Origin of the sequence: Streptomyces boninensis, from assembly GCF_048572725.1 — a bacterium.
In the GTDB taxonomy this organism is placed as follows: domain Bacteria; phylum Actinomycetota; class Actinomycetes; order Streptomycetales; family Streptomycetaceae; genus Streptomyces; species Streptomyces boninensis.
Genome location: NZ_CP183837.1, coordinates 5,057,893 through 5,283,182, shown reverse-complemented (window position 1 = coordinate 5,283,182; position 225,290 = coordinate 5,057,893). Strand labels below are relative to the sequence as shown.

Sequence of the window (225,290 nt, the reverse complement as noted above, 5' to 3'; positions counted from 1 at the left end):
CATGCCAGGGACTGCGTCATCAGCGCCGCGGAGCCGGCCCTGAAGGCCACCATCCAGTCCGCGGTCTCCGCCCGTACCAGCTCCGATACGTCCTCGGTGAACCGCCGCAGCACCGCCAGGCTGCGCTCCGCCGCCTCGCCCGCGCTGCCGTCCGTCGGCCCGAGCTGCTCGCGGACGCTCTCCGACGCCCAGTCGAACTGCAGCGCCTCCAGCCGCCGCTGCACGGCCTGCGCGACGGCCACGTCCCGCATCCACCCGGCGGTCAGCCCGAAGGCCCGGTCGGCGCCGAGGCATGCGGCTGCGGCGAGCAGCGCGAGATAGCCCCAGCCGGCGATGTCCGCCGCCCCGGCCACGTCGGCCAGGGGGAGCGCGGCGGCCGCGGCGACGCCCACCGCGGCGAGCGCGCGCAGCGCCTGCGCGGACCGCTTCTTCCAGCGCCGCTCCCGCAGATACCAGTCGGCGGTGCGCAGCGCCCGCGCCTCCACCCACTGGTAGAGCTCGTCGAGCCGCTCCACGGGCTCACCCCAGTCGCCCCGCGGGGCGGGCCGCCCGAGCAGGTCGTCCTGCCGTACGGCGCCGCCCTCGTCTTCAGGTGAGCTCACCGTTTCCTCCTTCGCCAGGCCCCCCGGTTCCGGATCCCGATTTCGGATCTTGCGATTGATCTGATGCGCCGCACCTTCCTACCGCCGAATGGCTGGCATTGAGCCGCCAATCGGGGGTTTTATGCCCCGAGGTGGAGGATGTTGGGCTAATAGGACACCCGCTATGGGGGACCGGGAAGCGCGCACGTGTGCGGGCGGCGTACGCGTAGCCACGGCTCGGCGGCTCTCCGGCAGCCGATAGGCTGCACCGCGTGAAGGTCCTCGTTATCGGCACCGGCGCCCGCGAACACGCCCTCTGCCGCGCACTCTCCCTCGACCCCGACGTCACCGCCCTGCACGCCGCACCGGGCAACGCCGGCATCGCCGACGTGGCCGAGCTGCACCAGGTCGACGCCCTCAATGGCGACGCCGTCGCAGGGCTGGCGAAGCAGCTCGGCCTGGGCCCGGCCGACCTGGTGATCGTCGGCCCGGAGGCGCCCCTGGTCGCCGGCGTCGCCGACGCCGTCCGCGCCGCGGGCATCCCGTGCTTCGGGCCGAGCCGCGAGGCCGCCGCCCTGGAGGGCTCGAAGGCCTTCGCCAAGGACGTCATGGCCGGGGCGAACGTGCCCACCGCGCGCTCCTACGTCTGCGCGACCCCGGACGAGGTGGACGAGGCGCTGGACGCCTTCGGCCCGCCGTACGTGGTCAAGGACGACGGCCTCGCCGCCGGCAAGGGCGTCGTCGTCACCGACGACATCGAGAAGGCGCGCGCCCACGCGAACGCCTGCTCCCGCGTCGTCATCGAGGAGTTCCTCGACGGCCCCGAGGTCAGCCTCTTCGCGGTCACCGACGGCGAGACGGTCGTGCCGCTGCAGCCCGCGCAGGACTTCAAGCGGGCGTACGACGGTGACAAGGGCCCGAACACCGGCGGCATGGGCGCGTACTCCCCGCTGCCCTGGGCCGACCCGAAGCTGGTCGACGAGGTCGTGGAGACCGTCTGCCGGCCGACCGTCGACGAGCTCCGCCGCCGCGGGACGCCCTTCAGCGGGCTCCTGTACGCGGGCCTGGCGCTGACGTCGCGGGGCGTGCGGGTGATCGAGTTCAACGCGCGCTTCGGCGACCCGGAGACCCAGGTCGTCCTCGCCCGCCTGCGGACGCCCCTCGCGGGCCTGCTGCTGGCGGCGGCGAACGGCACCCTGGCGGAGTTCCCGCCGCTGCGCTGGCGCGACGACGCCGCGGTGACGGTGGTGCTCGCCTCGGAGAACTACCCGGCGACGCCGCGCACCGGGGACGTCATCACGGGCCTGGACGAGGTGGCGGCGGAGGATGCGCCGGACGCGTACGTACTGCACGCCGGTACCAAGCTTGACGCCGACGGCCGGACGGTGAGCGCGGGCGGACGGGTGCTTTCCGTTACGGGCGTGGGCCCGACGCTGGCCGCCGCCCGCGACCGCGCGTACCGCGCCATGGCCCGGATCCGCCTCGACGGCGCCCACCACCGGAGCGACATCGCGGCCGGGGCCGCGGCGGCGGAGCAGGACTGAACCCAGGTTCGTACCCCGCACGGGCCAGCTCTGCCCAAAGCCATCCCATCGAGTGACCGGGACGGGCAACCGGCTGACGTGAACGCGCCGCCCAACTAGTGTGCGCCTCCGGCAATGACGGCCCGTGCGGCCGCCGTGCCGAGCCCGCCGAAGGGCCAACCGGGTCACCGGCATTGCGCTGTCAGTGGCCGGTGTCACAGTGGGAGTACGCGTTCGTTCGGCACGCGCTCGTCGAGTCGTATTCGAGGGGGTGAGGTCCGGTCATGTCTTCCGGTGAGAGGGCGACACCTTCAGCTGTCGCCGGCAGCGGTGGCGGCTCCGGCGGGGCCCGCTCCCATGCGCTCGCGGTGCTGCGGGTGCGCGGCGCTGCGCTCACGGTGGCGCTGCTCCCGGCCGCCGCGGCCGTGGTGCTCCTCATCGGCACGGCGACCGGGCGGCTCACCGGGGCGGCGGCTGCCGCTCGCTGGCCGGTGCTGGGCGTGGCCGTGGTGGTCGGCGGTCTCGCGCTGGTGGTGGGTCTCGCGATCGCGCGGACCGAGCCCGCCCGCAGTCCCACGGTGCCGGTGCCGGAGCGGGCCGCCCCTGATCTGTATCGCCTGATCCGCGACCTGTCGGACCGGCTGGCGGTTCCGGCGCCGTCGGCGATAGCCCTGACGCCGGACTGCGACAGCTGGCTCGAGGTCCGTACGCATGGGGCCGGTGCCGAGGACACGGGTGCCGGAGGCGCCGGGGCGGACGGCGAGCGGGCCGCGCCGGTGCTGGTGATCGGCTCGCCCTTCCTGTGGTGGATGCGCGTCGCCGAGCTGCGGGCCGTCCTCGCGCCCGTCGTGGCGGGTACGGGCCCGGCCGCCCACCCGGACGTGGCCGCGGCGCGGCGGTTCGTGCGCGGTCTTGACGCGGCGGTGGCGCTCGATCGCTCGGGTCCGGTGGTGCTGCGGCCGCTGCGGGATCTGGCGCGGACGGTGGCCAGGGCGCTGCTGCGGATGTGCGGGGAGCACCCGGCGTGGCTGGAGCGGGGGGTCGCGGCGGCGGCCTCCGAGCGGGCCCAGGATGTGGACTATGGCCTGCGGATTGCCGCGCAGGAGCAGGTCGGCCTGGCGTATGCGGGCTGGGACCGGCTGCTGACCCGGGTGGCGCTGCCCGCCTGGCGGATGGGCCGCTGGCCGTCCCGGCTGGATGCCGGGGTGGTGTCGGCGCTGACCGAGCTGTCCCGCCGCGACCGTCTTGCCGCGCAGAACGGCGTCTTCGCCTCCCGGCTCGGCGAACGCCCGGCGTGCGACCTGCTGGAGGAGCCGGGCCTGGTCGACGAGGCGGCGTCGCTGCTGGCGGCGCAGCTGTTCCACGGAGGTCCGGCGGAGCCGGGTCCGGACTGGGCGCCGGTGGCCTGGGAGCAGTATCCGGACGAGGTGGTGGACCGGAAGTGGCGGTCGGAGGCCGCCCGGCTGCACAGCGTCCTCGACGGGCTGCAGGGCGAGGAGGAGCCGGCCGGCCGGCCGGACCGGGGCACCCTCGCCCGGGTCGTCGACTGGCTGGCGAAGGGCGGCGACCGCGAGGAGCTCGCGGCCCGGCTCACCGACGCACTCGACCTGCAGGAGGCGGCCCAGCGCCGCGCCCAGCAGATACGCCCCGCCGCGCCGCTGGCCCCGCTCTTCCCGCTGCACGCGCCGCGTACGGACCGGGAGGTGCTGACCGACCACGTGCTGGCGATGGTGTGTTGCGCCGCCATCGACACGGCGGGCGCTTCGCCCGGCCTCGACTGGCTGGACGGCCCGGCGCTGCTGGTAGGCGGCGAGCGGCGGCCCGAGTTGGGGCGGGCGGTGCTGGCCCTGGCCGAAACCGGCGATCCGGAGCCGCTGCGGGGGTGGCTGTCGAATGCCGGTGTTCGCCCGGAAAAGCCCGTTTTGCTGGTGTAGTTCACGCCGGAAAACGGACCTCAGTGCGTCAATTCGCTGGCAATCGGTAACGGGCCGCATGCGTAATGTGATGTCCTGTAGCAACTAACGCGCCGGGGAGGGAGCGGACAGGTGGGTACGGAGCAGATCCGCCGCTGGGAGTCCGGGGCGCTCGCACACGCCGTCTCGGACCCCTTCGCGCAGGGGCCGCTGCCCTGGTTACGGGCAAGCGAGCACTATTTCGACGACCACAGCGGCCAGTTGGTGCCCTGGTATGTCGACCTCTCCCCGACGGGCGGCGGCGACGGAGGCGCGGAGCCCCTGATCCCACCGCCGCGCCGGCCGGGACCGCGCACTGCGGACGACGTACACCAGCAGATCAAGGGCTTCGCCTCGGCGGGCGCGGTGGCCCCCGGCGAATCGATCGACTTCCGGGTGACGGTGAATCCGCCCCAGCCCTTCGGCGTCGACGTCTACCGCATCGGCCACTACGCGGGCGACGGCGCCTCGAAGATCACCACAAGTCCACGCCTGTCGGGGATCGTTCAGCCAGCGCCGCTGGCCGCGGAACGCACGGTCTCCTGCCATCACTGGTGGCTGTCCTGGCGGCTGCAGGTCCCGTCGTACTGGAACTCCGGCTGCTACGTGGCCGTGCTGACGACGGACGACGGCCACCGCAGCCACATCCCGTTCACGGTCCGCGACCACCATCCGGCGGACCTGCTGTTATTGCTGCCCGACGTGACCTGGCAGGCGTACAACCTCTACCCGGAGGACGGCCGCACCGGCGCCTCCCTCTACCACGCCTGGGACGACGGCGGCCGGCTGCTCGGCGAGCAGGAGGCGGCGACCGCGGTGGCCTTCGACCGCCCGTACGCGGGCGCGGGCCTGCCGCTGCACGTCGGCCACGCCTACGACTTCATCCGCTGGGCCGAGCGCTATGGCTACGACCTCGCCTACGCGGACGCCCGCGACCTGCACGCGGGGCGCGTCGACCCGACGCGCTACCGGGGCCTGGTCTTCCCCGGCCACGACGAGTACTGGTCGGCGCCCATGCGCCGGCACGCGGCGCTGGCGCGGGATGCGGGCACGTCACTGGTGTTCCTGTCGGCGAACACCATGTACTGGCAGGTGGACCTGGCCCCGTCGGTGACGGGCGAGCCGGACCGCATACTCCACTGCCGCAAGCGCCAGGGCACCGGCCGCCCCCTCCTCTGGCGCGACCAGGGCGACCCGGAGCAGGAGTTACTGGGCATCCAGTACGCCGGCCGCGTCCCCGACCCGAGGCCGCTGGTGGTCCGGAACGCCTCCCACTGGCTGTGGGAAGCCACGAGCGCCGTGGAGGGCGACGAGCTCCCGGGCCTGGTGGCGGGCGAAGCCGACCGCTATTACCCGCGCTCACCGCTGCCGCGGCACACGGAACGCATCCTGCTGGCGCACAGCCCGTACGAGGACGCGGGCGGCGCGCGCCGCCACCAGGAGACGTCGCTGTACCGGGCGTCGAGCGGCGCCCTGGTCTTCGCGTCCGGGACCTTCGCCTGGTCCCCGGCGCTGGACCGCCCGGAGCACGCGAATCCGGTGGTGCAGCGGGCGACGGCGAACTTGCTGGACCGGATCTGCAAGCGGGATTAGCGGCGGTGCTGGTCGCCTTCGCCTTCGCCTGAGGCGAAGGCGACCCGCACCGCCCGTCCCCACCGATTCCGCGGCAGCTCGGGGCGCATCGCGGCCATTGCTCCGCAGTACTTCGTGAACTCCGCCGCCCGCAGGCCGTATCGGTGCAGCAGCCGGTCGGCCGCCGTCAGGTGGCCGGTCGACTTCACCTCCACCAGGACCAGGCCCGGATCCGCCCGCACCGCGGCGCCGGCTGCCCCTGCCTCCACCCCCACCCTCGCCCCCGCACCAGCCTCCGCACACGCCAGCCCCGCATCACACGTGATCCGCTGCCCATCAGCGACAAAGGTCGACCGCACATAGTCGGTCACCAGCGACCGCGCCAGCCCACCCGGCGCCGCCAGCCCGTACTCCGCCCACAGCACCTCCGCCAGAAACCCGCGCGCCCCCGGCCCCAGCTCCGCCTCCGCGGCTTCCAGTGGCCGCCTCCGCTTCACCGTCTCCCCTCGCGCGCCCTTGAGCTTGATCTCGAACTGCCGCTCCCCGGTGTCCTCGTACAGCCGCTCGCGGATCTTGAAGCGCCGCCGCCGCCCCTGCCGATGATCGTGGTACGAGCGCAGCCCCGCTGTGTCGAAATACACCGAGTGGTACGCGAAGACCCGCCGCCCATGGATCGCCAGCGCCCGGAAGCCGTACGCCTCCCGCAGCCGGGCCGCGAAGTCGTCGAAGACCGCGGCAGGCACAAAGTAGCTCCGGTCGAAGCGCGCCAGCAGCTCCGCCCGCTCCTGCAGCTCCGCCAGCGAGATGGGCGCGGCGGCGAACGCGGCCCGGGTCAGCGCCCGTTCGGCGGGCGTCACGCCGACCACGGCCGGCCGGCATCACCGGGCACCCGCGGCGCCATCGGCGGCACCGCAGGCGCGGGGCGACGCGCGTCGGGGGTCCCGTACCGAGCCGCCGCAGGCGCCACGCGCCCGCGCTCCTTCGCCGCCGCCACCCGGTACCGCACATCGACCACCGTCAGATCCCGCACAAAGTCCACCTCCAGCACCGTCCACTTCAACGGCTCCCCCAGCCGCCGCCCCAACTCCTCCCGCAGCACCTCCGGGTCGGTGTACACCGCGTCGAGCGTGACCTCGCTGCGCCGCGTGCGGGCGAGCAGCCGCGGGTGGTCGGCCGCGTAGACGACGAGCAGGATGACCACGCACAGCGTCGCCTTCACGCCGTACGGGAGGCCTGGCATGCCGCAGAGCAGGCCCAGGACCAGGGTGGTGAAGTAGTACGCCACCTCCTCGTGCTGGATGGCATCCGAGCGCAGCCGGATGATCGACAGCACCCCGAAGAGCCCGAACCCGAGCGCGAGACCGCCGCCCCGGCCCGCGTCGCCGAGGGCGGTGACGATGCCGAACAGGGCGACGTTCAGCGTGAGATACGCGGGGACGAGGTCGCGGCGGCGGTGCCGTGGGACGTAGACGGCGAAGGTGAGGACGCAGACGGCGACGAGGTCGAGGGCCAGGTGAGCGGCTAGGTGCCCGTAGGTTTCCATGGGCTTGGAAGGTAGGAAACGGCGGGTTAAGCGCGCGCCCGCGCGGAGTTAACGAGACCTCCCGGGCGTGAGCGCCCTCGATGCATTGACAGCATGCTGTCGAATATGACAGGATGCTGTCATCAGGATGAGGAACTTCAAGGAGGCTCCCATGGCCCGGAAGACCGTCCACTTCGCCGTCTACGACGCCCTCGCCGACTGGGAGATCGGGCACGCCATCGCCCATATCCGCGACAATTCGGCGCACCGCCCGCCGCGCGATACGTACGAGACCGTGTCCGTGGGTGCGTCCCGCGGCGGCATCGTCACGTCCATCGGCGGCATGCACATCCAGGCCGACGCCGCGCTCGACGAGCTGCGGCCCCAGGACAGCTCGCTGCTGATCCTTCCGGGGTCCGGGTTGTACGACCAGGGCGACGAGCTCGCGCCCTTCGCCCGCAAGGCGCGGGAGTTCCTGGACGCGGGGGTGCCGGTCGCGGCCATCTGCGGGGCCACCGCGGGGCTCGCCCGCGAGGGGCTGCTGGATGAGCGGGCGCACACCTCGGGCGCCGCCGAATACCTCGCGGCCCAGCCCGGCTACAAGGGCCACGACCACTACGCCGACGCGGACGCCGTCACCGACGGCGATCTGATCACGGCGGGGCCCGCCCACCCGGTCCCGTTCGCCCGCGAGATCTTCCGCCGCCTCGGCCTGCACGAGCCGGCCGTGCTCGACGCCTGGGAGCGGCTGTTCGGCGCCGGCGACCCGACCGCTTTCCCCGTACTGATGGAGGCGTCGGCGAAGTGAGCGCCGCCCGAGACGCAGGCCCCGCCGACGCCGACCTCCTCAGCGGGGCCGCGCTGACCGCCTTCCGTCTCAACGGCCAGTTCCTGGCCGTCGCCGACCGCCTGGCCGAGCCGGCCGGGATCTCGGCGGCGTGGTGGCAGGTGCTCGGCGCGGTGCTGCCCGAGCCGCTGCCCGTCGCCGGCATCGCGCGGACGATGGGCATCACCCGGCAGAGCGTGCAGCGCATCGCGGACCTGCTGGTCAGCCACCGCCTCGCCGCGTACGAGCCCAACCCCGCGCACCGCCGGGCAAAGCTGCTGGCGCCGACGCCCGAGGGCAGGGCGGCGATCGCGGAGATCGTGCCGGGACACAAGGCCTTCGCGGCGCGGCTGGCCAAGGAGCTGGGCGGGACGGAGGAGTTCAGCAGGGTGCTGGACGCGCTGCGCGAGCTGTCCGCGGCGCTCGACGCGATCGAGGGCCGGCGCGACTGAGGCGGCCAGAGGTGCACGACCTGTCACGGGCCGGCGCCCCCGCCCCGGGCGAGCGACCCGTCACAGGTCGGCGGCGGTCATCCCGGGGCTCCGCCCCGGACCCCGTATCGGCGCTGCGCGCCTCGGCCTCAATCGCCGGCCGGGCTTGATCTGCACAACCCACCGTCACGGCCATGCTGCGGCCTCATCACCGTTGTCCACAGGGGGCAGTGGCGGACGCGGGCACCGCGATACGCTCCCTGGACTGGCAATACCGAGGGGGATGCAGCCATGCGGAATCTGGGTCCTGAGGACCCGAGCCATGTCGGGGAGTATCGCTTGCTGGGCCGCCTGGGCGAGGGCGGCATGGGGCGGGTCTATCTCGCCAGGTCCGCCCGCGGGCGGACGGTGGCGGTCAAGCTGGTCCAGGAAGAACTCGCGCGCGAGCCGGAGTTCAGGCGCCGCTTCGCCCAGGAGGTCACGGCGGCGCGCAGAGTCGGCGGCGAGTGGACCGCGCCCGTCCTCGACGCCGACACGACCGCGCACACCCCCTGGGTGGCCACGGGTTATGTGGCCGGCCCCTCGCTGTACGACGTGGTCGCCACGGAGCACGGCCCGCTGCCCGCGGAGTCGGTGCTCGCGCTGGCCTCCGGCCTGACCCGCGCCCTTGAGACGATCCACGGGGCGGGTCTGGTGCACCGCGACCTGAAGCCGTCCAACATCCTCGTCACCATCGACGGCCCGAAGGTCATCGACTTCGGCATCGCCCGCGCCCTGGACTCGGTCTCCACCGCCGGCGGCCTGACCCGCACCGGCGCGGTCATCGGCTCGCCCGGCTTCATGTCACCCGAGCAGGTGCGCGGTGAGCGGGTCACGACCGCCAGCGATGTCTTCTGCCTCGGCTCGGTGCTCGCCTTCGCCGCCACCGGCCGGATGCCGTTCGGCACTCACGACAGCGGCGCCCATGCCCTGCTCTTCCGCATCGCCCAGGAGGAGCCCGACCTCACCGGGCTCGACGGCGAGCTGCTCGACCTGGTGCGGCGCTGCCTCGTCAAGGACCCGGCAGGCCGGCCCACGATCCCGGAGCTGCTGGAGCTCACCGCCGGCACCACCATCGGACCCGACATCCCGTGGCTGCCCGCCGCGCTGCTCGCCCGGCTCGGGCGGCTCGCGGTGGAGCTGCTGGACGTGGAGTCGCCGCAGCTCGCGCCGCATGCGCAGCCCACGCAGACGGCCCCGCCGGGACAGACGCCGCATCGCCCGGTGCCGTATGTCCACATCCCGGGGACGCCCCCGCAGCAGATGCCGCCCTCGCAGGTGATGCCGCAGGTCAGGACCCCGCCGCCGCATATGGGCACGCCACCGCCGCCCGTCGGCACCCCGCTGCCCGGCTATGCCCGGCGGCTGCTCGCTCCGTCCTCGCCGCGCGCGCTGGGCACCGCGCTGGTGGTGCTGCTGAGCATCGGCTCGGCCGTGCAGGTCATGCAGTTGATCTTCCATCTCAATCTGTACGGCCATCTGTCCGAGGACGGCTGGCTGTACAGCGGGCTGACGGAGGCGGAGGAGAACGACAACGCCTTCAAGGGGCTGTACATCCTCTTCCTCATCCCCACGATCGTGCTGTGGACGGTGTGGTTCCACCGGCTGCGGACCAATGCCGAGTACTTCGCCCCGAACGGCAACCGCTTCGCGCCGGGGATGGCGGCAGGCTCCTGGTTCATACCGGTCGTCTATCTCTTCATGCCGAAGATGATCGCCAACGACATATGGAAGGCCTCCGCCCCGGCCGCCCCCACCGGATACGCCACCGGCGCCCCGGGACGAGGCCTGCTCAACGCCTGGTGGATCGTCTGGCTGCCCACCACCGTGCTCTTCTTCTGGGACTGGGACCGGAACCATCTGACCGCGGACAATGTCGCCGTGGACATGATCCAGGATGTCGTCACCGTGGCCGCGGGAGTGCTCGCCCTGCTTCTCGTACGGAAGCTCAGCGCCATGCAGGACCAGCGCATCACCGCCACCGGACATCACGCCTGAACACGTAATCGCATCTCAGCCCGGCAACGACGGGATCTGCAGCGCGCTGCCGAGCGTCGTAGCGGACGTACGCTCCGAGGACGCGCCCGCAGGCGCGAGCACATTGGGGAGGACGTTTCGCATGCAGAGCCTGGGACCGCAGGACCCGCAGTGGATAGGTGACTACCGCATCGTGGGCCGGCTCGGCACGGGCGGCATGGGGCATGTCTACCTCGCGCGCTCCGAGGGCGGCCGCACCGTCGCCGTGAAGCTGGTGAAGCCGGAGCTGGCGAATGAGCCGGAGTTCCGGCAGCGCTTCCGCCAGGAGGTGGAGGCGGCGCAGCGGGTCGGCGGCCGCTGGACCGCGTCCGTGCTGGACGCGAACACCGACGCGGCGGTGCCGTGGGTCGCCACCAGCTATGTGGCGGGCCCGTCGCTGAGCGACATCGTCGACCGGCACGGCCCGCTGCCGGTGGACTCCGTGCGCACCCTCGCGTACGGCATGGCCTGCGCGCTGCTCGACATCCATGGCGCGGGGCTGGTGCACCGGGACCTGAAGCCGTCCAACATCCTCGTCACCATCGACGGCCCGCGGGTCATCGACTTCGGCATCGCCCGGGCCCTGGACGCGGCGGCCGGCGACGGCACCGTGACCCGTACCGGCATGGCCGTCGGCTCGCCCGCCTTCATGTCGCCCGAGCAGATCACAGGCAGCGAGCTCACGCCCGCCAGCGACATCTTCTGCCTCGGCTCGGTCCTCGCCTATGCCGCCACCGGCACGCTCCCGTTCGGGACGCCGACGTCCAGTGGCGTGCACGCGGTGATGTTCCGCATCGCGCAGAACGACCCGGACCTCTCCGGCCTGCCCGATGACGGCGGGCTGCGCGAGCTGATCGCCGGCTGCCTCGCGAAGGACCCGGCGGACCGCCCGGCCCCCGAGGACCTCGCCGCGGGCATCGGCCCGGTCAACACCGGCGCGGCCGCCCCCTGGCTGCCCGCCCCGATCATCGCCGAGCTCGGCCAGCACGCCGTACGGCTGCTGGACTTCGACACCCCGCCCGGCGGCGCCCCGCAGCGCGAGGCGCGGACGTCGTCGCAGACGAGCGGCGGCCAGTCCGGCGGCACCTCCGGCGGCCCTTCCGGCAGCCACTCCGGCGGCCAGCGCCCGCCCTCGAACCGCACCCTGATCGGCGTCCGGCAGCTGGAGCCCGAGGAGGAGTACGCCTACGAGCCCGCGCCGCCGCCCGCCCCCGGCCCGCCCCGCAAGCGCCGCGGCCGCGCGCTCGCGATCGCCGCCGTGGCCGCGCTGGTCCTGATCGGCGCGGGCGCCGCAGGCGCCGCCATGCTGGGCGACGAGAGCGGCGGTGGGAGCAAGGACGCGCAGACCGAGGCCTCGGACGTGCCGAAGGAGTACCTCGGCACCTGGGTAGGCGACGTACTCCGCGACGGCGAGGCGAACGGCTCGTACCGCCGCTTCGTCATCGAGCCCGGCAAGAAGGGCGAGGTCGTCGCGAACAGCATCACCATGGGCAAGACCGCCGAGTGCAAGTCCGACGGGAAGCTGGTTTCCGCCAACGGCGAGCTCTCTCTCGACACGAAGGTGGTCGCCAGCGCCCCCGAGGGCAGCTGCACCGCCCTCGGCCGCCACACCCTGAAGCCCGGCCCCGACGGCACCCTCGAGTGGTCGGCGGCGGGCCGCAGCGCGACGCTGCGCAAGGTGGAGCAGGGCCACGAGGGGCTGGACGACGCGATGCTCGGCGACTGGCAGCAGCCCTTCGGCGGCGGCCTTCAGTACATGAACGTCAAGAGCACCCCGATCGGCGGCAAGGCCATCACCCTGACCTCCGACATCGCCGGCAACCACTGCGAGGCCAAGGCTGACCTGATCGCGGCCGGCGACAAGGTCCTCATCGGCCCGACCGTGGTGACCGAGGCCGAGGTCCCCTCCGCCTGCAAGCCCGGCCCCCCGTCGATGCTCCGCGTCGAGGGCGGCAAGCTGATCCGCGAGTGGCTGAACGGGGCGAGCGCTCCGCGCACGTACACGCGGAGCTGACTCGCCGCCGGCCTACAGGAACGAGTTGATCTCGATCGTCTCGTCCCGCCCCGGGCCCACGCCGATCGCGGAGATGGGCGCCCCGCTCATCTCCTCCAGCGCCTTCACGTAATCCTGCGCGTTCTTCGGCAGGTCATCGAAGGTCTTCGCCTTCGTGATGTCCTCCGACCACCCCGGCAGGTACTCGTACACCGGCTTCGCGTGGTGGAAGTCGGTCTGCGAGTACGGCAGGTCGTCGACCCGCTTGCCGTCGATCTCGTACGCGACGCACACCGGGATCTGCTCCCAGCCGGTCAGCACGTCGAGCTTGGTCAGGAAGAAGTCGGTCAGCCCGTTGACCCGCGTCGCGTACCGCGCGATCACCGCGTCGAACCACCCGCACCGCCGGTCCCGCCCGGTGGTGACCCCGCGCTCACCGCCGATGCGCCGCAGCGCCTCGCCGTCCTCGTCGAAGAGCTCGGTCGGGAACGGTCCGGCGCCCACACGCGTTGTGTAGGCCTTGAGGATGCCGATGACCCGGGAGATCTTCGTCGGCCCCACGCCTGCGCCGGTGCAGGCCCCGCCCGAGGTCGGGTTCGAGGACGTCACGAAGGGATACGTGCCGTGGTCGACGTCGAGGAGCGTGCCCTGGCCGCCCTCGAAGAGCACGACCTTGCCCTCGTCGATGGCGTTGTTCAGGATCAGCGAGGTGTCGGCCACGTACGGGCGCAGCTGGTCGGCGAAGCCCAGCAGCTCCTCGACGACCTCGCCGACGGCGATCGCGCGGCGGTTGTAGAGCTTGGCGAGGACCTGGTTCTTGAAGTCGAGGGCCGCCTCGACCTTCTGCTCCAGGATCGACTCGTCGAAGAGGTCCTGGACCCGGATCCCGACCCGGTTGATCTTGTCGGCGTAGGCCGGGCCGATGCCCCGCCCCGTCGTGCCGATCTTCCGCTTGCCGAGGAACCGTTCCGTCACCTTGTCCATGGTCGTGTGGTACGAGGTGATCAGGTGCGCGTTACCGCTGATCAGCAGCTTGGACGTGTCGATGCCGCGCTCGTTCAGTCCGTTCAGCTCGGAGAACAGGACCGACGGGTCGACTACGACGCCATTGCCGATAACGGGCGTGCACCCGGGCGAGAGGATTCCCGAGGGAAGAAGGTGCAGCGCGTATTTCTGGTCGCCTACGACAACCGTGTGACCGGCGTTGTTGCCGCCCTGAAAACGCACCACGTAATCCACGGATCCGCCGAGCAGATCGGTGGCCTTTCCCTTGCCTTCGTCACCCCACTGAGCACCGAGCAGCACAAGTGCGGGCACAGGCGTACACCCCTTCCGGGCGGGGCATGTCCGTACAGGCGGGGACACCAACGGATGGTGCCACCGACGGCTGCGTCGGACGGGCGCCCCGGAAATAGACGAAGCCCCTGGCGCAATCGCGCAAAGGGGCTATTGCACAGAGATGCTACCTGAGGAAGGACCGACGTGTCGCTGCTGGTGGTCATCGACCCGGCCGCACGGAGCACGGACGGGGAGGCCGTGCGGATCGCGCGGGACGTGCTGGGCGCGGGTGCGGCGGCAAAGATCTGCGTGCCGGACGACGCGGCGGAGGCGGAGCGCGCGCTCGCCAGACGCGGCAGCAAGCTCCCGGTGGTGGTGGGCGACGACGCCGCGCTGGTACGGGCGGCGCGGGCGCTGCACCGCGCGGGCGAGCTGGCGGACTGCGCGCTGGCGGTGATCCCGGTCGGGCCGCGCCGCACGACGTCGCTGGCCGGGGGCCTCGGCGTGCCCCTGGACACGGTCGCGGCGGCGCGGGCCGTGCTGGACGGGGAGCCGGTGGGGCAGGGGCTGCTGCTGGACGAGGACGGCGGTCTGGTGCTCGGCTCGCTGGCGATGCCGGCGGTGCCTTCGCCGGCGCCCGGGCCGTCGAACGGGGCGGCCACGCCGGCCGACGAGCGGGCCGCGGCCACCTGGTGGGCCCGCCCGCTGCGCGGCTGCGGGTCACTCCTGCGACCGGCGGCCCGCCGCCCGCTGAGCACGCCGCGGGTGCCGCGCCCTTCCGTACCGCAGCCGCGGCTGCACGTGGAGGCGGACGGGGTGGAGCTCGCCGGCAGCGGCCCGGCGGCGGAGGTGCGGATCGCGTCGACCGACGTGGCCGAGGTCGTGGTGCACGAGGCGGACGGGCGGGCGCTGCGGCGGGTGGAGGCGCGGAAGGTGATCAAGGTCGCCGCGGGCGCGGACTTCCGGTACCGGGCGGATGCGGTGCTGGCCGGTCCCGTACGGGCCCGGGAGTGGGCCGTGCGGGCGAGCGCCTGGCAGCTGACGCTGCCCAGGGATCGCTAGCGCGGCTCGACGCGGGTCGCCTTGTGCGCCTCCCAGCGGTCCATCATCGACGCCAGCTCGTTGCGCAGGAACGCGAAGAAGTCGGCCGTCTCGGCGAGCCGCACGCCGGCCGGGGTGCCGGGACCCAGCGTGTCGGAGCCCTTCTGCAGGGCCGACTCGAAGCTCTTCAGCATCTGGCCGCGCTGCGTGAACGACTCGTACCACTGATCGCTGTGCACCCGGTACCGCTCCCGCCGGGAGCCGGGCTCGCGCTCCCGGGTGATGATCCGCACCTGCGACAGATAGCGCACCGCCCCGGACACCGCCGCCGGGCTGATCTGCAGCGCCTCCGCCAGCTCCGTGGACGTCATGGCGCCGGAGTCGCTGGCCAGCACGCAGGTAAAGACCCGCGAAGGCATCCGGGGCATGCCGGCCTCGGTGAGCTCGGCCGCGAACCGCTCGATGAAGTCGGACACGGCCCCTTCGTCCCGCTGCTGCTCGTTCACCTCGACATCGTCTCCCCTGTTCAAGCCCTCACCGCGGATCCTAACGCTTCCTTAACTTCACAAGTTTGTGAAATTACCGTAGCTTCGTTTCCATGACGAAGGCAATCTCCGTGTCCGGCCTCACCAAGACCTTCGGCCGGACCCGCGCACTCGACGCGCTCGACCTCGAGGTCGAGAGCGGTGAGGTCCACGGCTTCCTCGGCCCGAACGGCGCCGGGAAGTCCACGACCATCCGCATCCTGCTCGGCCTGCTGCGTCCCGACTCGGGCGCCGCCCAGGTGCTGGGGGGCGACCCGTGGACCGACGCCGTCGCCCTGCACCGCCGGCTGGCGTACGTGCCGGGGGACGTCGAGCTGTGGCCGAACCTGACCGGCGGCGAGGCCATCGACCTGCTCGCCCGGCTCCGCGGTGGCATCGACAAGGCCAAGCGCGACGACCTTCTGGAGCGCTTCGACCTCGATCCCACCAAGAAGGGCCGCAGCTACTCCAAGGGCAACCGGCAGAAGGTCGCGATCGTCGCCGCCCTCGCCTCGGATGCCGAGCTGCTGCTCCTGGACGAGCCGACGGCAGGTCTCGACCCCCTCATGGAGGTCATCTTCCAGGACGTGATCACCCAGGCGAAGGCGGACGGCAAGACCGTCCTGCTCTCCAGCCACATCCTCGCCCAGGTCGAGAAGCTGGCGGACCGGGTGAGCATCATCCGGCTCGGGAAGATCGTGCAGTCCGGCTCGCTGAGCGAGATGCGCCATCTGACCCGTACGACGGTGGAGGCGCAGACCGAGCGCCCGGCCACCGGCCTCGACGGGCTCCCCGGCATCCACCAGCTGCACACCGAGGACGGCCGGGTGCGCTTCGCCGTCGACGGCGGGCACCTGGATACGGCGATCAGCCGGCTGAGCGAGTTCGGCGTGCGCAGCCTGGTCAGCCACCCGCCGACGCTCGAAGAGCTCATGCTGCGCCATTACGGCGACGAGCTGGAGGGCAACGGGCACCACAAGGCGGAGCCGGAGGACGTCCGATGAGCACCGCCATCAAGGAGCGCATCGCGAACCGCGAGAGTGCTTCGGCCGGCGGCGGCGCGCTGGCGGGGACCGGCACGCTGCTCCGCTTCGCGCTGCGCCGGGACCGCGTCCGGCTCCCGGTGTGGGTGCTGGCGCTCTTCCTCGGCACGCTGTCCACGGCCAACAGCTTCAAGACCAACTACTCGTCGGCGAAGGACCGCGCGTCCATCGCCGACACCATGGACAGCGCGGCGGGCCTCGCGATGACCGGCCCCCGCCACTACCTCAGCGACTACTCGTACGGCTCGATGCTCGGCCACCAGATGCTCGGCTTCACGGCCATCATGGTCGGGATCATGAGCGTCCTGACGGTCGCCCGGCACACCCGCACCGAGGAGGAGACGAACCGCGCCGAGCTGGTCCGCTCCGCCGTCGTCGGCCGGCACGCCTACCTCGCCGCCGCGCTGACGGTCGCGGTGCTCGCGAACCTCGTCCTCGGCCTGCTGATCGCCGCCGGGCTCGGCGGGATGGGCATGGAGGGCATCGACGGCAAGGGCTCTCTGCTGTACGGGCTCGCACACACGGCCATCGGCGTCTTCTTCGCCGCAGTCGCCGCGATCACCGTGCAGATCAGCGGCCATTCGCGCAGCGCCTCCGGCATGGCGATGGCCGTCATCGGCGCGGCCTACGCGCTGCGCGCCTCCGGCGACGTCGGCGACGGCCTTCTGTCCTGGCTGTCCCCGATCGGCTGGGTACAACGGACGTATGTTTACGTCGATAACAACTGGTGGCCCGTACTACTCACCCTCGCGGCAGCCGCGGTCGCGGCCGCGGCCGGATTCGTACTCTCGACGCGCCGGGACGTCGGCGCCGGGCTGAAGGCCGCCCGCCTCGGCAGCCCGCACGCCTCACCGTCCCTCGGCACGCCGCTCGGCTTCGCGCTGCGCCTGCACCGCGGGCTGCTGGTCGCCTTTGGCGCGGCGGCGCTGCTCTTCGGTGTGATGTACGGGTCGATCCTGGGCGACGCCGAAGACATGATCAAGGAGGTCGACGCCTTCGAGAAGTCCATCGAGGGGGTCGGCGGGCAGTCGGTGGCCGAGTCGTTCGCCTCGGTCGTGCTGATCGTCCTCGCCGTGGTCGTGTCGATCTACGTGGTGATGGCCGCCCTCCGCCCGCGCGCCGAGGAGACCGCAGGCCGGGCGGAGCCGCTGCTGTCGACGGGCCTTTCGCGGACCCGCTGGGTGCTGAGCCACGCGATCGTCGCGGCGATCGGCGGCACGGCGCTGCTGCTCCTCGCCGGGATCGGCTTCGGCGCCTCGGGCGCGGGGTCGACCGGCGACGGCGGCCTCTTCCTGAAGCTGGTCGGCGCCTCGCTCGCCTACGCCCCCGCGCTCTGGGTCTGCATCGGCGTCGCGGTCGCCCTCTTCGGCTGGCTGCCGCGGGCGTCGGCGGTGGCGTGGGTGCTGCCGGTGTACGGCTTCCTGGTCGGCTACCTCGGCCAGATCCTGCAGTTCCCGGACGCGCTCAACAACCTCTCCCCGTTCGGCCACGTGCCGCAGCTGCCGGCCGCGGACATGAACTGGACGCCGCTGGGGCTGCTGACGCTGCTGGCCGTAGGCCTGGTGTGGCTGGGGCTGGCGGGCTTCAACCGCAGGGACCTGGAGACGAAGTAGGTCAGACCTCGACGTCGAGGCGCTTCAGCCCGCGGATGACCGCGGAAGGCCCCCACTCCGGCTCGGCGGCGAGCCGCATGCCGGGGGCCTTCCGCAGCAGCGCCCCGTACGACGCCCGCAGCTCAACCTTCGCCAGCGGGGCGCCGATGCAGTAGTGGATGCCGGCGCCGAAGGAGATGTGCGGATTGTCCGTACGGTCGAGGTCGAGGTCGTCGGGCCGGGGGAAGGCTTCCGGGTCGCGGTTGGCGGAGCCGAAGAGGAGGGCGACTTCCTGGCCGCGCGGGATCAACTGCCCGCCGATCTCGATGTCTTCGAGCACCCAGCGCTCGAAGAGGTGGAGCGGGGTGTCGTAGCGGAGAAGTTCATCCACAGCTGTGGACAACTTATCGGGGGCAGCGCGCAGACCGGCGAGCTGCTCCGGGTGCCGGAAGAGCGCATACCACCCATTCACGGTCGAATTGACGGTCGCCTCATGCCCGGCATTGAGCAGCAGCACGCAGGTCGAAAGCATCTCCTGCTCGCTGAGCCGGTCCCCTTCGTCGTACGCGGCGATGAGGCCGGAGATCAGGTCGTCGCCGGGGTTCTTGCGGCGCTCGGCGATCAAGTCCCGGAGATACGCGGAGAATTCCTCGGAGGCGGTGACGGCCTGCCGCGCCGCGTCCTCGCCCGGATTCAGGTCGTACATCCCGCAGATGGCCGCCGACCAGGGCCGCAGCTGATGCCGGTCGCCGGCCGGAATCCCGAGCAGTTCGGAGATGACGGCGACGGGCAGCGGCTCGGCCACGGCGGCAAGAAGATCCCCGCCCCCGTCCGCGACGAAGTCCGCCACCAGCCCGTCCGCCAGCCGCCCCACGACCGGCTCCAGCTCCCGCACCGTACGAGGCGTGAAGGCCTTCGAGACCAGCCGCCGAATCCGCGTGTGATCCGGCGGCTCCAGCTCCAGCAGCCCGTTGTCGTTGAGCGTGTGAAAGGGCTCATGCGCAGCGGACGGCGCACTCCGCCCGAACTCCTCGTGCGTGAACCGATGCCAGTAACTCCGCCCGAGCCGCCGGTCCCGCAGCAGCGCGCTCACATCGGCGTGGTGCGGGATGAGCCACTGCTTCGAGGGATCGAACCAGATGGCCCGCCCCTGCTCCCGCAGCTCGTCGTAGGCGGGGTACGGGTCGGCGACGAAGGACGGTGACCAGGGGTCGAAGGCAGCGCACATGCTCCGACGCTAGGCCGCCCCGGCGGGATCGGACAACGCTCAGCGGGCGTAGTCCTTCAGCTCCTCGGTGTCGAGAGCGATACCGACGGGATCCGGCAGTCCGACCCTCTCGCCGAAGTCGACCGTGTGCAGGTCACGGTAGCGGCCGGATACCGGTCGGCTGTGCACAGTGATGGTGCCCGCATCGCGGTCGATGAGCAGGTAGACCGGGATTTCAGCCTCTGCGTATGCCCAGGGCTTCTCCTTCCGGTCGCGACGGTCAGTGTCGGTGTCGTACGAGGTGACCTCGACGACCATGAGCACCTGTTCGGTGCTCGCCCAGTCGCCATGCCCGGCGAATGCCCCCTTGGGCGCCAGAATGAGATCCGGTTTCGCGCGGCCCTTCCGGTATCCCTCAACCTCAAGGCCGATACCCGAGCTGTACACCCTGAGTTGGGGCCGGAACTGCATGCATTGCTCCTGCAGCCAGCCGATGATCTCCCCGTGATCACCATCCGTCACGCCCTTGACCCCGATCCGTCCATAGATGTACTCGAGCCGGACGGGGACGGCGAGTCGCTCCGCAGCTTTGGCCAGTTCCTCGAAGTCCTTCGCTGCCAGCTGCGCCGCACGTTCTGCCATGAGTGTCATGGTGGCACCACCTTCCGGGCAGGAGCCAGTGTGCCGAGCCCGTGGCGTTCATGGACCGTGATCATCACCTGTGTACCCATACGGGTGACGTCAGTAAATCTCAGGCCACAGCTCCCAGCGAGGCGCGCAGCGCCTGGTACGCGGCCGAGCCCGGGACCAGCGCGGCGTAGTGCCCGGCCCCCTCCAGCACCCGCAGATCGGCGCCGAAGCGCTCGGCGTAGCGGCGTGACAGCTCCGGCGGTACGTCGTCGTCCGCATCCCCGTGCAGCAGCACCACCGGCGCCGTCGGGCCCGTCATCCGCATCGGGTCCGTCTCGTCCAGCCGGTCCGTGACCTTCGCCGCCCCGCCCAGCAGCTCCGCCACCGCGCCGTCGCTGAGCCCGAGTTCATGCGCGCGGGCCAGGTCGGCCACCGCCGCGATGCCGACCACCTTCGACACCGCCGTCGGGCAGCGGGAGGCCGCCCACAGCGCGAGGTGGCCGCCCGCCGAGTGCCCGACGAGCGCCACGGGGCCCGAGCCTGGCAGCGCGGCCAGCGCGGGCGGGAGGTCGTCGAAGGTCGCCGGGAAGCCGCCGTCGCCGCCGACCCGGCGGTATTCGATCAGAGCCACGCACCGCCCCAGATCCGCCGCCAGCGCCGCGGCCGTCGAGCCCAGGTGCGTACGGTCATAGCGCTCCCGCCAGAAGCCGCCGTGCAGCAGCGCGACCACGCCGTCCGTCCCGTACGACTCCCCGTACAGGTCGATGACCTGCGACGGATGGTCGCCGTACGCGAACGTCCGGTCCGGCTCCGCGGGCTTCAGCGCCGCCAGGCCCGTGGTCTCGTCGTCAACGGCGGTCATTCAGCACCTCTTCCAGCGTTCGCGCGGCGCGGCATACGTCCGTAAAGGAGGTATACAGCGGCGTGAAGCCGAAGCGGAGCACATCCGGCTCGCGGAAGTCGCCGACGACGCCGCGGGAGATCAGTTCGCCCATCACCTTGCCGGCGTCGGCGCAGCGCAGCGCGACCTGGCTGCCGCGTTCGGCGTGCGCGGCCGGGGTGAGCGGCTCGACGCCGAGGCCCGCGGTGGCCTCCAGGAACAGGTCGGTCAGGGCCAGGCTCTTGGCCCGTACCGCCGCGATGGCCACCCCGTCCCAGACGTCCAGGGCGGCCTCCAGCGCCAGCATCGAGAGGATGTCGGGTGTGCCCACGCGCCCGCGTATCGCGCCGTCCGCGGGCGTGTAGTCGGGGCGCATGCCGAAGGGGTCCTCGTGCGAGTTCCAGCCGGGGAGCGGGGACTCGAAGCGGGGCTGGTGGTCGCCGCGGACGTAGAGATACGCGGGTGAACCGGGGCCGCCGTTGAGGAACTTGTACGTGCAGCCGACCGCGAGGTCCACGCCGTGCTCGTCCACCCCGACGGGCAGCGCCCCCGCGCTGTGGCAGAGGTCCCAGACGGCCAGCGCGCCCGCATCGTGCAGCGCCGCCGTGATCCCGGGCAGGTCGTGCAGCCGGCCGCTGCGATAGTCGACGTGGTTGACCAGGGCGGCGGCGGTACGGGGACCCGCCGCCGCGGGGATCTCGGCGGGCGCCAGGGGGCGGAGCGTGCACCCCGTCAGGCGGGCGGCCGAGGCCGCGATGTAGCCGTCCGTGGGGAAGGTGGACTCGTCGATGAGCAGCTCGTCGCGCCCCTCCCCCGCCAGTCGTACGGCCCCGACCACGGCCTTCAGCACATTGACGCTGGTCGAGTCGCCCACGACCACCTGCCCGGGGGCGGCTCCGATGAGCGGCGCGATCCGGTCGCCGATCCGCTCGGGCGCGGACCACCAGCCGGACTCCGTCCAGGAGCGGATACGGAGCTCACCCCACTCGCGGGCGATGACGTCGGCGACCCGCCCGGGGACGGTCTTCGGCAGGGCGCCGAGGGAGTTCCCGTCGAGGTAGACGCCCGCGCCGCCAGGCGCATCGTCAGACGCAGCATCCAGAACAAAAGCGTCCCGCTTCCCCGCCAGGGGATCCACGGCGTCCAGCTCCGCCGCCCGGCGCTGCAGCAGTTCAGACATGGGACCTCGCCGTCCACAGCTCGGGGAACACATTCTTGGCCGCGCGCTTCTCCAGCCACGCCACCCCGGCGGAGCCGCCGGTGCCGACCTTCGAGCCCATCGCCCGCCGGGTCGCCACCAGGTGGTCGTTGCGCCAGCGCCACACCAGCTCGGCGACCTCGGTGAGCAGCTCCCCGAGGCGTACGAGCTCGTCCTCCTGGTCCCCGGCGTAGACCTGCGCCCACGCCGCCTCGACCGCCGGGTCGGGCTCGTGCCGCCGCGCCAGATCCCGGTTCAGCACCTCGCCCGGGACCGGGAACCCGCGCCGGGCCAGCAGCCGCAGCGCCTCGTCGTACAGCGACGGCTCGGCAAGGGCCTTCTCCAGCTCCGCGTGCACGCGCGGCGCGCCCCGGTGCGGGACCAGCATGGACGCGGACTTCTCGCCCAGCAGGAACTCCATCCGCCGGTACATCGCCGACTGGAAGCCGGAGCCCTCGCCCAGCGCGCTGCGATAGGCGTTGAACTGCCGGGGGGTGAGATGGGCGAGCGGCTCCCACGAGGCATTGAGCGACTGCAGCTCGTACGTGGAGCGCTTCAGCGCCGCCATCGCCCGCGGCAGGTCGTCCTCGCGCAGCGCGACGGCCGCGGTCTCCCACTCGTGGACGATCACGGTGAACCACAGCTCCATCACCTGCGTGGTGACGAGAAAGACCATCTCCCCGGGATCGTCGGAGAGCGGATGCTGCAGGTGGGTGAGGACGTCGGCCTGGACGTAGTCCTCGTACGGGGTGGTGCCCTCGAAGTCGAGGTTCGGGGCTTCGCCGGATGCGGCGGGATCGGTGGAGGTGTCCGACATCGGTGTCTCCGTCAAGACGTGCTGCCGGGTAGCGGTCCGCCCCAGCCCTGAAGGCTGCGGGGCCCCGGTCCCCTCGGGCGGCGGCGCCTGGGCCGGCGTCTCGCACACCCACCCGCATCGTACGACCTGGTGCTACGAAGGCGGCAAGAGCCGTCTCGCGGGAGACCGGCGGATCAGGAAGGCCGCCTCGCCGGCCGTGGTGATGCCGGCGGCGATGGCCAGGATGACCGCGAGGGCCTCGACCAGGCCGGAGATGCCCTCCTCCACCCGGCTCGCCACCAGGTCGCCGAGGGCCGTGTAGATCAGGGCGCCCGGCAGCAGGGGAGCCACGGCCGGCAGGACGGCGGGGAGCGCCGATACGCCGGTCTTGCGGGCCACCAGCTGGCCGACCGCGCCGACCACCAGGGCGGTGCAGGCGACCGCGAGAATCCGCGCCACCCCGGCCTCGCGGAGCTCCACGTAGACGACGGCGCCGCCGAGGACGAGCAGGGTGATGTAGCCCCACTGCCGTACGGGAACCCGGTAGCGCATCGCCACGGCGAGGGCGAACGCCACCGCGCCCACCGTGCGCCAGGACAGGTAGTCCAGCTGCAGCTGCACGTGGGCGGGCGGCAGGTCGAGGCCCGCCAGCTTGCCGATGCTCAGCACGGTGGCCGTGCCCGCCACGATCGCGGCGAAGACCAGCGACGCGTCGAGGAAGCGGGAGATCGCGGTGAGATGGTGGCCGGTGAGGCTGTCCTGTACGCCGCTCACCATCGTCATCGCCGGCAGCAGCGCCAGGATCGCGCCGACGAGCACGGCCTGCCCTTCGCCCGGCTCCTGCACGGTCGCGATGACCAGCGCCGCCAGGCTGCCCGGCACCACCGCCAGGAACGTGAGGTGGAAGGCGGGCATCCCGTACGCGCCGAGCACGCCGACGATCAGCGCCCCCACCATCGCGGCGGCGAACGACACCACGATGGCGACCGGCCCGCCGCCGGCGAGCATGCTGCCCGCGGCGGCGATCACCGCCGCCTGCAGCAGCCCCGGCAGCCCGCTAGAGCCCGCCGGCGGCGGGTGCAGCGCCGCGTCGGCCGCCGTCCACGCCTCGTCCAGCGCGTACCGGCCGGCGGTGATGTCCGCCACCACCCGGTGAGTGCGCTGCAGGGCGCTGAAGTCGTTGGTCGGCTTCACCACGACGAGTGAGTCCACCAGGCGGGTCTCGGCCTCGCCCGGCGGACCCGGCGGATAGGCGCACATACTCACCTGGCTGAGCGTCACGTCGATCTCGCAGCCGGTCAGCCCGCAGGCCTCGCCGCACGCGAGCATGCCGGCGACGGTCTCCTCGGCCGAAGCGCCGTTCTTCAGCAGGGCGGCTCCCACCATGAGGGAGACCTGCAGCGCCCGCTGCCCGGAGGACGCGGCCGGGCGCGGCGGCTCGGCCGGCTCCAGGCCGCGCAGCCGGCCGAGCGCCCCCTGCACCCACGGCAGCGATTTGCTGGGCACGCCGACCTCCCTGCCGCAGCCGCGATCGTTTCGTCGAGGATCACTCAGCGATCAGCGGCGCGCATCCGGTGGTACGCCTTGGCCCGCTCTCCGGCGGCCGGCGAGCGGGCATCAAGGGGCGGCGCAAACCATGCGCGGCTCAGTTCAGCGTCTGTGCCGCGGTCGCCGAGCTGTCGCGCAGGAAGGTCGAGCAGCGGTCGTGCTCCTCCGTCTCGCCGATGGCGCCGGCGGCCCGGGCCAGGGCGTGCAGGGCGCGCAGGAAGCCGCGGTTCGGCTCGTGCTCCCAGGGGATGGGGCCGTGGCCCTTCCAGCCGTTGCGGCGCAGCGCGTCGAGGCCGCGGTGGTAGCCGGTGCGGGCGTAGGCGTACGACTCGACCGTGCGGCCCGCCTGGAAGGCGTCGTCGGCGAGCTGGGCCCAGGCGAGCGAGGAGCCGGGGAACTTCGCGGCGACCTCGGCCGGATCGGCGCCGTTCGCGAACAGCTCGCGCGGGCCCGGGTCGTCGGGCAGATGTGTGGGAGGCGGTCCTGCTAGCAGGTTCTCGTGGTTCGACATGGCTCCCAGTCTGCCTTGCCCGGCGGCGGAGGCGACCGCTCCAGGTCACCGTTGCTACGGGGCGGGCTGCGAGGCGTCAGTGTTCGGTAACAACGGGTCGCCGACAAGCCGGAATTGATTCTTCCGAGGGCACACTCACCGGGTGGCCGCGTTGACCACGGGTCCACGACGGGGAACACGGGGAGCATCAAAAACACGGGGGATGATCATGCACAGGATGCGTAATCGAAGAATATGGGCCGCCGCGGCGGCGGCCGCCTCCGTGCTCGTGCTCGCCGGCTGCGAGGAAACCGACCAGGGTCCTGGTGGGGCGTATGGAGGGAAGCCGGCCGGGGGCGCGAAGCCCAGCCAGAGCACGTCCAGCTCCCCGGCCGCCGCCGACCCGCTGGGCCAGGCCGACGACCGCGACTACTCCGACCGGCAGCAGCCGCCCGAGCAGAACGTCTGCGAGAGCGACGGCCCCTTCCTGGGCCTGACCGGCTACTCGGCGGAGGTGGAGGGCCCGGACCCGCTGCTCACCATGTGGGAGGGCACGTACGACTGCGGTGACCAGGGCCCGGTCTTCAAGCGGCAGGGCACGCACCCGCGGCTGCTGCCCCTGGACACGGCGAACGTGAAGATCGTGGCGGGCGGCGAGTTCACCGGCGGGAGCGGCACCGAGCCGGTGGCCGTCCAGACCTTCATGGACAAGCTGCAGAAGATGAAGGACGAGGGGCGGCTCGGCACGGAGAACAACTCGCTGGAGTTCTACGTCCAGTTCGGCGGGCCGATCGGGGAGGACGGGCAGGGCACGGACAACAAGGTCGTGTACCTGTACCAGATCATCGACGGCTGAGCCGAAGACGGCGCACGGCCGCGGCGAGCGCGGCGGCGCCCACACAGCAGCGGGCCCGGCATCCACGGGGGTGGTGCCGGGCCCGCGTACGTTTCGTACCGCTACTTCAGCTTCGTGCCGGTCGAGCGCAGGTCGCCGCAGGCCTCCTGGACGCGGTCGGCCATCGACTTCTCGCCGAGCTTGCCCCAGGAGCGCGGGTCGTAGGTCTTCTTGTTGCCGACCTCGCCGTCGACCTTCAGGACGCCGTCGTAGTTGCGGAACATGTGGTCCGCGACCGGGCGGGTGAAGGCGTACTGGGTGTCCGTGTCGAGGTTCATCTTGACCACGCCGTTCTGCAGCGCGGTGGCGATCTCCTCCTTGGTGGAGCCGGAGCCGCCGTGGAAGACGAAGTCGAACGGGCTGCTCTTGCCGTACTTGGCGCCGACGCCCTCCTGGAGGTCCTTGAGGAGCTCCGGGCGGAGGACGACGTTGCCCGGCTTGTAGACGCCGTGCACATTCCCGAAGGAGGCGGCCAGCAGGTAGCGGCCCTTCTCGCCCAGGCCCAGGGCCTCGGCGGTGCGCAGCGCGTCGTCGACGGTGGTGTACAGCTCGTCGTTGATCTCGTGCGTGACGCCGTCCTCCTCGCCGCCGGTCGGGGTGATCTCGATCTCGAGGATGATCTTCGCGGCGGCGGCGATGGGCAGCAGCTCGGCGGCGATGGCGAGGTTGTCGGAGAGGGTCTCGGCCGAGCCGTCCCACATGTGGGACTGGAACAGCGGGTTCTGGCCGGCCTTCACGCGCTCCTCGGAGACCGCGAGCAGCGGGCGGACGTAGCCGTCCAGCTTGTCCTTCGGGCAGTGGTCGGTGTGCAGCGCGACATTGACCGGGTACTTCTTGGCGACGATGTGCGCGAACTCGGCCAGCGCGACCGCGCCGGTCACCATCTCCTTGTCGTACTGACCGCCCAGGAACTCGGCGCCACCCGTCGAGATCTGGATGATGCCGTCGCTCTCGGCCTCGGCAAAGCCGCGCAGCGCGGCGTGCAGAGTCTGGGTCGAGGTCACGTTGATGGCCGGGTAGGCGAACTTGCCTGCCTTCGCCCGGTCGAGCATCTCGTTGTAGACCTCGGGGGTTGCGATGGGCATCTGTCCGCTCCTTGGATGTGCGGGTTATTGGGCCTTAAGGACGACCTCATCGTCGAGCGTCGCCCCCATCTTCCCATCCCGGCGCCAATGCTCCAGCAGTCGTCCCGCCCACGTTTCACGTGAAACAGGCGTTCGACTTTACGTTCGGATCGGCGGCGGCCATCGGTCAGGCCAGGCCGAGCTCGGCGCTGCCGTAGGCGTAGCGGTACGGGACGCCGGTGCCCTGCTGAATCTTCTCCGCGGCGCCGGTGGCCCGGTCCACGATCGTCGCGACCGCGACCAGCTCCGCGCCGGCCTCCAGCACCGCCTCCGCGGCGGTGAGGGGGGAGCCGCCGGTGGTGGAGGTGTCCTCGACGACCAGGACGCGGCGGCCCTTGATGTCCGGGCCCTCGATGCGCCGCTGCATGCCGTGCGTCTTGGCGGCCTTCCGTACGACGAAGGCGTCCAGGGTGCGGCCGCGGGCGTGGGCGGCGTGCAGCATCGCGTCCGCGATCGGATCGGCGCCGAGGGTGAGCCCGCCGACGGCGTCGTACTCCAGGTCGGCGGTGAGGTCGAGCATCACCTGACCGACCAGCGGGGCGGCGGAGCCGTCGAGGGTGACGCGGCGAAGGTCGACGTAGTAGTCGGCTTCCAGACCGGAGGAGAGGGTCACTTTGCCGTGCACGACGGCCTTGTCCTTGATCTGCTGCAGCAGGGCGGCGCGGGGGTCAGTCATGGTGCCCGAGCGTATCGGAGCCGTCAGGTCACGCCCGGCGCGCGCCGCACGACCAGGTGATTTGCGGTCCGGGGCGGTTCCGTCGAGGGGCGCGGGGCAGTTTCCCGGCCGACGAGCGGGGCGAGCAAGCGCCCCGCACCGACGGAGAGGGATCTTGGTTATGCGTACGGCAATGAAGCGGACGGCCGCCGTGGCGGGAATGGTGCTCGCGGCCGCGATGCTGGGGGCCTCGCAGGCGAGCGCGGCCGCGCCCGCGCAGCTCGACATCGTGACGGGACTGCTGGGCGGGCTCCTCGGCGGCGGCGGTGGCGCCTAGCCCAAAGACCGCCAGGCCCACGTCATCGTGGCCTCCAGCGGGTCGATGGGGGTCACGAGGCGAGGCATCGTGTTGAGGCCGTTCGGGGGGCCGGTCTGCGGCTCGACGCAGACGGCCTCCGCCTGCTCGTCGTAGACCACGACCCACTCCTCGCGGCTGGTGACCTTCAGCTCCAGCGCGTCCGGCCAGGTCAGGGTCACGTCCACGCCCGCCGGCATGCCGAAGCAGTCGTCCCAGGGGCTCGGCAGCGGCGCGATGCGCTTGCCGGTGGGGAGGTGGTCGGCGCCGCGCTCCTCCTGCCATTCGGCGTCGAAGGCGATCTCGACATCGCCGCCGCTGCCGAGGTTGCGCAGGAACCAGGGGTGCCAGCCGACCTGCGCGGGGAAGGAGTCCCCGGCGGTCTCGACGCCCATGAAGACGGTGAGCGAGCCGCCGTCCTCGGCGAGCTCGAAGCTCTGGGTGACGGTGCCGGCGTACGGCCACGGGTCCCCGAGGGCGTAATCGAAGGCGGCCCGGCGCCCGTCCGCCTCGCGGACCCGCCACGGCACGTTCCGGCCGGTGCCGTGGCTGGCGTGCGGTGGGGCGTTCAGCGGCATCTGATGGCGTACGCCACCGCTGAGGAACTGGCCGTTCTCGATCCGGCCGCAGAACGGCACCATCGGAAAGCAGCCGTACTTCGCGCCCTGCCGCAGCAGCTCGACGCCGCCGACGCGCAGGCTTTCGATGCGGCAGCCGTTGTCCGGGTTGACGGTGAGCTCGGCGTCCCCGGCGGTGAGGCGAGTGGTGGTCACATGCGCCAGCCTACGCAGATCACCGCCGACGCCGCAGCGCCCGTCCTATGACGACCACCGTCGCCACCGCGACCGCCGCCGCCGGCGCCGCCCAGCGCAGTCGCGCCACCGGCGACAGCGTCTCCGTCGGCGGCATCGGCGCGTAACGGCCGCGCGGCGGGGCGTGGTCGACCTCCTCCGTGGAGCGGCCGATCATGCTGCGCCTCGCGTGGGCCGCCTCGGCCTGGGGGCCGAGCGATGCGGCCAGCTCCTCGGCTTCGGCCTCGATGGCCGCCGCCTCGGCGTCGACGTCCGCCTCGGCAGCCAAGGGGTCCGGCTCGTCCTCCTCGCCGGCCTCGGAGAGGGGGTCGAGGGACGGCGGCGGTATCTCGGCGTCGAAGACGCTGGGTGAGCCCTGCGGCTCCGCCCCCTCCGCACCATCCGAAGGGGGCTCCGAAGGCTCCGAGGACGCCTTCTCCTCGCTCGCATGCCGCGCTTCCGGCCCCGGGATGCCCGGGATCGCGCGGTCGTTGTCATCGTCGGGCGCCTCGATCGGCGTCGTCTCAAGACCGGCCGTCAGGCTCTCCGCGAACCGCTCCAGCAGCCGCCCCGCCGAAGCCTTCGCCTGGGCCGGCGGCACCGCCGCGATCCGCCCCTCGCCGCTCACCGTCCCGGAGCACGCCAGCGCCGTACCGCCGTCCGCGGGACTCGGCGTGATCGTCAGAGCCAGCTTTACGGAGCCGGTGCCGCGGGCCTCCGCGCCCTCGCCCTCGATGGCGACGGTCTCGCCCTGCGGGGTGAGGCGGAGGGTGCCGCGATACGTGATCGTGGACCCGCCGATCCGCAGCCGCAGCCGGCCCTGGAGGGCCGCACCGCCCTCTTCGCGCGGCTCGTCACCGGCGTCGAGCTGCAGGCCGGGGACGGCGCGGGCCACCCGGCCGGGGTCGGCCAGGGCGCGGCGGACGGTCGCCGCGGGGAACGGGACGTACACCTCATGCTCCATAAGGCGGAGCTTAGCTCTCCGGACGGTTGGGCGTTGGGTGGTTGTTGCGTCCGGGCAAGGTCTCCGGGCCGGAAGCGACGTGGCCCGAGACGCCTCAGGGCCCGTACCGCGGGTGCAGCAGCGTCGACGGCAGGACGTCAGGCGGGCCCTGACCCAGCGGATGGAGCCGGCCGGCCGGGATGTCCGTACGCGGCAAGGTGACGCCGCCACCGCGGCCCGCCAGCAGCAGCCCCCACCACTGCCCGCCCGCCCGGTACTGGTACGGCACCACCCGCAGCCCGGTGGAGCGCACCGACGCCGCCACCGTCCAGTACCCGTCCCGCTCCGCCCGCCCGCGCTCCGCCAGGGCCTCCACCCGCACACCGAGCCGCCCGCCGGGTGCCATCGCGCGGGCCGCGAGGCCGTAGAACTCCTGCGAATAGTCCTTGGCGGTGGTCTCCCCGCCGGGGTCGGGAAGGTCCGACAGGACGACGTCGTACCGGCCGCGCGGCGCCTCGTGCCGCAGCCAGTCGAAGGGCTGCGCGCGCACCGCGTGCACCCGCGGGTCGCCGTGCACGCGGTCGTTGAGCTCCTTGAGCCCCGCGTCCGTACGGGCCAGGCGCAGCACCTCGGCGCTGGGCTCGACCAGCGTCACCGAGCGCACCCCGGGCGTGCGCAGCAGCTCGCGCGCCGCGAGGCCGTCGCCGCCGCCGAGCACGAGGACGCGCGGGGCGGGGTGTGCGGTGCCGGCGAGCGCCGGGGCGACGAGGCCCGGGTGGTAGCGGTCGGCGGGGCGGGAGCTGGCCCGCAGGCTGCCGTCGGCATATAAGGACAGCGGTCCGTCGCTGCGCTTGTCGTCCATCCCGCCCACGCCGCCGGTGAGCACCGTCTCGGAGCCGCCGGCCCGCACCGCGACCCGCACGTCGTCCCCGTACACCGCGGTGCGCGCCGCGCGCTCGAAGGGCGCGGTCAGGATCGTGGCGACGGCGAGCAGGGCGAGCACCGCGGCATTGCCCGCGAGGAGGCCCCAGCGGGCGCGGGGGCTGAGGTCGTAGCGGAAGAGCCAGAGGACGAGGGCGCCGCCGACGGCGGCGTTCACCGCGCCGGTCAGCAGCGCCGAGGTCAGCTCGCCGAGCCAGGGCAGCAGCACGAAGGGGAAGGCGAGGCCGCCGATCAGCGCCCCCACATAGTCGGCCGCGAAGAGGTCGGCGACGGCGCCGCCCGGGTCCTGCCGCCGGATCCGCTGGATCAGCGTCATCAGCAGCGGCACCTCGGCGCCGATCAGCACGCCGATGGCGAGCGAGAAGCCGATCAGGGCCACCCGCGGCTGCCCTAACCAGGCGAAGGACGCGTAGAGCGCCATCGCCGAGAGGCCGCCGACCAGGCCGAGCACCGCCTCCACCGCGCCGAAGCCGACGGCGGCGCGGATCCGCAGCCGCTTGGCGGCGAGGGCACCGAGGCCCATCGCGAAGACCATGATGGACAGCACCAGGGAGGCCTGGGTGACGGAGTCGCCGACCAGATACGAGGCGAGGGCGACCAGCTCCAGCTCGTAGATCAGTCCGCAGGCCGCGCAGATGAAGACGGTGACGAGCACGAGGAAGCGGCCGGCGGCCGGCTGCACGGGCAGCCGCATCGCCGGGCCTGCGGGCACACCGCCGCCACCGGCTGCGGGGACGGCGCACTCGTGCGGTTCGATCACCTTTGGAACGATACGTTTGCGGCGGTGGCGCCCTTTGTCACCCACACGGGTTCGATATGCCGAGCGCATAAGCCAGTGGTGGTGTGCGGCGCGGACTCAGACCGGCTCCGCAACCTTCACGCCCACCCTCGTTCGGGTGGTGACCAGCCGGCCCTCCTGCGGATACGAGTGCCAGGTGCGCCAGCCGACCTGTCCGCCCTGCCGGTGCACCAGCAGCGCGGTGAAGGCGTGCGGGCTGCCGGGGAAGGTGCCGGCCAGGCCGTGCGGGTGCTCGGCGACCAGCGCGAGCAGCTCCTGCGCCCGCGCCTCGAAGGCGCCGGGCGACAGGGTCTCGACCCGGGCGCTGAACTCGTACTCCCACTCGCCGACCTGCTTCGCCACCCCCAGCGGTAAGGGCGTCGAGCTGCCCGGCAGGCAGGCCACGGTCTCCGAGCAGCTGCCGGTCTCGTCGAGCAGGATCACCTGGTGCGAGGCGCCGAGGAGGCGCAACTGCAGTGCTTTGGCGTCCAGTTCGAGGTCGAGTACGGCCAGCGCGGGCAAGGGCTCCATGCCCAGGCGCCAGGCCAGGTCGGTAGCTCGGGTGTCGGTGTAAGACGTCTTGAGGGTGGTGAGCATGGGTCGGCTCCGCAAACACGCAGTGATGGATGGGCCGGCCCTCCCCCAAGCTCTTCCGGCAACGCTGCGAGCAAGGGGGTACCCCCTTGCGGGAGGACCTCGGAACGTTTCAGGCCAGCCGGTTCCGACTCACACGGAATCATGAACCGACCGATCCCCACAGCGTTTTTACCCATCTTCACCGGGTTTACATCCCCTGGAGGGCCTCACTGGTCACATGTTCAACCGTTAGCGGGCCCGGCGGCCAAGTACGGTCGCCGGGCCGAAAGCAAGTGTGCGCTTTCCGGTCAGGTGTCAGGTGCCCGGCGCCGGAAGCCAGGTGTCCGGCGCCGGGCACCGGGTGTCAGGAGCCGCCGCCCCCGCCGCAGCCCCCACCACCGCCGCCGCACGACGACCCCCCGCCGCACGACGACCCGCCCCCGTCGGACGAGCTGCCGCAGCCGCCGCCCCCGCCGCCACCGGACCAGCCCGACCGCCGCCCCCTCCCGGAGCCGGAGCCGCCCGCCTTGGCGATCATCGAGACGACGGCGATCACTCCGAAGAACACCAGAACAATCCAGAACCCCATGGTCAATCCCCCTTTCCACCAGGCCTGTTCGGCCGGTGAACGACTGGTGCCCGACCCGCTCGATCCACAAAACGGATTTGAGGAACTCCAGAGCTTCAGCCGCCCGTATGCCCGACTGTGGCCGGAAACCTCCGCCGGACCGGCCGCTACGGCGGCATGCGAGCATGTCCCGCATGGGACGACCGCTGCTCAATCGCCGCCTCGACGGCTTCGGGACCACGATCTTCGCCGAGATGTCCGCGCTCGCGGTGCGCACCGGCGCGATCAATCTCGGCCAGGGCTTCCCCGATACGGACGGCCCCGCGGAGGTCCGCGAGGCCGCCGTGCGCGCGCTGCGCGAGGGCCACGGCAACCAGTACCCGCCGGGCCCCGGCATCCCCGAGCTGCGGCGCGCGGTCGCCGCCCACCAGCGGCGGTTCTACGAGCTCGAGTACGACCCGGACCGCGAGGTCCTGGTCACCGCCGGCGCCACCGAGGCGATCGCGGCGTCGCTGCTCGCGCTCGTGGAGCCCGGCGACGAGGTGATCGCGCTGGAGCCGTACTACGACTCGTACGCCGCCTGCATCGCCATGGCGGGCGGCACCCGCGTCCCGGTCACCCTGCGCCCGAACGGCGACGGATACGTACTCGACCTGGACGAGCTGCGCGCCGCGGTGACCGACAAGACCCGCCTCATCCTCCTCAACACCCCCCACAACCCCACCGGCACCGTCGCCACCCGCGCCGAGCTGACCGCCATCGCGGAGCTGGCGGTGGAGCGCGACCTGCTGGTGATCACCGACGAGGTCTACGAGCACCTGGTCCATGACGGCGAACACCTCCCGCTCGCGAGCTTCCCCGGCATGCGCGGCCGCACGGTCTCGATCTCCTCGGCGGGGAAGACCTTCTCGTTCACGGGCTGGAAGGTCGGCTGGGTGACGGCGGCGCCGGAGCTGGTCACGGCGGTGCGGACGGCGAAGCAGTACCTGACGTACGTATCGGCGGGCCCCTTCCAGTACGCGGTGGCCGAGGCCCTCGCCCTCCCCGACGAGTACTTCCGCTCCCTGCGCGCCGACCTGCGCGGCAAGCGCGACCTGCTGGCGGCGGGCCTGGAGGACGCGGGCTTCCGCGTCTACCGGCCGGCGGGCACGTACTTCATCACCACCGACATCCGCCCGCTCGGCGAGGACGACGGCGTCGCCTTCTGCCTGGGGCTGCCGGAGCGCTGCGGGGTCGTCGCGGTCCCCGCCTCGGTCTTCTACGACGACAAGTCCGCCGGCCACTCCATCGTCCGCTTCGCCTTTTGCAAGCGCGACGAGGTGCTTCGGGAGGCGGCCGCCCGCCTCAAGGCGGGCCTGGCCTGAAGGAGCCTGAAGCTCACAGCGCCCCCGGGTTGACGATCACCCACTCCTGGGGCGGGCCCTCGTGCTTCCAGAGGCTGATCTTGGCGAGGGGCTGCTTGGACTTGTTCTCCAGGTTCAGCGCCGACTGGGGGTGGGCGTAGCTGCTGAAGTAGCCGTGGACGCCGCCGCCCGCCTGCGCGACACGGGTGAAGCGCCACAGCTGGTCGCGTTTGTGGTCGCAGGTGGCCAGGGCGGCGGTGCCCCAGCCCTGGGCGTTGACGGACTCGGCGGCGATGCAGTTGCCGGAGTAGACGTTGCGGATCTGGTAGACGCCGGGCTTGACCGCCTTCAGGCGCCAGTTCTGGTCGGGTCCGGCGGCCTTGGCGCCCTTTGCGCACGGGAACTGGTAGGCCACATCGCCCGGATTGCCCTGCGCCCAGGTCTCGTCGTTGCGGTCGTAGCCGCCGTCGAGACACTGCCAGCTGTAGGCCGATTGAATCGTGGTGACCGCACCGCTGCTGCCCGGCCAGTCGCCGGCGGCGGCGCGCGCGGCGTGGTGCGTGCCGCCGGTGCGCGGCGCCGTCGTCATGAGCGGCGGCTTGGGCTCGTCGTCGCCCTTCGCCTTGGCCTCGGTCTTGGTCTTTGCCTTCGCCTTCGCCTTCGCGGACTTCTTCGCGTCGGCCGCCCCGCCCTTCGTACCGGCCGTGTCCGACGCCGCCGTCTTCTTCCCGCCGTCGTCGCTCAGCGGCCCGCTCGTATACGCCCAGCCCGCCGCCCCACCCACGAGCAGCACCGCCACCGCACCGGCGATGACCGCCCCTCTTCGTCCGCCCCGCGCTTCCCGGGAGCGGGCGTGGCCCTGTGACATGGGGATCCCTCGTTTCCGTACGAACCTGGCCGACGCCGCGACGCAGAGTGGAGCTCAGGGGTCCGTTCGAGGCGGCGGCAGGATCCTACGCCTCAGGAGTGCCGGGTGGGGAGTGCAGGGGGCATTGACAGTGCACGGACACCCGGGAGAATCTTTCTAGCGCAGGTCCCGACAACGTTGTCTAAGTGGACGCACGGAGACGCCTTGAGACGCCTGATACCCCTGGCCGCCGTCGCGGCCCTGCTCGCGGGAACGGTGGGCGCGGCGCCCGCCTTCGCCGCCGGCGGCTCGTCAGAAGACCAGCTCACCGACTATGTGAACCCCTTCATCGGCACCCAGAACGAGGGCAACAACTTCCCCGGCGCGGCCGTCCCGTTCGGCATGGTGCAGCTGTCCCCCGACACCGGTCACAACACCGGCTACGACTACGACGAGAAGTCCATCCGCGGCTTCTCCTCCGTCCACCTCGCGGGCGTCGGCTGCGGCCTCGGCGGCGACCTCCCGGTGATGCCCACGACCGGCGACATCACCAAGACGGACAACGCCGACTACGCCGCCCCCTTCAGCCACGACAAGGAGAGCGCGTCCCCGGGCTCGTACAAGGTCGCCCTCGATACGGGCATCACCGCCGAGCTGTCGGCGACCGAGCACACCGGCTACCAGCGCTACACCTTCCCGGAGACGGAGAAGGCCAACGTCCTGTTGAATTCCGGCCAGTCGCTGCACAAGATCTCGTCCAGCAGCGTGCGGGTCCTTAACGACCGCACCATCGCCACCGAGATCGACGGCAGCGGCTTCTGCCAGGACACCAAGGGCTACAAGCTCTACGCGATCACCAAGTTCGACCGCCCCTTCGCCTCGTACGGAACGTGGTCGGGCGACACCGTCACCGCCGGCAGCAAGGGCGCGGAGGGCGGCGGGAAGCGGGGCGCGTACGCCCGCTTCGACACCACCAAGGGCGACCGCAGCGTCGGCGCGGTGACCGCGATCTCGTACGTGGACGCCCGCGGCGCCGCCCGCAACCTGGCGGCCGAGGGCGGCGACTCCTTCGACCGTACGAAGGCGAAGGCCCAGCGGACCTGGGAGCGGCGCCTGGAGCAGGTCAAGGTGCAAGGCGGCAGCGACGAGCGCCGGCGCACCTTCTACTCCGCGCTCTACCGCGCGCTGCTGCACCCCAACACCGGCACCGACGTGGACGGCCGCTACACCGGCTGGGACCAGAAGATCCACCGGGCGGGCAAGGACTTCACGTACTACCAGAACTGGTCGCTCTGGGACACGTACCGCACCCAGGCCCAGCTGCTCTCGCTGCTGGCGCCCGACGAGTCCCGGGACATGGCGCTGTCGCTGCTGAAGATCGACCAGCAGGGCGGCTGGCTGCCCAAGTGGGGCTACGGCACGGTCGAGACGAACATCATGACCGGCGACCCGGTCACCCCCTTCCTCACCAACGCCTACCGGCAGGGGCTGCTGAGGGGCCATGAGGAGGAGGCGTACGCGGCGCTGAAGAAGAACGCGGACGGGGTGCCGCCGGCGGACTCGCAGTACGCGGGCCGGGCGGGGAACGCGGAGTATCTGAAGGACGGCTACGTCCCGCTCGACCCGGACCACCCGCACAAGCCGGGCGACAACGACTTCCAGCACGGCGCCTCGGCGACGCTCGAGTACGCGCTGTCGGACGCCGCGTTGTCAGAGATGGCCCGTAAGCTCGGCCACGAGGACGACGCGAAGCGCTATGCCGAGCGGTCGCAGAACTACCGCGAGCTGGTCGACCCGGAGACGAACTTCTTCCGCGCGCGGGACACCTCCGGCGCCTTCACCAGCGACCCGGACCCGGCGAAGGGCGAGGGCTTCCACGAGGGGACGTCCTGGCAGTACACGTGGCTGGTGCCGCAGGACATCCCGGGGCTGATGGAGGTGATCGGCGGCCGCGAGGCCACCGAGAAGCGGCTCGACTCCTTCTTCGCGTACGAGGAGCTGCTGAAGGATCCGGAGAAGACGGCGCGCGAGACGTGGGTGAACGGCGCGTACGACTACTACAACGCCGACAAGTACAACCCGCAGAACGAGCCGGACCTGATCGCCCCGTACACCTACCTCTCCACCGGCAGCCCGTACAAGACGACGGACGTGGTGCACGCCGCGCTGACGCTCTTCACGAACGCGCCGAACGGGGTCACGGGGAATGACGACCTCGGCACGATGTCGTCGTGGATGGTGCTGTCGTCGATGGGCGTCTTCCCGGTCTTCCCGGGGACGGATACCTGGGGCCTGTCGACGCCGGTCTTCGACCGGGTGGACCTGAAGCTGGACCGCCGCTACTTCCCGCGCGGGCATCTGGGGATCAGCGCGGAGGGGACGTCGGACACGGACCGGTACATCCAGTCGGTGGCGGTGGACGGTGCGGCGCAGTCGCATACGTGGCTGTCGACGGATGAGCTGCGGGGCGCGGGCGAGGTGTCCTTCGAGGTCGGCGCGAAGCCGTCGGAGTGGGGGACGGGCGCGGGCGACGCGCCGCCGTCCACGCAGCGCTGACCTGCTTCGAAAAGCCCAGTGGCCCCCTTCCTGCCGCAACGGGAAGGGGGCCACTGCACGTGGTCGCTCAGGCCTCGTCGTCGCCCGGCTTCTCGCCGTCGTCGTCGCCGTCGACCTCGGCCGCCAGGCCGAGCTGCTCGAGCAGCCACTTGTCGAACTGGACCGACGCCTGCACCCAGCTCACCGTGGAGGACACGAAGTGCTCCAGGGAGACGCCGGTGCCGATCAGCATCTGCGCCTCGCCGATCAGGCGGACGCCGCCGTCGTCGTGGGTGTGGCTGTAGACCTTCGGCCACAGGGTGCGGGCGTTCCACTCGTCGATGACCTCGAGCAGCCGCGGCTTGTCGTCGATGGAGTGCTCGCGGTCGTAGAACGTACGGACCGAGAAGATCTGCTGCTCGTCCTCGCCGCGGAACATGAAGTACGTGCGGAACTGCTCCCACGGCGCGGCGAGGTCACCCTCGTCGTCGACGACATGCTTCAGCTCCATCTGGTCCAGGAGCTGCTTGACCAGATCCTGGTCGGGGATGATCGGTCCGGCGGGCGGACCGGACTCCGGTTCTGGCTGGCCCCCGCCGAAATTCGGAATCGAGGACGGGTCGATGCTCACCGTGGATTTCCCTTCATACGCGTAGCCGCCATCCTCCCCCATCCCGGACCCGGTGTGGCAACCCTGGAGGTCAGGACGCCGCGCCCACCAGCAGCCCGTCGCCCGCGACGTCCACCCGCACCGTGTCGCCGTCCTTGACCTCGCCCGCGAGGATCTCCCGGGCGAGCTGGTCGCCGATCGCCGTCTGGACGAGGCGGCGCAGCGGCCGGGCCCCGTACGAGATGTCCGCGGACTGCTCGCCCTCGGGCACGCCGAGCCGGGCCAGCCACGCCAGCGCCTCGTCGCTGACCTGCAGGGTCAGGCGGCGCTCTGCGAGGCGGCGCTGCAGGTGATCGATCTGGATCTGCGCGATCCGGCCGAGCTGCTCGCCGCCGAGGGCGTGGAAGACGACGAGATCATCGAGGCGATTGAGGAATTCCGGGCGGAAGGAGGACCGGACCGTCTCCAGCACCTTCTCCTTCTTCTCCTCCTCCTTCAGCAGCGGGTCGACCAGGAAATTCGAGCCGAGGTTGGAGGTGAGGATCAGGATGGTGTTGCGGAAGTCCACCGTCCGCCCCTGGCCGTCGGTGAGCCGGCCGTCATCGAGGACCTGGAGCAGGATGTCGAAGACCTCGTGGTGCGCCTTCTCCACCTCGTCCAGGAGGACGACGGAGTACGGGCGGCGGCGCACGGCCTCGGTGAGCTGCCCGCCCTCCTCGTACCCGACGTAGCCGGGCGGCGCCCCGACCAGCCGCGCCACGCTGTGCTTCTCGCTGTACTCGCTCATGTCGATGCGGACCATCGCCCGCTCGTCGTCGAAGAGGAAGTCGGCGAGCGACTTCGCCAGCTCGGTCTTGCCGACGCCGGTCGGGCCGAGGAAGAGGAAGGACCCGGTCGGCCGGTCCGGGTCGGAGATCCCGGCGCGGGACCGACGGACGGCATCGGACACGGCCCGTACCGCCTCGGCCTGCCCGATCAGCCGCTTGCCGAGCTCGTCCTCCATCCGCAGCAGCTTCTGCGTCTCGCCTTCGAGCAGCCGCCCGGCGGGGATGCCGGTCCAGGAGGCGACGACATCGGCGATGTCATCGGAGCCGACCTCCTCCTTGACCATGGTGTCCTTGGCGGCCTCGGCCTCGGCTTCGGAGGCCTCCTCGAGCTCACGCTCCAGGGTCGGAATCTCCCCGTAAAGCAGCTTGGAGGCGGTGTCGAAGTCCCCGTCGCGCTGCGCGCGCTCGGCCGTCCCCCGCAGCTCATCGAGCTTCTCCTTGAGCTCACCGACCCGGTTGAGCCCCTGCTTCTCCTTCTCCCACCGGGCGGTCAGGCCGCGCAGCTCCTCCTCCTTGTCGGCGAGATCCTTCTGCAGCTTGGCGAGGCGCTCGCGCGAGGCGGCGTCGGTCTCCTTCTCCAGCGCGAGCTCCTCCATCTTCAGGCGGTCGACGGAGCGCTGGAGCTCATCGATCTCCATGGGGGAGGAGTCGATCTCCATACGGAGCCGGGAGGCCGCCTCGTCAACGAGGTCGATGGCCTTGTCGGGGAGGAAGCGGGAGGTGATGTAGCGATCGGAGAGGGTGGCGGCGGCGACAAGGGCGGAGTCGGAGATGGCGACCTTGTGGTGCGCCTCGTAACGCCCCTTGAGCCCGCGGAGGATGGCGATGGAGTCCTCGACGCTCGGCTCGGCGACGAGCACCTGCTGGAAGCGCCGCTCAAGGGCGGGATCCTTCTCGATCCGCTCCCGGTACTCATCGAGGGTGGTGGCGCCGACCATGCGCAGCTCGCCGCGGGCGAGCATGGGCTTGAGCATGTTGCCGGCGTCCATGGCGGAGTCGCCGCCGGCACCGGCGCCGACGACGGTGTGCAGCTCGTCGATGAAGGTGATGACCTGTCCGTCGCTCTCCTTGATCTCCGCGAGTACGGTCTTGAGCCGCTCCTCGAACTCACCGCGATACTTGGCACCGGCGACCATGGCGCCGAGGTCGAGGGCGACGAGCCGCTTGTTCTTGAGCGACTCGGGCACGTCACCTTTGACGATCCGCTGGGCGAGCCCCTCGACGACGGCGGTCTTGCCGACGCCGGGTTCGCCGATGAGGACGGGGTTGTTCTTGGTACGGCGGGACAGCACCTGCACCACGCGCCGGATCTCATGGTCCCGCCCGATGACAGGGTCGAGCTTGCCCTCGCGCGCGGCGGTGGTGAAGTCGGTGCCGAACTTCTCGAGGGCCTTGTACGTACCCTCAGGATCCTTGCTGGTGACGCGCCGGCCACCCCGCTGCTCCTCAAAGGCGGCGAGCAGCTTCTTGGCGGAGGCACCCTGCTTGTCGAGGAGGTCGGCGATGGCCCCACCCTTGGCAGCGATCCCGATGAGCAGATGCTCGGTGGACACATACTGATCCCCGAGCTCCTTGGCCCGCTGAGCCGCGTCGGAGATGACCCCGAGCAGCTCCCGGCTGGCCTGCGGCGCGGAGACGGTCGCCCCCTGCACGCGCGGAATGCCGGCGAGGGCGGCTTCCGCCCCCGACCGGAGCGCGGACTGATCAGCACCGACGTCGGCCAGCAGATCCTGCAGGTTCTCGTTGTCCTGCCCCTCGAGCAGGGCAAGCAGCAGGTGCGCGGGCGTGATGTCCGGATGCCCGCCGTCGACAGCGCGGCTGTTGGCACCGCTGATCGCTTCCTGGCTCTTGTTGGTCAGCTCCGCATCCACTGCTGTGTGCTCCTCCTGCTGCTGGTCGCGCGTACTCTGCCTGCCCAGCTCAACCTGAACTAAGTTGAGTCTATTCCACTCAACCCTACGGAAGCCAGCGCAGAAAGCTTCCCTCCTCACCCTCAGGAGTGAGGATGCGGCCGGAAGGCCGTTCGACGCCGCCATCCGTGCCTAGCGTGGGCGTCCTGGTCACCCAGACGAAAGGGGGGCAACATGACACTCATGGCACCGGACGCGCCGCCGCAGGACTATCTGCTGGAATTCTTCCTGTCACTCGACACCCCCGAGGGCATCCGAGCGGAGCTCATCGAGGGGGAAATCGTCTTGTCACCTGCGCCGGATGGCGATCATGAAGACGCCATCGCCGTGATCACCAAACAGGTCTACTCGTCGTCAAAAACCTCCATGGACGCCTCCGCCAATAAGGGGCTTGAGCTACCACGGGACGCCCAGCCTACGAATCACGTGATCCCCGACATCACGTTGGCTCCCAGCGACCTGCGCCCTTTCCGCGGAAAGCCCTCCTGGATGGAGCCCGACGGCGTGGCGATGGTCGTCGAGGTGACCTCGACCAAGCCCGAGGCAGACCGGATCACCAAGCGGCGCAGCTACGCCCGGGCCGGAATTCCGCTCTACCTGCTCGTGGACCGCGACCGGGAAACGGTGACGCTCTTCAGCGATCCCCGCCTCCAGGACTACACCGCGACCCATACCGCCCCCTTCGGCGAGCCGCTGCACCTCCCGGCCCCCTTCGGCTTCGACCTGGAGACCGCCGACTTCCTCTAGCCGGCTCTGACGCCTGTTTGTGCAACGGCCTGTTGCACAACTCGCTCGCCGGCGCGGATCTCGTCCAGGCGATGAGCCCCGTACACGACCAGCCCCCACAGCAGGCAGCAGAAGGCGGCGGTGTGCACCAGGGCGCGGGCGGTGTTCCAGAAGACCCATCGTGCCTCGAAGTCCGCACGCGCGGAGGCGAGGCCGGCGGCCGGGCCGTCCGGGTCGGCGGCCTTGGCGAGCTGGTCATTGAGAGGGACGTTCACGGCACTGGTGATCGCGAAGGCGACGAGATAGAGCACGAGCGCGGCGATGATCCAGGGCAGCGCGGGTCTCCCCTGGCCGCGCCAGGCGAGCACGGCGGCGAGGACCAGCAGGGGAATCGCCCCCATGAAGGGGAGCATGAAGGCCGGATTGATGATGGCCTTGTTGATGTTCTGCATCGCCTCGACCAGCGTCCGGTCGGACGAGCGGCCGAGGCCGGGCATAACGGAGTAGGCAAACCCGGCGAACAGCCCGGCCATCAGGCCGGTGGCGAGGGTCGCGGCGAGCAGGGTGAGAGTCTGCAGGGTTTTCAAAGCGGCCTCCGGAAGGGCTTGAACGCGGGCGTGAAGCACTGCAATCGATGCACTTCACATGAAGTGGTCAGAGCCTAGCCCCGGACCCGCCCCACCACCACGGGTTTTCGCCGTCATCCGTCAACAACACGTTCGAAGTCGCCTGATCAGGCGTAATGGCCGCCAATGCACCTATGTACTGCGGTGAGTTGAGCGATTCTCGCCAGCATCTGGACGGAGCCAATTGTCCAACAGCCTGTTGGACAATTGCCCTGGGGTCACATCATCCTCTTCGTCACCCGCGCCCAGAACGCGACGACGACACCATCGGCGTCCTCATCGGCTCCAAGCGCAACCGAGCCGCCGTACAGATGGCCCTGAACGCCAACAACCGCCCACTCGCCGTATCCACATACGCGCCCCTCCCGCCAGCCGCAAAGACCCTGCTGCCCTCAGAAGAGGACCTGTCCCAAGTGGTGCAGGACGTGCTGGACGCGGAAGCCGAGGCGGAGGATCCGGCTCCGGCCTAGGCTGGAGGGAACACGACTGGGGGGTCCATGGAGCCGAGCGCCGCCGGGCTGAAGATCGCGTCCAGTGTCGTAGCCCCCTTGATGCGGCGACTGTTCACGCAGGACGGCCCGGGCGCCGAAGTCGGCATCGCCGGCAAGCCCGTGCGGCTGTCCGCGCTCGTCTCCTTCAAAGGGGAGAAGCGAACTCTCAGCGACACCGACCTGCACAAGCTCGCCCGCGAGCTGGTCAAGCGGGCGGCACGGAGCGGCGAGCGCCCCGTGCCGCAGGATGAGGAGACCGCCGTCACCGACGCGCTCGCCGCGTCTCTGCTCGGGCTCGGCGAGCTCACCCTCACCGACGTCGAGGCCGTCCAACTCGGCCACACCGAACTGGCGCGGCAGCTACGCAGGGCCGCCGGACACCCCGAGCGCCGCCTCTCCGCCGAAGCGGCCCACCTCCACGACGGCCTCCTCGACCTGGCCTGCCTGCACATCCTCCGCTTCTTCACCCAGCGCTCGACCTTCATCGCCACCACCCTCGTCGCCCAAACCAGGCAGAACGCCGAGGTCATCGCCAAGGTCGACGCCCTCGTCGCCCGCACCCCACTGCCCGACGCCCAGGACGCGGCCTTCGAGCGCGAGTACCTCAAGCAGATCGCCGCGCGGCACGGCAAGCTCACGATCTACGGCATCGACCTGAGCAACTCACCAGCCAAGTGGCCACTGGACGCGGCATATCTGAGCCTGGAGACGACCGCGCCCGCGGGACAGCGGGCGATGATTCACCTCGAAGGACACGGGACAGCCGGCGAACCCGGTGCACTATTTCTCCCCGGTGACGCGCGCCGGCCCTCGCGTCCTTCTGCGCGGCGTCGCCGGATCCGGCAAGACGACGCTCGTGCAGTGGCTCGCGGTCGCAGCTGCTCGCCAGGCCGACGAGCAGCGCAAGAGCGAAGCCGAAGGCATGGCGTATCTCCGCGGCCGTATCCCCTTCGTGCTGCCGCTGCGCACCCTCACCCGCCATGGCGAACGCCTCCCCACCCCGCGACATTTCCTCACTGCCGCCGGCTCGCCGATTGCCGGGGAGCAGCCGCCCGGCTGGGAGCACCGGGTGCTGCGTAACGGCCGGGCCGTGGTGCTGGTCGACGGCATCGACGAGGTGCCGGAGCCGGAGCGCGCTCGGGCCCGCGAGTGGCTGACCGAACTCATCGCCGCCTTCCCCGAGGACAACCGGTGGCTCGTCACCTCCCGCCCCACGGCCGTTCCCGATGGCTGGCTGGCGTACGACGGCTTCGCCGACCTCACCCTGGCCGCGATGAGCCCGGCCGCGGTGGCCGACTTCCTCGGCCGCTGGCACCGCGCCGCGGCCACCGGCGACCCGGAGGACGACACCCGCCTCAAGACATACGAACGTCAGCTGCTGGAGGCCGTGCGCGCCAAGCCCGACCTGGGCACGCTGGCAACCAACCCGCTGCTCTGCGGCCTCATTTGCGCACTCAACCGTGACCGCCACGGCTATCTCCCCCGCGGCCGCAAAGAGCTGTACGCCGCCGCCCTCTCCATGTTGCTGCTCCGCCGCGACCGGGAGCGCGGCATGACGGGCGGGCCCGAGCTCAGCGAGGAAGCGCAGATCCAGTTGTTGCAGCGGCTCGCGTACTGGCTGATCCGCAACGGCCGCACCCAACTGGACCGCGACCGCGCCGAGCGCATCCTCGCCGAGGCCCTCCCCGCGGTCCCCGAGGCGTCCGCTCTCGGCACCGCCGCCGCCGTACTGGACCACCTTCTCCTCCGCAGCGGGCTGCTCCGGAAGCCCGCCCCGGGCGCCGTCGACTTCATCCACCGCACCTTCCAGGACTACCTCGGTGCCCGCGCCGCCGTGGAGTCCGGGGACTTCGGGGTGCTCTCCGGCCACGCCGCCGACGACCAGTGGGAGGACGTCATCCGCATGGCGGTCGGGCACGGGCGGCCGCGCGAGCGAGTGGAGATCATCACGACCCTGCTCGCACGGGCCGACGCCGCGGACGACGACGCGGTCCGCACCCGCATCCGGCTGCTCGCCGCCACCTGCGAGGAGCAGGCCGCCGAGCTGCCAGGGGCGGTGCGCGCCGAACTGGCCCGGCACACCCGCGAGCTGATCCCGCCCCGCAACGTCGCCGAGGCACAGGCGCTGGCCGCCGCCGGTCCGCTGGTACTCGACCTGCTCCCCGGCCCGGAGGACCTGGACACGCTTGACCCGGCGGAAGCCTGGCTGGTCACGGTGACGGCGACCAACGTTGCCTCGGAGCGTGCCATCCCCTTCCTGGCCCGCTTTGCGTCGGATACCTCGCGGGAAGTGCGCAGCCAACTGGTCTGGGGCTGGCACCGGTTCGAGGCGGCACCGTACGCGGAACAGGTGATCTCCCGCCTCAACCCCGATGAACTGTTCTTCGTCGTGCACGAGGCGGAACATCTGCGTGCGCTACGGCGCTTCGGGGGCAGGCCGCTGCTCGACGCGCGCGGACCGGTGCCGGCCGCCGAGCTGGCGGCGTACGTCCGCGCGGTGCCGGTGACAAAACTGCTGGTCCTGGACAACGACACGGTGACCGACCTGGACTTTCTCGCGGGGCGCGACAGTCTCCAGCACCTGCGGATCTCCCGCTGCCAGGCGCTCGGGGACATCTCCGGAGCGGCGGGCTTGCCGTTGCGCTCCCTGGTCCTCAGCGAGCTCCCAGGGCGCGTCCGGCTCGCCGCGCTCGGCCCCATGCGCGAGCTGACCGAACTGTCGTATTCGCCCAGCCGGGGCGCCGAGTGGAGTCTTTCCGAACTGCCCGAGGCGCCGCTCGTCGCGCTCAACCTGCTGACCGCACCCGCGCCCCGTTACGGCTGGGCGGCACTCACCCACTACGCCGAACTGCGGGTCCTGCAGCTGGGTGCCCGAAGCAGCCCTGGAACGGGCACCGACTGGCTCTGCCTGACCACGCCGGCGAACCTGTCACAGCTCCGCATCGCCGCATCCGCCCTCGACTCCCGCCCGCGCGGCGTGACCCTCCCCGGCATCACCGAACTCCGGCTGGACCGCTGGCGGCCGTCGGAGGACCGGCTGCGCACGCTGGCCGCGGCCTTCCCCGGACTGGAGGCACTGCATCTTGACACGGCCTTCGTGAGCCCGGACCTGTCCCCGCTCGCCGCCCTGCACAGCCTGCGCGAGATCCACGTGCCCGATACGGACGCGGACGCGGTCACGCACCGCGGGCTGCCGGTACGGGTCCGGTTCATCCGCCACTGAGGGATGCCGGTCGCCTGGCGGTGTCCGTTCACCACCTCAACCCTGCCCCGGTGTTGCACAATCACGGCATGGACCCGGTCGCCACAACGGGCATGAAGATCGCATCGAGCGTCATCACGCCGCTGATCAAGCGGCTGTTCATCTCCGACGGGCCCGGTGCCGATGTCGGCCTGGCCGGGAAGCCCGTACGGCTGTCGGGGCTGGTCTCCTTTACGGGTGAGCGGCGCACGCTCAGCGACAAGCAGCTGGACAGGCTTGCCGACGCGCTGGTCGCGAGCGCCTTACGGTCCGGCGAGCGGCCGATCGCACCGGACGAGCGGGAGGCGGTCACGGCCGCCCTCGCCGCGACGCTGCGCGCGCTCGGCGAGATCACCCTCACCGATGTCGAGGCGGTCGAGCTCGGGCACGAGGAACTCGCGAGCCGGATGCGCGCGGCGGCCGGCCGGCCGGAACGACATCTGTCCGCCGACGCCACCTACTTCCACGACCGCCTCGTCGACCTCGCCTGCCTGCACATCCTTCGCTTCTTCACCCAGCGCTCCACCTTCGTCGCGACGACCCTCGTCGCCCAGAGCCGGCGCCTGGCAGAGCTCGCGGCCAAGGTGGACGCGCTCGCGCCGCGGGTACCGGGGCCGCATGAGCAGGATGCGGCGTTCGAGCGGGACTACCTCGACCACGTCCGCCGCAAGCACGGCAGGCTCACCATCTACGGCATCGACCTGGCCAACTCGCCCAGCGGGTGGCAGCTGGACGCGGCGTATCTCAGCCTGGAGGCGACCACCGGGACCGCGGCGCGCACCCGGCCGCGGGACGGTGACGATGCCGAGGTCGTCCTCCCGGCGACGACCGTACGGCCCGCCGACGAAGCCCTCGCCGACGCGACACGGGTGCTCCTGCGCGGGGTGGCGGGCTCGGGCAAGACCACGCTCGCGCAGTGGCTCGCGGTGTCCGCGGCTCAGCCCGAGACCGAGGGGCGGATGGCGTATCTGAGCGGCCGGGTGCCGTTCGTACTCCCCATGCGCACCCTGCTCAGCAGGCAGCTCGACCAGCTGCCGGACCCGGGTACCTTCCTCAGCGTGACCGGCAACCCGTGCGCCGGCACCCAGCCCCGCGGCTGGGAGCACCGGGTGCTGAAGGACGGCCGGGCGCTGGTCCTCGTCGACGGCATCGACGAGGTGCCCGAGCCTGAGCGCCGCCGCGCCCGGCACTGGCTGACAAAGCTGATCGACGCGTATCCAGACGGGAATCGCTGGCTCGTCACCTCCCGCCCGTCTGCGGTCCCCGAGGGCTGGCTGGCGAATTACGGCTTCACCGACCTGACGCTCGCCGACATGAGCGCCTCGGACGTCGCCGCGTTCATCGATCGCTGGCATACGGCGGCACGCACCGGCGACCCGGACTACGACCAGGTCCTGGAGGCGTACGCCCGCGACCTCCGGAACGCGGTGCGCGCCAAGCCGGACTTGGGGCGGCTGGCCACCAATCCTCTGCTGTGCGGGCTCATCTGCGCCCTGAACCGTGATCGCCGCGGCTACCTGCCGGGTGGCCGCATGGAGCTCTACTCCGCCGCCCTGTCGATGCTGCTGATCAGGCGCGATCAGGAGCGCGGCATGGTAGGGCCCGAGCTGCGTGAGCAGCCGCAGATCCAGATCCTGCAGCGGCTGGCGTACTGGCTTATTCACAATGGCCGTACGGAGATGAGCCGTTCCCGCGCCGAAGAGATCGTTGCGGCTGCGCTTCCGTCCGTCCCGGCGATCGCGGCCATGGGCGATGCCCCCGCCATCCTCGACCACTTCCTGCTGCGCAGCGGCCTGCTGCAGGAGCCTGTGCCGGACGCGGTGGAGTTCATCCACCGCACGTTCCAGGACTACCTCGGCGCCAGGCACGCCGTGGACGAGGGCAACCTGGGCGCGCTGGCCCAGAACGCGGCCAATGACCAGTGGGAAGACGTCATCCGCATGGCCGTCGGCCACGCCCGCCGGCACGAGCGCGCCGAGATCCTGCGCGAGCTGCTCAAGGCCGCCGACCGGGTGCAGCAGTCCTCGGAGTGCACCCGGCTCCGGCTGCTGGCGGCGACGTGCCTGTCTTACGCCACGGATCTCGATCCAGAGGTGCGCGCGGACGTCGAGCAGCACACTGCCGGGCTCATACCGCCGAGGAACACGGACGAGGCCGACAGGCTGGCGACGGTGGGGCCGCTCGTGCTCGATCTGCTCCCGGGGCCCGACGGGCTGGAAGAGGGGACGGCCGCCGCTGTTGTCACGGCGGCCTGCCTGATCGCCTCCGAACAGGCCATCCCTTTCCTCACCCAGTACGTGAATCATCCCTCCGTCCACGTCCGCGACACGCTCGCCCGCTACTGGCGCCGGCACGACACCGAGAGCTATGGCCGGGACATTGTCGCCCGCCTGACTCCCGACGGGACGATGTTCACAGCGCATTCGGAGGAGCATCTGGAGGCCCTGTCCGCCATGGGCACCCGACCCGCACTCCATGCGGTGGGCGACATCTCCCAGGAGCTGATTGCCGCGTATGCGTCGGAAGCCTCGCTTACACGCATCCAGGTGACTTCCAACGGCCAGCTGTGCGATCTGGATTTCCTCCGCGGGCAGGCCAGGTTGACGATTGTCTCCATTGCGTCCTGCCCGAACCTCACCGATCTGTCCGGACTGGCAGACGTGCCACTGAACACCCTCCACCTGACGGAGGATTCCACGCGTACCGGGCTCTCCGTGCTCCGCGGGATCCCGACGCTCAGGAAACTCAGCCTGTGCCTGGGCCCGCGCGAGCGCGTAGCACTGAGCTCTATTCCGCCGCTGGATGCCCTGCGCTATCTGGACATGAGCGCTGTCAAGTCACTCCCGAGCGGATTGCAGAGGCTCGGGCGCCTGACCGGCCTGGAATCGCTGCTTCTGGGGCCGGGCACGAGTCCATGCGCCGCGTCCGACTGGGAGGAGTTCACCTGTCTTCCCAGACTCAACGAGCTGAGTCTGGCGTCCGGTGCCCTGGCCTTGCTGCCGACCGAGCTGGTGTTGTCTAAAGTGCAGTACCTGTCCCTGATCTGCGGTTACGGGCAGACAGGACTCTGCCTGGAGAGGTTGCCGAGCGCCTTCCCGGGACTCCAATGGCTGGTGCTGGAGGGCGCCATCGACGAAGTCGACCTAGCCCCGCTGGCAGATCTCCAGCACGTCACTCGCGTACAACTACCGTCCATCCGCCCGGCCCTGCGCGGCACGGACCGGCTGCCGGAACGAGTGCAGCTCACCTAGCGGCGCCTACTGCCCGCCCCGCCCCCGCTTAGGCTTCCAGACCACCAGCGCGCTCGTCTGCTGGACTTCCTGATACGGGACCAGGTCGCGTCGGTACGAAGCATGCACCGCCGCCTCCCGCTGCTGCATCGCCGCCGCCGCCCCGTCCACCGCGTCCTGCAGCTCCGCGCACCGCGCCTGCAGCGCCGCGACCTGGTTCTCCAGCTCGATGATGCGCTTGATGCCGGCCAGGTTGATGCCCTCGTCCTGCGACAGCTGCTGGACCGTACGCAGCAGGTCGATGTCTCGCGCCGAATAGCGGCGGCCCCGCCCCGCCGTGCGGTCGGGGGAGACCAGGCCGAGGCGGTCGTACTGGCGGAGGGTCTGGGGGTGCAGGCCGGAGAGTTGGGCTGCGACCGAGATGACGTAGACCGGGGTCTCTTCGGTGAGCTCGTACGGGTTGCGGCTCCCGCGGCCTCCGCCGCCGCGGCCGGCTCGGCCACCGTTCATCTCATGCTCCCTTCGCGGCCTTGAACAGCTCCGCCCGCGGGTCCTCGCCCGCCGTGGCGTCGCGGTATGCCTCCAGCGACTCCGTCGCCGTGTCGTCGAGGTCCTTCGGTACGGCTACTTCCACCGTCACCAGCAGGTCTCCCCGCGTGCCGTCCTTGCGAACCGCGCCCTTGCCGCGGGCGCGCATCGTGCGGCCGTTGGGGGTGCCCGGGGGCAGCTTCAGCTTTACGGGCGGGCCGCCGAGCGTCGGGACCTTGACCTCGCCGCCGAGGGCCGCCTCGGGGAAGGTCACCGGGACCGTCACCGTGAGGTTGTCGCCCTTGCGGCCGAAGACCGGGTGCGCGTCTACGTGGACCACCACGTACAAGTCGCCCGCCGGGCCGCCCCGTTCGCCGGGGCTGCCCTTGCCGCGCAGGCGGATGCGCTGGCCGTCGGAGACGCCTGCCGGGATGCGTACCTGCATCGTGCGGGACGACTTCGCGCGGCCCGAGCCCTTGCAGATCTCGCACGGGTGTTCCGCGATCAGGCCGCGGCCCTTGCAGTCCACGCACGGGTCCGTGAGAGAGAAGCCTCCGCCGCCGCCCCTCGACACCTGGCCGGTGCCCACGCACGTCGGGCACACCCGCGGTGTGCCGTTCTTGTCGCCCGTACCCGAGCAGGCCTTGCAGGGGGCCGAGGACGACATGCGCAGCGGGACCGTCGCGCCGTCGACCGCCTCCGTGAAGCTCAGCGTGACCTCGGACTCGATGTCCTGGCCGCGGCGCGGCTGGGTGCGGGTGCCCGTGCCGGTGCGGTTGAAGAGGCCGCCGAAGACGTCGCCGAGGCCGCCGCCGAAGCCGCCGCCCTGGCCGCCGCCGCTCTGCGGGGTGCCGCCGAAGAGGTCGCCGAGGTCGAAGTTGAAATTGCCGCCGGGGCCGCCGGGGCCGGTACGCAGGCCGCCGTTGCCGAACAGCGCGCGGGCCTCGTCGTACTCCTTGCGCTTCTTCGGGTCGCCGAGGACGTCGTTCGCCTCGGAGACCTCCTTGAAGCGCTCCTCGGCCTTGGCGTCGCCCTTGTTGGCGTCGGGGTGGTTCTCCCGGGCCAGCTTGCGGTACGCCTTCTTGATCTCGGCCTCGGTGGCGTCCTTCGGGACGCCGAGGACCTTGTAATAGTCCTTCTCGATGAAGTCCTTGGTGCTCATCCCCGGCGTCCCTCCTCCCGTGCCTCGTCAGCCCTCGTCCGGGCCACCGTTCTCCTTGTCAGCGGGCTTGTCGCCCTCGGACTTCGCGGTCTCGGCATCGCCCTCGGCCTCGTCCTCGGACGACGCGGACGCGCCCGGCTGCGGCTCGGCGACCGCGACCCTGGCGGGGCGGATCGTACGCTCGCCGATCCGATACCCGGGCTGCAGGATCTGCACGCACGTGGTCTCGGTGACATCCGGCGAGTACGAGTGCATGAGCGCCTCGTGGATCAGCGGGTCGAAGGGCTCGCCCTCCTTGCCGAACTGCATCAGACCCATCTTGGCGACGACCGTCTCCATCGACTCGGCCACCGACTTGAAGCCGCCGACCAGCTCGCCGTGGTCGCGGGCGCGGCCGACGTCGTCCAGCACCGGCAGCAGCTCGGTCAGCAGGTTCGCGATCGCGACCTCCTTGACCGCGATCCGGTCCCGCTCCACCCGCCGGCGGTAGTTCTGGTACTCCGCCTGCAGCCGCTGCAGGTCCTTCGTGCGCTCCTCGAGGGCCGTACGGACCTGGTCGAGCTGCGCCGTGAGCGCTGCGTCCACGGGCTGTCCTTGCTGGTCTTGCGGGTCTTGCTGGTCCTGAGCGGCCTCGTCCCCGTCCGGGCCGGCCGGGGCCGCCCCGTCAGGGGCGGACCCGGCGGCTGCCTCGGCGGCAGCCTCGTCCGGCGTGCCGGCGGTGTCGTCGGGGACGTCGGGCTGCTCGTCGCGGCCCGGTGTCTCCTCCGTCACGCCGCACCGTCCTTCTTCTGGTTCTCGTCGTCGACGATCTCAGCGTCCACCACGTCGTCGTCGGCGGCCTGCGCGCCGTCACCGGCGGCCGCGCCGTCGGCGCCGTCAGCGCCCTCGGCCCCACCGGCCGCCTGCGCGCCCTGGGCGTCCGCGTACAGCGCCTGGCCGAGCTTCTGGCTGGTGGCGGCGACCTTCTCGGTGGCCTCGCGGATGGCGGCGGTGTCCTCGCCCTTCAGCTTCTCCTTGAGGTCGGACACGGCCTCCTCGACCTCGGTCTTCACATCCGCCGGGACCTTTTCCTCGTTGTCCTTGAGGAACTTCTCGGTGGTGTAGACGAGCTGCTCGGCCTGGTTACGGGTCTCGGCGGCCTCGCGGCGCTTGTGGTCCTCCTCCGCGTACTGCTCGGCCTCGCGCATCATGCGGTCGATGTCGTCCTTCGGCAGCGCGGAGCCGCCGGTGACGGTCATCTTCTGCTCCTTGCCGGTGCCGAGGTCCTTCGCGGCCACGTGCATGATGCCGTTGGCGTCGATGTCGAAGGTGACCTCGATCTGCGGCACGTTGCGCGGCGCCGGCGGCAGGCCGGTGAGCTCGAACATGCCGAGCTTCTTGTTGTACGCCGCGATCTCGCGCTCGCCCTGGAAGACCTGGATCTGCACCGACGGCTGGTTGTCCTCGGCCGTGGTGAAGGTCTCGGAGCGCTTGGTCGGGATCGTGGTGTTGCGCTCGATCAGCTTGGTCATGATGCCGCCCTTGGTCTCAATGCCAAGCGACAGCGGGGTGACGTCCAGCAGCAGGACGTCCTTGACCTCGCCCTTGAGCACGCCGCCCTGGAGGGCCGCGCCGATGGCGACGACCTCGTCCGGGTTGACGCCCTTGTTGGCGTCCTTGCCGCCGGTCAGCTCCTTGACGACCTCGGCGACGGCCGGCATACGGGTCGAGCCGCCCACGAGCACCACGTGGTCGATCTCGGACAGCTGGATGCCGGCGTCCTTGATGACATTGTGGAACGGGGTCTTGCAGCGCTCGAGCAGGTCAGCGGTGAGCTGCTGGAACTGCGAGCGGGTGAGCTTCTCGTCGAGGTGCAGGGGGCCCTCGGCGGAGGCGGTGATGTAGGGAAGGTTGATCGTGGTCTCGGTGGACGAGGACAGCTCGATCTTGGCCTTCTCGGCGGCCTCGCGGAGCCGCTGCAGCGCCATCTTGTCCTTGGACAGGTCGACGCCGTGGCCGTTCTGGAACTGCTTGACCAGGTAGTCGACGACGCGCTGGTCCCAGTCGTCACCACCGAGGTGGTTGTCACCGTTGGTGGCCTTGACCTCCACCACGCCGTCGCCGATCTCGAGCAGCGAGACGTCGAAGGTGCCGCCGCCGAGGTCGAAGACCAGAATGGTCTGGTCGTCCTTCTCCAGCCCGTAGGCGAGGGCGGCGGCGGTCGGCTCGTTGACAATACGCAGGACGTTCAGACCCGCGATCTCACCGGCCTCCTTGGTGGCCTGGCGCTCGGAGTCGTTGAAGTAAGCCGGGACGGTGACGACCGCGTCGGTCACCTTCTCGCCCAGATACGACTCGGCGTCGCGCTTCAGCTTCTGCAGGATGAAGGCGGAGATCTGCTGCGGCGTGAAGTCCTTGCCGTCGATCGCCTGCTTCCAGTCCGTGCCCATGTGACGCTTCACGGAACGGATGGTCCGGTCCACGTTCGTGACCGCCTGGCGCTTGGCCACCTCGCCGACGAGGACTTCGCCGTTCTTGGCGAAGGCGACGACGGACGGCGTGGTCCTGGCGCCCTCGGCGTTGGTGATGACGGTGGGCTCACCGCCTTCGAGAACACTGACGACCGAGTTCGTCGTGCCCAGGTCGATGCCGACCGCACGTGCCATTTCGCTATCCTCCGGATGCGTAACTTGAGCTTGATTGGCTCAAGAGTGCCACGGCCTCCCGACAGAGGCAAACGATGTGAGTTACTTCCGCTCAGGTTTGCTGCGTTTTCGCAGGTCGGAGCAGGAGAGAAAGCGTTGAGAAAGATGCCGTGGCGATCACCAGCGTGCAGGCTGAGGCCGCCACCGCCGCCAGGATCCACCACGGTCCGGTGGGCAGCGGGGAGCCCTGGACGCTCAGGCTCAGCGGGACCAGGGTGACGGCCGCCACCAGGCCGCCGAGCAGCAGACCGGCCGCTGATACAAGCACGCCCTCCATCGCCGCCGACCCGAGCACCTGGCGGCGGCCGGCGCCGATGAGGCGCAGCAGGGCGAACTCGCGGCGCCTGCCCAGGGCCGTAAGAATCTGCGAATTGATCAGCGCGATCGCCGCGTAGCCGACGACCACGGCGAGGACCAGGTAGGCCATGCCCGCCTGGGCCTCGTCCTGGCCGGCGCGGGTGAGCAGCAGCGTCTCCCGGTCGGTGACGTGCAGGCCGGGGCCGCGGCCTGCCACCGCCGCCGCGAGCTCGGCCTTGCCGGTGCCGGGCGCGGCGCTCACCAGGATCTGCGGGACGACGCCCGCGTCGGTGTGCGGGGCGAGGACCGGGGCGGGCAGCAGCGCGGTTTCGTATCCCGGCTCCGCGTCCACCGTGGCGACCAGCCGCAGGACCATCCTGGTGCCGTCGCCGAGGCGCATGGGGATGGTGTCGCCGAGGTCGTGGCCCGCGGCGTAACGGCTGGGGAGGGCGACCGTCCGGCCGTGCAGCTTCTTGAGGCTGCCGGTGGCCGCGCGGAACGCAGTCGTCCCCTCGGCCCCCTTCCCCGTCACGCCGAGCAGCGACATCGCCGGTACGTCGGGAGCGCCCTCGCCCGCATCGCCCTTCTTCACCTCGGGACCGGCGAGCTCCGGCGGCTCGATGAAGCCCTGGCTGTCGAGGCGGGCGGACGCCGCCGCGACGCCGGGCACCGCCGCGATCCCGGCCACCAGGTCCGGCGGCAGCCCGCCCTTGCCGCCCGTGACGACCAGGTCCGCCCGCAGGCTCTTGTCGTACGCCGCATCCGCCGCGGCCGCCTGCGTGGTCTGCATGTACGTGAGCGACAGCGCCAGCCCCGCGGCCAGCATCACCGGCAGTACGGCCCCGGCCAGCCGTGTCGTACGGGCCTGCGCCTCCGCCTCGGCGAGCCGGCCCGCGGTGCCGCCCGCCCGGCGCAGCACCGGGCCGAGCAGGCGGGTCGCGGCCTTGACGAGGGGCGGGCCGAGGAGGGCGAATCCGGCCGTCCACACCATGGCCGCCGGGGTGGCCACGCCCGCGGCGTCGGGGCCGTCGGAGCCCGCGGTGCCGAAGGCCAGGGCGGTGCCGCCGGCGAGGAGGACGAGGCCGAGGACGAGGCGGATCCGGCTGAAGCGGCGGCGTTCCACGGCGGCCTCCGCGAGCGCTTCCGCGGGCCTGACCCGTACGGCGGTGGCGGCCGCGAGGAAGGCGGCGGCCAGCGCGGTGAGCAGGGCGGCAGCCGCCCCGGTGACCATCGGGATGGTGCCCGCCCGGTACGCCAGGGCGTCCGGGACCACGCCGAGGCCGGCGAAGGCGTCGAGCAGCCACCGGCCCGCCCGCGGGCCCAGCGGCCACGCCAGCGCGGTGGCGGCCACCGCCAGGATCGCGGTCTCGCCCAGCACCAGCCGCCGCAGCTGCCCCGGGGTGGCCCCGGTGGTGCGCAGCAGGGCGAGCTCGCGGTGCCGGTGCCGTACCGAAAGGCCCAGGGTGGCCGCCACCACGAAGACGGTGACCATGGCGGAAAGCCCGCCGAATGCGGCGGCCATCGCCACCAGATCGTCCGCGTCGCCGACGACGTCGGGGTGCTCGGCGCGCCCGCGCTCATCGCCGGTCAGGACGGCGGCCTGGCGGCCGTCGAGCACCCGCGCGACCGCCTTCTCGACCGCGCCCGCGTCCGCACCCCGCTCGGGGTGGACGCCGATGGAGTCGACCAGCCCGGCCCGGCCCGCCGCCCCTGCGGACCGGTCCGGGACCGCGGACGCCACCCCCGGCTGCGCCGCCAGCTCGGCGGCCAGCCCGCCGTCCAGGCGGACCCGCTCGGGGAAGATCTCGTCGGCGGCCGTGCCGTGGTACCGCTGATCGCCGGTCACCACGATCGGGGCCGTGCGGCCCTCCGGCTTCGCCGCCGCGTGGATGCCGGTCTCCAGCAGGCCGCCGCAGCCCATGACGATCGCGGCGCCCAGGAAGACGGCGATGAACGAGGCGAGGAAGCCGCCCTTGTGGAACCGCAGCGTGCTCAGCGCGAGGCGGATCACCGGACCTCACCCCCGGCGACCAGGCCGAGGCCGCGCCGCTGTCCCCGCGCGCCCAGGCGGGTCATGGACTCCGCGATCTGCTCCACGGCCGGGCGGACGAGACTGCCCGCGATCCGGCCGTCCGACAGGAACAGCACCTCATCCGCGTACGAGGCGGCCACCGGGTCATGGGTGACCATCACGATGGTCTGCCCCTGCTCCAGGACCGTCTCCCGCAGCAGCGTCAGCACCTCGCCCGCGGTGCGGGTGTCGAGGGCGCCGGTCGGCTCATCGGCGAAGAGCACGACCGGGCGGGTGACCAGGGCGCGGGCGATGGCGACCCGCTGCTGCTGGCCGCCGGAGAGCTCGCCGGGCCGGTTGCGGCGGCGGTCGGCGAGGCCGACCCGCTCGATCATCGCGTCCACCGCGGCCCGGTCCGGGCGGCGGCCCGCCAGCCGCAGCGGCAGCTTGACGTTGTCCACGACGGTCAGCGCGGGCATCAGGTTGAAGGCCTGGAAGATGAAGCCGACCCGCTCGCGGCGCAGCCGGGTCAGCGCCCGCTCCGGCAGCGCCGACAGCTCCACGCCGTCGAGCGTTACGGACCCGGAGGTCGGGGCGTCGAGGCCGGCCGCGCACTGCAGGAAGGTGCTCTTGCCGGAGCCGGAGGGGCCCATCACCGCGGTGAAGGAGCCCGGCCGGAGGTCGACGCTCACGCGGTCGAGGGCGGTCACGGGAGTGCGCGGGCTGCCGTAGATCTTGGTTACGGCGTCGAATCGCATCATGTGCCAACCCTGGCCGCCGCGGCGGGGCCGCCGGCAGGCCCGGCCAGTGGAACCCTGGGTCCACCGGCCGGTGGACACGCGGGCGACGCAGATCACCGGTCCGGTCGCTACATGACGGGTGAAAACCCGGGTAACCTCGTGCCGAGACGAGGTAAGTTACCGCTTAGTAGTAAGCACAAACCGCTCCGGAAGTCAGGCCCGAGGAGCCCACATGCAGCTCGCCGCCATCGTCGTATCGCTGGTTCTGCTGGTGGTCGGCATCGCGCTGATTTCGCGCGCCGTCGCGCAGATCTACCGCTTCATCAAACTCGGGCAACCGGTGCCCGCCGGCAGCCGCACCGACGACCCCGTCGCCCGTTCGGCCACCCTGGCCAAGGAGTTCCTCGGCCATACCCGGATGAACCGATGGGGCATCATCGGCCCCGCCCACTTCTTCGTGGCGGTCGGCTTCCTCACCCTCCTCGGCACGCTGCTGACGGCGTTCGGGCAGCTCTTCAAGGCCGACTGGACCATCCCGTGGCTCGGCACCTGGCTCCCGTACGAGCTCTACACCGAGCTGCTCATCCTGCTGACCACCGTCGGCATCCTGATCCTGATCGCCATCCGGCTGATGTCGCTGCCGTCGAAGGCCGGGCGCAAGTCCCGCTTCGCGGGGTCGTCGGCGTGGCAGGCGTACTTCGTCGAGTACGTGATCCTCGTCATCGGCCTGTGCATGCTGGTGCTGCGCGGCCTCGAGGGCGCCATGCACCACGCCGAGGGGTACGAGGCGGCGTACTTCATCTCGTATCCGCTGGTGGCCGCCTTCAAGGGGCTGTCGGTCGGCACGCTGCAGAACCTCGTCTACGTGGTCGCGATGATCAAGCTGGTCGTGACCTCGGTGTGGATGATCACCGTCGGCGTGAACACCACGATGAGCGTCGCCTGGCACCGCTTCCTGGCCTTCCCCAACATCTGGTTCAAGCGGAACGCCGACGGCGCGGTGGCGCTGGGCGCGCTGCAGCCGATGACGTCCGGCGGCAAGGAGATCGACTTCGAGGACCCGGGCGAGGACGACACCTTCGGCGTCAGCCAGGTCGAGCAGTTCTCGTGGAAGGGCCTCCTCGACTTCTCCACCTGCACCGAGTGCGGCCGCTGCCAGTCGCAGTGCCCCGCCTGGAATACGGGCAAGCCGCTGTCGCCGAAGCTGCTGATCATGTCGCTGCGCGACCACGCGGCGGCGAAGGCCCCGTATCTGCTGGCCGGTGGCGGCAAGAACATGGAGGGCGAGGAGAAGGCATCCGAGGAGGCCTTGAAGGATGTCCCCGCCGCCGCTCTCGCCGAGGCCGAGCGGCCGCTGATCGGCACGCTGGAGGAGCAGGGCGTCATCGACCCCGACGTGCTGTGGTCCTGCACCACCTGCGGCGCCTGCGTCGAGCAGTGCCCGGTGGACATCGAGCACATCGACCACATCGTCGACATGCGCCGCTACCAGGTGATGATCGAGAGCTCCTTCCCGTCCGAGGCGGGCACGATGCTCAAGAACCTGGAGAAGAAGGGCAACCCCTGGGGGCTCGCCAAGAAGCAGCGCCTGGAGTGGCTGAAGGAGGTCGACTTCGAGGTCCCGGTGGTCGGCAAGGACATCGAGGACCTGACCGAGGTCGAGTACCTGTACTGGGTGGGCTGCGCGGGCGCCCTGGAGGACCGGGCGAAGAAGACCACCAAGGCCTTCGCGGAGCTGCTGCACATGGCGGGCGTGAAGTTCGCGATCATGGGCGGGGACGAGAAGTGCACGGGTGACTCGGCTCGGCGGCTGGGCAACGAGCCGCTGTTCCAGGAGCTCGGCGCGGAGAACGTCGCGACGCTGAACGCCGCCTTCGGGGAAGACGATGAGGACGAGGCGACCAAGAAGCCGAAGTCCGCGAAGAAGATCGTCGCCACCTGCCCGCACTGCCTCAACACCCTCGGCAACGAATACCCGCAGCTCGGCGGCGACTACGAGGTCATCCACCACACGCAGCTGCTGCAGCACCTGGTGGACGAGGGCAAGCTCATCCCCGTAACGCCGGTCGAGGGGCTCATCACGTACCACGACCCGTGCTACCTGGGCCGCCACAACAAGATCTACACCCCGCCGCGCGAGATCATCGCGAAGGTGCCCGGTCTCCGCAACGAGGAGATGCACCGCCACAAGGAGCGCGGCTTCTGCTGCGGCGCGGGTGGCGCGCGGATGTGGATGGAGGAGCGGATCGGCAAGCGCATCAACCACGAGCGCGTGGACGAGGCGCTGTCGCTGAACCCCGACATCGTCTCGACGGCCTGCCCCTTCTGCCTGGTCATGCTGACCGACTCGGTCAACGGCAAGAAGAACGATGGCAAGGCGAAGGAAGACCTCCAGGTCGTCGACGTCGCGCAGCTGCTGCTCGACTCGGTGAAGACGCCGCAGGAGCCGGACGGCGTCGCCGAGGAGGAGAGCGCGCCGGAGCCCGAACCGGCGAAGTAGTCCGGCTGAACAATCGGCTAAGTAACCGCATACAACCAATTCCCCCGCCCACCGGTCTCCTTGGCACGGACGGGGGAATTGGGGCTCCCGTCGCATATCCGAACAGGAGCCGCACCATGCACGAGCGTGAAAACAGCGGACACTCCACCTCCACCAGACAGGCCCGGCGCTTAGCCGCAGGGCTCGCCGCGGCGGCGCTGCTCGCCGGCGGCGCCGGGCTGACCGGCGCGGGTACGGCGGCGGCCGCACCGGCCAAGTTCGCCGACGACTTCAACGGCGACGGCTACCACGACCTCGTCGTGGCCGCCCCCTCCGCGACCGTCGGCGGCAAGCGCGCCGCGGGCTACGTGGCGGTGCTCTACGGCGGGCCGAACGGGATCTCGGCCGCCCGCAAGACCGTGCTCAGCCAGGCCAGCACCGGGGTGCCTGGCTCGCCGGAGACCGGCGACGCCTTCGGCGGGTCGGTGGCGAGCGACGACTTCGACGGGGACGGCTACGCCGACCTCGCCGTCGGCGTACCGGGCGAGGACATCGGCACCGTCACGGACTCCGGCGGCGGCGCGATCCTGTGGGGGTCGAAGTCCGGCCTCAGCGGCGCCGACAGCCAGGGCGTCCAGGAGGCCACGCCGCTGGCCGACAACGAGTTCGGCAAGGGGCTGGCGGCCGGCAAGTTCGGCAATGCCGGAGCCGTGGAGTTCGTCGTGCTGGCGAACAACGGCCTGACGGAGTACGGCGTCCAGCCGGCCGCCCGTACCCTCGCCGCGCACAAGAACGCGAAGTCGCGGACGCTGGCGGCGGACGGCATCATCCCCACCAGCCTGACCGCCGGCGACTTCCTGCCGGGCACCCCCGGCGACGACCTCATGGTGAACGGCATCCGCACCGGCTCGCGGGACGGCGCCGGCTGGGGCCAGCTGTGGCAGGGCGGCTTCCCCGACGGCATCCGCCCGACCGACAGGACGATCGACGGCGGTCCGGTGGGCGCGGCCGGCGACCTCAACAAGGACGGCATCACCGACCTCGCCACGGCCGAGCCCGCGCCACCGGGCGAGGCGGCCACCGGCGGAAAGATCAAGGTCTGGTACGGCACCCCGACCGGCCCGTCCGGCGACCCTGAGGTCTGGACCCAGAACTCCGCCGGCGTCGCGGGCAACTCCGAGTCCGGCGACTACTGGGGCTCCGACCTGTCCATCGGCGACGCCAACGGCGACGGCTACGCCGACCTCGCCATCGGCGCCGAGGGCGAGAACATCGGCTCGATCGCCGACGCCGGCGCGGTCTGGCTGCTGCGCGGCTCCGCAGGCGGCGTTACGGCCACGGGCTCGCAGGACTACAACCAGGACACCACCGACGTCCCCGGCGTCCCGGAGAAACTCGACCGCTTCGGCGGCGCCCTCCGCCTCATCGACGCGGACGGCAACGGCCAGGCAGGCCTGGTGGCCGCGGCTCCCGGCGAGAACACCTTCGACGGCTTCGCCTGGGTCTTCTCCGGCACGGCAAGCGGCCTGACGGCCAAGAACTCGTGGACCTTCGGCGGCAGCTCCCTCGGAGCCCCGGCGGCGGACGCGCAGTTCGGCTCGGTGCTGGGCGAGGAGTAGGAGAACCGTCCGACGACCGGCCCCGTCTTCGGACAGGGCCGGTCGTCTCCGTCCTGGAACACTGAACGGCTCCGCCGAAGGCCGCGGCGAAGCCGCTTCCGTACAACCAACCGCGTCACTTGTGAGTCATGTCCACGACGCCTGGGCTCGTCCCTGGCATCACACACGACTCACGAGGAGACATCGTGCGCGTACGAATGATCGCCGCTCTCGCCACCTCCGTCGCCCTCGCCGGCGCGGGCGTCGCCGCGCTGCCGTTGACCGCGCAGGGCGCCGAGCCCGCTAAGGCCTTCGACTTCAACGGGGACGGCTTCCGCGACCACGTCACCGGCTTGCCGCGCGGCACCGTCGGCGGGGTGACGTATGCGGGCTACGTCAGCGTCGTGCCGGGCGGCAAGAGCGGGCCGAGTGGCGCCGGGGCGTACCGGATCAGCCAGTCCAGCTCCGGCGTGCCCGGGACCTCCGAGCAGTACGACGCCTTCGGCACCGAGTTCGACAGCGCCGACCTCAACGCCGACGGCTACGCCGACCTCGTCGTCTCCGTGCCCAGCGAGGACGAGGGCGCCGGGCGGCTCGTCGCCCTGTGGGGCTCCAAGTCCGGCCTCAGCGGCGGTACGACGGTCGCCAGCACCACCGGCTATGCCGGCTACGGCGGCCAGGGCCTGAAGATCGTCGATGTCACCGGCGACGGCACGGCCGACATCGTCGGCGCCAACGACGGCGACGAGGTGGACTCGCTGGGATACGTCAAGGGCCCCTTCACGCCCAGCAGCACCGCCGCCGCGCTCACCCGCATCGACGCGTACCTGCCGCACTTCACCAGCATCAACGGCTTCGCCGCCGGCGACTTCAACGGCGACGGCAGGCCCGACCTCGCCGCCACCTTCAACGGCCTCGAGAACCGCGGCACCACGCTGCTGCGCGGCACGCCCACCGGCCTGGAGCAGGCCACCGACTGGTACGACGAGTCGTACGGCAGCGCGCTCGTCGCCGGCGACATCGACAAGGACGGCTTCACCGACCTCGCGTACGGCGTCGCGGGCGCCGGCTCGCAGGAGGACGAGGAGCCGCCGCAGTACCCGGTGGCGCCCGGCAACGGCGGCACCGTGCGCGTCGTCTACGGCAGCGCCTCGGGCCCGGCGGGCGCGAAGCCGCCGGAGGACATCACGCAGGAGACCCCGGGCGTGCCCGGCACCGGCACCGGCGCCTCCGAGGAGCAGGACGGCTTCGGCAGCGAGCTGGCCACCGGCGACGTGGACGCCGACGGCCGCGCCGACCTCGCGATCGGCACGCCGGGCGAGGACATCGGCACGACCGCCGACGCGGGCGCCGTCACCGTGCTGTTCGGCCGCGGCGGCGCGCAGTCCTTCAACCAGGGCAGCCCCGGCATCGCGGGCAGCAACGAGGCCAAGGACCGGTTCGCCGCGACGGTGGTCCTGCGCGACGTCAGCGGCGACGGCCGCGCCGACCTGGCCGCGGGCATCCCGGGCGAGGACGGCGGCACCGGCCGGGTGGCCGTACTCCCGGCGACCGCGGACGGCGTCCTGACCGGCGACCCGTCGCGCAACCTCACCCCGGCCGCGCTGGGCCTCCCGGCCCAGTCGGTGAAGCTCAACTTCGGCGCGAACCTGGGCCACTGACCTGGGCGCCTGGGCCAGTGCCCCGGCCGCAGCAGCCCCTTTCGTACCCACAAAACCTCAGGAGCCACCTCAATGCGCACCCGCACACTCGCCGCCGCCATCACGGCGGCGACGCTGGCCGCCGCCGGGCTGAGCCTCACCGCGCCCGGCGCCGCGATCGGCGCGCAGTCCAAGCTGCGTGACGACTTCAACGGCGACGGCTACCGCGACATGGCCATCGGCGTACCGAACGCGAGCGGGGACACCGGCGCGGTCGTGGTGACGTACGGGTCGGCGAACGGCATCTCGCCGTCCCGCTCCATCAAGGTCACCCAGGCCTCGCCGGGCGTGCCGGGGGCGGCCGAGGCGGGCGACCAGTTCGGCGAGAGCGTCACCACCGGCGACGCCAACAAGGACGGGTACGCGGACCTGATCGCCGGCTCCCCGTACGAGAAGGTCGACGGCAAGCCGGACGGCTCAGTGACCATCGTCCTCGGCGGCCCCAACGGCCTCACCAAGCACGGCGGCATGGTCCTGAACGCCCCGTCCGCCGACGACCGCGACTTCGGGCAGGGCGTGTCCTTCGTCGACTTCGACGGCGACGAGGGGTCGCGGCAGCTCGAGGTCGTCAGCGGGCGGCACTTCTACTACTACAGCGAGGTCCTCAAGGGCGACGGCACCGACTGGGTCGGCGGCCTGGAGGTCGACTTCCTGCCGGACGACGTGGAGCTCGACGGCGTCATCGGCATCCAGGACGCCAACCAGGGCGCCGGCGACGCCTTCGTCTACGGCAAGCACCGCGAGGGCGACTACCTGGCGCACATCCCGGGCGGCCCCGGCGACATCGGCTACAAGCACTCCGTCATGTCCGACCAGGGCCCGGCCCGATCGGTCGCCGCGGGCGACCTCGACAAGGACGGCGACGTCGACGTGGTCACCGGCCAGCCGGGCGCCAACGGGCACGGCTCGATCACGGTGTGGATGAATGAGCCGGACACCTCCGGCGAGACCGCCTGGAAGAAGACGTCGTACGACCAGAACACGGCCGGCGTCCCGGGCGTGGGCGAGCCGGGCGACGACTTCGGCGGCTCGGTGTCGGTGTCGGACGTTACGGGCGACGGCAACCTGGACGTGGTGGCGGGCGTGCCCGGCGAAGACGTCGGCACGGTGGCGGACGCGGGCGCGGTCGTGCTGCTCAAGGGCTCGGCGGCCGGCATCACCACGACCGGCGCGAAAGCCCTGGACCAGGACTCCGCCGGGGTCCCGGGGGTGGGCGAGGCCGGCGACCGCTTCGGAGGGGCGGTGCAGCTGAAGGACACCAACGGGAACGGGAAGTCGGACCTGTTCGTGGGCGCCCCGGGCGAGGACGTCAACGGCATCGAGGACTCCGGCGCGGTCTGGGTGATCAGGGGCGCGTCCACCGGTCTTACGACGACGGCCATCACGTCCTTCAACCCCACCGACGTCGGTTTTGCCGCACCCGCGGGCCTGCGCTTCGGCTCGGTCTTCGGGCGGTAGGCCGGGTCGTACCGGCCCTCGAAAACCCCAAGACCCCGGTCCTCTGCTCCCCAGAAGAGGACCGGGGTCAAGCTTTGTCCGTAGTGTCCGGTAACTCGTCCGGATAGTTCCCGCTATTCGCACAACCCATGCACCGCATCAGGAGAGTCCCGGCGTCATCTCCCGGCCATCCCGCCGCCACCCGCCACCATGCGGGCAACCTTTTACCTTCACCCCACAACCATCCGGGCGCACCACGGGTCTCACTCTCGTACGCAATTTCAGGGAGGGAACCCGTGCGCACGAAATCCGCGGTCATCGCGGCCGCATGCATCGCCGGTGCGGTCGCCGCAGGTCTGACCACACCTGCTGCCCAGGCCGCCCCCACGACCAAGCTGCACGAAGACTTCAACGGCGACGGCTATGCCGACCTCGCCACCTCGGCCCCGTACGCCGGCTTCGGGGGCAAGACCAAGGCCGGATATATCGTCATCGTCTACGGCTCCGCCAAGGGCCTCAACCCGGCCACCCGTACGGTGATCAGCAAGAACACCGCGGGCGTGCCCGGCGACGCCGCCGACTCCGACTACTTCGGCACCCGCCTCGCCGCCCGCGACCTCGACGGCGACAACATCACGGACCTCGCGGTCGTCGGAAACAACGATGTCACCCTGCTGTGGGGCCGCAAGGGCGGCCTCACCGGCGAGCAGGCCGCCACCCTCGCGGGCCCGGCCGGCACCTCGGGCAAGGTGACGGGCGAGACCCTCACCGCCGGCGACTTCAACGGCGACGGCGAGACCGACCTGTTCGCCACGCACAGCGACGACTGGGAGCAGCGGGCGATCCTCAGCGGCCCGTTCACCCGCGCCGGCGTGCCGGCGAGCGAGCAGCAGGTGGACATGTTCACCACCGACAACGCCATCGACCAGGTCGTCGCGGGCGACTACACCGGCGACGGCATCGACGACCTCGCGACGTTCTACACGTACGAGAACCACAACGAGGGCGGCCGCCTCTGGCGCGGCACCGACAAGGGCCTGTCCACGGACCCGACCGCCCTCCCGTCGGCCGCCACCGCCACCACCGGCGACTTCGACAAGGACGGCAAGAAGGACCTCGCCATCCGCACCGTCCCCGGTGACGTCAACGAGGATCTGCCGGCCGATCCCGGCACCATCAAGATCCTTTACGGCGACGCCAAGGGCCCGGGCGCGACCCGTACGAAGACGTTCACGCAGAACACCGCGGGCGTCCCGGGCGCGAGCGAGAAGGGCGACCAGTTCGGCGCCCGGCTGTCCGCGGGCGATGTGAACGGCGACGGCTACGACGACCTCGCGGTCGGCGTCCCGGGCGAGGCCATCGGCACCAAGGCCCACGCGGGCGCCGTCGTCACGCTGCGCGGCGGCTCCGGCGGCCTGACCGGCACCGGCGCCAAGGCCACCCACCAGGACACGGCGGGCGTCCCCGGCGTCGCGGAGGCCGGCGACCAGTTCGGCGGCGCGGTGAAGGTGCTGGACGCGAACAACGACGGCAAGGCGGAGGTCGCGGCCTCGGCGCCGCAGGAGAACGCCACGGGCGCGGTGTGGTCGCTGCCGGCGACCGCCTTCAACCCGGGCGATCTCGGCACGCCGGCGAAGGACGCCCGCTTCGGGTACGGCTTCGCGGGTGAGGCGGGGTTCTACCTGTCCACGCAGTAGGGGTCGGACAACGGTCCAGCCCTTAGCGGAGGGGTGCCTCTCCACCCCATAGAGGAGGGGTATCCAGCCAGCCCGTAGGGGACAGGCAGGAATCGCCCCTTACGGGTTGTACCGGATCGGCCACAATGGCCATCCCGTTACCCCCGGCCGGTCACGCGGCTCGCGTACACCAGGTACGTTCGAATCGTGGCTGGATTCAGGATCGGCCGGGGACACCGCTCCCGCGGCGCACAGCAGCAGGGGCAGCAGTACGGGCAGCAGCCGTACGGCCAGCAGGGCTATCAGGGCGGACCGCCGCCGCCGGGATACGGGCAGGGGCCTGGTCCTGGGCGCGGGCCGGGGCCGGGGCCGGGTGGCTATGGCGGTCACGGCGGTCACGGCGGTGGCCAAGGCGGCTTCCCGCCGCCCGCGCACGGCGAGCCGGAGTACTTCGGCGGCGGTGGCGGCGGCCAGGGCCCCGGCCCGTACTATCCGGACAATCACGGACACACCCACCCATACGGCGTGGGCGAGGCCCCGGATGCGTACGGCCAAGGCGGCTACGACGACGGCCAGTACGGCTCCGGCGGCACCTACCGCGCCGGCAGCGCCCCGGCGCCCGTCGGCCCGAAGCTGCACTGGAAGGACCTGCTCCGCGGCATCGTCTTCCACCCGAACCGCACCTTCTGGCAGATGCGCGACCACAAAATGTGGGGCCCCGCGCTCATCGTCACCTTCATCTACGGACTGCTCGCGGTCTTCGGCCTGGACACCGCCCGCGACGACGTCCTGAACTCCACGCTCTCCAACTCGATCCCGTGGGTGATCTCGACGGGCGTCGCCGTCGTGCTCGCGGGCCTGGTCATGAGCGCCGTCACCCACACCCTCGCCCGCCAGCTCGGCGGCGACGGGGCGTGGGAGCCGACGGTCGGCCTGGCCATGCTGATCACTTCGCTCACGGACGCGCCGCGGCTGCTGGTGGCGATGTTCGTGGGAGGCGACGCGGGTTTCGCGCAGCTCCTGGGCTGGCTCACCTGGCTCGCCGCGGGCGCGCTGCTGACCTCGATGGTGAGCAAGTCCCACGACCTGCCGTGGCCGCGTGCGCTGGCGGCGTCCTCGATCCAGCTGATCGCGCTGCTGGCGCTGATGAAGCTGGGGACGGTGTAGCAGGCCTCTGACCGCGTGAAAGGGCCCCCGCCTCGGCGGGGGCCCTTTCACGCGGTCAGTCTCATGCGCTCACATCGGGGTGCGGTGAAAGTTCAGATAGGACCGCGAAGGCGTCGGCCCCCGCTGCCCCTGATACCGCGACCCGTACTTGGCGGACCCGTACGGATGCTCAGCAGGCGAGCTGAGCCGGAACAGGCACAGCTGCCCGATCTTCATCCCCGGCCACAACTTGATCGGCAGGGTGGCGACATTGGACAGCTCGAGCGTCACATGCCCGCTGAACCCGGGATCGATGAACCCGGCGGTGGAGTGCGTGAGCAGCCCGAGCCGCCCGAGCGAGCTCTTCCCTTCAAGCCGCGAGGCAATGTCGTCGGGAAGGCTCACGACCTCATAGGTCGAAGCCAGCGCGAACTCCCCGGGATGGAGGATGAAGCACTCATCCCCATCGGGCTCGACCAGCCGCGTCAGATCAGGCTGCTCGACGGCCGGATCGATGTGCGGATACCGATGATTCTCGAAGACCCGGAAATACCGATCCAGCCGTACGTCGATGCTCGACGGCTGAACCATCGCGTCGTCATACGGATCGATCCGCACCCGCCCGGCGTCGATCTCGGCACGGATGTCCTTGTCAGAGAGCAGCACGCCGACGAGGATACGGCAGCTAGCGCTCGCCCCGCGCCACGGGAACCGCCTGCCGCAACCGCCCGCACTTAGGACATCTCACCAGCCGCGATGGCCCGAGCCGCGCGGCACTCTGCATCGGCAGCGAGTCAGTGCGGAAAACATGCCCTTCGGCACAGCGGACGACGGTGGACTCCATCGCGTATCGCGTCCCTTCCCCGTGGTTGCAGCTAGGCGACGAAAGCCACATTACGGGATGTTCCCGACGCGAGTAACACCGGCACTCCGTCCTTCACGCTACGCCCCAACTACCGCCCCTCACACCCGGGTCCCCACACCCGCACACACCCCGCCCCAACACAAAAGGGCCCCCGCACCCGCGAGGACCCACCACCTGCACCAACCCCCCGGCCACTACGGCCGCAACCCCGACATGAGGTACAGTGTCTCGACGAAGACCGCCTCACCAGGCGTCTCACGCGGGTGTAGTTTAATGGTAGAACATGAGCTTCCCAAGCTCAGAGCGCGGGTTCGATTCCCGTCACCCGCTCCAAGCAGAAGACCAGGTCAGGGCCAGTTTCCGCATCGTGTGGAGGCTGGCCCTGAGGTGTTCCGGGAGCCGCGTGCGGCGCGAAGAGGAAACCGCCCAGCAGGAGGGGTGGCGCAGCGGAGCGCAGGGCTGCCCAGGTCTTCCAGACATGGGCGTGGCTGGACCTCGGCGATGGGCGTGGCTGGACCTCGACGACATGCCCCGCGCCGGTGCCATCGTCACCCGTGACGGCAAGGCAGAAACGCCTCGTGGCCCAGCACGACAAGGCCCAAGCTGCAGCCGCTGCATGCATCCTGCTGCGATGGCTGGCGGGCATCGTTGCGCTGGGGCTCCTGGCATTCACCGCCGTCATCGCTGTGGTCACCGGCGGCCGCGGAGAGATGCTTGCGTTCATCGTCCCGCTGCTGTTCGCGGCATTGAGCGGGTCAGTCTGGTTGGTTCTCAAGATGTACGACCGCTGACCGGCCCGCGTGGGAGGCTGCGCCGATGGACATACGAGCAAAGCTTGTCGGCTCCCTCCCCGAAGGATTCATCCCGGCCGCGGACGACGGCACTTGCATCGAATGCGGCTGCGAGAAGTCGGCCGCGGATGGTGCGGAGCACTGCCGACGCCACACGGCTAGAGCCAAGCGCCGCGCCCTCGGATCGATCCCGGCCGAGATTCAGCGGGCGATGGCCGCACAGTCGTGTGTCTACTGCGGGCAACAGGCCACCGGCTGCGACCATCTCCTGCCAGTGACCAAGGGCGGCACCAACGACCTGGACAACCTGGTCCCTGCCTGCCGGCGCTGCAACTCAAGCCGCAGCCGCCGCGATCTCATCGGCTGGGACCCTGAACGGGTCCTCCACGCCATGAACGTCTCCGAGAAAGTGCGCAGCCACGTGATCATGGAGGCATCGACGCTGGCCACCAGGGTCTCGAAGGTGCGTGTGCACTGCGCGATGAACCGCCAAATGGATGTCCTGAACATTCTCAACGGCGACTAGTCAGTCCGCCACCCGCAGGCCGCAGCCCGCTCAGCGCGCGGCCGGCTCGGCCGCGGCCTGGCCCGCGTAGTGGCAGGCCGCCGGGTGCGTCCCTCCGTTTCGTACGGCGAGGTCCGGGGAGTCCGTTCTGCACAGGTCCGTTGCCAGTGGACAGCGGGTGTGGAAGCGGCAGCCCGCCGGGGGGTTGGCCGGGGAGGGGACTTCGCCGGGGAGGGAGGGGGGCGTGGTGGTGTCCGGGCGGTCGTGGACCGAGGGGGCCGCGGCGAGGAGGGCCTCGGTGTAGGGGTGCTGGGGGGACTCGAAGACCTGGGGCGCGGTGCCGTGTTCCACGATCGTGCCCAGGTACATCACCGCCACCTCGTCCGCGATGTGCCGGACCACGTCCAGGTCATGGGAGATGAAGAGGTACGCGATCCCCAGCTCCCGCTGCAGATCCGCGAGCAGGTTCAGGATCTGTGCGCGCACGGACACATCGAGCGCGGACACCGCCTCGTCGCACACGATCAGCTTCGGTCGCAGCGCCAGCGCCCGCGCGATGCTCACCCGCTGGCACTGGCCACCCGAGAGCTCGTGCAGGCGGCGGCCCGCGTACGACTCGTCCAGGCCCACCTGGGTCAGGAGGCTTGCCACCTGCTGCGCCTCGTCCGCCGGTGCCATCTCCTTGTGGATGTGCCAGCCCTCCGCCACGATCTCCGCGACCCGCATCCTCGGGTTCAGCGACGTGTACGGGTCCTGGAAGACCATCTGCAGGTCGTTCGCCACCCGCCGCCGCTCGCGGCGGCCCGCCGTCGCCAGGTCGAGGCCCGCGAAGGAGACCGATCCCGCGAAGGGTTGCAGCAGGCCCACCACCGCGCGGGCCAGCGTCGACTTGCCGCAGCCCGACTCGCCGACGATGCAGACCGTACGTCCCGGCCGTACCGTCAGATCGATGCCCGCGACCGCGTCGACACGGCGGCGGCCCAGGCCCGAGCGGCCCGGGACCGTGTAGCCGGCGTGCAGGTCGCGGATGTGCAGCAGTGCGTCCGGCAGCAGCGCGTCCGGAGTCTGCTTGCTCGTGCTCATGACGCCGCCTCCACGTTTTCCGGCCCGGCCAGGATCTTTCCGCTGTGGTGGCAGGCCGACTTGTGCGCCTGCCCCGCCTGCCCCACCTGCCCCGCCTCCCCCACCGCCGTCAACGCGGGGTCTTCCGTACGGCACACCTCCGTGGCGTACCCGCACCTCGGCGCGAAGGCGCACCCCGCCGGCAGCGTCCCCGGCGCCGGCGGCTGGCCCTCGATCGGCACCAGCCGCCCCGGCCGCGCCGGGTCCGGAACCGCGTCCAGCAGGCCGCGCGTGTACGGGTGCGCCGGTGCCGTGTAGACGGCGTCCAGCGCGCCCGTCTCCACGATTCGGCCCGCGTACATCACCGCCACGTCCTGCGCGACGCGGGCCACCACGCCCAGGTCGTGCGAGACCAGCAGCATCGCCATCCCCGCCTCCGTCTGCCGCCGGGCGAGCAGCCGCAGGATCTGCGCCTGCACCGTCACGTCCAGCGCCGTCGTCGGCTCGTCGGCCAGCAGCACCGCCGGGTCCAGGGTGAGGGCCATGGCGATGACCGCCCGCTGCCGCATGCCGCCCGAGAACTCATGCGGGTACGCGCCGTACTTGGCCTCCGGGTCGGGGATGCCGACGGTCCGCATCAGCTCCACCGCCCGCTCCCGGGCCGCGCGCCGGCCGGTGCCCCGGCGGCGTAGCGTCTCCGCGATCTGCCAGCCCACGGTGAACGACGGATTGAGGGCCGCCATCGGGTCCTGGAAGACCATCGCGACCTTCGCACCCCGCAGTTGCCGCCACTGCGCGTCGGTGAACCCCGCGGTGTCCCGGCCCTCGATCTCGACCGTCCCCGCGCTCACCCGCGCGCCCGCCGGCAGCAGCCCCATCAGGGCGAGCGACGTCAGCGACTTGCCGCTGCCCGACTCGCCGACCAGGGCGGTGACCCGGCCGGGTACGAGGTCGAGGTCGACCCCGCGGACGACCCGCCGCGCACCGTCGCGGCCGAAGCCTATGTGGAGGTCCCGGAGGCGGGCCGCCGGGGCCGGCCCTGCGGCCGTGGAAGACATCGTGCTCCCCTCTCTGCTCATCTCTGCGACCGCTCTCCGCTCATATCTCCGACCGCTCTCCGCTCATATCTGCGACCGCTCTCCGCTCATATCTGCGACCGCGGATCGGACACGTCCCGGAAGCCATCCCCGATCACGCCCACCGCCGTGACCACCAGCGCCAGCGCCGCCGCCGGCATCGTGGATATCCACCACGCCGAGCCCAGGTAGTCGCGCCCCACCGAGACGGTGGCGCCCCACGACGAGGTGTCGACCGGTACGCCGAGGCCGAGGAAGCTCAGCGACGCCTCCGCGACCATCACCAGGCCCACCTGCACCGTCGCCGCGACCAGCAGCGGCTGCCAGACGGACGGCAGCACGTGGCGGGCCATGATGCGTATGTGTCCCGCCCCCAGCACCTGCGCGGAGTCGACGAACCCGAGCCGCCGCGTCGCCATCGCCGACGCGCGGGCGACGCGGGCGAAGATGACCCACCTCGTGATCGCCAGCGTGATGACGATGTTGGTGACGCTCGGGCCGAGCACCCCGGCCAGCAGGATCGCCAGCAGGATGGAGGGGAAGGCGAGCTGGATGTCGCCGATACGGGAGGCGATCGTGTCCAGCCGGCCGCCGAAGTAGCCCGAGACCAGCCCGACGACGAGGCCGACCGCGCCGCCGACCAGGATGGTCGCGCAGGCGACAAGCAGCGAGATCCGGGATCCTGCCAGCAGGTTCGCGAGCAGGTCGCGGCCCATCTGGTCGGTGCCCAGCCAGGCGATGCCGCCGGCGTCGGTGCGCTCCCCCGGCGACAGCAGCCGGTTCGGCAGGTCGGTGGCCACCGGGTCGTACGGGCGCAGCAGCGGCCCGGCGATGGCGGCGAGGACGAAGAGCGCGAGGATCCCGGCGCCTATCCACACCCGCACCGGCACCCGCCGCGCGGCGTCGCCCGCGGCCTTGCCCGTACGGGGTTCCTCAGCGGCGGGCGCCGGCGCGGCCGCGGTCGTGCTGCTCATGCGTCCTCCGGGGTGAGGCGGGGATCGATGACGAAGTAGACGGCGTCCACGAGCAGGTTCAGGACGATGTACGCCAGCGTGATCGTGAGGATCGCGGCCTCGACGACCGCGTAGTCGCGGTTGGTGATCGCGTCGACCATCAGCGAGCCGATGCCCGGCCAGGAGAAGACGACCTCGATGATGACCGCGTTGGCGATGAAGTTGCCCATCAGCAGGCCGAGTACGGTCACGACCGGGATCGCGATGTTGCGGCCGACGTGCACGTACTGGATCATCCCCTCGCCCACGCCCTTCGAGCGGGCCGTACGGGCGTAGTCCTTGCCGCCCTCCTCCAGCGCGCTGCTGCGCACCAGCCGCGCGAGCCAGCCGATGAACGGCAGCGACAGCGTGAAGGCCGGCAGCAGCACCGCGGCGGGTGAGCCGTCGACGGTCGCGGGCAGCCAGTCGAGCTGCCGGGCGAAGATGAGGATCAGGACGATGCCGAGCCAGAACGACGGGATGGCCTGGCCGGCCAGCGAGCCGGTGGAGACCACGAGGTCGAGCAGCTTGCCGGGGCGGCGGGCGCAGAGCATGCCCAGCGGGATCCCGACTACGACGGTCAGCAGCAGGGCCGCGAGCGACAGGCTCAGGGTCGCGGGGAAGCGGTCCAGGGTGTTGCTGAGGGCGGAGCCGCCGAGGCGCCAGGAGTCGCCGAGGTCGCCGCGTAGGATCCCGGCGAGGTGGTCGACGTACTGCCGCCACAGCGGGTCGTCGAGGCCGAAGTCGGCCCGTACGCTCTTCAGCTGCTCCGCGGAGGCGTCCGGCCCGACGATCAGCTTGGCGGGATCGCCCGGCACGACGCGTACGAGGAGGAACACCAGCGTCAGCGCGCCGAAGGCCACGACGACGGCCTGCGCGATGCGTTTGGCGAGGAACGCGCCCATCATTGCTCACCTCTTCTTCGAAGCGGTCCGGCGGAGGCACGTACGACGAGTTCGGGGGCCAGGAGAGTACGGATCGGATCCGCGTCCTGTGCCGCGGAGTCGGGCCCGGACCGCACCCGCTCCAGCAGCCGGTCGACGCCGGCCCGGCCCACGTCGGGCGCGGGCAGCCGGACCGTGGTCAGGGCCGGGTCGAGGTACGCGGAGAACGGGTGGTCCCCGTGGCCGACGACGCCGATGTCCGTGCCGACCCGCAGCCCCCGCTCGGTGAACGCCCGGTACAGGCCGAGCGCGTGGTAGTCGTTGCCCGCGAGCACCACCGCGCCGGGCCCCGCCCGCCGCGCCAGTTCCGCGCCGACGGCGTACGCCGCCCCGGGGTCGAAGGGGCCCGAGACCGGCTCCCCCTCCGGCGCGGCCGCCGGGTCCACGCGCACCACCGCGTCGTCGGGCACCGTGATCCCGCGGGCCGCCAGCGTCTCCCGGAAGCCCCGGATACGCTCGGCGACCGGCGAGATCTCCAGGTCCTCCTCGACCAGGTACAGCTCGGTCGCCCCGCCGTCCAGCACGTGCTCGGTCGCCGCGCGGGCACCGGCGTAGTAGTCGACGCCCACGACGTCGGCGTCCAGCTCCGGCAGGTGCCGGTTGAGCAGCACCACGGGCGTACCGGACTTGCGCAGCCGGCTCCAGTGCTCCGCACCGTGCTGCACGGGTATGGCCAGCACGCCGTCGACGCCCCAGCGCATCAGCTCCTCGGCGGCGCGGCGCTCGTTCTCCGCGGAGTCCTCGGTGACCATGAGCATCAGCGAGTAGCCGCGTTCGCGGCCGCGCTCCTCGATCGCGGAGATGAGGCGGGCGTAGAAGGGGTTGGCCGGGTTGGTGATGACGAGCCCGAGGGTCATGGCGTTCCGCAGCACGAGGGAGCGGGCCATGGTGTTGGGCACGTAACCGAGGCGTTCCGCCTCCTCCTTGATCCGCTCGCGGGTCTCGGGACTCACCGCGTCCTTGTCGGCGAGCGCCCGGGAGACGGTGTTGACCGACAGGTCGAGCGACAGGGCGATGTCGCGCAGCGTGGGTCGGCGGCGTGGGGTCATGGGGTCCTCCGGCGCGGGGTCATCGGCGCCCCACCACGGCGAGGTCGGGCTGGTTGTTCGGGGCGGGGGTGAAGCCGGTCAGCTCCTTCGCGCGCCCGTACCCGGTGACGAGGGTGACGGGGAAGAGACCGACGGCGTCCGACCATATGGTCCCGCAGGCTTTGCCGTAGAGCTCGTCGCGTTCCCGGCCCTCGGGCGCACCGGCGGCCTGTGCCAGGACGGCGTCGAGTTCCTTGTTGGCGTAGCCGAGGCGCCCCGCCTCCGAGGTGTAGAGGCGGCCTATGGTGAAGGCGGCGTCGCCGGTGGTCACGGTGTTCGTCTGGAGGTTCATGTCCCAGTCGAGGCTGTTGAGCCGCTCCAGCCACATCGCCTTCTCTATGCTCTGCGGCTCGACGGTGACGCCGATCCCGGCCCACGCCGAGATCAGCGCCTGCGCCAGCTCCCGCGACAGCGGCCCGGTCGCGTCGAACCACATCATCGAGGTGGCGAACCCCCGCCCGAGCCCGGCCCGCGCCAGCAGCCGGCGTGCCTCGTCCGGGTCGTACGGCCAGGGCCGCTGCGGCGCGAAGCCGGCGACGGTCTCGGGGATCGGCGCGCGCATCTGCTTGCCGCCGCGGCCGAAGAGGGAGTCCACGATCTGCGGCACGTTCACGGCCTGGCAGAGCGCGCGGCGGACGTCCGGGTCGTTGAACGGCTTGCGCGCGCAGTTGAACCAGTTGAAGTAGTACGTCCAGGAGGGCACCGACTCGACGGTGATCCCGGACACCCCGCTGACCTCGGGCAGCTGGTCCGGCGGGACCGGCCAGAGCAGGTCGACGTCGCCGTTGCGCAGGGCGGTGATCGCCGTCGAGGTCTCCGCGATGTAGGGCATGGAGACGGCCGGCAGCTCCGCCCGGCCGTCCCAGTAGTCGTCGAACCGCGCCAGTTCGACGGAGGTCGACGGGGTGAAGCCGGTGACCCGGAACGGGCCGGAGCCGACGGGGCTCCGCTTCTGCTCCGGGTCCGCGACCAGCCGCGCCGGGACGATGAACAGGAGGGTGAGGTTGACCGGGAGCGAGCCGAGCGGCCCGTCGGTGGTGAAGACCACCGTGTGGTCGTCGGGCGCCTCGGCGCCCTTGACCGTCGCCCACAGCGGGGTCTGCGCGGACGGGACCTGCTGGGTGCGCTTCAGGCAGGCGACCACGTCGCGGGCGGTGACCGCGCTGCCGTCGTGGAAGACGGCGTCGCGGCGAAGCGTGAAGACCCACTTCGTGTCGCCCTCGCGCCGCCACTTGACCGCAAGCCCCGGCGCCAGCTCCGCGCCCTCGCGCCGTACGAGGGTGTCGAAGACCAGCCGCTTGACGATCAGCGACGCCTCGTCGACCGCGGTCGCGGCGTTGTACGGGTCCAGGTCGGTGACCGGCTGCCCGAACGCCGCGCGCAGCGCCCCGCTGGGCGCGGCGCTGCCGACGCCGCAGCCGGACAGCAGCACCGCCGTGGCGCCGAGTCCCGCCATCGCCAGGAAGTCCCGCCGCGCGGGGCCACGCCCGCTCGCTCTGCTCGCCCCGGTCATCTCACCACCTCCAGGTCAGGACTTGAGTGCCAGGTAGATCAGGACCTTGACGGACGGGGCCGCGTCGCCGGCGGCTTCGGCCGGCCCGTCGACGACGGTGCCGCGCAGCCGCAGCCAGCCGCCGAACCCCTCGGCGGGCCAGCTGTGCAGCAGCCCGTCGCCGGGGTCGACGGACTGCTCCGCATCGCGGTCGAGGTCGCACCAGTGCAGGCCGTCAGGCGAGATCTGGGTGCGTACGAGCATCCTCGGGGCGCGCCCCGAGGCGTCGAGGACGCGTACGAACCAGCGGGCCTCGCCGGCCCAGGCGGCCTCGTACGGCTCGGTGGTGAACTCGCCGGTCAGCGTCGCGTTGCGCTCGATGACGGCGGTGAAGGACTGTCGCATGGTCATGTCGCGCTCACCAGTCCACCGAGATCAGCACGGAGTCGAGGTACAGGAAGTTCCGCACGTCGGTGTGGGTGCGGACGGAGACGTAGAAGTTGAGCAGGTTCTGCAGCGACCCGTACTCCTCGTCGTACGGCGGGACGGGCACGTCGGACATGTCGTGGACGACGTCGTTGACCTGGAGTTCGACGTTGCTGCGGGTGTCGGTGTCGATGACCCAGCGCAGGTAGTGCCAGTTGACCTTGGTGGGGACCTCGTTGAAGCAGAGCTCCTGCCGCTCGCCGAACTGCCGCCAGTCGGCGGGTTCCGGGGCGGTGAAGTCCGCGGTCCGCGGGAGCTTGAGCTTGCCCTCGAAGTGCTCGCGGGGAGTCGGCTCGGGGACCGTGGGGTACATCCAGCGGTGCCGCACCTCGTGGTCGAGATCGGTGTTCTGGTACCGCACGACGTTGTGGTAGCGCACGCCGTCGCAGATGTCGGTCGCGACGGTGAGCGCACCGAACTGCTGCTCCGACGGGTGGTTGTTGGCGTCCCACCGGCCGCCGCCGGCGGCGCCCGCGGCACCGTTCTCCGCCGAGGCCGCCTCCGCCTTGTACGCGAAGTACGTCTCGAACTGCACCCGGCCGCGGCCGGACATCGTCAGCCGCCTGATCGCCACGCCGGTGTGCCCGGTGACCGGCCGGGTGGCGACCTTCAGGGCGTATGTCCCGGACATGGCCCCGTGCGTGCCGACGTCGAAGAAGTTGCAGGAGCTGAGCTGCGGCGGCCGGAAGTCCGACATGTGCTCGTCGACGGTGTCGAGATCACCGTGCTTGTCATGGTTGCCGATCAGCTCGATCCACCCGTGCGTCCCGGTGTTGAAGTCGTCGTGGACGAGGATGCGGCGCAGCGGGTTGAACCTCGCCAGCTTCGGGTCGAGCAGGCGCGGATCGGTGTGTGGTGCGGTCGTCACCGGTTTCCTTTCATGAGACGGACGGTGGCGTAGGAGAGGTTGTGGTCGGAGCGCAGCAGGTCAGCCTGCGGCCCCTCGGTCGCGGTGGTCTGCGGGATCTGCACCCACTCGCTGACCGGCGTCCCGTTCCGGACGAAGAGGTGGTCGATCTTCTCGCCGAGGGGCAGCGGGATCTTGCCGCCGTTGTACGAGGCGTACGCGTCGCCGGTGACGCGGTCCGCGGCCGCGTGCGCATCGGTGAAGCCGACGTCGGAGAAGGCGTCGATGGCGCTGGCGCCCTCGGCGGTGGAGCCGGAGTTCATGTCGCCGGCGAAGACGATGGGCAGGTTGCGGGTGTGCTTGTTGCGGAGGGTCAGGTCCTCGGCGGTGCGCCTGGCGTCGGCGTAGCGGACCTCGTCCCAGTTCTTGGTCCAGCCGTTGGGGTCGGTGGCGCCGTTCTTGCGGTACTCCAGGTGCATGTCGACGACGACGAAGCGGGCGCCGGACTTCTTCTCGCGCAGCACGTTCCAGGTCATGGTCTTGCCGTAGATCTCGGTGGAGTCCGGCAGCCAGAGCAGGTCGTGGGGGAGTTCGCGACCGCGCTTGTCGAGGTGGGAGTAGCGGGAGGCGTCGTAGTACGTGTAGCGCCCTGCGCCGGACTTGAGCGGGTAGCCCTTCTCCGGGTGCCGGGTGCCGGCGTAGTCGGCGGGGGCCTCGGCGTAGCCGTGCTCCTTGAGGGCGGCGGTCAGCGGCGCGCGGAAGGACTCGACGTCGACGGCGGGCTGGCTGGGCGTCGCGTTGTTGCCGATCTCCTGCGTGGCGACGACGCCGAGCCCGGCCGCGTCGATGTCCGCGGCGACGTCCGCGGCCCGGCCCTCGGCCCAGGGGCGCAGCTTGGTGGCGCAGTCGCGGCCGATGACGCGCTCGCACTCCGCCTTGGTCGGCAGGCACCCGTGGCCGCACACGTTGTACGTACCGACCCGGAGGTCCACGGTCCGCCCGGCCGCTCCGTGCCGACCGTTCTGCCCCTGCTCGTCCTGCTCTGAGGCCGCGGCAGCCGGCCCGCCGAGCAGCGCGAGGGCTATCGCGACGCCGGGGACCACCACGGTGGATATTGCACGCAATCTGGGACGCATCTCGGCTCCAGCCTCGACATGAACGTTAACGTGAGCGTTGCGATGGGCACGCTACGCATGCCGTGACCGGAAGTAAACGGTCCGGACGCGACTACTTCGCGAAGAAAAAACGCCGTCAAGGCACCGCCCCCGGCCTCGGGTTGGGGAGGCGCGGGGGCGGCGGGCGGGCGGCGGGCCCAGCAGGCGACGCCGCCGAGACCTGTCCGCGAACGAGCGGATCGAGATCCGGTCGGCCGCTGGTGCACGATCATGGGCCGTCTCACCCACGAGGGAGGGCGGCGCGCCCCGCAGCCGCGTGCTGCGAGGCGCCAGCGTATGCCGGACGCGGCTATGCCGACCGCCAGTGCCGGCTCATGCAGGCGGTGTTCGCGTTCGCCGTTGTCGAGAAGAAAATCTCGGCGAAGCCGGCAGGCCGGTTCTCATCACCCCACGCCTCGGCGATCACAGGCGGCTCCAGATCACGTCGTCACCGGCTGACAGAGTGCGAAGATGGTGTACTTCACCGGACGATCGGGATCGTACGCCGCCCTCACAATCCACGAATTTCGATCGCTGGGGAAGTCTGCTTGCGGCGGTGACGCATGCTGCTCGGCCCAATAGCCCCCGCCACTGACCTTTGTGCCCTTCGGGCACTCTGCTTCTAGGTCTACTCTCCAACTGATCGGCTCTGGCTCAAGGGTTTTCTGCACAACGATTCGCTGAGGACCCGCTACTGGCCCAGCCTCTCCACGGTCGCCCTGCGGTCCCTGAGAGCCTTGCACTCCAGTCTCGCCCTTTGGGCCGACTGCACCTTGGGCGCCTGTGGCGCCTTTCTCCCCTGGAGCGCCCCTGGCGCCCTCTGGCCCTTGGCCGCCCTTGAGCCCTTGATCGCCCTTGAGCCCCTGGTCGCCCTTGGGCCCCTGGTCGCCCTTGGGCCCCTGGTCGCCCTTGAGCCCTTGATCGCCCTTGAGCCCCTGGGCTCCTGTAGCGCCTGCCTCCCCTTGGGCGCCGGTCTCGCCCTTCGCTCCGGTATCTCCCTTTGGGCCCGCATCGCCCCTCAGGCCCTGAATTCCTTGGTCGCCTTTGACTCCAGGCTCCCCCTTGGGCCCTTGGTCGCCCTTAACCCCTTGGTCGCCCATGGGCCCCTGCGCGCCGGTCTCGCCTGTTGCTCCAGTGGCGCCCATCGGACCTTGGGTGCCTGTTTCGCCCTTGAGCCCTGCCTGCCCCTGCGGTCCTGTCTTGCCTTGCGGACCTTCGGGACCACGAGCACCCTGCTCGCCCTGCGCTCCCTGCTCGCCCTGTTGTCCCGTATCACCCTTCAGGCCCTGAGGGCCTACAGCTCCCTGTTCGCCCTGTTCACCCCTGGCGCCTTGGGCTCCAGTAGCACCGGTTTCACCCTTGAGGCCTTGCTTCCCCTGCGGGCCCTGGGCTCCTTCCTGGCCGGGCGCACCGGTTTCACCCTTTTCGCCCGTGGGGCCCTGTTTGCCTTGCAGCCCTTGGTCGCCCTGCGCGCCTTGTGGCCCCTGCTTACCTTCAAGTCCCTGCTTACCTTCAGGACCCTGTGCGCCAGGGGCCCCTTTCTCGCCGGTCTCCCCCTTCTCCCCGGTCTCGCCCTTGATGGCGTTCTCGTAGTCGCTGAGCGTCATGCCGGCGTGCTTCTGCATCCATTCCTCGGACGCTGAAGGGCCGGGCTCTCCGTGCTCGCCCCGGGGTCCCTGCTCGCCCTGGGGTCCCTGCTCGCCGACAGGGCCACTCTTACCCTGAGCCCCGGTCTTCCCGGGCTCACCCTTGTCTCCGTCGTCCCCCTTAGGGCCAGCCTGGCCTCGAGGTCCCGCTGCGCCATCCTCCCCGGGTTCACCTTGAGGGCCGACCGGACCCCGTTTGCCTTCCGGTCCCTGGGTGCCGGTCTCGCCGGTCTCGCCCTTCTCGCCCTTCTCCCCCTTGATGGCGGCTTCATAGTCGTCCATCGTCTTTCCGGGGTGGTTCTTCAGCCACTCCTGCGAGGCATGCAGCCCGGGGTCCCCCTGGATGAAGTCCTCGTAGTCGCTGACGGTCATGCCTTCGTTGGCCTGTAGCCATTCCTCGCGGTGAGACGGGCCGGTGTCGCCCGGCTCGCCGTTCTCACCCTTGGGGCCGCGAGGTCCGGTGGCTCCGTCTTCGCCGTCATCACCCTTGGGCCCCGGTTCGCCCTGCGGGCCCCGCCTGCCGTCCGGGCCCTGCGGACCGACGTCACCCTTATCGCCCTTGCCGCCTTTGTCGCCCTTATCGCCCTTCGGGCCGGGTGGTCCAGGAGGGCCGGGAGGCCCGACCTTGCCCTTACCGGTCTCTTCGTTGCAGAGCGGGACGGGGCCGAGGTTGATGGCGTAGCGGGCACTGATCCAGCCCTTGGGCGCCTTGTACCAGATCGAATTGCCGCGTACGTTCTGGCCCTTCACCTTGCAGGAGACCAGGACGCGGGCGCCCCTGGAGTAGGTGCCGACGGCTGCCGCTGCCGTGGTGGCCTCGGCTCTGGCCTTCAGGTGGCCGCGGGCAATCACCTGTGCGTAGGTGTCAGCGGCGTACGCATTCGCGGCGAGCAGCGACGACGCTGCGGTGGTGGCGAGGAGTGCGATGGATGCCTGTCTTCTTGGGTTGGACATGCTCGGACCCTAGGAAATCGGCCTGAATTAGGATGCAAACGACACACATCGACCATTGGGCCGTTCCGGTTGAACGGTGAAGTACGAGGCTGTGCGCACGCGCGAAGAGTGGCAGTAATGCCAGCTCCTACTTATATAAGTTGAGGCTTATATAATTCACCTCGGGCGCGATCACGGACGTGACCCGGGCCGAATTCAGACTTTCCCTCAGTCCGCCCCCCGGACCCGGAAGCCCGACCACCGCGCGTCGATGCCCTGGTCGCGCAGGGAGCGGCTGCGGCCGTTCCGGAGGGGGAGTTGGGTCCAGATGCCGATGGCTATCGAGACCTGCTCCGGGATGGAGGTGCCGTTCGTCTTGTAGATCTGTTGGCCGTCGACCTGCCACAGCACCGTCGACGTGCTGCGGTCGAAGGTGATTTCGCAGGTGCGAGGCCGGGTGAAGTCGTCATCAAAGTCTGCGTACGGAGTTTCCACGACGTGTACGAACGGGTCGGTCGCGCCCCATACGCCCAGCTGCTCGTGCATGGCGAAGACGCGGGTCGAGGTGCCGATGACACTGAACACCCGCTGGAGGTCGGCGACCTGGAAGGCGGCCATGCCCTGGCGGTAGTCGGCGGGTTCGCCGTTGAGGTTCTGGACCGACAGCTCGGCGGCGAAGGTCGCCGGGCGGTCCGGCGGCAGCGCGAATTCGCGGGTGGTGAACCTGGCGAACTTGCCGCTGTCGGCGGGCAGGAACGTATCGCTCGATGCCGAGAAGCGCGGGATCGTCACCCGTATCGCGCCCTCGCCGACCGTCACTTGAGCATTCGGATCGCTCGCCGTCCACTCCCCGCCGCCCGGGATCGGCACGCTGATCCCCTGCCACAGCGCGGGATCCAGGTCCGGGCCCTTCAGGTCGTCGTACGTCACGAAGTCGCCGTGCGCGGTCTGCGGGTTCGATGTCATGGGAGCTGCCTCCGAGCGAGTGAGCGCGGCGGCTGTTCGCCGCCTGCGTGTCTCTACGACGGGTCGGCAGCCTCATCCGTGACATGTGAGGCGCGCCCCTCACCGCCCCTCACCGCGCCTGGATCAGCGCACTCCCCAGCGCCGTACGCGTATGCAGCACGCACCCACCATCCCGCCGCGTCGACACCAGCCCGCTATGCCGCAGCGCCGCCGTATGCCGGCTCACCGTCGAAGCCGACGTGCTGGCCAGCTGCGCGAGCGCGGACGTCGTCAGTTCGGCGTTCAGCAGGCGCAGCACCCGGGCCCGCGTCTCGCCGAGCAGTTCCGCCAGCGCGTCCGTGGGCGTGCGGTTGCTGCCGGGGCGCCAGGACGCCTCGCGGCTGACCGGGTAGACGAGCACCGGGCGGAGGGTGGGGTCGGCGAGGGTGATCGGGTGGTTGACGCCGAAGAAGCTGGGGATGAGGTGCAGGCCGCGGCCGTCCAGGTGGACGTCCCGGTCGAGGGGGTAGTCGACCTCCAGCACGGGGGACTGCCAGCGGGCGGTCGGGCCGAGTCCGGTCAGTACGGCCTCGATGCCGCGGCTGAGGGAGTGCTCGGTGTGCTCGGCCACGTTGCGGGCGGCGAGCGCCGCCGCCTCCGCGGCGTACGGCGCGAGCACCACGTCGTGGTAGCGCCGCATCACACCGCCGAGGCGCCGCAGCGCGGCGGGGCGGCCCGCGGCGATGTCGGCGAGCCAGCCGGGCGCGCCCGCGGGCTCCGCGGCGAGCTGGCCGACCTCGGCGCGCAGCCGGGGCTTGCCGGTGGACAGCACGGTCTCGACGCCCGCCGCAAAGCTGGTGGTGTGGCCCGCAGGGGTCATGAAGTCGGGGAAGTAGGCGCTGACGGGGGCGAGCGCCGCCAGCAGGTGCGTATCGCCGGTGAGGCCCGCGGCGGCGAGGCGGCGGCGGGCGAGGCGGCTCCAGGAGGTGAAGTACGGCTGTGGCTGGAGCAGTTGGTGGACGCTGAGGACGGTCTCCCACATCGGGTCCAGCGCCCGGCCCACGCGGATCCGGCCGAGATCGGTGCTGGTGAAATGGATGCGAAGCACAGGTCCCCCTCCTGCGATCACTGAACGCCCCGGGAATTCTCCCATCTCTTCCCACGCCTGCCCACTGCGCTTTTGCGTCCGGCCGCAAAGGCTTTCTGCGGCGCGGCCGTTGGGTGATCCTGAGCATGCGCCCGTACGGGACGCTTCGTACCGGAAGACCGGAAAAGGGATCATCGGGGGGACATGAACAACGTCGAGCAGTTACGCGCGGCCCGGGAGATGCGCAGCATCAAGCAGTCGTCCGGGCTCAGCTACGAGAAGCTGGCGGCCAGGACGCACTACAGCCGCTCGTCCTGGGAGCGCTTCCTCAACGGGAAGATGCCGGTCACGCCGGGGGTCATCGAGCAGTTCGCCGCCGCGGTGGGGAGCGAGGCGGCGGGGCTGCTGCGGGTGCGGCCGCAGGATCCTCGCGATCCGGAGCCCGCGCCCGCCCCACCATCGCCGCGATCGGCCGCGCTTTTCACCTTCGTGACCCTCTTCGCCGCGGGTGTCGCCGTCGGCCGGCTGCTGAAGCCGGCCGGGAATCGGCGGGTGCGATACGTCCCGCTCCCGTCCCACTCCGCCTTCCCGCATCCCACGATGTGCGCGGCCCCTTCCCAACCCTGAGGCAGCCGGGCCGTCGCGTCCCGCGCCTTCCCCACCTGCGGGATCCCGCTCGCCCCACGGCGGCCGGGGTCCGCAGGCTGGCCGCACCGACCGCTCCACTACGGCGCGGTGCAGCTGAACCGAACGGAGACGCGACAGCATGAAGCGAACCATTGCCAAGGCGGCCATCGCCCTTTCCGGGGCGGCCCTGGCCGCCGCCGCGACCCTCGCCACGGCCGGCCCGGCGAACGCCGCCTGGAGCGACTGCCCGGACGGCGGGCTGTGCGCCTACCTCGGCGACGACGGCGCGGGCACTCCGGGCGTGGTCTACGGGGACAACAAGGACCTGCTCCAGTACTACAAGTTCGACAACGCGGACTCGATCTACAACAACGGCAATTCGTGCAACGTCCGCATCTACAACGGCAGGAACTACACCGGCTCCAGCTTCGTGCTGGACAACGGCTGGATGGCCCCCAACCTCTCCAGCACATACAAGGACGACGTCTCCTCCAACAACTGGTGCGTGTGAGTGCCCGGTTCGCGCGGCGGACAGCGCTGACCGTGGCACCGGTGGTGCTCGCACTGGCCGCGGCCGGCTGCTCCCCCCAGGGGCAGTCCGGCCGCGGGCCGGAGCGGCCCGCGGTGCCCGACGTCCGCCCGCTCACCGGCGCCACCGCGGCCACCGTCGCCGAGGCGACCCTGCTGCACGACCGCGTGGAGCAGGCCGTCGCCGCGTGCATGGCCGAACGCGGCCACGCGTACACCCCGCGGCCCCGCACCGCCTCGGGCCGCGGCGAGGAGACCAATCCGTACGGCCTGCTGACCCCGCGCAAAGCGGCGGCGGACGGCTACGGGCTGGTCGGCGAATACCACTACCTGCGGACCACTCCCCGCCCGAAGGCACAGCCCCACGGCCGGAGTTGGCAACGGGCGCTCACCGGCACGCCCGCGCACCGGGTGCGGGTGCGGACGCCGGACGGACTGCGGTTCGAGTTCTCGTCGGACGGCTGCGTCGCGCGCGGTGCCGAGCGGGTGTACGGGAAGGGCTGGAACCGGCTGCGGCCGGTGGCCGCCGGGCTGGCGAACCGGGTGCTGGAGGCGGTCGGGCGGCAGCCCGGATATCGTGCGGCGATCCGCCGCTGGTCGCAGTGCATGACCGAAGCGGGCCACCCCGCCAAGGACTTCCAGGCGACCCGGGAGGCCATCGACGCGCGGCTGGCGAAGGCCACCAAGGGTTCTGCGCCGCCGGACCCGGCCGTCATCAAGCGGCTGGGGCGCGACGAGCTGAACCGGGCCACGGCGGACGCGGACTGCCAGGTCCGTACGAAGATCGGGAAGACGGTCGCGCGGACCCAGCGGGAGGTCGAGCGCAAACTGCTCTCCACCGCCGACCGCCGGACCATCGCCCGCTACACGGACCTGAAGCAGCGGGCGCTGGACGCCGGCGTCGACTCGGATCAGCAGGCGCAGGAGACGCCCGAGCGGGGGGCGGTCAGCTCGTCGGCCGGGCGCTTCGCGGGGCCGTCGGCGGTGTCGTAGGCGAAGCCCTCGCGCACCCAGTACTCGAAGCCGCCGATCATCTCCTTCACCTGGTAGCCGAGGCGGGCGAAGGCGAGGGCGGCTCGGGTGGCGCCGTTGCAGCCTGGGCCCCAGCAGTAGGTGACGACGGTGGCGGTCGGGGGGATCAGGGCCGGGGCGCGCTCGGGGATCTCGGCGGTGGGGATGTGGATCGCGCCGGGGATGTGGCCCTGGTCCCAGGAGACGTCGTTACGGGAGTCGACCACGACGATGTCGGCGGCGCCGGTGTGGAGGGCGGCGTGGACGTCGGAGACGTCGGTCTCGAAGGAGAGGCGGGCGGCGAAGTGGGCGGCGGCGTCGGTGGCGGTGGCGGGCATCGAGGTGCTCCTTCAGGGCTGGGGTAGGGCGCTGACCTGGGATTTCCCGGGTGCAGAGCTCCATCCTGTACGGGCCGCCCGCCCGCGACGAGTGGCGGCAACGCCTGCCTTCGTCAAGATTCCGCCACCGCCTCCTCTACTATTCCGCCATGTCCAAGTCGCATGTGGTGGCCGTGCTGGCCTTCGACGGGATGGCGCCGTTCGAGCTCGGCGTGGTGGTGGAGGTCTTCGGCCTGGCCAGGCCCGAGCTCGGCGAGCTGCCCTGGTACGAGCTGAAGGTGTGCGCGCAGGAGCCCGGACGCGAGCTGCGGGCCGTCGGCGGCTTCGCGATCCGTGCGGAGCACGGCCTGGACGCGCTGGCGGCGGCGGACACGGTCATCGTCCCCGGAGTGGCCAAGGCGGGCGACGCGGTGCCGCCCGCCCTGATCGAGGCGCTGCTACGGGCGCATGCGCGCGGGGCGCGGCTGGTGTCCATCTGCTCGGGCGCGTTCGCGCTCGCCGCGACCGGCCTGCTGGACGGCCGCCGGGCCACCACCCACTGGCGCTACGCCCGCACCCTTGCCGACCGGCACCCGCGGATCGAGGTGGACCCCGACGTGCTGTACGTCGACAACGGCGACGTGCTGACCAGCGCGGGCAGCGCGGCCGGGATCGACCTGTGCCTGTACCTGGTGCGCGCGGACCACGGGGCGGCCGTCGCCAACACCGTCGCCCGCCGCTTCGTGGTGCCGCCGCACCGCGAGGGCGGGCAGGCCCAGTTCATCGAGGCGGCGGTACGCCCGGTCGGCGCCGCCGACGACGGCATCACCCGGAGCATGGACTGGGCCCTGAAGCGGCTGCACACCCCGCTCTCGGTGCCGGCCCTGGCCCGTACCGCCGCCATGTCGGAACGCTCCTACCTGCGCCACTTCTCGCAGCGCAACGGCGTCAGCCCGATGCGCTGGATCATCTCCCAGCGGGTGTCGGCGAGCCTGCCGCTGCTGGAGTCGGGCGAGGGCGGCATCGACGAGGTCGCCGCGGCGGTCGGCTTCGACAGCGCGGCCACGTACCGGCATCACTTCACCCGGCAGATGCGTACGACACCGACGGCATACCGAAAGTCATTCACCCGGGCCGCGGTCTGACCGCTCCACGGATGCCGCCCTGCGTTTAGGCATACCTACGCCTACCTAAAACCGCCGCTCACCGATGCCCCGCGGCCCCCACCGCGGCGATGCTGAGGCACGGTGGGAAAGGAGCTGGCCAGGATGCTGGTGGGCAGGAGTGCGGAGTACGGGCAGCTGGATCTGCTGCTGCGGTCGGCGCCGCGGGTGACGGTCGTCGGGCCCGGCGGCATCGGGAAGAGCGCGCTGGCCGGGGCGTACGGGCTGGCGGCGGAGGCCGCGGGCGGGCGCGTGGTGCGGCTGGACCTGGCGGCGCCCGGGGCGGCGGAGGCGCTGGCGGCGCCGGGCGCGGCGGATGTCCTGATGGGGGCCCGTACCGGCGGGGAGCTGCTGCTCCTGGAGTCCTGCGAGAACGCCCTCGACGCCTGTGCGGAGGTGCTCGCCGAGCTCGACGACGCGGGCGCGGCGGCCGGTGCGGTCGCCGGGGCGCGGGTGCTGGCCACCAGCCGCTGCCCGCTGCCCGGCTCGATCAATCTGCACCTCGGGCCGCTCGAACGGCCCGATGCCGTGGGCCTGTTCGCGCGGCATGCCCGGCGCCACGGTACGGACGTGGCCGCGACGGCTCAGAGCCGTACGCTCGCCGACGACATCTGCGCGCTGCTGGAGGACGAGCCCCTCGCCCTCGTCCTCGCCGCCGCCCAGCTCCCCCACACCCCGCTCAACTCCCTTGCCGCGCGCCTCATCGACGCCGGCGAGTGCCTGGCGCTGACGTCCGAGGCCCCTGACGTACCGCCGCGGCACCGGTCCGTGCGCCGCTGCCTCGGCTGGAGCCACCAGCTGTGCACCGCCGACGAGCGACTGCTTTGGGCGCGCCTCAGCGTCTTTCCGGATTCCTTCACCGCGGCCGCGGCCTGGCGGGTGTGCGCCGACGAGCGGCTGCGCGGCGGGGTGCTGACCGCGGCGCTCGAGGGGCTGCACCGGCAGTCGGTGGTGCAGTCGGTCGGGGGCGGGCGGCCGGGGACGTGGTATCGGATGCCGCGTACGGTGCGCGCGTACGGGAGCGAGTGGCTGTTACGGCTCGGCGAGGAGCGGACTTTCCGGCGGCGCTGCCTGGAGTGGTCGATGGGGACGGCTGACCTGGACCCGAGCTGAGGTCGAGCCGTGTAGGGGCGCATAGCCGCAAAGGGGCGCATGGCTGCATACGCACGCCCCCACCGCACAACCCCACACCGCCCGAATTCCTGAGTCCCGCGCTCCCGCACCCTCCGCCGCAGATAACTTCGGTGGCGTCCAGGGAGTACACCATGACCATGTCGATCCGCTTCGAGCTCGACTGCCTCGTGATCGAGCTTCCCGATGTGATCGACATCGGCAATGAGGCAGCCGTACGCACCGAACTACTGCACCGCATCCGCACCCGCCCCCACAGCACCACCCGCATCATCCTCGACCTCACCGCCCCCCTCGCCACTGCCACCGCGATCAGCGTCGTCCTCGACGCCCAACAGGCCGCGGCAGAACGGGGCCTGCTCCTGAGCGTGGCGGCGACCCGCCGCCTCGCCCGCGAGCCCTTCCGGGTCACCAGCGCAGACCGCCGCTGCCCGGTCTACGCCTCGCTGGACGAGGCCCTCTTCGAGGGCGGGAACACCGCGTGAACAGCCTGGTCCGCCTCACCAAGGGCTGATCCGCTCCCGCAGCACCGCCTGCTCGGCCGGATTGTCGGTCAGTTCGAGGGCGCGGCGGTCCGCAGTGCGGGCCTCCTCCGGGCGGTTCAGGGCCCGGAGGAGGTCGGCGCGAGTGGCGTGCAGGAGGGAGTAGCCCGCCAACGGGCCTTCCAGCGCCTCCACTTCGGCGAGGGCGGCCGCCGGCCCCTTCACGTACCGCAGCGCGATCGCCCGATGCAGCCGCGTCACCGGGGACGGGGCGAAGTGCAGCAGCATGTCGTACAGCACCGCGATCTGGTCCCAGTCGGTGTCCTCCCAGGTGGCCGCCTCGGCGTGACAGGCCACGATCGCGGCCTGCAGCTGATACGGGCCGGGGCGCCGGCGGCTCGCCGCCCGGGTCAGCAGGGCGGTGGCGGCGGCGACGGCGTCGTGGTTCCAGCGCGAGCGGTCCTGGTCGGCGAGCCGCACCAGGTCACCTGAGGGCGTGAAGCGGGCGGCGGTACGGGCCCGGTGCAGCCGGATCAGCGCCAGCAGCCCGGCCGGCTCCGGCTCGGCCGGCATCAGGCGGTGCAGCAGCGCGGCGAGCCATTCGGCGTCGTCGGCGAGGTCGCGGGACTGTTCCGCGGAGGCGCCGGACGTGGACAGATAGCCCTCGTTGAAGAGCAGGTAGATCACCGCGAGCACCTGGGAGAGGCGGCCGGCGAGCTCGTCGTCGGCGGGGATCCGGTACGGGATGCCGGCCCTGGTGATCTTCTGCTTGGCGCGGGTGATGCGCTGCGCGACGGTGGACTCGCGGACCAGGAAGGCGCGGGCGATCTGCGCGGTGGTCAGCCCGCACACCACCCGCAGGGTGAGCGCGATCTGCGCCTCCCGGGTGAGCGCCGGGTGGCAGCAGGTGAAGACGAGCCGCAGCCGCTCGTCGGGCTCGGCTTCCTGATCGGGCGGCGGCCACTGCAGCAGCTCCAGCTTGCGCCGGTAATTCTCCTCGCGGCGCAGCAGATCGAGCCCGCGCCGCTTGGCCACCGTGAACAGCCAGCCGTCGGGCCGCTCCGGAATCCCCTCCTCCGGCCAGTGCTTCAGCGCCGCCAGCACGGCGTCCTGCACCAGATCCTCGGCGGTGCCGAAGTCGCCGGTGAGGTGGATCAGCGCGGCGGCGAGCCGGCCCGCGTGTTCGCGTACGACACGGGCCAGCTCGTCCGCCTCGGGGTGCTGAGCGCTCACTCCCGGCCCGGCACGGCCAGCACCGGCCGGACCTCCACCACCGGACAGCCGGGCCAGTCGCGCACCATCCGCAGCGCCTCGTCCAGATCGGCCACATCGATCTCGGCGATGCCGCTGACGACCTCCTTGCCCTCGACGTACGGCCCGTCGACCACGACCGGCTCGCCGTCGCCCAGCCGGACGGTCGTCGCCGTCTGAGGGTCCTGCAGCTTCGAGTGGTACGTGATCTTGTCGCCGTTGGCGGCGAGCCAGTCGTACACCCGCTGATACGCCCGCCCCCGCTCGGCGTCGCTCATGGCCGCCAGCTCGGCGGCGAACTTCTCGTCGTCCGCGAACATCAGCACGTACTTCATGCGTCCTCGCCTCCCTGCGGCTGCATGACCGCGGCCAGCCGCCGCGCCAGCTCGTCCTCGCTCACGTCCTCGACGTGCGTGGCCACGGTCCAGCCGTGCCCGTACGGGTCGATGACATGGCCGTCCCGGTCACCGTAGAACTGATTCTCCGGCGCCCGCTTGAGCGTCGCGCCCAGCTCCACCGCCCGGGCTACGACGGCGTCGACATCCTCGACGTAAAGGAAGAGAAAGGCGGAGCTGCCGGGCAGCCCGCCGGCCGGCGGCGCCTCGGTGCCCATCATCGGCGAGGCGTCCTCGACGATGACGACGGAGTCGCCGATCTCGACCTCGGCATGCGCGACGCTCCCGTCGGGCGCGGGAAAGCGCATCCGCTCGCGCGCCCCGAAGGCCTCCCGGTAAAAGTCGAGCGCCTTGGCCGCGCCCTGCACGACCAGGCAGGGGGTGATGCGGCGGTACGTATCGGGAATGGGCTTCATGGTGTCTCCTTCGGCCTAGGCAGGCGGGGCCCGATCGGCCCTGCTGAAGAAGAGACGAACGGCGCGACGGCCAATACGACACCCGCAGCTCTAGGATCTCGGCATGCCTGCCGCACGCTTCAAAGACCTAGCGCTGGATGCCCGCGACCACCACGCGCTCGCCGCGTGGTGGTGCCGCGCCATGGGATACGAGATCCGGGAGGGGAGGGAGGAGCGCCCCGCCGAGTGGCCGATCCCGATCCACGACCCGCAGGACCGGGCCCCCGTCATCTGGATCAACCCGGTGCCGGAGCCCAAGACCGTAAAAAACCGCATGCACCTCGACGTCTGGGGCCGCACAGACGAGCTCCTGGCCCTCGGCGCCACCCTCATCCGCCGCCGCGACGACAAGATCGACTGGGACGTCCTCGCCGACCCGGAGGGCAACGAATTCTGCGTCTTCACCCCACCCAAACGCTCCCCGGGCTCCCAGCTCAGAGCCACCCGTTCCGGCGAAATCCCCGGTGCATGAAGAAGCACGTGGTGGCGATGACGCACAGGATCAGGGGGTAGCCGTAGGTCCAGCGGAGTTCGGGCATGTGGTCGAAGTTCATGCCGTAGACGCCGCAGACCATGGTGGGGACGGCGAGGATGGCGGCCCAGGCGGTGATTTTTCGCATGTCTTCGTTTTGGGCTACGGAGACCTGGGCGAGGTTGGCCTGGAGTATTGAGTCGGTGAGGGCGTCGAAGCCGGAGACGTGTTCGCAGACTCTGGCCAGGCGGTCTGCGGTGTGGCGGACGTAGCGGCGGAGGGGGTGCGGGAGGAGGGCCGGGGGGTTCTCGGTCAGCTCCTGCAGGGGGCGCAGGAGTGGGGTCACCGCTCGCTTGAATTCCAGGAGCTCGCGCTTGAGCTGGTGGATCTGGGCGGCGTCGGCGCCGCGGCCGCGGTGGTCGGCGAAGACCGCGGCCTCGACCGTGTCCACGTCCTCTTGCAGGGCGTCGCAGACCTCCAGGTACGTGTCCACCGCGCGGTCGGCCACCGCGTGGAGGACGGCCATCGGGCCCAGTTTCAGGCGTTCCGGGTCGTGCTCCAGCTCCTCGCGCAGCGGGCCCAGCGAGCCGTAGCCCCCGTGGCGTACGGTGATCACGAAGTCGCGGCCCGCGATCGCCATGATCTCGCCGGTGTCGACCACCTCGCTGTCCGCCGTGAGCTCCGAGTGCTCCACGTAGTGCACCGTCTTCACCACCGCGACCAGCGCCTCGTCATAGCGGTCGATCTTGGCGCGGCGGCCGGGCTCCACGGCGTCCATCACGGTCAGCGGGTGCAGGCCGAACTCCGCCGCGATCTCGGTCAGCTCCCCTCCTCCGGCTCGTGCAGCCCGATCCAGACGAAGGCGTCCCCGCCCAGCTTGCGCACCTCGGCGACGGCCTCGGCGGCGGTGCAGCGGCCGGTCTGCCGGCGGCCGCGGGCGTACACGGCGCAATTGACCACGGAGCTCCCGAGCGGCGAACGCGCGGGGTGGCTCAGGTCCACCATGGGCTTGCGCGGCTTGATCAGCCTGGCCGCCTTGTGGATGGGTGGGAACTTCATCCGCCCAGTCTTACCAACAGCTGGGCGCTATCCCTCTCCCGGCCACACCCTCTTCTTCGGCAGCGGCCGAGCGTACGTCCCCTCCCTGCTGGTTCCCAGCCCCAGAGTGACCAGGCTCTCCGCCAGCCGTACGCCCGCGGTGACGCCGTCGACCACCGGCAGGCCGAGCTTCGACTGCAGGGCGGGGGCCTGGCCGGCGAGGCCCGCGCAGCCGAGGACGAGGACCTCCGCGCCTGCCGTACGGGCCCGGTCCGCGGCCGCGAGCAGGCGGTCCATGCCCGTACCCGAGGCGAGGGCCGCCTCCAGTTCGAGGACGCCGAGCCCGGTGCCGACCACCGCCGCGCAGTGCGCGCCGACCCCGGCCGTGTGCAGGCTGTCCTCGATCTGGGCGCGGGAGCGGTCGAGGGTGGTGAGCACCCCGTAGCGGCGGCCGAGGAGGCAGGCGAGGTGGGCCGCCGCCTCCGTGATGTCGACCACGGGCACGTCGAGCAGCTCCCGCGCGCCCTCCCTGCCGTGCTCGCCGAAGCCGGCCATGACGAGCGCGTCGTACGGCTCCGTACACCGCCGCAGCGCGTCGAGCACTGCCGCCGCCGTGAGATAGCTGTCCAGCCAGCCCTCCGCCGACTCCGGGCCCCAGGTGGGGGTGATCCCGAAGACCTCGGTGCCGGGGGAGGCGGCCACGCGGGCGCCGCGCACTATGGCGTCGGTCATCGCCCGCGTGGTGTTGCAGTTGGAGATCGCGATCCGCATCAGCCCTCCACCGGCGCCGCCACTGCGCCCGCCATCGCCGCCGACCGCTCGCTCCGGCAGATCGCCGCGTACAGCGCCGCCCCGGCCGCGGTCCCGATGAACCACGAGTACGGCGCCACCGTGTCGAAGGCCGGCGCCAGCGCCAGCACCGCCGCCACCGCGGCCGACGGGACGAACGCCCACAGCGCCTTCGGATTGACGCCGCCACGGTAGTAATAGCGCGATCCGGGCGCCGCGTTGAAGAGCTCGTCGACGTCGATCCGCTCCCGCTTCACCCAGAAGTAGTCGACCATCATGATCCCGAAGAGCGGGCCGAGGAAGGCGCCCAGGCCGCCGAGGAAGTAGTTCACGACGTCCGGGTTGGAGTAGAGATTCCAGGGCGTGACCAGCAGCGCCGCCACCGTGCTGATCATGCCGCCGACCTTGAAGGTGATCTTCTGCGGCCAGACGTTGGCCAGGTCGTACGCGGGGGAGACGAAGTTCGCCACGATGTTCACGCCCATGGTGGCGATGGCGAAGGTGAGCGCGGCGAGGATCAGCACCCAGGTGTTGCCGACCTCGGCGACCAGCAGCGCCGGCTCGGTGATGGTCTTGCCGAAGACCTCGAAGCTGCCGGCGGTGACGATGACCGAAAGGACCACGAAGGCCGTGGAGTTGATCGGCAGGCCCCAGAAGTTGCCGCGCCTGACGGTGCGGTAGTCGGGCGAGAAGCGGGAGAAGTCGCAGAAGTTCAGCATCAGCGTGCCGTACGTGGCGAGGACCAGGCCGATCGCGCCGAACCACTGCCGCACCTGCTCGCCGGTCGAGACCGGATGCGGGGTCTCGGTCAGCGAGATGGTCCACCCGGCCTTGGACAGGATCCACAGGGCGAGGGCGAGCATCACGACCCAGATCGCCGGGCCGCAGAAGTCCTGGAATTTACGCACCGACTCCATGCCGCGGCTGATGATCAGCGCCTGGACGACCCAGAGGAAGAGGAACGACGTCCAGCCGAGCGCGTCGAGGCCGAGGAAGGAGTGCTCGGTCCAGGACTTCAGGCCCGGCTCGGCGGCCAGCAGCATGACGTTGACCGCGACGGAGGCGAGATAGGTCTGGATCCCGTACCACATGATGGCGATCACGGCCCTGATCAGGGCGGGGATATTGGCGCCCCACACCCCGAAGCTGATCCGGCTGACGACGGGGAACGGCACCCCGTGGCGCTGGCCGATCTTCCCCATCTGATTCATCCCGAGGTAGATCAGCACGAAGCCGACCAGGAGGGAGGTGAAGACCTGCCAGACGCTGAGGCCGAGGACGAGCAGGCCCGCGGCGAAGGTGTAGTTGCCGAGGTTGTGGACGTCGGACATCCACAGCGCGAACAGGTCGTAGACCTTCCATTTGCGCTCGCGCGCCGGGGCGAGGTCGTCGTTGGTAAGCCGCGGGTCGGGGACGGGCGGCGGGGCGGTGCTCTTGCTGCTCTTGGCAAGGGACATGAGGGGCCTCCATCCGCTGGTTTGGTATACCAACGCGTTGGCGGCATGGTGTCGCTGTCGGCTGCGGCTGGGAATGACCGCGGAGTTACGGATCCGTAAAACTCTCGGCGGGGCATCGTCCAAAATGGGGACATGACGACCGTGGAGCCGCTCGGGGCCGTACGCGAACGGGTCCTGGCCACCCTGAGGCAGGACATCATCGCCGGGCGGCTGCGCCCCGGCGACCGCCTCGTCGAGCGCGAACTCGCCGATCGCCTCGGGGTGTCGAGGGTCCCGGTGCGGGAGGCGATCAGGTCGCTGGTCGGCGAGGGCTTCGTCGCCTTCGAGACGCCGCGCAGGACGGTGGTGCGGCGGCTGACGAGGACGGACGTGCGGGAGCTCTTCGAGCTGCGGGAGGCGCTGGAGGTGTACGCGGCAGGGCTCGCGGCAGAGCGCGCCGGGCGCGACGAGCTGGCGGCGCTGGCAGAGCTCCTCGACCGCGCGGCCACCGCCACCCGCACCGGCGCCGGCGAGGCGATCGCGGACGCCAACACCCGCTTCCACGACGGCATCCTGTCGCTGGCGGGCAACAGCCTGCTGGTCGAGGTCATGCAGCCGGTCGACGGCCGGCTGCGCTGGCTGACCCGGCGCAATGAGGAGTGGCGGCAGCTGCTGGCGGAGCACCGCGAGCTGTACGCGGCGATCGCGTCGGGGGACGCGGAGCGGGCGCGGGGGCAGGCGCTGGCGCATGTGCGGGCGAATTACCGGCTGACGGTGCGACAGCTTTTCGGGGAGGCGGGCTAGTCGGCGAACAGTCCCCGCCCTCCCGGGGGCCACGCCCCTTCCAGGCTATCGCCGCCCGCCGCCACAGCCCGAGGTTATCCACAGCCCGCCATTCCCCCAGTTGCCCGCACCAGTTGCCGACCCTCCTCGCCCTGGCCAGGCTCGTGCCGTGGGTTTGACTCGTACGAAGACGGCCGCGGCGGCCGACCCCGCTGCCCAGGCCGCGCTCCCCGCGCCGGCGGCCCCCGTCGACGCGCCCGCCGGGGCGCCGCGCCCTGGTCGGGCGCTGCTCTTTCTTGCGCTCGTGGTGGTTGCCGGGCTGGTGCCGCTGCTCGGGCCCGCGGCGGCGTTGCGTGGGACCAGTGATGCTTCGGCGCCCGGGGCCGGGCTGGTGACGGCGTTGCGCGGGGTGCTGTTCGCGGCGCTTTCGGTGCAGGCCGGGGAGGTGTACGTGCGGTGGCTCGGGCGGCGCATCCCCGGGCTTCCCGGGGCGTCCCGCTGCTGGTCCTCCTACGCGGCCGCCGCCGGCGCGCTCGCCGCCGCGGGACTCGTCGCCGTCATGAACGGTGCCGACCTCGTCACCCGCCACACCGGCGACGGCATGGCCGCCTCCGGCCTCTACGGCACCCGCGACGGCGTGCTCGCCCTGCTGGAGGTCAACGCCTTCGTCGCGGCCGGCCTGTGCGCCCGCTCCCGGCGGCCCGCGACACAGGCCATCCCGCTGGCCGTGATCGCGTGCGCCGAAGCGCTGCGCGCGCACTCCCCGTACGAGGACTGGCCGCTGCTCGGCTCCGGGCTGACCCTGGTCCACCTCACCTGCGCCGCACTGTGGGCGGGCGGCCTGCTCGCGGTGCTGCGGCGGCTGCGCCGGTGGCGTACCACCGCACCCGCGGCCGGCGCCGCGCTGCTCGGCCGCTACGCGCGCCTGGCGGCGGTGCTGCTGGCGGGCGTCACCGCGACGGGCCTCATCAGCTCGCTGCGCCGGATCCCGCTCGACTGGCTGGAGCTGCAGCTGCTGACGACGGCGTACGGGCGGGTGCTGATCGCAAAGCTGCTGGTCGTGGCGGTGGTCTGCCTGCTGGCCCTACTGGCCCGCCGCCGGCTGCGCCACTCGCCCGACCCGCTGTCCGCCATGCAGCCCGCCCGCTCGGAGCTGGCCGCGCTGGCGGCGGTCGTGGCGCTGTCGGCGCTGCTGACGGCGGTGCCAGTGCCGATCAACTGGTGATCAATCCGGTGATCAACTGGTGATGACGCGGGCCACCTGAGCGACGCCGTCGCGGGGCCCGCGCTCGGTCTCGTAACCCGGTGCCGCCTTATAGGTGCGGCTGGATCTGCTCTCGCCCTCCGCGCCCTCGCGCACGAAGACGCGCTGGCCGCCGGGCTTCGGCTGCGGGCCGTGCTCCGGGCCACCGGTGTCGTGGCAGGTGCGGGCGGTGGACTTCGGTTTGTCGGCGGCGTGCGCCGGGCCGTCCGTGAAGATGGTGAGGACGCAGACCATGCCGAGAAGGGCGATCATCGTCGCGCGCAGGATCACGGGGTGGAGCTGGAACTTGGTCGCTATGGGGGTGTAGTCGAACTGCATAAGGTGGCCGGTGTCCCTTCCGATCCAATCCGAGGACATGTGCGTGGCATATGTCCGTTTTGGGCATGAATGGCCACCGTAAGACAGCACTTCGCGCTACGCCAATCGGGCGTTCAGCGCCGCCGCGCCACCACCGTGCGGCACCGCGGGCTGCCGTCCGGCCGCATCCCCAGTTCGTTCAGCGCGTACGTCTCCACCTCGAAGCCCGCCGCGGCGAGCTCGGCGCGGATGTCCGCGAGCCGGAAGGTGCGGTAGTACATGACGAAGGTGGGGTGCCACAGCGCGTTCCGTACGCGCATCACGGCGTCGAAGCCCCACAGCATCCAGTAGCCGCGGGAGCCGACCCGCGGGGGCGCCGCGACCGGGAAGGCGAAGGCGCCGCCGGGGCGCAGCACGCGGTGGACCTGGGCGAAGAGCTCCGGCCGCTCGGCGGGGAGGAAGTGACCGAAGGCGCCGAAGCTCGCGACCAGGTCGAAGGAGCCGGGGGCGAAGGGGAGGGCGCGGACGTCGGCCCGTACCCAGCGGGGAGTGGGGTCGCCGGGCGTATCCGCTCCGGACGCGGTGGCGCGCGCGGCCGCCAGCATCCCGGCGCTGAAGTCGACGCCCGCCACCGACCGGTCGCACAGGCCGCGCAGCGCCTGCGTGCCCGCTCCCGTACCGCAGCACAGGTCGAGGCCGTCGGCGAAGGGGCCGAGGGGCTTCAGGCCTGCGGCGAAGGCGGCCAGCACCGGGGCGGGGGTGCGGAACGGCGTGGCCTCGAACTTCGGGGCCAGCAGGTCGTAGCCGCGCTCGATGGAGGAGAAGGCCTGCACGGCCAGCTCGCGGGCGGTGGGTCCCTCGGGCGTGAACATCAGGCACAGATTACCCGTACCGGAAAGTTAGGTGTACTATGCATTTAAAGCTTCCGGCCACCGGATGAGTGCAGAAGAAAGAGAGTGTGGCCACGATGAACAGCGCAGCCCTCGACAAGGCCGTCTTCCTCCTCCGCGACGTGCACCAGTCCCCCGCGATGGCGCAGCGCGCGCTGAAGGGCTACTTCCCGGAGCTCGGCCTGGTCGAGCGCGCCCACCACGTCCGCGCGGCGTACGACTCGCTGCACGCGGGGCGGGTGCTGAGCCGGCCGGCGCCGTCGGAGCTCAGCATTCCGGGGCACTTTGCGGCTGCGCATGAGCGGCATGGGTTCGGGGACTGAGCGGCTGGTGGACCGGCCGGCTGATCGGCTGCTGACCGGCCACTGAGGCGGTACGGGCGGGCGCCGCGGCTCGCGCGCCGGAGATGCGAGAATGGGGCGAAATGCCAGCCCCGCTCACCTATGACGCACTTGCGCGCGCCCTCACTGAGGGTCCGCGCGCGTTGCACCTGCGCAGGTTCCTCGCCGTGCTGGCGACGCTGCCGCTGGCCTGGGGGGCGATCGCCTCGCCGTCCACGGGCCTGATCGACGGGCAGCTGGCAGGCCTGCTGGCGGTCGGCGTGCTCGCCGTCGCGACGCCGCTGTGGGACCGGGCGCTGTTCCTGTACGCGCTGGTGGCGCTCGCCGCCTTCCTGGTCACGGGCCAGACGATCTGCCTCGCGTACGCCCTCTTCGGCGCCACGAGGGCCCGCCGGCTCGGGCTGATCCTGCCGCTCGTGGCGGTCCCGCTGGCGCTCGCCGTCGTATACCCGGACGCGCTTGTCGTGCAGGGCTCGAAGGGCACGCTCACCTTCACCACCACCTGGGTGCTGCTCGGCTTCCCGATCGCCGTCGGCATCGCCGTCAACGTAGCCAACGAAGCCGCCCTGCTCCGCGCCTCCCGCGAGAACGAGCGCGCCGCCCTGCGCGAGAGCCTGCTGCGCGAGCGGCGGATGCAGCGGCGCGAGCGGCTGGTGCAGGCGATCCACGACGGGGTCGGGCATCAGGTGTCGCTGATGAGCGTGCAGTCGATGACGATCGGGGCGCGCAAGGACGTACCCGACGAGGTCAGGGCGAAGTGCGATCTCATCCAGGACGCGGGGGCGGATGCGATGCGGGCGCTGGGGGATGTGCTGCGGGTGATGCGGCAGAACGACGAGGAGCACCATCCGGATCTGCCCGGTGAGTCCGGGACGGCGGCGGAGATCGACGGGCTGGTGGCCACGTATCGGCAGTACGGGCAGGCCATCACCGCGGATGTCCTGGTGCCGGACGGGCTGCCGCCGGTCGTGTCGACGCTGCTGTACCGCGCGGCGGAGGAAGCGCTGAGCAACACGGTGCGGCATGCGCAGGGGGCGCGAGTGACGGTGCGCTTGGCTGCGCTGGACGACGGCGTGGTGCTGGAGGTCGCCAACACACCGCCGCCGGCCCATGCGCCGTCGCTGCCCGGCACGGGGCATGGCCAGCAGCAGCTGGCGAGGGCGGTGCGGGGGGCGGGCGGGGTGATGTCGGCGGGGCCGACGGAGGACGGGGGCTATCTGCTGCGAGTGTCGCTGCCGCTACGGTGACGCCCACCCACCCACCCGTTGCCCAGCGGGACAGGGAGGGGCAAGCAGGGCCGCCCGGTGCGGCGGGGCGGGCGAGGGCGGGAGGGCGCGCTCGCGCACGGCAGGGACCCGCGGGGAGGACAGGAGCGCAGGCTCGCCGCCCGCCCGGCAGCCACCCGCGCCCGAAGCCGGGAGCACACGCTCGCCACCCGCCCGGCAGCCACCCGCGCCCGAAGCCGACCGCGCTCCTCACCCCCGCGGAGCGGAGCAACGGGTGGGTGGGTGGGCATGCAGTGTGGTGCGTGCCACATCGGGACCAGGCGGTGGGGTGCTACTCTGCGCAGTAGCACGTGTGGCTTGCTGGCATTGATCCAGCGCCCGTGCAGTTCATTCGGCTCCCGGAATTGTTTCCGGCGGTCTCTCTGGATCGGCTCCCCCAGCCGGAGCCCTCTGTATCGCGGTGCATCACCGCATCGTGTTTCTTGCGCTGAGGCGCGCCGTCAGGCGCATCGACTCGCGCTCCTGCCGTCTCGTCCTGAAAGGACAACTCCCATGAACACCAACGAACTTGAACCCACACCCGTATCCGGCGTCGTCGACCTCGCCGGGAGCAATGCCTTCCTCAGGACGGACGGCATGCTTCCCGGGCCGGACGACGTGCACATCCCGCAGCACCTGATGCGCCGCCACGGCCTCCGCCGCGGCGACCTCGTCACCGGTGCCGTAAAGCCGGGCGCCACTAAGCCCGGCGCCAGCAGCCGCAAGGCCCCGCCCCTCGATCGCGTCGACGCCGTCAACGGCGGCAGCCCCGAACAGGCCGCCGCGCGGCCGAAGTTCGCCGAGCTGACGCCGCTCTATCCGCAGGACCGGATCCGGCTCGAGAACGGCGCCGCGAGCCTCACGAACCGGGTCATCGACCTGGTCTCCCCCGTCGGCAAGGGCCAGCGCGGCATGATCGTCGCGCCGCCGAAGACCGGCAAGACCATGATCCTGCAGTCGATCGCCGCCGCGATCGAGGCCAATCACCCCGAGTGCCACCTGATGGTGGTGCTGCTGGACGAGCGGCCGGAAGAGGTCACCGATATGCGCCGCACCATCAAGAGCGGCGAGGTGCACGCCTCCACCTTCGACCGGCCCGCCAAGGACCACACCGCCCTCGCCGACCTCGCGATCGAGCGCGCCAAGCGGATGGTCGAGGACGGCAAGGACGTCGTCGTGCTGCTCGACTCGCTCACCCGGCTCTGCCGCGCGTACAACAACAGCGCGCCCGGCAACGGCCGCACCCTCTCCGGCGGCGTCGACGCCGGCGCCCTGCACCACCCGAAGCGGATCTTCGGTGCCGCCCGCAACATCGAGGACGGCGGCTCCCTCACCATCCTCGCCACCGCCCTCGTCGAGACCGGCTCCCGCGCCGACGACTACTACTTCGAGGAGCTGAAGTCGACCGGCAACATGGAGCTGCGGCTCGACCGCTCCCTCGCCGACAAGCGGGTCTTCCCCGCCGTGGACGTGGACCCCTCCGGCACCCGCCGCGAGGAGATCATCACCTCCACCGAGGAGCTGGATGCCGTACGGCGGCTGCGCCGGGCGCTCGCCGAGCGCGATGGCCAGGGCACGGAGCTGCTGCTCACCCAGCTGAAGAAGACCGACTCCAACGCCGCCTTCCTGCGCCAGCTGACCCTCACGACGGCTGCCTGATCACTTGCGGCTGTACAGCCGCATCGTGATCGGACCGAAGACCGCGATGAACAGCCCCGCCCAGCCCAGCGTCCAGGCGATCTCGGCCGCCGGCCAGTCCCCCTCCATCAGCCCGCGCACCGCATTCGTCAGATGCGTGACCGGCGAGTTGTTGACGAAGGCCTGCAGCCAGCCCGGCATCGTCTTCGGCTCTACGAAGATGTTGCTGAGGAAGGTCAGCGGGAACAGGAACATCATGCTGACGCCCATCACCGACTTCTCACTGCGCAGCAGCAGCCCGAACATCGTCCACACCCACGAGAACGCGAACGAGAACACGATCAGCAGCGCCACCCCGAGCAGCACCCCGATCACCCCGCCGTCCGGCCGGAAGCCGATCGCCAGGCCGACCGCGAGCATCACGATCGACGCGATGGTGTAGCGCAGCGCGTCGCCGAGGAGATAGCCGACCATCACCGACGGCCGCCAGATCGGCAGCGTACGGAACCGGTCGAAGACGCCCTTCTCGATATCGGTGTTGACCGAGACGCCCGTGTACATCGTGATCATCACGACGCTCATCACGAGGATGCCGGGCAGCAGGAACTGCACATACGCGTCCACGGAGCCGGCCAGCGCGCCCCCGAAGAGGTACGTGTACATCAGCACCATCATGATCGGGAAAGCCGTGACGTCGAAGAGCTGCTCCGGCACGTGCTTGATCTTCAGGATCGCCCGCCACCCGAAGGTGATCGATGTGGACAGCGCGCTCGGGCGCGGCGGCCGGTCCTTCGAGACCAGCAGCTCGGCGAGCGATTCGGTGGCGACCGGCGCGAGTTCCGCGCCTTCGGTGACAGTGCTCGTACTCATGCCGAGACCTCCTCGGATGCGGATGCGGATGCCGTGCGGTCGGTGAGGGCGAGGAAGACCTCATCCAGGCTGGGCTGCCCCAGCGCGAAGTTGTCCACCGTGATCCCCGCGCGGGCCAGCTCCGACAGCACCCGCGAGGCCTGCTCGGCAGCCTGCTCGCCATTGCCGTCCGTGCCGACCCGGGCCGTCAGCGCGACCGGGTCCGGCTCCAGCTGCACCTGCGCGTCCAGGCAGTGCGCCAGCACCCGCTCCGCCTCCGGCCGCTGCTCGGCCTCGCGCAGCCGCAGATGCACGGACCCGGCGCCGACGGACGCCTTCAGCTCGCCCTTCGTGCCCTCGGCGATGACCTTGCCCTTGTCGATGACGGCGATACGGGACGCGAGCTGGTCGGCCTCGTCCAGATACTGGGTGGTGAGCAGCACGGTCGTGCCCTGCGCGACCACCGCCCGCACGATGTCCCACACCTGATTGCGGCTGCGCGGGTCGAGCCCGGTCGTGGGCTCGTCCAGAAACAGCAGGTCAGGGGTGGACAGAATCGACGCCGCGATGTCGATGCGGCGCCGCATGCCGCCCGAATAATGCTTCACCTGCTTCGCCGACGCCTCCGTCAGCCCGAAAGCCTCCAGCAGCTGCGCCGACCGCTGCCGGGCCGCCACCTTCCCGTGCCCGAGCAGCCGCCCCAGCAGCACCAGGTTCTCGGTGCCGGTCAGATCCTCGTCCACCGACGCGTACTGCCCGGTGAGGCTGACCCGGCTGCGTACCGCATCCGCCTCCCGCACCACGTCGTGGCCGAAGACATGCGCCTCGCCGCCGTCCGGTCGCAGCAGCGTGGCCAGCACCTTTACCGTCGTGGTCTTCCCGGCGCCATTGGGCCCCAGCACCCCGTAGACCGTGCCGCGCGGCACGATCAGATCCACCCCGTCCACGGCCCGGGTCTCGCCGAAGACCTTCACCAGCCCTGCGGTCTCGATCGCCGGGCCGTTCGGGTCGTACGCCATGAGCTTTCCTCTCGACAAGCGGGCCGTCCAGCCCGTTCTCCTAGGGCTCCACTCTCAGACCTAAAGCAAAGTTCAAGTCAAGAACTTCCCATACGTATGGACTCCTGGGCCAAGCATTTCTCATCGCACTGACAACGGCCTCCGTGCCAGACTTTTGCCGCATGGTCACCATGCAAGACGCACTCCTCGCGCTGAACGCCTACTGGACCAAGCGCGGCTGCCTCACCGCGCAGCCGATGAACAGCGAGGTCGGCGCCGGCACGTTGAACCCGGCGACCTTCCTGCGGGTCCAGGGTCCCGAGCCGTGGCGGGTGGCCTATCCCGAGCCCAGCGTCCGCCCGGACGACTCGCGTTACGGGGAGAACCCCAACCGGCTGCAGACCCACACCCAGTACCAGGTCATCCTCAAGCCCGAGCCCGGCAACGCCCAGGACCTCTACCTCGGCAGCCTCAAGGCCCTCGGCATCGACACCGCCGCCCACGACATCCGCTTCGTCGAGGACAACTGGGCCTCGCCCGCGCTGGGCGCCTGGGGGCTCGGCTGGGAGGTGTGGCTGGACGGCCTGGAGATCACGCAGTTCACGTACTTCCAGCAGGCCGGCGGGATCTCCCTCGACCCGGTGAGCGTGGAGATCACGTACGGGATCGAGCGGATCCTGATGGCGCTGCAGGGCGTCGGCCACTTCAAGGACATCGCGTACGCGGACGGGATCTCGTACGGCGAGGTCTTCGGGCAGGCCGAGTACGAGATGAGCCGCTACTACCTCGACGAGGCCGGTGTCGAGGCGAACCGGGCGCTCTTCGAGACCTACGCCGGCGAGGCGCGCCGGATGCTCGACGCGCGGCTGCCCGTGCCGGCCTATTCGTACGTCCTCAAGTGCTCGCACACCTTCAACGTCCTCGACGCCCGCGGCGCCATCTCCACCACCGAACGCGCCCGCGCCTTCGCCCGCATGCGCCGGCTGGCACACGAGGCGGCGCAGCTGTGGGCCGAGCGGCGCGCGGAGCTCGGGCATCCGCTGGGGGTCGCCGAGCCGCCGGCGACGCCCACCCCACCCCGCGAGGCCACCGACGAGGTGGACGGGCCGCAGACGCTGATCTTCGAGATCGGCGTCGAGGAGCTGCCCGCCGCCGAGGTCGGCCGGTCGGCGGAGGCGGTACGCGCGGCGCTGGAAGCGCTGCTCGGCGGCACCCGGCTGCGGACGACCGGGCTGTACGTGAAGGCCACCCCGCGGCGCATCGTCGCGATGCTCGGCGGGGTGGAGCCGCGCGAGGACGACTGGGAGGAGACGGTGCGCGGCCCGCGCGTGGCCGCCGCCTTCGACGAGAACGGCCAACCCACCCCGGCAGCCGAGGGGTTCGCCCGCGGCCAGGGCCTGGAGGTCGCCGATCTGGGCCGCGCCCCATACGGCGCGCACGAGCACGTCACCGCCACCCGCCGGATCACCGGCCGCCCCGCGGCCACCGTCCTCGCCGAGCTGCTGCCGCAGGTCGTCACCGGCCTGCGGGCGGAGAAGAACATGCGCTGGCAGGCGCCCGGGCTCTCCTTCAGCCGCCCGGTGCGCTGGCTGCTCGCCCTGCTCGGCGACGACGTGGTCCCGTTCACCGCGGGCAACCTCGCCTCCGGCCGCACCACGCACCTCCACCGGACGGCCGCGCAGCCCGCCGTGGACGTGGCGACCGCGTACGAATACTGGGCTTTCCTCGCCGAGCACGGCGTGATCGCCGACGGCGGCACCCGGCGCCGCCTCGTCGCCCGGCACGCCGTCACCCTCGCCGAGCAGGCGGGCGGGACCGTCGACACCACGGCGGAGGCGGCGCTGATCGACGAGATCGCCGACCTCGTCGAATACCCGACGGCCATCCGCGGGTCCTTCGAGCCGCGCTACCTGGAGCTGCCCGCCGCCATCCTCACCACCGTCATGCGCAAGCACCAGCGCTATCTGCCGGTCCTGGACGCCGACGGCGCGCTGCTGCCGCACTTCGTCGTGATCGCGAACGGCGACTGCGACCACGGCCTCGTACGGGCGGGGAACGAGGCGGTGCTGCGGGCCCGCTACGAGGACGCCGCGTTCTTCTGGCGCGCCGACCTCGACACCCCGCTCACGCGGATGAAAGACAAGCTCGCCCTCCTCACCTTCGAGGAGCGGCTCGGCTCCATGGCCGACCGCGCCGACCGCATCGCCGCCGTCGCCCGCCGCCTCGCGGAGGCCACCGAGCTGACCGGGGACGAGGCCGCGACCCTCGAAAGGGCCGCGCAGCTGGTCAAGTTCGACCTCGGCTCGCAGATGGTCACCGAGCTCTCCAGCCTCGCCGGCGTCATGGCCCGCGAATACGCGCTCCGGGCCGGCGAGCCCCCGGCCGTCGCCCAGGCGCTCTACGAGACCGAGCTCCCCCGCTCCGCCGCGGACGCCGTCCCCGACTCGCTCCCCGGCGCCCTGCTCGCCCTCGCCGACCGCCTCGACCTGCTCACCGGGCTCTTCGCGCTCGGCTCCGCACCGACCGGCAGCTCCGATCCGTACGGGCTGCGCCGGGCCGCGCTCGGCGTCGTCGCGATCCTGCGCCGGCACCCGCGCCTCGCCGGGCTCACCCTGGCCGACGGGCTGGCGGCGGCGGCCGCCGAGCAGCCGGTGCCGGTGAGCGGCGAAGTCCTGGCCGAGGCCGAGCAGTTCGTACGGCGCCGCCTGGAGCAGCTGCTGCTGGAGCGTGGGCATGCCGTCGATCACGTACGGGCCGTACTGCCCGTCGCGGCGTCCCCGGCCCGTACCGAAAAGATCCTCGGCGAGCTGGAGAAGCTCGCCGGCACCGAGGACTTCGCGCGGGTCGCGGCCGCCGTCCAGCGGGTCCGGCGGATCGTCCCCGCGGGCACGGCGGCCGACTACGACCCCGCGCTCTTCGCCGAGCCCGCGGAGGAGGCCGTCCACCACGAGCTGCAGCGCACCCGCGGTGCCCTGGCGGGCGACACCGGCCCGGCCCGCTTCACCGCTGAGGCGAAGCGGCTCGCCGTCGCCGTGGACCGCTTCTTCGACGAGGTGCTGGTGATGGCCGAGGACCCGGCGGTACGCGCCAACCGCCTCGGGCTGCTCGCGGCCGTCCAGGCGCTCGCCGGGCCGGTGCTGCACTGGGAGCAGCTGTAGAAAAGGAGCGGCCCCGCCCCCTCGCACGCCGGGGGCGGGGCCTTACGTCCTGCGGCGGCACCGCCATGCAGCGCCGCAGGACGAGACTGGGGGACCTGTCTCAGCCGAAGCGGCCGGAGACGTAGTCCTCGGTGGCCTGGACCGACGGGTTCGAGAAGATCCGCTCGGTGTCGTCCAGCTCGATCAGCTTGCCGGGCTGACCGACGGCCGCCAGGTTGAAGAAGGCGGTACGGTCCGAGACGCGGGCCGCCTGCTGCATGTTGTGCGTGACGATGACGATCGTGTACTTCGTCTTCAGCTCGCCGATCAGGTCCTCGATGGCGAGGGTGGAGATCGGGTCGAGCGCGGAGCACGGCTCGTCCATCAGCAGGACCTGCGGCTCGACCGCGATCGCGCGGGCGATGCACAGGCGCTGCTGCTGGCCGCCGGACAGACTCGAACCCGGGCGGTTCAGACGGTCCTTGACCTCGTTCCAGAGGTTGGCGCCCTGGAGGGACTTCTCCACGACCGCGTCCAGCTCGGACTTCTTGTAGCGGCCGTTGAGCTTCAGGCCCGCCGCCACGTTGTCGTAGACCGACATCGTCGGGAACGGGTTCGGGCGCTGGAAGACCATCCCGACCGTGCGGCGGACCGCGACCGGGTCCACGCCCGTCGCGTACAGATCCTCGTCGTCGAGCATCACCTTGCCCTCGACGCGGCCGCCGGGGGCGACCTCGTGCATGCGGTTCAGGGTGCGGAGGAAGGTGGACTTGCCGCAGCCGGACGGGCCGATGAAGGCGGTCACGGACTTGGGCTCCACGGTCATCGAGATGTCCTCGATGGCCTTGAACTTGCCGTAGTAGGCGCTGAGGCTGCCGATGTCGATTCGCTTGGCCATGGTTACGTCACTTCTTTCAGCGGCCGGAGGACTTGGGGGCCTTCCAGCGGGCGATGCCGCGGGCCACCAGGTTGAGGATCATGACGACGGCGATCAGGGTGAGCGCTGCGGCCCAGGCCCGGTCGTAGGAGGGCTCGTTGCCCTGCGCCCACTGCTCGTAGACGTAGAGCGGGAGCGCGGCCTGTGCGCCTTCGAAGGGGTTGCCGTTGATGATCGGGTTGCCGAAGGCGAGGAGCAGCAGCGGGGCAGACTCACCTGCGATACGGGCGATCGCGAGCATGACGCCCGTGGTGATGCCGCCGATCGAGGTCGGCAGGACCACCTTCAGGATCGTCCGCCACTTAGGCACACCGAGCGCGTACGAGGCTTCCCGCAGCTCGTTCGGGACGAGCTTCAGCATCTCCTCGGTGGACCGGACGACCACCGGCATCATCAGGATGGCGAGCGCGAACGCCGCGGCGATGCCCGAGTAGTTGAAGCCCATCATCATGATCCACAGGGTCAGGATGAAGAGACCCGCGACGATCGACGGGATGCCCGTCATGACGTCCACGAAGAAGGTGACCGCCTTCGCGAGCTTCCCCTTCCCGTACTCGACCAGATAGATCGCGGTCAGCAGCCCGATCGGGGTGGCGATCAGCGTCGCGATGCCGACCTGCTCCAGGGTGCCGAGCAGGGCGTGGTACGCGCCGCCGCCCGGCTTGAGGCTGACCACACCGGCCATGGAGTGGGAGAGGAAGGCGCCGTCGAGGACCTTCGAGCCACGCTCGACGGTCTCCCAGATGAGGGAGGCCAGCGGGATCACGGCCAGCAGGAAGGCGACCCAGACGAGCGCCGTGGCGACCCGGTCCTTGGCCTGCCGCTTGCCTTCCACAGCCGTGGAGATGGCGTACTGGCCGAACACGAAGATCAGCGCGGCGATCAGGCCCCACTGGATGCGGCTGGAGAGGTCGAAGGCGAGGCCGACGCCGACACCGATCACGGCCGAGCCGGCGGCGATCGCCGCCGGGGCCCACTTGGGCAGCCGGGGCTGGTGGATGTGCAGCGCGTCCGTGCGGCCCGCGGCGGGGGTGAGAGTCTGCGTGGTCATGCGTTGGCCCCCGAGTACTCCTTGCGGCGGGCGATGATCAGCCGGGCGGCGCCGTTCACCAGCAGGGTGATCACGAAGAGGACGAGGCCGGAGGCGATCAGCGCGTCACGGCCGAAGGTGCCGGCCTCCTTGAAGGCGGCGGCGATGTTCTGTGCGAAGGTGCCGCCGCCCGGGTCCAGGATCTTCTCGGAGATGATCGCCGAGGGGCCGAGCACGGTGGCCACGGCCATGGTCTCGCCGAGCGCGCGGCCGAGGCCCAGCATCGAGGCGGAGATGACGCCGGAGCGGCCGAACGGCAGCACCGACATGCGGATGACTTCCCAGCGGGTGGCGCCGAGCGCCAGGGCCGCCTCCTCGTGCATCCGCGGCACCTGCGCGAAGACCTCGCGGGAGACGTTGGTGATGATCGGCAGGATCATGATGGCGAGGAGGATGCCGACGGTCATCAGCGACCGGGCGGCGCCGCCCTCGTAGCTGAAGACCCCGGTCCAGCCGAAGTATTCGTCCAGCCAGGTATACGGGCCGGTGAGCTGCGGGACCAGGAAGAGCGCGCCCCACAGGCCGTAGACGATCGAGGGGACCGCGGCCAGCAGGTCGATCACGTACGCGATGGGGCCGGAGAGCCGGCGCGGCGCGTAGTGGGTGATGAAGAGGGCGATGCCGACGGCGATCGGCACGGCGATGATCATCGCGATCAGCGAGGAGACGATCGTGCCGAAGGCCAGCACCGCGATGCCGAAGGACGGCGGGGTGAGGTTGGCGTTCCACTCGAAGGTCGTGAAGAAGTTGCCGTGGTTGCCGGATATCGCCTTGGCGCCGCGGTAGGCGAGGAAGGCGGCGATCGCGGCCATGATCACCAGGAGGGTGATGCCGGCGCCGCGGGAGAGGCCGCTGAATATCTTGTCGCCCCGGCGGCCCGTCGAAGTGTCCGAGGACTTCAGCCTCTTGTCCTGGGGACTCGGCGGCGGTGCCGGGGCCGAGTCGGAAAGTGTCGTCATGATTGCTCCGGTCTGCGGATGTTGCGGCGGCGGTGCACCGGACGGTGGGCCGGTCCTCGTGGCTTACGGGACCGGCCGCACCGGTACTGCGAAGGTGGTGCTTTCCAGCGGAAGGTCAGGAGATCGACTCAAGCGTCGAGCGGACCTTGGTGATGACCTCGTCGGGCATCGGCGCGTAGCCGAGCTCGGTCAGGCTGCCCTGGCCCTGCTCACTGGCGACGTAGCCGAGGAAGGACTTGACGGACTTGAGGGTGTCCGGCTTGTTGCCCTTGTCGCAGACGATCTCGTACGTGAGGAGCGTGATCGGGTACGCGCCGTCGGCCTTGGTCGTGTAGTCCAGCTCCATCGCCATGTCGGGGGCCGTGCCGACGACCTTGGCCGCGGCGATCGCCTTGGAGGCGTTCTCGCTGGTGGCCTCGACCGGGGCGGAGGCGCCCGTGTCGACCTTGGCGGTCGGGATCTTGTTGGAGGTGGCGTAGGAGAGCTCGACGTAGGAGATCGAGTTCTTGACCTGCTTCACCTGGGAGGCGACACCGGCGGAGCCGTTGGCGCCCTGGCCGACCTTGTTCGGCCACTTCTTCTCGGGCTCGTACTTCCAGCCGCCCGCGCCCTTCAGGTACTTGGTGAAGTTGTCCGTGGTGCCGGACTCGTCGGAGCGGTGGAAGGGCTGGATCGCGGCGCCCGGGAGCTTGGCCTCGGGGTTCAGCTTCTTCAGCGCCGGGTCGTTCCACTTGGTGATCTTGCCGTCGAAGATGGCGGTCAGCGTCTTGGCGTCCACCACCAGGTCGTCGACGCCCGCGACGTTGAAGACGACGGCGATCGGGCCGCCGACCATCGGCAGGTTGATGCCCTGGCCGCCCTTGCAGACCTTCTTGGAGGCGGCGACCTCTTCGGGCTTCAGCGGCGAGTCGGAGCCGGCGAAGGCGACCTTGCCGGAGTTGAAGGACTCGATGCCGGTGCCGGAGCTGTTGCCCGGGTAGTTGATCGTGACGCCGGAGCAGGCGGCGGAGTAGTCCTTGGCCCACTGCTCGACCGCGTTCTTCTGCGCGGAGGAGCCGTCGGCGAGCAGCTGCCCGCTGCCGGCGCACTTGATGTCACCGGCGTTGGCGGCGGGCTTGCCGTCGCCCCCGTTGTCCGAGTTGTCGTCCGAGCCGCACGCCGTGAGGACCAGGGCGCCGGACACGGCGACGGCGCCAAGGGTTACGGCGCGGAGCCGGTTCTTGCGCTGCAGCTTCACTTTCTGTGTTCCTTCCTGAGGCCGCCACCCGTTGGCGGCGTGCGTACCAGTGGCCGAAATTAGGGATGGCCGATGAAGCGTCCGATTGACCCAGGTGAACGAGGAGCGAACTCCCGCCGTCCATGCGGTGCCCCGGGCCCAACGATCTTTTGAATCGGGGGTGTTAGTCGCGACATGGCATCTTCTGTCCGTTATTTGCGTTCTACTCAAGGCGCCGGCGGTACGAAGCGATAGCCGACATTGCGGACCGTGAGGATGACGCCCGGGTCGTGCGGGTCGTCGCCGATGCGGTCGCGGAGCCGCCGTATATGGACGGCGATGGTGTTGGACTTGGGTGCGGTGGCGCCCCACAGCTCGGCGCTGATCTGGTCGCGGGTGACGACCTTCTCGGCGTTCGCCACCAGCAGGTGCAGCAGCTTGAACTCCCGCAGCGGCAGCTGCACAAGCCGCCCCCGCACCCGCGCCTCGAAGGTTGCCGGGTTGATGCTGTACGGACCGGAGCTCACCTCGGCGTCCACCGGCGCCGCCGCGGCCTGGGTGGCGCCACCGAGCAGCTTCAGCACTTCGTACGGGCGATACGGCCGGGCCACGCAGGCGCTGGCCCCCGCGGTCAGCGCCGCCACCGCCTCCTCGGCGTCGTCGGGCCCCACCCCGATGACGACGGGCGTGGCGCACCGCCGCCGTACCACCTCAACGACCTGCGGCCCGGGGACGAGCGGCAGCTTCGCGCTCACCAGCACCGCCTCCGGAGCCTGCAGCCCGGTCTGCAGCAGCGCCTCGGCGCCGTCGGCGCAGAACACCACCTTGATCTGGTGTCCGGCGAGGTGCTCGGCGAGGTCGTGGGCTATCTGCTCGTCGGGGTCGGCGAGCACGAGTATCCGGTCGCCGGGGGCGCGCTGGGCGGGCAGCACCGGCCGGGGTGCGATGGTCTGCATCGCCTGCTGATCGGCGGCCATCAGTCGTCCTCCGCCTCTGCGGTCTTCGCGATCTTCGCGAGCCCGGACTTCAGCTCGGCGGCCTGCTTCTTGCTGAGCGGCAGGTAGTGCGCGGCTTTGGCGGCGGCGGCATGGTTGCGCAGGTAGAACTCCACGAACTGCCGCACTTCGTCGCGCTGCAGCGACTTGTCGGACGTATAGATGAAGAGCGGACGGGACAGCGGGGCGTACGTCCCGTTCTGCACCGTCTTGGTATTCGGGCTCACGCAGCCGTCACCGGAGTCGACAGCGAGGGCGCGGAGCTTGTCGCGGTGGGCCGCGAAGGAGGTGTACGGGAGATACCCGAGGCCGACCTTGTCGCCGCCGATGCCCTTGGCGATCTCGCCGCCCGTGTCGGAGATGTCGTAGTCGGCGCGGGAGGCCTTCTCCTCGCCGTTGACCGTCTCGGTGAAGAAGTCGAAGGTGCCGTGCTCGGTGCCCGGGCCGAAGAGGTGCAGCGGCTTGTCGGGGAGCTCGGGGTCGATCTGGTTCCAGCGCTTGATCTCCGAGCCGGGCTCCCAGATGCGCTTGAGGTTCTTGACCGAGATGCAGTCGATCCAGTCGACGGAGCGCGGCACGGCCACGGTCACCGCGTCATTGGCGACGGGGAACTCGTGGAACTTCACCTCCCACGTCGCGCACGACTCCTTCTCCTCGATCTTGATCGGGCGGGAGGCGTCGGAGATGTCCGTACGGCCGCGGCAGAAACTCTCGAAGCCGGCACCGGTGCCATTGGCGGCAATCTTCACGCGCCCGCCGTCCTGCTCCTTGCCGTACAGCTTCCTCGCGGCCTCGGTGAGCGGCGCGACGGTGGTCGACCCGTCGACCTTGACGCCCCCGGCAGGCGGCTCGCCATCACCGGGCGCCGCTGCGGCCGCGGCCTCTTCGGCCCCGCTCGGCGAGTCATCACTGCCGCAGCCGGCCAACGCCACGACGGCCAGCAGCGCCACTGCCGTTGCCGCGGCGCGGGGCGCGATTCGCGGGTGGGAGGGGAGCACGTTCACGGCCGTCAGTCCTCGACTCGGGGGATACGGCGGGACGTTGCTCCCGCCTTCCGCCTATCGAAGAACCGCCCGGCGGACAGCACGGGGTGACGGTGGTTAACGCAAGGTGAACTTCGCCGAGCGAGTGGGTGAGGCCGTTATCGGGGCGTTATGAAGTTGGGGTGTGGGGTGAACTGCGGTGCATTTGCGGCAATTTCGCCGAACTGCGCCCGGTCCTCAACGCACGTAGTCCTTCGGCTCATCCGTCTGGAGGACGATGCCGACCGGATCCGGGATCGCAATGCTTTGGCCGAACCGGCCGGTGTGCGTATCCCGATATCGCGCCGCGTGCTCATCCGGATTGCTGAACACGGTCACCGTGCTCTCGCCCCGGTCGATCAGCAGGTGGACCGGGATACCGGTAGCGGCGTAGACAGCCGCCTTCCCCATCTGCCCCTGATGGTCGGTGCCATGATCGCGAGCGGTGACCTCTACGGTCATCAGGACGCCAGACACGTCCCTGCCGGTGGCGCCCCGCCTTCAGCCCGAACCCTGGGTAGAGATCCAGCTCTGGGCGGGCCTGCATGAAGTGCTTGATCAGCCATACGACGGTGGTGTTGTGGCTGCCGTCACGCATGCGCATTTCCGTGATCCGGCCACCGATGAACTCAAACCTGACGGCGTCGGAAGCCTTGGCCGCATAACGAGCGATGTCCTCGAATTCCTCCACCTTCGCCCCGGCCGGAGGCGTGGACGTGCGATCCGCCATGGTGCACCCCTTCTGCGCTGCGGCTGCCAGCATGCCGCTGCCGCCAGCGCCCGTGGCGCGCGTCCGGGAGCTGCTACTCGTGTGGGTGATCACGCCTATCCTGGGTGCATGGACAAGACGAACGCGCTGTTGCGACGCTGGCACGATCTCGAGGTGCCCGATGGCATGCGGGTGGAGCTGCTCGACGGCGAGTTCGTCATACAGGCCAACCCGGGCCATGTGCACGACCTCCCCGGACGCAGCCTGGTGCGGCATACCCCGGACCCATTCGAGGCCTGGTACGAGCGCGGGCTGCTGTTGGCCGATGACGACCGTCCCCGCCCGGACATCGTGATCATCCGGAGCGAGGACCGCCCCGCAGACGACGCGGACGCGGACTGGCCAGCCGGAATCGTGCTGGCGGTTGTCGAGGTCGTCTCTACTACTCGCACGGCCATCAAGCGTGACTGGGAGGACAAGCGCGCTCGGTACGCCGAGGTCGGCATCCCCGTCTACCTCATCGTCGACCCGAACGACGCCACCTGGCACGTGCTGCAGTTGGAGGGCCGCGTCTACGTCGAGACCGCCAAGGGCATCTTCGGGCAGCCGCTCACCTTCCCGGAGCCCATGGGCTTCACGGTCCGGACCACGAGCTGGCACCCGTATCCGAAAACTGTCTGACGAACCGTCAGCACACCTCTGGGAACCTCCGCCCTGCCCCGCTACTCTCCGCCCATGCTGTCCACGGTTGTCTGGGGTACCGGAAATGTCGGTCGCGCGGCGATACGGGCCGTGGTGGCCCATCCCGCGCTGGAGCTCTCCGCTGTCGTCGTCAACAACCCCGCCAAGGCCGGCCGCGACGCCGGTGAGCTGGCCGGGCTCGATCAGCACCTCGGGGTCGCCGCGACCACTGACGTCGAGGCCACGCTGGCGGCAGGCCCGCGCGCCGTCGTCTACGCGAGCTCCGGCGACCTGCGCCCCGACGAGGCGCTCGCCGACATCGTCCGCGCCATCCGGGCCGGCGCCGTCGTCGTCACCCCCTCCCTCTACGCGCTCTACGACCCGCCGAGCGCCCCGCCCGAGTTCCGCGACCCCGTCGAGGCGGCCATCGCCGAGGGTGGCGGATCGCTCTTCGTCTCCGGGGTCGACCCGGGGTGGGCCAATGACGTGCTGCCGCTGATGATCACCGGGCTGGGCAGCCGTATCGACGCCGTCCGCTGCCAGGAGATCTTCGACTACTCCTCGTACGACCAGCCGGACGCCGTCCGCGACCTGATCGGCATGGGGCATCCCATGGATTACGAGCCGCTCATGCTGGCCCCGGGCATCCCCACCATGGTGTGGGGCGGCCAGGTGCGGCTGCTCGCGCGGGCCCTCGGCGCGGAGCTCGACCCCGAGATCCAGGAGCATGTCGAGCGGCAGCCGCTCGCCGCCGATGTCAGTACCGAGCAGATGGGCGACTTCGCCGCCGGCACCCAGGGCGCGGTCCGCTTCGAGCTCCGCGGCATCGTCGGCGGCGAGCCGCTCATCGTCGTCGAGCACGTCACCCGCATCCACCCGTCCGCCGCCCCGGACTGGCCGCAGCCGCCCGACGGCATCGGCTCGCACCGCGTGATCGTCGAGGGCCGGCCCCGTATCGAGGTCACGGTCGAGGCCGAGGACGAAGGCGGCAACCGCTCCGCGGGCGGCAACGCCACCGCCGTCGGCCGCCTGGTCAACGCCATCGACTGGCTGGCCGACAGCAAGCCCGGCCTGTACGACGCCCTCGACGTCCCGCTCCGCGCGGCCGCCGGCAGGCTCGGAGGCAAGTCCGCCGGCACACCCGGAGGCAAGTGATGCGCGTCGACGTACCCCCCGGCAAGGACCCCATCGGCTACGTCTGGGGCGAGCTCGTCCCCGGCATCGGCCCAGCCGCCGCCCACCTCTCCCTCGCCGTGTACGAGCACACCACCCTCGGCCTGCGCGAATTCGAGGCCGCCCGGCTGCGGGTCGCGCAGCTCAACGGCTGCGCCTTCTGCCTGGACTGGCGCACCGAGCGGGAGGGCAAGAAGGTCGAGGACGGATTCGCCGAGGCGGTGACCCAGTGGCGTAAGACGGACGCCTTCGACGACCGCACCCGCCTGGCCGCCGAATACGCCGAGCGCTTCGTCACCGACCACCACGGCCTCGACGGCGACGAGGACTTCTGGGACCGCCTCACCGCCCACTACGACCAGCGCGAGCTCACCGAGCTGACCATGTGCCTCGGCTCCTGGCTCGCCTTCGGCCGCCTCAACCGCGTCCTCGGCCTGGACACGGCGTGCACACTCCCGTCTCACGCTCAGTAACCGGTCGATAGCGGTGTCCCCGGGCCAGTAGGATTTCGACCATGGCGGCCACTGGAGAAGAGCAGAAGGGGACGAAGGCGTTCTACGTCACGACCCCCATTTATTACGTGAACGACGCTCCCCACCTGGGCCACGCCTATACGACCGTCGCAGGCGACGTGCTCACCCGCTGGCACCGCCAGCGCGGCGAGAAGGTGTGGTACCTCACCGGCACGGACGAGCACGGTCAGAAGATCATGCGCACCGCCCAGGCCAACGGGGTCTCCCCCCAGGACTGGTGCGACAAGCTCGTCGAGGAGGCCTGGAAGCCCCTCTGGGAGCACCTGGAGATCGCGAACGACGACTTCATCCGCACGACGGAGGACCGGCACACGGCCCGCGTGCAGGAGTTCGTCCAGGATCTTTACGACAAGGGCGAGATCTACCAGGGCGAGTACGAAGGTCCGTACTGCGTCGGGTGCGAGGAGTACAAGTCGCCGGGCGATCTGCTCGACGGCGAGGGCGAGTACGAGGGGCAGAAGCTCTGCCCCATCCACAAGAAGCCCGTGGAGATGCTCAAGGAGGAGAACTACTTCTTCAAGCTCTCCGAGTACGGCCCGAAGCTCCTCGACTTCTACGAGGCCAACCCCGGCTTCATCCAGCCGGAGTCGGCCCGTAATGAAGTCCTGAATGTGGTGCGCGGCGGGCTGCAGGACCTGTCCATCTCGCGCTCGACCTTCGACTGGGGAGTCAGGGTCCCCTGGGACGAGAAGCACGTCATCTACGTCTGGATCGACGCGCTGCTGAACTACGCCACCGCCGTCGGCTACGGCGCCGACCAGGCGAAGTTCGACGAGACCTTCCCGGCCGACGTGCACCTGGTCGGCAAGGACATCCTCCGCTTCCACACCGTCATCTGGCCGGCGATGCTGATGGCGAACGGCCTCCCGCTGCCGAAGAAGGTCTTCGCCAACGGCTGGCTGATGGTCGGCGGCGAGAAGATGTCGAAGTCCAACCTGACCGGCATCAAGCCGCAGGACCTGACCGAGCACTTCGGCGTGGACGCGTACCGCTGGTACTTCCTGCGCGCGATCTCGTACGGCCAGGACGGGTCCTTCTCGTGGGAGGACTTCACCCACCGGTACACGGCAGAGCTCGCCAACGACTTCGGGAATCTCGCTTCCCGGGTCGGCGCGATGACCGTGAAGTACTTCGGCGGCACGCTGCCGGAGGCCGTCTCGCACGGCGAGGCCGAGCAGGCGATCGCGGACGGGCTGGCGACAGCCGTACGAGAAGCCGACACGAAGATCGGTGAGGAGCTGGACTTCGCGGGCGGCATCGCGGCGATCTTCGAGTTCATCAAGCAGGTGAACGGCTACCTGACCGAGCAGGAGCCCTGGAAGGTCGCGAAGGACCAGTCGGAGGAGGGCCAGGCCCGCCTGGCGACCATCCTCTACACCGCGGCGGAGGCGCTGCGGGGCTGCGCGGTGCTGCTCAACGCCGTCATGCCCGCGACCTGCGAGAAGCTGTGGGCGTCGCTGGGCGCGGAGGCGTCGCTGGGCGCGCTGGCGGACCAGAAGGTCGCTGTGGCGGGCGAGTGGGGGAAGCTGCCCGCGGGCGCTTCGGTCACCAAGGGCGCGATCCTCTTCCCCAGGCTCGAAGAGCGCTGAGCACATGAGTGAGCCCGGGCCCCGCGGGGCCCGGGCTCACTCATGTGCGTACTACTTGCAGCCCTTGTCCTTGTCGCACGGGTCCACGACGATCGGGGCGCCGCCCGACGGGCTGGTGTTGTTGCCCTCGTCCGGGTCGTAGCTGCCGCCGTCGACGCTCGCCCGGTTGTCGATGTCCGAGCCGTTGCCTTCGTAGCCGGGACGGACCATGACTGTGATCCGGTACGTCTTGGACTTACCCGCGGCGAGCTCGTCCTCCATCGGGCAGGTGACCAGCTGGCCGTTGGCGGTGCAGCCGTCGGACGACGAGATGAAGCCGACCGGGCCCGGCAGCGAGTCGGTGACCTCGACGTGGTGCGCGTCGTCGGGGCCGTCGTTGCGCACCGTGATCACATAGTCGTAAGGCTCACCGGGGCGGACCTTGCCGCTCACGTCGGCCTTCTTGGTGATCGCCAGGTCGGCCTGGCCCATCGGCGGGTAGACCGGGTCACTGGTGTCGTTGCCGGGGTTCGGGTCATCGGTGTCCGAACCGGACGTGGCCTTGTTGCCCAGGTCCGAGCCGTCGCCCTTGTAGTCGTCGGCGACCTTCACCGTGTAGGTGAAGGCGACCTTGTCGCCCGGGGCGAGGGAGTCCTCGGGGCCGCAGACGAGGTCCTGGCCGGAGGCGGTGCAGTCATCGGACGACGCGAACTCCAGGCCGGCCGGCAGGGTGTCGGTGGCGCGGACGTTCTTGGCCGTCGACGGGCCGGCGTTCTTCACCGTGACCTGGTACTCGACCTTGCCGCCCGGACTGACGGGGCCGGGCGTCACCACGGTCTTGTCCGACGACAGGTCCGCCTTCGGGTCGTCGATCTTGCCGCCGGGCGGGTCCGCCGGGTCGCTCTCGTTGTTGTCCGGGTCCGGGTCGTCGGTGCTCGATGACGCCGTGGCGGTGTTCTGCAGGTCCGAGCCGTCGCCGGTGTAGTCCGGGTCCAGCTTGACCTTGAAGACCCACTCCTTCTTGGCGCCGGACGCCAGCGTCGCCTCCGGACCGCAGGTCACGTCCTGGCCGGACGCGGTGCAGCCGTCGGACGAGGAGACGAAGGTCAGCCCGTCGGGGAGGGTGTCCTCGACCTTCACGTCCTCGGCCTCGGACGGGCCCTTGTTCTCGGCGGTGACCTTGTACTCGAAGGTCTCACCCGGCGAGACCGGCTCGGTGGTCGTCGCCTCCTTCTCCGCCACCAGGTCCGCGGACGGCGTGAACTCCACGTCGGCGTCGGACGGGCTGTCGAGCCCGGTCGTGTCCACGCCGGAGCCCTTGTTGGTGTACGTACCCGCCTCGTCCGTGGTGACCGGCGCCGTCACCTTGCACGACTCCTGGCCCTCGTCGAGGTTGCCCTTGACGGAGATCTCGGTGTCGCCCTCGCCACCGGTCACCGTGCCACCGGAGCAGTCCGTGGTCGCGGCCCCGGCCAGGGTCAGCCCGGACGGCAGAGCGTCCTTGAACTCCCAGCCGTTCTTCGAGCCGAGCTCGTCGGTGTTGGTGATCGTGAAGGTCATCGTCGAGTTCTTGCCCGCGGCCGTGCTGGCCGGGCTGAAGTCCTTGCTCAGCTGCGGCGTCACATCAAGGATGCGGATGTTGTCGAACGCGGCGTCGTTGCCGCGGCCCGAGCCGTTGCCGTTGACCATCTCGATGCCGACGTCGCTGCCGCTGAACAGGATGGACGACTTGGCGGTGAACGTGCCCGCCAGCACGTTCATATTGCCGCTCGCTCCGGGCGGCGGCGGGACCGAGTACGTCTGCGCCGCGGGATCGGTGCAGGGGTCGATCTCACCGACGGGCGTGGAAATGCTCCCGTCGATGATGGAGAACTTGAACAGCGGCCCCGAGACCCCGCAGTTCATTGCGGCGGCGTCGACGCCGAAAGTGAGGAAACGCTTGCTGACATCCAGCGCGATGGGATCCGCCGTAGCGAACTGAACGTTGTCCGCCCCAGGGTCGTTTTCCGTGTAGGCGGTCACCGCGTGATTGGTGGTGGGTGCCGTGCCGGCGACCTGGCCCAGCGCATGCGGCAGCCGGCGCACCGGGGGCCAGCTGGTGCTGCCGCATCCCGCCGCCCCGCCCGCGCTGGCCGGCGAGTCGAACTGGATGATGGAGCCGTTGCAGCCCGTCATCCATCCCGCCTCGGCCGTGTACGTCGTGCCGTCCTTGCCGGTGTACGCATCGAGCATGACCGGCGTCGCGTCGGCGCCGTTCTCGAAGTCCTCGAGAAACAGCTCCTTCGGCGCGGCCTGCGCGGCAGTCTCCGGTGCGGCCGCGTCACCCTCAGGTGCCGCGACCGCGACTCCGCTCACCACCTGGGCAGCTACGACAGCCGCACCCACCAGAGAGCCCGCGCCACGCAGGCGACTTCGTCGTCCGAACATTCCCGTCCCGTCTTCCACCGATTTGCCACAGGGCTTGCCGAAGGAAGAGAACAGGATCAGGAAACGGAAATACCACTATCCACGGGTCTGTCGCCGCGGAAAGCACACAATAGGCCCCATTAATAGGACTGCCGCGCGAATTGTTCGCCCCGTACTACTTCGGCTGCGGCTTCCGTACCGACAGGTGCAGCTCGCGCAGCCGGGCCTCCTCGACCTCGCTCGGGGCGCCCATCATCAGGTCCTGGGCGTTGCCGTTGAGCGGGAAGGCGATGGTCTCGCGGATGTTCGGCTCGTCGGCGAGCAGCATCACGATGCGGTCGACGCCCGGGGCGATGCCGCCGTGCGGCGGGGCGCCGAACTTGAACGCCTTCAGCATGCCGCCGAACTCGGTCTCCACGGCGTCCTTGTCATAGCCCGCGATCTCGAAGGCGCGGTACATGATGTCGGGCTCGTGGTTACGGATCGCGCCCGAGGACAGCTCGGTGCCGTTGCAGACGATGTCGTACTGCCAGGCCAGGACGTCCAGGGGGTCCTTGGTGTTCAGCGCCTCCAGGCCGCCCTGCGGCATGGAGAACGGGTTGTGGGAGAACTCGATCTCGCCGGTGTCCTCGTTCTTCTCGAACATCGGGAAGTCGACGATCCAGCAGAAGCGGAAGACGTTCTCCTCGAACTGGCCGGCGCGCTTCGCGGCCTCGACCCGGACCGCGCCCATGATCTTGGAGACCTCGTCGTACTCGCCCGCGCCGAAGAAGACCGCGTGCCCGGCCTCGATGCCGAGGCGCTCGGTGAGCACCTTCACGTTCTCCTCGGTGAGGAACTTGGCGATCGGGCCCGTAAGCCCGCCGTCCTCACCGACCCGGACCCAGGCCAGGCCCTTGGCGCCCTGCTCCTGGGCATAGTCGCCGAGGCCGTCGAAGAACTTGCGCGGCTGGTCCTGGACGGCGGGCACGGCCAGCGCCCGTACGTGCTTGCCCGCGAAGGCCTTGAACTCGGAGCCCGCGAAGACATCCGAGATGTCCACCAGCTCCAGCGCGGCGCGCAGGTCCGGCTTGTCCGAGCCGTACTTCTCCATCGCCTCGCGGAACGGGATCCGCGGGAACGGCGAGGTCACATGGCGGCCATTGCCGAACTCCTCGAAGAGGTCGGTCATGACCTTCTCGATGACCTCGAAGACGTCCTCCTGCTCGACGAAGGACATCTCCATGTCGAGCTGGTAGAACTCGCCCGGCGAGCGGTCCGCGCGGGCGTCCTCGTCGCGGAAGCAGGGGGCGATCTGGAAGTAGCGGTCGAAGCCGGCGATCATCAGCAGCTGCTTGAACTGCTGCGGGGCCTGCGGCAGCGCGTAGAACTTGCCGGCGTGCAGGCGGGACGGCACCAGGAAGTCGCGGGCGCCCTCGGGGGAGGTCGCCGACAGGATCGGGGTGGCCAGCTCGTTGAAGCCGAGGGCGGTCATCTTCTGCCGGATGGAGCTGATGACCTGGCCGCGCAGCATGATGTTGCGGTGCATGCGCTCGCGGCGGAGGTCGAGGAAGCGGTACTCGAGGCGCTTCTCCTCGTTGACCCCGTCCTCGGCGTTGATCGTGAAGGGGATCTGCTCGGCGCCGCCCAGCACCTCGACCTCGGCGACCTCGACCTCGACCTCGCCGGTGGGCAGGTCGGCGTTCACGTTCTCGGTGCCGCGGGAGACGACCTTGCCGTCGATCCGTACGACGGTCTCCTTGGTCAGCTTGTCCAGCGCGGCCTGGGCCGCGGTGCCCGGGCGGGCCACGAGCTGCGTGATGCCGTAGTGGTCGCGCAGGTCGATGAAGAGGATGCCGCCCAGATCGCGGCGATTGTGCAGCCACCCGGACAGGCGGACGTCGGTGCCGACGTCGCTGGAGCGCAGCTCACCGCAGCTGTGGGACCGGTACCGGTGCATCATTCATCCACTTCTTCATCGAGAGGGCATCGGGAGGGGAGTCGTCAGCCGTTAAGGCTACCGCGCCGGGGCCCGCACCCCGATTCGGATGAATCAGGTCAATCAGTGTATTGCCCCATAAAATGGCGAGGTGCGCACCGATGAGGTCCTCACAGCCGTCGGCACCGGCGTCTGGGTATGGGACATGGACTCCGGCGAGGTCCGGATGGACGCCGAGGCGGCCCGCCTGATCGGCCTGCCGCCGCAGCCGACGACGACCTCGTCGGCGGTGGTGCGCGCCCGTTTCCACGTCATCGACTACGTCGAGCTCAAGGGCGTCATGGGCCTGGCGGCGGCCGAGGGCACGCTCGCCGAGGCGCGGGTGCGGATCGTCGACGAGCGCGGGGAGGTGCAGCGGGTCGTACGCAGCCGGATGCGGCCCTTCGGGCCCGACGACCGGGCCGTACCGCATGAGCAGGCGGTGCTGGTCGGCACGGTGCAGGAGCTGGTGGAGCCGCTGCCCGGGGCCAGCGCGGGCACCTCGCCGCCGTCGCCGCTGACCAGCGACTGGCGGCTGTCCCGGGAGGCGTTTCTGCTGGACGCCGGGCGGGCGCTGGCCGAGGCGGAGTCCACCGACGCGGTGCTGCGGGTGGCGGCGTCGCTGGCCATGCCGGGGTTCTCGCCGGACGGCATGGCGGTCTTCGGCGTCGAGGCCGGCCATCTGAGCGTGACCGGCTATCACGGCTATCGCGAGCAGGACGAGGCCCCGTTCAAGAGCATCGCGCTGGACTCCGACTATCCGGCCGCCGTCGCCATCCGCACCGGGCGGGCGATCTACATTCCCAGCCCGGAGGAGTACAAGCTCCGCTATCCCGGCGCCTGGCCCCTGGCCGGGCGGCTCGGCCGCAGGTCGTGGGCGTATCTGCCGCTGGTCGTCGGCGGCCGCACCACCGGCGCCTGGATGGCGGCCTTCTCCCACTCGGCGCCCTTCACCCCGGACGAGCGCTCGGTGCTCACGACGGTCGCCCGGATGCTCGCCCAGGCGCTCTCCCGGGCCCATGCGCAGGAGTCCGAGCGGGCGCTGTCGGCCGGGCTGCAGCGCTCGATGATGCCCGCGGTGCCGGCCGACATCGCGGGGATGACGGTGGCCGCGCGGTACGTGCCGACCGGCGGCGGTCTGGAGATCGGCGGCGACTGGTACGACGTGATCGCGCTGCCCTCGGGCCGTACCGCCCTGGTCATCGGCGATGTGCAGGGCCACGACGTACGGGCCGCCGGGCTGATGGGCCAGCTGCGGATCGCGGTGCGCGCGTACGCCTCCGAGGGCCACCACCCGGACGCGGTCCTCTCCCGCGCCTCCCGCTTCCTGCACGCCCTCAATGAGCAGGACACCTCCGCCGACGGCCTCGACCCGGACTCCGCCGACCTCGACCCCCGCTTCGCCACCTGCCTCTACATGGAGGCCGACCCCGAGACCGGCACCCTCGCCATCGCCCGCGCCGGGCACTTCGACCCGGCGATGGGGCTCGGCGACGGCACCATGGTCGTACGCCCCACGGAGGGCGGCCTGCCCCTGGGCATCGAGCCGGATACGGACTACCCCGTCACCGAGCTGGCGCTGGCCCCCGGCGAGACGATGCTCCTGTGCACCGACGGCCTCATCGAGACCGGCGGCCACGACCTGGAGACCGGCCGCGACCGGCTGCACACGATCTTCGCCGAGCACCCGAGCGACGACCTGCAGTCCCTCGCGGACGCCCTGATCGAGGGCGTTACGGGCCCCAGCGCCCACGCCACCCCCGGCCCGCACGCCGAGCGCCGCGAGGACGACATCGCGCTGATCCTCATCCGCCGCGAGGGCGGCGGGGTGCACCACCCGTCGCGGGTCCAGCGCCATATGCGTCTCGTCGTCACCCAATCGGAGCAGCAGCGGGTCTCCGACGCCCGGAAGGAGCTCCGCGAGGTGCTGCACGACTGGGCGGCGCGGGAGCAGGTGGACGCGGCGGAGCTGGTGCTGTCGGAGCTGATCGCGAACGTCCTCATCCACACCGAGGCCGACGCCTCCGTAACGGCGACGGTGGCGGGCCCGCTCGGCCGGCGGACGCTGCGGGTCGTGGTGGCGGACGGCGACGACGAGCTGCCGCACCGGCGGCATCCCGGGGAGATGGCGTCGTCGGGGCGGGGCGTGCTGCTGATGGAGGAGCTGGCGGGGACGTGGGGGGTGGAGCCTCGGGGGGAGGGGAAGGCGATCTGGTTCGAGCTGCATGAGGTGGAGGGGATCTACCTCTGAGGTCTGCTGCCGAGATTTACCTCTTAGGGACCCGGTCGGGTTTCATGGGGGGTATGGCAGTACGTGCACGTGTCCGCGCCCCCGAGCTCGTCGGCAAGGGCGGATGGCTCAACACCGGTGGTAAGCAGCTCTCCCTCGCTGACCTGCGCGGTCGCGTCGTGATCCTGGATTTTTGGACATTTTGCTGCATTAACTGTCTGCACGTCCTCGACGAGCTGCGCGAGCTGGAGGAGAAGCACCGCGACACCGTCGTGATCATCGGGGTGCACTCGCCGAAGTTCGTGCACGAGGCCGAGCATGCGGCGGTGGTGGATGCGGTCGAGCGGTACGGGGTGGAGCACCCGGTGCTGGATGATCCGGAGCTGGCGACGTGGAAGCAGTACGCGGTGCGGGCCTGGCCGACGCTCGTGGTGATCGACCCGGAGGGGTATGTCGTCGCGCAGCATGCGGGCGAGGGGCATGCGCATGCGGTCGCCGCGCTGGTTTCGGAGCTGGAGGCGGAGCACGCGGCGAAGGGCACGCTGCGGCGGGGTGACGGTCCGTACGTACCGCCGGAGCCGCAGGCCACGGATCTGCGCTTCCCGGGGAAGGTGCTGGGGCTGCCGGGAGGCGGCTTCCTGGTCTCGGACACCACGCGGCATCAGCTGGTGGAGCTGGCGGGGGACGGCGAGACGGTGGTGCGCCGGATCGGGTCGGGGGCGCGCGGGCTGGTGGACGGGCGTGAGCCGGCCTTCAACGAGCCGCAGGGCCTGGCGCTGCTTCCCGACGGGCGGGTGGCGGTGGCGGACACGGTGAATCACGCCGTACGGGCCCTGGACCTGGGCGGCGGCGAGGTGACGACGCTGGCGGGGACGGGGCGGCAGTGGTGGCAGGGGTCGGCGGTGTCGGGCCGTGGGCTGGAGGTGGACCTGTCGTCGCCGTGGGATGTGGCGTGGTTCGGGGACCGGCTGTGGATCGCGATGGCGGGGGTGCATCAGTTGTGGACGCTCGATGTGGAGTCGGGCGAGGTGGCGGCCGCGGCGGGGACGACGAACGAGGGCCTGGTCGACGGTCCTGCGGCGGAGGCGTGGTTCGCCCAGCCGTCGGGGCTCGCGGCGACCGCGGACCGGCTGTGGATCGCGGACTCGGAGACCTCGGCGCTGCGTTGGCTGGACGCGGAGGGTGTGGTGCACACGGCGGTGGGCACAGGGCTCTTCGACTTCGGGCATCGGGACGGGGCGGCTGAACAGGCGCTGCTGCAGCATCCGTTGGGCGTTACCGCGCTGCCGGACGGATCGGTGGCGATCTCGGATACGTACAACCACGCCCTCCGGCGCTATGACCCGGCGACGGGGGAGGTGACGACGCTGGCCACTGATCTGCGGGAGCCGTCGGATGCGGTCGTGGTGGCTGCGGTGGCTGCGGATGGTGCGGATGGCGCCGACGGGGTTGCGGCCGGCACCGACGGGGTTGCGGCAGGTGCCGACGTGGTTGTGGTCGAGTCGGCGCGGCATCGGCTGACGCGGTTGCGGCTGCCGGAGGAGGCGGTGCGGGTGGCCGGGGTCGCGCACCGGACGCAGCGGGAGGCGACGGAGGTCGCGCCGGGGCGGCTGCGGCTGGATGTCGTCTTCCAGGCCCCGGAGGGGCAGAAGCTCGATGAGCGGTACGGGCCTGCGACGCGGCTGCTGGTGAGCTCCACCCCGCCGGAGCTGCTGGCGTCCGGCGGAGGGCAGGGGACCGATCTGCACCGGGATCTGGTGCTGGCCGACGGTGCGGCGGAGGGTGTGCTGCACGTATCGGCGATGGCGGCGAGCTGCGACGACGCGGAGGGGGTTGAGTACCCCGCGTGCCATGTCCACCAGCAGGACTGGGGTGTGCCGGTGCGGGTGGTGGCGGGGGGTTCGGAGCGGTTGGGGTTGGTGTTGGCGGGGTTGGATGCGGGGGGCGTGGCGGGCTGAGCCGGGTCGCGGTCCAGCCCGCCGTCGGCCCTCACGCGGCGTCGAGAGCTGCGGTGATCTTGTTGGCCATCGCGGCCACGGCGGGGCCGGGCGCGCGCTTGCCGGCCTTGACGGCTTCCTCGACGGCGACGGCGACGATGCCGCGGAAGTTCTCCGCTGCCGCCGGGTCCTGCTGCTTGAGCAGGCTCGCCGCGTCGGTCAGCGCCGGCAGTACGTAATCGGCGATCTCGGCGACGGTCTTGCCGGGAAGCTTGATGTCGCTGCTCTTCGCCGCGAGTACGTGACCGATCGGGCCGGTAGCGGAGTTGAGCGCAACGCTCCCGGCAGTGGCGACCTTGTGCGGCGAGTTGGTGGCTGAGGCGGCGGACAGCAGCGACACGGCTCCGTAGGCGGCGGTCCTGACGGTCTGCTGGTCCTGGGCGGTGAGGTTGAGCGCCATGGTGATCTGCTCCCTGTGTCTGTCGCGGCCTCCGGGTGAGGCTCGCGGCGTCTTCGTTCTGGAACAGAGCTTGCGGGCCGCCGCTTTCAGGGCGGTCTCACCGTGGTTTCACGGCTCGGGAACGGAGTGCGGCGGTGTCGGCGCAGGCCGTGGGCCGGTGTCGGCGCAGGCCGGAAGCCGCAGCTGATCAGGCCGCGAAGCGGCGCACGTAGCGTCGCTGCCAGGGGGTCTCGACCGCGCGCCGGTCATAGTGCTCGCGGACGTACGCCACCGCCTCCGCCGCCGGCACCCCGTCGAGTACGGCGATGCAGGCCAGCGCCGTGCCCGTACGGCCGCGGCCGCCCCCGCAGGCGACCTCGACACGCTCCGCGGCAGCCCGCTTCGCTATCTCGCGAAACGCCTCGGCCGCCTCGACCCGGTCAGCAGGCAGCCGGAAGTCCGGCCATCGCAGCCAACGCGACTCCCAGTCGACGTGGGGCGGTTGCTCGCCGAGCAAGTAGAGGCCGAAGTCGGGCGCCGGGCCCTCCGGTATGGGGTTACGCAGCCCACGCCCCCGCAGCAGCAGCCCGGAGGGCAGCCGCAGCACCCCCACGGCTTCGGAATCCCATGTGTGCGTCATTCTCAGCTCTCGCCCCCCATGACCTTGCCTTCCTCCCTGACCTCGCCTTCCTCTTCCTCTCCTTCCTTCGCGTCCGGCTCCGCCGGCAGCCCGAACCACCGCAGCAGCACCGGCTTTGAGCCGGGCGGGGCCTCCTCCGGTCCGCGGGCATAGCGGGCGAGCAGCTCCAAGTACGCGTCGTGGAACTCCCCGAGCTCCTGCTTGGTGAGATGACTCAGGCTCCGCGAACCACGCATCCAGCCCTCGGAATCGCGCTGCCCCGCGGTGAACCGCCGTGCCAGCTCGACGTCTTCGTCCAGCCGCAGCTGGTCCAGCTCGACGGCCACCGCCCGCTCCGCCGGACTCAGGTCCTCCTCCGCGGGCCGTCGGATGTCCAGCCCGCGCACCCCCCGCCACCAGCGCTCGCGCCCGCCCGTCCGCTCCGGCACGTCCTCGATCAGGCCGGCCCGCTCCAGCATCCGCAGGTGATAGCTGAGCGTCCCGGTGTTCTCGCCGAGGACGGCGGAGAGGGTCGTGGACGTCGCGGGCCCGTGTGTGGCGAGCTGGCGCAGGATGCGCAGGCGCAGGGGATGGCCCAGGGCCTTGAGGGCCTCGGGACTGCTGACGGTGCGCCGTACTTCATCCATGCCGACGAGCGTACCCCAATCACAGAGATTTGTCTGCAGGGGTTTCTCTGCAGAGAAATCTCTGCAATGATTCGAGGCATGACGAAGACGACGATGCAGAAGATGCAGAAGACGATGAAGCGGGTGGGCTCAAGTGCCGCCGCCGCGGCCCTGCTTGCAGGCTTGTCGATGGCCGCGGCGCCTACGCCTGCGGCTCAGGCCGCATCCGCCGCCACGCAGCCCGACGCCCCGCCGGGCTTCAGCTTCGCCGCGTGCCCGGCGCCCGAGGATCTGCCCGCGGACGCCGATCCGGGCACCTGGCGCTGTGAGGCGATGAAGGCGACCGGACGGATCGAGATCGGCGGCATAGCCGAGGACATCGACCGCCCCATGGCGATCACCTTCGCGGAGGGCCGGGTGAACGGCGAATTCGCCCAGGTCTTCGGCGCGATGAAGGCCGCGCCGATACGCATCGGCGGCACACCGTGGACCATCACCCCGCGCTACGCGGGCTATTCCGACTTCCAGTCGAACGACGAGCGCAGAGGAGAGCTCGACCTGAAGTTCACGCTGGCGGGCCCCGGGCTGCCGGCGGGCTGCTCGATCGGCACGGACGCGGCCGCGGTGCATCTGACTCTCACCGATACCGACCCCACCCACGTCATATCCAAGGACCCGCTGATCGTCGGCTTCGGCGCCGAGGACACCCGCTTCACCGCCCCGCGCACCAGCGACTGCGGCCCCCTGGGCCGGGCGCTCGACCGCGTGCTGCAACTCCCCTCCGCAGCCGGGCAGAACAGCCTGGACCTGGACACGCAGGTGGTGATGCGCCAGTACGACGACGCGTCCTGACGGGTCGGTGGGCAGGGCGGGACGTGCGGCCTCAGCCCGCCAGGAAGCCCGCGAGTGCGCTCGCCAGCAGGTGCGGGTCTTCGGCGCCGCACAGCTCGCGCGCGCTGTGCATGGACAGGGCCGCGATGCCGATGTCCACGGTGGTGATGCCGTAGCGGGCCGAGGTGATCGGGCCGATGGTGGTGCCGCACGGGATGGAGTTGTTGGAGACGAAGGTCTGCCAGGGCACTCCGGCGCGCTCGCAGGCCGCCGCGAAGAGGGCGCGGCCGCGGCCGTCGGTGGCGTAGCGCTGGTTGACGTTCACCTTCAGGATCGGGCCGCCGTTAGGCACCGGGTGGTGGCCGGGCTCATGCCGCTCGCCGTAGTTGGGGTGCACGGCGTGGCCCATGTCCGAGGAGAAGCAGACCGTGCCGGCGAAGGCGCGGGCCTTGTCCTCGTACGAGCCGCCGCGGGCGAAGAGCGAACGCTCCAGCACATTGCCAAGCAGCGGGCCCTGGGCGCCGGTGTCGGACTCGCTGCCGTTCTCCTCGTGGTCGAAGGCGGCGAGCACCGGGATCGCGGCGGCGTCGGCGGGGCCGCCCTGCGCGGCCACGGCGGCGAGCGCGGCCGCGCCCGCGTGCACGGACAGCAGGTTGTCGAGGCGCGGGCCGGCGAGCAGCTCCCGGTCGCGGCCGAGGTAGGCCGGCGGCTCGACGCTGTGCACCATCAGGTCCCAGCCGGCGACCTCGCCGGCGGGCAGGCCCGCCTCCTGCTCGAGGAAGGAGATGAGATCGCCCTCGCGGACGTCACCGAGGCCCCAGACCGGCGTCATGTGCCGCTGCTTGTCGAGCTTGACGCCCTCGGCGTTCACCTGCCGGTCCAGGTGGATGGCGAGCTGCGGCACGCGCAGCAGCGGCCGGTCCACGTTGACCAGCCGGGTGGTGCCGTCCCGGAGGGTGAGCCGCCCGCTCAGTCCGAGGTCGCGGTCCAGCCAGCTGTTCAGCAGCGGCCCGCCGTAGATCTCCACGGCGACCTGCCGCCACCCGGCCGCGCCCGTGTCCGGCACGGGCTTGACCCGGAGGTTCGGCGAGTCGGTGTGCGCGCCGATCACCCGGTACGGGGTCTCGGGGCGGGCGCCCTCCGGCACGTACCAGGCGACGAGCGCGCCGCCGCGCAGCACGTACTTGCCGCCGGTGTCGCCTGCCCAGGCGTCCTCCTCCGCGACCTGCCGGAAGCCGGCCTTCTCCAGGCGCTCGGCGGCGGTCGCCGCGGCGTGGTACGGCGAGGGGCTCTCGGCGAGGAAGGAGAGGAGGTCGTCGGTGTGGCGGCGGTCGAACCGGGGCGGCGTAGAGCTCATGGAATCAGCATAAACAGGGGCCCGTCCGGCGGTCGCGGGGCCGGGTGGCTAGGGTCCACGCCAGGAGGCGGGCAGGAACACGCCACGAGTCCAGCAGGAACACGCCAGGACTCAGGCAGGAAGAGGTAGAGCTTCAATGCATCTGCTGGCACACATCAGCGATCCGCACATCGACGGCACCGAGCGGGCGAGTGAGCGCGCCACCCGCGTGATGGACTACGTCCGCTCGCTGCCGCAGCAGCCCGACGCGATCCTCGTCACCGGCGACATCGCCCATAACGCGGAGCCGGCCGAGTACGAGGAGGCCGCCCGGATCTTCGCCGCGACCGGGCCCGAGCAGCCCGTCATCATGACGCCGGGCAATCACGACGCCCGCGCCCCGTACCGCAAGGTCCTCCTCGACGAGGGCGGGGGCGAGAGCGGGGGCGAGAGCGACGGCGAAGGCGCAGGCGCCGCCATCGCGACCGACGCCCCGGTCAACGCCCTCCACCACCTCCGCGGCCTCGCCCTCCTCGCCTGCGACTCCAGCATCCCCAACCGGGGCGAAGGCCGCCTCGCGCCCGAGACCCTCGCCTGGATCACGGACGCCCTCGACTCCCTCGCCCCCGGCACCCCGGCCCTGCTCGCCTTCCACCACCCGCCAGTGCGGCTGCACCACCCCTACATCGACGGGATCATGCTGCAGAACGGCAAGGAGCTCGAGGCGCTCATCGCGGACCGCCCGCAGGTCCTGGCCACACTCGTCGGCCATGCCCACACCCCGGCAGCCACGACTTTCGCCGGCCGCCCGCTCCTCATCGCCCCGGGCGTGCACACCACGCTCAACCTCGCCTGGCAGGGCGACGACCACCCCGTCACCCGCGACCTGCCGCCCGCCCTCGCCTTCCACGTCATCGACGACGACCGCCGCCTGACCACCCACTTCCGCACCGTCCCGTAATCACGCCAAGGGCCCGACACCGCCGCACAGAGGAGCGGTGCCGGGCCCCACCCCCGGGCCACTGGGGGTGTCAGCGTTCGCCGGACGAGGTCAGCAGGCCATCAGAAGGCGGCCTCGTCCAGCTCCATCAGGGACTGGTCGATGTTCTCGGCCGCGGCGCGCTCGATCGCGACGGCGGGCAGCACGTTCGCCGCGAAGAACTTCGCCGCCGCGAGCTTGCCCTGGTAGAAGGACACGTCCTTTGCCGGGGCCGAAGGCAGCTTCTCCGCGGCCACCGCGGCGCCGCGCAGCAGCAGGTAGCCGATGACGACGTCGCCGGAGGCGAGCAGCAGCCGCGTCGTGTTGAGGCCCACCTTGTAGATGGACTTCACGTCCTGCTCGGTGGCGGCGAGGTCGGCGAGCATCGTGCCGACGATCGCCTCCAGCTCCGTCGCCGCCTTCGCCAGCTCGCCGCGGGCGTCCGCCAGCTGGTCGCCGCCGGTCTCCTGGGCCAGGAACTTCTTGATCTCCTCGCTCAGCGAGGTCAGCGCCTGCCCCTGGTTACGGACGATCTTCCGGAAGAAGTAGTCCTGCCCCTGGATCGCCGTGGTGCCCTCGTAGAGCGTGTCGATCTTGGCGTCGCGGATGTACTGCTCGATCGGGTATTCCTGCAGGTAGCCGGAGCCGCCGAAGGTCTGCAGCGACTGCGCCAGCTGCTCGTACGACTTCTCCGAGCCGTAGCCCTTCACGATCGGCAGCAGCAGGTCGTTCAGCGCGTGCTCGGCCCCGGCGTCCTCGCCCGCGGCCTCCTTGACCTGGATCGAGTCCTGTACGGAGGCGGTGTACAGCACCAGCGCCCGCATGCCCTCCGCGTACGCCTTCTGCGTCATCAGCGAGCGGCGCACGTCCGGGTGGTGGGTGATGCTCACCCGCGGCGCGGCCTTGTCGGTGAACTGCGCCAGGTCCGGGCCCTGCACCCGCTCCTTGGCGTACTCGAGGGCGTTCAGGTAACCGGTCGACAGCGTCGCGATCGCCTTCGTGCCGACCATCATCCGCGCGAACTCAATGATCTTGAACATCTGCCGGATGCCGTCGTGCTTCTCGCCCAGCAGCCAGCCCTTCGCCGGGCGGCCGCCGTCGCCGAAGGTCATCTCGCACGTGTTGGAGGCCTTCAGGCCCATCTTGTGCTCGACATTGGTGGCGTAGGCGCCGTTGCGCTCGCCGAGCTCGCCGGTCTCCCAGTCGAAGTCGTACTTCGGGACGATGAAGAGCGACAGCCCCTTCGTGCCCGGGCCCGCACCCTCGGGGCGCGCCAGCACGAAGTGGATGATGTTCTCCTCCAGGTCGTGCTCGCCGGAGGTGATGAAGCGCTTGACGCCCTCGATGTGCCAGGAGCCGTCCTCCTGCTGGGTCGCCTTCGTGCGGCCCGCGCCCACGTCGGAGCCGGCGTCCGGCTCGGTCAGCACCATGGTGGAGCCCCAGGTGCGGTCCGTCATGATCTTCGCGATCTTCTGCTGCTCCTCGGTGCCCTCGTTGTGCAGCACCCCGGCGAAGGCCGGGCCCGAGGCGTACATCCAGACGGCCGGGTTCGAGCCGAGCACCATCTCCGCGTACGACCAGATCAGGGTCGAGGGGGCGACGGTGCCGCCGATGGCCTCCGGGATGCCCAGGCGCCACCACTCGGCGTCCATGTACGCCTTGTAGCTCTTCTTGAAGCTCGCCGGCACCGGGGCGGTGTTGGTCTCGGGGTCGAAGACCGGTGGGTTGCGGTCGGCGTCCGTGTACGACGCGGCGAGGTCGTTCTCCGCGAGGCGGGCGATCTCCGCGAGGACGCTCTTGGCGGTCTCGACGTCCATCTCCGCGAAGGGACCGGTGCCGTACAGCTCGTCGCGGCCCAGCACTTCGAAGAGGTTGAACTCGATGTCCCGGAGATTCGACTTGTAGTGGCCCATACAACAGCTCCGAATATCAGGCAGGGACTGCGACTCTTGAACGATTGGCGCTCATCATCATGCTACCCGCCAGTAATAAAACGCAACCCTAAGGCGTCCATCCGCGCCTGTGGGACTCGTTACCCTCTAGGGCATGTACGGCTACGACCAGAATCAGGGGCAGTACGCCGGCTACCAGGAGCCGCCCGCCTACCCCGAGCCCTCGCCGCCCTCGCTCGCCGAGGCCGTGCGCGGCTTCACCACGGGCGCGCTGAGCTCGGAGGACTTCCAGCAGATCTTCGCCACGTCGAAGATCTACTGCCCCCGCGGCGACAACCCCGGCTTCCTCGCGCTGCACAACACCCAGCAGCCCGTGATCCCCCTCTTCAGCTCGCTGAAGGAGCTCCGCAGTTACGCGGGCAAGGAGTCGAAGTACTTCACGGTGACCGGCGCCGAGGTCATCGACCTCCTGCCGACCGGGTACGGCTTCGTGCTCGACATAGAGGGCGAGCACCGCATGGTGGTGGACGCGAAGGCGGTCGAGGAGATGGTCGACTTCGCGATGCGGCGGATGTACGGCTGACCCAAGCCGGCGACCTGCGGGAATGTTCCCGGCTTGCCTCCCGTTGAGAGTTCAACTAACTTGAGAGTTGAACTACCCGAGGAGGCCAGTCGTCATGCCTGCCGTAACCGTCGAGAACCCCCTGACCCTGCCCCGCGTCGCCGCCCCCGCGGACGCGACGGCCCGCCCCGTGCTGGCGGTGACCACCGCCCCCAGCGGCTTCGAGGGTGAGGGCTTCCCCGTGCGCCGGGCCTTCGCCGGGATCAACTACCAGCACCTCGACCCGTTCATCATGATGGATCAGATGGGCGAGGTGGAGTACGCACCAGGCGAGCCGAAGGGCACCCCCTGGCACCCGCACCGCGGCTTCGAGACCGTCACGTACATCATCGACGGGATCTTCGACCACCAGGACTCCAACGGCGGCGGCGGCACGATCACCAACGGCGACACCCAGTGGATGACCGCGGGCGCGGGCCTGCTGCACATCGAGGCGCCGCCCGAGCACCTCGTCGCCTCCGGCGGCCTCTTCCACGGCCTGCAGCTGTGGGTGAACCTCCCGGCCAAGGACAAGATGATGGCCCCGCGCTATCAGGACATCCGCGGCGGCAGCGTCCAGCTGCTCACCTCCCCGGACGGCGGCGCGCTGCTGCGCGTCATCGCCGGCGAGCTCGACGGGCATGCCGGGCCCGGCAGCACCCACACCCCGATCACGATGGTGCACGCCACCCTCGCGCCGGGCGCGGAGATCACGCTGCCGTGGCGGGAGGACTTCAACGGCCTCGCGTACGTCCTCGCCGGACGCGGCGCGGTCGGCGCCGACCGGCGGCCGGTGCACACCGGCCAGACCGCGGTCTTCGGCGCGGGCTCCTCGCTGACCGTACGGGCGGACACCGTGCAGGACGCGAACACCCCCGACCTGGAGGTCGTCCTCCTCGGCGGGCAGCCGATCCGGGAGCCGATGGCGCACTACGGGCCGTTCGTGATGAACACGCGGCAGGAGCTGCAGCAGGCCTTCGACGACTTCCAGAAGGGCCGGCTCGGCACCATCCCGGCGGTGCACGGGATGACCGAGGACGGGCTGTAAGCCCGTCCACATCGCATACAAAACGCCTGCTTCCGGCACCGGGTGCCACCCACGGCGGCTCATACGGTGCGAGGCTTCGCTTCCCGGATAAGACTCATCTGCGTGAAGTACCTCGTACGTGAACGGCTCCTCGACATCGGACATGACTCCTGGGTCGAGGACGAATACGGCGAGAAGGCGTTCCACGTCGACGGAAAGATCGCGCGGCTGCGCGACACCCTGGAGTTGCAGGACCCGGACGGAACCGTGGCCGCCCTCGTCAAGCAGCGGCTGGCCAGCCTTCGTCCCGCCATGACCATCGAGCGGGACGGCCAGCTGCTGTGCACCGTGAAGAAGAAACGAATAACACTGCTGCGTGAGCGGTTCTACGCGAAGCTGGTGACCGGCGAGGTGGTCGATGTCGTCGGCAGCATCTTGAACAAGGAGTACGACATCGAGTACGGGGGCGAGCGCCTCGCCCGCATCTCGCGCCGCTGGACGCGCTACCGCCGGCTGCGGGATGTGTACGCCGTCGATGTCCGCCGCGCCGACGCCGACGCGGCGCTGCTGATCGCCATCGCCATCTGCGTGGACCGGATGGTGGAGAAGGAGCGAGCGGGCGCGAGCCCGGGGATATGAGCTCAGCCGGCGGTGTCCAGCCAGCGCACCTCGTGCCCCTCGGTCGGATCCGGGGCCTCCCAGCGGCGCAGCATGCGCTCCACCGCGGCGGCCGGGACCGGCTCGCGGCGGGCGGCGTTACGGGCGCGGAGCTGGTCGGGCGGGGCTTCCAGCGCGATCAGCTCGACCCGCCCGCGGTAGTCCGCGATCAGTCCCGTGCACTGCCGGCGCAGGTCGCGGCTGATGTTGGTGGCGTTCCAGACGAAGGGCTCTCCGGCGCGGAGAAGGCGACGGGCGGCCTCCTGCGCCGCCGCGATCACCCGGCCCTGGTTGCCGGTCGGGGCCACGCCCAGCTCCGTACGCAGCGCGTCGAGGCTGACCACCGGCACCCCCGGGCGGTGTTCCGCGATCCAGTGGTCCTTGCCGACGCCGGGGAGGCCCGAGAGCACCGTGACGGTCGCGCGGGTGTCGTCGTACGCCGCATAGTCCGGGTCCCGCCCCGGCGTACGGAAGAAGGTGAAGCGCGCGTGGTCGGAGGGGAAGGCGCGCGGGGCTTCCAGGCACGCCTCCTCGGCGCAGAATTCGCGGTACAGCGCGATGTTCTCCAGCACCTCGTCGGCGTCCCCGCACACCCGCCCCAGGATGTCGGCCGTCGCGAGGATCGCCAGATCCTCGTTGCTGGCCAGCAGGCTGGCCCGGTACGCGATCCGGCGCAGGTCGTCGCGCGGCCGCTCCAGGCCCCAGAACGGGACCTGGTGGTGGCGTACCAGCGCGGCCACATGCTCGCGCCACGCCACCGGCGCGCCCGCCTCCCACAGCAGCCGGCGGGCGAGCAGGTCGCCGCGGCGGGAGTGGCCGTGGGCGGTGATGCGGCCGTCCTCCTCGGTGCGGGTGCAATAGGGCTTGGCGGCGTCGTGCAGCAGCACGGCGGCGAAGAGGCGTACGCGGTCGGCGCGCGGGCGGGCCCGCCACTCCGGGAGCGACGCCAGCACCTCGGCGGCCATCCGCGTGTGTACGGCGACGTCGCCCTCGGCGTGGTGCACGGCGTCCTGCGGTACGCCTTCGAGGCGGCCGATCCAGGGGAAGGCGGCGGCGATCGTGTGCCAGCGGACCTCCCAGCCGGGGGCGTCGGGGCACAGCCGGTCAAAGGCCTCCATACATCACCGCCGGGTCCGCGAGCCGGTTCGGCAGGATGGGGCGGTCGTGCCAGTGGGTGCCCGCGTCGAGGATCGAGGTGAGGAAGGAGGCCCGGACCCACTTCAGCCGGCCCGTCGTCAGGCCGTCCTCCTCGATCTTCAGGTAGAGGCCCTCCATCTCGTCCGCGCGATCGGTCTCCGCGGCCACCTGCTCCGGGTCGAGCCCGGCCTCGCGGGCGGCGGCGGCCAGCGACGACCGCCAGTCGGGGGTACGGGCCGTGGACGGGCCGACGAGGTCCGTGATCTCCTCCGGCCGCTTCACCTCGCCCTCGTACAGCACCGGCACCGACGTCACCGGCGCCCCCGCCAGCAGCTCACGCCTGGCGGGCGTCGACAGGAAGCTGTCATCTATCCGGTCAAGGACGTCGAACTCGCAGAAGTAGTGCGGCAGCGCGTCGTAGAAGACGGTGTGCTTGGCGTAGAGCCACTCGCCGTACAGCACATACCGGTCCCCGAGCCGCTCCCACAGCGGCTCCCGCACCACCGCCGCCCACGCCTTGAGCTGCGCGAACTGCTTCTCCCGCGGCCCGCCGGCCAGATAGTGGCCGCGCGACTGCAGCCGCAGCTCGCCCGCGGCGGTGAAGCTGATCGCGGCATTGGCGCCGTCCAGCTTCTCCTCCACCACCACATGGCGGCCGGCGATCTCGGCGAAGGGCACCGCCGACAGGTCCTCGTCGCCGGGCTGCAGCCGGGAGCCGGACAGGTGCGGGGTGCGCGGGTATTTGCGCAGCATGCTGTCGTTTGTAGCGAGCCGCGGCGGCCGGTGGCCAATGGTTTACAGGCGACGGTCCCGCAGCGCGGGGAAGGACTCGCGGTACTTCGCCACCGAGGCCAGGTCCAGGTCGGCCGTGATGACCTGCTCCTCGGAGTCCTCGGCCGCCGCCAGCACCACCCCGTCCGGCGCGATGATCATGCTGTGGCCCGCCTGCGGGACCCCGGCGTGACTGCCCGCCGTGCCGCAGGCCAGGACGTACGCCTGCGACTCGATCGCCCGCGCCTGCGCCAGCACCGTCCAGTGCGCGCGGCGCTTCTCCGGCCAGCCGGCCGGGAGGACCAGGACCTGGGCGCCCGCGTCCACCAGCAGCCGGAAGAGCTCCGGGAAGCGGAGGTCGTAGCAGGTGGCCAGGCCCAGCGTCGTGTCCAGCGCCGCCACCGTCACCGGCGCCGAGCCCGCCTCCATCAGCTCCGCCTCGCCCTTCGCGAAGCCGAAGCGGTGGATCTTGCGGTACGTGGCCGCCAGTTCGCCGCCGGGCGTGAAGACCAGGGAGGTGTTGTAGAGGTCGCCGTCCGAAGTCCGCTCGACGATCGAGCCCGCGTGCAGCCACACGCCGGCGTCCCGCGCCGCCGCCGACATCGCCGCGGCCGTCGGCCCGTCGACGGATTCCGCTTCCGGCGCGAAGAGGTCGTACGCGAAGGCGCCCATCGGCCACAGCTCGGGCAGCACCACGAGGTCCGCGCCCGCCTGGGCCCGTACCAGTGAAGCCGCCCGCGCTCGGCGCGAGTTGGGGGATTCGTCCGGGTCCACACCGATCTGGATGAGCGAGGCGCGCACACTATCACCGTCCTGCCGTCAAGGTCCGCCGTACGGACCCGGAATCGTCACCCGAAAGCACTGCCGGGCTGCCCGGGCGCAGCGTAACTTAGACCCATCTGTGCAACCCGCGAACACTGTGCAGCCCGAGATCGATTGCCCGAGGGGTTCCGTGACCGTCCAACCTTCCCTGCAGCCGTACGTCGATGCCTGGACCCACGCCACCGCGGCGATATCCGAACTCGTGTCCCCGCTCGCAGACGGCGAGTGGCACAGAGCCAGCGGGCTGACCGGCTGGTCGGTCAAAGACGTCGTCTCCCATGTCATCGGCATGGAGTGCGAGGGTCTCGGCGACCCGCGCCCGATCCACACGCTCCCCGTGGACCTCTACCACGTCAAGACCGAGTGGCAGCGGTACATGGAGGTGCAGGTCGACATACGGCGCCACCACACCCCGCCCGAGATGACCTCCGAGCTGGAGTACGTGCTGATCCGCCGCGGGCGGCAGCTGCGCAATGAGTCCCGCGGCCCGGAGGACAAGGTGCGCGGGCCGCTGGGCCGGGAGGTCACGCTCGAGAGCTATCTGCGCGACCGCGCCTTCGACGTGTGGGTGCACGAGCAGGACCTGCGCCGGGCGCTCGGCAAGCCGGGCAACCTGGACTCGGCGGGCGCCCTCGTCGCCCGCGACCTGCTGGTGGAGCGGCTGGCGAAGGTGGTCGCCAAGGATGCCGGGGCGCCGCCGGACACGGTGGTGGTCGTGGACGTGACCGGCGCGGTGGACTTCATGCGCACGGTCCGGGTCGACAAGGACGGCCGCGGCACCGTCGACGGCAGCGTCTCGCTTGGGCCGGCCGTGACGCTGTCCACGGACTGGGAGACGTATCTGCGGCTGGCCACGGGCCGGACCACGCCGGAGGCGGTCGCGGAGCAGGTGAAGATCGAGGGGGACCACGATCTCGCGGCGGCGGTGCTGCGCCACTTCGTGGTCACGCCGTAGGCCCGTAACATCCCTGACGGCACGTCAGCCGACACTCACTGACGTGTCGTCACCCGTCTGGCCCGCGCGTTCATCCACCCGGCAGCGCCCACCGTGCGGCGGAGCCGCTCGCGGCCAACGCTGAGCGTGTGACGATCAGCCTGGAACAACTCAGCCGATGCACGGTCGCCGTCGACATGGGCGCCGCCCGGACCCGTATCTACATCAAGGGCTCAGGGCTTGTGGTCGACGAGCCCAGCTACGCCGCGATCAACCGGGCCACCGGCGCCCTGCTCGCCGTGGGCGCCGAGGCCCAGCGGATGATGGGCCGCACGCCCGCGCACATCCGGGTGGTGCGCCCGGTGGGCGCCGCCGGGATCAATGACATCGAGATGGCCCAGCGCATGCTCCGCTATCTGGTCGACGACCGGATCCGGCGGGCCTGGCGCTTCAACCCCTCGCTGCGCGCCGCCGCCTGCGTGCCGCACGACGCCGAGCCGCTCGCCCAGCGCGCGATGATCGACACCCTGGCGGGGGTGGGTGCCCGGCGCGTACTGCTTGTGGACACCCTCATCGCGGGCGCGGTCGGCTGCGGCCTGCCGGTGGCGGAGGCCGAGGGCGCGCTGATCGCCGTCTGCGGGGCGGCGATGACGCAGGTCGCGGTGTTGTCGCTGGGCAATGTCGTGGCCGCCGAGAAGATCCCCGTCGGCGGCGAGGCCGTCGACCGGGCGCTGGTGGAGTACTTCCGCACCCACCACGGCCTCTTCCTTCCCACCACGAAGGTGCGGGCCGTGCACGAGCTGCTCAGCACCGCGGTCGCCACCGGGCAGCGTACGGCCGAGATCCACGGCCGCGACGTGATCACCGGCCTGCACCGCTCGGTCACCGCAGACCCGGTGGAGGCCGAGCGGGCGGCCCGGACGCCGATGGTCGCGGTCTTCGACGGCATCCGTACGGTGCTGCGGCGCTGCCCGCCGGACCTGGTCGCCGACGTCGGCGAGCGCGGCGTGATGCTCGCCGGCGGCAATGCGGCGATGCCCGGCCTGGAGGCGATGCTGCGGGAGGCCGCGCACCTGCCGGTGCATGTGGCCGAGCACCCGGGCGTGGCCCCGATCCTGGGCCTCGGGTCGCTGCTCAACGGCGGCACCGGGGAGTTCGACGACTACGTCCCCGAGCTCGCCTCGCAGACCCCGGCGCTGGACGCGCTCGACTACGACGAGCTGCCGGAGCAGCTGGGCCACGACGAGGACGGGGTGCCGCTCACGCCGGAACGTGAACCGTCTCGACCCGGCTGGCGACGAGCCGCTCGCGCTCTCGGCGTTGGGCGCGACCGCGAAGGCGCAGGATCGCGCTGACCCCGACCGCCTCCAGCACAAAGATGGTGGCGAAGGCGATCCGGTAGTTGTCGCCGGTGGCGTCGAGGAGGATGCCGACGGCGAGCAGCGTGGTCATCGAGGCGGTGAAGCCGCCCATGTTGACGATGCCGGAGGCGGTGCCGAGGCGCTCGGGCGGGTTGGCCGGCCGGGCGTAGTCGAAGCCGATCATCGAGGCCGGGCCGCAGGCGCCCAGCACGACGCACAGCACGATCAGCAGCCAGTGCGGCGCCTGCCCCGGCCAGGACAGCACCGCGCCCCAGGCGAGCGCGGTGGCGCCGACGGTGCCGAGGGCCAGCGGGGCGCGGGCGGCGTGGTGGCGGGCGATGGTCTGGCCGTAGACCAGGCCGACCGCCATGTTGGCGAGCACGACGAGGGTGAGCATCTCGCCCGCGGCCGCGCGCGTCATGCCCTGCGCCTCGACGAGGAACGGCAGCCCCCACAGCAGCAGGAAGACCATGGCGGGGAACTGGGTGGTGAAGTGCACCCAGAACCCCAGCTTGGTGCCAGGCTCCCGCCACGTCGCGGCGATCTGCCGGCGAACGAACCCGCGGCCCGCGGGGACGGTCGGGTCGGGCTTGGGCTCGTACCCCTTCGGGTGGTCGCGCAGGAAAAGCACCACCAGGACCAGCATCAGCGCGCCCGCCATCGCGCTGCCCGCGAAGGTCGGCGTCCAGCCGAAGACCTGCAGCACGCGGGCGAGGACGAGGGTGGAGACGAGGTTGCCCGCCATCCCGATCAGGCCCGCGGCCTGCGCGACCAGCGGGCCGCGCTTGGCGGGGAACCAGCGGGAGCCGAGCCGCAGCACGCTGATGAACGTCATCGCGTCACCGCAGCCGAGCAGCGCGCGCGAGGCGAGCGCCGTCCCGTACGACTCGGAGAGCGCGAAGCCGAACTGGCCGAGGGTGTAGAGCACGATGCCGATCGACAGCACCTTGCGGGTGCCGAGCCGGTCGACGAGGAGGCCGACGGGTATCTGCATGCCCGCATAGACCAGCAGCTGCAGGATCGAGAAGGCGGACAGCGCGGAGGCGCCGATCTCGAAGCGCTGCTGGGCGTCGATGCCGGCGACGCCGAGGCTGGTGCGGTACGTGACGGCGACGAAGTAGACGGCGACGCCCAGGCCCCACACGAGGATGGCCTTGCGGCCGCCGGGTGGGTCGCCGGGACGGGCGGGGGCCTCGGATATAGCGGTCATCGCGACTCACCGCGCAGCAGGCTGCGGACGCCCGCGACGTGGTGGTGCACGGTGGCGACGGCCGCCTCGGCGTCCCCGGCGCGCAGTGCGGTGAGGATCTCGGCGTGCTCGCGGATGGTGATCTCCATCCGGCCCGGGTCGGACTGCGCGATCGCGACGCCCATGCGCAGCTGGCGGTCGCGGAGCTGGTCGTAGAGGCGGACCAGGATGTCATTGCCGGCGTGCCGGACGATCGCGGCGTGGAAGCAGCGGTCGGACTTCACGGCCTCGGTGAGGTCCCCGGCCGCAACGTGCGCCTCCAGCTCGGCGAGCAGCTCTTCGAGGCGTACGAGGAGGGCGGCGGGGGCGGGCATGACCTTGCGGGTGGCGTGCTCCTCGACGAGGAGGCGGGTCTCGACGACGTCGGCGATCTCCTGCGCGGAGACGGGGAGGACCAGGGCGCCCTTCTTCGGGTAGAGCCGCAGCAGCCCCTCGGCCTCAAGACGCAGCAGCGCCTCGCGCACGGGCGTGCGGCTGACGCCGACCGCCTCGGCGAGCTCGCCCTCGGTGAGCAGCATCCCGCCCTCGTAACGGCGGTCCAGGACCGCCTCCTTGACGTGCGCGTAGACGCGCTCGGCGGCCGGGGGTCTCTTGATCGGGGCAGGGGCGGGGGCAGGCATGCGCACAGCTTAGATACAACAGGTATGCGTGGGGAGAGCGGGTCCGCGATGTGGACGCCTTCCGTGCCGGGCGATCGCGGCCCTAGGGTGATGCCTCGCCTGCCAGCGATTGTCAGTTCGGAGTGCTGATTTCTATGCGAAGCACGGGAAAACGGGCTAGATCCCGGACCAGAGGCCGGAGAGTCACGGCCGCCTCCCTCGCGGCCGGTGCGGTCGTCGCCGGGTACGTGACGACCTCGTCCGCCGAGGCCGCCCCCGAGGCGCCGACCGTCGCCGCCAAGGGCGCGTACCTGATGGACACCGGCAGCGGCGCGAAGGTCTTCGGCAAGGCGGACAGCACCCGGCGGCAGATGGCCTCCACCACCAAGGTGATGACGACGGCCGTGGTCCTCGACACCCCGGGCCTCGACCTGGACCGCAAGGTCAAGATCAAGCAGGCCTATCGGGATTACGTGACCCGGGAGGGCGCCAGCACCGCCAACCTGCGCACCGGCGACACGGTGACCGTGCGGCAGCTCCTCTACGCCACGCTGCTGCCGTCGGGCTGCGATGCGGCGATGGCGCTGGCGGACACGTACGGCAGCGGGTCCACGGTCTCGGCGCGGACGAAGTCGTTCATCTCGAAGATGAACAAGAAGGCCGCGGAGCTGGGGATGACGAACACGAAGTTCGACTCCTTCGACGGCATATCGGTCGCCGGCGACCACTACACGACGCCGAAGGACCTCACGAAGGTCGCCCGGCACGCGCTGGCGGACGCCACCTTCATGAAGGTGGTCAAGACGACCACGACCAAGCGGAACGCCCTCAAGCCGGACGGCACCTGGCGCGTCTACACCTGGCACAACACGAACCAGCTGCTCGGCTCGTACAACGGCGCGATCGGGATCAAGACCGGGACGGGGACGGCGGCTGGGCGCTGCCTCGTCTTCGCGGCGAAGCGGGGCGAGCGGACGCTGGCGGGGGTCATCCTCAATGACGAGGCCCGCTATACGGACGCGGCGAAGCTGCTCGACTACGGCTTCGGGTCGGACTCTGCGGAGACGATGAAGCTGCGGAAGCTGCCCGAGGGGGCGCAGCGGGACTGAGTCACGTGGTCCGGGGGCTGTGTGGCCCCCGGACCTCCGTGTTTACGTCCAGGTGATCAGCCGCTTCGGGTGCTCCAGCACCCCGGCGATGTCGGCCAGCACCTTCGAGCCCAGTTCGCCGTCCACCAGGCGGTGGTCGAAGCTGAGCGCCAGCGTCGTCACATGGCGGGGCTTGACCTTGCCCTTGTGGACCCAGGGCTGGAGCTTCACCTGGCCGAAGGCCAGGATCGCGGACTCGCCCGGGTTGAGGATCGGCGTGCCCGTGTCGACGCCGAAGACGCCGACGTTGGTGATCGTCACCGTGCCGTTCTGCATCGCCTCGGGGGTGGTCTTGCCGTCGCGGGCCGTGCCGACCAGGTCGCCCAGTGCTGCCGCCAGCTCCGGCAGCGTCATGGCGTCGGCGTCCTTGATGTTCGGGACGATCAGCCCCCGCGGGGTGGCCGCGGCGATGCCCAGGTTCACGTAGTGCTTCTGGACGATCTCCTGGTTTGCCTCGTCCCAGGCGGAGTTGACCTCCGGGTGGCGGCGGATGGCCACCAGGAATGCCTTCATGACGAGCAGCAGCGGGTTCACCCGCAGGCCTGCCATGTCCGGGTCCTGCTTGAGGTCCTGGACGAGCTTCATGGTGCGGGTGACGTCGGCCGTCACGAACTCGGTGACGTGGGGGGCGGTGAAGGCGCTGGTCACCATTGCGTTGGCGGTGGCCTTGCGGACGCCCTTGATCGGGATCCGGGTTTCGCGAGCGCCTGCGGCAATGGGCTGCGCCTGCGTCGCCGGGGCCGGTGCGGCTGCCGCTGCCGCCTGTGCGGGCGCGGGTGCCGGGGCGGCGGCCGCGTGCACGTCGTCGCGGGTGATGATGCCGCCCTCGCCGGTCGGGACGATCTGCGTCAGGTCGACGCCGAGGTCCTTCGCGAGCTTGCGTACGGGTGGCTTCGCCAGTGGGCGGTCGCCGGTGACAGCGGCGCTGCCCGCCGGAGCAGGCGCGGTGCCATTCGCGTCGGCGGCCGCCGGAAACGTCCCGGGCCCACCCGTCCCGCCCAGCGGGACGCCTGCCCCCGGAGTGGTTTCGGCGGGTGGCGTTGCGGCGCCGTTCACCTCCGCCTGGATCGCCGCGGCGGCCTGCCCGTCGGCAGCCTCCGCCGCCTTGCGCGGCCGACGCTTCGTCGAGCCCTGGGCGACGCCGTAGCCCACCAGCACCGGCTCGCGCTTGGCGCCGCCCTCGCCCTCCTCGGGCTCGGCCTCGGCGGCGGCCGGAGCAGCGGCCTCACCCGGCTGCTCACCGCCCGCCGCACCGGGCTGCGTGTCCACGGCAATGATGGACGTGCCCACGTCCACCGTCTCCCCCTCCGGGAAGTGCAGCTCGCTCACCACACCATCGAACGGGATCGGCAGCTCCACAGCCGCCTTCGCCGTCTCGACCTCGCACACGACCATGCCGTCGTGCACCTCGTCGCCTGGAGCGACGAACCACTTGAGGATTTCTGCCTCGGTCAGGCCCTCGCCGACGTCCGGCATCTTGAATTCGCGGAAGCGCGACATGAGATTGAGTCAGCTCCCTTCTCAGTACGCCAGCGCGCGGTCGACGGAGTCGAGGATCCGGTCCAGGCCGGGGAGGTACTCCTCCTCCAGCCGGGCCGGCGGGTACGGGGCGTGATAGCCGCCGACTCGCAACACCGGGGCCTCGAGGTGGTAGAAGCAGCGCTCGGTGATCCGGGCCGCGACTTCGGCGCCGGATCCGTAGAACACCGGGGCCTCGTGCACCACGACCAGCCGGCCGGTCTTCTCGACCGACGCCTGGACCGTGTCGAAGTCGATCGGGGACATCGAGCGCAGGTCGATGACCTCCAGCGAGCGGCCCTCCTCGGCGGCGGCCGCGGCCGCCTCCAGGCAGGTCTTCACCATCGGGCCGTACGCGACCAGGGTCAGGTCGGTGCCCTCGCGCGCCACCCGCGCCTTGTGCAGCGGTCCGGGGATGGCGGTCTTGTCGACCTCGCCCTTGTCCCAGTAGCGCCGCTTGGGCTCGAAGAAGATCACCGGGTCGTCGCTGGCGATCGACTGCTGCATCATCCAGTAAGCGTCGCTCGCATTGGAGGGCGAGACGCACTTCAGGCCCGCCACATGCGCGAACAGCGCCTCCGGCGACTCGCTGTGGTGCTCGACCGCGCCGATGCCGCCGCCGTAGGGGATGCGGATGACGACCGGCAGCTTGATCTTGCCGAGCGCGCGGGCGTGCATCTTGGCGAGCTGCGTGACGATCTGGTCGTACGCGGGGAAGACGAAGCCGTCGAACTGGATCTCCACCACCGGCCGGTAGCCGCGCAGGGCGAGGCCGATCGCGGTGCCGACGATGCCGGACTCGGCGAGCGGGGTGTCGATGACCCGGTCCTCGCCGAAGTCCTTCTGCAGGCCGTCGGTGACGCGGAAGACGCCGCCGAGCTTGCCTACGTCCTCGCCCATGACGAGGACCTTCGAGTCCTGCTCAAGGCTCGTACGAAGGGACTCCGTGATCGCCTTCGCCAATGCCATCTTCTCTGCGGCCATGATCAGTTGCCCTCCTCGGCGAAGGACGCCTGGTATGCCGCGAACTGCGCGCGCTCCTCGTCGACCAGGGCGTGCCCGTCGGCGTAGATGTTCTCGAAGATGGCCAGCTCGTCCGGGTTCTCCATGGTGCGGATCGCCTCGCGGACGCGCTTGGCGAGCTCCTCGCTCTCCTTGTCGAGCGCGGCGAAGAAGTCGTCGTCGGCCAGGCCCTCCTTCTCCAGATACGTGCGCAGCCGGAGGATCGGGTCCTTGGCCTCCCACTCCTTGCGCTCCTCGTCCTCCCGGTAGCGGGTGGGGTCGTCGGAGGTGGTGTGGGCGCCCATCCGGTACGTGAAGGCCTCGATCAGCATCGGACCCTGGCCGGAGCGGGTGTGCTCCAGGGCGGCGCGGGTGACGGCGAGGCAGGCGAGGACGTCGTTGCCGTCGACCCGTACGCCCGGGAAGCCGAAGCCGGCGGCGCGCTGGTAGAGCGGGACACGGGTCTGGCGCTCGGTGGGCTCGGAGATCGCCCACTGGTTGTTCTGGCAGAAGAAGACGACCGGGGCGTTGTAGACCGCGGCGAAGGTGAAGGACTCGGCGACGTCGCCCTGGCTGGAGGCGCCGTCACCGAAATAGGCGATCACGGACGAGTCGGCGCCGTCCTTCGTGATGCCCATCGCGTAACCCGTGGCGTGCAGGGCCTGGGAGCCGATGACGATCGTGTAGAGGTGGAAGTTGTTGCTGTTCGGGTCCCAGCCGCCGTTGTTCACGCCGCGGAACATGCCGAGCAGCTTCTCCGGCGGCACGCCCCGTACCCAGGCGACGCCGTGCTCGCGGTAGGTGGGGAAGGCGTAGTCGTCGTCGCGCATCGCGCGGGCCGAGCCCACCTGGGCGGCCTCCTGGCCGAGCAGCGAGGGCCACAGGCCGAGCTCGCCCTGGCGCTGGAGCGTGACGCCCTCGGCGTCGAAGACCCGGGTCAGGACCATGTCGCGGTACAGGCCGCGCAGCTCGTCGGCGCTCAGGTCGATGGCGTAGTCCGGGTGCTCGACCCGCTCGCCCTCCGGGGTCAGCAGCTGGACGAGGCCCGGGTCACCGGCCGGCTTCTTGGCGGCGGCCTTCTTCTTCGGGCTGCTCGTGCGCTTGCTGCTGCTGCGGCGCGGCTGTTTGCTGCGCGCGGCAGTGCTCTCCACGGTCACGGTGTGCTCCTGACGTCTCTGAAGGCCCCCGGGGTCGCCGGGGCACTCAAGATCTCCTCCGCCGGTGGCGAAGGGGTCGGCTCACCCGATTCCATTACGGCGTACGGGGTGGGTACGCCGGTAAGGCTCCGGGCGGGACTGGCAGCCCGGCGATGCCTGCTCCAGGCACCGTACCCCGTGTTCTATGACCACGCGAACCCTTCCTGACCTGCGATTTTCCTTGGATTTCCAAGTAAATCGCGGATCCGCTGGAAGGGCCACTGGTCACGGGCTCACAGGGTGCCGGGACAGGGGCACGTTAACCCGGTGGCCCCGAGCACCGGAAGACCCAATATGTGAGACTGGCTGCGTGCGCGAAGAAGGAAAAATCACGGTATTCCTGCTCGATGACCACGAAGTGGTACGTCGTGGGGTACACGAGATGCTTTCGATGGAAAGCGACATCGAGGTCGTCGGCGAGGCCGGCACGGCGGCGGACGCCCTCGTCCGCATTCCGGCGGTGCGGCCCGACGTGGCCGTTCTTGATGTGCGGCTGCCGGACGGCAGCGGGGTGGAGGTGTGCCGGGAGATCCGCTCGGCCAACCCCGACATCAAATGCCTGATGCTCACGTCCTTCGCGGACGACGAGGCGCTCTTCGACGCGATCATGGCGGGCGCGTCCGGTTACGTCCTGAAGGCGATCCGCGGCAATGAGCTGCTGACGGCCGTACGGGACGTGGCCGCGGGCAAGTCGCTGCTCGACCCGGTGGCCACGGCGCGGGTGCTGGAGCGGCTCCGCGACGGCGGCAAGGAAAAGGGCGACGACAAGCTCGCGAACCTGACCGACCAGGAGCGCAAGATCCTCGACCTGATCGGCGAGGGCATGACGAACCGCGCAATCGGCGAGCAGCTGCACCTGGCCGAGAAGACCATCAAGAATTACGTGAGCAGCCTGCTGTCGAAGCTGGGCATGGAGCGCAGGTCGCAGGCGGCGGCGTACGTGGCGAGGCGGCAGGCGTCGTCGGAGCGGGACTCCTAGGCCCTCACCCTCCCGGGGCAGACGTCAGTCTCCCGGGGGCAGGCGTCCCGCTGGGCGGGACGGGTGGGCCCGGACGTTTCCGGCGCCCGCCGACGCGTCTCGCACCGGACGAAACCGGGGCGTCAGCCGCCGGTGGTCGTGCCGACGTCCGTACCACCCGCGTCGGCGCCGCCATCCGCGCCACCGTCCGCGCCGCCATCCGCGCCACCGTCGGCGCCGCCATCGGCACCACCGTCGGCGCCGCCATCCGCGCCACCGTCGGCCCCACCGTCCGCGCCACCGGTGTTGGTACCACCATTGGTGCTCGTGCCGCCGCTCGTAGGCGGCGTCGTCGGGCTCTTGGTCGGGGTGTCGGACTCCGTCGGGCTCTCCGACGGGGACTCGGAGCTCGGGGTGTCCGAGGGCTCCTCCTCCGGGGGCGGCGCGACCTCGGACTGGTCATCCGTCGGCTCGTCCGACGGAGTCTCGGACTTGGACTCCTTGTCCTTCGAAGGCTCCTGCTTCGTCGGCGTCGGCTTCTGGTCCTTCGGGCCTTCGCCGCCGTCGTCCTGGTTCATCAGGGCGAAGGCCACGCCGAAGGTGATCGCGACCACGGCCAGCGCCGCGAGCAGCCACTTCTTGCCGCGCCCGCCGCCGTTACGCCCCCTGCCGCCGCCCGGCCCCTGGCCGTAACCGTCGAAGCCGCCGTCGTCGGCGCTCGGCTGCCGCAGCATCGGCGCCGCCGTCGTCGGGTCGCCGGGCTGCGCGCGCAGCGCGGTGGTGGCGGCCGTGGTGCCCATCGGCGGGGTGTTGCCGGGGGCGAGGGCGACCGTGCCGGTGTCCCACTGGCCGGTGTGGCCGCCGACGTCCTGCAGCATGCGCAGCGCGTACTGCACCACGCCGCGCATCTCCTCCGCGGACTGGAAGCGGTCGTCCGGGTCCTTGGCAAGCGAGCGCATGACAAGACCGTCGAGCTCCGGCGGGACCGCCGTGTCGATGCCGGACGGGGGCGTCGGGGCGTCCTGGACGTGCTGGTAGACGACCGACAGCGGGGTCTCGCCCGTAAACGGCGGGCGCATCGCGAGCAGCTCGTAGAGCAGGCAGCCGACCGCGTACAGGTCGGAGCGGGAGTCGATGGTCTTGCCCAGCGCCTGCTCGGGGGAGAGGTACTGGGGGGTGCCCATGACCATGCCGGTCTGGGTCATCGTCGACTGCGCGGTGTGCAGCGCGCGGGCGATGCCGAAGTCCATCACCTTGACCGCGCCCGTGTTCGTGATGATCACGTTCGCGGGCTTGATGTCGCGGTGCACGATGCCGTGCTGGTGGCTGTAGGCCAGCGCCTCCAGGACGCCGGAGATGATCAGCAGCGCCTGGTCGGGCGGCGGGGCCTCGGCATTGATCAGCAGGTCCCGGATGGTACGGCCCTCGACCAGCTCCATCACGATGTACGGAACGGTCTGACCTGCGACGACGTCTTCACCGGAGTCGTACACGGCGACGATCGCGTGGTGGTTGAGGCCGGCCACGGACTGGGCTTCGCGGGTGAAGCGGGCCTTGGAGACCGGGTCCTCGGCAAGGTCGGCGCGCAGCAGCTTCACCGCGACCTCGCGGCCCAGGCGGACGTCCTGGGCGGCGAAGACCTCGGCCATGCCGCCGCGGCCGATGCGTCTGGTAAGGCGGTAGCGGCCGTCACCGACCAGCCCGCCGTTGCCCCAGAACTCTGGTGAGTCGGACATTCCGGCGCCGCCGTTCGCCCCCGGGTCGCCAGGCCCCTGGGGGTTTTCCGTCTGTGCCATCAGTCCTCGCTGGGGTATGGAAGAGTCGCTGTGAGCCGTTCCCGGTAAGGGCACGCTACCGCTTCCGCGGGGCGCGCCGGTCCGCACTGAGCGGACCATGCAACATTGCCAACGTCCGACGTGGCAAATCGTGTCCCGGTTCCGTCCCAGGCCTGTCCCGGAATGGGGAGGGAGGTCACGGAACGGGCAACGAACTTGACGTGCCTTGACCAGGCGGCAGACTTGGCTTCCGTCAAAGGTACGCGTACGCCGGGGGGAATCCTTAATGTCTGAGCACGGCGGTCGGCCCGAATACGCCGGAGGCTCGGTCGGCGGCGGCCGCTACCAGCTGCAGAGCCTCCTCGGCGAAGGCGGCATGGCCTCGGTCCACCTCGCCCACGACACGGTCCTCGACCGCCAGGTGGCAGTGAAGCTGCTGCACACCGAGCTCGGCCGCGACGACTCCTTCCGCGAGCGCTTCCGCCGCGAGGCGCAGGCCGTCGCCCGGCTTTCCCACCCGAATGTGGTGTCGGTCTTCGACACCGGCGAGGACACGATCGACGGCGCGCCGGTGCCGTACATCGTCATGGAGTACGTCGACGGCCAGCCGCTCAGGTCCGTCCTCGACGCGGATGTCCGCCAGTACGGGGCCATGCCCACCGACAAGGCGCTGAAGATCACGGCGGATGTGCTGGCCGCGCTCGGCGCCAGCCACGAGATGGGCCTCGTCCACCGGGACATAAAGCCGGGCAACGTCATGATGACCCGCCGCAGCGTGGTCAAGGTCATGGACTTCGGCATCGCCCGGGCCATGCAGTCGGGCGTCACCGCGATGACCCAGACCGGCATGGTCGTCGGCACCCCGCAGTACCTCTCCCCCGAGCAGGCGCTCGGCCGCGGCGTGGACGCCCGCTCCGACCTGTACTCGGTCGGCATCATGCTCTTCGAGCTGCTCACCGGCCGGCTCCCGTTCGACGCGGACAATCCCCTCGCCATCGCGTACGCGCATGTGCAGGAGGCGCCGCCGACCCCGTCCGCGCTGAACCAGACCGTTCCGCCGCAGGTCGACACCCTGGTGGCGCGGGCGCTGTCGAAGAACCCGAACGACCGCTTCCCCGGCGCCGACGAGATGGCCGAGGAGGCGCTCCGGGCCACCCAGCAGACGCCGCCGGGCGCGATGCCCTCGGTGATCGCCCCCTCCGGGCCGGCGAACTCCGGGGCCGGCGTCGGCCAGGCCGTCTTCCCGCCGGTGAACCCGCAGCAGCAGGCCCCGCAGTACAACTCGCCGCCCCCCGGCACCCCCGGCTTCGGCCAGCCGGCCGCGGCGGGCTACGGCGCCTACGGCCCCTCGACCCCCGCGGGCCCCTCCACCCCGCCCCCGCACGTGCCGGGCGGCTACCAGACCCCGCCGCCGTACTCGATGTCGCCGACCGGCGCCCCGACCCCGCCCGCCGGGGGCGGGGGCAGCGGCGGCGGCAAGAACGTCGCGCTCATCTCCACCGCGATCGTGCTCGCGGTGGCCGCCATCGCCACGGTGATCATCGTGCTGACCACGAAGGACGGCGGCGGCGAGCCGGAGGCGAAGGAGTCCCCGACGGCCTCGCAGGACGCGGGCGGCGATGGCGGCGGCAGTGGTGGCGGCGGCGACAAGCCCAAGGTGCTGCCGCCGGACCGCACCCGCGTGATCGACAAGGAAGAGTGCACCGAGGCCCGCGAGCACTACGACGACAAGTCCAAGCTCAGCCTTCCGGACCTGACGTACAAGGACTTCAAGTCGGTGCAGGACTGCGCCCAGGCGGCGGGCTGGAAGCTCGAGACGACGCGGAAGGCCAGCGGCATCTGGGCCAAGGACACGGTGCTGGCGCAGTTCCCGGCGAGCATGTCCGCCTTCGACCCGGACAAGGACACGATCAAGCTGGAGCTGTCCACCGGCGTCCCTGAGTGACCCTGAGCGCCAGACACGGCGAAGGGCCCGTACGCATCCGCTGCGTACGGGCCCTTCCGCTTGTGCCTCTGCTTACAGGTACGGCCCCGAGCGCGCCCCGCCGTGCTGCGGGCCGCCCTCCTCCTCGTCGCCGGGCGCGGAGCCGGGCGGCAGGGCTCGGCGCATCTGCTCCAGCTGCTGGCGGGCGGCCATCTGCTGGGCGAAGAGGGTGGTCTGGATGCCGTGGAACAGGCCCTCCAGCCAGCCCACCAGCTGCGCCTGCGCGATCCGCAGCTCCGCCTCCGTGGGCACCGAATCGTCCATGAACGGCAGCGACAGCCGCTCCAGCTCGTCGATCAGGTCGGGCGCGAGGCCGTCCTCGAGCTCCTTCACCGAGCTGGCGTGGATCCGCTTCAGCCGCACCCGGCTCGCCTCGTCCAGAGGTGCGGCGCGCACCTCCTCCAGCAGCTGCTTGATCATGCTGCCGATGCGCATGACCTTCGCAGGCTGCTCAACCATCTCCGTCAAGGGAACCTCGCGCGACTCGTCATCACTGCCGTCGCCCGGTTTGGCGTTGCCGAGGGCCATTCCGTCAGGTCCTACGACCAGGACGTGCGGGCTCTCCTGCGACTGTTCGTTGCTCGGAGTGTTCATGAGCCCATTGTCCCGCACGGGCGACTCGCTTTGGTTGTCCCCCCTTACGTGCGTGGTCACCCCTCCCCGCGCCGCAGCAGCGGGATCCGGGAGCGAGTGACGAGGGCGGCGAGCAGCGCGGCGCCGAGGGGGACGACGAGCAGCAGGCCTGCGATGGTCTCCCAGGGGATGGCGATGGCCATGTGCGGCTTGAGGCCCCAGCCGTTGCCGAGGGTCTCGGCGTAGTCGGCGAGCGCCTTGCGCTCCTCGGCCTTGCGCAGCCCGATCGCCGGGACGAGCCCCGCGGCCGTACCGAGGACGACGCCCATCGCCGCGATCAGCCCGCACTGGAAGCCGGAGAGCGTCCGCCGCACCCTGCTGCCGGCGCCGACCGCGGCGAGGGTGCGCAGGTCCGGCTCGGCGTCGGCCTGGGCGAGGCCGGTGGCGATGCCCGCGGCGCCGAGGGTGACGAGGGCGGCGAAGACGGTGAGGGCGAGGAGTACGTTGCCGCCGACGCTCCGGTAGCCCTTCTCCACGTACAGGATCGGGTTCACGTCGAGCTCGGTGAAGGCGCTCTCGACCGCCTGCATCTCGGCGTCGGTGGGCAGCCGGCCGGTGGTGAAGTAGGCGCCGAAGTGTTTGGAGTCGAGGCCTGCCCCGGCGACGGCGGAGGGCGGGAGAAGGACGTTGATGCCATAGGTCGCGTCCTGGCCGCGGAGGCGGTGCGCCGGGAGGGAGAGGACGCGGTCGGCCTTCTTCGCGGCGCCCGTCCCATCCCCGTCGATGTGATTGAAGTAGTCCTCCTCCTTCTTGAATACGGCCAAGGTGATGCTGCCGTCCTTGACCGGGGTGCGGCTGAACGCGACCGCGTCACCGCGTTCCAGCGCCGCGTAGGCCCTGCGGTCCTCGACGCCGAGCGCCTTGAGCACATCGGTGCCGCCGACGAGTGCCCCTGAGCCGCTCATCATCGGCGTCTCGGGAGGCTCCGGCGGATTGCACTGCCAGCTCTTCATGGCCTGCTGCCGCCCGGCTGCGGAGAGCTTCTCCCCCTTGCCGAAGTGCAGCGGGCAGGCGTTGCGCTCCGGCACGAGGACGGCCACCCCGCCGCACCTGCCGCCGCCGCCGCTGATGCCGCCGCAGTTCTTCCCGCCGACCGACAGGAGCCCGACGTCGGCGCGCCCGGTCACCGGCAGCTGCCGCTCGACGGCGTCGCCCACCCGGTCCGCGGTCCGCCCGCTGCCGCGCTCCATCTGCACGCTCACCACCCCGTGCGGCGCCGAGGGCGCGTACTCGTCGCGGCGCTGCTGATCGGCGCTCGCCGTGTACGTGGCCACCGCCACCGACCCGGCGACCGCCGCCAGCACGGCGGCCACGGCAGGCGCGGTGCGTCCCCGGTTGCGTACCGCATCGCGCAGCGCGAGCCGCGGGGACAGCGGCAGGACGCGGCCGAGGCGCCCGAACAGGCCGACCAGGAAGGGCGTCAGCGCCACCAGACCCAGCTCGGCGATGCCGCTGCCGACGCCGACGACCTCGACCCGGTCGGTCATGGTCCCCCCGGCGACCGCGACGGCCACGCCCACCCCCACCGCGACCACTCCCACAATGGGCAGCACCCGCCCCGTGTGCCGGACCCCGCGCCGCCCGGTCAGCGAGGCCAGCACGCTCTGCCGGGCGGCGGCGATGGCCGGGAACAGCGCCGCGAGCAGCCCGGTGAGCACCGCGAGCGCGGCGATCCCGGCGAGCTCCAGCGGCGGCAGGTCGAAGCTGGCGAAGCGCCCGTGCAGCCGCTGCTCCAGGAGCGGCCGGGCCAGGGCGGTGGCTGCCACGGCGAGCGCGAGGCCGAGGACGGCCGCGGTGACGCCGATGACGAGGCCGCCGGAGAGGACGACGGACCGGATGTGGCGGCGGTCGCCGCCCTGCGCGCCGATCAGCCCGAGCTGGCGCCGCTGGCGGCGGGCGCCGACGGCGAAGGCGGGGCCCGCGAGGAGGCAGATCTCGAGGATGGCGAGGCTGACGACGGTGATGGCGATGGTGAGGAGGAGGGCCTGGTCGCTGACGCCGGTGCCGGTGGTGCCTGCCATGGCCGGCTCCCGCTGGAAGAGCGGCACCTCGGAGTGCGGCGGCGGGTTGAGCAGGACGGCCTTCGACTTGACCAGGTAGCCATGGGTGTTGGTCTCCTTGACCATGTCCCACGTGTAGTCGCCGGGCACGGCGACCAGGTAACCGACCGCGTCGACACCGTCGTTGGGCTTGAAGCCGTCAGAGTGGATCACCGCCCCTGGCAGGGCGTTGAGCTGCTTGCCGTCCAGGCTGCCGGGGAGCTCGTACGCGCCGGTGATGCGATAGCTACGGCCGCCGTCGACCAGCCGGACCGAGGAGCCGATCTTCAGGCCGCTGCTGTCCAGGAAGGCCTGGGTGGCCGCGACCTCGTCGGTGCCGGTGGGGAAGCGTCCGCGGAGCAGCGTCATGATGCCCTTGGCCATCGGGTCGGCGGCCTTCAGCTCGCGCACGTGCAGGCGGTCGACGCCGTGTTTCGTACGGACCCGGATGCTCGCCCGCTGGTCGGACAGGTGGCGGGAGTTACGGGGCAGGGCCGCGGGGATGTCGGGGCGCTCGCCCGGGCGCGGGCGGGCTTCGCGGGCGACGTCGGGGTCGCGCCTGCTCTTGGCCGGCGAGGCGTCCCAGCCCTCCGGGTTCTGGTGGATCGGGCGGGTCCAGAGGCCGGACTGCGGGAGGGAGACCCGGGCGTCCGCCTCCCCGTACGCGCGCCGGAGCTCCTGCGCCTGGCTCGGCTCCGTACTGCGGATGGTGATGTCCGCGGCGGCGACGCCGAAGATCGGCAGCGCGATCATGGCGAGGACGAGGGCGCTGCGGCCCTTGTGGCGCAGGGCGTCGCGGCGGGCTATGCGGATGGCGGCGCGCCAGGCCGCGAACCGGCTCACTGGGACGCGCCGGGCGTGAGCAGCGCCGCGGCGTCGGAGCGGATCGTCTGGTCGACGACCGCGCCGTCGCGGAGGAAGACGACCCGGTCCGCCCAGGCGGCGAAGCGGGGTTCGTGGGTGACGAGGATGCCGGCGGCGCCCGCGTCGCAGCGGGTGCGCAGGACGGCCAGGACGGATTCGCCGGTCTCGGAGTCGAGGGCCCCCGTGGGCTCGTCGGCGAGGACGAGGCGGCGGTCGCCGACCAGGGCGCGGGCGATGGCGGTGCGCTGCTGCTGGCCGCCGGATATCTCGTCCGGGAAGCGGTCGGCGATGTCGGCGAGGCCCATCTCCTCAAGGGCCTGCAGCGCTTCTTTACGGGCCTTCTTGGCGCGGACGCCGTCGAGTTCGCGGGGCAGGGCGATGTTCTCGGCGGCGGTGAGGGCCGGGATGAGGTTGTAGTCCTGGAAGACGTAGCCGATGGCGCGGCGGCGGAGGGCGGCGACCGTGCGGCGGTTCGCGGTGGTGAGGTCGGTGCCCTCGACGGTGACGGTGCCGGAGGTGGGGGTGTCCAGGCCGCCGGCGAGGGTGAGGAGGGTGGACTTGCCGGAGCCCGACGGGCCCATGACGGCGACGAGTTCGCCGGGGAGGACGTCGAGGTCGATGGCGCGCAGGGCGTGGACTTCGGTGGGGCCTGAGCCGTGTATGCGGGTCAGTTGGCGCAGGTTCAGCACTGGTTCGGCGGTCATCTTCTCCCCCTGGTCACGGTCTTGGCGTCCTGCCGCCCCCTGTGCGGCAGGACGTCCTCGCGCTGTGCCATCCGTACGAGCCGGGACTCCGAGTGGTCCAGCCAGCGCGCCTCCGCCTCGGCCTGGAAGATGAGCTGCTCCAGGACGAGGAGCCATGCCAGGTCGTCGCTGCCCGCCTCGGGGCGCTCCAGGGTGGTCAGAGCCTGGGCCTTGAGGCGGGTGTAGTCCTGCATGGCGCCGATGGTGTGGGCGCGTTGGGCCTGGATCACGGCGCTGATGTCCACGCCCGGCGCGCCGACCGCCATCGCGAGCTTGATCGCCAGCTCGTCGCGGGCCGGCCGCTGCCGGTCGACGGGCGTGGCGTACCAGACGCGCAGCTCGGCGCGGCCTTCGTCGGTGATGGCGTACAGCGCATGGCCCGAGTCGTCCTCGCCGTCCGGCGTCACGAGGCCGTCGCGCTCCAGGCGGTTGAGCGTCGTGTAGACCTGGCCGACGTTCAGCGGCCAGGTGGCTCCGGTGCGGGACTCGAACTCCGAGCGGAGCTGATTCCCGTAGCGGGGGCCGGACTCGAGCAGGGCCAGGAGGCCGTGACGGATCGACATACTCAGTATGTATACCGAGTATGTTCGGGGTGAGCAAGCCTTATGCGCGGCGGCGCAGACGCAGCGCGATGAAGCCGAGGCCCAGGCCTACGAGCGTCATGCCGGTGCCGAGCGGGAGCACGCGCTGGGCGGTGGTGGAGGCGGCGGGGCGGGCGGCCTGCCGTTCGCCGGGGGCGGCGTCGGGGACGTAGGTGAGGGTGTGGTCGGGCTCGGGTTCGGGGGCGAGGCGGGGCGCCGGCTCCTCGTACGAGTCGTGCTGCTGGGTCCAGGGGTTGCGGTGGTGGCGGGGGCCCGCCTCGGCGGGGTGGTCGCGGTCGGGCTTGGCCTTGGGGTTGGGCTTTGGCTTGGGGGCGGGCTTCGCGTGGTCGCGGCGGGCGTCGCCGTCGCGGCGCGGGTCGCCGTCCTGGCGCTCGTCGCGGTCGCGGCGCTCGTCGCGGTCGCGGCGCTCGTCGCGGTCGCGGCGCGGGTCGCGCTTGCCGGCCTCCGGCCCGGCTTCCGTGCCGTCGGCGCCCGGACCGCGATCCGCCTTCGGCGTCTCGGCCGGGCTGCCGGGGGTGGCTCCGGCGGCCGGCGATCCGGCTCCCCCGTCGGCGCCTTCCGAGGCCCCGCCGCCGGCGTCCTCGCCCGCATGGCGGGAGGGCGGATCCGTGGGCGCATCGCGCTCGGCGCCCGTACCGCCATCGTGCTCACCGGGGGGCCCGTCCTGCCGGCCCGGGTGCTCGCGCCCCACACCGGGCCGATTCCCGGCGAGGCGCCCGGGGGGCGGGGTGAAGGGATCGGCCTCGACCGGCACGGGGGCGGATGCGGCTGCCGCCGCAGGGAACACCGCCCTCGCGGCTGAGGCCACGGACGCGGGGGTCGCCGCCGCCGTGCGGGCCGCGGACGCGGGGGTCGCCGCAGCCGTGCGGGCCGCGGAGGACATCACGGCCGCGTGGGAATCCGCCGCCACCGGTGCAGCCGCCCCCACTACGGACGCGGGGGTCGCCCCAGCCGGGCGGGCCGCGGAGGACATCACCGCCGCGTGGGATTCCGCCGCCACCGGTGCAGCCGCCACCGGTGAAGCCGCCACTTGTGAAGCCGCCACTTGTGAAGCCGCCGCCTGCGGCACCGCCCCGAGGACCCCGCCGAGCCCCGCGGCCACCAGCGCCCCGGCCCGTACCCCCCATCGCAGCCGCCGCATCGCGGCGCCCGCCCCCGCCACCCGTCGCGTCGCGGCATCGCGCCGGAGGCGCGGGCGGGGCAGGAGTGCGTGGGCCACGGCCGAGAACCTTCCTGTACCAGGAGCACCGGTGCGACGCTTTGAGCGTCACATAGCGGTGCAAACCCGGCATCAGGTGTTGGGCCGACCGTGGCCCGCCGTCGTCAGACGGTCAGCAGCACCTTCCCCACATGGCCGCTGTCCTCCACGTACCGATGCGCGTCCGCCGCATCCCGCATCGCCACCGCCCGGTCGATCACCGGCTTCACCTGACCGGACTCGATCAGCGGCCACACGTGCTCGCGCACCGCCGCCACGATCGACGCCTTCTCGCCCAGCGGGCGCGAGCGCAGCGTGGTGCCGACGACCGCGCCGCGCTTCATCATCAGCGCGCCGATGTCGAGCTCGCCGCGGCGGCCGCCCTGCATGCCGATGATGGTGATGCGGCCGTTCACGGCGAGGGCCTTGACGTTCTGCTTCAGGTAGTCGGCGCCGACGATGTCGAGGATGACGTCGACGCCCGCGCCGTCCGTCGCCTTCTTCAGCTCGGCCGCGAAGTCCTGCTCGCGGTAGTTGATCAGGATGTCGGCGCCCAGTGCGCGGCAGCGCTCCAGCTTCTCCGCGCTGCCCGCCGTCACCGCCACCCGCGCGCCTACGGCCTTCGCCAGCTGGATCGCCATGGTGCCGATGCCGCTCGCGCCGCCGTGCACCAGCAGCGTCTCGCCGGGGCGGAGGTGGGCGACCATGAAGACGTTCGACCAGACCGTGCTCGCCGCCTCCGGCAGCGCGGCGGCCGCGACCAGGTCGACGCCCTGCGGTACGGGCAGCAGCTGCCCGGCCGGCACCGCCACCTTCGTCGCGTACCCGCCACCGGCCAGCAGCGCGCACACCTCGTCGCCGACGGCCCAGCCCGCCACGCCCGCGCCGACGGCCGCGACCCGGCCCGAGGCTTCGAGTCCGGGGTACGGCGGGGCGCCCGGCGGCGGCGGATAGTTGCCCTGCCGCTGCGCGATGTCCGCGCGGTTCACGGCACTCGCCACGACATCGACGAGCACCTCCCCCTCGGCAGGAACGGGATCGGGGACCTCCGCCCAGGTCAGGACGTCCGGGTCACCGGGCTGGGGAATGGTGATCGCATGCATGGCCGAGAGGCTACTCGGGCGGGGATGCGGGCGGCACCAGGCGGTAGCTCTGATGGCCCCTTCCCTGGTGCGGCCTCAGTCGTGCGGTACGCCCACCGAGCCCATGGGGCCTGGCGCCCGTACGACCGTGATCAGGCGGTCCTCCGGCTCGATGCTCTGGGCCTCGGGGTTGTCGTAACCCATCAGGCGGCGGCCGCGCTTGACCGCGATGACGAGGTCGTCGGTCTCGCGGGGGGAGCGGCCGACGTCTTCTCTGGTGGCGGCGCGTTCGACCAGGTCGAGGCCGGAGCCCTGGACGATCAGGTCCTCCAGGACGGTGCCGGCGCTGGGGCTGAGGACGGAGAGGCCGAGCAGGCGGCCGGCTGCGGAGGAGGAGGTGATGACGGCGTCGGCGCCGGACTGGCGGAGGAGGGGGGCGTTCTCCTCCTCGCGGACCGCGGCGACGATGTTCGCGTGCTTGTTGAGCTGGCGGACCGTCAGCGTCACCAGTACCGCCGTGTCATCGCGCTGACCGGCGATGATGACCTGCTTGGCGCGCTGTACCTCCGCCCGCTTCAGGACGTCGCTGCGGGTGGCATCACCCAGGACGCCCGCGAAGCCCTCGGCATTGGCGGCGTCGATCACCTTCTGGCTGCCGTCGATGACCACGACCCGGTCCTTCGACATGCCCTTCGCGCAGAGCGTCTGCAGCGCGGAGCGGCCCTTGGTGCCGTAACCGACGACGATCGTGTGGTCGCGCAAGGTCTTTCTCCAGTGATCGATGCGCCATTGCTCACGGGTGGTCTTCGTGAGCACTTCGAGGGTGGTGCCGACCAGGATGATCAGGAAGAGGACGCGGAGGGGCGTAACCACGAAGATCGTGATGACGCGCGCCCATTCGGAGACCGGGACTACGTCGCCGTAACCGGTGGTGGAGAGGGAGACCGTGGCGTAGTAGGCGGCGTCGATGAAGCTGACTTTGTCGTCCGCGTTGTCGGTGTAGCCGTCCCGGCCGAGGTACACGATCATCGTCGTGGCCACGAGGAGCAGTTGCGCGAGCAGGAGGCGGGAGCCGACCTGGCGGAGCGGGCCCGGGAGGCGGGTGGGGAGCTGGACGCGGAAGCCCAGGCGCGTTGTTGGCTCTTCGGTGGGTGGGTCGGGGCGCTGCATGGGTTGCCTCAGGCCTCCCGCTTCCAGGGGAGCGGGAGGAGGTGTACGGCCCCCTCAGCCACGGCGTCGTCTGAGGGCAGGAGGACCGCCATCGCGTCGGCCGTGGCCAGGCTGCGGAGCATGGCCGGGCCCGAGAAGTGCAGCGGGCGGATGAGGCCGGGGGCGTCGAAGGCCGTGTCGTACGCGGCGTCGTAGGCCACCGGGACGAGGCGGGTGTCGCGCGGGTGCGGGCGGGCGGCGCCGGCCAGGCGGGCGCGCATGGGGGTGGGCTGGGCCTTGCCGCGGAGGGTGCGGATGAGGGGGGCGGCGAGGGTGAGGAGGCCGGAGACGGCGGCGAGGGGGTTGCCGGGGAGGCCTACGAGGTGAGCGCTTGCGGAGGCTTCTGCGGGCAGACGGGCCAGCAGCATGGGGTGGCCCGGGCGGACCGCTACGCCGTCGATGAGGAGGTCTGCGTCCAGGCGGCGGAGGGTGGCGTGGACGTGGTCGACCGGGCCTGCCGCTGTGCCGCCGGTGGTGATGACCAGGTCGGCGGTGGAGGTTGCCACCGCTTCGTGGAGGAGTTCGGCGTCGTCGCCGAGGCGGCGGGTGACGAAGGGGTCTGCGCCCAGGGCGCTGATCCACGGGGCGAGGAGGGGGCCCAGGGCGTCGCGGATGCGGCCGTCGCGGGGGCGGCCGCGGTGGAGGAGTTCCTCGCCGAGGATGAGGATCTCTACTCGGGGGCGGCGGGTGACGGTGAGCTCGTCGTAGCCGGCGGCTGCGGCCAGGCCGAGGATGGCTGGGGTTACTTCGGCGCCGGCCGGGATGAGTTCGGTGCCGGAGCGGCATTCCTGGCCTCGGGGGCGGATGTCCTGGCCTTGGCGTACGTCGTGGGCGGGGGTCGCGTGGAGTGTGCTGTCCTGGAGTTTCGCGTGTTCCGTGCGGAGGACCGCGGTGGCGCCGGCGGGGACTCTCGCGCCTGTCGCGATGCGGATGGCTGCGCCGTCTTCGAGGGGGGTCGTCGCTTCGGCTCCGGCGAGGAGGCCTTGGCCCTGGTGGCACTTCCAGGGGCCTGGGCCTGCTACGGCGTAGCCGTCCATTGCGGAGGTGTCGAAGGCTGGGAGGTCGGTCAGGGCTTCCAGCGGGGTGGCCAGGATGTGGCCGGTCGCGGATGCGAGGGGGAGGGCTAGGGGTGGGAGGGGCTTCGCGGCGCGGGCTGCTGTGTGGTGGGCGTCCGGCCAGGTTTTTGTCTCTGGGCCGGGGCCAGGGTTCCGCGACACCACCGAAAAAACGTGGTGGTCGGCTTGTTCTCGGTGCTGGGTTTTTTCGGCGGCGTCGCTCCACCCTGGCCCCTCGTCCGAGCTGCCGGGTGCGGCCTGGTTGTTGGCCAGGGCCAGGACGTCCTCGAGGTCGTCGTCCGGCTTGCGGTTTGTACGAGGCTTCGCCGGTGCGGCCGTCGGCTCGTCGTCCAGCGTGAAGGCGTCCCCGTACTCCGCCGCCTCCTGGTGCCGGTGGGCGTTGGCCAGGGACAGGGCGTCGGCGCCGAAGTCCTCTTCCGGGGTGGTGCTGCGTTGGCGCGGGGTCATTGGTCGCCGTCCTCTTCGGCCCAGCGGGCCGCCAGGGCCGCGGCCTTGCGGGCCGCCTGCGCGACCGCCTCGGGGCCGCCGCCGGCCTGGGCCGCCGCGTAACCGACCAGGAAGGTGGTCAGCGGTGCGGCCGGCCTCGCGACGCCGTGGGCGGCGTCGCGGGCCAGGTCGAGCAGGGCGGCGGTGTCGACGTCCAGTTCGATGCCGAGCTCTTGCTTTGCTGCGGTCAGCCATTCATCCAACACGTTCCCATGCTCCCTGATCCGGGCCCTTGCGGTGGCGAGGTCCTCCCAGGTGTCGCAGTCGAAGGCGGCGGCGGTGGCTGCGGGGAGGCGGTGGAGGGTCAGCTCGTGTGTGAGGAGGCGGAGGGGGAGGCTCGCGAGGGTGCCGTGCTCGGTGGCGAGCAGGGCCAGCTCGCGGCGGAGGCTTTCGGCGCGGTACGCGGCTACCAGGGGCTGGTCGCGGCCGTTGTCGTCGGTGAGGAGGGCTGCGTCTGCCGTGGTTTCGGTCAGGGTGTGGCGCAGTGCGGTGGTGGTGTTCCGGTCCAGGAAGGGGAGGTCGGCGGAGAGGACCAGGAGGGTGGGGGCTGTCGACTGCTGGAGGCCGGCGTCCAGGGCGGCCAATGGGCCGCCGCCCTGCGGGTGTTCGCGGGTCCAGTGGACCGGGCGGGCGGTGGGGCGGCGGGGGCCGACGACGATCGTACGGGCGGCGTCCTGGCAGGCGGCCAGGACCCTGTCCAGGAGGGTGCGGCCGCCGACGCTGAGGGCCGGTTTGTCGGCGCCGCCGAGCCTGCGGGCGCCGCCGCCCGCCAGGACGATGGCGTCGTACGCGGCGGTTTCCATGGACCGCATAGTGTCAGGTTATGGAGACACGTCAGCTGGCGACCTTCCTCAAGGCCGCTTCGGTGCTGAGCTTTACCAAGGCCGCGGCCGAGCTGAGCTATGCGCAATCGAGCGTTACCGGGCAGATCAAGGCGCTGGAGGCCGATCTGGGGGTCGCGCTTTTCGACCGGCTCGGCGGGCGGATTCAGCTGACCGATGCGGGGCGGCGGCTGGTGCCGTACGCGGAGCAGCTGCTGGCGCTCGCGGACGAGGCGCGGGCGGATGTCGGGGGTGCGGTGGAGCCGGCCGGGACGCTGGTGGTGGGGACGATGGAGAGCCTCACCTCGTACCGGATGCCGCCGCTGCTCGAACTCTTCCAGCACCGCTATCCCAAGGTGGAGCTGGCACTGCGTCCTTCCATCTGCGCGGAGACGCTGCAGGGGCTCCGGCAGGGCTCGTACGACCTGGGCTTCCTGATGGAACCGGCGACCGAGCACGAGGGCGTCGAGGTCGCCGTGCTGGGGCGGGAGCCGCTGGCGCTGGTGGCGGCGCCCGGGCATGAACTGGCGGGGGTGGCCGGGGTGGAGACCGGCTGGCTGGAGCGGCAGACGGTGCTGGCGACCGAGGCCGGGTGCGCGTACCGGGAGGGGATGCGGGCGGCGCTCGGGGACGGTGCCGGGACCTTTCGGGAGTACGGGACGATCGAGGCGATCAAGCGGGGGGTGGCGGCCGGCCTCGGGATCGCGCTGCTGCCGGCGGTGACGGTGTCGGAGGAGCTGGCTACGGGGCGGCTGGCCCGGCTGGACTGGGAGCCGCCGTTCACGCTGTACACCCAGCTCGCGTGGCGGCGGGGGAAGCGGCTGACGCGGGAGCAGCGGCTGTTCGTCGATGAGGCGGTGCGGTTGGTGGCGGAGGAGGGCGTGGGGGCTGGGGTGCCGCTCAGCAGGCCTTGACGTAGGCCTTGTTCTTACGGGAGCGGGGCAGGGGGAGGCGGCGGCCGAGGGTGACGCCGAGGGTGGCGGCGGCGATCAGGGGGAGGCCGAGGAGCTGCGGGAGCGTGATGGCGTGGCCGTAGACGGCCCAGTCGGCGAGGAGGGCGACGGCCGGGTAGACGAAGATCAGGACGGCGATGCGCTGCAGCGGGAGCTTCTGGTAGGCGGAGTACATGAGGATGTACATCAGGCCCGTGTGAATCGCCCCGAGGCCCGCCAGCCAGGCCCAGCCCGCGCCGAGGTCCGCGGAGCCGGCGAGGTCGGCGAAGGGGAGCAGCAGGGGGATGCCGACGAGGGCCTGGACGAGGGCGATGACGTGCGGACGGACGCCTTCGATGCGCTTGATGGCGAGGGTGGCGAAGGCGTAGAAGAGGGCGGCCAGCAGGGCGGCGCCGAGGCCGAGGAGATAACCGTCGCGACCGCCGCCGGTGAGGGCGGAGGGCCCGATGCCGGAGACGAGGACGAGGCCGCCGAAGGCGATGACCAGCCAGCCGGTCTTGTCGGCGGTGATCCGCTCGCGGAAGAGGAGCGCGCCGAGGAGAACGACGTAGAAGGGCTGGGTGTGGTAGACGACGGTCGCCACGCCTATGGAGGTGCGCTCGATGGCGTCGAAGAGGAACACCCAGTTGAAGACGATGAAGACTCCGCCGAGCACGGTGAGCACGGCCGCCTTGCCGGTGAGGCCCATGGCGCGGGGCGCCTTGAGGTAGCCGCGGGCGAGGCAGTAGCCCGCGAGCGCGAGGGCGCCGAAGAGGCAGCGGAAGAAGACCACGGTGAACGGGTCCGCACCGGACTCGACGACGAAGATGCCGAGGGTGCCGGAGATGGCCATGGCGGCCGTGAGTTCGGCGGTGCCGCGTGCGGTGCCGGTACGGCGGCGGGCGGTGGCGTCGGGCGTCTGGGTGCTCATGACGGCGACGCTACGGAGCGGGGCGGGCCCGGGCCATGGGCGGCTGGGGTGTCCTGCCGATCGGGGGCATCGGTGGGGCCGATGGGTGCAGGTGGGAGGGGGTGGGAGGAGGTGAGGGCCGGGGGCCCGACACCAAACCCATTGCCCAGCCACGCCCAGACACCCCACGATGCCCAAATGCGCTTCTCGATCAACATCCCGAACTTCGGTGACTTCGCCGACCCCCGAAACGTGGCAACCATCGCCACGGCAGCCGAGGAGTCCGGCTGGGACGGGCTCTTCATCTGGGACCACGTCCATTTCCGGGGGTACGCGGGGCGGCCCTTCGGGGACGCGTGGATGCTGCTGACCGCGGCCGCGCTTTCGACGTCGCGGATACGGGTGGGGCCGCTGCTCACTCCGGTGGCTCGCTATCGGCCGCAGCAGCTGGCGCGCCAGGTGGCCACCCTGGACAACCTCAGCGGAGGGAGGGTCGTCTTCGCCGCGGGGCTGGGCGGGCCGGTCGAGGACGAGTACGGGAGCTTCGGTGACTCCACCGATCGACGCGTGCTCGCCGAGCGGCTGGACGAAGGGCTGGAGTTGCTGGGGCGGTTCTGGACGGGCGAGGCCGTCGACCATCACGGCCGGCACTACCAGGCGCGGGACGTGAGCCTGCTGCCCGCCACCGTGCAGCGGCCCCGGCCGCCGGTGTGGATCGGAGGATTCTGGCCGAACCGTCCGCCCATGCGGCGGGCCGCGCGATGGGACGGCGCGGTTCCGCTGTTCAAGAACGCCCTGCATGGATATCCGCCGGATCGCCAGGACGTGCGGGAGTTGATCACCTATGTGCGCGGGCATCGGGACGGCGATCGAGAAGGCGGCACCCGGCGCCCCTTCGACCTCGTGGTCGGCGGCGTCACTCCGGCGGACGCCGCCAAGGCCAAGGATGTGATCGGCCCGCTGCGCGACGCGGGTGCCACCTGGTGGGACGAGAGGCAAATCGATCCCAGCCCGGAGGTGGACCGCCTGGCCCCGGTGCTGCGACGCATCGAGGCAGGGCCTCCGGTACTTGATTAGGCGCCCCGCTGCCCCCGCCCCGCTCTCCCACCTCTCTCCCGCCCCGCTCTCACAACTCCCGCAGCAACACCGCCGGTTGCTCCACACAATCCGCCACAAAGCGCAAGAACGCCCCCGCCGTCCCGCCATCACACACCCGATGATCAAAGGTGAACGACAGCTGCGTGACATGCCGGACCGCCAACTCGCCCCCATGCACCCACGGCTTCTCGGCTATCCGGCCGATGCCGAGCATGCCTGCCTCGGGGTGGTTGAGGATCGGCGTGGAGCCGTCGACGCCGAAGACGCCGTAGTTGTTCAGCGTGAACGTGCCTCCCGTGAGGTCTGCGGGAGAGAGCCGGCCGGCGCGGGCCGCCTCGGTGAGGCGGGCGAGTTCGGCGCTGAGCCGGGCGGCGCTGAGGGTGTGCGCGTCCCGTACGACCGGCACGACGAGCCCGCGGTCGGTCTGCGCCGCAAAGCCGAGGTGTACGGCGGGGAGCCGGACGATCTCGCGGGCGTCGGCGTCCACCGTGGCGTTCAGCTCCGGATGCCGGGCAAGCGCGGCGATAGTGATACGCGCGAAGAGAGCAAGCAGCGACACCGGCTCGGCGACACCGGCAGCATTCATCGCCCGGCGAGCCGCGAGCAGTTCGGTGGCGTCAGCATCCACCCAGCAGGTCGCGTCCGGTATCTCGCGCCGGCTGCGACTGAGCTTGTCAGCGGTCGCCCCCCGGATCCCGCGAAGCGGAATCCGCTCCGCCGCGGTGGGCGGGGTGGACGTACGGGGCGCGGCCGCGGCATGCCCGGGCACGCCCACGCCGGCCGCGGCGGCAGCCGCCTCCCGCTCCACGTCAGCACGGAGGATGAGCCCACCGGGACCCGAGCCCGCGACCTCAGCAAGGTCGAGCCCATGCTCGCGAGCGAGGCGACGCACGAGCGGGGAAATGACGGGGATGGGCCCCGTGCCGGCGCCCGGCGAGGCCTCTGCACTCGCGCTCCGGGCAGGCGTGACAGCGGTGGCAGCCCCGCTCCGGGAAGCCGCAACCGCGGCGGCGGCCCCGCTCCGGGAAGCCGCAACCGCAGTCGTGGCCCCGCTCCGGGACCCCGCGTCCATGCCTGAAGTAGCCGCCCCCGCCGACCCGTTCGCTGCTCCCCCGGGTCGCCGCCGGCGCCGCCCCGCAGGGGCGCTCGTTCCGTAGCCGACGAGGACATTGCCCGAGCCCTCGTCCTCCGCGGCAGCCACCGCGGCCGCCCCCGCCGCCGCGCCGCCCGCCGCGGCCCCAGCCAGGTCCCCGGCCGCGGCCGACCCGGCGGCAGTCCCTTCAAGCCCGACAGTCCCTTCAGCCCCGGCAGACCTAGCAGACCCACCACCACCCACCGCCACCGTCACCAGCGGTGCCCCCACGGGCACCTCCGTGCCCGGCTCGCCATGCGTCGCCGTGACCACGCCCGCGTACGGGCAGGGCACCTCCACCGCTGCCTTGGCGGTCTCGACCTCCACCACCACCTGGTCGACGGCTACCGTGTCGCCCGCCGCCACCAGCCAGCGGATGATCTCGGCCTCGGTCAGGCCCTCGCCGAGGTCCGGCAAGGCGAACTCCCGTACCTCCGCCATCAGTCGGTCCCCTCGCCCTGCGGCGGCGCCACATACGCCGACTCCCATTGCAGGCGGGCCACCGCATCCAGCACCCGGTCCACCCCGGGCAGATGGTGCTCCTCCAGCATTGGCGGCGGATACGGGATGTCGAAGCCGGCCACGCGCAGCACCGGCGCCTCCAGGTGGTGGAAGCAGCGCTCCGTGAGGCGGGCGGCTATCTCGCCGCCGGGGCCGCCGAAGCCGGGCGACTCGTGCACCACCACCGCGCGGCCTGTGCGGCGTACGGACGCCGCCGCCGTCTCCTCGTCGAAGGGGACCAGGGAGCGCAGGTCGACGACCTCCAGGTCCCAGCCCTCTTCCTTCGCCGCTTCGGCGGCTTGCAGGCAGACCGGCACCGACGGGCCGTACGCCACCAGCGTCGCCGAGGTCCCCGCGCGGCGGACCAGCGCCTTGCCGGGCGGGGGCACCGGCTCCGGGGAGGACGCCGACCAGTCGGCCTTCGACCAGTAGAGCCGCTTGGGCTCCAGGAAGACCACCGGGTCGTCGGAGGCGATCGCCGCCCGCAGCATGCCGTAGGCATCGGCGACCGTGGCCGGGGTGAAGACGTGCAGGCCGGGGGTGGCCATGTAGTACGCCTCGGAGGAGTCGCTGTGGTGCTCGACGCCGCCGATGCCGCCGCCGTACGGAATCCGGATGGTGATGGGGAGGGGCAGGGCGCCGCGGGTGCGGTTGCGCATCCGCGATACATGGCTGATCAGCTGCTCGAACGCCGGGTAGGCGAAGGCGTCGAACTGCATCTCCACCACCGGGCGCAGCCCGTACATCGCCATCCCCACGGCCGCGCCGAGGATGCCGGCCTCCGCCAGCGGCGTGTCCGTGCAGCGGTCCTCGCCGAACTCCTTCGCCAGCCCGTCGGTGATCCGGAAGACGCCGCCGAGGGTGCCGACGTCCTCGCCCATTACGTGGACCGACGGGTCCTCCGCCATGGCGTCGCGGAGGGCGCTGGTCAGCGCCTGCGCCATCGTGGCGGGCTTGCGCGCGCTCGCGGCGCCGGCCCTCGCGGCCGTGGCCGTACTCATGCCTGCTCCCCCTCCGCTCCCTGCTCCGCCGACTCGGCCTGCGCGGCCTGCAGCTCTTCCCGCAGCTGCGCCCGCTGCTCGCGCAGCTGCGGCGTCGGCTCTGCGTACACGTCCTCGAAGAGGTCCATCGGGTCCAGCGCCGGGTCGGCGTGCATCCGCTCGCGCAGGTCCGCGGCGAGCTTCTCCGCCGCCACGGATGCCGCCCGCTCGGTCTCCTCGTCCAGCAGGCCGCGGGCCGTCAGCTCCTGCTCGACCAGGGCGATCGGGTCGTGGCCGCGCCAGGTGGTGACCTCGTCGTCGGCGCGATAGCGGGTGGCGTCGTCGGCGTTGGTGTGGGCGTCCAGGCGGTATGTGATCGCCTCGATCAGCGTCGGGCCGTGGCCCGCCCGGGCCCGCTCGATCGCACTGCCCAGGACCTCGAGGACCGCCGTCACGTCATTGCCGTCGACCAGGCGGCCGGGCATGCCATAGCCCACCGCCTTGTGGGCCAGGGACGGGGCCGCGGTCTGCTTCTCCAGCGGCACCGATATGGCGAAGCCGTTGTTCTGGACCAGGAAGACGACCGGGGCCTGCCAGACGGCGGCGAAGTTGAGCGCCTCGTGGAAGTCGCCCTCGCTGGTGCCGCCGTCGCCGACCATGGCGAGGGCGACCACGTCGTCGCCCTTGAGGCGGGCGGCGTGCGCGAGGCCGACGGCATGCGGCAGCTGGGTGGCCAGCGGGGTGCAGAGCGGCGCTATCCGGGAGGCCTTGGGGTCATAGCCGGTGTGCCAGTCCCCGCGCAGCAGCGTCAGCGCCGCAACCGGGTCGAGGCCGCGGGCCACGGCGGCGAGGGTGTCGCGATAAGAGGGGAAGAGCCAGTCCTGCTCGGCGAGCGCGCGGGCGGCGGCGATCTCGCAGGCCTCCTGGCCGGTGGTGGACGGATAGACGGCGAGGCGGCCCTGGCGGGTGAGGGCGGTGGCCTGTTCGTTGTACCGCCGGCCGCGGACCAGCTCCGCATGCAGCTCCTTGAGCAGCTCGGCGTCGACCGACGCGGCCGCCGGGGTGCCGAGCACGCGATACGGCTCGGCGTCGGGCAGCAGCGGCCCGGGATCCAGGCGCGGCCGCCAGGCCGGGGGCGGGGCCGGGTGATAAGCGCGGCCGTGAGCGGCGAGGACCGTCATGACGTCCACCTCCTTGTGGGGTCTCCTCACCTACCGATTGTTCGGTTGAGGGCACATTTTGGCTACCGTCACCGAGGGCCTGTGGACAAACGGTTCTGCACAGACTGGAATGGATGCCGGACGTCCATGGAGGGGAGGTGGTAAGGCGTGGCCGACGAACAGATGGCAGACCTCCCGGCCGACCGGCCCGTACCCCGGCCGCCGCGCCCCCTGGACGACATCGACCGCGCGATCATCCGCCTCCTGCGCGCGGACGGCCGCGCCTCGATCCGCTCGGTAGCGGAGCAGGTGCACGTCTCGCGCGCGAACGCGTACGCGCGGATCAACAGACTGCTGGACGACGGTGTCATTCGCGGCTTCACCGCGCGCGTGGACCAGGAGCGCGCAGGTCAGGGCACCTCGGCGTATATAACGCTCAAGATCGTCCAGAACACCTGGCGCTCGGTGCGCGAGCAGCTGGAGCGCCTCCCCGGCGCCGCCCATATCGCCCTGGTCGGCGGCGACTTCGACGTGCTGCTGCTCGTCCACACCTCCGACAACCGCGCGCTACGCGATCTCGTGCTCACCCGGATCCAGGCCATTCCGGAGGTGCTGTCGACCCGTACGCTGCTCGTCTTCGAGGAAACTGATCTTCAGGAGAGTTGATGCCGGACAAGTGGCCGTTCATCCATCACGTCACTTTCATCGCCTCCGACCTCCCGGCGAGCAAGCGCTTCTACGCGGCCGCGCTGCAGCCGCTCGGGGTCGTCGAGCAGGATTACGGCGACGGGGGCGCGGAGTACTGGGAAGAAGGCCTGGACACGCCTTCGTTCGGCCTGTACGACGCGGGCGACGCGCAGGTGACGCGCGGCGCGCACATCGCGTTCACCGCGCGCGACCGGGACCAGGTCGACGCCTTCCACGCGGCGGCGCTCGCGGCCGGCGGCACGTCACGGTACGAGCCGCGGCTCTGGCCGGAGTACCGCGCGTACTGCGCCTTCGCGAACGACCCGGACGGCAACAACATCGAGGCCGTACACAAGGAGACCGACTAGCCGGGCAGCCCCGCGCTACGGTGTGCGCAGCCCCGCGAACGCCATGCGCACCACCGCCTCCGCCACCTCGGCGTTGCCCGCGGCGCCGTGCGCCTGGGGGCGGTACCACTCGGCGATCGAGTTGATCATGCCGAAGAGGAGGCGGGTGGCCAGGCGCAGGTCCACATCCGCACGGATGTCGCCGTCCGCGGCCGCCTCCTTCAGCAGCGCCGCGACCCGCTGGTCGAACTCGCGGCGGCGCTCCATCGCCCACCGCTCGGTGTCCGTATTGCCACGGACGCGGAGCAGGAGGGTGACGTACGGCAGCTCCGCCATCAGCACCTCCGTGGTGCGGCGGGTGACGTATTCGAGACGCTCGATCGCCTTGCCCTCCGCGGCGCCGGTCTCGTCGAGGACGCCGAAGAGGCCGTCGAGGGCCCGGCTTATCGCCCGCTGGAGGAGCTCTTCCTTGCTGCGTACGTGGTGATAGATGGAGGATTTCGAGATTCCGGCGGCCTTCGACAGATGCTCCATCGAGGTGCCGTCGTAGCCGCGTTCGATGAACACCTCGACGGCCACGGCGAGGAGGGACTCGGGGGTGTAGGTGTCCCTTTTGGTCGTCCCCGTCAAGTTATCCACAGCCCCTCTTGTCCCGACCGATCATTCGGTTACTGTAATCGAGACCGCAGGCCACGCCCAGCTCAATGGTGAGCTGGCTGCCAGGAGGGGATGGTCCGCATGACCGCAGCGCTCAAGCCCGACCAGCTGCAGACCAGGCATCGAGCCACACTCGACCGCGCGCTGGAGGCGATCCGCACCCGCGAATTCTGGTCCCCGCACCCCGAGCACCCGAAGGCGTACGGCGAGACGGCAGCCGCCGACGGCAAGGCCGCCTTCGACGCGCTGCTCGGCTCCCGCTTCGAGCTGGACCAGCCGGGCACCGACGGCTATACGGGCCCGACCGAGACGTCGCCGTACGGGATCGAGCTGGGGGTCGAGTATCCGCATGCGGATCCCGAGGTGCTGCTCCCGGCGATGCGGGCCGCCATGCCCGCCTGGCGGGAGGCCGGGCCCGAGACGCGGGCGCTGGTGTGCCTGGAGATCCTGGCGCGGATCAGCGCGCGGACGCATGAGTTCGCGCATGCCGTCATGCACACCAGCGGGCAGGCGTTCATGATGGCGCTGCAGGCGGGCGGGCCGCATGCGCAGGACCGCGGTCTTGAGGCGGTGGCGTATGCCTATGCCGAGCAGACCCGGGTGCCGGGGCAGGCGTCCTGGTCGAAGCCGCAGGGCAAGCGCGATCCGCTGGAGCTGTCCAAGTCCTTCACGGCGGTGCCGCGCGGCATCGGCCTGGTCGTCGGGTGCAACACCTTCCCGACCTGGAATGGCTATCCGGGGCTCTTCGCCTCCCTCGCCACCGGCAATGCGGTGCTGGTCAAGCCGCATCCGCGGGCGGTGCTGCCGCTGGCGATGACGGTGAAGACCGCGCGCGAGGTGCTCGCCGAGAGCGGCTTCGACCCGAATCTCATCGCGCTGGCCGCCGAGCGCCAGGGAGAGGGACTCGCCAAGACCCTCGCCACCCGCCCCGAGGTCAAGATCATCGACTACACCGGTTCGACCGCCTTCGGCGACTGGCTGGAGGCCAACGCCCGCCAGGCCCAGGTCTATACGGAGAAGGCCGGCGTCAACACGGTCGTCATCGACTCCACGGATGACTACGCCGGGATGCTGGGCAATCTCGCCTTCTCCCTCTCGCTCTACAGCGGCCAGATGTGCACCACGCCGCAGAACCTCCTCATCTCGCGGGAGGGGATCCAGACCGACGCCGGCCAGAAGTCGTACGACGACGTGGTGGCCGATCTCGCGGGTGCCGTGGGCAAGCTGCTCGGGGACGACGCGCGGGCGGCGGCGCTGCTGGGGGCGCTGGTCAACCCGGGGGTGAAGGAGCGCCTCGAAGCAGCGCCCGGGATCGGCGAAGTGGCGCTGCCCTCGCGGGAGGTGGCGCATCCGGAGTTCGCCGGGGCCACGGTCCGTACGCCGGTGATCGTCAAGCTCGACGGGGCCAAGCCGGACGCCGAGGCGGCGTATATGTCGGAGTGCTTCGGGCCGGTGTCGTTCGCCGTGGCGGTCGACTCGACGGCGGACGGGGTCGAGCTGCTGCGTCGCACGATTCGCACCCAGGGCGCGATGACCGTCGGGGCGTATACGACGTCGCCGGAGGTGGAGCAGCAGATAGAGACGGCCTGCCTGGAGGAGCCGGCGCAGCTGTCGCTGAACCTCACCGGCGGGGTGTATGTGAACCAGACCGCGGCCTTCTCCGACTTCCACGGTTCGGGTGGCAATCCGGCGGCGAACGCGGCGCTGTGCGACCCGGCGTTCGTCGCGAACCGCTTCCGGACGGTGGAGGTCAGGAGGCAGGCCTGACCTCCACCGGGCCACCGCGGCGGGTGGGGAGGTTCCGGGGGCTTACTTCCCCGCGCGCCGCTTGTTCCAGATGTCGAAGCCGACGGCTGCCAGCAGCACCAGGCCCTTGATCACCTGCTGGTAGTCGGTGCCGATGCCGACCAGCGACATGCCGTTGTTCAGGACGCCCAGGACCAGGCCGCCGATGACGGCGCCCATGACGGTGCCGACGCCGCCGCTCATCGACGCGCCGCCGATGAACGACGCGGCGATGGCCTCGAGTTCGAAGTTGAGGCCGGCCTGCGGGGTTCCCGCGTTGAGCCGGGCCGCGTAGACGCAGCCGGCGAGCGCGGCCAGGACGCCCATGTTGACGAAGACGAGGAAGGTGACGCGCTTGTCCTTGACACCGGAGAGCTTGGCGGCGGCCTTGTTGCCGCCCATGGCGTACACATGCCGGCCGAGCACCGCGTTGCGCATGACGTAGCCGAGGAGGATCAGCAGTCCGCCCACGATCAGCATCACCACGGGCACGCCGTGGAAGCTGGCGAGGGTGAGCGTGAAGGCGACGACGGCGGCGGTGATCGCCACCAGCTTGGTCACCCACAGCCCGGTGGGCAGCACCTCGAGCTCGTACTGGACCTGGCGCCGGCGGTCGCTCCACTCGCGCAGCAGCAGGAAGACGATCGCGATGGCGCCGAGCACCAGCGTGGGGTTGTGGTACTGGGTGTACGGGCCCATCTCCGGGATGAAGCCCTTGGCGATGTTCTGGAAGCCCTCGGGGAAGGGCGCGAGGGACTGGCCTTCCAGCACGATCTGGGTGGCGCCGCGGAAGAGCAGCATGCCCGCCAGCGTCACGATGAAGGAGGGGATGCCTACGTAGGCGATGAAGAAGCCCTGCCAGGCGCCCGCGACGGCGCCGATCAGCAGCGACAGCACGAGCGCGAGCACCCATGGCATGTCGTGTTTGACCATCATCACCGCGGACATGGCGCCGACGAAGGCGACCAACGAGCCGACGGACAGGTCGATATGGCCGGCGATGATGACGATCATCATGCCCATGGCCAGGATCAGGATGTAGCCGTTCTGCTGGATCAGGTTGGAGACGTTGTTGGGCAGCAGCAGCGAGCCGTCGGTCCATATCTGGAACAGCACGACGATAAAGGCCAGGGCGATGAGCATGCCGTACTGGCGCATATTGGCGCGCATGCCGCGCAGCAGCACCGCGCCTGCCGAGAGCTGCTCCGCGGCCGCCGCGGGCGGGGAGTCCTTGGGGGTGGTTGTGGTGGTCATGGCGGAGCCTCAGCTTCTGTTCATGGTCATGTCGCCGGTCATGTCGCGGGTCATCAGGCGCATCAGCGCTTCCTGGCCGGCCTCCGCACGGTCGACCTCACCGGTCAGCCGCCCCTCGGCCATCGTGTAGATCCGGTCGCACATCCCGAGCAGTTCCTGCAGCTCGGACGAGATGAAGAGCACCGCCTTGCCCTCGGCGGCGAGCTTGTCGATGACCGCGTAGATCTCGAATTTGGCGCCGACGTCAATGCCGCGGGTGGGCTCGTCGAGGATCAGCACGTCGGGGTCGGAGTGGATCCATTTGCTGAGTACGACCTTCTGCTGGTTGCCGCCGGAGAGCCGGCCGACCTCCTCGAAGACCGTGGGGGCCTTGATGTTCATGCTGCCGCGGTAACGCTCGGCGACGGACCGCTCGTGGTGCTCGTCCACGACGCCGCGCCGCCGCATGCCGGAGAGCGACGGCAGCGAGATGTTGCGGTTGATGTCGTCGATGAGGTTGAGGCCGTACTGCTTGCGGTCCTCCGTCACGTACGCGATGCCGGCGTCGACGGCCGCGGGGACCGTCCTGGTCGACACCTCGCGGCCGCCGACCGCCACCGTCCCGGCCTCATAGACCCCGTAGGACCGGCCGAAGACCGACATCGCCAGCTCGGTGCGGCCCGCGCCCATCAGCCCGGCGACGCCGACGATTTCGCCGCGCCGGACGTTGAGCGATACGTCGTCGACCACCAGCCGGTGATGGTCGATGGGGTGGCGCACCGTCCAGCCGCGTACGGACAGCGCCTCCTCGCCCGCGTCAGGACCGGTGTACCGGGTCCGGTCCGGGAAGCGGTTTTCGAGGTCGCGCCCGACCATTCCGCGGATGATCCGGTCCTCGCTGAGCTCCGGCTCGGCGTCCGTCGACTCGCGCACCCGCAGCGTCTCGATCGTCTGACCGTCCCGCAGGATCGTCACCGAGTCGGCGATCTGCCGGATCTCGTTCAGCTTGTGGGAGATGATGATCGCCGCGATGCCCTGCTTGCGCAGCTGCACGATCAGTTCGAGGAGCTTCGCGCTGTCCTCGTCGTTCAGCGCGGCCGTCGGCTCGTCCAGGATGAGCAGCTTCACCTCCTTGGACAGCGCCTTGGCGATCTCCACCAGCTGCTGCTTGCCGACGCCCAGGTCGGCGACCGGCGTCTGCGGCTTCTCCCGCAGCCCGACCCGGCGCAGCAGCTCACCGGCCTTCCGCAAGGTGCCGTTCCAGTCGACGAGGCCGCGGGCGGTCCGCTGCTCGTTGCCGAGGAAGATGTTCTCGGCGATCGACAGATACGGCACCAGCGCCAGCTCCTGGTGGATGATCACGATGCCGTGCTTCTCGCTGGCGCGGATGTCCTTGAAGGCCACCGCCGAGCCCTCGAAGTGGATCTCTCCGTCGTACGAGCCGGCGGGATGCACCCCGCTCAGCACCTTCATCAGCGTCGACTTGCCGGCGCCGTTCTCACCGCAGATCGCGTGGATCTCCCCGGGGCGTACGGTCAGCTGCACATCAGAGAGCGCCTTGACCCCGGGAAAGGTCTTGGTGATGCCGCGCATCTCCAGTACGGGGCGCGTCACTTGAGCTGCCCTGCCGTGTAGTAGCCCTTGTCGACCAGGAGCTTGGCATTGTCCTTGTCGATGGAGACCGGATTCAGCAGATACGACGGGACGGTCTTCTTGCCGTTGTTGTAGTCATCGGTGTTGTTCACCTTGGGCTTCTTGCCCGTCAGCACCGCGTCGCCCATCTGCCGTGCCAGGGCGGCCAGCGTGCGGTTGTCCTTGAAGACGGTCTGGGTCTGCTGCCCCTTGACGATCGACTTCACCGACGCCAGCTCCGCGTCCTGCCCGGTCACCACCGGCAGCGGCTCCGCCTTCGTCCCGTAACCGGCGCTCTTCAGCGCGGAGATGATCCCCAGCGAGATGCCGTCGTACGGCGACAGCACCGCGTCGACCTTCGCCTCGCCGTAGTTCTTGGAGATCAGGTCGTCCATCCGCTTCTGCGCGGTGCCGCCGTCCCAGCGCAGCGTGGTGGCCTGGTTCATCTTCGTCTGCTTGCTGCGGACGACCAGCTGGCCGCTGTCCAGATACGGCTTCAGCACCTTCTGGGCGCCGGTCCAGAAGTACTTGGTGTTGTTGTCGTCCGGGGAGCCGGCGAAGAGCTCGATGTTGTACGACTCGTCCGCGTCCTTGTCCGGCTTGCCCAGCTTCAGCTTGTCGACGATGTACTGCGCCTGCAGCCGGCCGACCCGCTCGTTGTCGAAGGACGCGTAGTAGTCGACGTTCTTGGTGCCCAGGATCAGGCGGTCGTACGAGATCACGGGGATGTCCGCGTCGGCCGCCCGCTGCAGCACCTCGGTCAGCGCCGAGCCGTCGATCGCGGCGACGACCAGGAGCTTGCGCCCCTTGGTGATCATGTTTTCGAGCTGGGCGATCTGGTTCTCGACCTTGTCGTCGCCGAACTGCAGATCGGTCTTGTAACCCGCCTTCTTGAACTCGTTGGTCAGGTACTTGCCGTCGGCTATCCAGCGCTCCGACGACTTGGTCGGCATCGCGAGTCCGACGGTGCCGCCCTTGCCGTCATCCGCCTTGTAGCGGCTGCCGCCCTTGGCCTCCTGGCCGCAGCCGGTGAGGGTGACGGCGAGCAGAGCGCCCGCCGCCAGGGCGGTTGACGTCGTTGTCAGTGCTGTTCTGCGCATGGGGTGGTCAGTTCCCTTCGAGTACGGGGAAGCGGCGCAGCTCGCCCGGGAGCCGCGCGCCGAGCGGGGACATGCCGCCGGCCGCGCCGTGCCGGGCCAGCAGATCGAGGACGAGCCGCCCGCGGCGCACTCGCTCGCGCGCGGCGGCGAGGGTGACCTCGCGCACCTGCGCGCCGTACGGATAGATGCCGGGCGACTTGCTCAGCCCGAACTTCAGATAGAGCGGGGCGCCGCGGCGGATCAGCTCGGCGGCCTCGTACATCCGGATATAGCCGCCGAGGTCGTCCGGCGCCTCGACGTAAAGATCCATCGGCGCCGCGCTGACCTTGCGGATCTCGGTGAGGTGCGCGAGGGCCAGGTCGGACGGGATGTTCAGGGAGTCGGCGCCGAGCTGCTCGAAGACGGCGTACGAAGCGGGGTTCACCGGCCCGATGAGCGCCGAGACCTTGAAGGTGGTGTCGGCGGGCAGCACGCCGCGCGCCCGCAGCCGGTGCAGCGTCCACAGCACGCCTTCGTCGGCCACCAGCAGGCACTTCACGCCGAGTTCGGTCGCCCGCAGCGCATCCTCGACGCAGCCGGCGAGCGCGTCGTGCCCGCGGGCGCGCAGCCCGGCGCCGCCGGAGTCGGTACGGGTCGCGGCGCCGATGTCCCAGGTGCCGCGCGGCCCGGTGAACAGGCACAGTTCGATGTCCTGCGCGGCGCAGGCGTCGACCATGTCGGTGATCTCGTCATCGGTGAGCATCCACACGCCGCTGCCCTGGCTGATCCGGTGCACGGGGACGTCCAGGCGGGACGCCTCCTTCAGCACCGTGGCGAGCGCCTCTGGGCCCTCGACGGAGGGTATTTCCGTACGCCAGGTGCCGCCGTCGGGGAAGGCGTGCGGGGAGGCGTCCGCTTCGTGGAGTTCCGGGGCCCGGTGGCCGACTCCGGCGAGGGCGTCGGCGCCGGGGCGGCGGGGTTCTGAGGGGTGGGTCACGGGGCTCCTTCACTTGCTTTCATTCGAAACGCCGTAGCTGGTTGGTCAGCTGCAGGGCCCGGCTACGGCACCAGCAGCACCTTCCCGGTCTTCAGGTCGCCGCCGCCGACCAGCGCGATCGCCTCCGCGAACCGCTCCAGCGGCAGCTCGTGCGTCACCAGCGGCGCGGGGCGCAGCAGTCCGGTCCCGAAGGCCCGTACCGCATCGGTCCAGGCGGCGGACGGGGCGCCGAAGATGCTGCGGACGGTGAGCTGGCTGAGCGACAGGTGCACCGGGTCGATGCCCTCGGCGCCGGGCGTGAACATGCCGGTGAGCACCACCCGCCCGCCGCGCCGCGCCAGCCGGCACGAGGAGGCGGCGGTGCCGGGGGCGCCCGCCGTCTCCACGACGAGGTCGAAGCGGCCCTCGCAGGAGTCCGCGTCGCCCGGGGAGAGCGCCTCCGTGGCGCCGAAGTCGAGCGCTTGCCGGGCCCGTTCGGCGCGCGGGTCGATCACGGTGAGCTCGGCCGGTGAGTACGCGGCGAGCAGCTGCACCGCAAGCAGCCCGAGCGTGCCGGCGCCGACGACGGCGACCCGCTCGGCGGGCCGGGCCTCCGCGGCCCGTACCGCCGCGGCGCTCACCGCCGCCGGCTCCAGCAGCGCGGCGGCGCGCAGGTCGGCGTCGGCGGGCAGCAGGTGCAGCAGCCGGGCGGGCACGGTGAGGTGCTCGGCGAAGCCGCCCGGCTCGGTGAACCCGGTCTCCGCATAGCCCGCGGTACACAGGCTGGTCTCGCCGTAACGGCAGCGCTCGCAGACGCCACAGGCCCGGAAGCCCTCGGCGACGGTCTTACGGCCCACCAGGCCCGGGTCGATGCCCTCGCCGACCGCCTCGACGGTCCCGGACCACTCGTGCCCCGGCACCACCGGATAGCGGACATACGCGGCATCCCGGCGCCCGTCGTACAACTCCCGGTCGCTGGCGCAGATCCCGGCCGCGGCCACCCGCACCAGCACCTCGCCGGGCCGCGGCCGCGGCGTCTCCCGCTCGATCAGCCGGTGCGCGCCCGGCCGGTCGACGAGGACGGCCCGGCTGGAGGCCGCAGAGGCGGCAGAGGCCGCAGAGGCCGCACTCACTCCGGCTTCCTCCGCTCCCAGCCCTCGGCCCACAGGTCGAACCGGGCACGCTGCTGCGGGAATTCGGCCGCCGCGTCCACGTCGAGCTCCACGCCGAGGCCCGGCGCGTGGCTGATCTCGAAGCAGCCGGTCTCCGGGTCGATCTGCGGCGCCCCGGACACCACCTTCTTGATCTCCGCGTCCGCGAAGTCGTTGAAGTGCTCGAGGATCTTGAAGTTCGGGGTGCAGGCGGCGAGCTGCAGGGAGGCGGCGGTGAGCACGGAGCCGCCGACGTTGTGGGGCGCCACCAGCATGTAGTGCGTCTCGGCGGTCGCCGCCAGCTTCCGCGTCTCCAGGATGCCGCCGATGTGCCCGAGGTCGGGCTGGATGATGTCGGCGGCCTGCGACTCGAAGAGCTCGCGGAACTCGATGCGGTCGTGGATGCGTTCGCCGGTCGCGATCGGCATCTCGACCTTCTGGGCCACCTTTTCGAGCGCCTTGAGGTTCTCCGGCGGCACCGGCTCCTCCAGCCAGGCGGGCCGGTACGGGGCGAGTTCGCGGGCCAGCCGTACGGCCGTGGACGGGCTGAAGCGGCCGTGCATCTCCAGCATCAGCTCGGCGTCGGGGCCGATGGCGTCCCGTACCGCCTCGATGAGGGAGACCGCATAACGGGTCTGCTCCTGGTCGAGCTCGAAGTGCCCGGTGCCGAACGGGTCGATCTTCAGGGCCCGGTAGCCGCGCGCGATCACCTCGCGGGCGGCCGCGTGGTACGCCTCCGGGGTGCGCTCGGTGGTGTACCAGCCGTTCGCGTACGCCTTGACCTGGTCCGTCGCACCTCCTGCCCGGCCGCCGAGCAGCTGCCAGACGGGGACGCCGAGGGCCTTGCCCTTGATGTCCCAGCAGGCCATCTCGATGACGGCGATGCCGGACATGACGATCTCGCCGGCCCGGCCGTAGTCGCCGTACTTCATCCGCTTCACCAGGTCTTCCACGGCGAACGGGTCGGACCCGGCGATATGGTTGGCATCGGCTTCGCGGAGGTAGCCGACGAGCGCGTCGGTGTGGCCCAGCATGCGGGTCTCGCCGACGCCGGTCAGGCCTTCGTCGGTGTGGACGAGGACGTAGGTGAGGTTGCGCCAGGGGGTCCCGACGACGTGAGTGGTGATTCCGGTGATGCGCAAGGCAGCGTTCCCTTGGGCTCGTTCGAGATTTCGTCATGCGTTCGAAATGCTGGCGTGACCGTAATCAGCGTCAAGGGGGGTGTCAATGGTCTGCACACGGGTTAGCGTGTGTTCGTCATACCGACCATTGGTCGAGTTCCCGAACGAGGGTGGGTGAAGGGACATGGGCCGCCTCGTCCCCGCGGTGACCAGAGCGCTGGACATACTCGAGCTGTTCCTGCACGGCGACGGCACGCTGTCCGCCCCCGACATCGTGCAGAAGACCCAGCTCCCCCGGACCACGGTGCACGAGTTGGTGACCACTCTGGCGGCGCGCGCCTATCTCGCGCCCGTACCGGAGCAGCCGGGGCGCTATCGCCTCGGCGTACGGACGTACCAGCTCGGCAGCCGCTATGCCGAGCAGCTGGACCTCGCCGCCGAGGGGCAGCGGGTGGCGCGCGAGGTCGCGGACACGTGCGGCGAGACGGTGCACGTGGCGGTCCTGGAGGACGCCGACGTCATATACATCGCCAAGGTCGACTCCACGCACGCGGTGCGCATGGTCTCCGCGGCCGGCCGCCGGCTGCCCGCGCACTGCACCTCGGTAGGCAAGATGCTGCTCGCCTCGCTGCCCCCGGACGCGCTCGAAGAGCAGCTGGGCGGCCGCGAGCTGGAGGCGATGACCCCCAACAGCATCACCGACCCGGACAAGCTCCGCGCCGCCCTCGCCGGGATCCGCGAGGCGGGCATCGCGGCCGAGCACCAGGAGTCCAACCCGGACGTGAGCTGCGTGGCCGCGCCGGTACGGAGCCGGAGCGGGCGGGTCGTCGCGGCACTGTCGATCTCGGTGCCGGTGACGCGCTGGACCGAGGAGCGCGAGGGCGAGCTGGCGGAGCTGGCGGCGAAGGGGGCGAGCGATCTTTCGGGGCGGCTGGGGTATCGGGGGCATTGAGCCCGGTTTAGGCCCGGTCCCCACTCCAGTGGAAGAGCGCCATCGCCACGCTCGTAGCGAGGTTGTAGCTGGAGACCTGGGGGCGCATCGGCAGCGATACGAGCTGCGTGGCCTTGGCGCGCAACTCCTCCGAGATCCCGTGCCGTTCCGAGCCGAAGGCGAGCAGTGCACCGTCCGGAATGCGGACACCGCGGATGTCCTCGCCTTCAGGATCGAGGCCGTAGATCGGCCCGCCCGGGAGCTCGCCCAGCTCAAGGCGCTCCACGGCGGTCGCGTAGTGCAGCCCCGCCGCGCCCCGTACGGCATTGGCATGCCAGGGGTCGAGCGGGCCGGTGGTGACGACGCCCGCGGCGGCCATGCCGGCGGCGAGGCGGACGACGGCGCCGACGTTGCCGAGGTTGCGCGGCTGGTCGAGGACCACGACGGGGGCGGTGCGGTCCGGGCGGTTCATGGCGTGCAGATTGGCGGCGCGGCTGCGGCGGGCGGCGAGCGCGGCGACGCCGGTGGGGTGGGCGCGCGGGGCAAGCTCGCGCAGCGCCTGCGCCGGGGCCTCGACGAGGGTCTTGGCCACGGCGTCGGCGATATCCGGGGCGAGCTCTCTGGCCAGGGCCTCGGTGGCGGCTTTGTCGGTGGTCAGCGCCGTACGCACGTCCGCGCCGAAGCGCAGCGCGTGCTTGAGCGCGTGGAAGCCGTCGAGCAGCACCAGGTCCTTGGCCATGGCCGCCAGCTTATGAGCTCCGCTCCGGTCGGTGCACCGGCGGAGACGCTCAGTGCTCGGCGGCGGCCGACGACTCCCGCGCAGAGTCCCCGCCCTCCCGGGGGCCACGCCCCTTCCAGGCTATCCCGCCGCCCACCCCCGCCCCGAAGTTATCCACAGCCCGGCGCCGGGGCCCGAAGAACGCGTGACGCCCTGCCCCGACCCAGCCCCCTGCCCACACCAGGAAGACCGTCGGCAGGAACACCGCATCAGCCGCGATCATCGCGAGCGAGAAGAACGGCAGCCCCAGGATCACCGCGATCGACGCATGCTCGATGATCATCAGCGCCAGCAGCGCATTCTTGATCCGCCGGTTGAAGACCGTGAACGGGAACGCCACCTGCACGATCACGGTCCCGTACGTGATGATCATGACCATCGTGCCGCTGCCGGCCAGCGCGTCGGACAGCGCCGGCCAGGGGGTGAAGTAATCGAGGTGCAGGGGGTAGTGCAGCGCCGTGCCGTCCTGCCAGAGGGAGCCCTGGACCTTGTACCAGCCGGCGGTGGCGTACACGAAGACCACCTGGACCATGATGATCAGCAGGCCCGCGTTGTGCCCCAGGTTGGCGAGCTGATCGAGGACCGTACGCGGCTCGCCGGGCCAGACCCGCTGGACCATCCACCACACGGCCTGCACCAGCCAGAGGCCCCAGAAGATCAGCGCCCAGCCCCAGCTGAGGTTGCCGAGGAGGGTGGCGGCGATCAGGACGAGGCCGAGGGCCGACCAGAGGGCGACGCCGATGGCGTCGCGGGGCGGGGAGCCGGCTGTTTCTTTACGGGCGGCGCGGCGGGCGTCGAGCGACCAGACCTGGCCGCAGCGGGTGATGACGAGATAGGCCGCCACCAGGTGGATGACATTGTCGCCACCGTCGCCCATGAAGACGCTGCGGTTCTGCAGCGACAGCACGCTGACCATGAACAGCACGGACATCGTCCGGGTCCGCCAGCCGAGCATCAGCCCCAGGCTCGCGAGCACCGCGAGCGCGTACACAAGCTCGAAGAAGCCGTCCGAGTCCGACCACATCAGGACCGTGAAGGCGTCGTTGGTGCTGATCAGCTGCTCGGCCAGGTGGTGGCTCCAGGGCGAGTCGGGCCCGTACAGCTCCTGCCGGTGCGGGAACTCGCGCAGCAGGAACAGCAGCCAGGTCAGCGCGAAGCCGATGCGCACGACGGCGGTCTGGTACGGGCCGAGGGCGTGCTGGGTGACGCGCTCGATGCCGCGGTTCAGGGCGCGCGCGACGCGGACTTCGAGCTCGGGGGTGGTGGTCCCGTTGCCGCTCACTGGCTCACCTCCCAGGTGCCCCACGTCTTACGGTCGCCCTTCTGCAGGTCCTCGGTGGTCACCTGCCACCAGGGCAGCTGCCGGTACGTCGTCTCGGTGGCGCGCTTCTCCTTGCTCCACTCCGGCGCCGCGAGGGGCGTCACCGCGCCGCGCAGCTGGATGGACTGCACCTTGCCGTCGTTGAGTACGGGGCCGAAGCGCAGCATCACGATCCGCTTGAGGTACTGCTCGGCGAGCTCGCCGCGGAGGCCGTTGGGGCGGTTCTTCGCGTCGTGGGTGTTGATGAAGTAGTCCCAGGACCTGCGGAGCTCGTTCTGCTCGGTGTGCGAGGGGGCCGGGTTGTGCAGGATCGCGTCGGCGTCCTGCGCCGAGAGGTTGACCCAGGCGGTCTGCTCGGTGGAGCCGTCCTTCTTCTGGACCTCGGCGCGGACCTCGACGTCGATGTTCTGCTGCAGCGGGTTGGGGGCGAAGAGCTTCCAGTTCTGCTCGAACTCCGGCAGCACCCAGCCGTCGATGGCCTCTTTGTGCTGCTTGCTGACCGTGTTCGGGGGTGTGACGTACAGGAAGATCATGCCGAGGTGCACGGCCGTGGCGATGGCGACGGCCGCGACGGCGATCGCGAGGATCACGCGCGCGGTCAGCGAAAGGCCGTCCCGCGGATCGTCCGCCGGGCCTTCCGCTTCGGATATGCCGGACTCGTCCGGCGCTCGCGACTCCATACCCCCGACTACCTCACAGCCTGTGGTCATCAGCTCACTGCCGACTCGGTCGGCACGCTACCCCCCGGCGCCCCACCCGCGCAGGGCCGACGGGGCATTCTGGCCTTGACAGGGTACGAGGCCACACCCGACCATGGAACCGAACGATCGGTCGGTCGGTGCGAGGGGGCATGCGATGACGGTGATCACGGAGGATCCGGGCGCGATGTTCGACGCGGCCGTGGCCGCTGACGAGCGCATAGAGCCGCGCGACTGGATGCCGGACGGCTATCGGGCCACCCTGATCCGCCAGATCGCCCAGCACGCCCACTCCGAGATCATCGGCATGCAGCCGGAGGCGAACTGGATCACCCGCGCCCCGTCCCTGCGCCGCAAGGCGATCCTGATGGCCAAGGTCCAGGACGAGGCGGGCCACGGGCTGTATCTCTACAGCGCCGCAGAAACCCTCGGCGCCGGCCGCGACGAACTGCTCGACAAGCTGCACTCGGGCCGCCAGAAGTACTCCTCGATCTTCAATTACCCCACCCTGACCTGGGCGGACGTCGGCGCTATCGGCTGGCTGGTGGACGGCGCCGCGATCATCAACCAGGTGCCGCTGTGCCGCTGCTCCTACGGCCCGTACGCCCGGGCGATGGTCCGCATCTGCAAGGAGGAGTCCTTCCACCAGCGGCAGGGGTACGAGCTGCTGCACACCCTCAGCAAGGGCACGGCCGAGCAGCATGCGATGGCGCAGGACGCGGTGGACCGGTGGTGGTGGCCGTCGCTGATGATGTTCGGGCCGCCGGACGACGAGTCGGCGCATTCGGCGCAGTCCATGGCCTGGAAGATCAAGCGGCATTCCAATGACGAGCTGCGGCAGCGCTTCGTGGACATCTGCGTGCCGCAGGCGGAGATCCTCGGGCTGACGCTGCCGGACCCGGACCTGAAGTGGAACGAGGAGCGCGGACAGCACGACTTCGGCGAGATCGACTGGTCGGAGTTCAAGGAAGTGCTGCGCGGCAATGGGCCCTGCAATGAGCAGCGGATCACCCAGCGGCGGCAGGCGCATGAGGACGGCGCGTGGGTGCGCGAGGCGGCGGCCGCCTATGCGGTGAAGCATGGTGATCACGTCGATCACGGAGAGGCGGGCGCATGACCTCGGACTGGCCCCTGTGGGAGGTCTTCGTACGCAGCCGGCGCGGGCTGTCGCACGTACACGCCGGGTCGCTGCACGCGCCCGATGCCGCGATGGCGCTGCGCAATGCCCGCGATCTGTATACGCGGCGCCAGGAGGGCGTCTCGGTGTGGGTGGTGCCGTCGGCGGAGATAGCCGCGTCGTCGCCGGACGAGCGGGACCCGTTCTTCGAGCCGGCGGCGGATAAGCCGTATCGGCATCCGACCTTTTACGAGCTGCCGGACGGGGTGAAAAACCTGTGAGCGCAGCTCTGTGTCTCGGGGACGATGCGCTGGTTCTGTCGCACCGCCTCGGCGAGTGGGCCGGGCACGCGCCCGTACTGGAAGAGGAGGTCGCGCTGGCGAATATCGCGCTCGACCTGCTCGGGCAGGCGCGGGTGCTGCTGTCTCTCGTCGGCGATGAGGACGAGCTCGCCTACCGGCGCGAGGAGCGGGCCTTCCGTAACGCCCAGCTGGTCGAGCAGCCGAACGGGGACTTCGCGCAGACCATCGCGCGGCAGCTGTACTTCTCGGCGTATCAGGAGCTGCTGTACGGGCAGTTGGCCGGGCTTCCCGACAGCCCGTACGCGCCGCTGGCGGGGAAGGCGGTCAAGGAGGTGGCGTACCACCGCGACCACGCGGAGCACTGGACGCTGCGGCTCGGCGACGGCACGGCCGAGAGCCATGAGCGGATGCAGCGCGGCCTTGATGCGCTGTGGCGGTATACGGGTGAGCTGTTCCGGCCGGTCGAGGGCGTGGACGGGGTCGACTGGGCGGCGCTGCAGGGGGCTTGGCGCGCGCGGATCGAGGATGTCGTCGGGCGGGCCACGCTCCGGCTGCCCGAGGGGTCGGACGGCTCCACCTGGACCGCGGGCGGCGGGCGGCAGGGTGTGCACACCGAATCGTTCGGGCGGATGCTCGCCGAGATGCAGCATCTGCACCGCAGCCACCCGGGGGCGACATGGTGACGGACGCCGGGCTCACCGAGCTCGAGCAGCGGCTGCGGGAGCTGGCGGGCGCCGTCCCGGACCCGGAGCTGCCGGTGATCAGCCTGGCCGAGCTCGGCGTGCTGCGGCGGGTGCATGTGTACGGGCCCGGGCGGGTGGAGGTCGAGCTGACGCCGACGTACACCGGCTGCCCGGCGATCGAGGCGATGGCCGCCGACATCCAGCAGGTGCTGCGCGAGCGGGGCGGCGTGGAGCAGGTGACGGTCCGGACGGTGCTGTTCCCGGCGTGGACGACGAACGACATCACGGCGGAGGGCCGCAGGAAGCTCGCCGAGCACGGGGTGGCGCCGCCGCGGGTTTCGCGTGAACCGGCGGGTCCGGTTCCGGTTGAGCTGGGTTCGATCCGGTGCCCGCACTGCGGCTCGGGGCGTACGAAGCTCCTGTCCCGCTTCTCGTCCACCGCCTGCAAGGCACTGCGGCGGTGCGAGGACTGCCAGGAGCCGTTCGACCACTTCAAGGAGCTGACGTGACGGCCGGATTCCACGCGCTCAAGGTCGCCGATGTGCGCCGGCTGACGGACGACGCGGTCGCGGTCACCTTCGCGGTGCCGCCGGAGCTGCGGGCGGCGTACGGCTTCCAGGCCGGGCAGCACCTGGCGCTGCGCCGGAGCGACGAGGCCGCGGGGGCGGTCCGGCGGACGTACTCGATCTGCTCGCCGGCCTGCGCGGATCCCGCCGAACTCACCGTGGGCGTGCGGCAGGTGGCGGGCGGCGAGTTCTCTCCGTACGTCACGGAGGAGCTCGCCGCGGGGGAGACCCTCGAGGTGATGACCCCGGCCGGGCGCTTCGGGCTGCGCGGGGAGCGGGCCGGCGGCGGGCACTACGCGGCGGTGGTGGGCGGCAGCGGGATCACGCCGGTGCTGTCGATCGCGGCGACGCTGCTGGACGCCGATCCGCAGGCGCGGTTCACGCTGATCCGCAGCGACCGGACGGCGGCTTCGGTGATGTTCCTCGACGAGGTGGCGGATCTCAAGGACCGGTGGCCGGAGCGCTTCCAGCTGGTGCAGACGCTGTCGCGGGAGGAGATGCAGACCGGGCTGCCTTCGGGGCGGCTCGACGAGGAGCGGCTGACCGGGCTGCTGCCGGCGCTGCTGCCGGTCGGCGCTGTGCAGGGTTGGTTTCTGTGCGGACCGTACGGGCTGGTGCAGTCTGCGGAACGGGCGCTTCGTGGGCTCGGCGTGAAGCGCGGGCGGATCCATGAGGAGATCTTCCATGTCGGGGAGACGGCTCCCGTGGAGCTGCCGGAGGCGCCTGAGCACAGTGCGGTGGCGGCCACCTTGGGCGGGCGGTCCGGGAGTTGGCCGGTGCGGGCGGGCGAATCGCTGCTGGAGGCGGTGCTGCGGAATCGCTCCGATGCGCCGTACGCGTGCAAGGGCGGGGTGTGCGGCACGTGCCGGGCGTTCCTGGTCGACGGCGAGGTGCGGATGGAGCGGAACTTCGCGCTGGAGCCGGACGAGCTGGAGTCGGGGTATGTGCTGGCGTGCCAGTCGCATCCGGTGACGGAGCGGGTGGAGCTGGACTTCGACAGGTGATCGGGGGCTGCGCGGGGCTTCCACCTTTGTAGAACCTGTTCTACCTTGCGCGCCATGGACTTCACCTTCACCGAGGAGCAGCAGGCGGCGGCCGAGGCGGCGAAGGCCGTGTTCTCCGGCGTGAAGCCGGACGCCGTGCCCAGCCCGTCCCACACCGCAGGCCCCGTGGCCGACGACTTCGACCGCCCGCTGTGGCGCAAGCTCGCCGAATCCGACCTGACCGGGCTCGTCCTGGACGAGCGCTACGGCGGCTCGGGCCTCGACATCACCGCGCTCTGCCTGGCGCTGCGCGAGGCGGCCGGGCCGCTGGCCCGGGTCCCGCTGCTGGAGACGGCCGCGGCGGCGCTCGCGCTGCAGCGCTACGGCGACGACGAGCTGTGCGCGGAGCTGCTGCCGCAGGTGGTGCGCGGCGAGTACGTGCTGACCGCGGCCACCGCGGGCCGTACCGGACACGGGCCCGCCGAACTCGCCGTCACCGCTCGCGAGGACGGCGACGGCTGGGTGCTGGACGGCGTGCACACCGCGGTGCCGTGGGCGCAACAGGCCGACGCGATCGTGCTGCCCGCGCATGTGGGGGAGTCGGGCCGGCCGGTGCTGGCCCTGGTCCGCGGCAGCAGCACCGGCGTCACGCTCACCGACCAGGTGACGACCACCGGCGAGCGCCTGGCGGAGGTGCGCCTCGACGCCGCCCGCCCCGATGCGGTGCTGACGGCGGACGGCGCGTGGGAGTGGCTGCGCGCCGTACTGACGGTGGGCACCTGCGCGCAGGCGCTCGGGCTCGGGCAACGGGTGCTGGACATGACCAGCGAATACGCGGCCAAGCGCGAGCAGTTCGGATACCCGATCGCGACCTTCCAGGCCGTGGCGGTGCAGGCCGCGGACCGCTTCATCGACCTCAAGGCGATGGAGGCCACGCTGTGGCAGGCGGTCTGGCGGCTGAAGCCGGCGGATGTCGCGGTGGCCAAGATCTGGGCGGCCGAGGGCGTACGCCGCACGGTGCAGACCGCGCAGCACCTGCACGGCGGCTTCGGCGCGGACACGGACTACCCGCTGCACCGCTACCACGCCTGGGCCAAGCAGCTGGAGCTGTCGCTCGGCCCGGCGTCGGCGCACGAGGAGGAGCTCGGGGAGCTGCTGGCGGCGGAGTAGCGGGGGCTACGAGAGGGTGAGCCGGCTCAGAGGACCGTGCCCGGCTCGCCCTTGTCCGTGACCACCTTGCGGCCCGCGGCGGCCCAGTGCTCCATGCCGCCCGCGACGTTCACCGCGTCGATGCCCTGCTGCGCCAGGTACATCGTGACCTGCGCGGAGCGGCCGCCGACGCGGCAGATGACATGGATGCGGCCGTCCTGCGGGGCCGCCTCGGTCAGCTCGCCGATCCGGGCGACGAACTCGCTCATCGGAATGTGCAGCGCGCCCTCGGCATGCCCCGCCTGCCACTCGTCGTCCTCTCGGACATCCAGCAGGAAGTCGGCGTCGGTGAGCTCGTCGACGGTGACGGTGGGAACCTGGCCAGAATTCATGCCGACGACGCTACCCGACGAGCTCCGCGAGCTTCGCCTCGCGCTCGGCGACCCGGGCCAGCAGCTCCTCGGCGATCTCCTCGATCAGCTGGTCCGGATCGTCCGGCGCCATCTTCAGCATCTGCCCGATGGCGCTCTCCTCCAGCGTCGCCGCGGCCCTGGCCAGCACCTCCTTGCGCTCCGCCAGCCACTCCAGCTGCGCGTACAGCTCCTCGCTGCGGCTCGGCTTCGCCTCCGGCGGCGGGGGCCCCGCCTCCCACTCCTCGGTGAGCGCGCGCAGCAGCTCCTCGTCGCTGTTCGCGTACGCCTGATTGACCCGGGTGATGAACTCGCCGCGCCGCTCCCGCTCGGCGTCGTCCGTGGCCAGGTCCGGGTGCGCCTTGCGGGCGAGGTCGCGGTACAGCTTCCGGGCGGCGTCGCTGGGCCGGACCCGCGGCGGCGACTGCGCCGACTGGTCGGTGAGCATCGCGGCGGCCTCCGGGGCGATGCCGTCGGAGTCCATCCAGCCACCGAACAGCTCCTCGACGGAGGGCATCGGCTGTACGAGGCCGCGCAGTTGCTCTGCGCGGCGGAGGTCCTCCGGGTCGCCGGAGCGGGCGGCCTCCGCCTCGGCGATCTGCGCGTCGAGCTCGTCGAGGCGGCTGTACATCGGGCCGAGGCGCTGGTGGTGCAGTCGGGAGAAGTTGTCGACCTCGATGCGGAAGGTCTCTACGGCGACCTCGTATTCGATCAGGGCCTGCTCTGCGGTCCTGACCGCGCGTTCCAGGCGTTCGGTGGGGCTGGGGTCGGTCTCGGTCACTCCGCCAGCGTATGGCCTTCCGGCCGGGGGTGGCGTTGGTGGGTGGGTGTGTGGTGTGCGGTGGGTGCGCCTCGTTGGTCTCGGTGCGGGTTGGGTGGGGCGGCTGCGCGAAACGTCCCGGGCCAGCCCGTCCCGCCTTGCGGGACGCCCTCCCCCGGAGAGGCGGCACGTCCGTCCCCGGAGAGGCGGCGCGTCCGTCCCCGGAGAGGCGGGACGCTCGGCCCCGGCGTGGTTTGGGTTAGGCGCCCAGTTCTGCCGGGAGGCGGCCTGACTTGATGCTGTGGAGGAGTTCTGCGTGGTCGGATTCGACGCCGTCGGCGTAGGTGACCGCGAAGGTGGCTATTGCTTCGTCCAGGGCCTCGGACTTGCCGGCGTAGCCGGATATTTCCCTTGGGTCTGCTGTGTGGGCGTGGGCTCTCGCCAGGAGGGCGCCGGTCATGCGGGCATAGTCGTCTATTTGGTCGGCGGACAGGGCGGCTGGGTCGACGCTGCCCTTGCGGTTGCGGAACTGGCGGACCTGGTAGGGACGGGTGTCGATGGTGGTCCAGCCCAGGAGGCTGTCGCTGACTACCTGCATGCGCTTCTGGCCCAGGATTATGCGGCGGCCTTCATGGCCGCTGTAGTCATTCGGGAGGACCGACGGGCGGGCCTCCTTCACTTGCAGGACGAGCGGCTCGCCGCGGTGGTCGAGGAGCAGCACCACGTACGAGCGCGTGCCCACGCTGCCCGTGCCCACGACGCGGAAAGCGACGTCGTGGACCGCATACCGGGCGAGGAGCGGGTGGCGGTCCTCCGGGAGGGTGCGCAGATATCCCGCGAGGGAGCCGGCCACCGATGCCGCCTCCGCGTCCGGGACCCGGCGCAGCACCGGCGGCGCGCCCGTGAAGCGCCGGGAGCCGTCCGCGAGCACCTCCGTGGCGCCCGCGGCGAACTTCGCGCTGGTATTGCGGCGGGCCTTCTCCGCGACCCGGTCCAGGGTGCCGGCGAGGTCGCGGGCGTCCGTGTGCGAGACGAGCTCCTCGTCGGCGATCGCATTCCAGGCCTCGAGGACGGGCAGCTTGGACAGCCAGCGCATCGTGCGCCGATACGCACCGGCGGCGTCCTGGGCCGCCCCGCGGCAGGCGTCCTCGTCGGCGCCGGCCTCGCGGCCCGCGAGGACGAGTGAGGCGGCGAGGCGCTTGAGGTCCCACTCCCAGGGGCCGGGGGCCGTCTCATCGAAGTCGTTCAGGTCGATGACCAGGCGGCCGCGGGCGTCGCCGTAGAGCCCGAAGTTCGCGGCGTGGGCATCGCCGCAGAGCTGGGCGCGGATGCCTGTGTGGGGGAGGGCCGCCAGGTCGTACGCCATCAGCCCGGCCGAGCCGCGCAGGAAGGCGAACGGGGTGGCCGCCATGCGGCCGACGCGCAGCGGCACGAGCTCGGGCAGCCGCCCGGCATTGGAGGCCTCGACCGCCACCTCCACGGATGGCCTCTCGGCCCCGCGCCGCGCCTGCGCATGCGCCTCGCGCGACAGCCGCTCCCGGACCGCCTTCCCGTCGCGCTTCGGCGAGCGCGCGCGGCGCGCGTCGGCGAAGCCGGGAATCGCGCCGCCGCGCTGGCCGGGGATGGCGGCCTTGCCGGCCGGGGCGCCCGCGCTGGCCGCGCCGCCGCCGCGGGATCGCTGGCCCTGGCCGCCAGCCCTGCCTGCGGCCCCCTCCGCGCCACTCGCCGCTGCGCCGCTCGCACCCACCGTGCCCGCCGCGCGCCCGGCACCTCTCACGCCCACCACGCGCCCCGTGCCTTCCGCGCCCGCCGTCTCCGCCATGGCTGCCTCCCCCGCCTCGGCCCTGCCGCCCACCCGATGCCGCAAAAATTTACAGGGCCGTGCGGCGGTGCCGCACGGCCCTGTGGATAACTTCGTTTGGCGTTAGAGGTTCACGCCGAAGTCCTGCGCGATGCCGCGGAGGCCCGAGGCGTAGCCCTGGCCGACGGCGCGGAACTTCCACTCCGCGCCGTTGCGGTACAGCTCGCCGAAGACCATCGCGGTCTCGGTCGAGGCGTCCTCGCTCAGGTCGTAGCGGGCGATCTCGCTGTTGTCCGCCTGGTTCACGACGCGGATGAAGGCGTTACGGACCTGGCCGAAGCTCTGCTGGCGGGTCTCGGCGTCGTAGATCGACACCGGCACGACGATCTTCTCGATCTCGGCCGGCACGCCCGCGAGGTTGACCTTGATCTGCTCGTCGTCGCCCTCGCCCTCACCCGTGAGGTTGTCCCCGGTGTGCTCCACGGAGCCCTCCGGGGTCTTGAGGTTGTTGAAGAAGATGAAGTGCTTGTCGGAGACGACCTTGCCGTCGGCGCCCGTGCACAGCGCGCTCGCGTCGAGGTCGAAGTCCGCACCGGTGGTGGTACGGACATCCCAGCCCAGCCCGACGATGACGCCGGTCAGGCCGGGGGCCTCCTTGGTCAGCGATACGTTTCCGCCCTTGGAGAGGCTGACACCCATGTTGGCTTCCCTGCACAATCCGGCGCGGGTCGCGCCTCTTGACGATCCTTTTACCCATGGGTCCAACGAGCGGGTGCGAGGTCGGGTTCCCCCGAATTTCCCGACGACTTTTCCGGTGTGCTTCAAGGTCGCGGCCTGATCACTATGTGTTCCAATGGATGCCGGTCAGAAACCGGCAGGAACAGCAGGAACAGGAACTCGCGATGCCCATTCCCACGCTGCGCGCCACGGCGCGTGCGCTGCTGGGCGTGCTGGCGATCCTGTTCGCGCTGCAGCTGGGACAGGCGGCGGGCGCCACGGCTGCGGACACCGCCCCTGCGCCCCGTATCGCGGCATCCTCGCAGGTCACGGCCCCCGAGCAGACCGCAGCCCCCGACGACGGCACCGACCGCCCGGGCTGCAAGAAGACCCCGGGCGCCGCCCAGCACGCCGTCCCCAGCACCCGCGCCGGCGGCGAGCACGCGACCGCGCTGGGGGTTCCGGGCATCGCGGCCGCCGAAGAAGCCGCGCCGCCGCCCGAGCCCACGCGCGTACAAGGGCGGACGGTCCCCGCTCCGGTCCTGAGTCAGCTGTCGGTGCTGCGGCTATAGCGGTGGGCGGCGTTTGCGCTGCCCGCACCCTCTCGTACGGCGGTCCGCATCTGGCGGCCCGGCGAGAGGCTCTGGCCATTCACACCCACAGGAGCTCGCAGCCATGCGACACCGCATCCGGCTCGCCACCCGCGCGCTCGCTCTCTGGAGCCCGCGCCGCTGGGGCGTCGCCGTAGCCGCGGCCGGCGCAACCGCGCTGGTCATCGGCCTGCCGACCGCCGTCATCCCCAACCCCGTCTTCGGCCGGGAGATCGCCCCCGAGTGGTGGAGCTATCCGGCGCTCGCCGCCACCGCCCTGCTGGCGGGCGTGGTGCTCGCCACGTACGTCACCGCGGGGCGCAGCACCACGCCCGGGACTCAAGCCGAGGGCGACACCGTCGGCACTGCCGACACCGCCGACACCGCCGGCACCGCCGGCCCTCCGCACCCCCAGCGCGTCTCGCGCTTCGGGGCCGCGGGCAGCGTGCTGTCCTTCCTCGCCGTCGGCTGCCCCGTCTGCAACAAGCTCGTCCTTCTCGCCCTCGGCGCCTCCGGCGCGGTGAGCTACTGGGCGCCGCTGCAGCCGATCCTCGGCCTCGCGTCCCTCGTCCTCCTCGCCGTCGCCGCCGTGCAGCGCCTCGCGGGTGAGGTGGCCTGCCCGGCCCCCGCCCGTACCGGCCGCACGACCGCGGCCCCCACCGGCCGTACGACCGCCGCCGGCCGCACGACTACCGCCGGCCACTGAACCTTCTCCGGCCACTGAACCCTCTGGAGCACCCCTTCCATGGCTTCCATGACCAGCAAGACCGCCCGTAAGAAGACCACCGTCATCGTCGTGCTCGTCCTCGCCGCAGCCCTCGCGCTCGGGTCCCTCTCCGCCTTCGCGGGCGGAGGCGGAGGCGGTGGCGGTGGCGAGAGCGATGGCGGGAGCGCCGCCGACGTCGATACGGGTGGTGACAGCGGCGCCGGAGACGGCTCCGAAGACCTCACCTCAGAGCAGAAGCAGCAGCTTCTCTCCCTGCAGCGCCGCGACGGCGGCGACCCCATGGCCATGGGCGAGAAGGACGCGCCCGTCGTGCTCATCGAGTACTCGGATTTCCAGTGCCCCTTCTGCGGCAAGTTCGCCCGCGACACCAAGCCGGAGCTGATCAAGAAGTACGTCGACAAGGGCGTGCTGCGCATCGAGTGGCGTAACTTCCCGATCTTCGGCGCTGAGTCGGAGTCCTCGGCTCAGGCCGGCTGGGCGGCCGGACAGCAGGGGCGGTTCTGGCAGTTCCATGACCTCGCGTACGCCAAGGAGCGCAAGAAGAACTCCGGCGAATTCGCCGAGGACAAGCTGATCGCCATGGCCGAGGAGGCCGGGGTCAAGGACATGGCGAAGTTCAAGAAGGACATGAAGTCCAAGGCCGGGGAAAAGGCCGTGGCGCAGGATGCGGGCGAGGGCCAGAGCCTTGGCGTGACCAGCACGCCCGCCTTCCTGATCAACAGCACTCCGGTGCTGGGCGCCCAGCCGACCGAGGTCTTCACCGGGATGGTGGAGGAGGCCCGTAAGGCTGCCGCCGCGAAGGACGCGAAGGACGCGGAGGACAAGGCCAAGTGACCCCCGACATCGGCTATCTGGCCGCCTTCCTCGGCGGCCTGCTTGCCCTGGTGAGTCCGTGCAGCGCGCTGCTGCTGCCCGCCTTCTTCGCGTACTCCGTCAGCGGGGCGGGGCGTCTCCTCGCCCGGACGGTGATCTTTTACGCCGGGCTGTGTACGACTCTGGTGCCGCTCGGGATCGCGGGGTCCTTCGCGAGCAAGCTCTTCTACGGGCATCGTGACGCACTCATCGCGATCGGGGGTTGGACGATCATCGCGCTCGGTGTGGCGACGATGCTCGGCTTCGGCTTCGGGTCGCGGCGGATGCAGGAGGCGGCGGGACGGATCCGGCCGGAGTCGGCTGTGTCCGTGTACGCACTGGGTGCTGTGTACGGGCTCGCGGGCTTCTGCGCCGGGCCGATTCTCGGGTCGGTGCTGACGGTGTCGGCGATGGGCGGGAATGCGGCGTACGGCGGCGTGCTCCTGGCCTTTTACGCGCTGGGGATGGCGGCGCCGCTGTTTGTGCTCGCGATGGCCTGGCATCGCTTCGATCTGGGGAAGCGGAGGTGGCTGCGGGGGCGGCCGGTCAAGGTCGGGCCGCGCCTTGAGCTGCACTCGACGGGGCTGGTGTCGGGGGCGCTGTTCGTTGTGCTGGGCGCCGTTTTCCTGCTCTTCGACGGCACGAGTTCCCTGCCGGGCGGAGTGGGTGTCGAGAACGAGTTCGCCTTGGAGCGGTGGGCTCGTGGGGTGGGGGATGCCGTGCCGGATGGGGTGCTGATTGCTGGTGTTGTGGTCGTAGTGCTCGTGGGGGTGGGGGTGGGGGTTCTGGTGCGGGAGCGGCGTTCCACGTGAAACGTCCCCGGGCGGCAGGTGGGGATAAGGCGGATGGCTTGGCATCGGATGGTGACGGCCGCGCTGCCGGGTCCGTATCGGAGCGGTGCGAGAAACGGATGGCCTCCTGCGGGAGGGAGAGGGGGGCGGGGGGCCTTTGGTCTGCCGGGCGGCGGCGGGGGTGAGTGCCTCTGGCCGCTGGGAGGGGAGGGGGAGAGCGCGGAGTGGGGTGGGCGGAGTGGGGCGGCGCAGGACGGGCGGGACAAGACGGGCGGGACAGGGAGAGGCGGGTCGGGTCGGGGCGGGGCGGGTCGGGGCGGGGCGGGGCGGGGCGGCATAGTGCGGCACGGGGCTGGGCTGAACCTGGGCAGGGCAGGCTGCGTGGGAGGCGCGTTTGCTTCGCCGGGGGCGCGTTTGGGGATGGCGCGCGCTCTTTTTCGTAGGGGTGTGTCGGGCGCGACGCCGCCCCTCCGCCTCCGTGCCCCCGCCTCCCTCCGACACACCCCTACGAAAAAGAGCGCGCGGCCAGGCCGTGCGCGCCCCTCGGGTGGGCGTTCACCACCTGGCCGTCCGTACGAACATGCCCCATCGCCCACCCCGCGACTGGGGACATGCCCCCTGCCGCCGCCCGGCAGGCCAAAGGTGACCCGCCCCCCACTCCCCTCGCAGGAGGCCATCCGTTTCTCGCACCGCTCCGATACGGACCCGGCAGCGCGGCCGTCACCATCCGATGCCAAACCATCCGATTCCAAACCACCCGACTCCAAGCCCCCGCCCCAGGCCTCAAATCCACCCCCTCCTCCCCGCAATCACCCCCGCCTGAAAGCGATTAGCCGCCCCCAGCCGCTCATGCAAGCTGCTGATCCGCCTTCGCATCGTCCGTACCGACCACCCCAACTGCCGCGCGATCGCCTCGTCCTTCAACCCCCCGACCAGCAGCGTCAGCAGCATCCGGTCCTCCTCGCTCAGCGGCTCCTCCGCCGGCCCGCCCCCCAGCGGTGTCCCCTGCCGCCATGCCAGCTCCCAGTAGCCGATCAGCGCGTCCAGCAGTGCCGACGGCCGGATCACCGCCGCCCGCACATCCGTCAGGTCCAGCGACAGGGGCATCAGTGCCAGGTGGTCGTCCGCGATCGCCAGCTTTACCGCCAGGCCCGGCAGCACGCGCGCCTCCTCGCCCCGCGCCACCAGCGAGCGGATGTCCTCCAGCACGCCCGGCCACTCCAGCGCCTCGGGCGCGTACACCGCCCGGTACCGCAGTCCGCGCCCCAGCGCATGGACCTCCACCGGGTTGGCCGTCGTCAGCGCATACGGTGGCCGGTCCAGCGTGCGGACCTCCGAGCGCGCCTCCTGCTGCAGGCGTACGAACCAGCGGCCCAGCGCCTCCCGCCCCGTCGCGAATTCGACCTCCTCCGTCCCCTCGCTGTGCGCCGCGTCGAAGACCCGCGACAGGTCCGCCGCCGCCTGCCGTACCCGGTCGAGCTCGCCCGCCCGTGCCCGTACCAGCGCCTCCACCGCCGCCTGCGGCTCGATCGCCGCGTACCGGCGCCGCGCCCCCGCCAGCCGCCCCACCAACCCCGCGTCATGCAGCCGCGAAAGCGCCCGGGCCGCCCGTTCCGCCGAGCAGTCGAGCGCCTCCGCGAGCTCGGCCGGAGCCGCCGTCGTACGGGCAAGAACGGCGCGGTAGACCGCCTCGTCGAAGGGATCGATGCCGACGGCTGCTAGATCACCGGTCATGGCCGGTGATCCTGGCCCACCTGTGCCAGCGGCAGCAATGGGCCACGGGGAATCGTTGCCGCGACTTGTCCATGCCAACTAGGACATCCCCATGGCCCCTTCGCACCCCGTGCACCGCAGACCTCTCGCGTACGGCATCACCACCGCCGTACTCGCCGCGCTCCTCGGCGCCCCCGCCGCCGCGGCCCCACACCCCGGGCCGCAGAGCGGCAAGCAGCGCGTCATCGTCGAGCTGGACCGCGCCGCCGCCCTCCAGGCCGCGCCCGGCCCGATGCGCAGCGCCCGCGCCGCAGACGTCAAGGCCGAGCGCCGCCAGGTCGCGGCCGCGCAGCGCAGCCTCCTCGACGCGGCGGAAGGCAAGGGCGTCGAGCCCAAGGCCGTACGAAAGCTGGGGCTGCTGCTCAACGCCGTTGCGATGACCGTCGATTCGGCCGCCGACGTCGCCACGCTGCGCGCCCTGCCAGGAGTCAAGTCCGTACGGCCCGACGCGAAGATACGGGTCCTCGACACCGACGCCCAGCAGCTCACCGGCGTCCCCGACGTCTGGAAGCGGGACGCCCCCGACGGCTCGAAGGCGACCGGCAAGGGGACCACCGTCGCCGTCGTCGACACCGGCATCGACTACACCCACCCCGACCTCGGCGGCGGCTTCGGCGCCGGGCACAAGGTGGTCGCGGGCCATGACTTCGTCAACAACGACGACGACCCGATGGACGACCACCTCCACGGCACCCACGTCGCCGGCACCATCGCCGGCAAGGCGGTGTCCGACCAGCCCGACAAGGGCGTCACCGGCGCCGCCCCGGATGCCGAACTCACCGCGTACAAGGTCATGGACGCCGAGGGCCGCGGCGACACCTCCGCCGTCATCGCCGGCATCGAGGCCGCCGCCGACCCGGCGAACCCGCACCGCGCCGACGTCATCAACCTCAGCATCGGCGGCCCCGGCGACGGCTTGGACCCGCTCGGCCTCGCCGCCACCGCCGCCGTCGACGCGGGCGTCGTCGTCGTGGCCGCCGCGGGCAACGAGGGCCCCGGCCCGTACACCGTCGGCAGCCCGGCCGCCGCCCGCGGCGTGCTCGCGGTAGGCGCCTCGACCAGCGGCATCCGCGTGCCCGAGCTGCGCCACGAGGGCGCGAAGCTGGACACGTACCGCGGCGTGGCCTCCGCGAACCCGCCCGCGGGCGCCGTCAGCGGCAAGGTCGTGAGCATCGGCGCCGGGACCGCGGAGGACTGGGAGAAGGCGGGGGATGTGAAGGGCAAGTTCGTCCTGTACGCCTTCCCGCCGGCCACCACGCCCGAGGATCTGCGCGGCGACGACCAACTCGTCTACCAGGAAGCCGAGAAGCGCGGCGCTCTCGCCCTCATCGGCGGCGTGGGCGGGGGCGGCGGCCCGGTTACGGCACAGGCGCCGCCGCAAGAGCAGCAAGCGTCCCCCGTCGCCCGCATCCCCGCCGACGCCGACGTCACCCCCCAGGCCTCCGGCGACGAATACCGCATGGACCGCCTCCCCATCCTCGGCGTCGACCGCTTCCAGGGCGAAGACCTCGCCGCCATGGCAGGCACCGACGCCAAGGTCACCCTCTCCGCCCGCGACTCCACCGACGAGATCGCCGCCTTCTCCTCCCGCGGCCCCGACGCCGGCCTGGGCATGAAGCCGGACATCGTGGCGCCCGGCGTAGAGATACGCAGCACCGTCCCCAAGTCCCGCTACCCCTCCGGCATCAAGCGCCTCTCCGGTACGTCCATGGCCACCCCGCTCGTCGCCGCCTCCGCCGCGCTGCTGCGCCAGCTGCACCCGGACCGTACGGCCGCGGACACCACCGCCGCCCTCATCGGCTCCGCCAAGCACCTCAAGGGCGTCGACCGCCTCGCCCAGGGCGCAGGCCGCCTCGACGTCCCGGCCGCCGCCGACGCCGCGCTCACCGCGGCACCCGCCACCGTCTCCTTCCGGCTGCCGCACATGGACGAGCGCACCGTCTCGGGCACCCGGACGGTCACCCTCCACAACCCCGGCGACAAGCAGATCACCGGCTCGACCAGCGCATCCGGCACCGGAGCCACCGTCTCCCCGCGCCACGTCACCGTCCCCGCCCACGGCACAGCAAAGGTGCAGCTGCGCATCCGCGCCGATCGCCCGAAGGGCAGAACGGTCCACTTCACCGGCGCCATCACCGTCAGCCCGACAGGCGGCAAGGACACCCCCACCCTCACGGTCCCGTATCTCCTCGACTCCGCCCCCCTCTACATCGACGCCACCCCGGACCCGACCACCGGCCCCACCGACGTGTACGTCTACACCCCGACCCCCCTCAAGTCCCCGCCCACGCTGACGATCGACCCGCCGCACGGCCGCCCGTACGAGGTGAAGACCCAGGCCACCGGCGACCCGCGCCACTACGTCGCCCCCGCCGTCAAGGGCGAGCGCGCCGGCACGTACCGCGTCACCGCGAAAGCCACCACGGCCGCCGGCAAGCGGCAGTACGGCGAGGGCGGCTTCGCGGTCGCCGCGCCGGGTGGCGACAAGGGCAAGTGGCAGCCCATCGGCCCCAACAGCTCCTCCGGCGAGCTCACCCGCGCCCCCTCCGCGGGCGACCAGGCGGTGATCAGCCAGTACGGCGTGGCCGGCGGCTGGCTCACCACCGACCGCGGCAAGAGCTGGAAGCAGCAGAGCCACACGCCGTTCATGGGCGTGGGCGTCAAGGGCTCGTCCATCGTCATCGACAAGGACGACCCCACGCGCTGGTGGTCCACGGTCGCCGCGTCGAACTGGACCGTCGGCTCCGGCGGCATCATGCGCACCGACGACAACGGCCGCACCTGGCAGCGCCTGAACGCCCCCGACCTCACCTACGACGGCCTGGTCGCATCCCGCGACACCAAGGTCCTGGTGACCGAGGCGAACGGCACCCCGTACGTCAGCCGCGACGCCGGCGACACCTGGACCGCCGAGGACCTCGGCCTCCCGGGCGAGGCCGCCGACATCGCCTTCGGCGGCGACGACCTCTACCTCTGGTCGGGCCAGAGCATCTGGGTCGTACGGGACATGAGCAGCGGCACCCCCCAGCCCGCCGAGAAGATCTACACCGCCGACCCCGCCTCCCGCCTCGGCGGCTTCGACGCCGACGACGGCCTGGTGGCCGTCAAGGTGCAGGGCAAGGCCGCCGGCGTGCACGTCAGCTCCGACGGCGGCCGCAGCTGGAACGCCCCGCACGGCAGCAGCTGGGGCACGGTGCAGGTCGCCGACGGCGGGGTCTACTTCGAACCGCCGGGCGACGACGCCGAGATCAGCGAGGACGGCGGCAAGACCTGGACGAAGGTGAAGAAGCAGAACAGCAGCGCCGTCACCATCGACTACGACCGCTGGCAGGACGGCTCGTACACGGTCTCCTCCTCGTCCGGCACGTACCGCCCCAAGGCCGGCGGCGGCTACGACCGCCTCGGCGTCCAGGGCGGCTCCATCCCCGCCCTCGCCGCCACCGAAGGCGCCCTGCTCGCGGGCACCGACAACGGCACCTACCGCACCGGACTCCCCGCCCGCAGCCCCGAGTGGGGTCAGGGCGAGTTCGAGGGCAGCACCGGCACCGCGACCCCTCAGATCGAGGCGTACGCGAAGGACCCGAAGATCGTCTGGCGTGCCTTCGAGAGCCTGCGCGGCCTGACGCTGCAGCGCAGCGACGACGCCGGCAAGACCTGGGAGGACCGCGGACAGCTCGACGGCCTGGCGACCTCCCTCATGGTCGACCCGCGCGACCCCGACAAGGTGGCGGTCGGCTACCGGCGCCCCGACGCCGTCGGCATCTACACCACCACGGACGGCGGCGCGGACTGGAAGTCGCACATCCAGCGCGACTACATGCAGGCGCTGGCCGCCGACCCGGCCGACCCGGGGCGGCTGTGGGTCGGCGGCCTGAACGGGCTCTACTACTCGGACGACTTCGGCGCCACCCTGCACAAGCGCGCCGACACCGAGGTGCGTGCGATCGGCTTCGCCGGCTCCCGGATGATCATCGGCGGCGCCGGGCTGCACTACAGCACCGACGGCGGCCGCACCCTGCACCGGGCGGACACGGGCGGGCTGCGCGTCCAGGTCTCCGACGTCGTACGGGCGGACGGCGCCTGGTACGCCGGTACGACCACCCGCTGGATGCCGGGCGAGCCGCCGCACGGCGGGCGCGGGGTGCTGCGGTCGACGGACAACGGCCGCACCTGGCAGAACGTCTCCGTCGGCCTGCAGAACACCGATGTGCTGTCGCTGGCCGCCGCTGAAGGCTCGCTGTACGCGGGCACCGAGTACGGCGGCGTCCACCGGCTGCGGCTGGAGGACTGACCGCAACCGCCCCGGGCACATTCACTCCGCATACGACGGTGGATCAACTCCCTTGCGGGGTAAGCCACTTCGCATCGGAACGTGCGGCTCCGCGGTCCGCCTGTCGGGAGACGGGCCGCGGGGCCGGTACCCGGCCAGGGGGTGCGCCGTGCAACCGATCGCCGTAGCAGCCGTGTACGCCGAAGAACTCGCCGAGCAGGCCGAGGACTTCCTGCTCAGGTACGCCGCGGAGGAGGACGTCACCGGGGCCGGCGACCGCCTGGCCGGTGTCCGCGCCGAGATCGCGGCCACCGGCACGTACACCCACACCTCCGCCGAGCTGGCCTACGGCGCCCGCGTCGCGTGGCGGAACTCCAACCGCTGCATCGGCCGCCTCTACTGGCGCTCGCTGCGCGTCCGCGACCGCCGCCATGTCTCGTCCCCGGCCCGGGTCGCGCTCGAATGCGCCAGCCATCTGCGCGAGGCGACGAACGGCGGCCGCATCCGCCCGCTGATCACCGTCTTCGCCCCGGACCGCCCCGGCCGCCCCGGGCCCCGGATCCGTAACGAGCAGCTGATCCGCTACGCGGGCTACGCCCAGGGCCACGGCGACCCCATGAACGCGGACACCACCGCCACCGCCCTCGCGCTGGGCTGGCCGGGCGGCGCGGGCACGCCCTTCGACGTACTCCCGCTGGTCATCGAATCGGCGCCGGAACCGCCCGGCTGCCACGTCCTCCCGCCGGACGCCGTGCTGGAGGTGGAGATCACCCACCCGGACGGGGACTGGCTCGCGGACCTGGGCCTGCGCTGGCATGCCGTGCCCGCCATCTCCTCCATGTGCCTGGAGATCGGCGGCATCTGCTATCCGGCGGCGCCCTTCAACGGCTGGTACATGGGTACCGAGATCGGCGCCCGCAATCTCGCCGACGCCGACCGCTACCACCTGCTCCCGGTGATCGCGGAACGCCTCGGCCTGGACACCACCACCGACCGCTCCCTCTGGAAGGACCGCGCCCTGGTCGAGCTGAACCGCGCCGTCCTGCACTCCTTCGACCGCGCCGGCGTCACCATCACCGACCACCACACCGAGGCCGAGCGCTTCCTCGCCCACATCGAGCGCGAGGCCCGCCGCGGCCGCCCGACCAGCGCGGACTGGTCCTGGATCGTGCCGCCGCTGTCCGGCTCCACGACCCCGGTCTTCCACCGCTACTACGACACGACGGAGCGCACCCCGGCCTACGTGCACCGCCACCCGGCGGCTACGCCGACGGCAGCTTGAGCCGCTGGCCGACGGCGATCGCGTCGGGGTTGGCGATCCCGTTGAGCCTGGCGATCTCCAGGTAGCGGCGGGCGGCGCCGAGCTTGGCCATGGCGATGCCGGAGAGGGTGTCGCCGGCCTTGACGGTGTAGGTGGCGGGGCGCTTGGCGGCGGTGGTCTTGCGGGCCGTGGTCTTTGCCGCGGTGGCCTTCTTCGCGGTGGTCTTACGGGCCGTGGTCTTCCTCGCGGTCGCCTTCTTCGCCCGCGCGACGCCGTGCCCGGCGAGGTAGGCCATGGGATCCGTATGCCCGTGATAGCGATTCGCCGTACGGGCCTCGAAGTGCAGATGCGGCCCGGTGACATTCCCGGTGGCCCCGGAGAGCCCGATCTGCTGACCGCCGCCGACGTGGTCGCCGCTCCGTACGCCCAGCTGGCTCATGTGCGCGTAGAGCGTGAAGCGACCGTCGGCCATCTGCAGCACGACGTAATTCCCGTACGCGTTGTCCCACCCGGCCGTCACCACGGTCCCGGGCCCGACCGCCTTCACCGGCGTCCCGGGCGGCACCCCGAAGTCCACTCCGGTATGAAACCCGGCAGCCCACGCCCCCGGCTTCCGGTACTTGGCCGTCACCCGCCCCTTATCAACCGGCATGACCCATTTTGTCGTACTCACACCTCCTTCCTACCCGCACCCTCAGCCCGCCGCAACGGCGTCGTGGACGGTTTCCGGCTACGGCTTGAGGAGGGCCTTGATCGCGCGGCGCTCGTCCATGGCCGCGTACCCCTCGGCGACCTGCTCCAGGGGCAGGGTGAGGTCGAAGACCTTGCCCGGGTCGATGCGGCCCGACAGGACGGCGTCGAGCAGATCGGGCAGATAGCGGCGTACGGGGGCGGGGCCGCCGCGCATCCCGACGTGCGAGTAGAAGAGTTCCGCGCCGTCGATCGCGACCTCGTGCGGGACGCCGACGAAGCCGACATTGCCGCCGGGCCGTGTGGAGCGCAGCGCCTGCCGCATGGACTCGCCGGTGCCGACGCACTCCAGCACGCTGTCCGCGCCAATCCCGCCGGTCATCTCCTTGATCCGCGCGACCCCCTCGTCCCCGCGCTCGGTAACGATGTCGGTGGCCCCGAACTCCCGGGCCAGCCGCTGCCGCGGCTCATGCCGCGACATGGCGATGATCCGCTCCGCCCCCATCTCCTTCGCGGCGATGACACCACACAGCCCGACCGCCCCGTCACCGACGACCACAGCGGTCGATCCGGGCTCCACCTCGGCGGCATCGGCGGCCCACCACCCGGTCCCCATGACATCGGACACGGCGAGCAGCCCCGGCCAGAACCGCTCGTCCGGCACCCCATCGGTGGCGACGAGGGTGCCGTGAGCATTGGGGATGCGCACGTAATCGGCCTGGCAGGTGCCCATGAACTCGCGGTTCAGGCAGTTGGACTGGAATCCATTACGGCAGTTCGCACACGTGTTGTCCGAGGTGGCAAAGGACCCGACAACGAACTCCCCCGGCCGCACATTCGTCACCTCGCTCCCCACCTCCTCCACGAACCCGACGTACTCGTGCCCCATCTGATGCGGCCCACCGACCTCGTCGAGCCCGCGATACGGCCACAGGTCGGACCCGCACACACAGGTGACAGCGGTGCGGATGATGGCGTCGGTGGCGTGGAGGATCTTCGGGTCGGCGAGGGTCTCGAAGCGGATATCGCCGGGGGCGTGAATGACTGCGCCGCGCATGATGGGGGGCCTTTCGCGGTTCGGTGCGGTGTTCCTCGTAGCCAGATAACCCCCTGTGCACGCCGCCAGGGAGCTACCGATAAGGGGTGTACTGGCAGTACACCCCTTTTGCGGTACGCGGACGGCTGCCTACTACCGCTCGGCGGACTCCGAGGCCGGCCGGTCGGAGAGCTTCAGCCAGACGACGCCGCCGATGATCAGCAGGAGCCAGCCGGCCTTGCCCAGCGTGAGCGTCTCCGGGAAGAAAACCGGCCCGAGCAGCGCCGCGCCGACGGCGCCGATCCCGGCCCACACGGCGTAACCGATCCCGACGTCGATGGTGCGCAGCGAGATGCTCAGCGCGAGAAGGGTGAGCAGGAAGAACACCACGGCGACGAGCGACCAGGACAGGATGGTGAAGCCTTCGCTGCCGCCGACGGAGAGGGCGTAGCCGACTTCGAAGACGCCGGCGAGGAGGAGGGTCAGCCAGGCGCGGGTGCGGGTGGCGGGGGTCGTATCGGTGGCGGTGGCAGGGGCGGCGGTGGCGGTGGCGGTGGTCATGAGGGTTCCTCCCGGGCAAGTGGATGCGTTACGGAGCGGGGTGGGGTGGGGTGGCTGTCGCGGCGAGGGCTCAGGCGGCGCCGCTGAGCTGGAGACCGACCACGCCGACGATGACGGCGGCGATCCCGAGGAACTTGCGCCAGTCGAGACGCTGGCCGAAGAAGAGGGCTCCCAGGACGACGATCCCGACGCCCGCGGCGGAGGTCCAGATCGCGTAGCCGACGCCGACCTCGAAGGTCATCAGGGCCAGGCTGAGGACGTACGTGGCGATGCCGCCGCTGACCAGCGTGGCGACCGACCAGCCGAGGCGGGTGAAGCCCTGCGCCTTGCCGGCGGAGATGGCGACGGCGACCTCGAAGACGACGGCGATGGAGAGATAGAGCCAGTGCATGACGGTTCCTTTCGGCTTTCGGCTTTTCGGAGGGGTGGGTTCAGGCGGGGCGGGTTCAGGCGAGGTGATGCAGCGAGCGGTACCGGGAGAAGGGCACCAGCGCCCGCTCCACGGGCAGTCGCCGCGCCGTCCGCTCCAGCGGCAGCGGCTCGCCCGGATATCCCGGCCGGTAGTCGAAGCCCCACGCGGCGGCCGTGTCGCGGCCCACCGCGTAATGGACCTCGGCGATGCCGTGCTCGGCGGCGAAGCGGTAACACATGTCGCAGGGCTCACCGGTCGCCAGCAGCACCGCGCCCCGGACCGCCTCCGCCCCGTACGCCCGCACGGCCTCCCGGATCGCGGTGACCTCGGCATGGGCGGTGGGATCGCCGGTCTCGCGGACGCGATTCATGCCGGGCGCGGAGACCTGGCCGTCCGCGTGCAGCAGCTGCCCGACAAAGGGGACCCCACCGGCCTCGACGTGCTGAATGCTCAGCTCCACGGCGGCTGCCATCAGACTCCGTGGACCACCACGGCCGGACCCGGTCATGACACGACCGCCTCATCCAGCTCTCCCAGCGCACGCCGGATGACCCCTTCCGTGGCCACGCCCTGAATGCGCCGCTCGCCGATCACGATGGTGGGTACGACCGTGATCTCCAGCCGCGCCGACTCGGCCAGCGCGGCCCGGTGCCGCTCGGCGTACGCCGGGTCGTCCAGGGCCATGGCGTACTCAGCCGCATCCAGTCCGACCTCCCCGGCAAGCCGCGCCAGCACCGCCCGGTCCCCGATGTCGAGGTCCTCCCGGAAGAAGGCCGTCAGCAGCCGCCGGTGGTAGGCATGCCCGCGGTCATGGTCCTGGGCGTACTGGGCGCCCCGGAAGGCGAGTTCCGTGTAGGGCTGCGGGGAGAGGGTGGGGAGCCGCATCGGGACCTGGTGGTGCCGGGCCATGGGGTAGACGGCACGGTTCCAGATGTCGGGCAGGTACGGGTCCTCAGGTCGCAGGGTGGGCGTGGGGTGGGGGCGCAGCTCGTGGGGGTGGTGCACCACTTCTACGTCCGGGAGGTCCGTCCGGTCCCGTACCGCCCGCTCGATCAGCTCATCGGCGATCAGGCAGAACGGGCACACGTAGTCGGACCAGATGTGGATCTTTGCCGCCATGCTCGCCTCCGGTTTCACCCGGCGCACCCGGTGTGCGCCGCTCCTGTACCTTCGGACCTCACACCGGTGTCAAGTGCAAGGCGGCTGGGAGGGGCTCATGCGGATTGGCGAGCTGGCGGAAGCGACCGGAGTCAGCAGCCGTTCGCTCCGCTATTACGAGGAGCACGGCCTGATCCGCTCCGAACGCACCCCGGGCGGCTGGCGCGACTTCGACCCGTCGATGGTCGACCGCGTGGTGATGGTCCAGCACCTCTTCGCGGCAGGCCTGGGCAGCACCACGATCGACCAGGTCCTCCCCTGCCTGGACGCCGCACCGGAGGACCGCAACGGCGAAATGGAACGCCTCCTCGCCGAACAGGCCGACCGCCTCGCCGCCAAACAACGCGACATCGAACGCGAACGCGAGATCCTCCAGTCCCTCCGCCGCGAAACCGCCCTCCCGGGCGCCACCCTGCAGGAGTGATCGTGAGCAGGATCCTCGTCACCGGTTCCGCGGACGGCCTCGGGCGGGCGGCAGCCGATGCGCTGCTGTCCGCGGGCCACAAGGTCGTGGCGCACGCCCGTAACCAAGAGCGCGCCGCCGCCCTGAAGCCCCTCACCGACCGCGGCGCGGACCTGGTGGTCGGCGACTTCACGGACCCGGGCGCGGTACGGGCCATCGCCGCCGAGCTGAGCGAAGCCGAGCCGCTCGACGCCGTCATCCACAACGCCGGGGTATGGAGCGGCCCTGCCGTCATGCCGGTCAACGTCATCGCCCCGTACCTGCTCACCGCCCTGCTGCCCGGCCCGCGCCGGCTGGTGTACCTGAGCAGCGGCTCCCACTACGACGGCCGCCCCGCACCGGCCGGCGTCGACTGGCGCGGCAGGAAGGCCGGCTCGTACGCCGACAGCAAACTCTTCGTCACCACGCTGGCGGCCGCCGTGGCCCGCCTGCGCCCCGGCGTGCTGAGCAACGCCGTCGACCCGGGCTGGGTCCCCACCAAGATGGGCGGCCCCGGCGCCCCCGACGACCTCGACCTCGGCCACCGCACCCAGGCCTGGCTGGCATCGAGCGACGATCCCGAGGCCCGGACCACAGGCGGCTACTGGTACCACCAAGGCCTGCAGCAGCCACACCCCGCCGTCCACGACGAGCCCTTCCAGGACCTCCTTCTACGGACCCTGGCCGAGGAAACCGGCACGCCGCTCACCTAAGCTTGAAGCAACGCAAAGACCCCCGGTCCGAGGACCGGGGGTCTGCTCTGTTCTGTGCGCGAGGGGGGAGTTGAACCCCCACGCCCTTTCGGGCACTGGAACCTGAATCCAGCGCGTCTGCCTATTCCGCCACCCGCGCATTGGGTGTGTCGCTCGGCTGTGCGCCTCTCGACACCCAGAAGGTTAGCACGGTGGTCAGGGTGGAATCACATCCGTTTGTGGCCGCCCGCACGGGGCAGGGCAGAGGCGGCGGAGGGAGGGGTTCCGTAGGGCTGCGAGGACCGGCGAAACCGGAGGTATCGGCGCCCCTGTCCCGCCGGGGCCCATGGGTGCGGGACACTGGGGGTACGCGCCTTTACCATCCCAGTGGGACAAGGGCGGGGCGGTGTGAGAGCCATGACACCTCCCCGGAGCGCGGCAGCAGGGAACCAGCTGTATCGCTCGCGCGTGGATACGATCAGTGGCCAGTACGAGGAACAGTACGAACAGGACGTTCGAGGACCGGACCGTGTGAGGCAGGTCTCGAAGGAAGGAGGTGCCCGGTGGGAGTACTGAAGAAGTTTGAGCAGCGGCTCGAGGGTCTCGTGAACGGCACCTTCGCCAAGGTGTTCAAGTCCGAGGTGCAGCCGGTGGAGATCGCGGGCGCGCTGCAGCGCGAGTGCGACAACAACGCCACCATCTGGAACCGCGAGCGCACCGTCGTCCCCAACGACTTCATCGTCGAGCTGTCCACCCCGGACTACGACCGGCTGGCGCCCTACTCGGGCCAGCTCGGCCAGGAGCTCGCGGGCATGGTCAGGGACTATGCCCAGCAGCAGCGCTACACCTTCATGGGCCCGATAAAGGTGCACCTGGAGAAGGCCGACGACCTCGACACCGGCCTCTACCGGGTCCGCAGCCGCACCTTGGCGGGCAGCCACTCGCAGTCCCCGCAGGCCCAGCAGGCAGGCGCCGCCCCGGGCGGCGCAGGCGCCCCCGCGTACCCGCAGCAGCCCCCCGCCATGCCCTCCGCACCCCCGCCCGGCGGCAGCCGCGGACCCGGCGGACAGTCCCGCAGCTGGGTCGAGATCAATGGCGTTCGTCACCAGATCTCCCGCGGCTCGCTCGTCATGGGCCGCTCCACCGAGGCCGACGTACGCATCGATGACCCCGGCGTTTCGCGGCGGCACTGCGAAATCCGCGTCTCCCCGGAGGGCGCCGCGGTGCAGGACCTCGGATCCACAAACGGAATCGTGGTGGACGGACAGCACACCCAGCGCGCTACGCTCCGCGACGGCTCCCGCATCGTCGTGGGGAGCACCACCGTCATTTACCGGCAAGCCGAAGGGTGAAGAGCAGCCGATGTCAGAGCTGACCCTCACGGTCATGCGGCTGGGTTTCCTCGCCGTACTGTGGCTGTTCGTCATCGTGGCCGTCCAGGTCATCCGCAGCGACCTGTTCGGCACCCGGGTGACCCAGCGGGCCGGGCGGCAGGCACAGCCCCGCCAGGCCCCGCAGCAGGCCGCCCAGCAGGCCCCGGCGCGTGACCGCGGCCGCCGCGCCTCCCGGGGCGCGCCCACCAAGCTCGTCATCACCGAGGGCTCGCTCACGGGTACGACCGTCAGCCTCCAGGGGCAGACCATCACCCTCGGGCGGGCACATGATTCGACGATCGTGCTGGACGACGACTACGCGTCCTCCCGGCATGCCAGGATCTATCCGGACCAGAGCGGCCGCTGGATCGTCGAGGACCTCGGTTCCACGAACGGCACGTACCTCGACCGGACCCGGTTGACGACCCCGCAGCCGCTGGCCCCAGGCACGCCGATCAGAATCGGCAAGACCGTCATCGAGCTGCGGAAGTAAGACTGACCATGACCGGAGGGTGGGCACCATGCGGATGTACCCGGAGCCGACGGGCGAGGTGCGCATGAGCCTTTCCCTGCGCTTTGCGGCCGGATCCCACGACGGCATGATCCGCGAGCACAACGAGGACTCGGGATACGCCGGGCCGCGGCTGCTCGCGGTCGCCGACGGCATGGGCGGCCAGGCGGCCGGCGAGGTCGCCTCGTCCGAGGTGATCTCCACGATCGTCCAGCTGGACGAGGACATCCCGGGCTCCGACATCCTGACGTCGCTCGGCACCGCCGTGGAGCGGGCCAACGACCAGCTCCGCGACATGGTCGAGGAGGACCCGCAGCTCGAGGGCATGGGCACGACCCTGACCGCGCTGCTGTGGACCGGGCAGCGGCTCGGGCTCGTGCACGTAGGCGACTCGCGGGCCTATCTGCTGCGGGACGGGCAGCTGACCCAAATCACCCAGGACCACACGTGGGTGCAGCGCCTCGTCGACGAGGGCCGGATTACGGAAGAAGAGGCCACCACGCACCCGCAGCGGTCGCTGCTGATGCGGGCCCTCGGCTCCGGCGACCACGTCGAGCCGGACCTGTCGATTCGTGAGGTACGGGCCGGGGACCGGTATCTGATCTGCTCCGACGGCCTCTCGTCCGTCGTCACCGACCAGACCATCGAGGACACCCTCGCCAGCTACCAGGGCCCGCACGAGACCGTGCAGGAGCTCATCCAGCTCGCGCTGCGCGGCGGCGGCCCCGACAACATCACGGTGATCATCGCCGACGTCGTGGACGTCGACGACAACGACACCCTCGCCGGGCAGCTCAACGACACCCCGGTCGTCGTGGGCGCCGTCGCCGAAAACCAGCAGCAGCTCCACGAGGGCCCCTCCACCCCGGCCGCCCGCGCCGCGTCGCTCGGCCGCCCGGTGCCGCCACAGGGCGGCTTCGGCCCACCCGCGGGCGGTGAGGCCGACCCGTACGGGCTCGGCTACAACGACGAGGACTTCATCAAGCCCCCGAAGCGCTACAAGTGGCTCAAGCGCGGCCTGCTGATCGCGGTCATCGCGGGCGGCATCGGCTTCGGGGCGTACAAGGGCTACGAGTGGACCCAGGACCAGTACTACGTGGGCGCCAACGGCAATCACGTCGCCGTCTACCAGGGCCTGGACCAGAAGCTCGCCTGGATCAACCTGTCGGACGTCTCCGAGGACCACCCCGACATCGAACTCAAGTACCTGCCCAAGTACCAGCAGAAGCAGGTCGAGGACGCCATCACCGTCAGCGACCGCACCCAGGCGCAGGACAAGGTCAGCGACCTCGGCAAGCAGGCCGAGGTGTGCAAGATCCTCGCGGAGCACGCCCAGAGCGAGGACAAGAAGGGCCCCGAGCTCACCGATGAGCAGCAGAAGCTCGCCGGCCAGTGCCCGAACCCGTAACCCCTGGGGGCCCACTCTTTATGAATTGCAGCATGAGCAGCATGAATTGCAGCCAGCCATGAGCAGCACCACGAACACGTCCACCATCAGCTCCGGTTCCCTGCCCAGCAGGCGGAACACCGAGCTGCTGATGCTGATCTTCGCGGTCGCCATCCCGATCTTCGCGTACATCAACGTCGGCCTCGCCAAGGAGGGAACCGTTCCGGCAGGCGTCTTCGGATACGCCGCCGGGCTCGGCTGCCTCGCCGCGGTCGCGCACCTCGTGGTGCGGAAGTTCGCGCCGTACGCCGACCCGCTGATGCTGCCGCTGGCCACGCTGCTCAACGGCATGGGCCTGGTCCTCATCTGGCGGCTCGACCAGGAGCCGTCGCTGACCACCGATGCGGCCGGCGGCGCGGCCGCACCGACCCAGCTGATGTGGTCGACCCTCGGCCTGGCGCTCTTCGTCGGCGTGCTGGTCTTCCTCAAGGACCACCGCGTCCTGCAGCGCTACACCTACATCTCGATGATGGTGGCGCTGGTCCTGCTGGTCCTGCCGATCGTGCCGGGCATCGGGCACTCCGTGTACGGCGCGAAGATCTGGATCCAGATCCCCGGTGTCGGCACCCTGCAGCCCGGCGAGTTCGCGAAGATCATCATCGCGGTCTTCTTCGCCGGCTACCTGATGGTCAAGCGGGACGCCCTCGCGCTCGCCTCCCGCCGCTTCATGGGGCTCTATCTCCCGCGCGGGCGCGACCTCGGCCCGATCCTCGTCATCTGGGCCATGTCCCTGATGATCCTGGTCTTCGAGACCGACCTCGGCACCTCGCTGCTGTTCTTCGGCCTCTTCGTGATCATGCTGTACGTGGCGACCGAGCGCACCAGCTGGATCGTCTTCGGCCTCACCCTTGCCATCGTCGGCGCCGTCGTCGTCGGCTCCTTCGAGCCGCATGTGCACAGCCGCGTCGAGGACTGGCTCGACCCGATGAAGGTCGTCCGCGAGACCGGCAACGCCAACCAGCCCGCCCAGGCCATGTGGGCCTTCGGCTCCGGCGGCGTCCTCGGCTCCGGGCTCGGCCAGGGCTTCTCCCGCCTCATCGGCTTCGCCGCGAAGAGCGACTACATCTTCGCCACCATCGGCGAGGAGCTCGGCCTGGCCGGCTCCATGGCGATCATCCTCGTCTACGGCCTCCTGGTGCAGCGCGGCATCCGTACCGCACTCGCCGCCCGCGACCCGTTCGGCAAGCTCCTCGCCGTCGGCCTCGCGAGCGCCCTCGGGCTGCAGGTCTTCGTCGTCATCGGCGGCGTCACCGGCCTCATCCCACTCACCGGCCAGGCCCTGCCCTTCATCGCACAGGGCGGCTCATCCGTTATCGCCAACTGGGCCCTGGTCGCGATCCTCCTGCGGATCAGCGACACCGCCCGCAGACCGGCCCCTGCCCCGGCCCCGTCCCCTGACGCCGAGATGACCCAGGTGGTCCGCACATGAACAAGCCCCTCCGCCGAGTAGCCATCTTCTGCGGCCTGCTGGTGATGGCGCTGCTGGTACGCGTCAACTGGGTCCAGTTCGTCCAGGCCGACGAGCTGCGTACCGACGACAAGAACCGCCGCGTCTCCATCGAGCGCTACAGCCAGCCGCGCGGCAACATCATCGTCGACGGCAAGGCGATCACCGGATCGACGAAGACCTCCGGCAGCGACTTCGAGTACAAGCGGACGTACACCAACGGCCCCATGTGGTCCCCCGTCACCGGCTACGCCTCCCAGGCCTTCGGCGCCAACCAGCTGGAGAAGCTCAACGACGGCATCCTCACCGGCACCGACGACCGGCTGTTCTTCAACCGCACCATCGACATGCTGACCGGCAAGGACCAGCAGGGCGGGGATGTGGTGACGACGCTGGACGCCAAGGCGCAGAAGGCCGCCTTCCAGGGGCTCGGCGACAAGAAGGGCGCCGTCGTCGCCATAGACCCGTCCACCGGCGCCATCAAGGCGCTCGCGTCCACGCCGTCGTACGACCCGTCCAGCTTCGCCGGAAACTCCGAGAAGGACTCCAGGGACTGGACGAAGCTCAACAAGGACGAGGACAAGCCGATGCTGAACCGGGCGCTCAAGGAGGTCTACGCCCCCGGTTCCACCTTCAAGGTCGTCACCTCCGCGGCGGCCCTGGAGAGCGGCAAGGTCGAGGACATCAACGAGCCGACCGACTCGCCCGACCCGTACAAGCTGCCGGACACGACCGGTGAGAAGCCGCTGCGCAACGAGGGCAACATCCCGTGCAAGAACGCCACCCTCAAGGTCGCCCTGCAGTACTCCTGCAACACGGTGTACGCCAAGCTCAGCGATGAGATCGGCAACAAGGAGATGCGGGAGTACGCCGGGAAGTTCGGCTTCGACGACTCCCAGATCGACACCCCGGTCCGGGCCGCCAGGAGCTCCTACCCCGAGGACAACCGGCCGCAGAACGCCCAGGCCGGCATCGGTCAGGCGTCCGTCGTCGCCACCCCGCTGCAGATGGCCATGGTCGCCTCCGCGGTCGCCAATGACGGCAAGCTGATGAAGCCGTACATGGTGGACGAGCTGCGCGCGCCGAACCTCAACGTGGTCGAGCAGGCGGACCCGGAGGAGTACAGCGAGCCGATGTCCGAGGACCACGCCGGCGACCTCCAGGAAATGATGGAGAACGTCGTCGCCAAGGGCACCGGCACCAACGCCCAGGTCCCCGGCCTGACGGTCGGCGGCAAGACCGGTACCGCCCAGCACGGCGAGAACAACGAACTGAACCCGTACGCCTGGTTCATTTCGTACGGCAAGGACAGCGACGGCAAGAAGATTGCCGTCGCGGTGCTCGTCGAGGACGGCAACGCCAACCGCGACGACATCTCCGGCGGCGGCCTGGCAGCGCCCATCGCCAAGAACGTGATGAAGGCGGCTCTGGACAAATAGGACGATCCGTGGGTAGCCAGGCGCTCTGTCATGGTCTTGGAACAGCGCCATACCGGTCGGATATCGGCGGTGGCTGTTATTCCGGGGCCGCCATCTGCGGCGGGTACGGTATGCCGAGCAGCAGACTGCCATCAGGCCGGAGCGAGGCGCGGCCGCGCAAGAGTCAGAGGCTGGAGAGAGAGCTATGGATGAGCCGCGTCGCCTAGGCGGCCGGTACGAGCTGGGCCAGGTGCTCGGCCGCGGCGGGATGGCCGAGGTCTACCTCGCCCACGACACCCGCCTGGGACGTACCGTGGCCGTGAAGACGCTGCGCGCCGACATGGCCCGCGACCCGTCCTTCCAGGCCCGCTTCCGCCGCGAGGCACAGTCCGCGGCCTCGCTGAACCACCCGGCCATCGTCGCTGTCTACGACACCGGCGAGGACTACATCGACGGCGTCTCCATCCCGTACATCGTGATGGAGTACGTGGACGGCTCCACGCTCAGAGAGCTGCTGCACTCCGGCCGCAAGCTGCTGCCCGAGCGCGCCATGGAGATGACCACCGGCATCCTGCAGGCGCTGGAGTACTCGCACCGCAACGGCATCGTCCACCGCGATATCAAGCCGGCGAACGTCATGCTGACGCGCACCGGCCAGGTCAAGGTCATGGACTTCGGCATCGCGCGTGCCATGGGCGACGCCGGGGTCACGATGACCCAGACCGCGGCCGTGATCGGCACCGCCCAGTACCTCTCTCCCGAGCAGGCCAAGGGCGAGCAGGTGGATGCGCGGAGTGACCTCTACTCCACCGGCTGCCTCATCTACGAGCTGCTGACCAACCGGCCGCCGTTCGTCGGCGACTCCCCGGTGGCGGTGGCGTACCAGCACGTCCGCGAGGAAGCGCAGCCGCCCAGCGTCTACGACCCGGAGATCTCTCCGGAGATGGACGCCATCGTGATGAAGGCGCTCACCAAGGACCCGGACTACCGCTACCAGTCCGCCGACGAGATGCGCGCCGACATCGACGCCTGCCTCGACGGCCAGCCCGTCGCCGCCACCGCCGCCATGGGTGCGGTCGGCTACGGCGGCGACCAGCCCACCCAGGCCATGACCCCGCAGGGCGGCTACGGCGACCGCACCACGATGCTGCCGCCGTCCCGCGACGACGACGGCGGCATGGGCTACGAGGGCCGCGCGGCCCGGCGCCAGCCGCCGCCGCGGAAGGGCGGTCTTTCGACGCTGCTGCTGGTGCTTGCGGGCATTCTGGTGCTGGTCGGCGCGATCTTCATCGGGAAGTCGCTGTTCGGCGGGGACTCGCCGACGGACGGCCAGGTGTCGGTCCCGAGCGTGGAGGGCATGAACCGCGCCGGCGCCAAGGCCAAGCTCGACGAGGCCGAGCTCGACATGGTCGCCAAGAACGGGACCTGCGACAAGGCCGACGTCAACAAGGTCACCGCGCAGGACCCGGCCTCCGGCGCCGAGGTGAAGAAGAACTCCGAGGTCACGGTCACCGTCTGCACCGGCACCAAGGAGATCACGGTGCCGAGCGTGATGGGCCAGGACTTCGAGACGGCCAAGCAGACGCTCGAGGACGAGGGCTTCAAGGTCGAGAAGAAGAACGGTGCGGCCTCCGACACCCCGGGCCAGGTAACCGAGCAGGACCCGGCCGGCAACAGCAAGGCCCCCGACGGCGCGACCATCACGCTCACGGTCACCACCGAGCAGAAGCTGGTGGATGTGCCCGACGTCACCGGCGACGACGCCCCGGCCGCGAAGAAGGAGCTGGAAGACGCCGGCTTCACGGTCGCCACCAAGGACGAGGAGTCGGCCGAGGACGTCGAGAACTCCGTCATCCGGCAGAACCCCGCGGGCGGCGGACAGGCCAAGGAGGGCGCCACGGTCACCATCGTGATCGCCCGCGCACCGCAGGAGACCACCGTCCCCGACGTCACCGGCAAGACCCTCTCCGAGGCCCGGCAGATCCTCACGGACGGCGGCCTGAAGGTGAAGGTCCAGGGTCCGACGCAGGGTAATTCGATGGTCGTCACCACCAATCCGGCTCCGAACACCCCGATCAAGAAGAACCAGGTGGTCACCGTCGTGACCTCGCCGGGCGGCGGGGACGGCGGCGGAGATGGGGAGGAAGACGGCGGGATCTTCCCGTAACGGGTGGCGCTTGAGCCCTAGCGCAGTAGCGCCGAGCCCTAGCGCAGCTCCCTCGGCGGCGTACGGTCCGCATCGACCTTCTCGGTGCGGACCAGCTCGCCCCACACGATGTAGCGGTGCTTCGAGGTGTACATCGGGGTGCAGGTCGTCATGGTGATGTAGCGGCCGGCCTTGTCCTTGCCGGAGCCCTTGGGGATGTCGTCGATGACGCCGGTGTTGTAGCGCGAGGTCTCCGGGAGCTTGTTGAAGACCTTGTAGACGTACCACTTGTCCTTGGTCTCGAAGACCACCGGATCGCCATTGTCGATCTTGTGGATGTTGTGGAACTTGGCGCCGTGGCCGTCGCGGTGCGCGGCCAGCGAGAAGTTGCCCTTGGTGTCCCAGGGGAGCGCGGACTTGACCGGCTTGGTGTAGTAGCCGGCAATCCCGTCGTTGAGCTCCTTGGGGTTGGTGCCCTTCTTGACCAGGATGTCCTTGCCGCTCATCGACGGTACGTGCAGGAAGCCGATGCCGTCCTTGGTGTCCAGCGCGCCGGGCCCGCCCGGCTTGTCCGCCCAGCGGTCGCGCAGCTGGTCGCCCTGGCGGCCCGCCTCGCGGTTGGCCTGCACGTTGGTCCACCACAGCGAGTACGCGACGAACAGGCCGAGGATCACGCCGGCGGTGATCAGCAGCTCGCCAAAGAGCCCGACCGCCGTGGCGAGCGCGCCGCGGCCACGGCGCCGCGGCTGCCGCCGGTGGCCGCTGTCCGTGTCCTGCTCGTACTCCGTCGCCGTCACGCGTTGGTCCCTCATTTCACCAGCGCATCCGGCTTGCCCTTGCTGCGCGGACGCTCCTCCACCATCTTGCCCCACACAATCAACCGGTACTTGCTGGTGAATTCCGGGGTGCAGGTCGTCAGCGTCACGTACCGGCCGGCGCCGTCGAAGCCGGAGCCCTGCGGAACGGGATTGATGACCCCCGTATTTGAGGGCGAGGTGGACGGGAGCGTGCTGGCGACCTTGTAGACGTAGAACTTCTCCTTCGTCTCTACGACAACCGGGTCACCGGGTTCGAGCTTGTTGATGTAGCGGAACGGCTCGCCGTGGGTGTTGCGGTGCCCGGCCACCGCGAAGTTGCCCTTCTTGTCCCAGGGCATCGCGGTCTTCAGCGGTGACTTGTCGTAGTGCCCGACCATGCCGCGGTCGAGGACCTTGTGCTTGTCGGTGCCCTCGGCGACGGGCACCTTCACATCGAGCTTCGGGATATACATGATCGCGAAGCCCTCGCCGGGCTCAAAGGTCCCCGCCTTGCGATCGGGGTCGCCCCCGCCCTGCTCCCACTGCTTCTGCAGCCGGTCCCGTTCGCCGCCGGCCTGCTGCCCGGCGAGCACATTCGTCCACCAGAGCTGATACGCGACGAAGAGCAGCATCAGCACACCGACGGTGATGAAGGTCTCGCCTATGACATGACTGGCGATGGCACCGCGACGCTGCTTGGCCTTGCGGGTCGCCGCCTTGCGCCGGGCGGCCCGTCCGGTGGCGCCGCTGCCGGCGGGGCTGCCCGCGGCGGCGTCATGGTCGGTCTCGACCTCGACGACGGCACCGGCGGCGGGCGCGAGGCCGGGCTCGTCGACGACGGGGAGGACGGCGGTTTCGGCAGGCGCAGGCCCGGGCGCAGGCGCCGGGTGGCGATGGACGGGCCGGGCGCCGCGGAGCGGGGGCTCCTGCGCGGCTGGGGGCGGTGCGGTGTCGGCTGCGGGCGGTGCGGTGCCGGCCACGGGGGTGCGCGGAGCGAACCACCGGCTGCCCACGGCAGGACCGGCGTCCCCGGCGGCCCGGGTCCCCTCGCTCTCGGCATGGGGCGGCGGCGTCGGCTCATGATGCGGGCGGAACCACGCCGACACGGCGGAGGTCGGGTGCCCCGCGGCCGGGTCCGGTGCCACCCCGTCGCCCTGTCGCGGCAGCGGCTCCTGCGGGAGCGGGTCGTGGAGGGGGTCCGTCAGGTGCTCGACCGCCTGCTCCAGCGCGCCGGTGTCCACATATCCCCGGTGGGCCGCGTCCCCGTACTCGCCGCCCCCGCCGTACTCGCCAACCCCGCCGTCCCCGGCGGATCGCGGCTCCGGCACATCCCGCTGCACCCGCAACCGCGGATCCGCGGCATGCGGGTCAGGTGCCGACCGGTCCTGCGGGTGCACCCGGGTCACCCCGTGGCCTTGCCCACCACCGGGGCCAGATCCGCCGACCGGGCCACAGCGGCGTCGTCGCCGCACTCGCGCAGCCAGTTCGCCAGCATCAGGTGGCCCCACTCGGACAGCACCGACTCGGGGTGGAACTGGACCCCCTCGACCGGCAGGTCCCGGTGCCGCAGGCCCATGATGATGCCGTCGGCGGTCTGCGCCGTGACCTGCAGCTCGTCCGGTACGGAAGAAGGCTCCACCGCCAGCGAGTGATAGCGCGTCGCCGTAAACGGCGACGGCAGCCCATGGAAGACGCCCGCACCCTCGTGCGTGACCAGCGACGTCTTGCCGTGCAGCAGCTCCGGCGCGCGGTCGACCACGCCCCCGTACGCCACCGCCATCGACTGCAGGCCGAGGCAGACGCCGAAGACCGGCACCCCGGCGGCCGCGCAGTGGTGCACCATCTCGACGCACACGCCCGCCTGCTCCGGCGTCCCGGGCCCCGGCGACAGCAGCACCCCGTCGAAGCCGTCGTCGGCATGCCGCGGCGCCACCTCGTCGTTGCGCAGCACCTCGCATTCGGCGCCGAGCTGGTACAGGTACTGGACCAGGTTGAAGACGAAGCTGTCGTAGTTGTCCACGACCAGGATGCGCGCGCTCATCGCGGCACCCCCTCGACGGCGCCCATGCCCGAGTCCACCGTCACGTCGTTGAACGGAAGCAGCGGCTCCGCCCACGGGAAGATGTACTGGAAGAGCAGGTAGACCACGCCGAGGATGAGCAAGAGCGAGATCAGCGCGCGGACGAGCGCGTTACCCGGCAGATGCCGCCAGATCCAGCCGTACATGCGCTCCTCACCCATTCCGCCGACCGTTTGCCGTCCCCCAGACTAACCACCCGCACCACCCAGCACCGCAGGCTTCCCCTCGCTCGCCGCCCGCACCTCGTCGAGGTGTGCCCAGGTGATAAGCCGGTGGCTGTGACCCCACTCCGGCTCACAGGTCGTGAGGGTCAGATAGCGGCCGGGGCGGTCGTACGGTGCCGCGCCCGGGTCGAGCGGCTTCGGCACCTCGTTCAGGACGCCGGTGTCGTCGGGCAGCGTCTTGTAGGGACGGGAGTCGATCTTGTACGTGTACCAGGCCTGCCCGTCGTTCAGCACGATCGAGTCGCCGGGCCGCAGCTTCGGGAAGTCCTTCAGCGGATCCCCGTACGTGCGCCGGTGCCCGGCCACGGAGAAGTTGCCCTCGCCGCCCAGCGCCGCCGTGCCCTTGTAGTGCCCGAGGCCCTTCTTCAGCGTCTCCGTGTCCGTCCCCTGCAGCAGCGGCTTCTTCCAGCCGGAGCCGAAGCGCGGGATGTACATGACGGCGAACGCCTTCCCGGACTCGTACGAGCTGTCGTCGTGCAGCGCCTCGGGCGGGCCGGACTCGGCGGCCGCGTTCTGGCTGCCGCCGGGGTTCTTGTCCTGGGTCGCCCACTGCTTGGTGAGCGAGTCCATCTGGTCGTCCATGGCGCTGTCGGCGCGGATGCCGGTCCAGTACAGGACGTAGACGACGAGGAGCACGATGAGCGCGCCGATGGTGACGCATAGCTCGCTGAGCGTCCTGACGACTATTCGTAAGGTCACGCTCGGGACCCCCACTACTCGTGCGGCTGCGCGTAATGGAGATCCACTGTGCCCGAGTAACCGGGAAGAGTCACCCTCTTGTGCTCGTCCGTCTCCCAGCCGAGGCCGTAGGCCTCCACGTAGCTCTGGTAGTTCTGGATGGCCGGGGCGTCGTCGAGGGACTTCTTGAGCTTGCCGAGGTCGCCGACGGCGGTGACCTTGTACGGCGGGGAGTAGACCCGGCCCTGCAGGATGAGGGTGTTTCCGACGCAGCGTACGGCGCTGGTGGAGATCAGCCGCTGGTCCATGACCTTGATGCCCTTCGCGCCGCCCTGCCACAGCGCGTTGACCACGGCCTGCAGGTCCTGCTGGTGGATGACCAGGTCGTTCGGCTGCGGCTCGGGGACGCCGGGGATGAGGGCGGTGGCGTCGGGCGGGGCGTCGGTGAGGGTGACGGTCAGGGCCTCGCCGGAGACCTTGCGGGTGCCGGCGGCGTCCTGCAGGCCCCGCATCCGCTTCCGGCTGCCGGGGTCGGCGCCGGCGTCGCCGCCGGCCAGGTCGTCGACCTGGGAGCGCAGGCCGGAGGCGGACTTCTCGAGCCGCTTATTGTCGTCGTCGCGCTCGTGTATGAGGTCGGAGAGCCGCAGCATGGAGTCGTCGGAGCGCAGGTTCGTACCCTGGGCTGTGTTGAAACTCATCCAGAAGAGCAGCCCGGCCATGCCGAAGACGGCGAGAGTCAGGAGGCGGGCGGGGCGCGGGCGCTTCAGATTGCGGACGACACTTCTCAGCGCGGAATTTCGCACAGTACCCTGCTCTCCCTCCGTGCCTGTGAGGGACTACGCTAACGGACGCCCGGGGTGTGGCTGCCGCCGCCGTAGATGCAGCTCGAACCCCCGCTGAACATCGACAGGAGAGACCCCCTCGTGCCGAAGTCCCGGATCCGCAAGAAGAAAGACTTCACTCCGCCCCCGGAGCGGACGGCGCAGCAGATCAACCTGCGCTCCGGCGGCGCCCGCCGGCTGGTCGCGCCGCTGATGCTGGCGATGTTCCTGATCGGCCTCGCCTGGATCGTGGTTTTCTACGTGACCAGCGGCGACATGCCCATCGATTCGCTGGGCAACTGGAACATCGTGGTGGGCTTCGGCTTCATCGCCGCGGGGTTCGTGGTTTCCACCCAGTGGAAGTGACCCTGAGTTATCCACAGGTCTGTCCCCAGCTGTGAACTCAAGTGAAGATCTGTGGATAACCTCTTCCAGGTTGACGCCGGTGTGACTGTTCACCCGCCCTCCGGACCTGCGGCAATCCTTGATCTTCCAGCGGAAACGTAGATCTGTTCGAGTTCGCACTAGCGTGCCCGCCGTAACCCACACCTGGCCCACCAGCCTGTGGACAACTTTGTGGGCGGGGAGCGCAAGCCCGCTCAGCTGAGCGCGATCGTCCGCGCCGCGCAGACCGCGATGACGGCCAGGAAGACCGCCCCGCACAGCACCCGGTCGACCGTCGCCTGCTTCCCCTTGGGCGCATGGACGAAGAAGTGCGCCATGACCGCGCCCACCAGCAGCCCGCCCACATGCGTCTGCCAGGCGATGCCCTCGACGGTGAAGGTCAGGACCAGGTTCAGCGCGAGGACCAGCAGGATCGGCGCCAGCTGAAGGTCGATCACCTTTTCCAGGGTGAGTACGACCAAGGCGCCGAAGATGCCGAAGATCGCTCCGGAGGCGCCAAGCATGCCGTCGTCCGGCGGTGCCACCAGGTAGTAGAAGGCGCTGCCGCCCAGTCCTGACAGCAGATACAGGGCAAGGAATCTGCCCCGCCCCAGCGCCATCTCCACCGGTGGCCCGACGAAGAACAGCGCCACCAGGTTGAAGAACAGGTGCAGTGGCGCCTCGTGCAGGAAGACCGAGGTCAGCAGCAGCCACCACTGGCCCGCGACCATGCCTTCGGTGGCCTCGTACGGTGGCTGCGGCCAGCGGCCGATGAAGCTCAGGTGCGTGGAGAGCCAGTAGTCGGAGATCAGCACCGCGACGAAGACCAGCAGGTTGACGGCCATCAGCCAGTGCGTGATCAGCTTCGGGTCCCGCTTGGTGAAGGCGCCGGAGAACGACCATTCGCCGAGCGCGGCGGCGGCCTCGTCCGGCCCGTGCTCCATCCGCTCCCGCGGCCCGGCGCCGAAGTCGATGCCGCCGCGCCGCTCGGGCCGCGCGCCCTGCTCCTCGCGGACGTCGACCTGGTGGCAGTCCGGGCAGTGGAAGCCCACGGATGCGCTGGTCATGCAGGCCGGGCAGATGGGCCGGTCGCAGCGGCTGCAGTTGATGCCGGTCTCGCGGTCCGGATGCCAGGTGCAATGCGGCAGTACGTGATGCTCTGTGGCGGGCGTCTGAGGGCGTCCTGGTGAGTCCATGGGCCTTCCTCGCCTGTTTACGGCCTGCCCCCGAAGCAGTCGGTCCCCACTTCTCATAGTGAGAGCACGCCGCGGGCCCCGCACCTCCGAATGGGTGGTGCGGGGCCCGTACGAGCCGGAAAAGCCCTGGTCAGCGACCGGTCAGCGGCGCTCGATCTGCACCGACTCGATGACCACGTCCTGCACCGGGCGGTCGGTGCGCGGGTTGGTCTGGGTGGCGGCGATGTCGTCGACGACCTTCTTGCCGCCCTCGTCGGTGACCTCACCGAAGATGGTGTGCTTGCCGGTCAGCCAGGCGGTCGGGGCGACGGTGATGAAGAACTGCGAGCCGTTGGTGCCGGGCCCGGCGTTGGCCATGGCCAGCAGGTACGGCTTGTTGAACGACAGCTCCGGGTGGAATTCGTCGCCGAACTCGTACCCCGGGCCGCCGGTGCCGTTGCCCAGCGGGTCGCCGCCCTGGAGCATGAAGCCGCTGATCACCCGGTGGAAGACCGTGCCGTCGTAGAGGCGGTCGGTCGAGGTCTTGCCGGTGGCCGGGTGGGTCCACTCCCGAGCGCCCTCTGCGAGCTCGGTGAAGTTCTTGACCGTCTTGGGCGCGTGGTCCGGGAACAGCCGGACCTCGATGTCGCCGCGGTTGGTCTTGAGGGTGGCGTAGAGCTGCTCAGCCACGAGTCTGCCTTCCATAGTCTGCAATGACGTTTACCGATCCTCGCACGGCGGGAGCGGTGTAGCGCGATCCGTGGCATCGTCGAATAGGGGCGTAAGCGAAAAGCGCCCTCTTGCACCGGCTTGCCTGGTATAGGCGGCTCTCGGGACAACTGCCCGGCCCTCACGGACCCACATCGCACGGATGCCCGCGCACGACATGCCGACCTGTGCAGCGGGAGGCATGATCTGTAAACGGGTGGAAACGCGATAACTGCACCATTCCGGGGCGCAAGACTGGGCAAGACCGCCGTGGGCCCCGCATCTAGTCAGCCGAATGCCCCGAGGAGGCATGATCCCGTGAAGCGCATAGACAGCGTGCGCACGGCCACCGGCACGGCGAAGGAGTCCGTGAAGCACACCGCAGAGACCTGCGCGGACCTGGCGCACCATGCGAAGGAGCGCTACGGACCCCGGGTCGCCGACATGGCCCACGACGCAAAGCACCGGTACGACACGCATGTCGGACCGCATGTCACCAAGAACGCCAGGAAGATCCGTTCCGCCCTGCCGGAGGAGGTCGACCGGCGGGCCGCTATGGCCGCGCTGAAGACCCGGCGTGCGGCGGTACGGGCCGTACCGAAGGTCACCGCGGCCGCGGCCGCCACGAAGGCGGTGGCAGGGCCGCTCAGCCGCGAGGCGGTGGGCCGCTCGAGGGCTGCCGTCGCGGGGCTGCGCGGCGAGGTTTCCGCCGAGGACGTACGCAGGATCGCGAAGAAGCGGCACCGCGCCGAGGTCGCGGGCAAGACCGCGAAGGGCGCGGCAGGCGCGGCGGCGGTGGCCGGCGCGGGCTACGCCGCGTACAAGTGGTGGGACCGGCAGATGAACCCGGACTGGCTGGTGGAGCCGCCGGAGGCGACCGAGGTCCACGACGACACCGAGTACATGAACCGCGAGGCGCGGGTCGACATGGCGGAGTCCTCCGAGCTCGACCCGGAGGTGCAGGCCAAGCAGGCCGAGGCGGAATCCGAGGCGGGCAATCCGACGGACACCGGCCGCGCGTATTACGAGCGGGGCGAGGAGAACTGAGTCGCAGGCCCCCTCTCGGTCTCAGGTACCCTGTCTGAGACCCCCGGGGCCTTAGCTCAGTTGGTAGAGCGCCGTCTTTGCATGGCGGATGTCAGGAGTTCGACTCTCCTAGGCTCCACACCGGACAAGGGCGACGTGGTTCACAGCGACCACGTCGCCCTTTGTCGTATGGCGACGTTCAGAGACTCCCGCCGAGACCACCCGCCTCCGTAGGATGCACCTCAGGTTCGCTAGCGCGAAGTGGTGGCACCAGGGGAGGCCGTAGGTGATGGATGCAGCACGGAAGGATGCCAGTGAGAGGGCGCAGGAAATGCAGCGCGGCTGGTACGGGGAGCCGCTCGGGGTCCTCTTCCGCCGGCTGATCGATGAGCTCGGCCTCAATCAGGCCCGGCTCGCGGCCGTCCTCGGCATCTCCGCACCCATGCTGTCGCAGCTCATGAGCGGGCAGCGGGCAAAGATCGGCAACCCGGCGGTGGTGCAGCGGGTGCAGTCGCTGCAGGAGCTGGCCGCCGAGGTGAACGTCGGCGGGGTCTCCGCCGCCGAAGCCGCGGCCCGCATGGACGAGATCCGCAAGACCTCAGGCGGCGCCGTCCTCAACACGACCCAGTCGACTCATAGCAGCGGAGCGACTACCGTGCGGCGGGTCGTACGCGAAATCCAGTCCCTGCTGCGCTCCGTTTCCGCGGCCGGCGACATCATGGATGCGGCGGACCAGCTCGCACCGACACACCCGGAGCTGGCAGAGTTCCTCCGGGTGTACGGCGCCGGGCGCACCGCCGACGCGGTGACTCACTACGAGCAGCACCAGAACTGAACTCCGTAAGGGATAAGAGCAGGGGGCGGCGCGAGCGCCATGGGTGAGATCTTCGCCGGCAGGTACGAGCTGATCGATCCGATCGGCCGCGGAGGCGTGGGCGCCGTCTGGCGCTCCTGGGATCACCGGCGCCGGCGGTATGTCGCGGCAAAGGTGCTGCAGCAGTCCGACGCGCACACGCTGCTGCGGTTCGTACGGGAGCAGGCGCTGCGGATCGAGCACCCGCATGTCCTGGCGCCCGCCAGCTGGGCGGCGGACGACGACAAGGTCCTGTTCACCATGGACCTGATCCGCGGCGGCTCCCTTGCCCATGTGATCGGCGATTACGGGCCGCTGCCGCCGCGGTTCGTGTGCACGCTGCTCGACCAGCTGCTGGCCGGGCTCGCCGCCGTGCACGCCGAGGGCGTGGTGCACCGCGACATCAAGCCGGCGAACATCCTCCTGGAGGCCACCGGTACCGGGCGTCCGCACCTGCGGCTGTCGGACTTCGGCATCTCGATGCGCAAGGGCGAGCCGCGGCTGACGGACACCAACTTCGTGGTGGGGACGCCCGGTTACTTCGCGCCCGAGCAGATGCTGGGCGCCGAGCCGGACTTCCCGGCGGACCTCTTCGCGGTCGGCCTGGTGGCGCTGTACCTGCTCACCGGGCAGAAGCCGGACTCACAGGCGCTGGTGGAGCGGTTCCTGGCGGGCGGCGTGCCGGAGGCGCCGCAGGGCGTCGCGGAGCCGCTGTGGCAGGTGATCGCGAGCCTGCTGCAGCCGGACCCGCAGGCCCGGTTCCGTACCGCCAACGGCACCCGCAAGGCCCTCGCCGCGGCGGCCGAGGTGCTGCCGGAGACGGCGCCGGACGAGGAGCCGGTGGAGGTCTTCGACCAGCTGGGGCCGCTGCCGGCGGGCTTCGGCCCGGAGGGACCGCAGCAGCAGGGGGGCGCTAACGGCGCCGGCGGTGCTGCCGCCGCACCGGCCGCGCCGCCGTTGGCATCGCCGACGGGCAGCTTCCCGCTGGCTCCGCCCGGCCAGCCGGCCACGCAGGCGCCGCCGCCGCTGGCGTACCCGGAGACCGGGCCGCACACGCCGCCGACGCCTTCGCCGACTCCCGCCCCCGCGGGTGCGCAGTCACAGACGGCGCCGCTGGCGCAGCAGCCGGAGCAGCTGACGCGGCAGTACACGGCGGGCGCCCCGCATCCTGGCCAGGCGCCGCAGTCCGGGCAGGCAGCACAGCCGGCGCAGGCCCCGCAGGGATACGGCTATCCGCAGCAGGCGCCCGCTCAGCAGCCCGGAGTGGCCGCTCAGCAGCCCACGACGCCTCCTGCCGTCCCGAAGCAGCGCTCGGCCCCTGGCGGCGCCCGCAGCGGCCCGCCGAAGGCCGTGGTGCTGCCGGTGGTCCTGGTGGCGGTGGCCTGCCTGGCGGTCGGCCTGTGGGCGCTGCTGACGGCGTAGGGACCGCTGTCCGGCGCATGTTCCACGTGAAACATCGGGCGTGAACGTTGAAGGGCCCGGCGGGAAGCTCCCGCCGGGCCCTTCAACGTGTCGTCCAGGTCACTGCCAGTGCTGCGGCTGCTGTACGGGTGGTACGGGCGCCGCCGCCGGCCGCTGCCTGGCCAGCAGCATCCACACGCCCAGCGCGCCCAGCAGCACCACTCCGGCGCCGATCCCCACGTACGCGATCGTCTTCTTGCTGTCGCTCTCCTCGGCCGCCGCCTCGGACTGGCCCTTCTCCGCCGCCTCCCGGTCGGCTTCGGTGATCCCGAAGCCCGCCTTCGCCAGGTCGCCGCTATACGTCGGGGCGGACTTGGGCTGGCCCTTGATGGTGTTCCGCAGCGTGACCGTGACCGGCTTCTTCACGTTCTTGCCGACGGCCGCGTCGAGGGTGACGGCGACGTAGTACCAGCCCGCCACCGAAGCGGAGTTGAAGTCGCCGATGTCGTCATAGCGGTTCTCGTAGCGCACGGGCGGCGCGACGGCCGTGGCCGCGGCGGGCTCGGCGCCGCTGTACGAGTCCCAGTTGCTAAAGACGAACCCGCGCTGCGGCCCGTACAGCCGCACCCCGGCCCCGTCGGTGACCGTCTCCCAGGTGTCGCTGCCGCCGGAGCCGCCGAACTCGGCGGTGATGAAGGGCTGCTGCCCCCAGTCCAACGGCATCCGGAAGTAGCGGGTCTCGCCGGGGACGACCTTGGTCTGCCACACCCCGGCGGACATCCCGGTGGCGTCGGCGAAGCCGAGCCCGCCGTCGGCCTTCTTCGCCTCGCCGGAGGGCGGCGTGGGCGCGTCCTCCTCGTCCAGGTCCGAGTAATCCGGGGCCTCGCTGGGCGACTTGCCCTTGAGGCCCGGCTCCTCCATGAACTTCAGCTCGACCGGCCAGGCCGTCGGGTCGGAGGTGCCGTCGCTGTCCCGCGTCACCAGCACGTTGTAGACGCCGGCGGCGTTGCACTCGCCGTACTCCTCGACGGTGCGCATCACCTCACCGCCGATGACATAGCCGGACTCGCCGACCATCGAGAACTCGTTGGTGTCGCACTCATCGCCGCCGGTGTTGCTCAGCGTGATGTGGAAGCTGTCGTCCGGGCTGGTCTTCTGGCCCGGCTTCGGCGCGATGAACCCCGACACATGGCCGGTCGTCTTCGCCCCCAGCTCGACGGTGTAGTACTTCTCGTCGCCCGGCTTCAGCTCATCCTCGTACGTCTGCCCCGCGGTCAGCCGCGGCCCGTCCGCACTGCTGCTCGCGCCCTGGACGGCCTTCCCCGAGTCGTCCTTCTTGTACGGCTGCGGCTGGGCGCCGCCGCCCTCCGCCGCCGAGGCCGCCGCCGGCATCGCCGCCAGCAGCCCCAGCGCCCCCATCGCGGCAACCGCCGCCCGGATCCTGCCGTGCACCTTCACCCCTCCTGTCGCGTCACGTGCGCGGTCACTGCCAGTTCTGCGGCTGCCCGAAGCCCTGCTGCTGTTGTACGGGCGCGGGCGCCGCCGCCGGGCGCCGCCTGGCCAGAAGCATCCACACGCCGAGCCCGGCCAGCAGCACGACGGCCCCGCCGATCCCCACGTACGCGATGGTCATCTTGCTGTCGCTCTCCGCGGCGGCGTCGCCGGACTTCCCGGTCTCGGCGGCCTCCCGGTCCTCGTC

General features: G+C 71.1%; 202 protein-coding genes, 3 tRNA genes and 4 pseudogenes (2 of these 209 only partly in view). 88 read left to right on the top strand and 121 right to left on the bottom strand.

Going from position 1 to position 225,290, the window contains the following annotated elements; all coding sequences use genetic code 11:
* Positions 1-602, bottom strand: the 5' portion of a protein-coding gene (locus ACNNMR_RS24055) for an SLATT domain-containing protein (protein WP_419996758.1). It extends 112 nt beyond the left edge of the window; the window shows 602 of its 714 coding nt (coding positions 1-602); its start codon is at positions 600-602; the stop codon falls past the left edge of the window.
* Positions 603-853: 251 nt separating this feature from the next.
* Between ACNNMR_RS24055 and purD the strand changes: the two genes are divergently transcribed.
* The 3 genes from purD to ACNNMR_RS24040 all read left to right on the top strand — a co-directional run bounded on the left by purD (position 854) and on the right by ACNNMR_RS24040 (position 5,649).
* Entirely contained in the window at positions 854-2,125 is a 1,272-nt protein-coding gene (gene purD, locus ACNNMR_RS24050) for a phosphoribosylamine--glycine ligase (protein WP_419996757.1), read from the top strand.
* Positions 2,126-2,388: 263 nt separating this feature from the next.
* Positions 2,389-4,038, top strand: a complete 1,650-nt coding sequence (locus tag ACNNMR_RS24045; RefSeq protein ID WP_419996756.1) for a hypothetical protein — start codon at positions 2,389-2,391, stop codon at positions 4,036-4,038.
* A gap of 111 nt (positions 4,039-4,149) precedes the next feature.
* Complete coding sequence (locus tag ACNNMR_RS24040; RefSeq protein ID WP_419996755.1) at positions 4,150-5,649, top strand: N,N-dimethylformamidase beta subunit family domain-containing protein; 1,500 nt, start codon at positions 4,150-4,152, stop codon at positions 5,647-5,649.
* On the opposite strand, the gene ACNNMR_RS24035 is transcribed toward ACNNMR_RS24040, so the two are convergent.
* Together ACNNMR_RS24035 and ACNNMR_RS24030 are read right to left on the bottom strand one after the other, a co-directional pair.
* Complete coding sequence (locus ACNNMR_RS24035) at positions 5,646-6,485, bottom strand: VTC domain-containing protein (protein WP_419996754.1); 840 nt, start codon at positions 6,483-6,485, stop codon at positions 5,646-5,648. The two genes, ACNNMR_RS24040 and ACNNMR_RS24035, sit on opposite strands and share 4 nt — an antisense overlap.
* Positions 6,482-7,171 carry a DUF4956 domain-containing protein gene (locus ACNNMR_RS24030; RefSeq protein ID WP_419996753.1) on the bottom strand — a complete coding sequence of 230 codons (690 nt, stop codon included), beginning with the start codon at positions 7,169-7,171 and terminating at the stop codon, positions 6,482-6,484. The genes ACNNMR_RS24035 and ACNNMR_RS24030 overlap by 4 nt, the downstream gene beginning before the upstream one ends.
* A 151-nt stretch (positions 7,172-7,322) precedes the next feature.
* Between ACNNMR_RS24030 and ACNNMR_RS24025 the strand changes: the two genes are divergently transcribed.
* The 4 genes from ACNNMR_RS24025 to ACNNMR_RS24010 all read left to right on the top strand — a co-directional run bounded on the left by ACNNMR_RS24025 (position 7,323) and on the right by ACNNMR_RS24010 (position 12,476).
* Complete coding sequence (locus tag ACNNMR_RS24025) at positions 7,323-7,958, top strand: DJ-1/PfpI family protein (RefSeq protein ID WP_419996752.1); 636 nt, start codon at positions 7,323-7,325, stop codon at positions 7,956-7,958.
* On the top strand, positions 7,955-8,428 hold the full coding sequence (locus ACNNMR_RS24020) for a MarR family winged helix-turn-helix transcriptional regulator (RefSeq protein WP_419996751.1): 474 nt from the start codon (positions 7,955-7,957) through the stop codon (positions 8,426-8,428). Before ACNNMR_RS24025 ends, ACNNMR_RS24020 begins: the two co-directional genes overlap by 4 nt.
* A gap of 270 nt (positions 8,429-8,698) precedes the next feature.
* Positions 8,699-10,444: a protein kinase domain-containing protein gene (locus tag ACNNMR_RS24015; protein WP_419996750.1), complete on the top strand. Its 1,746-nt coding sequence runs from the start codon at positions 8,699-8,701 to the stop codon at positions 10,442-10,444.
* A 121-nt stretch (positions 10,445-10,565) separates the two neighbouring features.
* On the top strand, positions 10,566-12,476 hold the full coding sequence (locus tag ACNNMR_RS24010; RefSeq protein WP_419996749.1) for a serine/threonine-protein kinase: 1,911 nt from the start codon (positions 10,566-10,568) through the stop codon (positions 12,474-12,476).
* Positions 12,477-12,488: 12 nt separating this feature from the next.
* Here ACNNMR_RS24010 and ACNNMR_RS24005 read toward each other — a convergent pair whose 3' ends face one another.
* Positions 12,489-13,772 (bottom strand): adenylosuccinate synthase, encoded by a 1,284-nt coding sequence (locus ACNNMR_RS24005; protein ID WP_419996748.1) that lies wholly within the window; start codon positions 13,770-13,772, stop codon positions 12,489-12,491.
* Positions 13,773-13,937: 165 nt separating this feature from the next.
* On the opposite strand from ACNNMR_RS24005, the gene ACNNMR_RS24000 reads away from it, so the two are divergent.
* Entirely contained in the window at positions 13,938-14,795 is an 858-nt protein-coding gene (locus ACNNMR_RS24000) for a diacylglycerol kinase (RefSeq protein WP_419996747.1), read from the top strand.
* Here the strand turns inward: ACNNMR_RS24000 and ACNNMR_RS23995 are convergent.
* The gene (locus tag ACNNMR_RS23995) at positions 14,792-15,304 is read right to left on the bottom strand and encodes a GbsR/MarR family transcriptional regulator (RefSeq protein WP_419996746.1); all 513 of its coding nucleotides are present in this window, start codon (positions 15,302-15,304) and stop codon (positions 14,792-14,794) included. The genes ACNNMR_RS24000 and ACNNMR_RS23995 overlap by 4 nt on opposite strands.
* A gap of 68 nt (positions 15,305-15,372) precedes the next feature.
* On the opposite strand from ACNNMR_RS23995, the gene ACNNMR_RS23990 reads away from it, so the two are divergent.
* Both ACNNMR_RS23990 and ACNNMR_RS23985 read left to right on the top strand, forming a co-directional pair.
* A complete protein-coding gene (locus ACNNMR_RS23990; RefSeq protein WP_419996745.1) occupies positions 15,373-16,302 on the top strand; it encodes an ATP-binding cassette domain-containing protein in 930 nt (309 codons plus the stop codon).
* Complete coding sequence (locus ACNNMR_RS23985) at positions 16,299-17,954, top strand: ABC transporter permease (RefSeq protein WP_419996744.1); 1,656 nt, start codon at positions 16,299-16,301, stop codon at positions 17,952-17,954. The genes ACNNMR_RS23990 and ACNNMR_RS23985 overlap by 4 nt, the downstream gene beginning before the upstream one ends.
* Before the next feature lies 1 nt (position 17,955).
* Here the strand turns inward: ACNNMR_RS23985 and ACNNMR_RS23980 are convergent, their stop codons facing one another.
* The 7 genes from ACNNMR_RS23980 to ACNNMR_RS23950 form a co-directional block, all read right to left on the bottom strand.
* Positions 17,956-19,161 (bottom strand): cytochrome P450, encoded by a 1,206-nt coding sequence (locus ACNNMR_RS23980; protein ID WP_419996743.1) that lies wholly within the window; start codon positions 19,159-19,161, stop codon positions 17,956-17,958.
* A 39-nt stretch (positions 19,162-19,200) separates the two neighbouring features.
* Positions 19,201-19,791, bottom strand: a complete 591-nt coding sequence (locus ACNNMR_RS23975; protein WP_419996742.1) for a Uma2 family endonuclease — start codon at positions 19,789-19,791, stop codon at positions 19,201-19,203.
* Positions 19,792-19,891: 100 nt separating this feature from the next.
* Entirely contained in the window at positions 19,892-20,632 is a 741-nt protein-coding gene (locus ACNNMR_RS23970) for an alpha/beta fold hydrolase (protein WP_419996741.1), read from the bottom strand.
* The gene (kynU, locus tag ACNNMR_RS23965; protein WP_419996740.1) at positions 20,619-21,830 is read right to left on the bottom strand and encodes a kynureninase; all 1,212 of its coding nucleotides are present in this window, start codon (positions 21,828-21,830) and stop codon (positions 20,619-20,621) included. Before kynU ends, ACNNMR_RS23970 begins: the two co-directional genes overlap by 14 nt.
* Positions 21,823-22,665 (bottom strand): tryptophan 2,3-dioxygenase family protein, encoded by an 843-nt coding sequence (locus tag ACNNMR_RS23960; RefSeq protein ID WP_419996739.1) that lies wholly within the window; start codon positions 22,663-22,665, stop codon positions 21,823-21,825. Before ACNNMR_RS23960 ends, kynU begins: the two co-directional genes overlap by 8 nt.
* A gap of 132 nt (positions 22,666-22,797) precedes the next feature.
* On the bottom strand, positions 22,798-24,150 hold the full coding sequence (locus ACNNMR_RS23955) for a threonine/serine ThrE exporter family protein (protein ID WP_419996738.1): 1,353 nt from the start codon (positions 24,148-24,150) through the stop codon (positions 22,798-22,800).
* A gap of 139 nt (positions 24,151-24,289) precedes the next feature.
* Positions 24,290-24,703 (bottom strand): DUF3151 domain-containing protein, encoded by a 414-nt coding sequence (locus ACNNMR_RS23950; RefSeq protein WP_419996737.1) that lies wholly within the window; start codon positions 24,701-24,703, stop codon positions 24,290-24,292.
* Between the two features lie 217 nt (positions 24,704-24,920).
* Between ACNNMR_RS23950 and ACNNMR_RS23945 the strand changes: the two genes are divergently transcribed.
* Positions 24,921-25,538, top strand: a complete 618-nt coding sequence (locus ACNNMR_RS23945; protein WP_419996736.1) for a hypothetical protein — start codon at positions 24,921-24,923, stop codon at positions 25,536-25,538.
* A gap of 101 nt (positions 25,539-25,639) precedes the next feature.
* On the opposite strand, the gene fbaA is transcribed toward ACNNMR_RS23945, so the two are convergent.
* On the bottom strand, positions 25,640-26,662 hold the full coding sequence (gene fbaA, locus ACNNMR_RS23940; protein WP_419996735.1) for a class II fructose-bisphosphate aldolase: 1,023 nt from the start codon (positions 26,660-26,662) through the stop codon (positions 25,640-25,642).
* Positions 26,663-26,828: 166 nt separating this feature from the next.
* A complete protein-coding gene (gene pyrE, locus ACNNMR_RS23935) occupies positions 26,829-27,377 on the bottom strand; it encodes an orotate phosphoribosyltransferase (protein WP_419996734.1) in 549 nt (182 codons plus the stop codon).
* A gap of 160 nt (positions 27,378-27,537) precedes the next feature.
* On the opposite strand from pyrE, the gene ACNNMR_RS23930 reads away from it, so the two are divergent.
* Positions 27,538-27,693, top strand: a complete 156-nt coding sequence (locus tag ACNNMR_RS23930; protein ID WP_419996733.1) for a hypothetical protein — start codon at positions 27,538-27,540, stop codon at positions 27,691-27,693.
* Here the strand turns inward: ACNNMR_RS23930 and ACNNMR_RS23925 are convergent.
* The 5 genes from ACNNMR_RS23925 to ACNNMR_RS23905 form a co-directional block, all read right to left on the bottom strand.
* The gene (locus ACNNMR_RS23925; RefSeq protein WP_419996732.1) at positions 27,690-28,484 is read right to left on the bottom strand and encodes an aldose 1-epimerase; all 795 of its coding nucleotides are present in this window, start codon (positions 28,482-28,484) and stop codon (positions 27,690-27,692) included. The two genes, ACNNMR_RS23930 and ACNNMR_RS23925, sit on opposite strands and share 4 nt — an antisense overlap.
* A 19-nt stretch (positions 28,485-28,503) precedes the next feature.
* Complete coding sequence (locus tag ACNNMR_RS23920) at positions 28,504-29,466, bottom strand: SRPBCC family protein (RefSeq protein WP_419996731.1); 963 nt, start codon at positions 29,464-29,466, stop codon at positions 28,504-28,506.
* 94 nt (positions 29,467-29,560) lie between these two features.
* Complete coding sequence (locus ACNNMR_RS23915; protein ID WP_419996730.1) at positions 29,561-31,147, bottom strand: polyamine aminopropyltransferase; 1,587 nt, start codon at positions 31,145-31,147, stop codon at positions 29,561-29,563.
* A gap of 96 nt (positions 31,148-31,243) precedes the next feature.
* The gene (locus ACNNMR_RS23910) at positions 31,244-31,762 is read right to left on the bottom strand and encodes a DUF2617 family protein (RefSeq protein WP_419996729.1); all 519 of its coding nucleotides are present in this window, start codon (positions 31,760-31,762) and stop codon (positions 31,244-31,246) included.
* Positions 31,763-32,105: 343 nt separating this feature from the next.
* Positions 32,106-32,330 carry a hypothetical protein gene (locus tag ACNNMR_RS23905; protein ID WP_419996728.1) on the bottom strand — a complete coding sequence of 75 codons (225 nt, stop codon included), beginning with the start codon at positions 32,328-32,330 and terminating at the stop codon, positions 32,106-32,108.
* 164 nt (positions 32,331-32,494) lie between these two features.
* Between ACNNMR_RS23905 and ACNNMR_RS23900 the strand changes: the two genes are divergently transcribed.
* Positions 32,495-33,673: a pyridoxal phosphate-dependent aminotransferase gene (locus tag ACNNMR_RS23900; RefSeq protein WP_419996727.1), complete on the top strand. Its 1,179-nt coding sequence runs from the start codon at positions 32,495-32,497 to the stop codon at positions 33,671-33,673.
* Between the two features lie 13 nt (positions 33,674-33,686).
* Here the strand turns inward: ACNNMR_RS23900 and ACNNMR_RS23895 are convergent, their stop codons facing one another.
* Positions 33,687-34,520: an RICIN domain-containing protein gene (locus tag ACNNMR_RS23895; protein WP_419996726.1), complete on the bottom strand. Its 834-nt coding sequence runs from the start codon at positions 34,518-34,520 to the stop codon at positions 33,687-33,689.
* A gap of 204 nt (positions 34,521-34,724) precedes the next feature.
* Here ACNNMR_RS23895 and ACNNMR_RS23890 point away from each other — a divergent pair, with 204 nt between their 5' ends.
* Positions 34,725-37,055: a GH92 family glycosyl hydrolase gene (locus tag ACNNMR_RS23890; RefSeq protein ID WP_419996725.1), complete on the top strand. Its 2,331-nt coding sequence runs from the start codon at positions 34,725-34,727 to the stop codon at positions 37,053-37,055.
* A gap of 67 nt (positions 37,056-37,122) precedes the next feature.
* Here the strand turns inward: ACNNMR_RS23890 and ACNNMR_RS23885 are convergent, their stop codons facing one another.
* Both ACNNMR_RS23885 and clpB read right to left on the bottom strand, forming a co-directional pair.
* Entirely contained in the window at positions 37,123-37,665 is a 543-nt protein-coding gene (locus ACNNMR_RS23885) for a YbjN domain-containing protein (RefSeq protein WP_419996724.1), read from the bottom strand.
* 70 nt (positions 37,666-37,735) lie between these two features.
* Positions 37,736-40,342, bottom strand: coding sequence for an ATP-dependent chaperone ClpB (clpB, locus tag ACNNMR_RS23880; protein ID WP_419996723.1), 2,607 nt, complete (start codon positions 40,340-40,342; stop codon positions 37,736-37,738).
* 213 nt (positions 40,343-40,555) lie between these two features.
* On the opposite strand from clpB, the gene ACNNMR_RS23875 reads away from it, so the two are divergent.
* Positions 40,556-41,128 carry a Uma2 family endonuclease gene (locus ACNNMR_RS23875; RefSeq protein WP_419996722.1) on the top strand — a complete coding sequence of 191 codons (573 nt, stop codon included), beginning with the start codon at positions 40,556-40,558 and terminating at the stop codon, positions 41,126-41,128.
* On the opposite strand, the gene ACNNMR_RS23870 is transcribed toward ACNNMR_RS23875, so the two are convergent.
* Complete coding sequence (locus ACNNMR_RS23870; RefSeq protein WP_419996721.1) at positions 41,125-41,694, bottom strand: DUF1772 domain-containing protein; 570 nt, start codon at positions 41,692-41,694, stop codon at positions 41,125-41,127. The two genes, ACNNMR_RS23875 and ACNNMR_RS23870, sit on opposite strands and share 4 nt — an antisense overlap.
* Positions 41,695-42,044: 350 nt before the next feature.
* Here ACNNMR_RS23870 and ACNNMR_RS23865 point away from each other — a divergent pair, with 350 nt between their 5' ends.
* The 4 genes and pseudogenes from ACNNMR_RS23865 (at position 42,045) to ACNNMR_RS23850 (ending at position 48,716) form a co-directional block, all read left to right on the top strand.
* Positions 42,045-42,203 (top strand): hypothetical protein, encoded by a 159-nt coding sequence (locus ACNNMR_RS23865; protein WP_419996720.1) that lies wholly within the window; start codon positions 42,045-42,047, stop codon positions 42,201-42,203.
* A gap of 27 nt (positions 42,204-42,230) precedes the next feature.
* Positions 42,231-42,716: pseudogene (locus ACNNMR_RS23860) on the top strand (ATP-binding protein); the annotation flags it as partial.
* A gap of 283 nt (positions 42,717-42,999) precedes the next feature.
* A complete protein-coding gene (locus tag ACNNMR_RS23855) occupies positions 43,000-45,447 on the top strand; it encodes an NACHT domain-containing protein (protein WP_419996719.1) in 2,448 nt (815 codons plus the stop codon).
* Between the two features lie 68 nt (positions 45,448-45,515).
* Positions 45,516-48,716, top strand: a complete 3,201-nt coding sequence (locus tag ACNNMR_RS23850) for an NACHT domain-containing protein (protein WP_419996718.1) — start codon at positions 45,516-45,518, stop codon at positions 48,714-48,716.
* Between the two features lie 6 nt (positions 48,717-48,722).
* On the opposite strand, the gene ACNNMR_RS23845 is transcribed toward ACNNMR_RS23850, so the two are convergent.
* The 6 genes from ACNNMR_RS23845 to ACNNMR_RS23820 form a co-directional block, all read right to left on the bottom strand.
* Positions 48,723-49,205, bottom strand: a complete 483-nt coding sequence (locus ACNNMR_RS23845; protein ID WP_419996717.1) for a heat shock protein transcriptional repressor HspR — start codon at positions 49,203-49,205, stop codon at positions 48,723-48,725.
* 1 nt (position 49,206) lies between these two features.
* On the bottom strand, positions 49,207-50,385 hold the full coding sequence (gene dnaJ, locus ACNNMR_RS23840; RefSeq protein WP_419996716.1) for a molecular chaperone DnaJ: 1,179 nt from the start codon (positions 50,383-50,385) through the stop codon (positions 49,207-49,209).
* Positions 50,386-50,412: 27 nt separating this feature from the next.
* Positions 50,413-51,156, bottom strand: coding sequence for a nucleotide exchange factor GrpE (gene grpE, locus ACNNMR_RS23835; RefSeq protein WP_419996715.1), 744 nt, complete (start codon positions 51,154-51,156; stop codon positions 50,413-50,415).
* The gene (gene dnaK, locus ACNNMR_RS23830) at positions 51,153-53,030 is read right to left on the bottom strand and encodes a molecular chaperone DnaK (RefSeq protein ID WP_419996714.1); all 1,878 of its coding nucleotides are present in this window, start codon (positions 53,028-53,030) and stop codon (positions 51,153-51,155) included. Before dnaK ends, grpE begins: the two co-directional genes overlap by 4 nt.
* Before the next feature lie 91 nt (positions 53,031-53,121).
* Positions 53,122-55,377, bottom strand: coding sequence for an FtsX-like permease family protein (locus tag ACNNMR_RS23825; protein WP_419996713.1), 2,256 nt, complete (start codon positions 55,375-55,377; stop codon positions 53,122-53,124).
* Positions 55,374-56,138 carry an ABC transporter ATP-binding protein gene (locus tag ACNNMR_RS23820; protein ID WP_419996712.1) on the bottom strand — a complete coding sequence of 255 codons (765 nt, stop codon included), beginning with the start codon at positions 56,136-56,138 and terminating at the stop codon, positions 55,374-55,376. Before ACNNMR_RS23820 ends, ACNNMR_RS23825 begins: the two co-directional genes overlap by 4 nt.
* Before the next feature lie 211 nt (positions 56,139-56,349).
* Here ACNNMR_RS23820 and ACNNMR_RS23815 point away from each other — a divergent pair, with 211 nt between their 5' ends.
* The 6 genes from ACNNMR_RS23815 to ACNNMR_RS23790 all read left to right on the top strand — a co-directional run bounded on the left by ACNNMR_RS23815 (position 56,350) and on the right by ACNNMR_RS23790 (position 66,174).
* Positions 56,350-58,617, top strand: a complete 2,268-nt coding sequence (locus tag ACNNMR_RS23815; RefSeq protein WP_419996711.1) for a (Fe-S)-binding protein — start codon at positions 56,350-56,352, stop codon at positions 58,615-58,617.
* A gap of 116 nt (positions 58,618-58,733) precedes the next feature.
* The gene (locus ACNNMR_RS23810; protein WP_419996710.1) at positions 58,734-60,215 is read left to right on the top strand and encodes an esterase; all 1,482 of its coding nucleotides are present in this window, start codon (positions 58,734-58,736) and stop codon (positions 60,213-60,215) included.
* Between the two features lie 185 nt (positions 60,216-60,400).
* Positions 60,401-61,855, top strand: coding sequence for an FG-GAP and VCBS repeat-containing protein (locus ACNNMR_RS23805; RefSeq protein ID WP_419996709.1), 1,455 nt, complete (start codon positions 60,401-60,403; stop codon positions 61,853-61,855).
* A 72-nt stretch (positions 61,856-61,927) separates the two neighbouring features.
* The gene (locus ACNNMR_RS23800) at positions 61,928-63,352 is read left to right on the top strand and encodes a hypothetical protein (protein ID WP_419996708.1); all 1,425 of its coding nucleotides are present in this window, start codon (positions 61,928-61,930) and stop codon (positions 63,350-63,352) included.
* A gap of 275 nt (positions 63,353-63,627) precedes the next feature.
* Complete coding sequence (locus ACNNMR_RS23795; protein WP_419996707.1) at positions 63,628-65,028, top strand: FG-GAP-like repeat-containing protein; 1,401 nt, start codon at positions 63,628-63,630, stop codon at positions 65,026-65,028.
* A gap of 186 nt (positions 65,029-65,214) precedes the next feature.
* Entirely contained in the window at positions 65,215-66,174 is a 960-nt protein-coding gene (locus ACNNMR_RS23790; RefSeq protein WP_419996706.1) for a Yip1 family protein, read from the top strand.
* Between the two features lie 69 nt (positions 66,175-66,243).
* On the opposite strand, the gene dcd is transcribed toward ACNNMR_RS23790, so the two are convergent.
* Positions 66,244-66,819 (bottom strand): dCTP deaminase, encoded by a 576-nt coding sequence (dcd, locus tag ACNNMR_RS23785; RefSeq protein WP_419996705.1) that lies wholly within the window; start codon positions 66,817-66,819, stop codon positions 66,244-66,246.
* A 458-nt stretch (positions 66,820-67,277) separates the two neighbouring features.
* On the opposite strand from dcd, the gene ACNNMR_RS23780 reads away from it, so the two are divergent.
* From ACNNMR_RS23780 to ACNNMR_RS23770, 3 genes are all read left to right on the top strand, one after another.
* Positions 67,278-67,351, top strand: a tRNA-Gly gene (locus ACNNMR_RS23780).
* Between the two features lie 245 nt (positions 67,352-67,596).
* Entirely contained in the window at positions 67,597-67,809 is a 213-nt protein-coding gene (locus ACNNMR_RS23775; protein ID WP_419996704.1) for a hypothetical protein, read from the top strand.
* A gap of 25 nt (positions 67,810-67,834) precedes the next feature.
* On the top strand, positions 67,835-68,335 hold the full coding sequence (locus ACNNMR_RS23770; RefSeq protein WP_419996703.1) for an HNH endonuclease: 501 nt from the start codon (positions 67,835-67,837) through the stop codon (positions 68,333-68,335).
* A 30-nt stretch (positions 68,336-68,365) separates the two neighbouring features.
* On the opposite strand, the gene ACNNMR_RS23765 is transcribed toward ACNNMR_RS23770, so the two are convergent.
* From ACNNMR_RS23765 to ACNNMR_RS23710, 12 genes are all read right to left on the bottom strand, one after another.
* Entirely contained in the window at positions 68,366-69,397 is a 1,032-nt protein-coding gene (locus ACNNMR_RS23765; protein WP_419996702.1) for an ABC transporter ATP-binding protein, read from the bottom strand.
* Complete coding sequence (locus tag ACNNMR_RS23760; protein WP_419996701.1) at positions 69,394-70,434, bottom strand: ABC transporter ATP-binding protein; 1,041 nt, start codon at positions 70,432-70,434, stop codon at positions 69,394-69,396. Before ACNNMR_RS23760 ends, ACNNMR_RS23765 begins: the two co-directional genes overlap by 4 nt.
* A gap of 86 nt (positions 70,435-70,520) precedes the next feature.
* On the bottom strand, positions 70,521-71,426 hold the full coding sequence (locus ACNNMR_RS23755) for an ABC transporter permease (protein ID WP_419996700.1): 906 nt from the start codon (positions 71,424-71,426) through the stop codon (positions 70,521-70,523).
* Complete coding sequence (locus ACNNMR_RS23750) at positions 71,423-72,352, bottom strand: ABC transporter permease (RefSeq protein ID WP_419996699.1); 930 nt, start codon at positions 72,350-72,352, stop codon at positions 71,423-71,425. Before ACNNMR_RS23750 ends, ACNNMR_RS23755 begins: the two co-directional genes overlap by 4 nt.
* Complete coding sequence (locus ACNNMR_RS23745; protein WP_419996698.1) at positions 72,349-73,437, bottom strand: LacI family DNA-binding transcriptional regulator; 1,089 nt, start codon at positions 73,435-73,437, stop codon at positions 72,349-72,351. The genes ACNNMR_RS23750 and ACNNMR_RS23745 overlap by 4 nt, the downstream gene beginning before the upstream one ends.
* A 19-nt stretch (positions 73,438-73,456) precedes the next feature.
* Positions 73,457-74,989, bottom strand: a complete 1,533-nt coding sequence (locus tag ACNNMR_RS23740; protein WP_419996697.1) for an ABC transporter substrate-binding protein — start codon at positions 74,987-74,989, stop codon at positions 73,457-73,459.
* A gap of 15 nt (positions 74,990-75,004) precedes the next feature.
* A complete protein-coding gene (locus tag ACNNMR_RS23735; RefSeq protein ID WP_419996696.1) occupies positions 75,005-75,379 on the bottom strand; it encodes a hypothetical protein in 375 nt (124 codons plus the stop codon).
* A 7-nt stretch (positions 75,380-75,386) separates the two neighbouring features.
* Positions 75,387-76,322, bottom strand: a complete 936-nt coding sequence (locus tag ACNNMR_RS23730; protein WP_419996695.1) for a DUF6772 family protein — start codon at positions 76,320-76,322, stop codon at positions 75,387-75,389.
* Positions 76,319-77,425, bottom strand: a complete 1,107-nt coding sequence (locus ACNNMR_RS23725) for a hypothetical protein (protein WP_419996694.1) — start codon at positions 77,423-77,425, stop codon at positions 76,319-76,321. The genes ACNNMR_RS23730 and ACNNMR_RS23725 overlap by 4 nt, the downstream gene beginning before the upstream one ends.
* A 470-nt stretch (positions 77,426-77,895) precedes the next feature.
* Complete coding sequence (locus ACNNMR_RS23720; RefSeq protein WP_419996693.1) at positions 77,896-80,055, bottom strand: hypothetical protein; 2,160 nt, start codon at positions 80,053-80,055, stop codon at positions 77,896-77,898.
* Positions 80,056-80,262: 207 nt separating this feature from the next.
* On the bottom strand, positions 80,263-81,000 hold the full coding sequence (locus ACNNMR_RS23715) for a DUF6081 family protein (RefSeq protein ID WP_419996692.1): 738 nt from the start codon (positions 80,998-81,000) through the stop codon (positions 80,263-80,265).
* Positions 81,001-81,109: 109 nt separating this feature from the next.
* Positions 81,110-82,087, bottom strand: coding sequence for an ArsR/SmtB family transcription factor (locus ACNNMR_RS23710; RefSeq protein ID WP_419996691.1), 978 nt, complete (start codon positions 82,085-82,087; stop codon positions 81,110-81,112).
* Between the two features lie 183 nt (positions 82,088-82,270).
* Here ACNNMR_RS23710 and ACNNMR_RS23705 point away from each other — a divergent pair, with 183 nt between their 5' ends.
* From ACNNMR_RS23705 to ACNNMR_RS23695, 3 genes are all read left to right on the top strand, one after another.
* Positions 82,271-82,693, top strand: coding sequence for a helix-turn-helix domain-containing protein (locus tag ACNNMR_RS23705; RefSeq protein ID WP_419996690.1), 423 nt, complete (start codon positions 82,271-82,273; stop codon positions 82,691-82,693).
* Between the two features lie 139 nt (positions 82,694-82,832).
* Positions 82,833-83,204 (top strand): peptidase inhibitor family I36 protein, encoded by a 372-nt coding sequence (locus ACNNMR_RS23700; protein ID WP_419996689.1) that lies wholly within the window; start codon positions 82,833-82,835, stop codon positions 83,202-83,204.
* 41 nt (positions 83,205-83,245) lie between these two features.
* Complete coding sequence (locus ACNNMR_RS23695; protein ID WP_419996688.1) at positions 83,246-84,214, top strand: hypothetical protein; 969 nt, start codon at positions 83,246-83,248, stop codon at positions 84,212-84,214.
* On the opposite strand, the gene ACNNMR_RS23690 is transcribed toward ACNNMR_RS23695, so the two are convergent.
* Entirely contained in the window at positions 84,133-84,570 is a 438-nt protein-coding gene (locus ACNNMR_RS23690; protein ID WP_419996687.1) for a rhodanese-like domain-containing protein, read from the bottom strand. The two genes, ACNNMR_RS23695 and ACNNMR_RS23690, sit on opposite strands and share 82 nt — an antisense overlap.
* 149 nt (positions 84,571-84,719) lie before the next feature.
* Here ACNNMR_RS23690 and ACNNMR_RS23685 point away from each other — a divergent pair, with 149 nt between their 5' ends.
* The 3 genes from ACNNMR_RS23685 to ACNNMR_RS23675 all read left to right on the top strand — a co-directional run bounded on the left by ACNNMR_RS23685 (position 84,720) and on the right by ACNNMR_RS23675 (position 87,328).
* A complete protein-coding gene (locus tag ACNNMR_RS23685; RefSeq protein WP_419996686.1) occupies positions 84,720-85,694 on the top strand; it encodes a DJ-1/PfpI family protein in 975 nt (324 codons plus the stop codon).
* Positions 85,695-85,817: 123 nt separating this feature from the next.
* Positions 85,818-86,825 (top strand): hypothetical protein, encoded by a 1,008-nt coding sequence (locus ACNNMR_RS23680; RefSeq protein WP_419996685.1) that lies wholly within the window; start codon positions 85,818-85,820, stop codon positions 86,823-86,825.
* Positions 86,826-86,977: 152 nt separating this feature from the next.
* On the top strand, positions 86,978-87,328 hold the full coding sequence (locus ACNNMR_RS23675) for an STAS domain-containing protein (protein ID WP_419996684.1): 351 nt from the start codon (positions 86,978-86,980) through the stop codon (positions 87,326-87,328).
* Positions 87,329-87,343: 15 nt separating this feature from the next.
* Here ACNNMR_RS23675 and ACNNMR_RS23670 read toward each other — a convergent pair whose 3' ends face one another.
* The 3 genes from ACNNMR_RS23670 to ACNNMR_RS23660 are packed head-to-tail and all read right to left on the bottom strand — an operon-like array spanning position 87,344 to position 89,387.
* A complete protein-coding gene (locus ACNNMR_RS23670) occupies positions 87,344-88,558 on the bottom strand; it encodes an RNA polymerase sigma factor (RefSeq protein WP_419996683.1) in 1,215 nt (404 codons plus the stop codon).
* Positions 88,555-88,911, bottom strand: a complete 357-nt coding sequence (locus tag ACNNMR_RS23665) for a YciI family protein (protein WP_419996682.1) — start codon at positions 88,909-88,911, stop codon at positions 88,555-88,557. The genes ACNNMR_RS23670 and ACNNMR_RS23665 overlap by 4 nt, the downstream gene beginning before the upstream one ends.
* The gene (locus tag ACNNMR_RS23660; protein WP_419996681.1) at positions 88,908-89,387 is read right to left on the bottom strand and encodes a VOC family protein; all 480 of its coding nucleotides are present in this window, start codon (positions 89,385-89,387) and stop codon (positions 88,908-88,910) included. The genes ACNNMR_RS23665 and ACNNMR_RS23660 overlap by 4 nt, the downstream gene beginning before the upstream one ends.
* Positions 89,388-89,490: 103 nt before the next feature.
* Here ACNNMR_RS23660 and ACNNMR_RS23655 point away from each other — a divergent pair, with 103 nt between their 5' ends.
* Entirely contained in the window at positions 89,491-89,898 is a 408-nt protein-coding gene (locus tag ACNNMR_RS23655; RefSeq protein ID WP_419996680.1) for a VOC family protein, read from the top strand.
* Here ACNNMR_RS23655 and ACNNMR_RS23650 read toward each other — a convergent pair.
* From ACNNMR_RS23650 to ACNNMR_RS23640, 3 genes and pseudogenes are all read right to left on the bottom strand, one after another.
* Positions 89,861-90,903, bottom strand: a pseudogene (locus ACNNMR_RS23650) (magnesium and cobalt transport protein CorA). The gene ACNNMR_RS23655 and the pseudogene ACNNMR_RS23650 overlap by 38 nt on opposite strands.
* 81 nt (positions 90,904-90,984) lie before the next feature.
* Entirely contained in the window at positions 90,985-91,707 is a 723-nt protein-coding gene (locus ACNNMR_RS23645; RefSeq protein ID WP_419996679.1) for an aspartate/glutamate racemase family protein, read from the bottom strand.
* Positions 91,707-93,182: an NCS1 family nucleobase:cation symporter-1 gene (locus tag ACNNMR_RS23640; RefSeq protein WP_419996678.1), complete on the bottom strand. Its 1,476-nt coding sequence runs from the start codon at positions 93,180-93,182 to the stop codon at positions 91,707-91,709. Before ACNNMR_RS23640 ends, ACNNMR_RS23645 begins: the two co-directional genes overlap by 1 nt.
* Before the next feature lie 132 nt (positions 93,183-93,314).
* Between ACNNMR_RS23640 and ACNNMR_RS23635 the strand changes: the two genes are divergently transcribed.
* Both ACNNMR_RS23635 and ACNNMR_RS23630 read left to right on the top strand, forming a co-directional pair.
* A complete protein-coding gene (locus tag ACNNMR_RS23635) occupies positions 93,315-93,965 on the top strand; it encodes a GntR family transcriptional regulator (protein ID WP_419996677.1) in 651 nt (216 codons plus the stop codon).
* A 148-nt stretch (positions 93,966-94,113) separates the two neighbouring features.
* Positions 94,114-95,169, top strand: a complete 1,056-nt coding sequence (locus tag ACNNMR_RS23630; protein ID WP_419996676.1) for a CopD family protein — start codon at positions 94,114-94,116, stop codon at positions 95,167-95,169.
* Between the two features lie 12 nt (positions 95,170-95,181).
* On the opposite strand, the gene ACNNMR_RS23625 is transcribed toward ACNNMR_RS23630, so the two are convergent.
* Entirely contained in the window at positions 95,182-95,526 is a 345-nt protein-coding gene (locus tag ACNNMR_RS23625) for a hypothetical protein (protein ID WP_419996675.1), read from the bottom strand.
* Positions 95,527-95,639: 113 nt separating this feature from the next.
* Complete coding sequence (locus ACNNMR_RS23620; RefSeq protein ID WP_419996674.1) at positions 95,640-96,377, bottom strand: class I SAM-dependent methyltransferase; 738 nt, start codon at positions 96,375-96,377, stop codon at positions 95,640-95,642.
* Positions 96,378-96,472: 95 nt separating this feature from the next.
* On the opposite strand from ACNNMR_RS23620, the gene ACNNMR_RS23615 reads away from it, so the two are divergent.
* The 3 genes and pseudogenes from ACNNMR_RS23615 to rho all read left to right on the top strand — a co-directional run.
* On the top strand, positions 96,473-96,718 hold the full coding sequence (locus ACNNMR_RS23615) for a hypothetical protein (RefSeq protein WP_419996673.1): 246 nt from the start codon (positions 96,473-96,475) through the stop codon (positions 96,716-96,718).
* 101 nt (positions 96,719-96,819) lie between these two features.
* Entirely contained in the window at positions 96,820-97,983 is a 1,164-nt protein-coding gene (locus ACNNMR_RS23610) for a sensor histidine kinase (protein WP_419996672.1), read from the top strand.
* A gap of 558 nt (positions 97,984-98,541) precedes the next feature.
* Positions 98,542-99,660 (top strand): annotated as a pseudogene (gene rho, locus ACNNMR_RS23605) (transcription termination factor Rho); the annotation flags it as partial.
* Here rho and ACNNMR_RS23600 read toward each other — a convergent pair.
* Together ACNNMR_RS23600 and ACNNMR_RS23595 are read right to left on the bottom strand one after the other, a co-directional pair.
* Entirely contained in the window at positions 99,661-100,509 is an 849-nt protein-coding gene (locus ACNNMR_RS23600) for an ABC transporter permease (protein WP_419996671.1), read from the bottom strand. It lies immediately after the preceding pseudogene.
* Entirely contained in the window at positions 100,506-101,507 is a 1,002-nt protein-coding gene (locus ACNNMR_RS23595) for an ATP-binding cassette domain-containing protein (protein WP_419996670.1), read from the bottom strand. Before ACNNMR_RS23595 ends, ACNNMR_RS23600 begins: the two co-directional genes overlap by 4 nt.
* Before the next feature lie 161 nt (positions 101,508-101,668).
* On the opposite strand from ACNNMR_RS23595, the gene ACNNMR_RS23590 reads away from it, so the two are divergent.
* Positions 101,669-104,644, top strand: coding sequence for a glycine--tRNA ligase (locus ACNNMR_RS23590; RefSeq protein ID WP_419996669.1), 2,976 nt, complete (start codon positions 101,669-101,671; stop codon positions 104,642-104,644).
* A 100-nt stretch (positions 104,645-104,744) separates the two neighbouring features.
* Here the strand turns inward: ACNNMR_RS23590 and pstB are convergent, their stop codons facing one another.
* The 7 genes from pstB to ACNNMR_RS23555 form a co-directional block, all read right to left on the bottom strand.
* Positions 104,745-105,521, bottom strand: a complete 777-nt coding sequence (gene pstB, locus ACNNMR_RS23585; RefSeq protein ID WP_419996668.1) for a phosphate ABC transporter ATP-binding protein PstB — start codon at positions 105,519-105,521, stop codon at positions 104,745-104,747.
* Between the two features lie 16 nt (positions 105,522-105,537).
* Positions 105,538-106,611 (bottom strand): phosphate ABC transporter permease PstA, encoded by a 1,074-nt coding sequence (gene pstA, locus ACNNMR_RS23580; protein ID WP_419996667.1) that lies wholly within the window; start codon positions 106,609-106,611, stop codon positions 105,538-105,540.
* Positions 106,608-107,609: a phosphate ABC transporter permease subunit PstC gene (pstC, locus tag ACNNMR_RS23575; RefSeq protein WP_419996666.1), complete on the bottom strand. Its 1,002-nt coding sequence runs from the start codon at positions 107,607-107,609 to the stop codon at positions 106,608-106,610. The genes pstA and pstC overlap by 4 nt, the downstream gene beginning before the upstream one ends.
* 115 nt (positions 107,610-107,724) lie before the next feature.
* On the bottom strand, positions 107,725-108,846 hold the full coding sequence (gene pstS, locus ACNNMR_RS23570) for a phosphate ABC transporter substrate-binding protein PstS (protein ID WP_419996665.1): 1,122 nt from the start codon (positions 108,844-108,846) through the stop codon (positions 107,725-107,727).
* Positions 108,847-109,052: 206 nt separating this feature from the next.
* The gene (locus ACNNMR_RS23565) at positions 109,053-109,802 is read right to left on the bottom strand and encodes a response regulator transcription factor (RefSeq protein ID WP_419996664.1); all 750 of its coding nucleotides are present in this window, start codon (positions 109,800-109,802) and stop codon (positions 109,053-109,055) included.
* Positions 109,802-110,824 carry a PstS family phosphate ABC transporter substrate-binding protein gene (locus ACNNMR_RS23560; protein WP_419996663.1) on the bottom strand — a complete coding sequence of 341 codons (1,023 nt, stop codon included), beginning with the start codon at positions 110,822-110,824 and terminating at the stop codon, positions 109,802-109,804. The genes ACNNMR_RS23565 and ACNNMR_RS23560 overlap by 1 nt, the downstream gene beginning before the upstream one ends.
* Positions 110,825-111,040: 216 nt before the next feature.
* Positions 111,041-111,304, bottom strand: a complete 264-nt coding sequence (locus ACNNMR_RS23555; RefSeq protein WP_419996662.1) for a Uma2 family endonuclease — start codon at positions 111,302-111,304, stop codon at positions 111,041-111,043.
* Positions 111,305-111,680: 376 nt separating this feature from the next.
* Here ACNNMR_RS23555 and ACNNMR_RS23550 point away from each other — a divergent pair, with 376 nt between their 5' ends.
* The 4 genes from ACNNMR_RS23550 to metG are packed head-to-tail and all read left to right on the top strand — an operon-like array spanning position 111,681 to position 115,527.
* Positions 111,681-112,232: a Uma2 family endonuclease gene (locus tag ACNNMR_RS23550; protein WP_419996661.1), complete on the top strand. Its 552-nt coding sequence runs from the start codon at positions 111,681-111,683 to the stop codon at positions 112,230-112,232.
* A 54-nt stretch (positions 112,233-112,286) separates the two neighbouring features.
* Positions 112,287-113,387, top strand: coding sequence for a dihydrodipicolinate reductase (locus tag ACNNMR_RS23545; protein ID WP_419996660.1), 1,101 nt, complete (start codon positions 112,287-112,289; stop codon positions 113,385-113,387).
* Complete coding sequence (locus ACNNMR_RS23540; protein ID WP_419996659.1) at positions 113,387-113,878, top strand: carboxymuconolactone decarboxylase family protein; 492 nt, start codon at positions 113,387-113,389, stop codon at positions 113,876-113,878. The genes ACNNMR_RS23545 and ACNNMR_RS23540 overlap by 1 nt, the downstream gene beginning before the upstream one ends.
* 41 nt (positions 113,879-113,919) lie before the next feature.
* Complete coding sequence (gene metG / locus ACNNMR_RS23535) at positions 113,920-115,527, top strand: methionine--tRNA ligase (protein ID WP_419996658.1); 1,608 nt, start codon at positions 113,920-113,922, stop codon at positions 115,525-115,527.
* A gap of 51 nt (positions 115,528-115,578) precedes the next feature.
* Here metG and ACNNMR_RS23530 read toward each other — a convergent pair whose 3' ends face one another.
* The gene (locus ACNNMR_RS23530) at positions 115,579-117,861 is read right to left on the bottom strand and encodes a COG1361 S-layer family protein (RefSeq protein WP_419996657.1); all 2,283 of its coding nucleotides are present in this window, start codon (positions 117,859-117,861) and stop codon (positions 115,579-115,581) included.
* A gap of 226 nt (positions 117,862-118,087) precedes the next feature.
* Entirely contained in the window at positions 118,088-119,851 is a 1,764-nt protein-coding gene (gene aspS, locus ACNNMR_RS23525) for an aspartate--tRNA ligase (protein ID WP_420000448.1), read from the bottom strand.
* Between the two features lie 130 nt (positions 119,852-119,981).
* Between aspS and ACNNMR_RS23520 the strand changes: the two genes are divergently transcribed.
* Both ACNNMR_RS23520 and ACNNMR_RS23515 read left to right on the top strand, forming a co-directional pair.
* Positions 119,982-122,120, top strand: coding sequence for a SpoIIE family protein phosphatase (locus tag ACNNMR_RS23520; RefSeq protein ID WP_419996656.1), 2,139 nt, complete (start codon positions 119,982-119,984; stop codon positions 122,118-122,120).
* 53 nt (positions 122,121-122,173) lie between these two features.
* Positions 122,174-124,057, top strand: a complete 1,884-nt coding sequence (locus ACNNMR_RS23515; RefSeq protein ID WP_419996655.1) for a thioredoxin-like domain-containing protein — start codon at positions 122,174-122,176, stop codon at positions 124,055-124,057.
* 31 nt (positions 124,058-124,088) lie between these two features.
* On the opposite strand, the gene ACNNMR_RS23510 is transcribed toward ACNNMR_RS23515, so the two are convergent.
* The 3 genes from ACNNMR_RS23510 to ACNNMR_RS23500 all read right to left on the bottom strand — a co-directional run bounded on the left by ACNNMR_RS23510 (position 124,089) and on the right by ACNNMR_RS23500 (position 125,741).
* The gene (locus ACNNMR_RS23510) at positions 124,089-124,496 is read right to left on the bottom strand and encodes a hypothetical protein (protein WP_419996654.1); all 408 of its coding nucleotides are present in this window, start codon (positions 124,494-124,496) and stop codon (positions 124,089-124,091) included.
* A 187-nt stretch (positions 124,497-124,683) separates the two neighbouring features.
* On the bottom strand, positions 124,684-125,115 hold the full coding sequence (locus ACNNMR_RS23505; RefSeq protein WP_419996653.1) for a protein-tyrosine phosphatase family protein: 432 nt from the start codon (positions 125,113-125,115) through the stop codon (positions 124,684-124,686).
* A 2-nt stretch (positions 125,116-125,117) separates the two neighbouring features.
* Positions 125,118-125,741, bottom strand: coding sequence for an ArsR/SmtB family transcription factor (locus tag ACNNMR_RS23500; protein WP_419996652.1), 624 nt, complete (start codon positions 125,739-125,741; stop codon positions 125,118-125,120).
* 78 nt (positions 125,742-125,819) lie between these two features.
* On the opposite strand from ACNNMR_RS23500, the gene ACNNMR_RS23495 reads away from it, so the two are divergent.
* On the top strand, positions 125,820-126,572 hold the full coding sequence (locus ACNNMR_RS23495) for a hypothetical protein (protein WP_419996651.1): 753 nt from the start codon (positions 125,820-125,822) through the stop codon (positions 126,570-126,572).
* Positions 126,573-126,603: 31 nt separating this feature from the next.
* Here the strand turns inward: ACNNMR_RS23495 and ACNNMR_RS23490 are convergent, their stop codons facing one another.
* Positions 126,604-127,908 (bottom strand): M18 family aminopeptidase, encoded by a 1,305-nt coding sequence (locus ACNNMR_RS23490; protein ID WP_419996650.1) that lies wholly within the window; start codon positions 127,906-127,908, stop codon positions 126,604-126,606.
* 136 nt (positions 127,909-128,044) lie between these two features.
* Between ACNNMR_RS23490 and ACNNMR_RS23485 the strand changes: the two genes are divergently transcribed.
* Positions 128,045-128,848, top strand: a complete 804-nt coding sequence (locus ACNNMR_RS23485; RefSeq protein WP_419996649.1) for a metallophosphoesterase — start codon at positions 128,045-128,047, stop codon at positions 128,846-128,848.
* Positions 128,849-128,949: 101 nt separating this feature from the next.
* On the opposite strand, the gene ACNNMR_RS23480 is transcribed toward ACNNMR_RS23485, so the two are convergent.
* Positions 128,950-130,779, bottom strand: coding sequence for an acyl-CoA dehydrogenase (locus tag ACNNMR_RS23480; RefSeq protein ID WP_419996648.1), 1,830 nt, complete (start codon positions 130,777-130,779; stop codon positions 128,950-128,952).
* 133 nt (positions 130,780-130,912) lie between these two features.
* Here ACNNMR_RS23480 and ACNNMR_RS23475 point away from each other — a divergent pair, with 133 nt between their 5' ends.
* The 3 genes from ACNNMR_RS23475 (at position 130,913) to ACNNMR_RS23465 (ending at position 133,025) form a co-directional block, all read left to right on the top strand.
* The gene (locus tag ACNNMR_RS23475) at positions 130,913-131,341 is read left to right on the top strand and encodes an SseB family protein (RefSeq protein ID WP_419996647.1); all 429 of its coding nucleotides are present in this window, start codon (positions 130,913-130,915) and stop codon (positions 131,339-131,341) included.
* A 94-nt stretch (positions 131,342-131,435) separates the two neighbouring features.
* Positions 131,436-132,407, top strand: a complete 972-nt coding sequence (locus tag ACNNMR_RS23470) for a pirin family protein (RefSeq protein ID WP_419996646.1) — start codon at positions 131,436-131,438, stop codon at positions 132,405-132,407.
* 102 nt (positions 132,408-132,509) lie between these two features.
* Positions 132,510-133,025: an LURP-one-related/scramblase family protein gene (locus tag ACNNMR_RS23465; protein ID WP_419996645.1), complete on the top strand. Its 516-nt coding sequence runs from the start codon at positions 132,510-132,512 to the stop codon at positions 133,023-133,025.
* 2 nt (positions 133,026-133,027) lie between these two features.
* Here ACNNMR_RS23465 and ACNNMR_RS23460 read toward each other — a convergent pair whose 3' ends face one another.
* Genes ACNNMR_RS23460 through ACNNMR_RS23450 form a run of 3 tightly spaced genes read right to left on the bottom strand, consistent with a single transcriptional unit; the run spans position 133,028 to position 135,752 of the window.
* The gene (locus tag ACNNMR_RS23460) at positions 133,028-134,161 is read right to left on the bottom strand and encodes an AAA family ATPase (protein WP_419996644.1); all 1,134 of its coding nucleotides are present in this window, start codon (positions 134,159-134,161) and stop codon (positions 133,028-133,030) included.
* The gene (locus ACNNMR_RS23455; RefSeq protein ID WP_419996643.1) at positions 134,148-134,933 is read right to left on the bottom strand and encodes an RNA ligase family protein; all 786 of its coding nucleotides are present in this window, start codon (positions 134,931-134,933) and stop codon (positions 134,148-134,150) included. Before ACNNMR_RS23455 ends, ACNNMR_RS23460 begins: the two co-directional genes overlap by 14 nt.
* 42 nt (positions 134,934-134,975) lie before the next feature.
* Complete coding sequence (locus ACNNMR_RS23450) at positions 134,976-135,752, bottom strand: carbon-nitrogen family hydrolase (protein ID WP_419996642.1); 777 nt, start codon at positions 135,750-135,752, stop codon at positions 134,976-134,978.
* Between the two features lie 151 nt (positions 135,753-135,903).
* Here ACNNMR_RS23450 and ACNNMR_RS23445 point away from each other — a divergent pair, with 151 nt between their 5' ends.
* Together ACNNMR_RS23445 and ACNNMR_RS23440 are read left to right on the top strand one after the other, a co-directional pair.
* Positions 135,904-136,728, top strand: a complete 825-nt coding sequence (locus ACNNMR_RS23445) for a maleylpyruvate isomerase family mycothiol-dependent enzyme (protein WP_419996641.1) — start codon at positions 135,904-135,906, stop codon at positions 136,726-136,728.
* 128 nt (positions 136,729-136,856) lie between these two features.
* A pseudogene (locus tag ACNNMR_RS23440) lies at positions 136,857-137,849 on the top strand (rod shape-determining protein); the annotation flags it as partial.
* Between the two features lie 118 nt (positions 137,850-137,967).
* Here the strand turns inward: ACNNMR_RS23440 and ACNNMR_RS23435 are convergent.
* Positions 137,968-139,278, bottom strand: a complete 1,311-nt coding sequence (locus ACNNMR_RS23435) for an MFS transporter (RefSeq protein ID WP_419996640.1) — start codon at positions 139,276-139,278, stop codon at positions 137,968-137,970.
* Positions 139,275-139,937, bottom strand: a complete 663-nt coding sequence (locus tag ACNNMR_RS23430) for a GntR family transcriptional regulator (protein ID WP_419996639.1) — start codon at positions 139,935-139,937, stop codon at positions 139,275-139,277. Before ACNNMR_RS23430 ends, ACNNMR_RS23435 begins: the two co-directional genes overlap by 4 nt.
* 134 nt (positions 139,938-140,071) lie before the next feature.
* Here ACNNMR_RS23430 and ACNNMR_RS23425 point away from each other — a divergent pair, with 134 nt between their 5' ends.
* Positions 140,072-141,025, top strand: a complete 954-nt coding sequence (locus ACNNMR_RS23425) for a D-alanyl-D-alanine carboxypeptidase family protein (protein WP_419996638.1) — start codon at positions 140,072-140,074, stop codon at positions 141,023-141,025.
* 42 nt (positions 141,026-141,067) lie between these two features.
* Here ACNNMR_RS23425 and ACNNMR_RS23420 read toward each other — a convergent pair whose 3' ends face one another.
* Genes ACNNMR_RS23420 through pdhA (ACNNMR_RS23410) form a run of 3 tightly spaced genes read right to left on the bottom strand, consistent with a single transcriptional unit; the run spans position 141,068 to position 144,741 of the window.
* Positions 141,068-142,564 carry a dihydrolipoamide acetyltransferase family protein gene (locus ACNNMR_RS23420; RefSeq protein ID WP_419996637.1) on the bottom strand — a complete coding sequence of 499 codons (1,497 nt, stop codon included), beginning with the start codon at positions 142,562-142,564 and terminating at the stop codon, positions 141,068-141,070.
* Between the two features lie 21 nt (positions 142,565-142,585).
* The gene (locus ACNNMR_RS23415; protein WP_419996636.1) at positions 142,586-143,566 is read right to left on the bottom strand and encodes an alpha-ketoacid dehydrogenase subunit beta; all 981 of its coding nucleotides are present in this window, start codon (positions 143,564-143,566) and stop codon (positions 142,586-142,588) included.
* Between the two features lie 2 nt (positions 143,567-143,568).
* A complete protein-coding gene (gene pdhA / locus ACNNMR_RS23410) occupies positions 143,569-144,741 on the bottom strand; it encodes a pyruvate dehydrogenase (acetyl-transferring) E1 component subunit alpha (RefSeq protein ID WP_419996635.1) in 1,173 nt (390 codons plus the stop codon).
* A 349-nt stretch (positions 144,742-145,090) separates the two neighbouring features.
* On the opposite strand from pdhA (ACNNMR_RS23410), the gene ACNNMR_RS23405 reads away from it, so the two are divergent.
* A complete protein-coding gene (locus ACNNMR_RS23405; RefSeq protein ID WP_419996634.1) occupies positions 145,091-145,759 on the top strand; it encodes a response regulator in 669 nt (222 codons plus the stop codon).
* A gap of 122 nt (positions 145,760-145,881) precedes the next feature.
* Here ACNNMR_RS23405 and ACNNMR_RS23400 read toward each other — a convergent pair whose 3' ends face one another.
* Positions 145,882-147,534, bottom strand: a complete 1,653-nt coding sequence (locus ACNNMR_RS23400; protein ID WP_419996633.1) for a protein kinase domain-containing protein — start codon at positions 147,532-147,534, stop codon at positions 145,882-145,884.
* A gap of 265 nt (positions 147,535-147,799) precedes the next feature.
* On the opposite strand from ACNNMR_RS23400, the gene ACNNMR_RS23395 reads away from it, so the two are divergent.
* Positions 147,800-149,458, top strand: a complete 1,659-nt coding sequence (locus tag ACNNMR_RS23395; RefSeq protein ID WP_419996632.1) for a protein kinase domain-containing protein — start codon at positions 147,800-147,802, stop codon at positions 149,456-149,458.
* Positions 149,459-149,530: 72 nt separating this feature from the next.
* On the opposite strand, the gene ACNNMR_RS23390 is transcribed toward ACNNMR_RS23395, so the two are convergent.
* From ACNNMR_RS23390 to ACNNMR_RS23350, 9 genes are all read right to left on the bottom strand, one after another.
* Positions 149,531-150,091, bottom strand: a complete 561-nt coding sequence (locus tag ACNNMR_RS23390; protein WP_419996631.1) for a bacterial proteasome activator family protein — start codon at positions 150,089-150,091, stop codon at positions 149,531-149,533.
* Between the two features lie 56 nt (positions 150,092-150,147).
* On the bottom strand, positions 150,148-153,012 hold the full coding sequence (locus tag ACNNMR_RS23385; protein ID WP_419996630.1) for an FtsX-like permease family protein: 2,865 nt from the start codon (positions 153,010-153,012) through the stop codon (positions 150,148-150,150).
* Positions 153,009-153,737: an ABC transporter ATP-binding protein gene (locus ACNNMR_RS23380; RefSeq protein WP_419996629.1), complete on the bottom strand. Its 729-nt coding sequence runs from the start codon at positions 153,735-153,737 to the stop codon at positions 153,009-153,011. The genes ACNNMR_RS23385 and ACNNMR_RS23380 overlap by 4 nt, the downstream gene beginning before the upstream one ends.
* A complete protein-coding gene (locus tag ACNNMR_RS23375) occupies positions 153,734-154,339 on the bottom strand; it encodes a PadR family transcriptional regulator (protein ID WP_419996628.1) in 606 nt (201 codons plus the stop codon). Before ACNNMR_RS23375 ends, ACNNMR_RS23380 begins: the two co-directional genes overlap by 4 nt.
* A 40-nt stretch (positions 154,340-154,379) precedes the next feature.
* Positions 154,380-155,597 carry a hypothetical protein gene (locus ACNNMR_RS23370; RefSeq protein WP_419996627.1) on the bottom strand — a complete coding sequence of 406 codons (1,218 nt, stop codon included), beginning with the start codon at positions 155,595-155,597 and terminating at the stop codon, positions 154,380-154,382.
* Positions 155,598-155,701: 104 nt separating this feature from the next.
* Positions 155,702-156,679, bottom strand: coding sequence for an NAD(P)H-quinone oxidoreductase (locus ACNNMR_RS23365; protein WP_419996626.1), 978 nt, complete (start codon positions 156,677-156,679; stop codon positions 155,702-155,704).
* 75 nt (positions 156,680-156,754) lie between these two features.
* On the bottom strand, positions 156,755-157,828 hold the full coding sequence (locus ACNNMR_RS23360; RefSeq protein ID WP_419996625.1) for a potassium channel family protein: 1,074 nt from the start codon (positions 157,826-157,828) through the stop codon (positions 156,755-156,757).
* Positions 157,829-157,836: 8 nt separating this feature from the next.
* On the bottom strand, positions 157,837-159,390 hold the full coding sequence (locus tag ACNNMR_RS23355; RefSeq protein ID WP_419996624.1) for a molybdopterin molybdotransferase MoeA: 1,554 nt from the start codon (positions 159,388-159,390) through the stop codon (positions 157,837-157,839).
* Positions 159,387-160,241, bottom strand: coding sequence for an NTP transferase domain-containing protein (locus ACNNMR_RS23350; protein WP_419996623.1), 855 nt, complete (start codon positions 160,239-160,241; stop codon positions 159,387-159,389). The genes ACNNMR_RS23355 and ACNNMR_RS23350 overlap by 4 nt, the downstream gene beginning before the upstream one ends.
* Positions 160,242-160,252: 11 nt before the next feature.
* Here ACNNMR_RS23350 and ACNNMR_RS23345 point away from each other — a divergent pair, with 11 nt between their 5' ends.
* Entirely contained in the window at positions 160,253-161,164 is a 912-nt protein-coding gene (locus ACNNMR_RS23345) for a LysR family transcriptional regulator (RefSeq protein ID WP_419996622.1), read from the top strand.
* Here the strand turns inward: ACNNMR_RS23345 and ACNNMR_RS23340 are convergent.
* The gene (locus ACNNMR_RS23340; RefSeq protein ID WP_419996621.1) at positions 161,151-162,113 is read right to left on the bottom strand and encodes a DMT family transporter; all 963 of its coding nucleotides are present in this window, start codon (positions 162,111-162,113) and stop codon (positions 161,151-161,153) included. The two genes, ACNNMR_RS23345 and ACNNMR_RS23340, sit on opposite strands and share 14 nt — an antisense overlap.
* A 177-nt stretch (positions 162,114-162,290) precedes the next feature.
* Here ACNNMR_RS23340 and ACNNMR_RS23335 point away from each other — a divergent pair, with 177 nt between their 5' ends.
* A complete protein-coding gene (locus ACNNMR_RS23335; RefSeq protein ID WP_419996620.1) occupies positions 162,291-163,169 on the top strand; it encodes an LLM class flavin-dependent oxidoreductase in 879 nt (292 codons plus the stop codon).
* 49 nt (positions 163,170-163,218) lie between these two features.
* Here the strand turns inward: ACNNMR_RS23335 and ACNNMR_RS23330 are convergent, their stop codons facing one another.
* From ACNNMR_RS23330 to pdhA (ACNNMR_RS23320), 3 genes are read right to left on the bottom strand one after another with little or no spacing between them, the layout of a single operon-like run.
* Positions 163,219-164,763 carry a dihydrolipoamide acetyltransferase family protein gene (locus ACNNMR_RS23330; RefSeq protein ID WP_419996619.1) on the bottom strand — a complete coding sequence of 515 codons (1,545 nt, stop codon included), beginning with the start codon at positions 164,761-164,763 and terminating at the stop codon, positions 163,219-163,221.
* Entirely contained in the window at positions 164,763-165,824 is a 1,062-nt protein-coding gene (locus ACNNMR_RS23325; RefSeq protein WP_419996618.1) for an alpha-ketoacid dehydrogenase subunit beta, read from the bottom strand. Before ACNNMR_RS23325 ends, ACNNMR_RS23330 begins: the two co-directional genes overlap by 1 nt.
* A complete protein-coding gene (gene pdhA / locus ACNNMR_RS23320) occupies positions 165,821-166,984 on the bottom strand; it encodes a pyruvate dehydrogenase (acetyl-transferring) E1 component subunit alpha (protein ID WP_420000447.1) in 1,164 nt (387 codons plus the stop codon). Before pdhA (ACNNMR_RS23320) ends, ACNNMR_RS23325 begins: the two co-directional genes overlap by 4 nt.
* Positions 166,985-167,131: 147 nt before the next feature.
* Here pdhA (ACNNMR_RS23320) and ACNNMR_RS23315 point away from each other — a divergent pair, with 147 nt between their 5' ends.
* Together ACNNMR_RS23315 and ACNNMR_RS23310 are read left to right on the top strand one after the other, a co-directional pair.
* Complete coding sequence (locus tag ACNNMR_RS23315) at positions 167,132-167,629, top strand: Lrp/AsnC family transcriptional regulator (RefSeq protein ID WP_419996617.1); 498 nt, start codon at positions 167,132-167,134, stop codon at positions 167,627-167,629.
* Positions 167,629-168,018 carry a VOC family protein gene (locus tag ACNNMR_RS23310; RefSeq protein WP_419996616.1) on the top strand — a complete coding sequence of 130 codons (390 nt, stop codon included), beginning with the start codon at positions 167,629-167,631 and terminating at the stop codon, positions 168,016-168,018. Before ACNNMR_RS23315 ends, ACNNMR_RS23310 begins: the two co-directional genes overlap by 1 nt.
* A 15-nt stretch (positions 168,019-168,033) precedes the next feature.
* On the opposite strand, the gene ACNNMR_RS23305 is transcribed toward ACNNMR_RS23310, so the two are convergent.
* A complete protein-coding gene (locus ACNNMR_RS23305) occupies positions 168,034-168,627 on the bottom strand; it encodes a TetR/AcrR family transcriptional regulator (RefSeq protein WP_419996615.1) in 594 nt (197 codons plus the stop codon).
* A gap of 108 nt (positions 168,628-168,735) precedes the next feature.
* Here ACNNMR_RS23305 and paaN point away from each other — a divergent pair, with 108 nt between their 5' ends.
* The gene (gene paaN / locus ACNNMR_RS23300) at positions 168,736-170,421 is read left to right on the top strand and encodes a phenylacetic acid degradation protein PaaN (protein WP_419996614.1); all 1,686 of its coding nucleotides are present in this window, start codon (positions 168,736-168,738) and stop codon (positions 170,419-170,421) included.
* Between the two features lie 42 nt (positions 170,422-170,463).
* Here paaN and mmsB read toward each other — a convergent pair whose 3' ends face one another.
* The 6 genes from mmsB to ACNNMR_RS23270 all read right to left on the bottom strand — a co-directional run bounded on the left by mmsB (position 170,464) and on the right by ACNNMR_RS23270 (position 177,652).
* Positions 170,464-171,693, bottom strand: coding sequence for a multiple monosaccharide ABC transporter permease (mmsB, locus tag ACNNMR_RS23295; protein WP_419996613.1), 1,230 nt, complete (start codon positions 171,691-171,693; stop codon positions 170,464-170,466).
* 9 nt (positions 171,694-171,702) lie between these two features.
* Entirely contained in the window at positions 171,703-173,286 is a 1,584-nt protein-coding gene (mmsA, locus tag ACNNMR_RS23290; RefSeq protein ID WP_419996612.1) for a multiple monosaccharide ABC transporter ATP-binding protein, read from the bottom strand.
* Complete coding sequence (gene chvE, locus ACNNMR_RS23285) at positions 173,283-174,404, bottom strand: multiple monosaccharide ABC transporter substrate-binding protein (protein ID WP_419996611.1); 1,122 nt, start codon at positions 174,402-174,404, stop codon at positions 173,283-173,285. The genes mmsA and chvE overlap by 4 nt, the downstream gene beginning before the upstream one ends.
* Positions 174,405-174,411: 7 nt before the next feature.
* The gene (locus ACNNMR_RS23280) at positions 174,412-175,380 is read right to left on the bottom strand and encodes a hypothetical protein (protein ID WP_419996610.1); all 969 of its coding nucleotides are present in this window, start codon (positions 175,378-175,380) and stop codon (positions 174,412-174,414) included.
* Between the two features lie 62 nt (positions 175,381-175,442).
* Entirely contained in the window at positions 175,443-176,492 is a 1,050-nt protein-coding gene (locus tag ACNNMR_RS23275; RefSeq protein WP_419996609.1) for a zinc-dependent alcohol dehydrogenase, read from the bottom strand.
* Positions 176,489-177,652, bottom strand: a complete 1,164-nt coding sequence (locus ACNNMR_RS23270) for a mandelate racemase/muconate lactonizing enzyme family protein (protein ID WP_419996608.1) — start codon at positions 177,650-177,652, stop codon at positions 176,489-176,491. The genes ACNNMR_RS23275 and ACNNMR_RS23270 overlap by 4 nt, the downstream gene beginning before the upstream one ends.
* 163 nt (positions 177,653-177,815) lie before the next feature.
* Here ACNNMR_RS23270 and ACNNMR_RS23265 point away from each other — a divergent pair, with 163 nt between their 5' ends.
* The gene (locus ACNNMR_RS23265) at positions 177,816-178,583 is read left to right on the top strand and encodes an IclR family transcriptional regulator (RefSeq protein ID WP_419996607.1); all 768 of its coding nucleotides are present in this window, start codon (positions 177,816-177,818) and stop codon (positions 178,581-178,583) included.
* Positions 178,584-178,590: 7 nt separating this feature from the next.
* Here ACNNMR_RS23265 and ACNNMR_RS23260 read toward each other — a convergent pair whose 3' ends face one another.
* Genes ACNNMR_RS23260 through ACNNMR_RS23250 form a run of 3 tightly spaced genes read right to left on the bottom strand, consistent with a single transcriptional unit; the run spans position 178,591 to position 181,341 of the window.
* Positions 178,591-179,301, bottom strand: a complete 711-nt coding sequence (locus ACNNMR_RS23260; RefSeq protein ID WP_419996606.1) for a TrmH family RNA methyltransferase — start codon at positions 179,299-179,301, stop codon at positions 178,591-178,593.
* Positions 179,302-179,350: 49 nt separating this feature from the next.
* On the bottom strand, positions 179,351-180,622 hold the full coding sequence (locus tag ACNNMR_RS23255) for an HTTM domain-containing protein (RefSeq protein WP_419996605.1): 1,272 nt from the start codon (positions 180,620-180,622) through the stop codon (positions 179,351-179,353).
* The gene (locus ACNNMR_RS23250; protein ID WP_419996604.1) at positions 180,619-181,341 is read right to left on the bottom strand and encodes a DUF5819 family protein; all 723 of its coding nucleotides are present in this window, start codon (positions 181,339-181,341) and stop codon (positions 180,619-180,621) included. Before ACNNMR_RS23250 ends, ACNNMR_RS23255 begins: the two co-directional genes overlap by 4 nt.
* A 175-nt stretch (positions 181,342-181,516) precedes the next feature.
* Between ACNNMR_RS23250 and paaA the strand changes: the two genes are divergently transcribed.
* From paaA to ACNNMR_RS23220, 6 genes are read left to right on the top strand one after another with little or no spacing between them, the layout of a single operon-like run.
* Complete coding sequence (paaA, locus tag ACNNMR_RS23245) at positions 181,517-182,476, top strand: 1,2-phenylacetyl-CoA epoxidase subunit PaaA (protein WP_419996603.1); 960 nt, start codon at positions 181,517-181,519, stop codon at positions 182,474-182,476.
* Positions 182,473-182,757 carry a 1,2-phenylacetyl-CoA epoxidase subunit PaaB gene (gene paaB, locus ACNNMR_RS23240; RefSeq protein WP_419996602.1) on the top strand — a complete coding sequence of 95 codons (285 nt, stop codon included), beginning with the start codon at positions 182,473-182,475 and terminating at the stop codon, positions 182,755-182,757. Before paaA ends, paaB begins: the two co-directional genes overlap by 4 nt.
* Positions 182,754-183,461, top strand: a complete 708-nt coding sequence (gene paaC, locus ACNNMR_RS23235; RefSeq protein WP_419996601.1) for a 1,2-phenylacetyl-CoA epoxidase subunit PaaC — start codon at positions 182,754-182,756, stop codon at positions 183,459-183,461. Before paaB ends, paaC begins: the two co-directional genes overlap by 4 nt.
* A complete protein-coding gene (gene paaD, locus ACNNMR_RS23230) occupies positions 183,455-183,970 on the top strand; it encodes a 1,2-phenylacetyl-CoA epoxidase subunit PaaD (protein ID WP_419996600.1) in 516 nt (171 codons plus the stop codon). The genes paaC and paaD overlap by 7 nt, the downstream gene beginning before the upstream one ends.
* Positions 183,967-185,031, top strand: coding sequence for a 2Fe-2S iron-sulfur cluster-binding protein (locus ACNNMR_RS23225; protein ID WP_419996599.1), 1,065 nt, complete (start codon positions 183,967-183,969; stop codon positions 185,029-185,031). The genes paaD and ACNNMR_RS23225 overlap by 4 nt, the downstream gene beginning before the upstream one ends.
* A gap of 54 nt (positions 185,032-185,085) precedes the next feature.
* Entirely contained in the window at positions 185,086-186,180 is a 1,095-nt protein-coding gene (locus ACNNMR_RS23220; RefSeq protein WP_419996598.1) for an acyl-CoA dehydrogenase family protein, read from the top strand.
* A 26-nt stretch (positions 186,181-186,206) separates the two neighbouring features.
* Here ACNNMR_RS23220 and ACNNMR_RS23215 read toward each other — a convergent pair whose 3' ends face one another.
* The 4 genes from ACNNMR_RS23215 to ACNNMR_RS23200 all read right to left on the bottom strand — a co-directional run bounded on the left by ACNNMR_RS23215 (position 186,207) and on the right by ACNNMR_RS23200 (position 189,829).
* Positions 186,207-186,551: a rhodanese-like domain-containing protein gene (locus tag ACNNMR_RS23215; protein WP_419996597.1), complete on the bottom strand. Its 345-nt coding sequence runs from the start codon at positions 186,549-186,551 to the stop codon at positions 186,207-186,209.
* 10 nt (positions 186,552-186,561) lie between these two features.
* Positions 186,562-187,350: a J domain-containing protein gene (locus tag ACNNMR_RS23210; protein WP_419996596.1), complete on the bottom strand. Its 789-nt coding sequence runs from the start codon at positions 187,348-187,350 to the stop codon at positions 186,562-186,564.
* A 238-nt stretch (positions 187,351-187,588) separates the two neighbouring features.
* Complete coding sequence (locus tag ACNNMR_RS23205) at positions 187,589-189,151, bottom strand: DUF2252 domain-containing protein (RefSeq protein ID WP_419996595.1); 1,563 nt, start codon at positions 189,149-189,151, stop codon at positions 187,589-187,591.
* Between the two features lie 102 nt (positions 189,152-189,253).
* On the bottom strand, positions 189,254-189,829 hold the full coding sequence (locus ACNNMR_RS23200) for a TerD family protein (protein WP_419996594.1): 576 nt from the start codon (positions 189,827-189,829) through the stop codon (positions 189,254-189,256).
* Positions 189,830-190,032: 203 nt separating this feature from the next.
* Between ACNNMR_RS23200 and ACNNMR_RS23195 the strand changes: the two genes are divergently transcribed.
* From ACNNMR_RS23195 to ACNNMR_RS23180, 4 genes are all read left to right on the top strand, one after another.
* Entirely contained in the window at positions 190,033-190,419 is a 387-nt protein-coding gene (locus ACNNMR_RS23195) for a hypothetical protein (RefSeq protein WP_419996593.1), read from the top strand.
* Between the two features lie 103 nt (positions 190,420-190,522).
* A complete protein-coding gene (locus ACNNMR_RS23190) occupies positions 190,523-191,143 on the top strand; it encodes a hypothetical protein (protein WP_419996592.1) in 621 nt (206 codons plus the stop codon).
* A gap of 39 nt (positions 191,144-191,182) precedes the next feature.
* Positions 191,183-191,998: a DsbA family protein gene (locus ACNNMR_RS23185; RefSeq protein ID WP_419996591.1), complete on the top strand. Its 816-nt coding sequence runs from the start codon at positions 191,183-191,185 to the stop codon at positions 191,996-191,998.
* Positions 191,995-192,828, top strand: coding sequence for a cytochrome c biogenesis CcdA family protein (locus ACNNMR_RS23180; RefSeq protein WP_419996590.1), 834 nt, complete (start codon positions 191,995-191,997; stop codon positions 192,826-192,828). The genes ACNNMR_RS23185 and ACNNMR_RS23180 overlap by 4 nt, the downstream gene beginning before the upstream one ends.
* Before the next feature lie 762 nt (positions 192,829-193,590).
* On the opposite strand, the gene ACNNMR_RS23175 is transcribed toward ACNNMR_RS23180, so the two are convergent.
* Positions 193,591-194,541: a helix-turn-helix domain-containing protein gene (locus ACNNMR_RS23175; protein WP_419996589.1), complete on the bottom strand. Its 951-nt coding sequence runs from the start codon at positions 194,539-194,541 to the stop codon at positions 193,591-193,593.
* A 91-nt stretch (positions 194,542-194,632) separates the two neighbouring features.
* Here ACNNMR_RS23175 and ACNNMR_RS23170 point away from each other — a divergent pair, with 91 nt between their 5' ends.
* On the top strand, positions 194,633-198,871 hold the full coding sequence (locus ACNNMR_RS23170) for a S8 family serine peptidase (RefSeq protein ID WP_419996588.1): 4,239 nt from the start codon (positions 194,633-194,635) through the stop codon (positions 198,869-198,871).
* Between the two features lie 148 nt (positions 198,872-199,019).
* Positions 199,020-200,132: a nitric oxide synthase oxygenase gene (locus ACNNMR_RS23165; RefSeq protein WP_419996587.1), complete on the top strand. Its 1,113-nt coding sequence runs from the start codon at positions 199,020-199,022 to the stop codon at positions 200,130-200,132.
* Here the strand turns inward: ACNNMR_RS23165 and ACNNMR_RS23160 are convergent.
* From ACNNMR_RS23160 to ACNNMR_RS23135, 6 genes are all read right to left on the bottom strand, one after another.
* A complete protein-coding gene (locus ACNNMR_RS23160) occupies positions 200,113-200,763 on the bottom strand; it encodes a peptidoglycan DD-metalloendopeptidase family protein (RefSeq protein WP_419996586.1) in 651 nt (216 codons plus the stop codon). The genes ACNNMR_RS23165 and ACNNMR_RS23160 overlap by 20 nt on opposite strands.
* Positions 200,764-200,841: 78 nt before the next feature.
* Positions 200,842-201,858: a zinc-dependent alcohol dehydrogenase family protein gene (locus ACNNMR_RS23155; protein ID WP_419996585.1), complete on the bottom strand. Its 1,017-nt coding sequence runs from the start codon at positions 201,856-201,858 to the stop codon at positions 200,842-200,844.
* Positions 201,859-201,990: 132 nt separating this feature from the next.
* Positions 201,991-202,398: a DMT family transporter gene (locus ACNNMR_RS23150; RefSeq protein ID WP_419996584.1), complete on the bottom strand. Its 408-nt coding sequence runs from the start codon at positions 202,396-202,398 to the stop codon at positions 201,991-201,993.
* Between the two features lie 70 nt (positions 202,399-202,468).
* Positions 202,469-202,789: a DMT family transporter gene (locus tag ACNNMR_RS23145; RefSeq protein WP_419996583.1), complete on the bottom strand. Its 321-nt coding sequence runs from the start codon at positions 202,787-202,789 to the stop codon at positions 202,469-202,471.
* Between the two features lie 55 nt (positions 202,790-202,844).
* Positions 202,845-203,282, bottom strand: a complete 438-nt coding sequence (locus tag ACNNMR_RS23140; RefSeq protein WP_419996582.1) for a nucleoside deaminase — start codon at positions 203,280-203,282, stop codon at positions 202,845-202,847.
* Positions 203,283-203,314: 32 nt separating this feature from the next.
* Entirely contained in the window at positions 203,315-203,929 is a 615-nt protein-coding gene (locus tag ACNNMR_RS23135; protein ID WP_419996581.1) for a DsbA family oxidoreductase, read from the bottom strand.
* A gap of 97 nt (positions 203,930-204,026) precedes the next feature.
* Between ACNNMR_RS23135 and ACNNMR_RS23130 the strand changes: the two genes are divergently transcribed.
* The gene (locus ACNNMR_RS23130) at positions 204,027-204,392 is read left to right on the top strand and encodes a MerR family transcriptional regulator (RefSeq protein ID WP_419996580.1); all 366 of its coding nucleotides are present in this window, start codon (positions 204,027-204,029) and stop codon (positions 204,390-204,392) included.
* A 2-nt stretch (positions 204,393-204,394) separates the two neighbouring features.
* A complete protein-coding gene (locus ACNNMR_RS23125) occupies positions 204,395-205,123 on the top strand; it encodes an SDR family NAD(P)-dependent oxidoreductase (protein WP_419996579.1) in 729 nt (242 codons plus the stop codon).
* A gap of 55 nt (positions 205,124-205,178) precedes the next feature.
* Here ACNNMR_RS23125 and ACNNMR_RS23120 read toward each other — a convergent pair.
* Positions 205,179-205,262 (bottom strand) — tRNA-Leu (locus tag ACNNMR_RS23120).
* Between the two features lie 403 nt (positions 205,263-205,665).
* On the opposite strand from ACNNMR_RS23120, the gene ACNNMR_RS23115 reads away from it, so the two are divergent.
* From ACNNMR_RS23115 to pknB, 6 genes are all read left to right on the top strand, one after another.
* Entirely contained in the window at positions 205,666-206,454 is a 789-nt protein-coding gene (locus ACNNMR_RS23115) for an FhaA domain-containing protein (protein ID WP_419996578.1), read from the top strand.
* Between the two features lie 10 nt (positions 206,455-206,464).
* On the top strand, positions 206,465-206,968 hold the full coding sequence (locus ACNNMR_RS23110) for an FHA domain-containing protein FhaB/FipA (RefSeq protein ID WP_419996577.1): 504 nt from the start codon (positions 206,465-206,467) through the stop codon (positions 206,966-206,968).
* 28 nt (positions 206,969-206,996) lie between these two features.
* Complete coding sequence (locus ACNNMR_RS23105; protein ID WP_419996576.1) at positions 206,997-208,394, top strand: Stp1/IreP family PP2C-type Ser/Thr phosphatase; 1,398 nt, start codon at positions 206,997-206,999, stop codon at positions 208,392-208,394.
* 58 nt (positions 208,395-208,452) lie between these two features.
* Complete coding sequence (locus ACNNMR_RS23100; RefSeq protein ID WP_419996575.1) at positions 208,453-209,862, top strand: FtsW/RodA/SpoVE family cell cycle protein; 1,410 nt, start codon at positions 208,453-208,455, stop codon at positions 209,860-209,862.
* Entirely contained in the window at positions 209,859-211,319 is a 1,461-nt protein-coding gene (locus tag ACNNMR_RS23095; RefSeq protein ID WP_419996574.1) for a peptidoglycan D,D-transpeptidase FtsI family protein, read from the top strand. Before ACNNMR_RS23100 ends, ACNNMR_RS23095 begins: the two co-directional genes overlap by 4 nt.
* 184 nt (positions 211,320-211,503) lie before the next feature.
* Complete coding sequence (pknB, locus tag ACNNMR_RS23090) at positions 211,504-213,465, top strand: Stk1 family PASTA domain-containing Ser/Thr kinase (RefSeq protein WP_419996573.1); 1,962 nt, start codon at positions 211,504-211,506, stop codon at positions 213,463-213,465.
* Positions 213,466-213,503: 38 nt separating this feature from the next.
* Here pknB and ACNNMR_RS23085 read toward each other — a convergent pair whose 3' ends face one another.
* Genes ACNNMR_RS23085 through ACNNMR_RS23060 form a run of 6 tightly spaced genes read right to left on the bottom strand, consistent with a single transcriptional unit; the run spans position 213,504 to position 218,026 of the window.
* Positions 213,504-214,241, bottom strand: a complete 738-nt coding sequence (locus tag ACNNMR_RS23085) for a class E sortase (RefSeq protein WP_419996572.1) — start codon at positions 214,239-214,241, stop codon at positions 213,504-213,506.
* A gap of 11 nt (positions 214,242-214,252) precedes the next feature.
* The gene (locus ACNNMR_RS23080) at positions 214,253-215,647 is read right to left on the bottom strand and encodes a class E sortase (RefSeq protein ID WP_419996571.1); all 1,395 of its coding nucleotides are present in this window, start codon (positions 215,645-215,647) and stop codon (positions 214,253-214,255) included.
* The gene (locus ACNNMR_RS23075; protein ID WP_419996570.1) at positions 215,644-216,282 is read right to left on the bottom strand and encodes an aminodeoxychorismate/anthranilate synthase component II; all 639 of its coding nucleotides are present in this window, start codon (positions 216,280-216,282) and stop codon (positions 215,644-215,646) included. The genes ACNNMR_RS23080 and ACNNMR_RS23075 overlap by 4 nt, the downstream gene beginning before the upstream one ends.
* Complete coding sequence (locus tag ACNNMR_RS23070; protein WP_420000446.1) at positions 216,279-216,467, bottom strand: hypothetical protein; 189 nt, start codon at positions 216,465-216,467, stop codon at positions 216,279-216,281. Before ACNNMR_RS23070 ends, ACNNMR_RS23075 begins: the two co-directional genes overlap by 4 nt.
* Positions 216,468-216,509: 42 nt before the next feature.
* Positions 216,510-217,244, bottom strand: coding sequence for a class E sortase (locus ACNNMR_RS23065; protein ID WP_419996569.1), 735 nt, complete (start codon positions 217,242-217,244; stop codon positions 216,510-216,512).
* Between the two features lie 14 nt (positions 217,245-217,258).
* Positions 217,259-218,026: a DUF881 domain-containing protein gene (locus tag ACNNMR_RS23060; protein WP_419996568.1), complete on the bottom strand. Its 768-nt coding sequence runs from the start codon at positions 218,024-218,026 to the stop codon at positions 217,259-217,261.
* 120 nt (positions 218,027-218,146) lie between these two features.
* On the opposite strand from ACNNMR_RS23060, the gene crgA reads away from it, so the two are divergent.
* Positions 218,147-218,410, top strand: coding sequence for a cell division protein CrgA (gene crgA / locus ACNNMR_RS23055; RefSeq protein WP_419996567.1), 264 nt, complete (start codon positions 218,147-218,149; stop codon positions 218,408-218,410).
* 233 nt (positions 218,411-218,643) lie between these two features.
* Here the strand turns inward: crgA and ACNNMR_RS23050 are convergent, their stop codons facing one another.
* A complete protein-coding gene (locus ACNNMR_RS23050) occupies positions 218,644-219,495 on the bottom strand; it encodes a rhomboid family intramembrane serine protease (protein WP_419996566.1) in 852 nt (283 codons plus the stop codon).
* 270 nt (positions 219,496-219,765) lie between these two features.
* The gene (locus ACNNMR_RS23045; RefSeq protein ID WP_419996565.1) at positions 219,766-220,293 is read right to left on the bottom strand and encodes a peptidylprolyl isomerase; all 528 of its coding nucleotides are present in this window, start codon (positions 220,291-220,293) and stop codon (positions 219,766-219,768) included.
* Positions 220,294-220,629: 336 nt separating this feature from the next.
* On the opposite strand from ACNNMR_RS23045, the gene ACNNMR_RS23040 reads away from it, so the two are divergent.
* The 4 genes from ACNNMR_RS23040 (at position 220,630) to ACNNMR_RS23025 (ending at position 223,612) form a co-directional block, all read left to right on the top strand.
* Positions 220,630-221,358 carry a DUF5324 family protein gene (locus ACNNMR_RS23040; protein WP_419996564.1) on the top strand — a complete coding sequence of 243 codons (729 nt, stop codon included), beginning with the start codon at positions 220,630-220,632 and terminating at the stop codon, positions 221,356-221,358.
* Between the two features lie 45 nt (positions 221,359-221,403).
* Positions 221,404-221,476: transfer RNA gene (locus ACNNMR_RS23035), tRNA-Ala, on the top strand.
* Positions 221,477-221,626: 150 nt separating this feature from the next.
* Entirely contained in the window at positions 221,627-222,172 is a 546-nt protein-coding gene (locus ACNNMR_RS23030; protein ID WP_419996563.1) for a DNA-binding protein, read from the top strand.
* A gap of 39 nt (positions 222,173-222,211) precedes the next feature.
* Positions 222,212-223,612, top strand: a complete 1,401-nt coding sequence (locus tag ACNNMR_RS23025) for a protein kinase domain-containing protein (protein WP_419996562.1) — start codon at positions 222,212-222,214, stop codon at positions 223,610-223,612.
* A 99-nt stretch (positions 223,613-223,711) separates the two neighbouring features.
* Here the strand turns inward: ACNNMR_RS23025 and ACNNMR_RS23020 are convergent, their stop codons facing one another.
* Complete coding sequence (locus ACNNMR_RS23020) at positions 223,712-225,043, bottom strand: hypothetical protein (RefSeq protein WP_419996561.1); 1,332 nt, start codon at positions 225,041-225,043, stop codon at positions 223,712-223,714.
* A gap of 31 nt (positions 225,044-225,074) precedes the next feature.
* A protein-coding gene (locus ACNNMR_RS23015; protein ID WP_419996560.1) for a hypothetical protein crosses the window boundary here: on the bottom strand, positions 225,075-225,290 show its 3' portion. The gene runs 1,134 nt beyond the window's last position; only the last 216 of its 1,350 coding nucleotides appear in the window; its start codon lies off the right edge, out of view; the stop codon is at positions 225,075-225,077.

Coding starts and splice junctions, on each gene's coding strand:
- ACNNMR_RS24045 (WP_419996756.1), top strand. CDS start 2,389: ATGTCTTCCGGTGAGAGGGCGACACCTTCAGCTGTCGCCGGCAGCGGT.
- ACNNMR_RS24030 (WP_419996753.1), bottom strand. CDS start 7,171: ATGGAAACCTACGGGCACCTAGCCGCTCACCTGGCCCTCGACCTCGTC.
- ACNNMR_RS24025 (WP_419996752.1), top strand. CDS start 7,323: ATGGCCCGGAAGACCGTCCACTTCGCCGTCTACGACGCCCTCGCCGAC.
- ACNNMR_RS24015 (WP_419996750.1), top strand. CDS start 8,699: ATGCGGAATCTGGGTCCTGAGGACCCGAGCCATGTCGGGGAGTATCGC.
- ACNNMR_RS24010 (WP_419996749.1), top strand. CDS start 10,566: ATGCAGAGCCTGGGACCGCAGGACCCGCAGTGGATAGGTGACTACCGC.
- ACNNMR_RS23990 (WP_419996745.1), top strand. CDS start 15,373: ATGACGAAGGCAATCTCCGTGTCCGGCCTCACCAAGACCTTCGGCCGG.
- ACNNMR_RS23985 (WP_419996744.1), top strand. CDS start 16,299: ATGAGCACCGCCATCAAGGAGCGCATCGCGAACCGCGAGAGTGCTTCG.
- ACNNMR_RS23980 (WP_419996743.1), bottom strand. CDS start 19,161: ATGTGCGCTGCCTTCGACCCCTGGTCACCGTCCTTCGTCGCCGACCCG.
- ACNNMR_RS23975 (WP_419996742.1), bottom strand. CDS start 19,791: ATGACACTCATGGCAGAACGTGCGGCGCAGCTGGCAGCGAAGGACTTC.
- ACNNMR_RS23970 (WP_419996741.1), bottom strand. CDS start 20,632: ATGACCGCCGTTGACGACGAGACCACGGGCCTGGCGGCGCTGAAGCCC.
- kynU (WP_419996740.1), bottom strand. CDS start 21,830: ATGTCTGAACTGCTGCAGCGCCGGGCGGCGGAGCTGGACGCCGTGGAT.
- ACNNMR_RS23960 (WP_419996739.1), bottom strand. CDS start 22,665: ATGTCGGACACCTCCACCGATCCCGCCGCATCCGGCGAAGCCCCGAAC.
- ACNNMR_RS23950 (WP_419996737.1), bottom strand. CDS start 24,703: ATGTCGAACCACGAGAACCTGCTAGCAGGACCGCCTCCCACACATCTG.
- ACNNMR_RS23945 (WP_419996736.1), top strand. CDS start 24,921: ATGCGTAATCGAAGAATATGGGCCGCCGCGGCGGCGGCCGCCTCCGTG.
- fbaA (WP_419996735.1), bottom strand. CDS start 26,662: ATGCCCATCGCAACCCCCGAGGTCTACAACGAGATGCTCGACCGGGCG.
- pyrE (WP_419996734.1), bottom strand. CDS start 27,377: ATGACTGACCCCCGCGCCGCCCTGCTGCAGCAGATCAAGGACAAGGCC.
- ACNNMR_RS23930 (WP_419996733.1), top strand. CDS start 27,538: ATGCGTACGGCAATGAAGCGGACGGCCGCCGTGGCGGGAATGGTGCTC.
- ACNNMR_RS23920 (WP_419996731.1), bottom strand. CDS start 29,466: ATGGAGCATGAGGTGTACGTCCCGTTCCCCGCGGCGACCGTCCGCCGC.
- ACNNMR_RS23910 (WP_419996729.1), bottom strand. CDS start 31,762: ATGCTCACCACCCTCAAGACGTCTTACACCGACACCCGAGCTACCGAC.
- ACNNMR_RS23905 (WP_419996728.1), bottom strand. CDS start 32,330: ATGGGGTTCTGGATTGTTCTGGTGTTCTTCGGAGTGATCGCCGTCGTC.
- ACNNMR_RS23900 (WP_419996727.1), top strand. CDS start 32,495: ATGTCCCGCATGGGACGACCGCTGCTCAATCGCCGCCTCGACGGCTTC.
- ACNNMR_RS23895 (WP_419996726.1), bottom strand. CDS start 34,520: ATGTCACAGGGCCACGCCCGCTCCCGGGAAGCGCGGGGCGGACGAAGA.
- ACNNMR_RS23875 (WP_419996722.1), top strand. CDS start 40,556: ATGACACTCATGGCACCGGACGCGCCGCCGCAGGACTATCTGCTGGAA.
- ACNNMR_RS23865 (WP_419996720.1), top strand. CDS start 42,045: ATGGCCCTGAACGCCAACAACCGCCCACTCGCCGTATCCACATACGCG.
- ACNNMR_RS23850 (WP_419996718.1), top strand. CDS start 45,516: ATGGACCCGGTCGCCACAACGGGCATGAAGATCGCATCGAGCGTCATC.
- ACNNMR_RS23845 (WP_419996717.1), bottom strand. CDS start 49,205: ATGAACGGTGGCCGAGCCGGCCGCGGCGGCGGAGGCCGCGGGAGCCGC.
- dnaJ (WP_419996716.1), bottom strand. CDS start 50,385: ATGAGCACCAAGGACTTCATCGAGAAGGACTATTACAAGGTCCTCGGC.
- dnaK (WP_419996714.1), bottom strand. CDS start 53,030: ATGGCACGTGCGGTCGGCATCGACCTGGGCACGACGAACTCGGTCGTC.
- ACNNMR_RS23820 (WP_419996712.1), bottom strand. CDS start 56,138: ATGATGCGATTCGACGCCGTAACCAAGATCTACGGCAGCCCGCGCACT.
- ACNNMR_RS23815 (WP_419996711.1), top strand. CDS start 56,350: ATGCAGCTCGCCGCCATCGTCGTATCGCTGGTTCTGCTGGTGGTCGGC.
- ACNNMR_RS23810 (WP_419996710.1), top strand. CDS start 58,734: ATGCACGAGCGTGAAAACAGCGGACACTCCACCTCCACCAGACAGGCC.
- ACNNMR_RS23800 (WP_419996708.1), top strand. CDS start 61,928: ATGCGCACCCGCACACTCGCCGCCGCCATCACGGCGGCGACGCTGGCC.
- ACNNMR_RS23770 (WP_419996703.1), top strand. CDS start 67,835: ATGGACATACGAGCAAAGCTTGTCGGCTCCCTCCCCGAAGGATTCATC.
- ACNNMR_RS23765 (WP_419996702.1), bottom strand. CDS start 69,397: ATGAGCACGAGCAAGCAGACTCCGGACGCGCTGCTGCCGGACGCACTG.
- ACNNMR_RS23760 (WP_419996701.1), bottom strand. CDS start 70,434: ATGTCTTCCACGGCCGCAGGGCCGGCCCCGGCGGCCCGCCTCCGGGAC.
- ACNNMR_RS23755 (WP_419996700.1), bottom strand. CDS start 71,426: ATGAGCAGCACGACCGCGGCCGCGCCGGCGCCCGCCGCTGAGGAACCC.
- ACNNMR_RS23750 (WP_419996699.1), bottom strand. CDS start 72,352: ATGATGGGCGCGTTCCTCGCCAAACGCATCGCGCAGGCCGTCGTCGTG.
- ACNNMR_RS23745 (WP_419996698.1), bottom strand. CDS start 73,437: ATGACCCCACGCCGCCGACCCACGCTGCGCGACATCGCCCTGTCGCTC.
- ACNNMR_RS23740 (WP_419996697.1), bottom strand. CDS start 74,989: ATGACCGGGGCGAGCAGAGCGAGCGGGCGTGGCCCCGCGCGGCGGGAC.
- ACNNMR_RS23735 (WP_419996696.1), bottom strand. CDS start 75,379: ATGACCATGCGACAGTCCTTCACCGCCGTCATCGAGCGCAACGCGACG.
- ACNNMR_RS23720 (WP_419996693.1), bottom strand. CDS start 80,055: ATGTCCAACCCAAGAAGACAGGCATCCATCGCACTCCTCGCCACCACC.
- ACNNMR_RS23715 (WP_419996692.1), bottom strand. CDS start 81,000: ATGACATCGAACCCGCAGACCGCGCACGGCGACTTCGTGACGTACGAC.
- ACNNMR_RS23705 (WP_419996690.1), top strand. CDS start 82,271: ATGAACAACGTCGAGCAGTTACGCGCGGCCCGGGAGATGCGCAGCATC.
- ACNNMR_RS23700 (WP_419996689.1), top strand. CDS start 82,833: ATGAAGCGAACCATTGCCAAGGCGGCCATCGCCCTTTCCGGGGCGGCC.
- ACNNMR_RS23690 (WP_419996687.1), bottom strand. CDS start 84,570: ATGCCCGCCACCGCCACCGACGCCGCCGCCCACTTCGCCGCCCGCCTC.
- ACNNMR_RS23685 (WP_419996686.1), top strand. CDS start 84,720: ATGTCCAAGTCGCATGTGGTGGCCGTGCTGGCCTTCGACGGGATGGCG.
- ACNNMR_RS23680 (WP_419996685.1), top strand. CDS start 85,818: ATGCTGGTGGGCAGGAGTGCGGAGTACGGGCAGCTGGATCTGCTGCTG.
- ACNNMR_RS23675 (WP_419996684.1), top strand. CDS start 86,978: ATGACCATGTCGATCCGCTTCGAGCTCGACTGCCTCGTGATCGAGCTT.
- ACNNMR_RS23665 (WP_419996682.1), bottom strand. CDS start 88,911: ATGAAGTACGTGCTGATGTTCGCGGACGACGAGAAGTTCGCCGCCGAG.
- ACNNMR_RS23660 (WP_419996681.1), bottom strand. CDS start 89,387: ATGAAGCCCATTCCCGATACGTACCGCCGCATCACCCCCTGCCTGGTC.
- ACNNMR_RS23655 (WP_419996680.1), top strand. CDS start 89,491: ATGCCTGCCGCACGCTTCAAAGACCTAGCGCTGGATGCCCGCGACCAC.
- ACNNMR_RS23645 (WP_419996679.1), bottom strand. CDS start 91,707: ATGCGGATCGCGATCTCCAACTGCAACACCACGCGGGCGATGACCGAC.
- ACNNMR_RS23640 (WP_419996678.1), bottom strand. CDS start 93,182: ATGTCCCTTGCCAAGAGCAGCAAGAGCACCGCCCCGCCGCCCGTCCCC.
- ACNNMR_RS23635 (WP_419996677.1), top strand. CDS start 93,315: ATGACGACCGTGGAGCCGCTCGGGGCCGTACGCGAACGGGTCCTGGCC.
- ACNNMR_RS23625 (WP_419996675.1), bottom strand. CDS start 95,526: ATGCAGTTCGACTACACCCCCATAGCGACCAAGTTCCAGCTCCACCCC.
- ACNNMR_RS23620 (WP_419996674.1), bottom strand. CDS start 96,377: ATGTTCACGCCCGAGGGACCCACCGCCCGCGAGCTGGCCGTGCAGGCC.
- ACNNMR_RS23615 (WP_419996673.1), top strand. CDS start 96,473: ATGAACAGCGCAGCCCTCGACAAGGCCGTCTTCCTCCTCCGCGACGTG.
- ACNNMR_RS23610 (WP_419996672.1), top strand. CDS start 96,820: ATGCCAGCCCCGCTCACCTATGACGCACTTGCGCGCGCCCTCACTGAG.
- ACNNMR_RS23600 (WP_419996671.1), bottom strand. CDS start 100,509: ATGAGTACGAGCACTGTCACCGAAGGCGCGGAACTCGCGCCGGTCGCC.
- ACNNMR_RS23595 (WP_419996670.1), bottom strand. CDS start 101,507: ATGGCGTACGACCCGAACGGCCCGGCGATCGAGACCGCAGGGCTGGTG.
- ACNNMR_RS23590 (WP_419996669.1), top strand. CDS start 101,669: ATGGTCACCATGCAAGACGCACTCCTCGCGCTGAACGCCTACTGGACC.
- pstB (WP_419996668.1), bottom strand. CDS start 105,521: ATGGCCAAGCGAATCGACATCGGCAGCCTCAGCGCCTACTACGGCAAG.
- pstA (WP_419996667.1), bottom strand. CDS start 106,611: ATGACCACGCAGACTCTCACCCCCGCCGCGGGCCGCACGGACGCGCTG.
- pstC (WP_419996666.1), bottom strand. CDS start 107,609: ATGACGACACTTTCCGACTCGGCCCCGGCACCGCCGCCGAGTCCCCAG.
- ACNNMR_RS23565 (WP_419996664.1), bottom strand. CDS start 109,802: ATGGCCGCCGATCAGCAGGCGATGCAGACCATCGCACCCCGGCCGGTG.
- ACNNMR_RS23555 (WP_419996662.1), bottom strand. CDS start 111,304: ATGACCGTAGAGGTCACCGCTCGCGATCATGGCACCGACCATCAGGGG.
- ACNNMR_RS23550 (WP_419996661.1), top strand. CDS start 111,681: ATGGACAAGACGAACGCGCTGTTGCGACGCTGGCACGATCTCGAGGTG.
- ACNNMR_RS23545 (WP_419996660.1), top strand. CDS start 112,287: ATGCTGTCCACGGTTGTCTGGGGTACCGGAAATGTCGGTCGCGCGGCG.
- ACNNMR_RS23540 (WP_419996659.1), top strand. CDS start 113,387: ATGCGCGTCGACGTACCCCCCGGCAAGGACCCCATCGGCTACGTCTGG.
- metG (WP_419996658.1), top strand. CDS start 113,920: ATGGCGGCCACTGGAGAAGAGCAGAAGGGGACGAAGGCGTTCTACGTC.
- aspS (WP_420000448.1), bottom strand. CDS start 119,851: ATGCACCGGTACCGGTCCCACAGCTGCGGTGAGCTGCGCTCCAGCGAC.
- ACNNMR_RS23515 (WP_419996655.1), top strand. CDS start 122,174: ATGGCAGTACGTGCACGTGTCCGCGCCCCCGAGCTCGTCGGCAAGGGC.
- ACNNMR_RS23510 (WP_419996654.1), bottom strand. CDS start 124,496: ATGGCGCTCAACCTCACCGCCCAGGACCAGCAGACCGTCAGGACCGCC.
- ACNNMR_RS23505 (WP_419996653.1), bottom strand. CDS start 125,115: ATGACGCACACATGGGATTCCGAAGCCGTGGGGGTGCTGCGGCTGCCC.
- ACNNMR_RS23500 (WP_419996652.1), bottom strand. CDS start 125,741: ATGGATGAAGTACGGCGCACCGTCAGCAGTCCCGAGGCCCTCAAGGCC.
- ACNNMR_RS23495 (WP_419996651.1), top strand. CDS start 125,820: ATGACGAAGACGACGATGCAGAAGATGCAGAAGACGATGAAGCGGGTG.
- ACNNMR_RS23490 (WP_419996650.1), bottom strand. CDS start 127,908: ATGAGCTCTACGCCGCCCCGGTTCGACCGCCGCCACACCGACGACCTC.
- ACNNMR_RS23485 (WP_419996649.1), top strand. CDS start 128,045: ATGCATCTGCTGGCACACATCAGCGATCCGCACATCGACGGCACCGAG.
- ACNNMR_RS23480 (WP_419996648.1), bottom strand. CDS start 130,779: ATGGGCCACTACAAGTCGAATCTCCGGGACATCGAGTTCAACCTCTTC.
- ACNNMR_RS23475 (WP_419996647.1), top strand. CDS start 130,913: ATGTACGGCTACGACCAGAATCAGGGGCAGTACGCCGGCTACCAGGAG.
- ACNNMR_RS23470 (WP_419996646.1), top strand. CDS start 131,436: ATGCCTGCCGTAACCGTCGAGAACCCCCTGACCCTGCCCCGCGTCGCC.
- ACNNMR_RS23460 (WP_419996644.1), bottom strand. CDS start 134,161: ATGGAGGCCTTTGACCGGCTGTGCCCCGACGCCCCCGGCTGGGAGGTC.
- ACNNMR_RS23455 (WP_419996643.1), bottom strand. CDS start 134,933: ATGCTGCGCAAATACCCGCGCACCCCGCACCTGTCCGGCTCCCGGCTG.
- ACNNMR_RS23435 (WP_419996640.1), bottom strand. CDS start 139,278: ATGACCGCTATATCCGAGGCCCCCGCCCGTCCCGGCGACCCACCCGGC.
- ACNNMR_RS23430 (WP_419996639.1), bottom strand. CDS start 139,937: ATGCCTGCCCCCGCCCCTGCCCCGATCAAGAGACCCCCGGCCGCCGAG.
- ACNNMR_RS23425 (WP_419996638.1), top strand. CDS start 140,072: ATGCGAAGCACGGGAAAACGGGCTAGATCCCGGACCAGAGGCCGGAGA.
- ACNNMR_RS23420 (WP_419996637.1), bottom strand. CDS start 142,564: ATGTCGCGCTTCCGCGAATTCAAGATGCCGGACGTCGGCGAGGGCCTG.
- ACNNMR_RS23415 (WP_419996636.1), bottom strand. CDS start 143,566: ATGGCCGCAGAGAAGATGGCATTGGCGAAGGCGATCACGGAGTCCCTT.
- ACNNMR_RS23400 (WP_419996633.1), bottom strand. CDS start 147,534: ATGGCACAGACGGAAAACCCCCAGGGGCCTGGCGACCCGGGGGCGAAC.
- ACNNMR_RS23395 (WP_419996632.1), top strand. CDS start 147,800: ATGTCTGAGCACGGCGGTCGGCCCGAATACGCCGGAGGCTCGGTCGGC.
- ACNNMR_RS23390 (WP_419996631.1), bottom strand. CDS start 150,091: ATGAACACTCCGAGCAACGAACAGTCGCAGGAGAGCCCGCACGTCCTG.
- ACNNMR_RS23380 (WP_419996629.1), bottom strand. CDS start 153,737: ATGACCGCCGAACCAGTGCTGAACCTGCGCCAACTGACCCGCATACAC.
- ACNNMR_RS23375 (WP_419996628.1), bottom strand. CDS start 154,339: ATGTCGATCCGTCACGGCCTCCTGGCCCTGCTCGAGTCCGGCCCCCGC.
- ACNNMR_RS23365 (WP_419996626.1), bottom strand. CDS start 156,679: ATGCATGCGATCACCATTCCCCAGCCCGGTGACCCGGACGTCCTGACC.
- ACNNMR_RS23360 (WP_419996625.1), bottom strand. CDS start 157,828: ATGCAGCGCCCCGACCCACCCACCGAAGAGCCAACAACGCGCCTGGGC.
- ACNNMR_RS23355 (WP_419996624.1), bottom strand. CDS start 159,390: ATGACCCCGCGCCAACGCAGCACCACCCCGGAAGAGGACTTCGGCGCC.
- ACNNMR_RS23350 (WP_419996623.1), bottom strand. CDS start 160,241: ATGCGGTCCATGGAAACCGCCGCGTACGACGCCATCGTCCTGGCGGGC.
- ACNNMR_RS23345 (WP_419996622.1), top strand. CDS start 160,253: ATGGAGACACGTCAGCTGGCGACCTTCCTCAAGGCCGCTTCGGTGCTG.
- ACNNMR_RS23340 (WP_419996621.1), bottom strand. CDS start 162,113: ATGAGCACCCAGACGCCCGACGCCACCGCCCGCCGCCGTACCGGCACC.
- ACNNMR_RS23335 (WP_419996620.1), top strand. CDS start 162,291: ATGCGCTTCTCGATCAACATCCCGAACTTCGGTGACTTCGCCGACCCC.
- ACNNMR_RS23330 (WP_419996619.1), bottom strand. CDS start 164,763: ATGGCGGAGGTACGGGAGTTCGCCTTGCCGGACCTCGGCGAGGGCCTG.
- ACNNMR_RS23325 (WP_419996618.1), bottom strand. CDS start 165,824: ATGAGTACGGCCACGGCCGCGAGGGCCGGCGCCGCGAGCGCGCGCAAG.
- pdhA (WP_420000447.1), bottom strand. CDS start 166,984: ATGACGGTCCTCGCCGCTCACGGCCGCGCTTATCACCCGGCCCCGCCC.
- ACNNMR_RS23310 (WP_419996616.1), top strand. CDS start 167,629: ATGCCGGACAAGTGGCCGTTCATCCATCACGTCACTTTCATCGCCTCC.
- paaN (WP_419996614.1), top strand. CDS start 168,736: ATGACCGCAGCGCTCAAGCCCGACCAGCTGCAGACCAGGCATCGAGCC.
- mmsB (WP_419996613.1), bottom strand. CDS start 171,693: ATGACCACCACAACCACCCCCAAGGACTCCCCGCCCGCGGCGGCCGCG.
- chvE (WP_419996611.1), bottom strand. CDS start 174,404: ATGCGCAGAACAGCACTGACAACGACGTCAACCGCCCTGGCGGCGGGC.
- ACNNMR_RS23265 (WP_419996607.1), top strand. CDS start 177,816: ATGGGCCGCCTCGTCCCCGCGGTGACCAGAGCGCTGGACATACTCGAG.
- ACNNMR_RS23260 (WP_419996606.1), bottom strand. CDS start 179,301: ATGGCCAAGGACCTGGTGCTGCTCGACGGCTTCCACGCGCTCAAGCAC.
- ACNNMR_RS23250 (WP_419996604.1), bottom strand. CDS start 181,341: ATGGAGTCGCGAGCGCCGGACGAGTCCGGCATATCCGAAGCGGAAGGC.
- paaA (WP_419996603.1), top strand. CDS start 181,517: ATGACGGTGATCACGGAGGATCCGGGCGCGATGTTCGACGCGGCCGTG.
- paaB (WP_419996602.1), top strand. CDS start 182,473: ATGACCTCGGACTGGCCCCTGTGGGAGGTCTTCGTACGCAGCCGGCGC.
- paaD (WP_419996600.1), top strand. CDS start 183,455: ATGGTGACGGACGCCGGGCTCACCGAGCTCGAGCAGCGGCTGCGGGAG.
- ACNNMR_RS23220 (WP_419996598.1), top strand. CDS start 185,086: ATGGACTTCACCTTCACCGAGGAGCAGCAGGCGGCGGCCGAGGCGGCG.
- ACNNMR_RS23215 (WP_419996597.1), bottom strand. CDS start 186,551: ATGAATTCTGGCCAGGTTCCCACCGTCACCGTCGACGAGCTCACCGAC.
- ACNNMR_RS23205 (WP_419996595.1), bottom strand. CDS start 189,151: ATGGCGGAGACGGCGGGCGCGGAAGGCACGGGGCGCGTGGTGGGCGTG.
- ACNNMR_RS23200 (WP_419996594.1), bottom strand. CDS start 189,829: ATGGGTGTCAGCCTCTCCAAGGGCGGAAACGTATCGCTGACCAAGGAG.
- ACNNMR_RS23195 (WP_419996593.1), top strand. CDS start 190,033: ATGCCCATTCCCACGCTGCGCGCCACGGCGCGTGCGCTGCTGGGCGTG.
- ACNNMR_RS23190 (WP_419996592.1), top strand. CDS start 190,523: ATGCGACACCGCATCCGGCTCGCCACCCGCGCGCTCGCTCTCTGGAGC.
- ACNNMR_RS23185 (WP_419996591.1), top strand. CDS start 191,183: ATGGCTTCCATGACCAGCAAGACCGCCCGTAAGAAGACCACCGTCATC.
- ACNNMR_RS23175 (WP_419996589.1), bottom strand. CDS start 194,541: ATGACCGGTGATCTAGCAGCCGTCGGCATCGATCCCTTCGACGAGGCG.
- ACNNMR_RS23170 (WP_419996588.1), top strand. CDS start 194,633: ATGGCCCCTTCGCACCCCGTGCACCGCAGACCTCTCGCGTACGGCATC.
- ACNNMR_RS23160 (WP_419996586.1), bottom strand. CDS start 200,763: ATGCCGGTTGATAAGGGGCGGGTGACGGCCAAGTACCGGAAGCCGGGG.
- ACNNMR_RS23155 (WP_419996585.1), bottom strand. CDS start 201,858: ATGCGCGGCGCAGTCATTCACGCCCCCGGCGATATCCGCTTCGAGACC.
- ACNNMR_RS23150 (WP_419996584.1), bottom strand. CDS start 202,398: ATGACCACCGCCACCGCCACCGCCGCCCCTGCCACCGCCACCGATACG.
- ACNNMR_RS23145 (WP_419996583.1), bottom strand. CDS start 202,789: ATGCACTGGCTCTATCTCTCCATCGCCGTCGTCTTCGAGGTCGCCGTC.
- ACNNMR_RS23140 (WP_419996582.1), bottom strand. CDS start 203,282: ATGGCAGCCGCCGTGGAGCTGAGCATTCAGCACGTCGAGGCCGGTGGG.
- ACNNMR_RS23135 (WP_419996581.1), bottom strand. CDS start 203,929: ATGGCGGCAAAGATCCACATCTGGTCCGACTACGTGTGCCCGTTCTGC.
- ACNNMR_RS23130 (WP_419996580.1), top strand. CDS start 204,027: ATGCGGATTGGCGAGCTGGCGGAAGCGACCGGAGTCAGCAGCCGTTCG.
- ACNNMR_RS23110 (WP_419996577.1), top strand. CDS start 206,465: ATGTCAGAGCTGACCCTCACGGTCATGCGGCTGGGTTTCCTCGCCGTA.
- ACNNMR_RS23105 (WP_419996576.1), top strand. CDS start 206,997: ATGCGGATGTACCCGGAGCCGACGGGCGAGGTGCGCATGAGCCTTTCC.
- ACNNMR_RS23100 (WP_419996575.1), top strand. CDS start 208,453: ATGAGCAGCACCACGAACACGTCCACCATCAGCTCCGGTTCCCTGCCC.
- ACNNMR_RS23095 (WP_419996574.1), top strand. CDS start 209,859: ATGAACAAGCCCCTCCGCCGAGTAGCCATCTTCTGCGGCCTGCTGGTG.
- pknB (WP_419996573.1), top strand. CDS start 211,504: ATGGATGAGCCGCGTCGCCTAGGCGGCCGGTACGAGCTGGGCCAGGTG.
- ACNNMR_RS23075 (WP_419996570.1), bottom strand. CDS start 216,282: ATGAGCGCGCGCATCCTGGTCGTGGACAACTACGACAGCTTCGTCTTC.
- ACNNMR_RS23070 (WP_420000446.1), bottom strand. CDS start 216,467: ATGTACGGCTGGATCTGGCGGCATCTGCCGGGTAACGCGCTCGTCCGC.
- ACNNMR_RS23050 (WP_419996566.1), bottom strand. CDS start 219,495: ATGACCAGCGCATCCGTGGGCTTCCACTGCCCGGACTGCCACCAGGTC.
- ACNNMR_RS23030 (WP_419996563.1), top strand. CDS start 221,627: ATGGATGCAGCACGGAAGGATGCCAGTGAGAGGGCGCAGGAAATGCAG.
- ACNNMR_RS23025 (WP_419996562.1), top strand. CDS start 222,212: ATGGGTGAGATCTTCGCCGGCAGGTACGAGCTGATCGATCCGATCGGC.